The organism is Enterococcus sp. BWR-S5 (assembly GCF_016745255.1).
GTDB lineage: Bacteria > Bacillota > Bacilli > Lactobacillales > Enterococcaceae > Enterococcus_L.
Genome location: NZ_JADOEQ010000006.1, coordinates 1 through 204,261, shown reverse-complemented (window position 1 = coordinate 204,261; position 204,261 = coordinate 1). Strand labels below are relative to the sequence as shown.

General features: G+C 40.0%; 179 protein-coding genes, 1 pseudogene, 1 CRISPR repeat array and 1 other annotated feature. Of the genes and pseudogenes, 46 read left to right on the top strand and 134 right to left on the bottom strand.

Annotated features, from left to right (window positions below):
* Positions 1–175: 175 nt before the first annotated feature.
* A complete protein-coding gene (locus IW510_RS09515) occupies positions 176–826 on the bottom strand; it encodes an adaptor protein MecA (RefSeq protein WP_202058972.1) in 651 nt (216 codons plus the stop codon).
* A 363-nt stretch (positions 827–1,189) separates the two neighbouring features.
* Positions 1,190–1,588, bottom strand: coding sequence for a transcriptional regulator SpxA (spxA, locus tag IW510_RS09510; RefSeq protein WP_086349137.1), 399 nt, complete (start codon positions 1,586–1,588; stop codon positions 1,190–1,192).
* A gap of 379 nt (positions 1,589–1,967) precedes the next feature.
* Between spxA and trpS the strand changes: the two genes are divergently transcribed.
* Positions 1,968–2,984 (top strand): tryptophan--tRNA ligase, encoded by a 1,017-nt coding sequence (gene trpS / locus IW510_RS09505; RefSeq protein WP_202058970.1) that lies wholly within the window; start codon positions 1,968–1,970, stop codon positions 2,982–2,984.
* 55 nt (positions 2,985–3,039) lie between these two features.
* Here trpS and IW510_RS09500 read toward each other — a convergent pair whose 3' ends face one another.
* The gene (locus IW510_RS09500) at positions 3,040–4,755 is read right to left on the bottom strand and encodes an ABC transporter ATP-binding protein (RefSeq protein WP_202058968.1); all 1,716 of its coding nucleotides are present in this window, start codon (positions 4,753–4,755) and stop codon (positions 3,040–3,042) included.
* A gap of 374 nt (positions 4,756–5,129) precedes the next feature.
* Here IW510_RS09500 and IW510_RS09495 point away from each other — a divergent pair, with 374 nt between their 5' ends.
* Positions 5,130–5,837 carry an HAD family hydrolase gene (locus tag IW510_RS09495; protein WP_202058984.1) on the top strand — a complete coding sequence of 236 codons (708 nt, stop codon included), beginning with the start codon at positions 5,130–5,132 and terminating at the stop codon, positions 5,835–5,837.
* A gap of 160 nt (positions 5,838–5,997) precedes the next feature.
* On the opposite strand, the gene IW510_RS09490 is transcribed toward IW510_RS09495, so the two are convergent.
* The 5 genes from IW510_RS09490 to IW510_RS09470 form a co-directional block, all read right to left on the bottom strand.
* Entirely contained in the window at positions 5,998–9,207 is a 3,210-nt protein-coding gene (locus tag IW510_RS09490) for a DEAD/DEAH box helicase (protein WP_202058966.1), read from the bottom strand.
* A gap of 11 nt (positions 9,208–9,218) precedes the next feature.
* Positions 9,219–12,359, bottom strand: a complete 3,141-nt coding sequence (locus IW510_RS09485; protein ID WP_202058964.1) for an AAA family ATPase — start codon at positions 12,357–12,359, stop codon at positions 9,219–9,221.
* A gap of 1 nt (position 12,360) precedes the next feature.
* Entirely contained in the window at positions 12,361–13,497 is a 1,137-nt protein-coding gene (locus tag IW510_RS09480) for an exonuclease SbcCD subunit D (protein WP_202058962.1), read from the bottom strand.
* A gap of 266 nt (positions 13,498–13,763) precedes the next feature.
* Positions 13,764–13,973 carry a hypothetical protein gene (locus tag IW510_RS09475; protein ID WP_202058960.1) on the bottom strand — a complete coding sequence of 70 codons (210 nt, stop codon included), beginning with the start codon at positions 13,971–13,973 and terminating at the stop codon, positions 13,764–13,766.
* Between the two features lie 34 nt (positions 13,974–14,007).
* A complete protein-coding gene (locus IW510_RS09470; protein ID WP_202058958.1) occupies positions 14,008–14,625 on the bottom strand; it encodes a lysophospholipid acyltransferase family protein in 618 nt (205 codons plus the stop codon).
* Between the two features lie 323 nt (positions 14,626–14,948).
* On the opposite strand from IW510_RS09470, the gene IW510_RS09465 reads away from it, so the two are divergent.
* The 3 genes and pseudogenes from IW510_RS09465 to IW510_RS21290 all read left to right on the top strand — a co-directional run bounded on the left by IW510_RS09465 (position 14,949) and on the right by IW510_RS21290 (position 16,419).
* Complete coding sequence (locus IW510_RS09465; RefSeq protein WP_202058956.1) at positions 14,949–15,683, top strand: tRNA1(Val) (adenine(37)-N6)-methyltransferase; 735 nt, start codon at positions 14,949–14,951, stop codon at positions 15,681–15,683.
* Positions 15,673–15,924: pseudogene (locus tag IW510_RS21295) on the top strand (GIY-YIG nuclease family protein); the annotation flags it as partial. The gene IW510_RS09465 and the pseudogene IW510_RS21295, both read left to right, overlap by 11 nt.
* Positions 15,925–16,029: 105 nt before the next feature.
* Positions 16,030–16,419 carry a GNAT family N-acetyltransferase gene (locus IW510_RS21290; protein ID WP_269092466.1) on the top strand — a complete coding sequence of 130 codons (390 nt, stop codon included), beginning with the start codon at positions 16,030–16,032 and terminating at the stop codon, positions 16,417–16,419.
* An 86-nt stretch (positions 16,420–16,505) separates the two neighbouring features.
* Here IW510_RS21290 and IW510_RS09455 read toward each other — a convergent pair whose 3' ends face one another.
* Genes IW510_RS09455 through IW510_RS09440 form a run of 4 tightly spaced genes read right to left on the bottom strand, consistent with a single transcriptional unit; the run spans position 16,506 to position 18,655 of the window.
* Positions 16,506–17,054, bottom strand: coding sequence for a cysteine hydrolase family protein (locus tag IW510_RS09455; protein WP_202058952.1), 549 nt, complete (start codon positions 17,052–17,054; stop codon positions 16,506–16,508).
* A 33-nt stretch (positions 17,055–17,087) separates the two neighbouring features.
* Positions 17,088–17,780, bottom strand: a complete 693-nt coding sequence (locus tag IW510_RS09450; protein WP_202058950.1) for a 5'-methylthioadenosine/adenosylhomocysteine nucleosidase — start codon at positions 17,778–17,780, stop codon at positions 17,088–17,090.
* Positions 17,781–17,795: 15 nt separating this feature from the next.
* Positions 17,796–18,077: a cell wall synthase accessory phosphoprotein MacP gene (gene macP / locus IW510_RS09445; protein ID WP_202058948.1), complete on the bottom strand. Its 282-nt coding sequence runs from the start codon at positions 18,075–18,077 to the stop codon at positions 17,796–17,798.
* 14 nt (positions 18,078–18,091) lie between these two features.
* Positions 18,092–18,655, bottom strand: coding sequence for an NUDIX domain-containing protein (locus IW510_RS09440; RefSeq protein ID WP_202058946.1), 564 nt, complete (start codon positions 18,653–18,655; stop codon positions 18,092–18,094).
* A 307-nt stretch (positions 18,656–18,962) separates the two neighbouring features.
* Between IW510_RS09440 and IW510_RS09435 the strand changes: the two genes are divergently transcribed.
* Positions 18,963–19,616 carry a 5-bromo-4-chloroindolyl phosphate hydrolysis family protein gene (locus IW510_RS09435; protein WP_202058944.1) on the top strand — a complete coding sequence of 218 codons (654 nt, stop codon included), beginning with the start codon at positions 18,963–18,965 and terminating at the stop codon, positions 19,614–19,616.
* Between the two features lie 32 nt (positions 19,617–19,648).
* Positions 19,649–20,836 (top strand): toxic anion resistance protein, encoded by a 1,188-nt coding sequence (locus IW510_RS09430; RefSeq protein WP_202058941.1) that lies wholly within the window; start codon positions 19,649–19,651, stop codon positions 20,834–20,836.
* A gap of 81 nt (positions 20,837–20,917) precedes the next feature.
* Here the strand turns inward: IW510_RS09430 and IW510_RS09425 are convergent, their stop codons facing one another.
* From IW510_RS09425 to abc-f, 9 genes are all read right to left on the bottom strand, one after another.
* The gene (locus IW510_RS09425; RefSeq protein WP_202058938.1) at positions 20,918–21,808 is read right to left on the bottom strand and encodes an alpha/beta hydrolase; all 891 of its coding nucleotides are present in this window, start codon (positions 21,806–21,808) and stop codon (positions 20,918–20,920) included.
* Between the two features lie 79 nt (positions 21,809–21,887).
* Complete coding sequence (locus tag IW510_RS09420) at positions 21,888–23,036, bottom strand: mannitol-1-phosphate 5-dehydrogenase (RefSeq protein ID WP_202058936.1); 1,149 nt, start codon at positions 23,034–23,036, stop codon at positions 21,888–21,890.
* Positions 23,033–23,464 carry a PTS sugar transporter subunit IIA gene (locus IW510_RS09415; protein ID WP_202058933.1) on the bottom strand — a complete coding sequence of 144 codons (432 nt, stop codon included), beginning with the start codon at positions 23,462–23,464 and terminating at the stop codon, positions 23,033–23,035. Before IW510_RS09415 ends, IW510_RS09420 begins: the two co-directional genes overlap by 4 nt.
* Positions 23,465–23,494: 30 nt before the next feature.
* On the bottom strand, positions 23,495–25,588 hold the full coding sequence (locus IW510_RS09410; protein ID WP_202058931.1) for a BglG family transcription antiterminator: 2,094 nt from the start codon (positions 25,586–25,588) through the stop codon (positions 23,495–23,497).
* 43 nt (positions 25,589–25,631) lie between these two features.
* Complete coding sequence (locus tag IW510_RS09405; RefSeq protein WP_202058929.1) at positions 25,632–27,056, bottom strand: PTS mannitol transporter subunit IICB; 1,425 nt, start codon at positions 27,054–27,056, stop codon at positions 25,632–25,634.
* A gap of 290 nt (positions 27,057–27,346) precedes the next feature.
* The gene (locus IW510_RS09400; RefSeq protein ID WP_236674682.1) at positions 27,347–27,610 is read right to left on the bottom strand and encodes a TfoX/Sxy family DNA transformation protein; all 264 of its coding nucleotides are present in this window, start codon (positions 27,608–27,610) and stop codon (positions 27,347–27,349) included.
* Positions 27,611–27,615: 5 nt separating this feature from the next.
* Positions 27,616–27,861 (bottom strand): zinc ribbon domain-containing protein, encoded by a 246-nt coding sequence (locus IW510_RS09395; protein WP_202058927.1) that lies wholly within the window; start codon positions 27,859–27,861, stop codon positions 27,616–27,618.
* A complete protein-coding gene (locus IW510_RS09390) occupies positions 27,858–28,430 on the bottom strand; it encodes a TetR/AcrR family transcriptional regulator (protein WP_202058925.1) in 573 nt (190 codons plus the stop codon). Before IW510_RS09390 ends, IW510_RS09395 begins: the two co-directional genes overlap by 4 nt.
* A 440-nt stretch (positions 28,431–28,870) precedes the next feature.
* Positions 28,871–30,424, bottom strand: a complete 1,554-nt coding sequence (gene abc-f, locus IW510_RS09385; RefSeq protein WP_202058923.1) for a ribosomal protection-like ABC-F family protein — start codon at positions 30,422–30,424, stop codon at positions 28,871–28,873.
* 437 nt (positions 30,425–30,861) lie between these two features.
* Here abc-f and IW510_RS09380 point away from each other — a divergent pair, with 437 nt between their 5' ends.
* Positions 30,862–31,677 carry an NUDIX domain-containing protein gene (locus IW510_RS09380; RefSeq protein WP_202058922.1) on the top strand — a complete coding sequence of 272 codons (816 nt, stop codon included), beginning with the start codon at positions 30,862–30,864 and terminating at the stop codon, positions 31,675–31,677.
* A gap of 209 nt (positions 31,678–31,886) precedes the next feature.
* Here IW510_RS09380 and IW510_RS09375 read toward each other — a convergent pair whose 3' ends face one another.
* The 16 genes from IW510_RS09375 to IW510_RS09300 all read right to left on the bottom strand — a co-directional run bounded on the left by IW510_RS09375 (position 31,887) and on the right by IW510_RS09300 (position 48,194).
* Positions 31,887–32,903, bottom strand: a complete 1,017-nt coding sequence (locus tag IW510_RS09375; RefSeq protein ID WP_202058921.1) for a zinc-binding alcohol dehydrogenase family protein — start codon at positions 32,901–32,903, stop codon at positions 31,887–31,889.
* A gap of 188 nt (positions 32,904–33,091) precedes the next feature.
* Positions 33,092–34,993, bottom strand: a complete 1,902-nt coding sequence (locus tag IW510_RS09370; RefSeq protein ID WP_202058920.1) for an acyltransferase family protein — start codon at positions 34,991–34,993, stop codon at positions 33,092–33,094.
* A gap of 300 nt (positions 34,994–35,293) precedes the next feature.
* Positions 35,294–36,547, bottom strand: coding sequence for a threonine ammonia-lyase IlvA (gene ilvA, locus IW510_RS09365; RefSeq protein ID WP_202058919.1), 1,254 nt, complete (start codon positions 36,545–36,547; stop codon positions 35,294–35,296).
* 35 nt (positions 36,548–36,582) lie between these two features.
* Positions 36,583–37,578 carry a ketol-acid reductoisomerase gene (gene ilvC, locus IW510_RS09360; protein ID WP_202058918.1) on the bottom strand — a complete coding sequence of 332 codons (996 nt, stop codon included), beginning with the start codon at positions 37,576–37,578 and terminating at the stop codon, positions 36,583–36,585.
* Positions 37,579–37,686: 108 nt separating this feature from the next.
* On the bottom strand, positions 37,687–38,169 hold the full coding sequence (gene ilvN / locus IW510_RS09355) for an acetolactate synthase small subunit (protein WP_202058916.1): 483 nt from the start codon (positions 38,167–38,169) through the stop codon (positions 37,687–37,689).
* On the bottom strand, positions 38,170–39,858 hold the full coding sequence (gene ilvB / locus IW510_RS09350) for a biosynthetic-type acetolactate synthase large subunit (protein ID WP_202058908.1): 1,689 nt from the start codon (positions 39,856–39,858) through the stop codon (positions 38,170–38,172).
* 162 nt (positions 39,859–40,020) lie between these two features.
* Positions 40,021–41,712 carry a dihydroxy-acid dehydratase gene (gene ilvD, locus IW510_RS09345; protein WP_202058906.1) on the bottom strand — a complete coding sequence of 564 codons (1,692 nt, stop codon included), beginning with the start codon at positions 41,710–41,712 and terminating at the stop codon, positions 40,021–40,023.
* A gap of 485 nt (positions 41,713–42,197) precedes the next feature.
* Positions 42,198–42,713, bottom strand: a complete 516-nt coding sequence (locus IW510_RS09340; protein WP_202058904.1) for a hypothetical protein — start codon at positions 42,711–42,713, stop codon at positions 42,198–42,200.
* 204 nt (positions 42,714–42,917) lie between these two features.
* Positions 42,918–43,451, bottom strand: a complete 534-nt coding sequence (locus tag IW510_RS09335) for a hypothetical protein (RefSeq protein ID WP_202058902.1) — start codon at positions 43,449–43,451, stop codon at positions 42,918–42,920.
* A gap of 119 nt (positions 43,452–43,570) precedes the next feature.
* A complete protein-coding gene (locus IW510_RS09330) occupies positions 43,571–43,882 on the bottom strand; it encodes a DUF4176 domain-containing protein (protein ID WP_202058900.1) in 312 nt (103 codons plus the stop codon).
* Positions 43,883–44,096: 214 nt separating this feature from the next.
* Complete coding sequence (locus IW510_RS09325; RefSeq protein WP_202058898.1) at positions 44,097–44,726, bottom strand: DUF443 family protein; 630 nt, start codon at positions 44,724–44,726, stop codon at positions 44,097–44,099.
* A 100-nt stretch (positions 44,727–44,826) separates the two neighbouring features.
* The gene (locus tag IW510_RS09320; RefSeq protein ID WP_330932646.1) at positions 44,827–45,453 is read right to left on the bottom strand and encodes a DUF443 family protein; all 627 of its coding nucleotides are present in this window, start codon (positions 45,451–45,453) and stop codon (positions 44,827–44,829) included.
* A gap of 146 nt (positions 45,454–45,599) precedes the next feature.
* Positions 45,600–46,202 carry a DUF443 family protein gene (locus IW510_RS09315; RefSeq protein ID WP_202058894.1) on the bottom strand — a complete coding sequence of 201 codons (603 nt, stop codon included), beginning with the start codon at positions 46,200–46,202 and terminating at the stop codon, positions 45,600–45,602.
* 9 nt (positions 46,203–46,211) lie between these two features.
* The gene (locus tag IW510_RS09310) at positions 46,212–47,555 is read right to left on the bottom strand and encodes a T7SS effector LXG polymorphic toxin (RefSeq protein ID WP_202058891.1); all 1,344 of its coding nucleotides are present in this window, start codon (positions 47,553–47,555) and stop codon (positions 46,212–46,214) included.
* On the bottom strand, positions 47,545–47,919 hold the full coding sequence (locus IW510_RS09305; RefSeq protein WP_202058889.1) for a DUF3958 family protein: 375 nt from the start codon (positions 47,917–47,919) through the stop codon (positions 47,545–47,547). Before IW510_RS09305 ends, IW510_RS09310 begins: the two co-directional genes overlap by 11 nt.
* A complete protein-coding gene (locus tag IW510_RS09300) occupies positions 47,916–48,194 on the bottom strand; it encodes a TIGR04197 family type VII secretion effector (RefSeq protein ID WP_202058888.1) in 279 nt (92 codons plus the stop codon). The genes IW510_RS09305 and IW510_RS09300 overlap by 4 nt, the downstream gene beginning before the upstream one ends.
* Positions 48,195–48,506: 312 nt before the next feature.
* On the opposite strand from IW510_RS09300, the gene clpP reads away from it, so the two are divergent.
* Entirely contained in the window at positions 48,507–49,100 is a 594-nt protein-coding gene (clpP, locus tag IW510_RS09295) for an ATP-dependent Clp endopeptidase proteolytic subunit ClpP (RefSeq protein ID WP_086349103.1), read from the top strand.
* Between the two features lie 175 nt (positions 49,101–49,275).
* The gene (locus IW510_RS09290; RefSeq protein WP_202058886.1) at positions 49,276–49,797 is read left to right on the top strand and encodes a DsbA family protein; all 522 of its coding nucleotides are present in this window, start codon (positions 49,276–49,278) and stop codon (positions 49,795–49,797) included.
* Positions 49,798–49,877: 80 nt separating this feature from the next.
* Here IW510_RS09290 and IW510_RS09285 read toward each other — a convergent pair whose 3' ends face one another.
* On the bottom strand, positions 49,878–50,477 hold the full coding sequence (locus tag IW510_RS09285; RefSeq protein ID WP_202058884.1) for a TetR/AcrR family transcriptional regulator: 600 nt from the start codon (positions 50,475–50,477) through the stop codon (positions 49,878–49,880).
* A gap of 170 nt (positions 50,478–50,647) precedes the next feature.
* On the opposite strand from IW510_RS09285, the gene IW510_RS09280 reads away from it, so the two are divergent.
* On the top strand, positions 50,648–51,148 hold the full coding sequence (locus tag IW510_RS09280) for a flavodoxin domain-containing protein (RefSeq protein WP_202058882.1): 501 nt from the start codon (positions 50,648–50,650) through the stop codon (positions 51,146–51,148).
* Positions 51,149–51,193: 45 nt separating this feature from the next.
* On the top strand, positions 51,194–52,060 hold the full coding sequence (locus IW510_RS09275; protein WP_202058880.1) for a hypothetical protein: 867 nt from the start codon (positions 51,194–51,196) through the stop codon (positions 52,058–52,060).
* A gap of 75 nt (positions 52,061–52,135) precedes the next feature.
* Here the strand turns inward: IW510_RS09275 and whiA are convergent, their stop codons facing one another.
* The 6 genes from whiA to uvrB form a co-directional block, all read right to left on the bottom strand.
* Entirely contained in the window at positions 52,136–53,071 is a 936-nt protein-coding gene (gene whiA, locus IW510_RS09270) for a DNA-binding protein WhiA (protein WP_202058878.1), read from the bottom strand.
* A gap of 34 nt (positions 53,072–53,105) precedes the next feature.
* Positions 53,106–54,098: a gluconeogenesis factor YvcK family protein gene (locus IW510_RS09265; RefSeq protein WP_202058876.1), complete on the bottom strand. Its 993-nt coding sequence runs from the start codon at positions 54,096–54,098 to the stop codon at positions 53,106–53,108.
* Entirely contained in the window at positions 54,095–54,979 is an 885-nt protein-coding gene (gene rapZ, locus IW510_RS09260; protein WP_202058874.1) for an RNase adapter RapZ, read from the bottom strand. The genes IW510_RS09265 and rapZ overlap by 4 nt, the downstream gene beginning before the upstream one ends.
* Before the next feature lie 790 nt (positions 54,980–55,769).
* Positions 55,770–55,976 (bottom strand): hypothetical protein, encoded by a 207-nt coding sequence (locus tag IW510_RS09255; RefSeq protein ID WP_202058872.1) that lies wholly within the window; start codon positions 55,974–55,976, stop codon positions 55,770–55,772.
* 347 nt (positions 55,977–56,323) lie between these two features.
* On the bottom strand, positions 56,324–59,140 hold the full coding sequence (gene uvrA, locus IW510_RS09250; protein ID WP_202058870.1) for an excinuclease ABC subunit UvrA: 2,817 nt from the start codon (positions 59,138–59,140) through the stop codon (positions 56,324–56,326).
* A 10-nt stretch (positions 59,141–59,150) separates the two neighbouring features.
* The gene (uvrB, locus tag IW510_RS09245) at positions 59,151–61,145 is read right to left on the bottom strand and encodes an excinuclease ABC subunit UvrB (RefSeq protein WP_202058868.1); all 1,995 of its coding nucleotides are present in this window, start codon (positions 61,143–61,145) and stop codon (positions 59,151–59,153) included.
* Positions 61,146–61,483: 338 nt separating this feature from the next.
* Here uvrB and IW510_RS09240 point away from each other — a divergent pair, with 338 nt between their 5' ends.
* Complete coding sequence (locus tag IW510_RS09240; protein ID WP_202058866.1) at positions 61,484–63,634, top strand: amino acid ABC transporter substrate-binding protein/permease; 2,151 nt, start codon at positions 61,484–61,486, stop codon at positions 63,632–63,634.
* The gene (locus IW510_RS09235; protein ID WP_202058864.1) at positions 63,635–64,372 is read left to right on the top strand and encodes an amino acid ABC transporter ATP-binding protein; all 738 of its coding nucleotides are present in this window, start codon (positions 63,635–63,637) and stop codon (positions 64,370–64,372) included.
* Positions 64,373–64,671: 299 nt separating this feature from the next.
* Here the strand turns inward: IW510_RS09235 and IW510_RS09230 are convergent, their stop codons facing one another.
* From IW510_RS09230 to IW510_RS09200, 7 genes are all read right to left on the bottom strand, one after another.
* Positions 64,672–65,769, bottom strand: a complete 1,098-nt coding sequence (locus IW510_RS09230; RefSeq protein WP_202058862.1) for a glycerol dehydrogenase — start codon at positions 65,767–65,769, stop codon at positions 64,672–64,674.
* Positions 65,770–66,015: 246 nt separating this feature from the next.
* On the bottom strand, positions 66,016–66,957 hold the full coding sequence (locus IW510_RS09225) for a homoserine O-succinyltransferase (RefSeq protein WP_202058860.1): 942 nt from the start codon (positions 66,955–66,957) through the stop codon (positions 66,016–66,018).
* Between the two features lie 5 nt (positions 66,958–66,962).
* The gene (locus tag IW510_RS09220) at positions 66,963–68,234 is read right to left on the bottom strand and encodes an O-acetylhomoserine aminocarboxypropyltransferase/cysteine synthase family protein (protein ID WP_202058858.1); all 1,272 of its coding nucleotides are present in this window, start codon (positions 68,232–68,234) and stop codon (positions 66,963–66,965) included.
* A gap of 93 nt (positions 68,235–68,327) precedes the next feature.
* Positions 68,328–68,588: a binding site (T-box leader), on the bottom strand.
* A 168-nt stretch (positions 68,589–68,756) separates the two neighbouring features.
* Positions 68,757–69,698, bottom strand: a complete 942-nt coding sequence (trhO, locus tag IW510_RS09215) for an oxygen-dependent tRNA uridine(34) hydroxylase TrhO (RefSeq protein WP_202058856.1) — start codon at positions 69,696–69,698, stop codon at positions 68,757–68,759.
* A gap of 502 nt (positions 69,699–70,200) precedes the next feature.
* Positions 70,201–70,575, bottom strand: a complete 375-nt coding sequence (locus IW510_RS09210; RefSeq protein WP_202058854.1) for a VOC family protein — start codon at positions 70,573–70,575, stop codon at positions 70,201–70,203.
* A gap of 206 nt (positions 70,576–70,781) precedes the next feature.
* Positions 70,782–72,200 carry a hypothetical protein gene (locus IW510_RS09205; RefSeq protein WP_202058852.1) on the bottom strand — a complete coding sequence of 473 codons (1,419 nt, stop codon included), beginning with the start codon at positions 72,198–72,200 and terminating at the stop codon, positions 70,782–70,784.
* Between the two features lie 12 nt (positions 72,201–72,212).
* Positions 72,213–72,773 carry a DUF5067 domain-containing protein gene (locus IW510_RS09200; RefSeq protein WP_202058850.1) on the bottom strand — a complete coding sequence of 187 codons (561 nt, stop codon included), beginning with the start codon at positions 72,771–72,773 and terminating at the stop codon, positions 72,213–72,215.
* Between the two features lie 273 nt (positions 72,774–73,046).
* Here IW510_RS09200 and IW510_RS09195 point away from each other — a divergent pair, with 273 nt between their 5' ends.
* From IW510_RS09195 to IW510_RS09180, 4 genes are all read left to right on the top strand, one after another.
* Positions 73,047–73,856: an MBL fold metallo-hydrolase gene (locus IW510_RS09195; protein WP_202058848.1), complete on the top strand. Its 810-nt coding sequence runs from the start codon at positions 73,047–73,049 to the stop codon at positions 73,854–73,856.
* A 153-nt stretch (positions 73,857–74,009) separates the two neighbouring features.
* A complete protein-coding gene (locus IW510_RS09190; RefSeq protein ID WP_202058846.1) occupies positions 74,010–74,429 on the top strand; it encodes a VOC family protein in 420 nt (139 codons plus the stop codon).
* Entirely contained in the window at positions 74,422–75,021 is a 600-nt protein-coding gene (locus IW510_RS09185; protein WP_202058844.1) for a TetR/AcrR family transcriptional regulator, read from the top strand. Before IW510_RS09190 ends, IW510_RS09185 begins: the two co-directional genes overlap by 8 nt.
* Positions 75,005–75,763 carry a DNA alkylation repair protein gene (locus tag IW510_RS09180; RefSeq protein WP_202058841.1) on the top strand — a complete coding sequence of 253 codons (759 nt, stop codon included), beginning with the start codon at positions 75,005–75,007 and terminating at the stop codon, positions 75,761–75,763. Before IW510_RS09185 ends, IW510_RS09180 begins: the two co-directional genes overlap by 17 nt.
* 100 nt (positions 75,764–75,863) lie before the next feature.
* Here the strand turns inward: IW510_RS09180 and IW510_RS09175 are convergent, their stop codons facing one another.
* From IW510_RS09175 to IW510_RS09140, 8 genes are all read right to left on the bottom strand, one after another.
* Complete coding sequence (locus IW510_RS09175) at positions 75,864–76,643, bottom strand: SDR family NAD(P)-dependent oxidoreductase (RefSeq protein WP_202058839.1); 780 nt, start codon at positions 76,641–76,643, stop codon at positions 75,864–75,866.
* Between the two features lie 270 nt (positions 76,644–76,913).
* The gene (locus IW510_RS09170; protein ID WP_442896409.1) at positions 76,914–77,309 is read right to left on the bottom strand and encodes a MerR family transcriptional regulator; all 396 of its coding nucleotides are present in this window, start codon (positions 77,307–77,309) and stop codon (positions 76,914–76,916) included.
* Positions 77,299–78,348: a HAMP domain-containing sensor histidine kinase gene (locus IW510_RS09165; protein WP_202058837.1), complete on the bottom strand. Its 1,050-nt coding sequence runs from the start codon at positions 78,346–78,348 to the stop codon at positions 77,299–77,301. Before IW510_RS09165 ends, IW510_RS09170 begins: the two co-directional genes overlap by 11 nt.
* Positions 78,345–79,031, bottom strand: coding sequence for a response regulator transcription factor (locus tag IW510_RS09160; protein ID WP_202058835.1), 687 nt, complete (start codon positions 79,029–79,031; stop codon positions 78,345–78,347). The genes IW510_RS09165 and IW510_RS09160 overlap by 4 nt, the downstream gene beginning before the upstream one ends.
* A gap of 138 nt (positions 79,032–79,169) precedes the next feature.
* Positions 79,170–79,880: a hypothetical protein gene (locus tag IW510_RS09155; RefSeq protein ID WP_202058833.1), complete on the bottom strand. Its 711-nt coding sequence runs from the start codon at positions 79,878–79,880 to the stop codon at positions 79,170–79,172.
* Between the two features lie 15 nt (positions 79,881–79,895).
* Positions 79,896–80,678: an ABC transporter permease subunit gene (locus IW510_RS09150; protein ID WP_202058831.1), complete on the bottom strand. Its 783-nt coding sequence runs from the start codon at positions 80,676–80,678 to the stop codon at positions 79,896–79,898.
* Positions 80,675–81,418, bottom strand: coding sequence for an ABC transporter ATP-binding protein (locus tag IW510_RS09145; RefSeq protein ID WP_202058829.1), 744 nt, complete (start codon positions 81,416–81,418; stop codon positions 80,675–80,677). Before IW510_RS09145 ends, IW510_RS09150 begins: the two co-directional genes overlap by 4 nt.
* A gap of 366 nt (positions 81,419–81,784) precedes the next feature.
* Complete coding sequence (locus IW510_RS09140) at positions 81,785–82,414, bottom strand: NAD(P)-dependent oxidoreductase (protein WP_202058827.1); 630 nt, start codon at positions 82,412–82,414, stop codon at positions 81,785–81,787.
* Positions 82,415–82,600: 186 nt separating this feature from the next.
* Between IW510_RS09140 and IW510_RS09135 the strand changes: the two genes are divergently transcribed.
* Complete coding sequence (locus tag IW510_RS09135) at positions 82,601–82,894, top strand: winged helix-turn-helix transcriptional regulator (protein WP_202058978.1); 294 nt, start codon at positions 82,601–82,603, stop codon at positions 82,892–82,894.
* A gap of 89 nt (positions 82,895–82,983) precedes the next feature.
* Here IW510_RS09135 and IW510_RS09130 read toward each other — a convergent pair whose 3' ends face one another.
* From IW510_RS09130 to IW510_RS09090, 9 genes are all read right to left on the bottom strand, one after another.
* Positions 82,984–84,372, bottom strand: a complete 1,389-nt coding sequence (locus IW510_RS09130) for an L-cystine transporter (RefSeq protein WP_202058826.1) — start codon at positions 84,370–84,372, stop codon at positions 82,984–82,986.
* 213 nt (positions 84,373–84,585) lie between these two features.
* A complete protein-coding gene (locus tag IW510_RS09125) occupies positions 84,586–84,975 on the bottom strand; it encodes a DUF1149 family protein (protein ID WP_202058824.1) in 390 nt (129 codons plus the stop codon).
* A gap of 78 nt (positions 84,976–85,053) precedes the next feature.
* Positions 85,054–86,397: a PFL family protein gene (locus IW510_RS09120; RefSeq protein ID WP_202058822.1), complete on the bottom strand. Its 1,344-nt coding sequence runs from the start codon at positions 86,395–86,397 to the stop codon at positions 85,054–85,056.
* A gap of 46 nt (positions 86,398–86,443) precedes the next feature.
* Positions 86,444–86,713 carry an ACT domain-containing protein gene (locus IW510_RS09115; protein ID WP_202058819.1) on the bottom strand — a complete coding sequence of 90 codons (270 nt, stop codon included), beginning with the start codon at positions 86,711–86,713 and terminating at the stop codon, positions 86,444–86,446.
* A 106-nt stretch (positions 86,714–86,819) separates the two neighbouring features.
* Positions 86,820–87,401 (bottom strand): DJ-1/PfpI family protein, encoded by a 582-nt coding sequence (locus IW510_RS09110; RefSeq protein WP_202058817.1) that lies wholly within the window; start codon positions 87,399–87,401, stop codon positions 86,820–86,822.
* 99 nt (positions 87,402–87,500) lie between these two features.
* The gene (locus IW510_RS09105) at positions 87,501–87,890 is read right to left on the bottom strand and encodes a MerR family transcriptional regulator (protein ID WP_202058815.1); all 390 of its coding nucleotides are present in this window, start codon (positions 87,888–87,890) and stop codon (positions 87,501–87,503) included.
* 143 nt (positions 87,891–88,033) lie between these two features.
* The gene (locus IW510_RS09100; RefSeq protein WP_202058813.1) at positions 88,034–88,465 is read right to left on the bottom strand and encodes a hypothetical protein; all 432 of its coding nucleotides are present in this window, start codon (positions 88,463–88,465) and stop codon (positions 88,034–88,036) included.
* An 83-nt stretch (positions 88,466–88,548) separates the two neighbouring features.
* Positions 88,549–88,950 carry a GyrI-like domain-containing protein gene (locus tag IW510_RS09095; RefSeq protein ID WP_202058811.1) on the bottom strand — a complete coding sequence of 134 codons (402 nt, stop codon included), beginning with the start codon at positions 88,948–88,950 and terminating at the stop codon, positions 88,549–88,551.
* A gap of 166 nt (positions 88,951–89,116) precedes the next feature.
* Positions 89,117–90,025 carry a helix-turn-helix transcriptional regulator gene (locus IW510_RS09090; protein WP_202058809.1) on the bottom strand — a complete coding sequence of 303 codons (909 nt, stop codon included), beginning with the start codon at positions 90,023–90,025 and terminating at the stop codon, positions 89,117–89,119.
* A gap of 79 nt (positions 90,026–90,104) precedes the next feature.
* A CRISPR array of direct repeats spans positions 90,105–90,793; the repeat unit is 30 nt; unit sequence ATTTACATTACACTCTGTTTAGATTAAAAC.
* Between the two features lie 298 nt (positions 90,794–91,091).
* On the opposite strand from IW510_RS09090, the gene IW510_RS09085 reads away from it, so the two are divergent.
* The gene (locus tag IW510_RS09085) at positions 91,092–91,391 is read left to right on the top strand and encodes a DUF5960 family protein (protein WP_202058807.1); all 300 of its coding nucleotides are present in this window, start codon (positions 91,092–91,094) and stop codon (positions 91,389–91,391) included.
* 50 nt (positions 91,392–91,441) lie between these two features.
* Here the strand turns inward: IW510_RS09085 and IW510_RS09080 are convergent, their stop codons facing one another.
* From IW510_RS09080 to IW510_RS09035, 10 genes are all read right to left on the bottom strand, one after another.
* A complete protein-coding gene (locus tag IW510_RS09080) occupies positions 91,442–92,332 on the bottom strand; it encodes a diacylglycerol/lipid kinase family protein (protein WP_442896407.1) in 891 nt (296 codons plus the stop codon).
* Between the two features lie 278 nt (positions 92,333–92,610).
* Positions 92,611–92,865 (bottom strand): metal-sensitive transcriptional regulator, encoded by a 255-nt coding sequence (locus IW510_RS09075; protein ID WP_202058803.1) that lies wholly within the window; start codon positions 92,863–92,865, stop codon positions 92,611–92,613.
* Positions 92,865–93,161: a rhodanese-like domain-containing protein gene (locus IW510_RS09070; RefSeq protein ID WP_202058801.1), complete on the bottom strand. Its 297-nt coding sequence runs from the start codon at positions 93,159–93,161 to the stop codon at positions 92,865–92,867. Before IW510_RS09070 ends, IW510_RS09075 begins: the two co-directional genes overlap by 1 nt.
* Entirely contained in the window at positions 93,161–94,813 is a 1,653-nt protein-coding gene (locus IW510_RS09065) for an FAD-dependent oxidoreductase (RefSeq protein ID WP_202058799.1), read from the bottom strand. The genes IW510_RS09070 and IW510_RS09065 overlap by 1 nt, the downstream gene beginning before the upstream one ends.
* Positions 94,814–95,128, bottom strand: coding sequence for a rhodanese-like domain-containing protein (locus IW510_RS09060; RefSeq protein WP_202058797.1), 315 nt, complete (start codon positions 95,126–95,128; stop codon positions 94,814–94,816).
* Positions 95,129–95,293: 165 nt separating this feature from the next.
* On the bottom strand, positions 95,294–96,370 hold the full coding sequence (locus tag IW510_RS09055) for an endonuclease/exonuclease/phosphatase family protein (RefSeq protein ID WP_202058795.1): 1,077 nt from the start codon (positions 96,368–96,370) through the stop codon (positions 95,294–95,296).
* A 395-nt stretch (positions 96,371–96,765) separates the two neighbouring features.
* Positions 96,766–100,293 carry a pyruvate:ferredoxin (flavodoxin) oxidoreductase gene (gene nifJ, locus IW510_RS09050; protein ID WP_202058793.1) on the bottom strand — a complete coding sequence of 1,176 codons (3,528 nt, stop codon included), beginning with the start codon at positions 100,291–100,293 and terminating at the stop codon, positions 96,766–96,768.
* Between the two features lie 23 nt (positions 100,294–100,316).
* A complete protein-coding gene (gene gltA, locus IW510_RS09045) occupies positions 100,317–101,732 on the bottom strand; it encodes an NADPH-dependent glutamate synthase (RefSeq protein ID WP_202058791.1) in 1,416 nt (471 codons plus the stop codon).
* Positions 101,725–102,561 (bottom strand): sulfide/dihydroorotate dehydrogenase-like FAD/NAD-binding protein, encoded by an 837-nt coding sequence (locus tag IW510_RS09040; protein WP_202058789.1) that lies wholly within the window; start codon positions 102,559–102,561, stop codon positions 101,725–101,727. The genes gltA and IW510_RS09040 overlap by 8 nt, the downstream gene beginning before the upstream one ends.
* A gap of 18 nt (positions 102,562–102,579) precedes the next feature.
* The gene (locus tag IW510_RS09035) at positions 102,580–103,029 is read right to left on the bottom strand and encodes a flavodoxin (RefSeq protein WP_202058787.1); all 450 of its coding nucleotides are present in this window, start codon (positions 103,027–103,029) and stop codon (positions 102,580–102,582) included.
* A 332-nt stretch (positions 103,030–103,361) separates the two neighbouring features.
* Here IW510_RS09035 and IW510_RS09030 point away from each other — a divergent pair, with 332 nt between their 5' ends.
* Entirely contained in the window at positions 103,362–103,898 is a 537-nt protein-coding gene (locus tag IW510_RS09030) for an ECF transporter S component (RefSeq protein WP_202058785.1), read from the top strand.
* A 107-nt stretch (positions 103,899–104,005) separates the two neighbouring features.
* On the opposite strand, the gene IW510_RS09025 is transcribed toward IW510_RS09030, so the two are convergent.
* The 9 genes from IW510_RS09025 to rlmD (IW510_RS08985) all read right to left on the bottom strand — a co-directional run bounded on the left by IW510_RS09025 (position 104,006) and on the right by rlmD (IW510_RS08985) (position 115,730).
* Positions 104,006–105,757 (bottom strand): NADH-dependent [FeFe] hydrogenase, group A6, encoded by a 1,752-nt coding sequence (locus IW510_RS09025; RefSeq protein WP_202058783.1) that lies wholly within the window; start codon positions 105,755–105,757, stop codon positions 104,006–104,008.
* A gap of 12 nt (positions 105,758–105,769) precedes the next feature.
* On the bottom strand, positions 105,770–107,641 hold the full coding sequence (gene nuoF, locus IW510_RS09020) for an NADH-quinone oxidoreductase subunit NuoF (protein ID WP_202058781.1): 1,872 nt from the start codon (positions 107,639–107,641) through the stop codon (positions 105,770–105,772).
* Positions 107,642–107,674: 33 nt separating this feature from the next.
* The gene (locus IW510_RS09015; RefSeq protein WP_202058779.1) at positions 107,675–108,181 is read right to left on the bottom strand and encodes an NADH-quinone oxidoreductase subunit NuoE family protein; all 507 of its coding nucleotides are present in this window, start codon (positions 108,179–108,181) and stop codon (positions 107,675–107,677) included.
* 566 nt (positions 108,182–108,747) lie between these two features.
* The gene (locus IW510_RS09010) at positions 108,748–109,587 is read right to left on the bottom strand and encodes a hypothetical protein (protein ID WP_202058777.1); all 840 of its coding nucleotides are present in this window, start codon (positions 109,585–109,587) and stop codon (positions 108,748–108,750) included.
* Positions 109,584–110,564: a DUF3696 domain-containing protein gene (locus IW510_RS09005; protein WP_202058775.1), complete on the bottom strand. Its 981-nt coding sequence runs from the start codon at positions 110,562–110,564 to the stop codon at positions 109,584–109,586. The genes IW510_RS09010 and IW510_RS09005 overlap by 4 nt, the downstream gene beginning before the upstream one ends.
* 37 nt (positions 110,565–110,601) lie before the next feature.
* Positions 110,602–111,921, bottom strand: a complete 1,320-nt coding sequence (locus tag IW510_RS09000; protein WP_202058773.1) for a DUF262 domain-containing protein — start codon at positions 111,919–111,921, stop codon at positions 110,602–110,604.
* 236 nt (positions 111,922–112,157) lie between these two features.
* On the bottom strand, positions 112,158–112,373 hold the full coding sequence (locus IW510_RS08995) for a hypothetical protein (protein ID WP_202058986.1): 216 nt from the start codon (positions 112,371–112,373) through the stop codon (positions 112,158–112,160).
* Positions 112,374–112,531: 158 nt separating this feature from the next.
* Positions 112,532–114,256, bottom strand: coding sequence for a serine/threonine-protein kinase (locus tag IW510_RS08990; RefSeq protein WP_202058771.1), 1,725 nt, complete (start codon positions 114,254–114,256; stop codon positions 112,532–112,534).
* 103 nt (positions 114,257–114,359) lie between these two features.
* Positions 114,360–115,730, bottom strand: coding sequence for a 23S rRNA (uracil(1939)-C(5))-methyltransferase RlmD (gene rlmD / locus IW510_RS08985; RefSeq protein ID WP_202058769.1), 1,371 nt, complete (start codon positions 115,728–115,730; stop codon positions 114,360–114,362).
* Positions 115,731–116,037: 307 nt separating this feature from the next.
* Between rlmD (IW510_RS08985) and IW510_RS08980 the strand changes: the two genes are divergently transcribed.
* Positions 116,038–117,093, top strand: coding sequence for an AEC family transporter (locus tag IW510_RS08980; RefSeq protein ID WP_202058767.1), 1,056 nt, complete (start codon positions 116,038–116,040; stop codon positions 117,091–117,093).
* A gap of 31 nt (positions 117,094–117,124) precedes the next feature.
* Positions 117,125–118,147: a 2-hydroxyacid dehydrogenase gene (locus IW510_RS08975; protein WP_202058765.1), complete on the top strand. Its 1,023-nt coding sequence runs from the start codon at positions 117,125–117,127 to the stop codon at positions 118,145–118,147.
* Positions 118,148–118,237: 90 nt separating this feature from the next.
* Here the strand turns inward: IW510_RS08975 and IW510_RS08970 are convergent, their stop codons facing one another.
* From IW510_RS08970 to IW510_RS08925, 10 genes are all read right to left on the bottom strand, one after another.
* Positions 118,238–118,930: a hydrolase gene (locus tag IW510_RS08970; protein WP_202058763.1), complete on the bottom strand. Its 693-nt coding sequence runs from the start codon at positions 118,928–118,930 to the stop codon at positions 118,238–118,240.
* A 1,663-nt stretch (positions 118,931–120,593) separates the two neighbouring features.
* Entirely contained in the window at positions 120,594–121,313 is a 720-nt protein-coding gene (locus tag IW510_RS08965) for a response regulator (RefSeq protein WP_202058761.1), read from the bottom strand.
* Positions 121,310–122,941 (bottom strand): ATP-binding protein, encoded by a 1,632-nt coding sequence (locus tag IW510_RS08960; protein WP_236674680.1) that lies wholly within the window; start codon positions 122,939–122,941, stop codon positions 121,310–121,312. The genes IW510_RS08965 and IW510_RS08960 overlap by 4 nt, the downstream gene beginning before the upstream one ends.
* A 320-nt stretch (positions 122,942–123,261) precedes the next feature.
* Positions 123,262–124,332 carry a diacylglycerol kinase gene (locus IW510_RS08955; RefSeq protein ID WP_202058759.1) on the bottom strand — a complete coding sequence of 357 codons (1,071 nt, stop codon included), beginning with the start codon at positions 124,330–124,332 and terminating at the stop codon, positions 123,262–123,264.
* 18 nt (positions 124,333–124,350) lie between these two features.
* Positions 124,351–125,781 (bottom strand): Asp-tRNA(Asn)/Glu-tRNA(Gln) amidotransferase subunit GatB, encoded by a 1,431-nt coding sequence (gene gatB / locus IW510_RS08950; RefSeq protein ID WP_202058757.1) that lies wholly within the window; start codon positions 125,779–125,781, stop codon positions 124,351–124,353.
* Positions 125,781–127,250 carry an Asp-tRNA(Asn)/Glu-tRNA(Gln) amidotransferase subunit GatA gene (gatA, locus tag IW510_RS08945; RefSeq protein ID WP_202058755.1) on the bottom strand — a complete coding sequence of 490 codons (1,470 nt, stop codon included), beginning with the start codon at positions 127,248–127,250 and terminating at the stop codon, positions 125,781–125,783. Before gatA ends, gatB begins: the two co-directional genes overlap by 1 nt.
* Entirely contained in the window at positions 127,250–127,555 is a 306-nt protein-coding gene (gene gatC / locus IW510_RS08940; RefSeq protein WP_202058753.1) for an Asp-tRNA(Asn)/Glu-tRNA(Gln) amidotransferase subunit GatC, read from the bottom strand. Before gatC ends, gatA begins: the two co-directional genes overlap by 1 nt.
* Before the next feature lie 219 nt (positions 127,556–127,774).
* A complete protein-coding gene (gene ligA / locus IW510_RS08935) occupies positions 127,775–129,805 on the bottom strand; it encodes an NAD-dependent DNA ligase LigA (protein ID WP_202058751.1) in 2,031 nt (676 codons plus the stop codon).
* A gap of 21 nt (positions 129,806–129,826) precedes the next feature.
* Positions 129,827–132,070 carry a DNA helicase PcrA gene (gene pcrA / locus IW510_RS08930; protein WP_202058750.1) on the bottom strand — a complete coding sequence of 748 codons (2,244 nt, stop codon included), beginning with the start codon at positions 132,068–132,070 and terminating at the stop codon, positions 129,827–129,829.
* 238 nt (positions 132,071–132,308) lie between these two features.
* Positions 132,309–133,589 (bottom strand): EpaQ family protein, encoded by a 1,281-nt coding sequence (locus IW510_RS08925; RefSeq protein ID WP_202058748.1) that lies wholly within the window; start codon positions 133,587–133,589, stop codon positions 132,309–132,311.
* 363 nt (positions 133,590–133,952) lie between these two features.
* Here IW510_RS08925 and IW510_RS08920 point away from each other — a divergent pair, with 363 nt between their 5' ends.
* From IW510_RS08920 to IW510_RS08910, 3 genes are read left to right on the top strand one after another with little or no spacing between them, the layout of a single operon-like run.
* Entirely contained in the window at positions 133,953–134,705 is a 753-nt protein-coding gene (locus IW510_RS08920) for a DeoR/GlpR family DNA-binding transcription regulator (RefSeq protein WP_330932644.1), read from the top strand.
* Positions 134,702–135,613, top strand: a complete 912-nt coding sequence (gene pfkB, locus IW510_RS08915) for a 1-phosphofructokinase (RefSeq protein WP_202058744.1) — start codon at positions 134,702–134,704, stop codon at positions 135,611–135,613. The genes IW510_RS08920 and pfkB overlap by 4 nt, the downstream gene beginning before the upstream one ends.
* Positions 135,614–135,625: 12 nt before the next feature.
* Positions 135,626–137,545, top strand: coding sequence for a PTS fructose transporter subunit IIABC (locus tag IW510_RS08910; protein WP_202058742.1), 1,920 nt, complete (start codon positions 135,626–135,628; stop codon positions 137,543–137,545).
* 56 nt (positions 137,546–137,601) lie between these two features.
* On the opposite strand, the gene IW510_RS08905 is transcribed toward IW510_RS08910, so the two are convergent.
* The 3 genes from IW510_RS08905 to IW510_RS08895 all read right to left on the bottom strand — a co-directional run bounded on the left by IW510_RS08905 (position 137,602) and on the right by IW510_RS08895 (position 141,163).
* Positions 137,602–138,936 (bottom strand): hypothetical protein, encoded by a 1,335-nt coding sequence (locus tag IW510_RS08905; RefSeq protein WP_202058740.1) that lies wholly within the window; start codon positions 138,934–138,936, stop codon positions 137,602–137,604.
* 391 nt (positions 138,937–139,327) lie between these two features.
* The gene (gene tig / locus IW510_RS08900; RefSeq protein ID WP_202058738.1) at positions 139,328–140,611 is read right to left on the bottom strand and encodes a trigger factor; all 1,284 of its coding nucleotides are present in this window, start codon (positions 140,609–140,611) and stop codon (positions 139,328–139,330) included.
* Positions 140,612–140,770: 159 nt separating this feature from the next.
* Positions 140,771–141,163 carry a DUF1398 domain-containing protein gene (locus IW510_RS08895; RefSeq protein WP_202058736.1) on the bottom strand — a complete coding sequence of 131 codons (393 nt, stop codon included), beginning with the start codon at positions 141,161–141,163 and terminating at the stop codon, positions 140,771–140,773.
* 185 nt (positions 141,164–141,348) lie between these two features.
* Between IW510_RS08895 and IW510_RS08890 the strand changes: the two genes are divergently transcribed.
* Positions 141,349–142,047 carry a DUF2087 domain-containing protein gene (locus IW510_RS08890; RefSeq protein WP_202058734.1) on the top strand — a complete coding sequence of 233 codons (699 nt, stop codon included), beginning with the start codon at positions 141,349–141,351 and terminating at the stop codon, positions 142,045–142,047.
* A gap of 24 nt (positions 142,048–142,071) precedes the next feature.
* Entirely contained in the window at positions 142,072–142,494 is a 423-nt protein-coding gene (locus IW510_RS08885) for a VOC family protein (RefSeq protein WP_202058732.1), read from the top strand.
* 167 nt (positions 142,495–142,661) lie between these two features.
* Here the strand turns inward: IW510_RS08885 and ptsP are convergent, their stop codons facing one another.
* From ptsP to IW510_RS08870, 3 genes are all read right to left on the bottom strand, one after another.
* On the bottom strand, positions 142,662–144,389 hold the full coding sequence (gene ptsP, locus IW510_RS08880; protein WP_202058730.1) for a phosphoenolpyruvate--protein phosphotransferase: 1,728 nt from the start codon (positions 144,387–144,389) through the stop codon (positions 142,662–142,664).
* Complete coding sequence (locus tag IW510_RS08875) at positions 144,389–144,655, bottom strand: phosphocarrier protein HPr (protein WP_086349025.1); 267 nt, start codon at positions 144,653–144,655, stop codon at positions 144,389–144,391. Before IW510_RS08875 ends, ptsP begins: the two co-directional genes overlap by 1 nt.
* A 166-nt stretch (positions 144,656–144,821) precedes the next feature.
* Entirely contained in the window at positions 144,822–145,004 is a 183-nt protein-coding gene (locus IW510_RS08870) for a hypothetical protein (RefSeq protein ID WP_202058728.1), read from the bottom strand.
* 371 nt (positions 145,005–145,375) lie between these two features.
* Here IW510_RS08870 and IW510_RS08865 point away from each other — a divergent pair, with 371 nt between their 5' ends.
* A complete protein-coding gene (locus tag IW510_RS08865) occupies positions 145,376–147,619 on the top strand; it encodes an ATP-dependent Clp protease ATP-binding subunit (protein ID WP_202058726.1) in 2,244 nt (747 codons plus the stop codon).
* Positions 147,620–147,881: 262 nt separating this feature from the next.
* Positions 147,882–148,196: a DUF1827 family protein gene (locus IW510_RS08860; RefSeq protein WP_202058724.1), complete on the top strand. Its 315-nt coding sequence runs from the start codon at positions 147,882–147,884 to the stop codon at positions 148,194–148,196.
* A 95-nt stretch (positions 148,197–148,291) separates the two neighbouring features.
* Here IW510_RS08860 and IW510_RS08855 read toward each other — a convergent pair whose 3' ends face one another.
* From IW510_RS08855 to IW510_RS08840, 4 genes are all read right to left on the bottom strand, one after another.
* Positions 148,292–151,174, bottom strand: a complete 2,883-nt coding sequence (locus IW510_RS08855) for a restriction endonuclease (protein WP_202058722.1) — start codon at positions 151,172–151,174, stop codon at positions 148,292–148,294.
* An 18-nt stretch (positions 151,175–151,192) separates the two neighbouring features.
* The gene (locus IW510_RS08850) at positions 151,193–152,974 is read right to left on the bottom strand and encodes a site-specific DNA-methyltransferase (RefSeq protein ID WP_202058720.1); all 1,782 of its coding nucleotides are present in this window, start codon (positions 152,972–152,974) and stop codon (positions 151,193–151,195) included.
* 42 nt (positions 152,975–153,016) lie between these two features.
* The gene (locus IW510_RS08845) at positions 153,017–153,202 is read right to left on the bottom strand and encodes a hypothetical protein (RefSeq protein ID WP_202058718.1); all 186 of its coding nucleotides are present in this window, start codon (positions 153,200–153,202) and stop codon (positions 153,017–153,019) included.
* A gap of 189 nt (positions 153,203–153,391) precedes the next feature.
* A complete protein-coding gene (locus IW510_RS08840; RefSeq protein WP_202058716.1) occupies positions 153,392–154,969 on the bottom strand; it encodes a peptide chain release factor 3 in 1,578 nt (525 codons plus the stop codon).
* 327 nt (positions 154,970–155,296) lie between these two features.
* On the opposite strand from IW510_RS08840, the gene IW510_RS08835 reads away from it, so the two are divergent.
* Entirely contained in the window at positions 155,297–156,784 is a 1,488-nt protein-coding gene (locus IW510_RS08835; protein WP_202058714.1) for a helix-turn-helix domain-containing protein, read from the top strand.
* A 43-nt stretch (positions 156,785–156,827) separates the two neighbouring features.
* Here IW510_RS08835 and IW510_RS08830 read toward each other — a convergent pair whose 3' ends face one another.
* Both IW510_RS08830 and IW510_RS08825 read right to left on the bottom strand, forming a co-directional pair.
* Entirely contained in the window at positions 156,828–158,207 is a 1,380-nt protein-coding gene (locus IW510_RS08830) for a hemolysin family protein (RefSeq protein ID WP_202058712.1), read from the bottom strand.
* 677 nt (positions 158,208–158,884) lie between these two features.
* Positions 158,885–160,027 carry an AI-2E family transporter gene (locus IW510_RS08825; protein ID WP_202058711.1) on the bottom strand — a complete coding sequence of 381 codons (1,143 nt, stop codon included), beginning with the start codon at positions 160,025–160,027 and terminating at the stop codon, positions 158,885–158,887.
* 267 nt (positions 160,028–160,294) lie between these two features.
* Between IW510_RS08825 and IW510_RS08820 the strand changes: the two genes are divergently transcribed.
* Together IW510_RS08820 and IW510_RS08815 are read left to right on the top strand one after the other, a co-directional pair.
* Positions 160,295–160,726, top strand: a complete 432-nt coding sequence (locus tag IW510_RS08820; protein WP_202058708.1) for a GNAT family N-acetyltransferase — start codon at positions 160,295–160,297, stop codon at positions 160,724–160,726.
* 157 nt (positions 160,727–160,883) lie between these two features.
* Complete coding sequence (locus tag IW510_RS08815) at positions 160,884–161,984, top strand: mandelate racemase/muconate lactonizing enzyme family protein (RefSeq protein WP_202058706.1); 1,101 nt, start codon at positions 160,884–160,886, stop codon at positions 161,982–161,984.
* 133 nt (positions 161,985–162,117) lie between these two features.
* Here IW510_RS08815 and IW510_RS08810 read toward each other — a convergent pair whose 3' ends face one another.
* From IW510_RS08810 to IW510_RS08780, 7 genes are all read right to left on the bottom strand, one after another.
* Positions 162,118–163,068 (bottom strand): alpha/beta hydrolase, encoded by a 951-nt coding sequence (locus IW510_RS08810; RefSeq protein ID WP_202058704.1) that lies wholly within the window; start codon positions 163,066–163,068, stop codon positions 162,118–162,120.
* Positions 163,069–163,339: 271 nt separating this feature from the next.
* Positions 163,340–164,668, bottom strand: a complete 1,329-nt coding sequence (locus IW510_RS08805; protein ID WP_202058702.1) for an ABC transporter substrate-binding protein — start codon at positions 164,666–164,668, stop codon at positions 163,340–163,342.
* A 16-nt stretch (positions 164,669–164,684) separates the two neighbouring features.
* Positions 164,685–165,521, bottom strand: coding sequence for a carbohydrate ABC transporter permease (locus IW510_RS21280; RefSeq protein WP_202058700.1), 837 nt, complete (start codon positions 165,519–165,521; stop codon positions 164,685–164,687).
* 4 nt (positions 165,522–165,525) lie between these two features.
* Positions 165,526–166,440, bottom strand: a complete 915-nt coding sequence (locus IW510_RS08795; protein WP_202058699.1) for a carbohydrate ABC transporter permease — start codon at positions 166,438–166,440, stop codon at positions 165,526–165,528.
* Positions 166,441–166,881: 441 nt separating this feature from the next.
* Positions 166,882–168,360 (bottom strand): response regulator transcription factor, encoded by a 1,479-nt coding sequence (locus IW510_RS08790; RefSeq protein ID WP_202058697.1) that lies wholly within the window; start codon positions 168,358–168,360, stop codon positions 166,882–166,884.
* 68 nt (positions 168,361–168,428) lie between these two features.
* On the bottom strand, positions 168,429–170,162 hold the full coding sequence (locus IW510_RS08785; protein ID WP_202058695.1) for a sensor histidine kinase: 1,734 nt from the start codon (positions 170,160–170,162) through the stop codon (positions 168,429–168,431).
* Between the two features lie 50 nt (positions 170,163–170,212).
* Complete coding sequence (locus IW510_RS08780) at positions 170,213–171,538, bottom strand: glycoside hydrolase family 28 protein (protein WP_202058693.1); 1,326 nt, start codon at positions 171,536–171,538, stop codon at positions 170,213–170,215.
* A 304-nt stretch (positions 171,539–171,842) separates the two neighbouring features.
* Between IW510_RS08780 and IW510_RS08775 the strand changes: the two genes are divergently transcribed.
* From IW510_RS08775 to IW510_RS08755, 5 genes are all read left to right on the top strand, one after another.
* Positions 171,843–172,847, top strand: a complete 1,005-nt coding sequence (locus tag IW510_RS08775; RefSeq protein WP_202058691.1) for a LacI family DNA-binding transcriptional regulator — start codon at positions 171,843–171,845, stop codon at positions 172,845–172,847.
* 69 nt (positions 172,848–172,916) lie between these two features.
* Positions 172,917–174,344 carry a tagaturonate reductase gene (locus tag IW510_RS08770; protein ID WP_202058689.1) on the top strand — a complete coding sequence of 476 codons (1,428 nt, stop codon included), beginning with the start codon at positions 172,917–172,919 and terminating at the stop codon, positions 174,342–174,344.
* The gene (locus tag IW510_RS08765) at positions 174,337–175,842 is read left to right on the top strand and encodes a UxaA family hydrolase (RefSeq protein WP_202058688.1); all 1,506 of its coding nucleotides are present in this window, start codon (positions 174,337–174,339) and stop codon (positions 175,840–175,842) included. Before IW510_RS08770 ends, IW510_RS08765 begins: the two co-directional genes overlap by 8 nt.
* A 240-nt stretch (positions 175,843–176,082) precedes the next feature.
* Entirely contained in the window at positions 176,083–177,471 is a 1,389-nt protein-coding gene (gene uxaC, locus IW510_RS08760) for a glucuronate isomerase (RefSeq protein ID WP_202058687.1), read from the top strand.
* 63 nt (positions 177,472–177,534) lie between these two features.
* Positions 177,535–178,374 (top strand): sugar phosphate isomerase/epimerase family protein, encoded by an 840-nt coding sequence (locus IW510_RS08755; RefSeq protein WP_202058686.1) that lies wholly within the window; start codon positions 177,535–177,537, stop codon positions 178,372–178,374.
* Between the two features lie 81 nt (positions 178,375–178,455).
* Here the strand turns inward: IW510_RS08755 and ntdP are convergent, their stop codons facing one another.
* The 5 genes from ntdP to recX all read right to left on the bottom strand — a co-directional run bounded on the left by ntdP (position 178,456) and on the right by recX (position 182,995).
* Complete coding sequence (gene ntdP, locus IW510_RS08750; RefSeq protein ID WP_086349002.1) at positions 178,456–178,989, bottom strand: nucleoside tri-diphosphate phosphatase; 534 nt, start codon at positions 178,987–178,989, stop codon at positions 178,456–178,458.
* A 159-nt stretch (positions 178,990–179,148) separates the two neighbouring features.
* Positions 179,149–180,399 (bottom strand): DUF6179 domain-containing protein, encoded by a 1,251-nt coding sequence (locus IW510_RS08745; RefSeq protein ID WP_202058685.1) that lies wholly within the window; start codon positions 180,397–180,399, stop codon positions 179,149–179,151.
* Entirely contained in the window at positions 180,374–180,823 is a 450-nt protein-coding gene (locus IW510_RS08740) for a DUF6323 family protein (protein WP_202058683.1), read from the bottom strand. The genes IW510_RS08745 and IW510_RS08740 overlap by 26 nt, the downstream gene beginning before the upstream one ends.
* Positions 180,824–181,035: 212 nt before the next feature.
* Positions 181,036–182,205 (bottom strand): A/G-specific adenine glycosylase, encoded by a 1,170-nt coding sequence (mutY, locus tag IW510_RS08735; protein ID WP_202058681.1) that lies wholly within the window; start codon positions 182,203–182,205, stop codon positions 181,036–181,038.
* Positions 182,192–182,995 carry a recombination regulator RecX gene (gene recX / locus IW510_RS08730; protein WP_202058680.1) on the bottom strand — a complete coding sequence of 268 codons (804 nt, stop codon included), beginning with the start codon at positions 182,993–182,995 and terminating at the stop codon, positions 182,192–182,194. The genes mutY and recX overlap by 14 nt, the downstream gene beginning before the upstream one ends.
* A 235-nt stretch (positions 182,996–183,230) precedes the next feature.
* On the opposite strand from recX, the gene rlmD (IW510_RS08725) reads away from it, so the two are divergent.
* The 3 genes from rlmD (IW510_RS08725) to IW510_RS08715 all read left to right on the top strand — a co-directional run bounded on the left by rlmD (IW510_RS08725) (position 183,231) and on the right by IW510_RS08715 (position 185,596).
* Positions 183,231–184,601: a 23S rRNA (uracil(1939)-C(5))-methyltransferase RlmD gene (gene rlmD, locus IW510_RS08725; protein ID WP_202058679.1), complete on the top strand. Its 1,371-nt coding sequence runs from the start codon at positions 183,231–183,233 to the stop codon at positions 184,599–184,601.
* A gap of 28 nt (positions 184,602–184,629) precedes the next feature.
* Positions 184,630–184,887 (top strand): hypothetical protein, encoded by a 258-nt coding sequence (locus IW510_RS08720; RefSeq protein ID WP_202058678.1) that lies wholly within the window; start codon positions 184,630–184,632, stop codon positions 184,885–184,887.
* 322 nt (positions 184,888–185,209) lie between these two features.
* A complete protein-coding gene (locus IW510_RS08715; protein WP_202058677.1) occupies positions 185,210–185,596 on the top strand; it encodes a DUF3592 domain-containing protein in 387 nt (128 codons plus the stop codon).
* A gap of 143 nt (positions 185,597–185,739) precedes the next feature.
* Here IW510_RS08715 and IW510_RS08710 read toward each other — a convergent pair whose 3' ends face one another.
* Complete coding sequence (locus IW510_RS08710; RefSeq protein WP_202058675.1) at positions 185,740–187,467, bottom strand: ABC transporter substrate-binding protein; 1,728 nt, start codon at positions 187,465–187,467, stop codon at positions 185,740–185,742.
* Between the two features lie 160 nt (positions 187,468–187,627).
* Between IW510_RS08710 and IW510_RS08705 the strand changes: the two genes are divergently transcribed.
* A complete protein-coding gene (locus tag IW510_RS08705) occupies positions 187,628–188,887 on the top strand; it encodes an MDR family MFS transporter (RefSeq protein ID WP_202058673.1) in 1,260 nt (419 codons plus the stop codon).
* A 76-nt stretch (positions 188,888–188,963) separates the two neighbouring features.
* Here the strand turns inward: IW510_RS08705 and IW510_RS08700 are convergent, their stop codons facing one another.
* Positions 188,964–189,515 (bottom strand): RNA 2'-phosphotransferase, encoded by a 552-nt coding sequence (locus IW510_RS08700; RefSeq protein ID WP_202058672.1) that lies wholly within the window; start codon positions 189,513–189,515, stop codon positions 188,964–188,966.
* Between the two features lie 127 nt (positions 189,516–189,642).
* Between IW510_RS08700 and IW510_RS08695 the strand changes: the two genes are divergently transcribed.
* Complete coding sequence (locus IW510_RS08695; RefSeq protein WP_202058671.1) at positions 189,643–189,888, top strand: GlsB/YeaQ/YmgE family stress response membrane protein; 246 nt, start codon at positions 189,643–189,645, stop codon at positions 189,886–189,888.
* A gap of 143 nt (positions 189,889–190,031) precedes the next feature.
* On the opposite strand, the gene argR is transcribed toward IW510_RS08695, so the two are convergent.
* From argR to IW510_RS08660, 7 genes are all read right to left on the bottom strand, one after another.
* Positions 190,032–190,493, bottom strand: coding sequence for an arginine repressor (gene argR, locus IW510_RS08690; protein WP_202058670.1), 462 nt, complete (start codon positions 190,491–190,493; stop codon positions 190,032–190,034).
* 47 nt (positions 190,494–190,540) lie between these two features.
* Complete coding sequence (locus IW510_RS08685; protein WP_202058974.1) at positions 190,541–191,995, bottom strand: YfcC family protein; 1,455 nt, start codon at positions 191,993–191,995, stop codon at positions 190,541–190,543.
* 188 nt (positions 191,996–192,183) lie between these two features.
* Positions 192,184–192,879: a Crp/Fnr family transcriptional regulator gene (locus tag IW510_RS08680; RefSeq protein ID WP_202058668.1), complete on the bottom strand. Its 696-nt coding sequence runs from the start codon at positions 192,877–192,879 to the stop codon at positions 192,184–192,186.
* Positions 192,880–192,922: 43 nt separating this feature from the next.
* Entirely contained in the window at positions 192,923–193,861 is a 939-nt protein-coding gene (arcC, locus tag IW510_RS08675; RefSeq protein ID WP_202058666.1) for a carbamate kinase, read from the bottom strand.
* Between the two features lie 21 nt (positions 193,862–193,882).
* Complete coding sequence (gene argF / locus IW510_RS08670; protein ID WP_202058665.1) at positions 193,883–194,902, bottom strand: ornithine carbamoyltransferase; 1,020 nt, start codon at positions 194,900–194,902, stop codon at positions 193,883–193,885.
* A gap of 20 nt (positions 194,903–194,922) precedes the next feature.
* The gene (gene arcA, locus IW510_RS08665; RefSeq protein ID WP_202058663.1) at positions 194,923–196,149 is read right to left on the bottom strand and encodes an arginine deiminase; all 1,227 of its coding nucleotides are present in this window, start codon (positions 196,147–196,149) and stop codon (positions 194,923–194,925) included.
* 338 nt (positions 196,150–196,487) lie between these two features.
* Positions 196,488–196,796 (bottom strand): antibiotic biosynthesis monooxygenase family protein, encoded by a 309-nt coding sequence (locus tag IW510_RS08660; protein ID WP_202058661.1) that lies wholly within the window; start codon positions 196,794–196,796, stop codon positions 196,488–196,490.
* Between the two features lie 250 nt (positions 196,797–197,046).
* On the opposite strand from IW510_RS08660, the gene IW510_RS08655 reads away from it, so the two are divergent.
* The 3 genes from IW510_RS08655 to IW510_RS08645 are packed head-to-tail and all read left to right on the top strand — an operon-like array spanning position 197,047 to position 199,041.
* Positions 197,047–198,372: a Y-family DNA polymerase gene (locus IW510_RS08655; RefSeq protein ID WP_202058660.1), complete on the top strand. Its 1,326-nt coding sequence runs from the start codon at positions 197,047–197,049 to the stop codon at positions 198,370–198,372.
* Positions 198,356–198,748: a hypothetical protein gene (locus IW510_RS08650; protein WP_202058659.1), complete on the top strand. Its 393-nt coding sequence runs from the start codon at positions 198,356–198,358 to the stop codon at positions 198,746–198,748. Before IW510_RS08655 ends, IW510_RS08650 begins: the two co-directional genes overlap by 17 nt.
* Before the next feature lie 2 nt (positions 198,749–198,750).
* Complete coding sequence (locus IW510_RS08645) at positions 198,751–199,041, top strand: hypothetical protein (RefSeq protein ID WP_202058658.1); 291 nt, start codon at positions 198,751–198,753, stop codon at positions 199,039–199,041.
* 170 nt (positions 199,042–199,211) lie between these two features.
* Here the strand turns inward: IW510_RS08645 and IW510_RS08640 are convergent, their stop codons facing one another.
* From IW510_RS08640 to IW510_RS08625, 4 genes are all read right to left on the bottom strand, one after another.
* Positions 199,212–202,163, bottom strand: coding sequence for a YfhO family protein (locus tag IW510_RS08640; protein ID WP_202058656.1), 2,952 nt, complete (start codon positions 202,161–202,163; stop codon positions 199,212–199,214).
* A 34-nt stretch (positions 202,164–202,197) separates the two neighbouring features.
* Complete coding sequence (gene lepB, locus IW510_RS08635) at positions 202,198–202,866, bottom strand: signal peptidase I (RefSeq protein ID WP_202058654.1); 669 nt, start codon at positions 202,864–202,866, stop codon at positions 202,198–202,200.
* Positions 202,867–202,883: 17 nt separating this feature from the next.
* Complete coding sequence (lepB, locus tag IW510_RS08630; protein ID WP_202058652.1) at positions 202,884–203,648, bottom strand: signal peptidase I; 765 nt, start codon at positions 203,646–203,648, stop codon at positions 202,884–202,886.
* Between the two features lie 11 nt (positions 203,649–203,659).
* Positions 203,660–204,261, bottom strand: a 602-nt coding sequence (locus IW510_RS08625; RefSeq protein WP_236674678.1) for a hypothetical protein, incomplete at its 5' end; no start/stop codon positions are given.

The following is a 204,261-nucleotide window of genomic DNA, read 5'->3' as shown; positions in this document are numbered from 1 at the left end:
AACGGTTGGTAGCCTTTATCTAGTATATCGAAAGGAGTTTTATCGCTAAAGCTACTTCTTCCACGCGCAGTACGCGTGGTTTTTTTGTTTCAATCACTTTAGTGATTGAAACCGACTAAAGTCATTAACAAAAATAAGACGACTGAACATTCAGCCGCCTTATCTCTTCATTTTATTAATGAAAGTAGTATCTTGTTAATTCAATTGCATTTCGTTCCATAATACAACTTCCGTATTCATTAAGAACTTCCGGTGTAACACTTGATTGGTGTCCAAATTCAAGTAATCTGGACCACTCATTCTCAATTTCAGTTACGGAAACTTCATCTAAGAAAAACATTACTTGTAAAAAGTATTTGTCTTTGTATTTGTATAGGTTAGCCAGCATAGACTTAACATATATTTCATTGGCTAATTGAACCATTGACTCAAAACTATCCAATTCAAGAACATAACTTCTGATGCTGTCATCGATTAAGTCTTTCGTCTCATCAGTGTAGTTTGCTTCCAGCTGCTTTCTAATCATCGCGCTTGCTTCATCAGAGCTCAGATCATTGAAGCTGCCAATATTCGGCACATCTTCAACTGAAGCATTCTTACTGATGAACAGCTCTAAACCATCGCTTTTCGGCAAAACCTGAAACGTCACAGCCTCGCTACCCTGAAATTCATCTTCAATATCTACTTCTTCCAAAATACTATAGAAAAAGTTTTCTACTTCCTTATGATTCCCTAACAAATCCAAAAAGGTAATCCCTCTATCTGCCAAGTCCTCATTGCCAATCAATACTCGAATCGTATTTTCATTAATATGTTCCATTTCCATCTGGTTCCACCTCGCTTTTTGCTCAAGTCAGGAAACTACTTCTTAGGTTAATTGTATAGCAAACGCCTCAAAAGTAAAGAGAAAAGTTCATTTATTTAGAATTTACTAAATTATGTCCTGATTTGAAAACAAAGACACTTATCTGTTGCTTTATTACTAAAATGTTCACTAAATATTTCCAATCTATCTACATAAAAAAGAGACCTTACAACATTTTTTTCAAAATGTGATCGGACTCTCAAAAAACTTGACAGAGAAAAATAAAGATGTAATTATTTTCTCTGTCAACAGTTTCAAATTTAATTTGTTAGATTAACTAAAACCCTTCACAGACATATCATCATTGATTGTCTGCTGCGTATGCTATAATCCAGCCATTAATTGTGCCTGTCTCAGCTCAAGCTGACGGACATCTCTTGGTAAAAAACGACGGATTTCATCTTCATTGAAGCCAACCTGTAATCTCTTATCATCAATCATGATTGGTCTACGTAACAACCCTGGATTTTCCTTAACCAGTTCCAACAAATCCTGTAAAGGAAGTTCGTCAAGATCCATATTCAGTTTTTGGAAAACCTTAGAACGAGTTGAGATAATTTCTTCTGTACCATCTTCTGTCATTCGCAGAATTGCTTTCAGTTCTGAAATGTTCAATGGTTCAGAAAAAATGTTTCTTTCCTTGAATGGAATCTCATGTTCTTGTAACCACGCACGAGCTTTTCGACATGACGTACAACTTGGGGAAGTATACAGTGTCAACATTGCGCATCACTCCTCTTTTATGAGTTATTTATATATTTGGAACAGGAATATCATCTGTTTTCCTATCCATCTATAGTATACCTAACTTCTTATTGAAATGCTAGGGCATTTTTAAGAAAAATAATAATTTTTGTAATGTCAACATCATTTATTTTACCATTCAGGACGAATTAATATCCTTTAGTAATAACATTATAACATTTCTGGACTTTTTATCATAAACATTACACACTAATACAGTTATGAAAAACTGTATTAGTATGTAGGATACTCAATTTTAAGGAAAAGCTGCACTTTAAAACAAAGAAATTCTGTTCATTTCATTTCATTAATTGTATACTGGTTTATAAGTGTAATTAATAGAGTAAGGTGGTTAATCATGGAAACAATTTTCTCAGGTATTCAGCCGAGCGGTACGCCGACTATCGGTAATTATATTGGCGCAATGAAACAGTTTGTTAATCTTCAAAATAGTTATAATTGCTATTTTTGTATCGTAGATGAGCATGCTATCACAGTTCCTCAAGATCCTCAAAAGCTAAGACAGCAAACACGCAGCTTGGCTGCACTCTATTTAGCTGTTGGACTTGATCCGAAGAAGGCAACAATCTTCATCCAATCCGAGGTTACAGCCCATGCAGAAGCTGCATGGATTATTCAATGCAATACAACAATTGGTGAACTGGAAAGAATGACCCAGTTCAAGGATAAATCTCAAAAAAATGGCAGAACCGGAGTCAGCGCCGGCTTACTGACTTATCCACCATTAATGGTTGGAGATATTATTCTATACAACGCGGATTTAGTACCGGTTGGTGAGGATCAGAAGCAGCATTTAGAGCTGACAAGAGACTTTGTTGAACGCTTTAATAAACGTTATGGTCAGCCGAATCAGGAAATTTTGACAATGCCGGAAGTGAAAATTGCGGAACAGGGTAGCCGTGTCATGAGCTTACAGAATCCAACCAGCAAAATGAGTAAATCTGATACAAATGCGAAAGGATTCATTTCTATGCTGGATGAACCGAACATCATCCGCAAGAAAATCAAATCTGCTGTTACCGATTCTACCGGAGTCATCGAATATGATCCTGAAAATAAACCAGGTATTTCGAACTTGTTGAGTATCTTCTCTTCAGCTACAGATCGTCCAATCGAGGAGCTAGCAGAAGCCTATAATGGTAAAGGGTATGGCGAATTTAAAGCTGATTTAGCAGAGGCTGTCGTTGCACTGCTTGAACCAATCCAAGACAGATACAAAGAATTACTTGTGTCAGATGAATTGGATGATATTCTGGATCAAGGTGCTGAACAAGCACGTCTTGTTGCCAATAAGACATTACAGCGCATGAAAAATGCTGTTGGACTTGGTAGAAAACCAAAAAGAAATAAATAACAGTTTTTATATAAAAAAGAAACAGCTTTGAAAACTGTTTCTTTTTTCTTTTCTTCTATTTTCTAAACTGAGCATCATGCAAACGACGATAATGACCGCCCTTTGCCATCAACTCTTCGTGAGAGCCTTCTTCCAGAATACCATTCTCGCTAACGACAATAATACGCGTTGCATGCTTAATTGTGGCTAGGCGATGCGCGATAATTAAGGTTGTTCGGCCACTCGAAAGAGCATTCAACGATTCTTGAATAACCTGTTCCGTTTCAGTATCTAACGCAGAGGTTGCTTCATCTAAAATTAGAATAGGCGGATTTTTCAAGAACATTCGTGCAATTGCCACCCGTTGTTTTTGCCCACCGGACAGCTTCACACCTCGTTCACCAATCACGGTTTCCAAGCCCTCTGGAAGCAAATCAATGACTTTTTCCAAATGTGCAAGCTTTACTGCCTGCTGAACTTCTGCTTCACTTGCATCCAGCTTTCCGTAGATGATGTTTTCCCGAATTGTACCTGGGAATAAAAACACATCTTGCTGAACGATACCGATTTGCCCTCTTAGTGAAGCCAATGTCATGTCTCGAATATCCATCCCATCGATAGTAATCTTCCCATCGGATACCTCATAAAATCTCGGCAGCAGATTACATAGGGTTGTTTTCCCCGAACCGCTTTGGCCAACAAAGGCAACTGTTTCGCCCTTCTTGATTTGCAGATTAATGTGGTTCAAAACCTTTGTCGAGTCAGCATAAGAAAAAGAGACGTCTTCATAGTGAATGTCACCTTCCAAATGGTTTACTGTGACCGCATTTGGTCGATCCTCTATGGTCGGTTTTTTATCCATTTCTTCAGTAAATCGCTTAAATCCGGCAAACCCTTTAGGATAGCTTTCAATCATGTTATTTACCTTTTCAATAGGACGCACAAAAATATTGGCTAAGAGAATAAATGCAACAAATGCCCCTTCCTGCAACTCCCCTTTAATCGTATAATAACCGCCAAAAATCAACACGAACAGGTTAATCAAGCGAATCATTAAATAATTATAGGCTGAACTGACACCCATCACTTTGTAGAAAAGAATCTTTGATTGTCGATACGTTTGGTTCAATCCTTCAAAGCGGACACGTTCAAATGGCTCATTTGCAAAAGACTGTGTCACACGAATTCCGCTGACAGATGCTTCGATTCCTGCATTAAATTCAGCTAAATTATCATAAATTTTCGTATTTACTTTAGTCATCTTCTTGTTGAAAACAATCAAAGCAATCGCGATAAACGGCAGAAGAACAATCGTAGCCAATGCCAGCTTCACATGATACCCCAGCATCAAAATGAAGGCACCAAGTAATGTCATCACCGTAATGAAAACATCCTCCGGGCCGTGATGGGCAACTTCAGAAATTTCAAAAAGGTCTGTAGTCAACCGACTCATCAATTTTCCGGTTTTTTGATTGTCATAATATTCGAATGGCTGTGTCTGCAAGTGCGCATACAGCTCTCTGCGCATATCTGTCTCGATATTCACTCCCAGCTTATGGCCAAAGAACACCACAATATACTGCAAAATCGTATTCAGTATATAAAAAAGAAGCAGGCCTAAACATGCCATTGCAATCAATCGAAAGTTTCCCTGAGGCATTAAATCGTCAATAACCTTATTCACAACAACAGGGAATGCCAGCTCTAAAAGCCCAGCTAAAACAGCACAGCTGAAATCCAATACAAATAATCCCTTATAGGGTCTATAATAACTAAAAAAACGTTTTAACATGTTTTTCCTCCTTTCCAAACACTCCTCCTATTATACGAAAAGAAAAATTAAGTTGCAAAAAAAGTTTCAGAAACCCTGGAAAAACAGTAATATTTACTGAATCAAATTCACTAAATCATCTATTTTTTTCATGTGAAATCAGCTACAATGTTCTTGTTTGAATCTTTTCAGAAAGTTACCATCCGGATGAGCAACATGTAATTTTCTATACGTAATGCGTTTCACAATAATGAAGAAACTGAGCAATAATTTAAAGGAGCACCTCTTCCCTTTTACATGACCTTCTAGGGAGGCGGACAGCGGACCACTCAAATGAAGAAACTTGGCAATCACTTGCCCAGTTTCCACAACAATATAAAGGAGAGTTTCCCTTGATAAACACAGTTGTTTTTGATGTTGATGATACAATTTATGATCAGCAAGCACCTTTCAGAGCCGCAGTAAAACGAATTTACCCTGATTTTCCGGTTGAGAAAATGCATGAGCTTTACATTCGCTTTCGACATCATAGTGATGTTACCTTTGAAAAAACAATCACAGGTGAATGGACATTGGCCTTTATGCGTTTTTACAGACTTGATGAATCCTTGAAGGATTTAGGTTATCCTGCTACAACTGAAGAAGAAAGCTGCTCTTTCCAGGAAGCATATGAAGATGAGCTCGGGAAAATTACTATGCATCCAGAAGTAACTCGAGTATTGAATTATCTCAGCCAAAAAGGGATTCCTTTGGGGATTATTACAAATGGACCAACCGATCATCAGTACAAAAAGGTGAAACAATTGGCTTTGGAATCATGGGTTCCTTCTGACAATATCATCATTTCTCAAAGTACAGGTTATCAAAAGCCTGATAAAGAGATATTCGAATTGGCTGCTCGTCAGTTTGAGATGAATCCGGAAACAACTCTCTACGTGGGAGACAGCTACGAAAACGATGTGGTAGGTGCCCACAATGGTGGTTGGCAATCCTTATGGTTCAATCATCGCTTGCGAGCTGTACCCAAGCACACCAAACTAACTTATCAAAAAGAAATTACTTGCTTTGATAATCTATTTGAAGCAATAAAAGAATTAGTATAACGAAAATAAAACTAAAGCAGCAGACCGCTCGTTTCAGTGAGTAGTCTGCTGCTTTTTATCGTTCGGATATTCCGCTTTTAAATGCATGTAAGAGTTCTAAAACTCCTCTTCGTGTTGCGCGGTTCTCGCTTCTCTCCGATCCTCGTCGCAACAATAATATCTATAGTCCACCTTCGTCTCCCATGCTCAGAATCGAACGAATGTCTTCTTCGGTCATCTTGTTGAGTTGCTGCTCATTTCCTTGGATGACTTTTTGGAATAGCTCGCGTTTTTCCTGCTGCAGCTGATCCATTTTTTCTTCTATTGTTCCCTCCGCAATCATTCGATAGACCTCAACAACCTTCTTCTGTCCCATCCGATGCGCACGACCAGCGGCTTGCTCCTCAACTGCAGGATTCCACCATAAATCGTATAGAACAACTGTGTCTCCGCCAACAAGGTTTAGTCCGGTGCCTCCTGCTTTCAGAGAAATTAAGAAAACGTCTTTTTCTCCTTCGTTAAAGGCATTGACCATATTGATTCGATCGATAGGGCTGGTACTTCCCCGCAAATAAAAGGTTTCAAGTCCCTGTTCATTCAACTCCTTTTCCAAGATGCTTAGCATACTTGTAAATTGAGAAAATAATAGGACTCGTCTGCCGTTTTCTTTTGCTGTTTGCAGAAAGATTTTTGCCTGCTCTAATTTTCCCGAGCTGCCATGGTAATCATCCATGAATAGACGTGGATCGCAGCAAATCTGGCGTAGTCTTGTCAGCCCGGCCAAAATACTGATACGGTTCTTTTTGAACGCTTCGCCGTCCATCTGACTAATATCCTCTTGCATTTTTCTCAAGTAAGCCAGATACACCGTTTTCTGTTCTTCTGTTAACGTGCTGTATAGATTATTTTCAATTTTATCAGGGAGATCCTGCAATACATTTTTCTTATCACGCCTTAAAATAAACGGACGAATCATCTTCGCCACTTCTTCAGGTCCAAGCTCCCTAAACGCTAGTTTTTTCGTGAATAAACCTGGCAGTACCAGTTGAAAGACAGACCAGAGCTCATCTAATGAGTTCTCTATGGGGGTACCGCTTAAAGCAAATCTTTGCGGAACATTTAATTGTCGTAGTGCCTGTGCTGTCTTGGTTCCACTGTTTTTAACCATTTGCGCTTCATCAAGAATCAAATAATCAAGTGCCAGCTGTTCATAAATTTCTACATCCTGACGAAAACTGTTGTAGGAGGTAATCAATATATCCTGTTCATCTGCTTGTTCAAGCATCGACAGTCGATTTTCCTTTTGTCCTGTAATCACCAGCTCTTTTAAATCGGGAGCAAACTTCTTAAGCTCTGCCGACCAGTTGTAGATAAGACTGGCTGGAGCAATCACTAATGCCGGATGCTTCAAGCGTCCTTCTTCCTTTTCAGAAAGCAAGTACGTAATCACTTGAATGGTTTTCCCCAGCCCCATTTCATCAGCGAGAACACCGCCAAAACCATAATGACTGAGCATTTTCAGCCATTTGAAGCCGTCCACCTGATAATTTCTCAACACTGCCTGGAGCTTTTCCGGGAGTTGAACGGCAAAATTTTCCGGTGCCGTCAAATCCTTGACCAACTGATTGAAGGATTCAGAGAACATTGCCTGCGCATTCCCCTCCAACATCTGCTCAAGAACCAGGCCTTGATTTTTCGGCAATTGAATCGTACCATTATGATTTTTCATATTTTGACGAAGCTTCGCCAAGATTTCACTGGTCTGATAAAATTCCTCTGAGTCAAAAGAAAGTATCTCTCCGGATTCCAAGGTATAAAAGGAATCATTTCTCAAAAGACTCGCAAGAACAGCATCAATTTCTTGTTCGTCTACTCCAACAATATCAAAACGAACGTCCAGCCATGAATCAGAGTCGCTGACCTCAATCGTCGGTTGATGGCTTTTGGCATCCAGATATAGCTCTCGAAGCTTCTTACCCATTAAAACTTCTCCCAGCTTTTGAAAAGCCGGAATTTCAGCCCTAAAGAAATAGTAAAGACGTTCACCGCTAGGCAAAGGTTTTTGAAATCCTGTCTTTTTTTCTGTGTACGAATATTTTTCAAGGAGCTTCTGAACTGTCGCTTCTTTGCCTGTGTCTCGGATGACTTCTCTATCGCCTTCTGGTTTAGAAGAGTGCTTTTCATCCGTTGAAAAAACCGCAGGACCGTAATGGTAATCGACACGAACATCCAGCATATTTTTGACTTTTCTGAATATAAGCTTGATGCTCAACGGCGCAATGACTAATGCAGACTCTACCTCTTCTGCCACCGTGACTTTACCTATTTTTTCTAATAAAGGAATGACTGAGCTGAACAAATCTGACAGCTGCGCTTGCTCATAAATCACCTCCGGATGTTCCATTCGTTTCAGCAGTTGTGTTAAGATACTGTATATTTCCTCCTGCTCTTTTGTCAGCAAATAAATAGTATCTCCTGTAACACCCCAATGATAATGACTTAAAAATGGATGAAACAGATTCTTAATTGCCAATCGATAGCGTTCACCATCTTTATTAATGGAAAATTCCAGTGGTAATTCTGTTGCCGAAAAAACGGGTTTCCGAATTTTCCTCTCCTCTACATTCAACTGTAATGAACCAGTTCCCTGCATCTCTTCAAGCAGCTGACGTGCTTGCTCTACCGGTAGTAAAAGATATCGTTTATCAAGCTTCCCATTAACCTGAAGCCCCTTTGAGCCTAACAGCAGACTGGTTTGATAAATTGCCGCTAACTGACTAAGTATCTCTTCATCCTTTTCTGAAAAGGACTCCTGTGTCAAAGTTACCGTGTGTTGCTTGCTTAAGGAAATAGACTCTTCCTTCTGAAGCTTTTGAAGAAAATCACCAATGTTTTTGATGATATATGTTTTTTTCTTTGCCCCATGAATGCCAACCCGAATAGAAAGCCCTAATAAAGCAAGCTCAGGATAATAACTGTTGGTCTCAATCATATCCACAACATAGTCAACAATCAGCGGTGCACTCTTTTTTTGTTCAAGAGGCTGCTGCAGCTTTGCGAAGCCTTTAGTAAACATTTCTGCATTCGACGTTTTTTTCGCCGGCATCATTTCTGCCTGTTTATGCTTCATGATTCTTGGAATTCCTTTTCCTCGAAGATAAAGCTCTACTGCAACGGTATGTTTACAATATCCTTGCTCGTGCCAGTAAGGACATTCACAGCGATCTTGCTCTTTCGGACTCCCATCCAGCTCCACCAAATACAGCTCAGAGCCTAAAACTTCAGCGTACCAAATCTGTTTCTCCCAGTCCTGAACAACGGATAGGACTCTGCCTTCATTTAAATATTCTCGACCGCGTGTAATGATTCGATCCGGTATGCTCCATCTCATACACTTACCCCCTACATCACTTGATAAGAAACACTGCTTTGTCCGGCACCATTTGTTTTAATCTGCAGCTGTTGAGAAATTCTGCTTTTCAGCTCCGCAACATGGCTAATGATTCCTATCATTCTTCCTTCATTTTCAATTGTCTCAAGTGCCTCAATTGCCATTTCCAACGCTTCTTCATCCAAAGAGCCAAAGCCCTCATCAATAAATAACGCCTCAATCAGCACACCGCCGGCTTGTTCCTGAATGACCTCTGCTAAAGACAAGGCCAAGGCTAAAGCAGCAATAAAGCTTTCTCCGCCTGACAAGGTTCTGGCACTGCGGCTGGCTCCGGCATTGTCATCATAAATATTAATCTCTAATCCGGTTTGATTCTTATAGCTGTTTTTCTCACTGTTCAGCTCAAATTGATAACGGCTATTTGTTAACGAAGCCATTCGCACGTTGGCTGTTTTTAAAACCTGTCGTAGATAGGTTTGCAGTACATACCTTTCCAAACTAGTTTTTTTCAGGTTATCTCCGTTAATGGTATCAGCCAGCTGCTGCAATGCGGCTACCTCTTCCCATTTTTTATCCGCTGTACGAATTGCCTCTTGAATCTCCTGTAAAATTCGTGCATTGACTGCCTGTTTTTCATTCTCTTGATAATACAAAGATTCCTGCTCCGAAATTTTCTGTTGTTCACTGGCAAACTGCTCCTCAAGCTCAGACAATTCCGGCAGCTCGGCATCACTCATTTTTTCTTTCGTTGCCTCCAACTTAAAGGAAACCTCCCTGTTTTGCTCCTCAAATGTATGAATCTCTGTTTGAAGTACAGTCAATTCAGGAAGCTCCGCCAGTAAATCAGCAATTTCCTCCAGTTTATAGGAAATATTATTCTCCTTCAAAGAACGTGCAACCTTCTCTTTGCTTGTTTCAAGAAACTGCTCAATCCTGTGAAGCTCTTGTTCTAGATGCTTGATGTTCTGGGTCAGCGATTGCTTATCCTCGTTTAGCTTAAGCAATCGTTTATTACTCTCTTCTACCTCTTCCAGCCAACATGCTCTTGCTTCCTCTAATCGTTGCTGCTGCTCCAAAGCTTTCGAATAAGTGACATGTTCATCCAACTGCTTCATCAGCGTTTCCAATTTTACTTGGGTTGCTTGTTGCTTTGTACGCTGTTCTTCATAGTCCGCCTTCAAGTCCAAAATAAGCTGTTCTTGCTGTTCAATCTGTTGTTTTACAGCTGCTTCGCCTGTTTTTTTGTACTCCAGCTCTTGAAGCGACTCATCATTTTCAAACAGAACAGTTGCCAGCAATCGTCTCTCTTCTTCAATCCATTCCTTGTCTATTTCAGAATCAAGTATCGTCTGCTCAGGAGAGGAGGCTTCAATTAATTCCAGAATTTTCATTTTCTTAGCTTTTATTAGTTCCTGAAGCTGATCGATTTGAGACTCTAGCGCCTCAATATCTTTGATTCCCCCGGTTACGCTCTCTTCCTCGGCTTTAAGCTGTTGCTCCACCTGATTCAATTGCAGTTCTGCCTCTTGAATCTCCTCAAGAGAAAAAGCTTGATGCTCCAATTGTTTAGGATGCTCTACTGCACCACATACCGGACAAGGCTCGCCTTCTTCAAGCAAAAGACTCAGGCGGCTGATTTGCATCTTGGCCCATACCGCCTGTAACGATTTTCTTTGTTTCTCAACCTTGCTCTTTTCTTCTTTTGCTTCTGACAAGTTTGCTTTCAAAGTGACCAATGATTTCTGTGACTGAGACAACCGCTCCTGTTCAAGCGAAAACTCCTGCCACTCTTCACTGATTTTTTGCCAATCCTTTTGCCTTTGTGTCAATAGCAGTTGTTGTTTTTCCAGCTGCGGCAGCTCTGAAAATAGGTTTGTCAGCTTGTTTTGCTCCTCAAGTAAGTCAGCCATTTTTTGCTGTTCTGCTTTCAGCTTCTGAGCCAAAACAGTCAACGAATCCTGCTCCGCTTCCTTTTCCAGTGCTTCCTTTTCTTTATACAGAGGCAACTTCATCGTCAACTCGGTCAATTGAATATGCTGCTCTTCCATTTGGTCTTTGCGACTCGCAAGTTGGTCAGCCTGTTCCTGGGACTCCTTCAATTGTTCATCAACTGTAGTTTTTTCCAGTAAAGCAGCGTGTAATCGGCTCTTTTGTTCAAGCAGCTCTTCTTCATGTGCCTTGATTGATTCCAGGGTATCTTCTTGGGTCTTCACCCATAAAAGCTCCTGCTCCTTTTGCCTTGCAGTATGAATCTCATCTTGTTTTGAAAGCAGTCCCTCTTGTTCTGCTAATAAGGATGTATATTGCGCAGACAATGCCTGCTGCTCTTCAACCATCGCTTTTTTCTTTTCAAGCTCTTTCAGCTGTGCCTTCAAATGTTCAATGTGTATTTTTAGCTCTGCTTGCTTTTCTTCGGTTCTCGTCTGCTGCTCGGCTAACAGCTGCAGCTGCTTTTCTGTCGGCTCCTCAGTCGGCTCCTCAGTCGGCTCCTGCTCCCAATAGATTTGTTCCAGCTTCAATTCTATTTTCTGGCGGATTTGATCGATTTCTTTATTTTTCAGCTTTGATTGCTGCTTCAGCTCTTCTCCTAACGCCTGGTACATCTGTGTACCAAAGAGTCGTCTCAACACCTTTTCCTTCTCACCACTGTTGGCAATCAAAAATGTTCGAAATTCGCCCTGAGGTAGCAAAACAATCTGAGAAAACTGTTCGGCATCAAGATGGAGCAGCTCCTGAATAAAGATATCCACTTCTCTACGCTTCGTATACTCCTTCAATTCTTTTCCGGCAGGATTTTTGATAATTAACGATATTTTAGCTGGCTGTGTTCGTGTGCCGTCTCCACGTTTTTTGAATAATTCCTGCTCAGGCTTTCTGGTAATCTCATAAAGAAATTCTCCGTGGGAAAACAGCAAGCATACCTCTGTAGGCTCTGATGGATCAGCAAAGGTTGAACGGAGTTCTTTTCCTTGTCGAAGTTTCCCCGAGCTTTCTCCAAACAAAGCATAGCTCATGCCGTCAAATATCGTTGTTTTTCCAGCTCCGGTTTTTCCACTAATCAAAAACAAGGAGGATTCTTCAAAATTTGTAAAATCAACCGTTTCATTAATATATGGACCAAAATTTTTCAAGGTCAGTGTCAAAGGCTTCAACTTATTTCCCTCTTTCCTTTTGCTGAATGGTGTCAAGAGATTCTTTCAGCCATTGCTCTTGCTGCTCAGTCAGTGTCTCTTCAGTCATTTCTTCGAAAAACTGTTTACTCAGCTCTACTGGTGAAAGCTGCTTCATACTGAGCTCCTCTATTACCTTTTGCTCGTTCTCTCGTCCATATACTCGTTCAACACCCAAAATGTTGGGATAAATTTTTCTTAGCTGATACATCATGTTAGGGATAACTGCCCGATCCGTCAGTTGGATGAACATAAAATCTTGACGATTGATTGATTCATAAAAATCTTGCTTAGTCAGCTCTTTAAATGTTCCCTCAAGCTCCCTTATCTCGCGTTTTGGCTGTAACGAATGAAAGGCCAAATCCAAATTCTCCCCCTCAATGTCAACAATCCAGACACCCTTTTCCTGCTTTCTCTCAGAAAGGGAGAATTTTAGCGGAGAGCCGCTGTAGCGTATCTTATCCGAGAGCAATGCGTCCTTATTGTGCAGATGTCCTAATGCGACATAGTCAAAGGCATCCAGCAAATCTAGCGGAACTGTATCTAATCCGCCAACTGTCAGTTTTGTTTCTGAGTCAGATTTTGCACTGCCCGCCGCAAAGAAATGGCTAACCAGTATATGTGTCATTCCCGGCTTGAATTGCTTCTTTATCTCTTCTACAACAAAAACCATTGCCTGCTCTATCGTCCGAATCTCTTCATTATCGAAATATAGCCGAGCCGCAATTGGTTCGAAATAGGGAAGTAAAAATAATTGAGTGCTTCCAAACTCGATAGGCTGAAAGGCTTGTTCCAATTGTGTATGTAAATAAAAGTCTGATTGCTTAAACCACGGTCCTCCTGTTTCCAAGCGAATACTGCTGTCATGGTTTCCCGAAATCGCAAACACAGGAAATTTCTCTTCAAGATTTAATTCGATAATCATCTGATTGAACAGCTCAACCGCTTCAACCGATGGAACTGAACGATCATACAAATCACCTGCAATGATGATTCCGTCCACTTTTTCCTGCTTTGCCAGTTGAATGATTTGATTGAATACATGCAGCTGATCCTCTAATAAACTATAGCCGTGAAGCTTTTTCCCGATATGCCAGTCGGCTGTATGTAAAAAACGCATTGTCTCACTCCTCATTCCTCGTCTTTGCTCATCAGCAAGCTGCCAACGCCTGTTCCCTTGTTGTTAGTTGATAACAAGCCTTTGGATTGGCTAAGCTCTTGCTAAAAAAAGACCTTCTTTCTATTATAGCAAATTTCTGAAGGAATGGAGAAAGACAATGATGAAGAAATACTCTTTCCAACGTAAAAAAAACAGCCCCTATGATAACAGGTGCTGTTTTGCTTTATTTGTTGTCTATGCAGCAGCTATGAACACTTCTGCCAAAATTATCTTCGTTTGCCAACAATTTGCCAAAACTGATAGTTGCTTAAACTGATTCGACCATATTTAGGTGATTCTGAATCAAGTGAGCGGATTCCGCAAACTTTTGAATCACCACCAAACTGATCAAGGTCATAAACGACCCAATATTCTTCTTCACGATTGAGTTTGACAACTGTCTCAATCGTTAATCGCAAAAATTCAGATTCACTCATCCTTATGCCTCACTCTTAGCTGATTATTTATCAGCTATTTCGCCTCATACTTGAAGTTGGGATCGACTTCCTGATCCAACGCTTCGAAGGACTCATTCATTCTTCGCTCAACCTCTGCAATTCCGTCCTTATCCATCTTTTTGATATCACTGATGTCAATTGGTGCGCCAAAGGCTATTGTTACTTTTTTTCGTTTCAATAAATCTTTAAAGGTTAATGGTCCTTGATAAACGGATGGTACGATAGGCACCTTGGCCATCTTAGCAATTACAGCCACACCACCTTTTAAATCAGAAGAATGTCTTGATCCGCTTGGAAACATCACTAAACTTAGCTTTGTGTTCTTCAATGTCTTAACAGGTGTCTTTATTGCACTTGGCCCAGGGTTTTCTCTATCTACCGGAAAGGCATTTGCATGTCGCAAAATGTAACTCAATATTGGATTTTTAAATAACTCTTTTTTTGCCATAAAGCTGAACTTCTTCGGTGATGCAGCTACCGCCAAATGCAGCGGCTCCCACCAAGTTCTATGTGGTGCAACCAGCACATAGTTTTGATCTGTCGGTAGTCGGTCTTTTCCTACAAGACGCATCCTTCCGTTAAGAATAAACAGCACAACGCGGACAACACCACGCATAAATGTAAAAAACATCGCTTCTTTCTCCCTCTTCTCATGTATACGATCCTAGTAATTTTTAAATAGTGTGCATCTGACTCATGCAGCTTATACGTATATAAATACTTTTTTTATTTTTTCTTTCATCATCATACCACAGATATATTTTTGTGAAAATATTCTTTGTTTGTTTTCATAAAACAATTTCCATCTTGCGTTACCGAAAAACAACTTGTATTATGATGAAGATACTTTGTTTCACATTTTAAAATCAAACAACGAGTATGTCGGTCGTCGCTTCTCACTCTCGAAGTAAACGGCATCGACGGCAGCTTTGTCACTATACAGGAGGGATTATTGTGCTTCAACCAAATGAGCGCATCGACCAATTATATGCGGATGATATCCAAATTATCCAAAGCAGTGAAGTTTTTTCTTTTTCAATGGATGCTGTACTGCTGGCAAATTTTCCCAGTATTCCTAAAAATGGATTAATTGTAGACCTTTGTGCCGGAAACGGGGCTGTAGGCTTATTTGTCAGTAGAAAAACCAACGCACAGATAAAACAAATCGAATTACAGCCCAGGCTAGCCGATATGGGTAATAGAAGTATTCAATTGAATAAATTGGAGGAGCAAATGGAGATGATTCCTCTGGATTTAAAGGAGGCAGCTTCTGTTATCAAACCTGATTCAGTGGATCTTCTGCTATGCAATCCGCCTTACTTCAAAGAACATCCAACCAGTAAAAAGAATCCAAACCCTTATCTTGCAGCAGCAAGACACGAGATTCACACGTCTTTAGAAGAAGTCATTTCTGTTTCTGCTAAGTTGCTAAAAACCAATGGACGCCTAGCTATGGTTCATCGTCCGGATCGATTTTTGGATATTCTCACTGAAATGGAACGGGCACATATTGCACCCAAGCGTGTTCAGTTTGTCTATCCAAAACCTGATAGGGAAGCGAATATTGTGCTGGTAGAAGGAATATTGCGTGGGAAAAGAGAAGGCTTCCGTGTACTGCCTCCTTTCTTTATTCAAGATGAAAACGGGGAGTATCAAACTGAAATGGCGGCTATGCTCTATGGAAACTAAACACTATTTCTATGTTCTTCACTGCAATGACGGCAGCTTTTATGGCGGCTATACGACTGACCCAAAACGCAGACTCGAGGAGCATAACATCGGCAAGGGGGCCAAATATACACGTCCTGCCTTCCGGCGTCCCATTCGTATGATTCACCTTGAAGCATTTGCTACTCGGCAAGAAGCTACAAAAGCGGAGTATCAGTTCAAAAAGCTTCCAAGAAAAAATAAGGAGCGCTATTTAGAAACGGTGAAGACAGCTTGCACGATACGAGCTTTTGAAGAAAGTGATGGAAAACCTCTCGCTGACTTGCTGAAACGAAATTTTTTAGAGGTCAACAGCTTGGACTATTCCATGGAGGAAATGACTGCTCTTGCTACACAATACTCTTCAGAAAAACTGATTGAGCAAGCAAGTTGGGCACATACATATACAGCGGAAATTGGTGATACAGTTGTCGGCACAGCTTCAATTTGTCCTTATTACGGCTCTTCAACTGAAAGCATCATCCTATGTTTTTTTGTTCTTCCTGACTATCATGGGAAAGGGATTGGCTATCAGCTGATGAAACAGTTGGAAGCAGACCCTTTCTATAACCGAGCAGATAGAATCGAAATTCCTTCTTCCAGAACTGCAGAAGCTTTTTACAGGCGATTCGGTTTTACCCCGATTGATTCAATGAATCCTGAAGATGAACAGGGCTATATCCGTCTACAGAAGCAAATGACACCCCCTCCGGAATGAATAATAAGCGATTCATCAGCCAACTACAAAAAGAGCAACTGAATTTCTGCCAATCCAGAAATCCAGTTGCTCTTTTTCATTCACCTTTATTCAATAACTGTTGCGCCTAATGTATTGGCAAAATGGCGCAGTGCCCATTCATGCCCCACTTGATCGAAGCTGGCAACTGCCGATTGATGAACAACAATTTTATACCCTAAATTGTAAGCATCTATTGCTGTATGCAAGACACAAATATCTGTACATACCCCTGTTAAATGAACTTCGGTAATCCCACGTTCTCTCAGGCGAATATCTAAGTCAGTTCCACTGAAGGCTGAATAATGTCGCTTGTCAATCCAATAGACGTTTTCCAACCCCTTCGTTTCCTGATAGAGCTCAGCCAAAGAACCATATAATGCTCTTCCATCTGTTTCAGCAATATTATGCGGTGGAAACAACTTACTTTCAGGATGATACGGATCGTTTTCATCATGACGATCAATTGCATAAACAACAAAATCATTCTCCTCTGTAAATGATTTTGTCAGTTCAACCAACGCAGCTTCAATTTTTTGTCCAGGTTCGCCAGTCGTCAGAGCACCTTCTGTGGCAACAAAATCATTTGTATAGTCAATAGAGATTAATGCCTTCATAGCTGTTCCTCCTCTTGAAAAAGTTCTATGCTTTTACACCAAATGCTTCACAAATTGAATGACCATCTCAGCTGATTTTTTCCCTGCTTCTTCAATGAAGTCATCGAATGATTGCGTAGCCTCATGATCGGCTGTGTCGCTAATTGCTCGCACAACTAGAAAAGGAATATTAAACTGCGCAGCAGCCTGAGCGATTGATGCACCTTCCATTTCACAGGCTAAAGCATCAGGAAAATCAGCAAGAATACCTGCAGTCTTCTCTTTTCCATTAACAAATGAATCACCTGTCACAATCAGACCGTGCTGAACTGGCAAGCCAATTTTTTCAACCGCCTTTTTCATCTCAGCTTTTAGATAATCACTGCATTCATAATAAAGCGGCATCCCCGGCAATTGTCCCTTTTCATAGCCAAAGCCGGTAACATCTACATCAAAATAAGCCAGCTTATCTGCGATAACGATATCCCCTACTGCTAAGCCTGCTCCAATCCCACCGGCTGAACCAGTATTAATGACCATGTTCACACCATATTGATGAATCAACAGAACGGTTGTCACTGCGGATAATACTTTTCCGATACCTGAACGAACAACAATCACTTCATGATTGCCTAAAGAACCTGAGATGAATACCGCTCCGGCTCTTTCCCATGACCGTTTGTCTGTCATTGTGTTCTTCAACACTTCAATTTCCTGATCCATTGCACCAATGATACCTATTTTCATTTTTGTTCCTCTTTTCTATATGTTAAATACAATCAGCATCACAATTATTAAAAGGATAGCAACAATAATAATCGCCTTTGTCAGCTTACTGCTGCGCTCCCTGATTTTATTCTGTTCGCCTGATCGAGTTTTTAAAGATTCCTGTCCGCTTTCACGTTTCTTTCTATAGAAGTCAGAAATCTCTCTTTCTTTTTCTTCGTATTCCTGCGTGGCGATTTCCTGCTGCTCTTGTTCTTCCTCAGCCGCTTGCTTTCGCTTACGCAATTCTGTCCGAGTAACTAACGGACCTTTGCCCATCGTTGTGCCTCCTTCTACTTTTTACTGAGCTTCATGAGCTCCCAATACTGAACAGCAAACAAGGTCTTTGCATCACAGATGAGGCCGCTCTTTATTTCCTGTTTGGCTTCTTCCAGTGTTAATTCATATAATTCCAGTACTTCATCCTCGTCCTGAGCAAGCGGGTTTTCAACTTTCGTTAAGCCCTCTGCATAAAATATATGCAGCAACTCATTGGCAAAACCCGGGGATACATACATTTCAGCCACCGGCTCAAGCACGTGCGCTCGATAACCTGTTTCCTCTTCCAGCTCACGGCGAGCAGTCTCGATTGGAATAGTTTCACCAGGATCAATTTTTCCAGCCGGAATCTCTAGGATGACCTTTTCCAAGGGCTTCCGAAATTGTTTAACCATCATCAGCTTATCCTCTGCTGTAATTGGAATGATTGCTACCGCACCGGGATGAAAAACCAATTCACGTTTGGCAGTCGAACCATCTGGAAGCTGTACCTCGTCTACAGCCACATCAATAATCTTTCCTTTGAATATTTCCTGTCTCGAAAGTGTTTTCTCTTCGAAATCTTCATACTTTAACATATCCTCACCATGCTTTCCAGTAATATCATACCTTACTTTTTAAATTTTGGCATTTTTAGACTGATTTTCTTCTCAAAACAGGATTTGAATAAACAATTATGTATTTATCTTCCCATTAGATTCTCTTTTTTCACTTGTTTAAAAATACCATATTCTCGGTAAAAATAAACTTTTTTCTATGTTTCTTACGTTTTTTGTAAATATCAAAATCAACCCTAGGACGGATATTTTTTCTAATCGGGATTGTGTTAAAATAGTTTATGTAGCAAGGGAGAAATCTTTTGATTAGAAAATGGAGGGTACTCAGATGAAAACAAGAAAAATTATCCAGATAGTTGCCTATATAATTTTAGCAGCGATAATTGATAGTTACACATTTATCAATAGTAATTTGATTGTCGGCGTTCTTATCATAGCGATCCTGATTACTTTATTTACCGGGCGAAGAAAAACAGCATCTTCTGAAGAAAGCATGCCTAATTTGACAAAATCCAAAGAAGAGCATTACGAACAGCTTGGTATGAGTAGTACAGAGATTAACTTTTTCCGTGATACCATGAACACAACGAAAAAATTGATTGTTCAGCTTCAGGATAATGTCAACAAATCATCAAAATTAAAGGCAATCGACTTGCGTAATGATACCGTTCGCGTTTCCAAAGCAATGTTTAAAGAGTTGGTTAAAAACCCAACAAAGCTACATTCAGCAAATCATTTTCTTTATACACATTTGCCGAATCTAGTGGACTTGACACAAAAATATTTGGAAATTGACAGTCATGAAATCAAAAGCAAACAGGCTTATGAAAAGCTGGAAGAAAGTGCTCAAATCATCGATCAAGTATCAAAATTGATCAAGAAAGACTATGAACAATTTGTTGCAGATGATTTAGAGGATCTGGATGTTGAGATTTCAATTGCTAAAAACAGTTTGAAAAGAGATAATAGTCGTAGTGAGTAATGAAACTGCTGCTATTTTAGGAGGTTATATGGATGGATATTGAAAAAAAAGAGACTGTATCTGTAGACAGTGCGTTAGATGATTTACTAAGCAACCCGTTCTCTACACCTATTGATACATTAACAACAACGCAACAAAGTGAAATTTCTGCCCTTAAGGATCAACAGACAGCACCGCGTTTGATTGATAGATTGCCGGAAGACCGGCAACGTCAAGCTGCTGAGCTGGCTTCAAAAATCGATCTTCAAGATACTCAGGCAGTCATTTCCTATGGATCAAATGCGCAAACAAAACTAGGTGAGTTCTCTCAATCTATGTTGAACCACGTACAGGCGCAGGATATCGGACCAATCGGGGATTCTCTGACAGACCTGATGTATCGTCTAAATGAAGCAAATCCAGATGAACTACGTGCCGGAGAAGGAAATATCTTCCAAAAAATGTTTGGTAAGGTGAAGCAGTCTATTTTTGAAATCACTGCCAAGTATCAAAAAATCGGTGCTCAAATTGACAAAATTGCCGTGAAGCTGGATAGAGAAAAGGATGGTTTATTGAAGGATAACCTGATGCTTGAACAGCTGTACAACAAAAATAAAGACTATTTTGATGCCCTGAATATCTACATTGCAGCCGGTGAATTGAAGATAGAAGAGCTAAATACAAAAACGATTCCCGAAGCAATGAAAAAAGCCGAAGAAACCGGCGATCAAATGGATGTTCAAATTGCCAATGACTATACTCAGTTTTTAGACCGTTTAGATAAACGAACACACGACCTGCGTTTAGCTCGTCAAATTGCGATTCAACAAGCACCGCAAATTCGTTTAATTCAGAATACGAACCAGGCGTTAGCAGAAAAAATCCAAGCATCAATCAATACAGCGATTCCTCTTTGGAAAAACCAAGTGGTTATTGCCTTAACCTTGCTTAGACAAAAGGATGCTGTTACAGCTCAACGTCAAGTGTCTGAGACAACAAACGATTTGTTGAAGAAAAACTCTGAAATGTTGAAAATCTCAGCAATCGAAACAGCGAAGGAAAATGAACGCGGGATTGTTGATATCGAAACACTACAGAAAACACAAAATGATTTGGTTGAAACAATTCAGGAAACACTACGTATTCAACAAGAAGGAAAAGAAAAACGTCGTGCTGCTGAAATCGAACTAGGCCATATGGAAGAAGATTTGAAAAATAAACTTCTGGAATTAACTCAATAATACCAAAAACTGTTCATCCCCAGAGATGAACAGTTTTTTTGTGAAATCAACTGCTACCAATCATCTCAGCACAGTTGTCTATCATTCTTTTAGAAAATCAGCAACCTCTTCTATCGCTGTCTTTGCTTCCGGAACTGTTTCAGCTTTTGATTGGAACACATGCCAAAGCCCTTCCCAGGTTTTAAATGATACATCGACGTTTTGGGCTTCAGCATTTTTCGCTAATCGTTCTGCATCACTCCACAGCATCTCTTCACTGCCAACTTGGATGAGCATTGGCGGGAAATCTGAGAAATCACCAAATACCGGGGAAACATACGCCTCTTTTCGTACTGACGCTTCACAGTAGAGGTCAGCAGTCATTTCCAAATCTTCCATAAATACTTGGGGGTCCCTATTCTTTCGATCCTCAAGCGATTCGCCGGACAAGCTATAATCAATCATCGGTGAGAAGTGAAAGGAAGCACGAGGCAACGGTTGACCGGCATCTCTCAATTGAAGCATTACAGCCAATGATAAGGTGCTGCCGGATGAATCACTGCCAAAAATAATCTTATCAGCATCGAAGCCTCGCTCCAACAAAGTGAGATATAACTCACGAGAAGCATTCAAGGCTGTCGGATACGGATGCTCCGGAGCCAATGGATAGTTATGGAGCATCACCCTTTTTCCTGTAGCCTGTGCAACATATGCGCCCAATTTTCTATGAGTAATAATCGAGCCTTGGCTCAGGCCGCCACCATGAAAATAGACAATCACCTGATCAATCGCCGATTTCTCAGGAATCAGCCATTCTACTTCTATATCGTTTACTTTCTCTTCGATAATTTTTATCCCCTCAGGAATTTTTGCAGTCGCTGCGTATTCTTCCCATTCACGCCGCTGTTCTTCTAAAGGGGTGTTTAAAATTGCCTCTATATCTTGATTTTCTACCAACTGCTTAAACGCTTTTTCAGCCTCTTTACTAATCATTTTCTCAACTCCTTTTCTTTCCTTTGTTCATTTTAACATAAAAAGAACAATGGCAAGTTCTCCATCGTTCTTTACTCTATTAAATCAACTCATAATAAGATTCTGTCACCTTTTCAAACAGCTTGGTATACGGCTTCAATCCTGTATATAGTTCAATTGCCGCTTCAAGCCCACTTTCCTCAATCGCTTCCTGTAACGCACAGGCCTCAGCATCAGAGGGGTTCTCAAACTTCAATGCAGCTGCAATGGCTATTGCTAAAGCTTTTGGCGTTTCATTGAAGGCTTCGACAAACTGCCTCGCCGGTTGAATAAAGCGGTCATTTTCGCCGATTTTTCGTATTGGTGAACGGCCCACTCGAATGACATAATCTGAAACGTACGGATTTTTAAACCGATTGATGATTTTATCGATATACTCTTGATGCTCTCGATGTGAAAACTGAAATTTCTTCTCAAGTAAAGCACCAGTTTCCTCCAATGCACTTCGAACAATAAACAGGACCTTCTCGTTGTGAATCGCATCTTCGATTGAGTCAATATTCTTTATATACCCGAAATAGGCAGTTACCGCATGACCTGTATTAACGGTGAATAGCTTTCGCTCGATATAAGGAGTCAAATCGGGTACATAGGTCATTCCCGGAATCTTAGGTGCATGCTTCATATTCGGTATTTCTTCTACAACCCATTCATAGAAAGGCTCAACGGTCACTGTCAGCAGATCATCATGCTGCTGATCCGGTACGATTCGATCAACTGCTGAGTCAGGAAACGATACATATTGATTGGCATATTCTTTTTCTTTGTCATCCAACAACTGATAGACTTCTTTTTTCAGCAATGAAGAACCGCCAATCATGTTCTCACAGGCAATAACTGTTAGTGGTTGTTCAGAAATTGCCCGTAATTTGATTCCTTTAGCAATGACATCTGCCAAATAAAGCAGCACTGATGGACCTACAGCGGTTGTTACAATGTCAGCCTTGGCAAGTTCACGAATTAGTTGTGTCTGGTCATTTTGACTATTCAATGCACGTATATTTGTTACCAGAAAACTATCCTGCTGCTCGTTTGCTAAAACAACACGGTATTCTTGTACTTCATTTATCGCATCAATTATCTGTTGATTCACATCTGCAAAAATCACTTCATAACCTGCAGCAGACAACAACCAGCCGATAAAGCCTCGACCGATGTTCCCGGCACCAAAATGAACGGCTGTTTTCATGCTGCTGCACCTCCTTCAAAGAGTTGAATCACGGCATCTTTGTCTTGTGCAGCAACCAGTTTTTCGACATTTTCCATTTCAGAACAGACCATGGCGATTTCTGACAACAGCTCCAGATGCTGACCCTCAGCTCCTGCAATCCCTATAATCAGCTTGACTTCATTCCCGTCAAAGGAAACACCTTGCGGCACCTGTATAAGCACAATACCTGAACGTAAAATTTCTGCTTTACTATCTTCTGTTCCATGAGGAATGGCAACCATATTTCCAATAAAAGTCGAGGTCATTTGATCACGTTCAATCATTTTCGGAATATAATTTCCCGTAACATATCCTCTTTCCTGCAACAGTTTTCCAGCACTAATAATTGCTTCTCGTTTATTATCAAATGATTGATTCAGCATCACATCTCTATATTCTATTTCCATCTAACCATCCCTTTCTGAAGGTATAACTTTTTAAGATTCGATTTGTACGGATAAAAAGTCCAGTAGTGTTCGAACAAAGTAATTAGAAATTTCTTCATCGGAACCATACTGTAAGACTTCCAGCAATTCTGTGTTATCAACAAACAATGCACTGATGTAGCTCAGCACGCGAAGTCCCTGTTGAGAATATTTTTCCGGTGCCAGCAGCAAGACTAGCTGGTCAACCTTCATCTCTGACTGGTCCATTCCTTTAATCGCTATCTTCTCTGCCAAATGAAACACTTGAAAGAACGGTTGCTGAATCATCTCATCTCTTGCATGAAACATGGCAATTGACGTATTGGGGATACCGAAACCACTCCACGTTTCATCTCTCATTAGGATGCTTATCAGAAGCTCCACATCTATTGCAGGGTCCTTCTCAAGCAATCTGGTACAAATTGCACGTAGTATATCCTCAGTCGCTCCAAGCTGTTCATCCAAATGCATGTAGCTGAAATTTTCCAGTATAGAAAGAACAACATCATGATAGCGTTGTCTTTCCTTCAGTAGATTGACAGCTTCCAACACTGTCACCTCAACCTGTACTTCCTGTGGTCTGCTGTTTCGCTTTTTGCCAAAGCTGTTTTCTTTATTTTTTAAATAGACATCAATTTGCTGCAGCTCTTGCTCTGTTAAAATTGGAGAAACCAGAAAGTAATCGAAGTTTACATTTCCAAGGTCAATCGTTGAAATGATGATATCAACCTTCGTTTCCTTACGTTTTCTTGCCAACTCGAATAGAGAAACGGTTTGCAGCTGCTTCATTTGAGGAATTTTTTGTTGTAATCTTGTAACAAGCATTCGTGATGTCCCGATACCGCTGGCACAGACGACTAATCCGGAGAATTCATTTTGACTCTCCATTTGAAGCAGTACAGCACCGAAATGAAGGACGAGAAAGCCTATTTCCTCATCAGGAGCAGGCTCTCCGGAATAAACACTGTCAAACGCCGTTCGTAACACCTTGAACAGCTCAGGATAATCTTGTTTGATTGATTGAATCAGAGGATTGTAGATTCTCATACCCTGCTGCAGTCTGCGCAGGGTCGGCTTCAAATGAGAGATTAATCCCTTTAAAAGCTGCTCCTTTGGTAGTTCTTTTTCCAGCTTTGTCTCCACTGCTGCAATCAGCTTTTTCGCCAAAAGAATGACCTGAATATCTTCATTCTCGAAGAAAGCCTGATCGGCCTTATTGCTTTTTAGCCCTTGCAAATACAACGCTGCATAAACCGCTTCCCCTTTGGGAATAAGCTCTTGATTGACTCCAAGAATGTCTGCAAGCAGCTTGACGCCTGTCTCATACTCTAAAGAGCTGAGTATATCTTGCTCATAATGAGAGCCGGGTACAAAGCTGCCATCAATAATTCGTTCAGCAGCGATTGATAAATGAACGATTAGATTAATATATGCTTCATCGCTCACTTCAATCATTTCCAACTCTCGCCAGCTTCGAATCCGCTTTTCTACCTTTTGAAGCAGCTCTTCATCCACTAAATTCAACAGACGTTCTTCCACCCAAGTGGTGGTCGTTTCAGAGCGCTCCCGCTCTTGAAAATATTTCATTAGCTGATAGTTGGGGAACTGGCTGCCCACTATCTCACTCATCAGATGGCGTCTGCTGATTTCTGTTGCCTTTAGCGTTACACCTGCCCCACGTTTTCTTTCAATTGACACCTCAGAAGGAAGCTGCTCTTCGATTTTGTTTAAATCACCACTGACTGTTGAAACCGTTACATTCAACTCATTGGCCAACGCCACCAGCTTGACTCCTTCTTTCTCTTTCAACAATGTCTTCAATATTCTGGATTGTCGTTCTTCAGGACTGTACTCGTTATATGAAAGATCCAGCAAATACCAGCGAAAATTCTGAATATCCTTGTCTGTTCCTTGAATATGGTACATTCCGCTACTTTTTTTTAATTGTAAATTGTAGGAAGCCAGCGTATCCTCCACCTCTTTCAAATCTCTGCGAATCGTCCGCTCGCTGACATTCAACTCTTTAGAAAGTTTCTTCAAGCTGACTGGCAGTGAATAACTTAAAAACTGTTCCAATATCAGTCTAGCTCTAGCTGAAAGATACATGGCACTTCCTCCTTTATTTACAGTTCGTTCCTTTATGTTACATCTATCCTTGCGCAGTAAGCTCCTCTACCAATCGATCATATTGATCGCCATTTAAAAAGTTCTCTACCGAAACATGGTAAGCATTTGGCAGCTTTTCTTTTGCTCTGGAGGTTAAATCTTTATGGGTCACAACAATATCCGCATCATTGGGCAGCTGAGCAATCGCTGCGTTGACCACTTCAATCGCCAGCCCTGCTTTTTTGACCTTATTTCGTAAGACGGAGGCGCCCATTGCACTGGAGCCCATCCCTGCATCACAAGCAAAAATGATTTTCTGAACATTTGTCAGTAAACCGTCGCTTGGCTCAGTTACTTCTGCTTCTGTTAATACCTGCGCCGTGGATTGCTTCCCTTTTAACGCGCTGACTTTCTCTGCAGCTTCCTTCAAATCTGTATCTGTTTCTTTTGAAGTCTTCAATATGAGTGCCGAAATGCCGAAAGAGACAGCTGTTGCAGCTACAATTCCCAAAATGACACCAAGGTACCCATCACGAGGAGTCATTGCCAAAATTGCGAAAATACTCCCTGGTGATGCCGGTGCTACCAACCCTGTATTAAATATGGATAAAGTTAACACCCCTGCCATTCCACCGCCAATAGCTGATAGAATTAATGCCGGTTTCATCAATATATAAGGGAAATAAATTTCATGGATACCACCTAAGAAATGAATAATAATTGCTCCCGGTGCTGTCTGTTTTGCTGAACCTCTACCAAAAAGAGTGTAGGCCAATAAGATACCCAAGCCAGGTCCTGGATTCGCTTCCAACAGAAACAACAAAGATTTTCCGGTTTCTGCTGCTTGTTCGATAGCGATAGGACTAATTACACCATGATTGATGGCATTATTTAGAAATAGAACTTTTGCCGGTTCAATAAAAATACTGGCCAGAGGCAGTAATGAATGATCGATTAGAAATCCTACCCCAGAAGCTAAAGAGGTGTTTAACGCTTCTACAGCTGGTCCAACTACTAAAAATGCCAGAATTGCTAAAATAGAAGACAAAATACCAGCGGAAAAATTGTTAACCAGCATTTCAAAGCCGGGCTTGATTTTCCCGTCAACTAGCTCATCGAATTTCTTTATGCACCAAGCACCTGCCGGACCAACCATCATTGCGCCTAAGAACATCGGGATATTTGATCCGGTGATCACGCCCATGGTGACCATGGCTCCCACTACACCGCCACGAATATCGTAGACTAGACGCCCCCCGGTAAATCCGATTAATATCGGCAGTAAATAGTTAATTGTCGGGCCGGTAATTTCATTTAATTGCTCATTTGGTAACCAGCCAGTCGGAATAAATAACGCTGTCAAAATTCCCCACGCAATGAAGGCGCCAATATTCGGCATAATCATGCCACTTAAAAAGCTGCCGAACTGTTGGATTTTTACTTTCATGTTCCCTTGTGTCTGTTCCATGACTTTTTCCTCCTTAAGTTTTAACTCATCCTGTTTTCTAAAAATGTATTTTTTTCATTCGGACTGCGCAGTCGAATTTTTGACGAGCTCTTGCTGTCAACTTCATTGTAAACGCTGTCGTTTCTATTCACAAGAGAATGAAAATGCAGTTTTGTCCACTCCATTTTGACAAACCTTAAAGAGCCATATATAAAAATCTTTAAGAAAGATATGAAATACTTATTGACCATTAAAAAACAGACATAAGCGGTTGAAAACGCTCATGTCTGTTTTTATATAGCTCTATTCTTTTATTCTTGATCCAGAGAATGAACAAATCGCCTCAACTCTTCCTTGGTATCGAAAGAAAGCTCTTTGCTTCGCTTACGCTGCACAGCCCCCTCCAACCCATATAGAAAAGAGAGACAGGCGCCTTTATCAACCATTTCTCTGACCTTCAAAAAGGCAGTCATACTGCCAGTTTCCTCCAGCTGTTCCAGAGTTTCAATGCCAACCTTCTTCAGCTTCTCCACCGTAACAGGTCCGATTCCCGGAACATCTTCCAAGCTAATCATAAAATTCACTCCTCTGCATTTTTCCAATGAGGAAGCTGCTTCAACTGATGAATAGCCGCTTCTCTGGCTGCTTCCTCGGAAAGTCCTTGTGTCTGAATGATAAACTTAACGGTCCCATCAACCATTTCACTAAAACTAACCATGCTGCCATCCTCTTTTACACAATACACACAATAATCCTTCGTCATATCCTGATTGGCAAAGTCTTCCTTTTTTCTCATTGGCATTCCGCAAGCGATACATTGTTTCATTGCTTTATTCCTCCTTCGTTCAATAAACTGAGATAATTAGACAACCATTTTTCTTTATTTGCAGCAATAATATTTTTTCCGCCGAATAAGTCGCGATTCTCTAAATAGTAATGAACCATCCCAATCCAGCTGGTAAACACAACATCTAATGGTAAACGCAGTTCTTTTTCCAAGGATTGCTTAAAGTGGTGAGAAAATGCCGCCTGTAATCCCACATATGCAGCATTAACTGATTTTCCAAGCAGCAGGCGCTGTGTAATGAAATAGAAGTACAGGTCCTCGTGATGAGATAAAACAGTCAAATGAAGCTCTAAATATTCTTGTAATGAACGGATTTCATGATTTTTCTTTTCCATCTCTTGATCGAACGTCTCAAGCAGCTGATTCAGCACTCTTCCCATCAGCTCATCCTGATTGCCATAATGAAGAAACACCGTTCCTTTTCCCACACCGGCAGCTTTACTGATTTCTTCAATGGATACCTCAACAAAGCCTCGCTCACTGTAAAGTGCGATTGCTGCGGATAAAATCTTTTTTCTCGTCAAGGCCTTTTTCTCTTCTCGTTTCATTTCCTGCTCCCTTTCAGTTTGAAAAATAAGAAAAGCTGAATGAACTCGTCCAGCTCTCGAGCAATAAGCTCAAGTCAGACACAGGATGATTTTTATCATGAGATTGACTCGATTTATTGTCGAAGAGAGCTAGCTCGTGAAGCTAGACAGTATTCCAGTTATTCCATTGCTAACCCTTAATATCTCCAAATTTGCGCCTATAAAATTTTGGTAAACCCATTGCAGTTAAAAACTGACTATACGGTCATTTTATAATTAAAACACTAACCTGTCAATAAATAGACAGAAAAAATAGCAGTGATATAAAAATTTTTGCTCCCTTGAATGGCTTGTTATCGACAGTCTCAGTTGTTCAGAATAAAAAAAGGCAGGTCCATCGCAAATGACTATGTTGCTTCCCAGTCATTTGCGTGTTACTGCCTCGCTGTGTCTATCTATCGTTAACTAGCTTCTAATTCCTTTAGCGCCTGTACAACCTCTTGAAACTCTTTTTCCATCGCCAGCTTTTCATCTCCACCGGCGCTGATTAACTGACCTAACAGCGTTGTTTTACGTGTTTCCAGTAATAACCGCTGCTGTTCCTTTTGCTCTTCTTGCTCACTCAAACGATTTTTATCCTGCTCTGTTTGAATCTGCTTACCTGTAATAAGCCATTTATCGGTGGCTGTATTATCAATAAAGGTCTCATCATGTGAAACATATAAAATCGTTCCCTGATAGGCTTTCAGCGCCTCCTCCAATACTTGAATGGAAGAAATATCCAAGTGATTGGTTGGTTCATCCAACAAGAGGACATTATAGTCGCTTAATAACAGCTTGCTGATAGCAACTTTGCTGCGCTCACCACCACTTAATACGCCAATTTCTTTAAAGATTGCTTCTCCACGAAACTGCATATGTGCCAATAAATCTCGGACTGCCTGATCGCCATGGAGTGCACTTTCTTTTACTGTATCAAAAATTGTTTTCTCTTCCTCCAAGGTTTCAAAGCTCTGACTGAAGTAGCCAATTTTTACGCCCTTTGCAAAGGAAAGCCCCTCTTCTCTTTTGAGTATTTTCTTCAAAAGAGTCGTCTTTCCTGTTCCATTCACACCAAGCAGAGCAGTCTTTGAGCCTGTAAGCAATTGAAAGGATGTATCCTCCAAAAGCTGATTTTTACCAGCCTTCAAATCATAGTGATCGGCTGTCATCAAGTACACCGCATGCAGCCTCTGCGTTGCAGTGAACGGTATAATCAGTTGCTTTTTCTCCCTCGGCTTGTCCACTTTTTCCAGCTTTTCTAAACGAGTCTCCATGATTTTAGCTCGATCATCCAAATTCTTTTTGGCTCGCTGGTCGCCCATTTTATGCAGACGAGCCTCAGAATTTCCCATACGTCTCGGTGCTTTTCTGGTCTGACGACTCTTCTCCTTCACAACACCTGTTGCTTGAATCAAACGGTGCTTTTCCTGCTGATAATTATCATACGCACGCTGATGCTCGGTTTCCTCAACCCTTTTTTGAGCCAAATAGGCATCATAATTTCCTTCATACAGCTTCAACGTCCCGTTCTCCACGGCAACAATCTTGTTGACAACTTTGTTTAAGAACGAACGGTTATGGGAAATCACCAATAATGTACCGGCATATCGCTTCAATTTTTTCTCTAAAAAATCGATGCCTTTCTTATCCAGATGATTCGTCGGCTCATCAGCCAGTAAGATACCTGATGCCCCCTTTAAGGCTTCCTGAATTCTCTTTTTCGTCTGCTCACCACCACTATCCGTTGTGTCTGCATCAATCAACTGTTCGATAGAGGCAACCTGATCCCCGCAAATCACTTGTCCTTCATTCGGCTCCACTGTGCCTTTGATTAGTGAAAACAGGGTCGTTTTACCGGAACCGTTATCTCCGACCACACCCACTCGACTTCCTGTCGGAATCAGAAAATGATCGACAGCAAACAGCTCTTTATCACCAAAGTACATATTTATATTTTTAAATTCTATTGACATAACAAAAAAACCTCCTTCAATTCTGAAGAAGATGACAGTTTCCCTACTATGCATATATAACAAATCAAAGACTACACAAAATAAGCCTAATCATTGTTGCTATGAAAGATTACTTGTCATCACTATTTTTGGGTACACTCATCCACTACAGAATTAATAATTATATTAAATTATTAGTTAGTAGATGTAGTATCCATAGTCCAAGTACCTTTCCCTTTCTTAAGTTACCTACAGTCTAACAAAACTAAAATTATTTTACAAGAGGGAACTTTCAATAGTTGTTTTTATTCTGCTACATGATAAAATAAAGTGAAAATTACTTTTATCTCACGAAGGACATCCTGCAACTTACAAAAAGTATTACTTGATAGGTCGGACTATTTACCGTGAGAAGAATTAGTTCCCAGATTATATATACTTAGAAAGGATGAGCATTTTTGTCTCGCTTTGCTTCAAAAAAAGAAGAACGTCAATATTTTGAACAGGAAGCCAGTGAAGTAGAGTTTCTAAAGTGGTATCACCAACAAGATCATCCTGAATATGAAAAGCCTTCATTGACTGTTGATATTGTTTTGATGTGTTATAACAAAGAGGAAGACCAACTGAAGCTGCTTCTGATTAAACGGAAAGGACATCCGTACAGAAACTCATGGGCTTTACCCGGCGGTTTTGTCATGCCTAATGAATCAACAGGTGAAAGTGTCTTGCGTGAAACGAAGGAAGAAACAGGTGTCATCATTTCCAAACAGAACATTGAGCAGCTACATACCTTCAGTACACCAAATCGTGACCCCCGCGGTTGGGTCGTTACAGTCAGCTATCTCGCTTTTATTGGAGAAGAGCCGCTGATTGCCGGAGATGATGCAAAGGAAGTCAGCTGGTTTAATATGAAACGTGTTGGCCACAAACTGATTCTTACCGATGAGGATGTTGAGATTCAGCTTGATTTGAACGATCCGTCGGCTGATGATTATAACCTGCTTGCCTTTGACCACAGTCAAATTGTGTTGAAAGCTTTCAATCGAGTAGCCAATAAGATGGAGCATGAGCCGCAAGTACTGCAGGTTTTAGGAAAAGATTTCACAATTACAGAAGCCCGAAAGGTCTTTGCCAAATTTCTTGGTGTGGATTACAAATCAATTGACCATTCGAACTTCAAAAAGGCGATGTTGCAATACTTTGACGAGATTGGTGAACGTCCTGTAGGAATTGGTCGTCCGTCAAAAATTTACAAGCTGAAGCTGGAAGCTTAAGCAATACTATGGAATTTTAACTCAAAAAAGGATTAGGCCTATGTTTGCCTAATCCTTTTTGATTGAACGCATAAGACTCTTGAAACAAGAGACTTCAGGAAGTTCTTTCTGCTCTTGGACAATCTTTATTATAGCTGCAATAAGAAACGTTGAAACGGTTTTCCTCTACAGCTTATTACTTGATGACATATAGGAGAATTATCACTTATCTACCAACCTGTTAAAACCAGCTTACCAATCATTTTGCCACTGCCAACGATTTTGTGCGCATCCTCAATATTTTCCGCATTGATTGGGTGCATATGCTTCGTCATCGTTTTACTAAGTATTCCTTGATCGTAAAGCGTTGCAACTTCAGCCAGTATTTCTCCTTGGCGGTTCATATCCTCTGTCCTATACATAGCTCGCGTAAACATAAACTCCCAGCTGAAGGTCACGCTTTTACTTTTCAGCAGGCTTAAATCGACAGGTCTGTCTGCGTCAACGATTGAGCAAATCCTGCCTTGAGGTTGAATGATTTTTGCCATTTCCTCCCAGTAAACATTTGGATTATACAAACACAGGATATAAGGAAGCTCCTTTACCCCAATTTTTCTCAACTCTTCTGAAAGTGATTGACGATGATTAATGACTCTGTCTGCGCCCATCTTATTAACCCACTCAAGTGTTTCAACTCTCGAAGCTGTAGTGATTACTTCCAGACCGGCATGCTTAGCCAGCTGAATAGCAGCAGAACCAACACCTCCAGCCCCGTTAATAATCAGGATTTTCTTTCCACGATCCTTCTCCGTAATCTGCAAACGATCAAATAGCGACTCCCATGCTGTTAATGTCGTTAGAGGAACGGCTGCGCTTTCTGCCATAGACAACTGCTCAGGTTTTTTTGCGGCTAATCGCTGGTCTACCAGTTGATATTGACTGTAGCTTCCAGACCTTGTATAGTCGCCAGCATAAAAGACTTCATCTCCTACACTGAACGCTTTTACAGCCGAACCAATCTGTTTGACAACCCCTGAACCGTCCCAACCAAGAACACGATAGCTTTGCTCTTCTAAGCTTTTTTTACTGGTTTTTATATCCACAGGATTCACTGAAATCCCTTTTACTTCAATCAACAAATCGTTCTCTTCTATCAAGTCAGGAATGTCAATTTCTCCATCGTCAAAATAATTCGTTTTTCCCGGTTCTTCCGGTCGTTTCAACAGGACTGCCTTCATTGTATCCATGATATACTCTCCTCCAGTACACTCATTTTCCTTCACTTTACCGTTCATCTGCTAAAAACACAAAGAAAGAGTATCCACTCCAGACTTACTTCATAAAAATTTAAGCAAACCCTTCAGACAATTGACATGAGCCGTTTATTTAGCCAAAAAGATGGAAACAGAGCATCCTTCACTCCGTTTCCATCTTTTTAATTTTCTTCCTTCTTCTCTGCATTTACACCGTTAATCAACGATTTAGCAATAAATTGTGCGTACTGGACTTGTCCATCAACATTTGGGTGAACAAGATCCTCGTAAAACCATTCGTCATGATCCTTACTAAAGCCATACCAGTCAATGAGTGTCAGGTTTTTGTATTTTTCAGTCATTGTATTCAGCATTGCATTCACTTCATTTTGCCAACGTCGTGTCGGTACTCTGACATTAATCCAAAATACCTGCCGTTCATTTCCAATCAGCTGCATCAGACTGTCAAACTGAGCTTCTGTGAATGAGCCGTTTGTCCCCAGACTCATCAATACAGTGTTCTTCAGCTGATTATCTGTTTTCAGCTTTTCCAGTGCTTCTTCACTGTTGTATACTTGACGGCCAACTTCACCGTCAATAATCATTTTTGGAAAAACAGTTTGTAAATCTGCACCACCGTCCAACACAACAGAATCGCCAAAGGCAGTCACTTCCAAGGCTTGCGCCTGTGCCCATTCTTCATCGGTTAGGCCATAATGTGCTGGATCGCCTACTGGCTCCTCAGAGCTTGCAGAGGTTGACTCAGACGTTTCCGCCTGTTCCATCTCTGCCTTCCTTCGCTCTTCTGCCTGCTTTTTATTCTTTTCTATCGTCTCCTGAAGCTGAAGCTGATCCGCAGTAACATAATTTGTTGGAGCAACTACCCAGCCATAGGCAGCTACACCAAATAGCAGAACACCAACAGCAAAGGTCACTTTTGGAATGGTAATAAATGGTTTTTTGACAACATCCTTTAGTGCATATAGGATATAACGGTAATAGAAATTCTTCAACGGTTTTTCTACAAATCGATAAGACAGCTCGCTGATTCCCAGAATCAATGCTAGCTCTACAAGCGAATGAAGAAAAATATGATCCGTTAAATTCGTAATCTTTGCTTCATAAAATATCATGACCGGAAACTGATAAAGATAGATTCCGTAGCTTCTTTTTCCAACCCAAGTAAACACAGGATTAGTCAGCCATTTGTTCATATCTGCACCGGGATGAGCCGTAACAGCCACTAGTAAAGCTGTCACGATACTTAGAAGAAACATACCGCCGCGATAGACAAAGGTAAAGCGATCCGACAAAAAAATAAATGACAGAACAATCAGAACTAGGGATACACCACCGACGCCATTAAGCAGCAGCCTCGCCTTTTCAGGAATCTCCTCTTTCAAGCGGAAGGTCGGCCAAACAAAAGCTAAGGCACTACCGATTAAAATCGAAAAGATTCTTGTGTCTGTTCCATAATAAACTCTTGTGGGATCAGCGCCAGGTACATATAAAACAGCCATCAATAAGCCGGATGCCACTGCTGCAGCTAAAATTGCTCCTACTATTTTTCCTGGGCTCTTCAAATATTTTTTTAGAAGTATGAATATGAGCGGCCATATCAGATAATTCTGAGCCTCTACGGCTAATGACCAAATATGGGTGAACGGGGACTGAGCAGCAAAACGATCAAAATAGGAAAAACCATGAAAAATTTGCCACCAATTATTATAATATAACACGCTGCTGGCGACGACACCTCGCAGGTTATTCAGTAAATCTCTTTGAAAAAGAGCAATATATGCTGAAGAGGAAATCAGCATGAACACTAGACCGGGATACAGTCTTTTCATCCTTCTTATGTAAAAACCCTTCACATCTATTTCATCATTTTGAAGCCATTCCTGACGTAGTAAATCTGTAATTAAATACCCTGAAAGAGTAAAAAATATCGGAACCCCCAGATATCCGCCGCTCATGATTTGCGGGAACAAATGATAGAGGATGACTCCGACAACTGCAATCGTCCGAATTCCATCGAATCCAGTAATATAACGGCTTTTTTCAAGCCTTTTTTTATGCTCCATCTATATTAACCAACTTTACTGTAATCTATTTTGTAAAAGTTATTTTCAATTATTAAATGCTGTTTTCAGCGATAATCTAAATATACGTCCTTTCGTCAAAAATGGCAAGCACTCTTTCGTGCTTTCAACAAAATTTTACTAATTCTTTATAGTAATAGCAAAACATCATTTTCCTACTAAAAACCAAAGGGAAATGAAATAATTTTTCATTCTATAATATCATCTAATTAAAATTATAAAATAACAAAAAAAGATTCATGCGTATTCTACACATAAATCTCTTTTTGTTAAAATAATTAATTAAACAAGAAGTGTATAAAGCGAAGGATTTTCACTTAAATCTATATATGTTGGATCAAATACATAAAGTCTATCCATCAATTGAGCTAAGTCTTCCTTCCTCTTCAGTAAAACCCCTAAAATGACGGGTCCTGTTCCTCTGTTTACTTTTTTTGTATATTCGAAACGAGTGATATCGTCGTCTGGTCCCAATACATCATTTACAAACTCCTTCAACGCTCCCGGACGTTGTGGAAAGTTAATCACAAAATAGTGCTTAAGTCCTTCGAAAATCAATGATCGCTCTTCAATTTCCGCCATTCGATTGATATCATTGTTTCCTCCGCTAATAATGCAGACAACTGTCTTCCCTTTTATTTCTTCCTTCATTTGTTCTAATCCTGCCACACTTAACGCACCGGCAGGCTCCACTACGATTGCCTGCTTTGAATATAGCTCAAGAATGGTCGAACAGACCTGTCCCTCGTCGACAGAAATCAATCGATCAACGGTTTCTGCTGCATGTGAATAGGTCTTCCCACCAACCTTTTTCACTGCGGCTCCATCAACAAATTTTTCAACCTCTGTTAACTCTATGGGCGTTCCCTCTTCAAAGGCTGCCCGCATTGACTGAGCGCCCTTCGGCTCCACGCCGATTACTTCAGTTACCGGACTGACACTTTTCGTGTACACCGCCGACCCGCTGATTAATCCGCCTCCACCAATCGCAGCCAGAAGATAATCAACCTGAATGTCTTCTTCCTTTGCCTTATTAAAGATTTCTACCGCAACAGTTCCCTGTCCTGCCATGATATTTAAGTCATCAAACGGATCAATAAAGGTCTGTTTGTTTTTTAACGCAAACTCCTTTGCGGCTGCCGCCGAAGCATCAAAGGTGTCTCCTACCAATTGTATTGTCACTTCATCTCCACCAAAGAACTGAACCTGAGATATTTTTTGCTGCGGCGTTGTAGTCGGCATAAAAATTGTTGCAGGTATTTTCATCTCTCTACAAGTATAAGCAACTCCTTGTGCATGATTACCGGCACTGGCACAGACAACACCATTACCTAATACCTCAGGTGCAATCTGGGCAATGGCATAATAGGCACCACGAAGCTTAAAGGACCGAACCTTTTGCAAATCTTCCCTTTTCAGGTACACGTTGCACTGATATTTTTGAGAAAGGTACATATCGTATTGAAGAGGTGTCTTGGTCACGACGTTCTTCAGCACCTCATGCGCACTGTCGATTTTTTCTTTTGTCAGCTCCATTAACTTTTCCTCACCTCTTTATCTGAAACGTTGGATTAGTCATTTTGAGAAACAAATGGCATCATCTTTCTCAGCTCAGCACCAACTTTTTCAATTGGATGACCGGCATTTTCTTCTCTCATCTTATAGAATTCTTTGAAGCCATTCTTGTTATCATCAACAAAGCCTTTTGCAAAATTACCATTTTGAATATCTGTCAGTACATCTTTCATATTGGCTTTTGCCTGCTCTGTGATTACACGAGGTCCTGAAACATAGTCACCATACTCGGCAGTATTTGAGATAGAATTACGCATTTTCTCAAAGCCTCCTTCATAAATCAGGTCAACAATCAGTTTCATTTCATGGCAAACTTCAAAATAGGCAAGCTCCGGCTGGTAGCCAGCTTCTGTCAGAGTTTCAAATCCAGCTTCAATCAAGCTTGTCAAACCTCCGCAAAGCACCGCTTGTTCACCGAACAGATCCGTTTCTGTCTCTTCTTTGAATGTTGTTTCCAAAACACCTACACGTGTCGCGCCAATCCCTTTTGCATATGAGAGTGCTACGTCACGGGCAGTTCCTGTTGCGTCTTGATAAACAGCAAACAAAGCAGGTACAGCAAAACCTTCAGTAAAGGTACGACGAACCAAGTGTCCCGGTCCTTTCGGTGCTACTAAGAATACATCAACATCCTTCGGAGGTTTGATAACATCAAAATGAATATTGAACCCGTGGGCAAAGGCCAGTGCATCGCCAGCTTCCAAGTTAGGCGCAATCTCATCATCATAGAGTGTCCCTTGAATTTCATCTGGTGCCAAAATCATCACAAGCTGTGCCTTTTTAGCAGCATCTGCCGCAGATAGTACTTCAAACCCATCGTTTCTCGCTGCCTCAGCAGACTTTCCTTCTCGAATACCAATTACCACTTGGTTGCCGTTATCTCGTAAATTTTGTGCGTGGGCATGTCCCTGTGAACCGTATCCGATAATTGCTACTGTTTTTCCTTCCAGTTCATTTTTTTCCACTGAGTCATTGTAGTAAACTTTTGCCATAATTGTAAAACCTCCATTTAATAGTTAGTATATATAAATCCCGCTGAATGAACGCGATATACTTCTTCTTTAGCTTCTGTTCTTACTCTCTTTTATACTCTTGCTTTTTTAGTGATTCCCTCTGGTAAAGCCCGTAACGCCGGTTCGTGCCAACTGTTTAATGCCATACGGAGAAACCACGTCAACAAATGCACTGATTTTTTCACTGGTTCCTGTCACCTGTATCACAACTGTTTTTGTTCCAACATCGATGACATTCGCTCGGAAAGGATCGATGACTGAGAACAACTCGGACCGAATGGCTGCCGGAGCATTTAATTTAATCAAAGCCAGCTCACGCTCCAAATGGGGTTCATCGGTAATATCAGAAACTTTAATGACATCTACCTGTTTGTTTAGCTGCTTAGTGATTTGTTCACTTTCGCTTAAGCCTTCAATCTGAACGATAATCGTGATTCTTGAAATATTCTCCTGCTCTGTTGGTCCTACAGAAATACTATCAATATTTACCTGTCGGCGAGTCAGAACACCACTGAAACGATTGAGAACACCTGAGTTATTGTATACAGTTGCTGTTATAATTCGTCTCATTTACTCCACCCCCAACATTTGATAGTTTGGCTTACCTGCCGGAACCATTGGCAGAACATGTTCTGTTTGAGAAACACGTACCTCAATGAGAATTGGTCCTTCTTCCTTAAATGCCTGTTTAAGCTCTTCTTCTACCGTGTTAGGATCAGAAATTTGAACTGCCTTTACACCATAGGCTTCAGATAATTTGATGAAATCCGGTTGGCTGGTAAAGACTGACTCTGAACGTCTTTCATTAAAGAAGCTCTCCTGCCACTGTCGAACCATTCCCAATGATTGGTTATTCAGCAAAACAATTCTGATTGGCAGCTTGTACTCGTTCAAAATGGCCATCTCCTGATTCGTCATTTGAAAGCCGCCGTCACCGACAAAAAGGACGACCTCCTTATCTCTGCAACCAAGCTGAGCACCAATTGCGGCTGGAATGCCGTAGCCCATTGTGCCTAAACCACCACTCGTAATCAATTGCTTCTCATTTTTGAAAGGATAGAATTGAGCTGCCCACATTTGATGCTGCCCAACATCCGTTGTCACAATCGCCTCTCCGTTCGTCAATTCACCAATATACTCGATAACCTTCTGAGGCTTGATTTCCTCTTTCTGCTCTCTGTCATAGTTGAACGGATGGAGTTTTTTTCTGGATAGGTTGATTTTGCGCCAGTCGGTCCAATGCTCACTAATCCCGGCGTTGTCATAGGACAGCAGCTCAAGCAAGGTTTCCTTCGCATCTGCAACAATTGGAATTTTGGTTTCAATGATTTTGCCAATTTCTGCCGGATCGATATCAATGTGTGCAACGACCGCATTTGGAACAAACTCTTGAGGAGCACTGGCTAGACGATCATCAAATCTCGAACCAATATTAATTAATAGATCACAGTCTGTCAGAGCCATATTTGCGGCAAAGGAACCGTGCATGCCACCCATCCCCAAGAAAAGCTCATGCTCTGAAGGAATCGCACCTAAGCCCAGTAATGTGCTTAATACCGGCAGCTGATACTTTTCAACAAACTCTGTCAACTCTTCACTCGCATTTGCCTGAACAACTCCGGCACCGGCTAGTACCAACGGCTTCTTCGCCGTCTCCAGCTCTTCCATCAGCTTTTTAACCTGCAATTTGTTTGGATAAATTGTCGGCTGATAGCTTGGGAGAACCAGCTCAGGCGGATGAACAGCTTCCGCCTCCACAATTGTCATATCCTTTGGCAAATCAATCACAACCGGCCCTTTTCTGCCTGTTGTTGCAATATGAAAGGCTTCATCAATGATTCTTGGCAGGTCACAGGTATCTCTAACCTGATAATTATTTTTTGTGATTGGCATCGTAATACCGACCATATCGGCTTCTTGAAAAGCATCCTTACCGATGCCATTCGTTGTTACCTGTCCCGTAAAGACAATTAGAGGTACGGAATCACTCATTGCATCTGCAATCCCTGTCACCGCATTAGTGGCTCCCGGTCCACTTGTCACTACAACCACCCCTGGTTTCCCTGTTGCTTTGGCGTATCCCTCGGCCGCATGTACTGCTCCCTGCTCATGTCGTGTCAATATATGCGTCAGCTCTCCGTCATATAGTGCGTCATATAAAGGAAGTACCGCACCTCCCGGATAGCCGAAAATCATTTCCACTCCTTGTCGAAGCAGAGAATCTATCAATATTTTCGATCCGCTTTTCATATTTTCCATAGATGTTCCTCCTTGTTCTTGTAACGAACACTCTGCTTCTTCATACTAATCGTCCAGCTTATTCCCAAAATCAGCATCCGTCCCTACTCTCAATACACTTCATTTTTTTATTTAACAGTTCTTGCTTTCGTTGATAAAAGAAGCTACCCGTTTTCACTTTTCTTATTCCAGCAAGTCTTCCGGTATCCTCATGATTCCGCCGGTATGGGCTGAAGTCACTAACGCTGTGTAGCGAGCAAGATAACCTGTTTTTACTTTTGCTTTGAACTTCGGTATGGTCTCTTTTCTTTCTGCCAGTTCCTCTTTTGAAACCTGTACATTTAATGTCCGATTCACCAAGTCAATCTCGATTGCATCGCCATCTTTAATTAAAGCGATGGGACCGCCTGAAGCAGCCTCCGGTGAGATATGCCCTACTGCAATCCCCCGTGTCGCACCGGAAAAACGACCATCTGTAATTAATGCAACATCCTTACCTAATCCTCGACCAACAATACTAGAGGTTGGAGCGAGCATTTCCGGCATTCCCGGACCGCCCTTAGGCCCTTCATATCGAATTACCACGACATGACCCTTTTTCACCGTATGATTATCAATGGCCTCAACCGCTTCATCATGTGAATCAAAACAAATCGCGGTTCCTTTGAATACCTTGATGGATGGATCAACACCACCTACTTTAATTACGCTGCCCTTTGGTGCGATATTACCATATAGAATCGATAGTCCGCCGACAGGGCTGTAAGGTGTTTCTTTCGGATGAATAACCTCTTCATTTTTGATTGTTGCTTCTGCAACGTTTTCTCGAAGTGTTTTCCCTGAAACAGTCATCCGATCCGGATGAATCGCATCGCCTAAATCAACCAATTCTTTAAGGATAGCTGATACACCGCCTGCTTCATGAACATCATGCATTGAATACGCCGATGAAGGAGCAATTTTTGAAAGATAAGGTACTCTTTTGGCAATTTCATTGATTGATTCCAGCTCGTAATCGATTTCTGCTTCATTGGCGATTGCCAGAGTATGAAGAACAGTGTTAGTTGAACCACCCATTGCCATATCCAAGGCGAAGGCATCATCGATTGCTTCTTTTGTAATGATATCTCTTGGTTTGATTTGTTTCTTCACCAAGTCCATCAAATGGAAAGCTGACTCGCGGATTAGTTCTCTCCGCTCCTCTGAGACTGCTAAAATCGTCCCATTTCCTGGAAGCGCCATCCCCAGAACCTCCATCAGGCAGTTCATTGAATTAGCTGTAAACATTCCGGCACAAGAGCCGCAGGTTGGACAAGCATTTTGCTCCATAAAGTTGAATTCTTCTTCTGTCATTTGTCCATCTTTAAAGGCTCCGACAGCTTCAAACATTGAAGACAATGTTGCTGTATGACCGCGGGGATCAATCCCTGCCTTCATGGGACCTCCTGAACAGAAAATAGCCGGTACATTCGTTCGAACACTGGCTAAAAGCATTCCCGGAGTGATTTTGTCGCAGTTTGGAATGTAGAAAACGCCATCGAACCAATGCGCATTAATCACTGTTTCTGCTGCATCTGCAATAATCTCTCTACTAGGCAGAGAATAGCGCATACCAATATGTCCCATGGCTATTCCGTCGTCAACACCGATTGTATTGAACTCGAAAGGAATACCGCCAGCTTCACGAATCGCTTCTTTAGCAATGTCAGCCAATTCTCTTAAATGCACATGACCAGGGACGATATCAATGTATGAGTTACAAATCGCAATAAATGGCTTTTCCATATCTCTGGCACTTTTTACCTGTCCTGTCGCGTACAACAGGCTTCTGGCCGGTGCTGCTTCGATTCCTTTTTTTATCTTATCACTACGCATATTCCTCACTCCAATTCTAGTTTTCATAACATTTAACGTGTTTTATCCTACAAAAAAAGCACCCCACCAATGGGATGCTTTAGCAAGAATCCCATTCACTAAAGACGAATAGGACTCAAACATCTGCAAAAATCTCAGTGTTCTAAGTCCTGTTTAATAAAATAATGACTAATTCAAAATTCGCTGTCTTTCTCATAATGGGTATTCTCCTTCTTATATAAATCAATAATGATTAAAATAAAATGTGAATTCGAAAAGCTTTTGTTAACTATAAACCCTATAAATTAGAATGTCAATAGAAAATTCAGAAAATTCAAAAAAACTAGTTTATTTCTTTCCTGTAAGTTATATCTATCTCCACTTTCTTTATTCCCTATCTATTCTTTGATAAACGAAATAGACCAAGCCAACCACTTTTAGAAAGCAGCTAGGCTTGGTCCATGTCTCTCCTCAAACGGAGTTCCCAATTATCTGATTATCGTAGGTTACACATTTCTGAAATAGTGCAATGGCTTATTTGACAGACGCTTCATCTGACGTTTTTTATCTTCAATAATCGTCAAAAGTTCTTCAGAAAAGTTTTCTAAAATGACACGGCCGCCTTTATAGGTATTTCCTCCTATAGAAGCAATTTCATCCGGTGTCAAAATGACCTTTCGATGCGTAATTTTTTTGAAGAATACATCAATCAAATAAGTAGGCAGATAAAAATTATTTTGAGCAGAAAATGATTCCAGATAGATAAAATCATCTATACTAATATAGCAGTCGTCTACAGAAAGAAAATGGACAGACTTATCAATATAGATATCTCTTTTTTGCAGAATCTCGTTGATTTTCTTGTTCAACAGATTCAAGCATTCGATTTCTTTTACATAGTTTTCCAGCTCTCGCCGGCGCATGTCTCTTTTGTCCTCATAGGACATCCGCAGTGCAACACTTATTGCCACAACAGCTGCTCCCACGACTACTCCTAAAATTCCTACTAAGAATATAAGCATTTGATCTACCTCATAATCGATTAGTTTACCAAAAATAGTATATCATATTCTACTTTCTTGATAAATCAAAAAACTTAAACTATATAAAATTGATAACCGTTTTATACCAAATATATATAAATTACATGGTCAAATAACAAGGTATACTTATTTCTTTTCATGATCAAGAGCTGAGATGGGACACCGAAGCGTGGAAGAAAACAATTATTTTTTCCTGTCCATTGCTTGTTCTATCTGACTCATTGTCGCCGGGCTAATTTTTTTGACTGTCCCTCCATATGGTTGACCAGTTAATCCTTGCAGATAGCCGCATTGCTCACATTCCTCTACTATGAAAGCTTCTCCGCTCAAATCCTCTACTAACGCATAACGCATATTGTATTCATTAATTATCGGACAGTCTTTTCCGGAATACACCGCAACCATTTCCCATAGTATATTACTGATACTCATAGCCAAGCTTCCGACTGAGCTATAGGTTTGTCCGGAACACCTCACTTGTTCTTGCGTCAAAGAAAATATTGATGGAGCAATGGGATACTTTTCCAGTTCAAGCGTCATAAGAACATTTAAGTTATAGGCCTTTACTATCTCTTTAGAAAAATAGCGATCATTCCTCTTTATAAAATGAACTAATGCCTTGTAATACTCTTCATGACAACTCATGCTTCGCTCATTTGAAAATATATCGTAGTATTGTCTCATAAAGAGACTCTCTCTTTGCATGTACTTTTTCATATCCCTCTCTCCTTAGGAATTCGACTGGTGCTGCTCAACTCTCCACAATTATAAAGCCAAATAAAAAAAAATAGCAACTGCTCCCAATCAAAAATCAATTGCAAACAGTCACTCTATGTTTAAGCCTCGTTATTCAATCGTAAATTGGTTGTTCCTTTTCTGACTTTATCACCCAGTTTTGAAACAGACTCTTCGTATAGCTCACTAAAGCGCTGCTCATCCTCATCCTTGTATCCTTCGAATAGGATGCGATCGATATTCTCTTCGTTGAAATATAAGACCTGCTCCGGATTCATTCCGATAGGATAAATACACCCGGCATAATCAAATAAAAATTGAATGTCGGCTTTCTCTACAATTGGCCCTCTATTAATAATCATAATTTTTTGTCTGCCTTCTTTTAAGTAAACAATTGTTCCTAATGCTAACATATCTTCTTTCTCCTTTTAATTTTAATTTTTGATTTTTAGTTATGGAAATATAGCTAGGTAACTTGTATCTTCCATTTGCGTTTTTACCTTTTTTTATGTTTCTAAAATTATTGGTTGGTTTTCGTTGTATTCTTAGAACTGACTCTTACTCCATTTTACAGCCTCTAGCATATATCCTCCACTTGTCAATGTAATTCATATACTTGATAAACCTTCATTTTTTTTGTGAGATTTCAATTGCATAATCCTTCTCAGGAGGTAGAATAGTGGTGTTTATAATCAAAATGAAGTACTCCACGAGAAGAATTGGGAAAACCACAATTATGTTTGGATAAGAATCAAAAAAAGTATAAATCAAGAAAACAAGAATTACGTAGGAAAGAAATGTAAGGACCAGTAGCTTATATCCATAAATCACTTTTCCAATAATACCTTTTTCAAAACGAATTTTGATATAAAAAATTTTTTCACCTAGTGGAATCTGACTTTTCTTATAACGATAGATATAACGAACAAGAAAAACAGCACCCGTTAAACTGCTTAGTAAGAGCAAAAAAAATTGTTGATAATTCTCATATACTGATAAATCTCCAAACCCTCTATTTGTCATTCTAATCATGATTCCTGATAAAACAGAAGATAGTAATATAAGACCGCCACCTTTTTTCGGCTTTTCCGTTTTCTCAAGCGGCAGTGTGGCATCTTGGTATCCTTTGATTGGAAAAAACCAGACTAAAAACGGGAAGAACCATGTTAGCTTGTTACTATCCATATCCAGCAGATAGCTCTTGCCATTATACGTCAACTGCTTATAGCGCTTATTTTCTGTTTTTGTTATTTCCATTTATCGTCACCAATCTGTCAACATACTCCATACAGGTAGAAATACTTTCGATGCTTTCATCATTTGTAAATCCTACAAAATTCTTTTTTTTTGAGAAATTTCATTCTTCAATCAGCACCTCGTATACCTCTGGTGCTTTTATTGTCTGATTAGCAAACAGGAGAAAGATATACACTATCAAAAATAGGAAGAGGGAAAGTGGATTTCCACCGATTATAAACAACCAAATTGTTTCTACATAAAGTAGTACACTGATTAGTATTCCCAATGCGAATACTAGAATAAACTTAATATTGTCTTTTAAAAATTTAAAAAAATTCAGTTTGATTTTTACTGCCTTGTCAATCTTCCCCTTATGTTCATTTTTCTTGGATAATTGATTTCTCAAAAACAGAAGATATAGAAATAATACAATCATAAATATACTTAGCAATAGTTCATTTCCTGGAAAAGGTTTACCTGTAAAAATTTCAGCTGGTACCAATCGAACCATAACAGCTGTAAAAACTGATGCCATCAAAATCAGCTTTCCTTCACTGCTTTTTTTTGAACTCTTTTTTTCTGCTAGTAACATATCCGTATTTTTAATTTCATATGCGGCAAATGCGAATAACCAGATAAGCCATGGGAACAACCAAATAAGTCTATTTGTATCTGAATCGAGTAAGTAATTCTTGTTGTCCAAGGTTAACAAGCGATATCGTTTATTAACTGATTGTTGTAAAATTACTTTATCCTCCTTACCTGTTTCATCATCTTATTATTCTTTCTTAAGATTCTAAGATTAATAATGTCTGTACACTATATCCCTCACATCAATTTTTTTAGGTTTTATTATCTACTAGAACTAGACAACCCATCGAAATTATTCAGCTACTTTTTAAGTATAGAAAAATCAGCACTTACTGGAACGCCTTCATAATAATTTCTAAATACTATGTTCAGCAATAAGAAGCAATAAATACCTAGACCTAAAATATTGCCTTTTGTGATGAAGATACTCACAAAGAAATATAAAATTAGACTCATGAAAAACACGCCAAACAACACTTTTATAATCAGCTTTGCAGGTCTATGATTTAACTTTATTAACAAAGCATCGCTGCTTTTTGATTTCCAATCACCAGCACTCAGTTCTTCTTTTTTAAAGAAATAATATCTATAGCAAAAGATACCTATAGAAACACCTAAAATTATGAAGCTAGTTAATAATGGATAGGCAGCCAAGCTAGGAATCTCTCCAAAGCTCTTATCTGTATTTCTAATTAGAACACTGGCCAAAGCTGAGCTACCTAAAATAATACTTCCCTTTTTCGGTTTTTTTTCTTTTTCTTCAATAGGTTGCTTGCTTGATTCAACATATACTTGGTTTGGAAGTAACCAAATTAGCCATGGAATTATCCAAGTTATTTTATTTGTATCTAAATCAATCGTATATGCTTTGTTGCCTACGTCTACTTTCTTATATCTTGTCATAGGATATTATCAACTCCATAATGAATTCCACGTATTTCCTAGCGCATTGCCTACACTGCTCAAACCAGTATCAATCCAACCACCTACTTCTTCAGTAATATCTTTAATTCCTAAAAAGTTGTAATTGTAGATGACTGATACACCAACGGATATTATTGTAGCTGTTGCTACAGCGGCCAATCCCACCGGATTACTGACAAAAAGAGCAGTAATTCCCAAAGAAATCCCTGTTGTCACTGCTGAACTTGCAAGTGCCTGACCAAATGAATCTCCTGTCGCCAAGCCTAACAACGTTCCAATTCCAATACCTATTCCACTTGCGGAAGCTGTTGATCCTAAAGCATTGGTGGTAGAGTTGAAGGTAGTTTGTGCTGTGCTCGTGACACCGGCAGTAATTGACTGATTAACCCCACTGGTCCATGACCCATAAGGTGCATTATTATATACGGTTCCAAATAGTGTTCCTATAGACACTGCCCAATCATCGCCATGCTGTTTTAGCCCCTCTTCAAGTACGGATAGGCTGAAGTCAACAAACAATCCTTGGATATCTCCTGAGTATTCCTGTAACCAAGCAAGTATATCAGGCGTAATTTCCATATCAGGATTTTCACTTGCTAAATCATAAAAGTCCAATGCTTTTCCCGTTGAAAAAGGAGGAGATATGATTTCTTCCAGCTTTCTAGTTGAGCTTTCTTTATTTGCCTGATTTATTTTGCTCACCCAACTCATATCAAGTCCGTCTGTTGAGAACTGACCTGTTGCTGTATTCCAGCCTTTCCCTCCGCTAACCTGTGCCAATCCTTGATTTACAGCACTTTTTAAAGCATCCAGCTCCGAAAATATAGTTGTAGAAGAGGCATTAAAAGACAGGAGCTTTTCCAACTTTTCTTCCAGCTTTCGCTTAACTTCTGTATAGTCATTGATTAAGCTGTTAATCAGCTTGATATGCTGAACCCGTTCACTTGAAACAGGCAGCTCTGACTTAACAAATTGAAGCTGTTCGTTCAGCCTTTGAATTTGCTGATCCCACTCCTCAATCTCGTTCTCCAGCTCTGATGAGCGTAAATCGCAGCTGTCTACTTCAGAAATGTATTTCTCCGGCAATTTTTTAACAGACTCTCCAGTTGCTTCAGCTACTAATTTCAACCCTTGTAGCAACGGCTCATAAACAGATTGGAAATAGGTCTTTGCAGACCTGTAGGCATCTCCCTTTAATGATTGATCAGCACCAAAATTCTTAATGCTCCCCTGTAAACTCTCTATACCACTCTGATAGCTTCGGCATGCCCTGTCTGCACTTCCCGCTTGTGATTGAGAAGCCCCAAGATACATATCGACATCAGTTCCCATCGTACTCCTCCTCTACTAACATTTTTTTCTTTTCATAAAAAATTTCGTTGTCTCTATCTTCCAACTCTTTCAATTCTTTTTGCAATGTATCTTTTTCATCCTCTAAATAATGAAAAACATCTTTTTGCTTTTGTCGAATTTGCCACTGTATATCCTCAAATAAGTATCGGTCGCTTTCATTTTTTGAAAATTTATCCAAACGCTCGGCTAAATGCGTTGTATGGGCAAACAGTTCTTCGTACTCATCTTCGATTCTGGCAATTTTTCGTTTCATTTCTGTCGCTTCGTCCATTGCATTTTCAATTTTCCGTTCTTCTAAAGACAACTCGTCCCATTGATTAATTGTCTTATTTTCATTACTCATAGAGGACCACTCATCATTTGACGAACAGAAAGATCAGCGGCTTCAAACTCTGCTGCTACGCTCTTCAAATTGTTTGCATCTGTCCCTATTGCTGAACAAACTGCTTGGACCATAGAGCTTAGGTCATCAATGGCTTCATGAGCGCTAGTATTCCCATTTACAGTCGATTGACTGTCTTTTGTTACTGACAAATTACTATTTAATGTGTCCATTGACGAAAAAATATCTGTTGCCAAACGCCCAGCAATACTGGAATTTGTAGAAACCTCTCCCACAATTACTTCCTCCTTTTATTTCCAAATAACTCCGATTCTGTCTTCATTTAAAAACAATTTTAGAAAATGCGCTTCCAAATGTTACCATAAAAAATTTTACCATATTATTCATTCGAATATTTATCAATTTTTTTCTTTTAGAAAAAAGTGTTTGATAATCAGAAATTGAAATTCTATAAAAATTCTGAAAAATTTCTCGAATGCAATTTCATTGACCTTTATTGACCTTTAGAGTATACTTTTTTTAAGCATTACAAGATGCATTATGTTAAAATATCATTGCGAAGCTTTTTATATAGGAGGATATGAACTATGAATTTAATACCTACAGTTATTGAACAATCATCTCGTGGCGAAAGAGCCTACGATATTTACTCTCGTTTATTGAAGGATAGAATCATCATGCTGAGCGGTCCGATTGATGACAATGTAGCAAACTCAGTAATTGCGCAGTTGTTATTCCTTGATGCACAGGATTCTGAAAAGGATATCTATCTGTATATCAACTCACCAGGCGGAAGTGTTTCAGCTGGGTTAGCTATTTTCGATACAATGAACTTTGTTAAGGCAGATGTTCAAACAATCGTTCTAGGGATGGCTGCTTCTATGGGAAGCTTCTTGCTGACAGCAGGACAAAAGGGCAAACGTTTTGCTCTCCCTAATGCAGAAATTATGATTCACCAACCTCTTGGCGGGGCCCAAGGTCAAGCAACAGAGATTGAGATTGCTGCGAAGCATATTCTGGACACACGTGAACGCTTGAATAAAATTCTAGCTGAACGTACCGGACAACCAATCGAAGTGATTGAAAAGGATACAGACCGTGACAACTTCATGACTGCTCAACAAGCAAAAGATTATGGCTTAATCGATGAAGTGATGGAAAACAGCAGCTCTTTAAGCTAATTATGCTTAGACAAAGAACCTTCTTTAAAAGTCAGTGGTTACCCTCTGACTTTTGAAAGGAGGTTCTTTTTACTTTGGATTTGCGAGAAAAGACGTTACACTTAATAAGGAGCATGTGACGGCAAACTCTCACATAATACAAAATCAATGAATTCATAAAAGGAGCTATCAATCCATGGATATTTCAATTATTAACGCTTTACCTGCAAAAACAATGACCGGACTTGTTATCGGAGAGGACTCAGCACCAATTAAAATGTACGAGTTCATGAATGTACGTTGCCCATTTTGTAAACAGTGGTTTGAAGAATACTACGACCTATTAACGGACTATGTCAACGAAGGAAAAGTACAACGAATTATCAAGCTCTTTGATAAGGAAAAGGAAAGTCTATTGCCGGGAAATGTCATGCATGAGCATATCAACTACGAGCTGCCATTAAAAGGGCTAACGGATATTCGCCAAATCTATGCGACACAAAATGATTGGGGTAAATTGTCATTAGATGGAGTAAGACAATTTGCTGAGGATAATCTGGAGCTGTCTAAAATGGATAACACTGCAATTGCTCAACAGGTAATTGCCGAAGCTGAAGCCGCAAACATCAAGTTTGTTCCCACTGTAATTGTTAACGATCATATTTTTGACGAAAACATTTCAAGAGAAGAGCTTCTGGACATTCTAAACGAAAAGTAAGTACATTGATTTAGAGACATTCAGTCAACTAAAAATAAGCGGAACAGCAATGATAAGATAATTGCTGTTCCGCTTATTTGCTATTTCAACCCCGAAATCAGAAAATCCACATAGGCCTCAGCCATTACTTTGCCCTGCTCGTCCAAAGAAATATCGTTGTTGACAATATGGAATACAAACCCCATCAACGCAACCAGTAATAATTCCGCAGAAGTATCTGTTGCCGCCGGAAACAAGCCCTTTTCTTTTCCATCTGCAATCATTTTCTGTAAAATATCCGTTCCTTGTTTATCTTCGCCAGTCGGTGCCTCTTGACTATCCTCTTCCTTGGTTCGCAGCATGACAACTTTAAATTTTTCGGGATATTTTGTTAGTGTATAGATAAATATCAGACTACTCATTCTAAGCTGCTCGTTTTCCGGCAAGTTTTTACTGACTGCCAGTGTCGCTTTGACTTTTTCTACAGTTTCCAAATAGACAGTATAGTAAATATGATCCAATATTTCATCCTTATTCTTGTAATAATTATAAATTGTTCCCGGTGCATAACCAATTTTTGTTGCAATTTTTCGAATGGAAAGCTTACTAAATCCTTCTTCGGTAATAATTGCAACAGCAGCATCAACAATTTTATTCTCAAGCATTCTGCGTTCTTGTTCTTTTCTTACTTTACTGTCCATATCTCTTCTCCTTATAAACACTGTTCATTTCAATCTTATCTCCTACTATAGTAAAACTATTCATTATTTTCAATCATTATTTTCTTTACTTCTTTTTTTGTTGTGCTATTATTATATAAAAATGAACATCGTTCATTTAATAAACTTTGTTCAAAAAAGGAGAGAAAATAGTGAACACATTAATTGTTTATGATTCTAAAAGAGGTGGTACACTGGAAATAATGAATAGGCTTTGTACTCAATTACACCATTCAACTACGCTTTTACAAATGAAAGAATTTTCGACCATTCAATCATCTGATTATGACCAGATTTTATTCGCAGCTCCGACCTATGCAGGAAATTTACGAAAACCAGCCATTCGATTTCTACAGGAAAATACTGTCCGACTCAAAGAAAAGCGTCTATTTTTGGCCAATACAGGTATTCAATGGGAACCGACTAAAATAGAGACACAGCTCCGTACTGTCTTTCCTGACAAGCTGCGACAACACGCATCGGCAACGTTATTTATTGGTGGTATTTGTCTAACAAATAAGATGAACATAGTTGAAAAGATGATTTTGAAGAAAATATTCTCCGATAATCAGCTCTCCTTAAACTTAAAAACAAGTCATCAGCAGGTGCATGAAGAAAATTTGAATGAGCTTCTCTCTCTAATGAACCAGTAAAATCAAATAACTGAAAAAAGAGATCTGACATAAAGGAGGAAACAAATGAAAAAGAAAATTGAAGCTCTTACTACAATATCAATCCTAACAGGATTACTTTCAGCAATTGTCGGCATTTTATCCTTTGACGCAAGTCATTCTTATGAGGTTCTCAATCAATATGGAAAAACAATTACTTTATGGGGAGCTGGCATTTACGCCCATGACTCCTATTTCAAAGCGCCAATACTTATCGGAACAGATATCACTATGTTTTTTGTCCTGATTTTTTTAGCCTTCCATTTAGTCAAATATAGACATAGTAACAGTCAAAAATCATTACTTTTATTAACCGGGCTTCTCTCTGTTCAGCTTTATTATTCTTTTAGTCAAGGCTTTGGCGTCGTTTACAATCCCCTGCATTTGATTTACATCGCCAGCTTTGGTTCGTCTTTCTTCGGTTCTATTTGCTGCTTGATTCAACTGCATTCACAGCAGCTTGCTGAAAAACAAGCGTGGAATCCCAATACGCGGGGTGTTCGACTGCTTCTGTTTATTGCAGGACTCTCCTTATTTGCAGCTTGGCTGCCTGACATCCTTTCTTCTTTGCTGTCAGGACAAAGCCTAGAGCAAATAGATATCTATACTACAGAAATTACTTATGTTATAGATATGAGTGTCGTCAGTCCTTTTATTTTCATTGTTCTGTATTTGCTGAGAAAAGAAGAGCCACAAGCGTATATTTATTTACCACTAACACTCATTTTGTGTACAGCAGTTGGTTTGATGGTTATACTCCAAACGGGCATCATGCTGCTTGCCGGAATTGAGCTTCCAATGATTGCACTGCTTACAAAGGTTATTAGTTTCATTCTCCTATCAGCATTTTCTCTCAACTATTCCTTCCGCTACTTCAAGCATTTAAGCTGTTAGTTTCAAACAGCTTTCTGCAACAAAAAAGAACATTTCAGTCTGTTTATTTACAAACTGAAATGTTCTTTAAAAATGTTAAGCGCTTTGTTCTCGTAATTTATCTGCAAACTCATTAATTTTACGAATGCGATGATTAATACCTGATTTTGAAATCATACCGGAAGGAATCATTTCCCCCAACTCCTTCAGACTAACCTCAGGATGCTCCAAACGAAGCTCGGCGATTTCCTGTAATTTACCAGGCAGCGCCTGTAAGCCAACAGTATTATCAATATATTGAATATTTTCTATTTGCTTAGAAGCTGCATCAATTGTTTTGTTGAGGTTCGCTGTCTCACAATTCACGAGACGATTGACTGAGTTTCTCATATCACGAACAATTCGCACATCCTCAAATTTCAGCATTGAATTTGTTGCGCCAATCAACGTGAGAAAATCAGCAATTTTCTCTGCTCCCTTTAGATAAGAAATATAACCGCTCCTACGTTCCAACGTTCGAGCATTTAAATCATAATAGTTTAACATATCGCAAATATCATTGTTATGCTCCTCATAGATTGAGAATATCTCAAGGTGGTACCTGCTTGTCTCCGGATTATTGACAGACCCAGTAGCCATAAAGGCACCACGTAGATAGGAGCGCATTTTCTGTGCATTCCCAACAATCTCTTCTGACACATGATCCTGAAACATCAACCCGTCCATGATATCCAAATCCGCTAATACAGACTCCGTATCCTGCTTCAAACGAACAATATATACGTTGTTCTTTTTTAACTTCATCTTTCTTCTCACTAAAAGCTCTGAGCGAACATCGTAATGATCCTTCAGCAGCGAATAGATTCTTCTTGCAATGGCTGCATTCTCCGTCTGTACATTCAAAACAAAATGCTGATTGACCAAGCTCAGGGAACCATTCATTCGAATAAGTGCTGCCAGTTCTGCGCGGGCATGCTCTCTATGCACTTCCAGTGTCGTCAGTTCCTTTTTGACATCTGATGCAAATGACATAGCTTATGCCTCCTTTCCGATAGTATGTTATTGATTAATATTTCGCTCCGAAGACGATTCGGAAAAGCTCTTCCACTACTTTATCTCCATCATGGAAAACGCCACCGTTTCTCAGTTCCAAGAAATCAGTTGAAATTACGCGACACCCAGCATCTCTAAGTCCTTGAAAATCATGGACAACCTGAACAAGATACTCATCGTAGACATCAAAATCCATATAGCCGTCAGGAACCAGCTCAGTATTTACCAAAACGGTATCTACAAATTTCTCTCCTAAATGTTCATGGAGCACGCGGATATGGTCAGCATCAGTAAAATGTTCTGTTTCACCCTTCTGGGTCATGATATTACAAATATAAACCACTTCACCAGTTCGCTTAAGAATAGCCTCACCAATTTCCCCGATAACTAAATTAGGCAGAATACTTGTGAACAGACTACCGGGACCTAAAACAATCATATCTGCCTCTTCAATCGCCGTCACAACTTTTCTAGCTGCTTTTGGTTGTTCCTCATCATTTGTATTCGTAACAAACACGTGATCAATCGTCTTTCGATCTACCGCGATGTTCGATTCACCGACAGCCACTGTGCCATCCTTAAAGACAGCATGAAGAGTTAACGGTCTTTCTGATGATGGATAGATATGTCCGTCCACATGCATCATCTTCGACAGCAACTGAATGGCTTCATAAGTGCTGCCTCTCATCTCAGAAACTGCTGCGATAATCAGATTACCTATAGCGTGGTTTGCAAAATACTTATCCTTTTCATTGAAACGATATTGAAAAATATCTTCATATAGCTGAGGCATGTCAGAGAGAGCCACTAACACATTTCTTAAATCTCCGGGCGGTGTCAAGTTCATTGACTTTCGAATCTCGCCGCTACTCCCGCCATCATCAGCAACTGTCACTACAGCTGTAATGTCTGCTCCTTGATTTCGAAGACTCTTCAAAATCACCGGCAAACCTGTTCCCCCACCAACAACAACAATTTTAGGCTTGCGGATTCGATAAGTTTTCATGAGCGATTCACCGTCTCTTTCCTCTTATCTTTATCTCGATGTGTAACATTCACATGATAAATTTTCTCTAATTCCTTAAAAATGCGCTCTGTTAAGGCAACAGAACGGTGTTGACCGCCTGTACAACCAATAGCAATCGTCACATTCGACTTTCCTTCTTTTCTGTATCCTGGTAAAACATATTCTAATAAACCTGTAAATCTTGTATAAAATTCCTCGGTTTCCGGAAAATTCATCACATAGTCATAAACTGCTTTATCCATCCCTGTAAGTGGCCGCAGCTCAGGAATATAGTGTGGATTTGGCAGAAAACGAACATCCATTACGATATCAGCATCTATCGGCAATCCATATTTGAAACCAAATGAAACCATTTCGATTCTAAATTCATGGGTATCCTTTGAGCGGAATTCATTACTGATTCTTTCTCTTAACTGACGAGGGGATAATTCTGTCGTATCAATGACCAGTTGAGCATCTCCCTTAATTTCCTCCAGCAAGCCTCTTTCTTTTCGAATACCCTCAGTAATTAGACCATCCATCGCCAATGGGTGTGTTCTCCTAGTTTCTTTATAACGTGAAACAAGCTCTTCGTCTGTCGCATCTAAGAACATAACGGTTGTATCGATAACATTTGTATTCTCGATTTCTACCAGCATATTTTGAATTTCTCTAAAGAAAGAACGAGAACGTAAGTCAACGACTAACGCAATCTTAGAAACCTTTCCAGACTCTTTAATCAGCTCCCAAAATTTTGGGATCAGACTTGGAGGCATATTATCAATACAAAAATACCCCATATCTTCAAAACATTGAATAGCAACTGTTTTACCAGCCCCACTCATACCTGTAATAATAACTAATTGTAAATTATCTACCATGGAAATCGCTCTCCTCTTCTTTGTGGATGAATCAGGTCAGATAACTTCCCTGATTCTTCATTCTGGTGGTCCGATATCTGTTTCCCTAGTATTCTTGATAAAAGGGAAACTGTTCTCCTTTTATATATTGTAGAAACTGCTCAAGTAATTTCACAGTTTTCTCATTTTGATGGTCCGATGTCCAGTTCCCTAGCATTTTTGGCAAAAGGGAAATGGCTCTCCTCTTCTTTGTGGATGAATCAGGTCAGATGATAACTTCCCTGATTCTTCATTTTGGTGGTCCGATGTCCATTATTTCTAGATGGCCCTACAACAGAATAATGGCCCTCCTTCTTTTTGTGGACGAATCAGGTCAGATAACTTCCCTAATTCTTCATTCTGGTGGTCCGATATCTGTTTCCCTAGTATTCTTGGTAAAAGGGAAACTGTTTGCTGTAACACACAACGACTACTTTGCAGAGTTGATGTGGCTCAGTACAAGGCGACTACAGGGAGCGTTGCTTCCTTAGTCCTTCCTCGTTTCCTCATTTTAGTGGCTTGATATTTATTGGTGAGACTTCTCAAACACATTCTTTATATACCTTCTTATCCTCTTAACAAGCAACTTTTAATTGAGGTATATTATCTTCTTAAAACCATTATTGAGTCTATAAATGCTCAGTAGTACCAAGAACAGTATTTCAGAGCATTTCACTAATTATAACATTCCGGGCGTATCAAAGGAAGCTTTTGACTCTTAAAACAAAAAAAGAAGGCATTCGCCTTCGATAATCATTCCCCTATATTCCCTCTAAACAGCATCAAGGATACTTAAGTAATTTACATTCAACACAGGATTATCACTTTCTAGTGCCGTACGATCTGACGGATGACATTTAAGTAATTCAACTTGCACCATGTGTTTTTCCATAGAAACAGCTCTGCCGATAAAAGACCATGACAATTGATCTGCGCTGCATAGATAGGTACCACCAACTCTGATATTTCCTCTATCCATTTTATCGCCTCTTCTCTATATGGTTTATACCTATAGAATAGCATGAAAAATTTCCTGTGCTCATTCAATATTCTGATAGATTTTTTCTTTTTTTGACTTTTTTTAGAACAGGATGAGCAAAGAGAAAGAAGCCCCTTTGCTTTTTCTAAGCAAAGGGGCTTCTTTCTCTTTTTTGAACGGATTATTTATAGAGAGATAGATATAGACCAATTCATATCAATAATCTGTCTATCTGGCTTTGATTGTACGCTATGAACGAATCAAAAGCAAGATTATTTGCTATATTAATAAAATTTATATTTTTCTTAACAATTATCATAATCCACCCTTAAATGGAGTATACCAATTTAAAGAACGCGTTTCAAATATTGTCCTGTGTAACTTTCTTTAATCTCAGCAATCTCTTCAGGTGTTCCAATTCCGACGATTGTTCCTCCGCCATCTCCACCTTCCGGACCAAGATCAATCACATGATCCGCTGATTTTATCATATCTAAGTTATGCTCAATAACCAGAACAGTATTTCCCGCTTCGACCAGACGATTCAAGACATCCAACAATCGAGAGATATCATCTGTATGAAGTCCAGTTGTTGGTTCATCCAAGATATAGAAGTTTTTCCCATTAGAGATACGATGAAGTTCACTAGCTAGCTTCATTCGTTGAGCTTCCCCACCTGAAAGTGTCGTAGCAGGCTGACCTAACGTCACATAGCCTAAGCCCACATCCAGTATCGTCTGCAGCTTACGATGAATTTTAGGAATAGGTTCAAAGAATGCAACAGCGTCTTCAACAGTCATTTCAAGTATATCAGCAATATTCTTTCCTTTGTAATGCACATCTAAGGTTTCTGAATTATAACGTTTCCCATGACAAATTTCGCAAGGAACATATACATCCGGCAGAAAATGCATCTCTATCTTGATAATTCCATCGCCACGACAAGCCTCGCAACGTCCGCCTTTCACGTTGAAGCTGAAACGCCCTTTTTTATAGCCTCGTACTTTCGCTTCATTCGTCTTCGCAAACAAGTCCCGAATGTCATCAAAAACACTCGTATAGGTTGCCGGATTACTACGTGGTGTCCGTCCAATTGGGCTTTGATCAATATCAATAATTTTTTCAATACTCTTATAGCCGGTTACACTCTTATGCTTTCCAGGCTTATTAGAATTACGATTGATTTTTTGAGCTAATGCCTTTTTCAAAATCTGATTCACCAACGTGCTTTTTCCTGATCCGGAAACACCGGTTACGGCAACGAACTCACCTAACGGGAATTCTACATTCAAGTTTTTCAGATTATTTTCAGCTGCTCCCGTCACCTTGATTGCTTTGCCATTTCCCTTACGGCGCTTAGTCGGTACGGGAATTACTTTTTTACCGGACAAATATTGGCCAGTTAAAGAAGCAGGATTTTCTGTCACTTCCTCTGGTGTACCAGAAGCAACAATCTGTCCACCCTGTTCTCCTGCACCGGGACCGACATCAATCAGGTAATCAGCAGCCCGCATCGTGTCTTCATCGTGTTCAACCACAATCAATGTATTTCCAAGATCACGCATCTTCTTCAAAGACTCGATCAATCGATCATTATCTCGCTGATGAAGACCAATAGAAGGCTCATCCAGAATATACAATACACCGGAAAGATTTGATCCAATCTGAGTTGCCAAACGAATCCGTTGTGCTTCTCCACCGGACAGTGAGCCAGACGCTCGACTGAGAGTTAGATACTCCAAACCAACATTTTCAAGAAACGTCAAACGATCCTTCACTTCTTTCAGAATCGGTCTGGCAATCATCTGCTCCTGCTCGGATAAGTCTAATTGCTCAAAGAAAGGCAAACTATTCTTGATAGCCAGCTCACTAACTTCTGCAATGCTGGTTCCGTTCACCTTCACAGCCAGTGCCTGAGGATTCAGACGGTAGCCTTTGCAGGTACGGCAAGGTAATTCTGTCATATATGAACGCATTTGTTCTCTCGTAAAGTCACTATTTGTTTCATTATATCGACGCTTGATATTTTTCAAGATTCCTTCAAAGGGAACATCAACATCACGAACACCGCCAAAATCATTTTCATAGTGAAAATGGAACATTTCGCCATTTGAGCCATTTAGAATAATATCCTGATGCTCTTTTGGTAATTCATTAAATGGTGTGTCGACGTCAATACCAAAACTGGCAGCCGCTTGCTCCAGCATCTGTGGATAGTATTGCGAGCTGATAGGGTTCCAAGGTGCCACTGCACCCCCCTTCAACGTTTTTGTCGGGTCAGGAATGACAAGGTCACGATCGACTTCAAGTCTCATACCAAGACCATCACAGTCCGGACACGCTCCAAATGGTGCATTGAACGAAAACAGACGCGGTTCCAATTCACCTACTGTAAAGCCGCAATAAGGACAAGCATAATGCTCGCTGAACAGTAATTCATCTTTTCCATCGACATCCACCAGCGCATAACCTTCAGCCAGACGGAGTGCCGCTTCAAAAGAGTCGAACAGGCGTGAACGAATGCCTTCTTTTACAATGATTCTGTCAATGATGATTTCAATGTCATGCTTCTTATTCTTCTCAAGCTCAGGAACTTCACTCAAATCATATACTTCACCATCTACACGAACACGAACATATCCATCTTTTTGAATTGACTCAAATACTTTCTTGTGTTGTCCCTTTTTCTTCACAATAACAGGTGCCATAATCTGAATTTTCGTCCGTTCAGGAAGCTCCAGTACACGATCAACCATTTGTTCAACAGATTGGCTGGTAATTTCAATATTGTCGTTTGGACAAATAGGATGCCCAACACGAGCAAACAGCAAACGAAGATAATCATTAATCTCGGTCACTGTTCCAACTGTTGACCGAGGATTTTTACTCGTTGTTTTCTGATCGATGGAAATTGCAGGGCTCAAGCCGTCAATACTGTCAACATCCGGTTTATCCATCTGTCCTAAGAACTGACGTGCATATGCAGATAAGCTCTCCACATATCTTCTTTGACCCTCCGCATACAATGTATCAAAAGCCAAAGAGCTTTTCCCCGATCCAGACAAGCCGGTCACAACAACTAGCTTGTCTCTTGGAATAGTTACATCTACATTTTTTAAATTATGAGCTCTCGCTCCGTGAATCACGATTTTATCGTTTGCCATTTTTTACCTCCTAGTCTGAAGCTTTTAATTCCAGAATCGTATCTCTCAACGTTGCTGCCGCTTCAAAATCAAGCGCTTTGGCAGCATCCTTCATTTCCTTTTCCAGCTTCATCAGCAAATCGTCTTTTTCCTGTTTTGTCAATTTGTCATAAGACTTGCTTACTGTATATTCTTCATCGTCCTCTGCCACCTTAGAAACCATGATTAGGTCACGAATTTCTTTAATAATCGTTTTAGGAACAATGCCGTGGTCTTCATTATATTTTTGCTGGATTGTACGACGACGCGCCGTTTCATCCATTGCTTTTTGCATAGAATCAGTTATCTTGTCTGCGTACATGATAACCTTACCTTCTTCATTTCTGGCCGCTCGACCAATCGTCTGAACAAGAGAACGCTCACTTCGCAGGAAGCCTTCTTTATCTGCATCTAAGATGGCAATCAAAGAAACCTCCGGCACATCGAGTCCTTCTCTCAGAAGGTTAATCCCGATAAGAACATCAAATTCCCCTAAACGCAAATCTCGGATAATCTCTGTTCGCTCCAATGTCTTGATATCACTATGCAGGTATTTGACCTTAATCCCAAGTTCTTTAAAGTAATCGGTCAAATCCTCAGCCATTTTCTTCGTTAGTGTCGTAACAAATACGCGCTGATTTTTCTCGACACGCTCATTAATCTCACCAACTAGGTCATCAATTTGTCCCATAATTGGACGAACCTCGATAACCGGATCAAGCAAGCCTGTTGGACGAATAATTTGCTGAATAACAGTATCCGTCTGTTCATGCTCATAAGGTCCAGGTGTTGCAGAAACATAGACAATCTGATGAACATGTTTTTCAAATTCTTCTAATCGTAACGGTCGATTATCCAATGCGCTAGGCAAACGGAAGCCATAGTCCACCAGCATCTGTTTTCGTGCCCGGTCCCCATTATACATCCCTCTGACCTGAGGCATCGTCACATGTGACTCATCGATTACCAACAGAAAATCATCTGGAAAGAAGTCCAACAATGTGTATGGCGGTTCCCCTTCCTGACGTCCATCCATATGTCTCGAATAGTTTTCAATTCCTGAAGTATAGCCCATCTCGCGCATCATTTCGATATCATAATTCGTTCGTTGTTCCAATCTCTGTGCTTCTAAAAGTTTATTTTCAGAACGTAGAACTTTCAGACGCTCATCCAGCTCTGTCTGTATTTTTTCGATAGAGTGCTCCATATGATCATCATCCGTCACAAAGTGAGTGGCCGGAAAAATCGCAACGTGCTCTGTCTCTCCCAGAATCTCACCGGTCAAGGCATCAACTTCTCTAATCCGCTCAATTTCATCACCAAAAAATTCTACTCTCAAAGCATGATCATCTCTTGAGGCAGGAAAAATTTCTACAACATCTCCTCTGACACGAAAACGTCCCCGTTGAAAATCTATGTCGTTGCGCTCAAACTGAATGCCTACCAGTTTTTTCAACAGCTCTCCGCGTTCAATTTCCATACCAACCCGCAAAGAAACAACCTGATCGTTATACTTTTCAGGGTCCCCCAAACCAAAGATACAGGAAACTGAGGCAACAACTATTACATCATTTCGTTCCAGCAATGCACTTGTTGCAGAGTGGCGCAGCTTGTCAATTTCATCGTTGATACTGGCATCTTTTTCAATATACGTATCACTGGAAGGAACATATGCTTCCGGCTGATAGAAATCATAATAGCTGACAAAGTACTCTACTGCATTATTTGGAAAGAATTCTTTGAACTCTCCATACAGCTGTCCTGCCAGTGTTTTGTTATGCGCAATTACAAGTGTCGGTTTATTTACTTCCTTTATAACGTTTGAAATCGTGAATGTTTTACCGGTTCCGGTCGCTCCTAGAAGAATCTGGGCTTTCTCTCCACCCTCGACTCCTTCTATCAGCTTTTCAATCGCTTGCGGCTGGTCGCCATCCGGTTGATATTTAGAAACCAATTCAAATTTTCTCGAGTTATCTCTTTCAATCATCTGATATTCTCCCTTCGTGTAGTCATTCTCACTAAAAAAGGAAAAGAGTACAAAATCTACTCCCTGAATCATTTTAACATACCGAACATATTTTCGCCACTTCTATATTTCATGTTATTTTATAACTCTTTTAGAGTTTTATAAAATACATAAAGTGATAAAAAACAACCTAAAAGAGTATAAATTATTTTTGTACCAAAATTATATCCATGTCACAAAATCTAACACAGAAAGTAAGTTTTCCAGACTTTTTTTCGAAAAACTGCTGAAATATTTGTTTTTCACCTGCTTTTTGCTATATAATTACTAAATATGCAAATATTTAGGAGGATTTTTTTATGAAGAAGAAACATCTTTTATTTTCTTTACTCGCCATGATTATCAGCTTATTTGCTTTAACAGTGGGCAAGCCGGCTATGGCAGAGGAAAAAACGTATGATATCGGAACGGATCTAACTTTCGCACCATTTGAGTTTCAGGATTCAAATGACGAATACATCGGTATTGATATAGATTTACTGAATGCGATCGCTGACGATCAAGGCTTCAACGTAAATCTAAAGCCTCTTGGTTTTGATTCAGCCATTCAGGCAGTTCAATCCGGTCAAATCGATGGTATGATTGCTGGGATGAGTATCACGGATGAACGAAAAAAATCCTTTGATTTCTCAGAACCCTATTTTGACAGCGGTCTGCAGATGGCAGTCAAACAAGGAAATACTTCTATTGAAAGCTATGACGATTTAGACGGAAAAGCAGTAGCAGCGAAGGTTGGAACAGAAAGTGCCGCTTTTCTTGAAGAAAATCAGGATAAATATGGTTACACAATCAAAAACTTTGATGATGCGACAGGATTATATCAAGCACTTCAAAATGGTGAGGCCGATGCAATTTTTGATGATTACCCAGTCCTTGGCTATGCCATAACAAATGGACAAAAGCTGCAGCTGATAGGTGAAAAAGAAACCGGCAGTTCTTATGGTTTTGCAGTGAAAAAGGGACAAAATCCAGAATTGATTAAGCAATTCAACGCAGGTCTTAAAAAGCTAAAAGAAAACGGTACTTACGATAAAATCGTTGCTAAGTATATCTCTTCCGGAACAGAAGATGATGATGCAGAAATGACGAAAATCGAACCCAAGAAAGACGTTTACTCCATCGCGAGCGACTCAACATTTGCTCCTTTTGAGTTCCAAAATGCAGATGGCAAGTATGAGGGAATTGATGTCGACTTGATGACTCGTATTGCTGAATTACAAGGCTTTACTATCGAATTCAAATTTATCGGCTTCAGTTCGGCTGTTCAAGCTGTGGAATCTGGTCAGGCTGATGGCATGATTGCCGGTATGACGATTACAGATGAACGCGAAAAATCCTTTGATTTCTCAACGCCTTATTTTGACAGCGGAATTCAAATAGCTGTCAAGGAAGGTAATGACTCTATTACCTCTTACAAAGATTTGAAAGACAAAACAGTAGGCGCAAAAATCGGAACAGAAAGCGCAGATTTTCTTGAAGCAAACAAGGACAAATACGGCTATTCCATCAAATATCTTGATACAACCGATGCTCTATATAGTGCTTTGGAAATCAACGAAATTGAGGCCATGATGGATGATTATCCTGTTATCGGCTATGGTATAGCACAAGGACAGCCACTTTCCACTCCTATTCCTCGTGAAGAGGGCGGATCTTATGGCTTCGCAGTGAAAAAAGGCAAAAATGCCGAGCTTGTCGAAATGTTTAATGAAGGCTTAGCTGAATTGAAACGCACAGGAGAGTATGATGAGATTGTTGGCAAATATATCAAAGACGGCAGTGTTGAGAATACTGTAGATGAATCGACCTTTATCGGCATGATTCAAAACAATTGGAAACGCCTGTTAAGCGGACTTTGGATGACTATTCAGCTGACTCTGATTTCTTTCGTATTAGCATTAATCCTAGGTGTTATCTTTGGATTGTTCAGTGTATCTCCGGTTAAAGCATTACGTGTCCTTGCTACAATTTATGTTGATATCATTCGAGGAATTCCGTTGATGGTTGTTGCATTCTTCATTTACTTTGGACTTCCAGGATTATTAGGCTTCAACATTCCGGTATTTATCGCCGGAATCATTACCTTAACATTAAATGCCAGTGCCTATATTTCAGAAATCGTCCGCGGCGGTATCAAAGCTGTTCCTGTCGGACAGATGGAAGCTTCTCGAAGCTTGGGACTTTCCTATAATCGCACTATGCAAAAAATAATTTTACCGCAAGCAATCAAAATTATGCTGCCTTCATTTGTTAACCAATTTGTTATCTCATTGAAGGATACAACAATCTTATCAGCAATTGGTTTGATTGAGCTGCTGCAAACAGGAAAAATCATTGTTGCCCGCAACCTGCAAAGTACAATGGTTTATCTGATTATTGCCGTGATGTACCTCATTCTGATTACATCATTAACTAAGCTGGCAAAAGTACTGGAAAAGAGGGTGAAATAAATGACTGAAAAAATTCTAGTTGAACATCTCGTAAAAAAATACGGTGACAATACCGTGTTGAATGACATTAACGTATCAATCAATGAAGGCGATGTTGTTTGTGTCATCGGACCTTCCGGTTCAGGAAAAAGTACCTTTCTGCGTTGCTTGAACCAATTGGAAGAAGCAACTAGTGGTGATATTATCATCGATGGAGCCAATCTGACTGATAAGAATACTGATATTAATAAAGTAAGACAGCATATTGGAATGGTATTCCAGCATTTCAACCTGTTTCCTCACTTGTCTGTACTGGAAAATATCACTCTGGCTCCTGTTGACCTTGGACGAATGACTCCTTCTGAGGCAAGAGACAAAGCAATTCAACTGTTAGATACAGTTGGATTGGCGGATAAAAAAGACAGCTATCCTAAATCTCTGTCAGGTGGACAAAAGCAGCGTGTCGCCATTGCCCGTGCCTTAGCAATGAATCCGGACATCATGCTCTTCGATGAGCCGACTTCCGCTCTTGACCCTGAAATGGTTGGAGACGTACTAAACGTTATGAAGAAGCTGGCAAAACAAGGGATGACGATGGTTATCGTTACCCATGAAATGGGCTTTGCAAAAGAAGTAGCAAATCGAGTAATGTTTATTGACGGTGGAAACTTCCTTGAGGATGGAACACCGGAACAAATCTTTGAATCTCCTCAACACGAACGAACACAAGACTTCCTAAATAAAGTGTTGAATATCTGATAAACAAGAAATACTAGCAGCAAATAAAAAACAGAAGCATTTTGGGTGTTCCCAAATGCTTCTGTTTTTTTATAAACTAAATGACTAACAACTACAGCCCATGCTTAGAAGAATCCAGTTGATTTTCTCTCACCCACTCAAGCATCATTTGCCAGACTGCTTGTTCGATACGCGTTAGGCAAAAATCCGGTAATGGAAGAAACGTAGCGGGTAAAACCAATCTCTAATGAATACCCGCATTCCATCGTAATATCAATAATACGCAGCTTTTTTCCAGAAATATATGGAAGAATTAGTTTTTAGTCCAAATTGCCTTGAACAAAATCATCCAGTGTTCTTATCCCAGCTACAATATCCTGTTCAGTTATCTCCATCGGCATTTGCTTCATGCTGTCTCCTTTAACCATTGATTGCCGAGTAATCGCCAACAACTGGGTATCATCCTGCAGCTCAATCCCCATTTCTGCACAAGTTGTCGGTAAACCAAGTGTACGAAAGAAATCGACATAACGCTTTAAAGTCTGCTTGGATTGCTTCTCCAAAACAAGCTGAACGAGTGTTGTGAATGCCACCTTTTCTCCATGCAGAAGCTGATCCGCTTTTCCATGAATCGCTGAAAAGCCATTATGCAGTGCATGAGCCGCTGCCAGTCCGCCGCTCTCAAATCCTAATCCGCTCATCAGAGTATTGGCTTCGACGACTGCATCAAAAGCTGGTGTTACTACTCTATTCTTATTATCTTCTATCGCCTGTAAGCCATAAGTAAACAACACTTCTTCACATTTCTCTGCGATAGCCAAAGCAGTCAGCGTTGGTGCTTTTCCCAAAATATTTTCCCCTTGTTTTTTCCAAACAGCTCGTGCTTCAATTGCTGTTGAAAGCCCGTCAGCAATTCCCGCAGCTAAAAGTCGTGCAGGAGCGTTGACAATCACCGCTGTATCTACAAGCACCAGCTCAGGATTTCTGGAATAGAAGTCATATTTCTTAAAGCGGCCGTCTGTTTCGTAAAGAACAGAAACAGATGAGGTCGGTGCATCCGTTGAAGCGGTTGTAGGAAGAACTGCTAGCTTCACCAGCTGCTTCGCGGCAATTGCTTTTCCTAAATCGATGATTTTCCCACCGCCTAAAGCCACAAGAACATCGATATGTTGAGCCTCCAGCTTCTGTGACAGCTCTTGTATCGCCTCTGAAGATACCTCGCCGGAAAACACCTCCGAGACAACATCCAATCCGGCTTCTTTTAGATACTTCACATAATCATTTCCCAGCATGTCCCACACAAAGGAATCTGTGAGTAATTGTACCTTCGTACCTAATTCTTTCAAGTACTCCGCGCTTTGCTGAAGTACATGCTCTCCTTGAACATATTTCGATGGACTAATAAATAGTTTTTCCATACTCTTCACCTCTTTACTATTAGTTTGGCATATCCGTTTCTCTCTAGCAATCATAAATCTATGATTATATAAAAAAAGAAGATGCCATAGAACTATTTTTCTTAAAAATGAGGACCTCCAATTCTAGCGGTAAACCGTTAAGAATTGAAGGTCCTCGTTGTGATTCTCGAAGTACACGGATATTGGCGCACCGTTAATTTTGTTTCAAGAGTGCGGGATTTACGACTGTCCCACTCTCTCCAACGTTTACGTTCTCTCTTCTAAACGTTTTTTCTGAATCGTCACTATATCATTTAAATCATACGGTGTTAGCTGATAAACATCATTCAACCAATTGCGATACAGCAGGTGAGCATGACTGCGCCAAGTATTGCATATACCCTTTTCTACCGAGTCCTCAATGAAATAATTCTCCGGTAAATCAGTAGCCAGTCCCTTTTCTTGGTCGCGAAGGTATTCCTGCTTTAAAGAATCTGTATCGTATTCAAAATGTCCTAACAAAAAAATGTCGTGGTCATCATTAGATATCAATATCGTCCCGCCAATTTCAGGATTCGCAGCAATCACACGTATCAGCTTAGAATCAAGCTGCTTCTCATTGATTCCTGTATACCGAGACTGCGGGGTATCAAACCGATCATCAAACCCGCGAAACAGTCGATGATTGCCCGTTGGATATTGACTGTAAATCCCAAACAGCTTTTTGTCATAGCTGCTCTTGTCCACCTGATAGTGATGGTACAAGCCCGCTTGAGCTCCCCAACAAATATGAATAACAGAGGTTACATTCGTTTGGCTCCAATCCATGATTTCCATCAATTCCTGCCAATAATTTACTTCCTCAAAAGGCAGCTGTTCCACAGGTGCACCGGTAATAATCATGCCATCATAGGTTCTATCTTTTATCTCATCAAATGACAGATAAAACTGAGCCAAATGTGTCACACTGGTATTCTTATGCTCATGCGATGAAATTTTCAAAAAATCAACATCAATTTGCAAAGGACTTTGACTGATTAAACGAAGCAATTGTGTCTCTGTATCAATCTTATTTGGCATCAAATTCAAGATTAACAGCTTCAACGGACGGATGTCCTGTGTTGCTGCCCGCTCATTATCGATTGCAAAGATATTCTCTTGTTCCAACACCTGCTTTGCAGGAAAGTTTTCAATCAACTTGATTGGCATAATGCTTAAGCCTCCAATTGTTCAAATGCTTGTTTCAAATCGGCAAGAATGTCATTGATATTTTCTATTCCACAAGAAATGCGGATTAATCCCGGAGAGATTCCGGCTTGTTTTAATTCCTCATCGGATAACTGGCGATGAGTCGATGTTGCAGGGTGTAACGCACACGTACGTATATCTGCCACATGGACTTCCAAAGAAACAAGTGATAAGGCATCCAGCCATTTCGCCGCAGCTTCTTTGCCGGCGCCTACCTCAAATGAAATCACGCCGCACAAGCCATTTGGCACATACTTCTGCGCCAACTCATAATTCTGATCGCTTTCTAAACCAGGGTAAGTAACCGAAGAAACAGCTGCCTGCTCCTTTAAAAATGCAGCAACAGTCAACGCATTTTGATAATGACGATCCATTCTGACAGCCAAAGTCTCCATGCCCAGATTCAGCAGGAAGGAGTTTTGCGGCGAAGGTGTCGCACCTAAATCTCTCATCAGCTGTACCCGTGCTTTTGTAATGTATGCGGCCACACCAAAAGTCTCTGTATAGACCAAATTATGGTAGGTCACATCCGGTTCACTCAGCTGAGGAAACTTGCCGTTGGCCCAGTTGAACTTCCCGCTGTCAACAATAACTCCGCCAGTTTGGACCGCATGACCATCCAAGTATTTTGTTGTACTGTGAATAACGATATCTGCTCCGTACTCGATTGGTCGACAGAAATACGGTGTCGCAAAGGTGTTATCAATGATGAACGGCAGCTCTGCTTCATGTGCCAACTGAGCAAACTTTTCAATATCGAGAACATGCATGGCTGGATTGGCAATCGTTTCAGCAAAAACAGCTTTAGTATTTGGACGAATCGCTTTTTTTAGCTCCTCCAATGAAGCCGTCTGATCGACAAACGTTACTTCAATACCCATCTTTCTAAAGGTATGGGCGAAAAGATTGAAGGTGCCACCATAAACATAAGAAGATGAAACGAGATGGTCACCTGATTCTAAAATATTTAAGATGGCAAAGAAGGTTGCCGCTTGTCCCGAAGCTGTACACAGCGCACCAACGCCGCCTTCCAACGCTGCAATTTTTTCCTCTGCAGCATTTGTTGTCGGATTCCCAATCCGAGTATAAAAGTACCCTGCCGTTTCCAAGTCAAATAGCTTGCCAATTTCCTCTGTCGAATCATAAGTATACGTGGTACTCTGAACGATTGGAGCCACTCGCGGCTCACCATTTCCCGGCTGATAGCCGGCATGTAAACATTTTGTTTCGAATTCCATAATTAATCCCTCCATGATTTTTCTGCTTCATTTTTTGGTTACTTTTGAAAATTACGATAAGCAAAAAGCTCCCGTCTTTTCCGTAAAATTACAGAAAAGGACGGGAGCCTGAACTCCGTGTTACCACCTTTTTTTACTACAGCTTTACAGCTGCAGCCTCCATCAGTACAAATGAAATAAAGCTCTCATCAATACTGTCATGCTGTAACGGGCATTCCCGTTGACCGTTTATCGTAACGACTCACGACCACTTGCTCAAAGACCATCTTCCAAATTGCTTCCTCTGCTTCTTCTCACCTATCGAAGCTCTCTTTAAAATTCGTCAATCTGTACTCTTCTTTTCAACGCGCATAACCTATGTTATTGCATACACTATACTTGATTTTATACATCCAGTCAATAAGAAAAAAGCCTATCGCCAAGCTAAGGAGCTTATAGCAATACAAAAAAAGCAGCGAAAAAATCATTCCCCAGATTCCTTCGCCACCCAATTTATTTTACCATAAAGAGTAAGTCACTCTCTTATTTTATCAGCTCAGCCAATCGTTTTTCCGCTTCTTCCTCACTCAAGTGATGTGTCTGCACATAGCGATTTGCAGGATGCTGACTACATTCCGGTGAACAGCCGCCTAAATGTTTTGCTTCATTTTCTTCGGAAGCAAGGATTTGCCTGTTGCAATAAGGATTAGAGCAGTTGACATACCGTTCACATGGAGTCCCATCGAACCAATCCTTCCCGATGATTTGCTTATCCACTTTATTGATTTCAACACTGATTCGCTCATCAAACACGTACATTTTTCCATCCCAGAACTCGCCCTGTGTTTTTGCATCTCGACCATAATTTGCAATACCGCCGTGAAGCTGAGCTACATCCTCAAAGCCCTCACGCAACAGCCAGCCGGAAAACTTCTCACAGCGAATTCCTCCTGTGCAGTAAGTAACGACTTTTTTATCCATAAACAGTTCTTTATTTTCACGAATCCATTGTGGCAATTCTCTGAAGTTACGAATATCAGGACGAACTGCCCCGCGAAAATGACCCAAGTCATACTCATAATCATTTCTAGCATCTAAAACAATCGTGTTTTCATCAATCAGCGCTTCCCGAAACGCTTCAGGATCTAAGTATTGCCCGGTCAGTTCCAAAGGATCAACATCATCCTCTAAATTCAGAGCAACCAGCTCTTTTCTTGGACGAACAAACAATTTTTTGAAGGCATGCTCTTCCGCAAAATCCACCTTAAAAAAAGTATCCTTGAATCGTTCATCCGCAAGCATCGTCTCCATATATTGATTTGTTTCTTCTACTGTTCCTGATAGTGTCCCATTAATTCCTTCATTTGCCACCAAAATTCTGCCCTTTAAGTGCAACGATTGACAAAATGCCAGATGTTCCTTCGCAAACAGTTCAGGATCTTCGATCGTTGTGTATTGGTAATATAAAAGCACTTGGTAATTCATTGTAATTCCCCTTTATCTAATAATAAGATAGCTCTCTGACTTCATGTCCTTATGAATCAGCAAGCAATTCGTATGAGATACTCAATCTTTGGAAATATAGAAAAGAAAAAGTATCCGGTTCTCAATTATTCATACATAAAAAAATGCTTCGACTTTTCTACTCATACCTCATCAGTATATAAAATAGAAAAGTCGAAACACCAGATTTATGCTTGTAGGAAATTACACAAGAGTAATGTAGGCTTTCTACCTATTTAGCCATCTCTATTTTCCATTACCTGAACGAATAAGTTTCAATATTACTTCGTACATTCTGAAATAGCTATTGAGGGGGTTCCTTTTTGACCTTTTGTTTTACGGTACCTGACATCGATTGCTGTTTTAACAGATAAACGGCGGACTTCTCTTCAAAAATACTCGGAAACAGGCTGAACAGCTCAGCTTGTTTCCGAGTATTTATCGTTTCACTTTTCGATAGTCATTCTGCTGTTTCTGGCCACGTTTACTGACCGGATACAGCAAAATAATTGCCGTCATTATCCGCAAAATTAAATACTAACTCTCCACCAGGAAGCTGAACCAAATCTCCGAGTGTTACATTTTTTTCCTTCATTCCTTTATACAGTCCAGTAATGTCTTCACTGAAGAACATCAAGGATGGTGTATTTCCGGCAACTTCCGGGGAATGTTGCTGAATAAATGCCAGCTCATACAGGACGATTCTCGTAGAGGAAGTCTCACTTGGTGCAATTTCGACGACAATCGTTCCATCAACTGCATCTCTTTCCTTTTCGATAAACCCAATACCTTGCCAGAAATTACTTGATTCATTAACATCATTTACATACAACATGATTTTTACTTGCTCTGTGAACATTTACGCTTCCCTCCAAGTTTTATTCCTTATTATCATATACTTACTCTATTCAGTGCAACAAAATAGCTTTCACTTTTGAATAGAAGCGAAAAGTTTTTTGCTCGGACGATTCTCTTCTGCACATCCGTTACTGTTTAGAAAAAAATCACTAGAAGGCTCTTTCTGCCTTTACGCCAAAAGCAGTCGTCGGAATCATTCTTATTCATTTAGAATACAGTAATCAGTTCACTTTTATTCTCCATGATATAAGCCCGTTCATCCTCAGACAAGGCTTCAAAGCTGCCGCCATACACATTCGTCAATTGAGAGTCATCATTCAATTTCATGATGTAGACAGAGTTATCATCAGAGTCATTGATAATCATTGCAAAAGAGCCATCACTAAATTCTGAATAGTACCAAGTACCGGCAGAAAAATCAGCGAACTCTTCATCGACATGTGCCAGCAGCAGCTCTTGACAGCTTTCTGTAGCGTACTCTTTATTATCGGCAATCGTAGCTCTACGTTCGTCTGTATCCTGTTCAATCAGGTAATAGATAACAAAATATTTCAAGGTCATGACAGGTCTGACTCTGACAAATATATCCAATTCTTTGATTTTTTCTTTATCTGTTTCCGTCCAACCGGCACCAAAAACATCTAGGATTTTTTCATCCTTGTCCTTTAAAAGAACATACTCAACATTCTCCTGAACAGAAACAATTTGATAGAAATAATCTGTATCATCCTCTGTAAACATACGCTGGTCTGAATAAATATCATCCAATATAGCCCCTTGATAAACGGCTTTATCCTTCAGATGCTTTTTAAACATTTCCTGTGCTTCCTCTGCGACATTCTCTTCGATGAACTGTTCTCTTTTGTCCTGATCCTCAAGAATTAAGAAGTAGTACGCAAACTTATCCGGTTCATAAATCCATTCTTCCTCAACCGTAGTCGATTCAATCGTCTTGATAATATCAATTTCTTCTGAGAAGGATTCGTAGGTCTCACTGGATGTTGTTTCAATCGTTTCTTTACTGCTGTCAGCAGTCTTTTTAGATTGTCGAATGTATACTTCTTTACCATTGCTTAAACGCTCACCATTTTTGCTCAAGGTAAATGTAAGTACGTTTCCTGTTTCCGGTAATTCATCTTCCAACAGCTTCTTTATGACCTTTGGATCATCAATTTTTGCCGTGAATCGGTTCTCATCAATCGTAATATAGCGATCAATTTCCTTATCAGACAAGGCGCCAAAATCTGTCTTTACCGTTTCACGGGCAATCTCTTGAAAACTACTTTCTAGAGCAGAGCCTTTTGCATATTCAAAGTACCTTTTAAAGCCAGAAATCTCATTGTCATAGATACGCAGCTTGTTGCCTTTGATTTTGACATTGCTATACGTGTAGCTCATTTCATCCTTTGTTAAATCTTTGATTTCTGAATAAATCGACATCGTTACTTCATTTTTTTCATTAATGATCAGCTTCTGTTCAATCAAATCCGATCCGCGCAGCTTCCACTCACCTACGAATTTCTGCTGTTGACTGCTGAACTTGTAAAAGCCAAGCCCACCAAGAATTACTACGATTAATAATACACCTATACCAAGTAACAAACGTTGTTTCTGTCCTTTTTTCATCTTTCTTCTCCTTTATAAATCATCTAAATCTTTTGTTTCTTCCAATGCGATATCCGGAATAAATGTTTTACGCCCAATTTCCCTACCACTCTTCGTATTGTAAGCGGACAATACGACACTTTTTTTACTATCAATTAGTTTATATACCGCCACAGCAGTAATCGTCTTTTCAGGCTTCACCTTTGATAAGCCTTTATCATACAGCGTGTTAAATGCCGAGTTATACGGTGGAAGTGAAGCATCTAACGTTTCAACCGTATCATCCAATTCCTGACTTGCTCCAAACGATTGATTAAACTGATCAGAAGCAGCCAAAAGCTTATTGCTGAGGTTGGTAAATTCATAGGTAAAAACAATAAGATTTAGTTCTTCATCATGACCATAAGTCATCGTTGAATCGATTATTTTAATGCGATAATCAGTTGTTTCTACAGTCCCCTTCTTAAAACGCTCTGTTACTTCCTCTTGCTCCGTTGATCCGGATGTTTCTTTTATCTTTTCTGTTGTCGTTTGACACCCTGTAAACAACAATAGGCCACTCAACAAAAAAGAGAGAACCCATTTCTTTTTCATTCTACACTCCCCCCAATTGATTATCCGCGTTTAACCCATTTACCCTGTCTCATATTCCATAAATCAACCGCCAACAACCCCTGCTTTTATAAAATACAAAAATTTTGTTCAACATTAAAATACCTGTATCAAAGTAAATGTTTCAAACACATTACTTTAATAGTAGCAGACAGTTAAGCAAGCCGTCTATATCAATTCCAAAGTTTTCTTCACTTTTGCTCGCAGTTTATGTTATGCTAAAAAACAATTAGTTAGCAATAGGAGGAGAAATAAATGAAATTGACTGTTTTAGTAGATAATAATGTCTACATCGATCATTATTATTATGGCGAGCCGGCGTTATCTTTTTTTATTGAAGATGGGGATGAAGCTATTCTTTTTGATACCGGCTATAGCCATGTCTTTTTTGAGAATGCCAAAAAGCTGGGGATTGATTTAACCCGTAGCCAAAAGCTGGTTCTTTCACACGGCCATAACGATCATACCGGCGGCCTGGTTCACATCGATACATTATTTACTCAACAGAAGCCTGAAATAATCGCTCATCCATTAACCTTTTTTCCAAAACGAGCAGAAGAAGGAGCAATCGGCTCTCCCGAAAGTGCCGAAAAACTACAGAAAAATTACACACTGACTCTATCCAAGGAACCTTTGATGGTCTCTAAAAACATTACATTTCTAGGAGAAATCCCTCAGCTAGTTGACTTTGAACCACGCCAGCAAGTAGGTGAAACCAAGCTGACGGATACCTATAGTCCTGATTACGTACTCGATGATTCTGCTCTGGTTTTCACTGGGAAAGATGGCATCTACATTATTACCGGCTGCTCCCACAGCGGTATCTGCAACATTTGTGAATATGCCAAACAAGTAACAGGTATTGATAAAATTGCCGGTGTGATTGGCGGCTTTCATTTATTTGATGAAGACGAACAGCTGGAAAAAACTATCGACTATTTAAAAAGCAATAACATTCCTGAGCTTTTCCCTTGCCACTGTGTTTCCTTTGCTGCAAAATCAGCGATTCATCAGGAAATTCCTATCGGTGAGGTGGGTGTTGGAATGAGCGTTGAATGGAACTAACCAACACATCATTTCTGATAGCTGTTTCAAAAGACTATGGTTGATTTTTGCCATAGTCTTTTTCCTTATTCTCCACGATTATTTTACTATTTTCCATTTACATACATACTGTATGTATGTTAAATTATAGTTAACTAAAAAGGAGGAATTAAAATGACTACAAGCTTTTATCCTGTTCTGATGAGTGCAACTATTGAAGAAACGAGCAAATTTTTTATTGATCTTTTCCATTTCGAGGTAACCTATACAAGTGAGTGGTATGTTAGTCTAAAAAATAAGCAAGGGTTTGAACTGGCTGTAATTGACAGCACGCATGAGACGATTCCTAAAAAATACCAAGCGAACTGCAAAGGAATTATCTTAAACTTCGAGGTAGAAGATGTTGATAGTGTCTATGAGGAGCTGCAAAAGACTGAAGCAAAGATTCTAATGCCAATCAAGGATGAGGCTTTTGGACAGCGACACTTCATGATTGAAAGCCCAGATGAGCTGATTATTGATGTGATTCAAAATATCCCCCCAAGTGAAGAATATTTGGAAAGCTATGCAGCTGAGGAGAACGAACATGCCTAAAAATAAGAAAGAATTGGCTTCTATTAAAACAACACAAAACCTAATCGCTATAGCCAGAAAACATTTTTCGAAGTATGGCTATGCAAAAACTTCCCTTGAAGCAATCGTAGAGGAGCTGGCAATAACAAGAGGTGCACTTTATCACCATTTTAAAGGAAAAAAAGAATTATTCTTAGCTGTACTAAACCAAGTACAAACGGAAGTCGGCGCCAATGTTGAAAAGGAAGCAATGACTTCAGAAGACATTTGGGAGCAGCTAACACTGGGTTGTGTTGGCTTTGTAGAGGCTGCTACCCTTGAGGCCAATCGTAGAATTCTGCTGATTGACGCACCCAACGTGATTGATTGGACGGAATGGCGAAAAATCGATAATGAGAACTCTGTGGCTTTGCTTGAAGAACAACTGTTAGTCATTCAAGAAAAAGGAGAATTGGTTGCGTTGGATACTCGACTGATGGCCCATCTGATTTCAGGTGCGTTGAATGATTTGTCACTTTATCAAGCAGAGTCAGATAGTTTAACGAAAGATGCGATACAGGACGCGATTACGTATTTATTGAAAGGATTTAGGGTAAATGGGCATGAAGGTTAAGGATTATTACGACTATAACTATGCACATGATTTAGCAGAGAAAATAGGGCTTGTTTATCCGGCGTTTCCGACAGACAGTTTTCTCTCTTTCCTTAAGCCTACGCTTGAGCAGCTTGAGTTTAATGATCGACAGACCTTGCTGGCGCAAGCGCTGAAAGAAAGTATTCCTCTTAATTACCGTGAGACAATCCAGATTTTCGAAAAGATTTTAGGTCCGGAGTTAGAAGGAAGTCTTGGCATGTTCACAGAAGGGTACTGGCTGTGGCCGATTGGAAAATATGTAGAATTATATGGAGACCAGGACTTTGAAACCAGCACTGCATTCAGCAAAGAACTGACCAAACGCTTCACCAGTGAATTCTGCATGCGCCCTGTCATTCTCGCCTTTCCGGAACAAGCAATGGCGCTTCTTCTGAACTGGAGCTTAGATGATAACAAGCGTGTCCGACGCTTGGCTAGTGAGTGCTTACGTATTCGCCTCCCTTGGGCAAAAAAGATGTATGTTGCACTTGATTATTTTGATAGCTATTCCCAATTATTGACGAATCTAAAGGACGATTCAGATAAAACGACTCAAAAAAGTGTCGCTAACAATTTAAATGACCTGTACAAAGAAGACCCTCAGAAATTTGCGCAGATCATCTCCTCTTGGGAGACAAAAGAGATGACAAAGGAATGTGTCTGGATTATCAAGCATGCCTCACGAACGAAAAGAAAACGAGAATCAGAGCTACAGGAATAGTAATCTAAAACCAACAGGTATCACTAGCGATACCTGTTGGTTTTTTGGTCTTTCACTCTTTCTCTTCTTCTATCAGCCATGGCTGGGCGGATTGCTTTATTCAATCCAGCTTTTGATTTATTGAGGAATCACCTGCATAAGCAAATTGATGATCCATTAATTTGAATGAAGAACTTTCACGATCAACCAACCCAACTATTTGGTTACTTTGATAAAGTTCCAACAGTAACTCTGCTGCCTCCTCACTGGAATGATAGGTCCCAAATGCCTCATCATAATCATAGTTCTTTCGGTTATTAGCGATTTGTCCAAACTCGGTTTTGGTCGCTGCCGGCGCAAAAACTTTTACTTGAAGAGGAGAATGGGCCTCTTGCAGCTCCAATGCCAAGGCTTCTGTAAATGCGCTGACATAGAATTTACTGGCACAATAAGTAACTGCTGTTGGAACCATCGTGTAGCCGCCTGCTGAAGATACATTGATTAGCTGTGTTCCTTCTTCCAAGTGATATTTTCTCGTATACAATATAGATAACAATGTAATCGCCTCGATATTCAGTGAAAGAAGCTGTTTAGTTTTTGCCAGCTGTTGTTCATGAACCGCTCCATAATGCCCCAATCCGGCATTATTTATCCACGCTTCGATGAAGTATCTATCCATATCATCAAACAGCGCCTCTACTTCTACACTGTCCATAAGATTTACAGACTTTATAACAATATCAAGTTCTGGATATCGAATAAGCAGTTCTTTCTTCAACTCCTTCAATCTTTCTTCTCTTCGTGCAATCAATATCAACGATTTTCCCAGCTCTGCAAATTTTTTGGCAGCTGCCCAACCTATTCCTGAACTGGCTCCTGTAATTACTACATATTTTTTCATAGATAGTCCTCCTTAATGTTGTAGGTCTCACTTTACATGCTGGAGTATACTCTATGTCAATTAGAAAAATAGAAAAGCTGAATGAGCTCAGGCAGCTTCCGAACAATAAGACAAAACGACTCCTAATTGGCTAGCTCCTTTTTAATGGAGTGACACTCTTATAATACCTTTACCTACAAAAATAGAGTGAGTTTTTCAAAAAAGAAACGTAGCTCCCAATCAATTTCCCTATAGCACGAAACAAAAAAACTGATTCCCAAAATATAAGAATCAGCGGTTCCTTTTCTCATCATCAATCATCTGTTGGTAAATCGTCATCTTATCCATGAGAAAATCCAGGTTCTGATTGATTTCCTCTCTTCGTTGTATTAGCAGCTCGTGTTGGGTATTAAGCAAATCAAATCTAGCTGTTACAGTATGCTCACCTTGATACCTTAATACAGCGTATTCTTTCATCTTTTTAATTGGCATCCCCGTCTGCTTCAACCTCTTGATAAATTCTATCCAGTGAACATCTTTGTCATCATACACTCTACGGTTAATCTCATTACGCTTTGGAATAATCAGCGTTTCCTTTTCATAATAACGTAAGGTGTCAATTGACAAGCCTACTTTCTTTGAAAATATACCGATTTCATATACTTCTTCCTTTTTGTTATTCAGTATACACACCTGCTTTCTTTTCCTGCTGATTAGCCAAAGGAAAACTAAGCTTAAATGTAATGATACCTGAGGCTAATTCAGCACAAATGCTGCCGTTCATTGACTGGATAATCGTTTTACTGATAGAAAGCCCTAACCCCAGATGGCCTTGATCATTTGCTCCGCTTTCAGTATAAAAACGCTCAAAAATTCGTTCAATTTCCTTTTCGCCTATAGTAACTCCGTCGTTACTTATAGACAGTTGAAATTCATTTTCTTTTATTTCAGCAGATAGTAAAAGTAAAGATTTAGTGTATCTGTACGCATTGTTCAAAATATTTTGAATCGCTCGATCCAACTGATAGTTGTCAATCTCAATTATCGAATCGTCTTCTAAAATTGGCAATTCTACCAAATCCAGCTGAATTCCTCTAATTTGACATTCAGATGCAGTTGTTGAAAAAAGTGCAGCTATCCAATTATGACAATTCACAGGAGTGGTTGCTATACTCAAATTACCTGTTTCTACATAGCTTAATTCAAGCTGTTTAGATAATTCAGTTAGCACATTCAGCTTATTTTCCACTACTTTCAAGTATTGCTGCTCCTCTTCCTCGGAAACAGCTAAACCATCTTGCAAAGCTTCAATATAGGCGGCAATTGAAGCAATCGGTGTCCTTAAGTCATGGGAAATACTGTTAACAAAGTTTTTCCGCTCAATCTCAAACTGTTGCTGCTCCAGCTGCTGCTCATACAAACGAGTCCTCATCTGATCAAAGGCTGATACAAACTGACCAATTTCATCGTTTTTAGGATAAAAGATTGGCTGTGAAAAGTTCCCTGCTGACAATCGATTCGCTTCATTTGTTAAGTGATGTAAAGGTTCAATCAGTCTTTTCTTAATATAGATAATCGCATAAACTGTTATAAAAAGCGATGGGATTACAATAATCAAGAGGTAAACAAGCGAATAGAACGATGCAGCAAACAATAATAGCATCGCTGGTAAAAAGCATAAAATACAACTAATTAAGAGTAAATGCCTTGTAATACTATTCGTCATTCTATCCCTCCATCAAAACGATATCCCGCACCACGAACAGTCGTTATACCGTTATCCTTGCCAAGCTTTTCCCTGATTTTTTGAATGTGGATTGTCACTGTATGATTTTCCCCATACTCATGTACACCCCAAACGTGATGATAAAGCTGTTCTTTGCTCAATACCTGTCTTGGGTGTTTCAATAAACAAATCAATAAATCAAACTCCTTTGCTGTCAAATACAGCTCCTTATCCTCACGCATAACTACTCGCGAGACCTCATCAACTGAAATATTGGCAAAACGAAACCTCTTCTTGTTGTTTATAGGTTGGTTGGCTTCTGTCCGACGAAAAAGAGCTTCTACTCGCGCCACCATTTCCTTCATAGAAAAGGGCTTTGTCATGTAATCATCAGCTCCGATTTTCAGTCCTAAGATGCGGTCTAACTCTGTTTCTTTTGCACTGATAATAATAATCGGTACCATAGAGACCGTTCTTACCTGTCGGAGAATTTCCAAGCCGTCCGTTCCGGGAAGCATCAGATCCAGTAAAATCATATCCGGCTGAAGCATACCAATCATAGTCAATGCTTCACTGCCATTGGACAATAGCGAGACACTATACTGCTCATTCGCAAGATATTTGCGAATCATTTCCGCAAGCTCAATCGCATCTTCAATCACCAGTATTCTCTTTCTATCCATAACATTCCTCCGACTTCTATCCAGTTTACACATATTATCTATTCACATCTGCCTATATAATATATGCAGTATATCATAAAATATGCCACCAATTATTTCTATTTTTACATCACTTGCTCACGATTTGGAGCGCTCAATTCAAAGGAAAATATCCTTCTTTTTAAAATGACGCATCGTTGAAAATATCAACACAAAGGAAAACAATATAGCTCCTGCCAAAATCCAGCCTATCAAACTATTATTTGTTCGAAGTAAACCAGGAAATACCACTGGCCAAAGAGTTGGCAGATAATTACTCAAAGGCTCAATCGACTCCAAAATAAACTGCAAAATGACTACGCCAAGAGAAAGACCTACAGCAACAGCTTCATTATCAAAAAAGATGATTGAAAAAATAATGAAGCTAAGCAAGCAACAGACCCCCGCCAGAACACCGAGAGCAATAATGAAAAATGAACCAATCCATTGAGCTTCCCACTTTAGTGATAAGGCAAATGCAACAACTGTTGTAGCTGATAAGTGGAGGATAAAAAAAGCAATTCCGGCAATACCTGAAATAAGTAATTTAGCAAATAAATAATTGTTTCTGCTTACATGAGGCAGTACGTTTTTCATTGTTTTATAATGATAATCATGACCTAGTATATCGCACATGGTATAGCCGCAAAGAAGCCACCCGATTGGCCGAAAGAACGCCAAGCTCCTATCCACAATATCTATTCCAGCAAGCCCTTTTTGAGACAGCAGCAACGCACATAGCCCACTAACAATAAATACTGTGGCCAGAATTAAGTAATTTCGTTGCTGAAAGAAAAACTTTTTCATTTCATATAGCAATTGTTTTTTCATAACTCCTCTCCTCATCTAGACATATAGGTCTTTTTTTCGGAATAACAGATAGCCAACTACACCAAAGAACAAACCATAAATCAGCAGACTAAGAAGACTTTCCATAATTTTCGTTGATGGCTGTTCAAAAATATCTACACAAAAGAAATACATTTGATGAAAAATTGTATACTGTTTTATTGCGGGAAACAGTTCAGTATATTCACCAATAATTAAAAGAATCCCTGTTGCAATCACACTCTCCAACAATCGATTACAGCATGTACTGATAACTAAAACAATCAACGAAAAAATAAAATAACTTAAAGCAAATGCCGCGCCACTTATCAGGGTTAAAATAACCCCGGCACTCCCACTTAATCGCTGAGAATGAAAAACCAACTGATCGCCCCAGCCGAAAAACAGCAAACCAACCACATAACTTAATGTAATCATCATTAACGTGATTACTATAGAAAAAAGGAGCAATAATAACAGTCGAGTAATATAATAAACACTTCTGCTAACGGGTCTCAGCAAAACAAATTTAACGGTGCCTTCACTCCGCTCCTGAACAGTGATTTGGGCGGTGTAAATTGCAATGAATATTCCCGTAAACAAATAACTTGCCTGAAGATGCTGAATAGGAAAGGATTGGGCATTTCCAACAGATAAAACTGTACCTTCACTACCATAAAGCTTGAAGAAAACTGCAGATAATAAGTAATTGATAAAATAGATGCCCATATAGACCGCCATGCTTCTTGAAAACAACATCCTTTTTGTCTCAAACCACAATAATATACCCATCTTTTTCATTTCTCTGCCTCCTCTACGGCACAAAAGAAAACATCTTCTAAATTATCTGCTTTGTATTTTTTTAAAAGAGCAGAAACTTTACCGTTCTCAATTAATCGCCCATTTTGAATAATAGCTGCCCTGTCGCATAGATCCTCGATTTCCCGAAGCATGTGACTGGAAATCAAAAATGTAATCTGCTCCTCTTTTGCTAAATGTTTAATCAATCTCTTCATTTCCCGCAAACCAACCGGATCAACCCCATTCGTTGGCTCATCCAATAAAATCAATGCCGGTTGACAAAGTAATGCATTAGCTAATCCCAAACGCTGCTTCATGCCAAGTGAAAAGGTTTTAACTTTTTGCTTTTTCACCTCTTTCAGCTTAACAATATCCAACACCTCATTGATTCTTTCAGAACAAATTTTTGAATCAGATAATGCACCACTCAGCTTTAAGTTTTGCTCCGCAGTGAGGTTCAAATAGAACGCTGGATTCTCAATAATACTGCCTATATAGGAAATTGCCTGCTGTTGTTCCTTATCAACAGAATATCCGTGCACCTTGATTTCTCCGCTTGTAGGAAAGACCAACCCACTAATCATGCGTAAAGTCGTTGTTTTTCCGGAACCATTTGGACCGAGGAATCCATATATCTCTCCTTTTCTTAAAGAGAAACTCAAATCATCTACAAGTATTTGATTCCCCAGCTTTTTTGTCAGATTGCTTAATTCCAATATATGATTTTCTTTTACTACCATCCCTTATCTCCTAACCTATAAAAATTTGACACTACCAACGCTTGTCTAACTCTTACTCTAGCATTGAACAATAAAGCCGCTGTACAGGAAAAATAAAGTTTTGATAAAAATCGTCTATTGCCTCCGAAAATAGCATTTAGATTGCCTGTAAAAAAGCTACTTGTTTAATAAGTGTGTCGTTCGTACAACTACTTTAGAAAAGCTGAATGAGCTCGTGAAACTTGGCAGTGCCTCTTTTTTTCCTTCCTACTCCTGATATCTCTGGAGTGACACAGCTTGAAAAAATTTATAATACCTTTATCCATAAAAAAAGAGCATCGACTTAACCCGTCGATGCTCCTACTCATTTTATCCATTTATAACTGATTATTTAGAAACAACTGAAATCCGTTCTTTACTATGCTTACCGTTTTCGATTTCATCGATCATGGCAATCGCATAATCAGCATAGCTGATAACACTTTCCCCTTCGCTGTTCACCGTCAGCTCTTCACCTGCCACTTGATAGCTGCCTGTTTTCTCACCGTCCGCTTGAAAATCAGCTGCCGGACTAATATATATCCAGTTCACATCATCACGTGTTTTCAACACATCAAGCGCTTTTCCCATATTTGATGCCAGCCCTTTAAAAGCGTCAGGAAAATCCGGTGTATCCATCAACTTGATTGTATGCTCTGGATTCACATACAAACTGCCTGCTCCACCAACTACCAATAAGCGTGTAGCTGTTCCGCTCAAGCTATCTGCTAAATGCTTCAAAGAAGTTTGATGCTCGTCCAGCTTATCAGGATCGAACACTCCAAAGGCATCTACAGCAGCATCAAAATCCTGCAAATCCTCCCTCGTCAAATCATATAAATCTTTTACCAGCTGATTCTGAGCCTTTGTTTTATTTTCATGACGGACAATAGCTGTCACCTCATGACCACGTGCCACTGCTTCCTCTACTATTAAACTTCCTGCCTTACCATTTGCTGCAACGACTGCGATTTTCATTCTTTATTCCTCCATTAATTCATATTCCCACTTGTTTTTGTAGGTCGTTAACCTTATAATAGCTCCATAAGTCACTAATGTAAAGTAAGCACTTTTTTGTTACCTAGGTACCCAAAAGTAACCTTTAAAAAAGGAGGAACAGAATTGAATAAACCATTACCTAAATGCCCGGTTGAAACAACCTTAATGCTCATCAGCGATCGTTGGAAGGTTCTTATTCTCCGCGACTTGATGGATGGAACAAAAAGATTTGGCGAGCTGCAACGCTCGATTGGTACGATTTCTAAAAAAGTTCTGACAAGCAACCTACGAGCGATGGAAGCAGATGGCTTGTTAACCCGAGAGATTTTTGCAGAAGTACCACCAAGAGTTGAATATACCTTAACCGATGTTGGCTACAGCTTAAAATCGATACTGGATGCCATGCTGGACTGGGGCACCTCTTACCAAGAGCTGGTTGAAAACCAAGAAGTTGGTTGACCAATCAGCAACTCTAAAAAATGAACGACAAAAAGACACTACCGGGAATCCTGTTTTTTTCCCGGTAGTGTCTTTCTATTATTCAGTCATTATTTTGCTTCTACTACTAACTCTTCATCCGTAAGAACTGACCGATCCAGCTGATCGATGCGCGAGCTGGCTACCATACCGGCTACCATACTATCGCTAACATTCACAGCTGTTCTAGCCATATCAATCAATGGTTCTACAGAAATAACCAAACCAACGATTGCTACCGGAAGATTCATTGCGCCAAGAACAATCAATGAAGCAAACGTTGCTCCACCGCCGACGCCGGCTACACCAAACGAACTGATTGTTACGATTGCTACCAGCATCAGAATAAATTCCAAACTGAAGACATCAATCCCTACAGTTGGTGCAACGATCGTTGCCAACATTGCAGGATAGACGCCGGCACAACCATTCTGACCGATTGACAAGCCAAAGCTGGCTGCAAAATTTGCTGTTGTTTCATCAACACCCAGCGCTTTTGTTTGTGTTTCAATATTTAAAGGCAGTGCCCCTGCGCTTGATCTTGAAGTGAAGGCAAAGCTCAATACTGGAAAAGCCTTCTTCAAATAGTTCAACGGGTTAACCTTGATTGCTGTCAAAATAACTAAATGAAGCAGCAGAACAACGATCAATGCAGCATAGGATGCCACGACAAATTTACCTAAATTTAGAATTGCTTCGAAATCACTTGTTGCGACAACATTTGTCATCAACGCCAAGACCCCATAAGGTGTTAAACGTAAAACAAGTGTAACGATTCTCATAACGATTTTATACAAGCTATCAATCAAGTTAGCAAAAAATTCTGCTTCTTTCGGCGCTTTCTTCTTCACACCCAGATAGGCAATCCCTACAAAGGCCGCAAAGATAACAACTCCGATTGTACTTGTTGCTCGAGTTCCTGCAAGATCCGCAAAAACATTTTTAGGAATAAAAGACAGAATTTGTTGAGGGATAGACAGATTTTCAATAGTTTCCTGTCTAGTTGCCAATTCTGCGATACGAGCAGTTTCTGCTGTACCTTCAGTAAACTGTGCTCCCTGTAATCCAAATAAAACGGTACTGCCGTAACCAATTAAGGCAGCAGCTGCTGTCGTTCCTAATAAAGTCGCCAAAACGCTAAAGCTGATTTTTCCCAGCTTGTTCGACTCCTTCATTTTTGTAAATGCTCCTACGATAGAAACAAATACCAATGGCATTATCAGCATTTGCAGTAACGCCACATAACCATTACCAATGATTCCGATCCATTCCATTGCCTGAGTAGTAATATCGCTTTGCGTACCAAAAGCGATTTGAATAATTGCACCCAATACGATACCTACGCCTAACGCTGAAAATACACGTGTTGAGAATTTCAAGTGTTTTGCCTGCATCCGATAAAAGGCGTATACTACACCAAGAAATGCAAGAACCACTAAAACTGTGATGAGTGTTGTCATTTTTTTCCTCCCATGTTCATTTATTTTAATGACAAGTCCATCAAAGGAAGTAAAGGTTCCCGGCAGCCGCTCTTCAGCAGCTGCCCTGAAAATAATTCAGTGATACAGTCATTTTAACTTATTAAAAGGAAGAAAAGCGATTTTTTTGCTTATTGCATGATACAAAAACAAAAGTAGTGATAGCCTTTGGCTATCACTACTTTTTATCTGTTATTATTCTTCCGGCTGTGATGACTGGAAGTTTAATTGGATTCCCGGCTTATCTAAAGCAATTTCTGTCACTTCATAGGCCAGACGTTTCACGATATCAAACAACGGAGCAACCAATTCGTCTACATCTTCTTGAGACAAATCTTGTTGGTCGACGATTTTACGATTGATAATGTGAGAAACTTGGCTAACCGCTCCTGACAATACATACTCGTCAAAAGCCAGACGAAACTCCAAGCGTGACGCAATAATTGTATTTTCAGCAGGATAGTTCTCATCCTTAGATTCGATTGGAGAAAATCCTACACGTAGTTGTGTATCAACTTCTGCATCTGGTTTGCGCATATCATAGTGGAAGCCCTCCACTAATTCTTGTTGACGTTTAATTTCCAACTGATATCACCCTCCTTACAAAAATCATTATAACATATCCATATCTATTTTATTGCTCAAAAATGAAATATTTATATACTAATTTTTAAACGAATGGATTGGCGCAGGAATCCGTCCGCCACGTAAAATGAAGTCCGTAGAAGCATAAGGATTCACTTTCATCACAGGTGCTCTTCCCAGTAAACCGCCAAATTCGACCATGTCGCCGACCTCTGTATTCTTTGCCGGAATAATCCGAACAGCCGTTGTCTTATGATTAATCACGCCGATTGCTGCTTCGTCTGCAATCATCGCTGCAATAGTTTCCGCAGATGTTGCTCCAGGTATCGCAATCATATCCAACCCAACAGAACAAATGGCTGTCATAGCTTCCAGTTTTTCAAGGTTCAATGCGCCATTATTGACTGCATCAATCATACCCGCATCCTCTGAGACAGGAATGAACGCGCCCGAAAGACCACCAACGTGATTACATGCCATTACGCCGCCTTTTTTCACCGCATCATTTAGTAATGCCAAAGCTGCTGTCGTTCCATGTGTTCCTACACTTTCCAGACCCATTTCTTCCAGAATATGCGCAACACTATCACCAACAGCCGGAGTAGGCGCCAGAGATAAATCGACAATTCCAAAAGGCACATCCAAGCGTTGAGACGCAATTCGTCCTACTAATTGTCCCATTCTTGTAATCTTAAACGCGGTTTGCTTCACTACTTCAGCAATCACATCAAACGGTTCGCCTTTTACCTTTTCCAATGCACGCTTCACAACACCAGGACCACTTACCCCAACGTTGATTACACAGTCTGCTTCACCAACTCCATGGAAAGCGCCCGCCATGAATGGATTGTCCTCTACTGCATTTGCAAAGACAACCAACTTGGCACAGCCCATATCGGATTTTGCTGCTGTTTCTTTGATAATGTAGCCCATATGACGAACCGCATCCATGTTGATACCGGCTCTCGTTGACCCAATATTGACAGAGGAACAGACAAACTCCGTTTCTGCCAATGCCTGAGGAATGGAGTTGATTAGGCGGTCATCGCCAAACTGATAGCCTTTTTCTACTAACGCACTGAAGCCGCCGATAAAGTTAACACCAACTGCCTGTGCTGCCTTGTCCAAGGTTTTTGCATACTTGACATAATCCTCATCAGGACTGGCTGCTGCAATGATGCTGATAGGTGTCACGGAAATCCGCTTATTGATAATCGGAATCCCATACTCCGCTTCAATATCTTCACCCACTCGTACCAGATTCTTCGCGACACGTGTGATTTTATCATATATTTTCTGACAGGCCTTATCGCTGTCACTGTCAATACAATCCAACAATGAAATCCCCATTGTGATTGTACGAATATCCAGATTCTCTTCTTCGATCATTCGGATTGTTTCCAGTATTTGCTTGGTTTCCAAAATTTTCACCCCTGCTTTTATTCAATGAACAACACGTCAAAATTTCTTACAGCTTATGCATGACATTAAAAATCTCTTCATTTTGAATACTGATTTTCACGCCAAGCTCTTTTCCCAGCAAATTCAGTTCTTCACGAATCGCCTCAAAATTGATTTCTTTTCCCGAAAAAGAAAGGATCATCATCATGGTGAAGTATTCCTCCATGATTGTCTGAGAGACATCCAAAATATTAATTTCCAGCTCTGCCAGCTTTGTACTGACACCCGCAATAATACCTACTTTATCCTTACCGATTACTGTTAAAACTGCCCGCATAAATAAACCTCCTCATTTGTTTGTCCTATTATAGCATAATTACTAAAAAGAAACGTCAAAAACATGAACGAAAGCAACTAAAAAAAAAGATATTGTTCGTAATTCACTAATACCCCATTGCGTGCATTACCTGTTGACGCATTTCTTTATCTGAAAGCATCTCCAACAGCTCAAAGGCAACATGAACCGCTGTCTCAGGACAATAGGAAGTGATTACCTGTCGATCAATGACAATCGGCTCCTTAGCCAACACTTCTACGCCTAGCTCTGCCAGCTGCTTCTGGCGATACCCATCCTTCAAATGGTAAGTCGTTGCTTTGCGGTCAGCCAAAATACCGCTTTTAGCCAATGGCAAAGCCGCTACACAAATGGAAGCTACTGGTTTTCCTTGACGCTCAAAGCTGCGAATCAGTTCCAAGAACGGTTCACTGTATGCTTCCTCATAAAAACCGTATTCTTCAAAACCACCCGGTATTGCCAACGCCGCATAGTCATCCACGTTGACTTCATCAAGCAGTACATCCACATTAACCTGTACATTAAAGGTACTATTGACCGTTTTCTCCATGCCGCAAGTAACTGTCTGAATAGCCGCACCAAAATCATTATCTGCCCACCCAAGCACATCGATAAACACACTGAATTCCATTGTTTCAAAGCCTTTTGCCAGTAAAACTAAAACCTTCATTCGGCAATTCCTCCATTCACTTTTTATCTAGCTGATACCACTCCACAGAATTAAGAACGCCTCTACGGTTTCAGTATCTTAGAGCATTTTCTACAAAACTTATCTGCTTTTAACAGGCTCACTTTTTGCCTTATCTCGTTTTTTAATGTTTGACTTTGTAAGCCCCATTTTATAATGGATATAATCTAAAGTTGCCTGTACACGCTCCAGCTTCTCTTTCGTTTCCTGCTCTTGCTTTTGTAAAAGAGCCAAGCGTTTTTCTAAGGTATGATCGCCCTCTTTATAGAGGTCAAAATATTCCTTAATCATCTCAAGGCTTAAGCCGGACTCCTTCATACAGAGAATAAATTCAATTCGATCGAAATCACTCTCCCCATATTGTCGGATACCGCTGATTCTTTCTACCGGATCAAGCAATCCGATTTTTTCATAATAACGCAAGGTTGATAAGGATAGCTGATATTTCTTACTTACTTCATTGATCTTCATCTCGTTCTCCCCTTTCGGCTTCTCCTTATTTTAGCAGAAAATCACAAAGAGAATAGATTCTTGGTAAAGATTTATAAAAAAAGAAGCCGTAGCGGATGCATGCTACAGCTTCTAAATTGCGTACAGGATTCTTAAATACCTACCTACACCTTCTTAGTAAATTGTGATTTACAACTAGAGCAGGTAACTTTAATCGTTCCTTTGTTCTTTGGTGCTCTCAAATGCTGTTTGCATTCGGGACAAGAAAAATAAGTGTATGTTTTGCGATTTTGAATTCGCTCCTTCACATAATTGACTTGCTTTGTCCCTTTTCCAATCCAGCTCAAATATTTCTGATTTTCATTCGCCCGCACATAAATTTTCTTAGAGAAATAACGATAATAAACAACTGCCAGAAGCAGGAATACACCCCAACGCAACACAGTCGAGCCTAAAAACAGGTTTAACAAGACTAGTGCCAGACTGACCACCAGCAATGCTCGGCTCAGCTTATCAAAAATCCCATACCGTCCCCGCATAAACGTCTGTAATTTTGCCTGCCATTTCATTAATCGCTTCATCCAGATATTACCCATTTTATCGCCTCTTTCTTAGTTCTATCTTACAGGAAACAAAAATTTCTGCAATATCGATTCAATGAATGACAGGCATTTTTAAGCTATTCTATAGAAATGTAAATTGCTACGCTCCCATCCTGCTCGTACTTTTCATAATCCTTCTCATAACGACGGTGTAGATTTCCAGCCTGCTCAAGAGCCCAGATGCGCTGCCATGTTTCGGCTACATTATTTTTGGACGGATCTTCAGGCGTTAATTCCACTGGAAAAATTTGATAGTTACCTTCATCCAAAATTATTTTTCGTCCAGTTTCAGATGATTCAACAGCTAATGATAATGTATAGTCTCCCAAATAATTCGTTTCATAGTCATGATAGACTCCATAAATAGGTGCAGTCGGTCCAATCTCAGCCATGACCTGTTGCCAAAGTCCACCAATTTTTTCTCCCACATCCGCTGCCAAATTATTTGTTCTCACTGATCCGATTTCGTAAATGTTCATACCTGATTCCTCCTCGTTTTTTATTATCATATACAAAAAAACATGACAACTAGCTGTCATGTTTTAATAACTTATAAAAAATACTTATGGAAATTACTAGCTTTTGGCTTGCAGTTCTGCATTCGGACGGTCCATCGTCTGCTAGAAAAAAACGGGCATATGACTTCTATTCTTTTTCACTACTATAGAGCTTCTGATATTTTTGTATCTCTTTTGCGATACGTTCCCTTAGTTCAACGGGGGAGATGACCTCCAATGAAGCCCCATAGGATAATAAATAAGAAAACAGCCACTCTCCGGTTGCTAACCACGTAGTAATTTTCAACCTATCACCACTTGGTTCAACCTCCAAGCTTGGTAATTCTTCCTGCATTCTTGGCAATTGATTGGGGTCAATAAAGAATTCTACCTGCTGATAGGAGTAACTGGGCATATAATCTTCAGTTAACAGCTCTGGATTAAGCACTCGTTCAGACAACCTTAGGCTCCTAATCCGCTTTAGCTTGAAAATTCGATGCTCTTCTTTTAGATAACAATAGCCGGACAAATACCAATTATGCTGCTTAAAGAAAAGCTTATTCGGTACAACCTCACGTTCACTCACAATCCCCTGACTATTTTCATAGGTTAGAAACACACAGCTTTTTTGCTTTCTCGCAGTCGTTAACAGGTCAATGTATTCTTTCTCCTCCGACTTGCGCCAGCCCGAATAGTCGATAGCCAACCAAGAATCAGTTGGGCGCTTAAACAAAGAAGACAGCTTTACCGATAGCTCATCTGCACCGACAAATTCAGTGACTGCCAGATTTTCCAAACCAGATAAAATAGCCTCTTGTTCCTCTTCAGTGACAAAAGTAGCCGGTATTTGATGATTTTCCAGTAACCGAATGCCGCCGTTTCGACCATTCTGAGCATAGACAGGAAATCCTAAGCCTGAAAGATTATCTAAATCTCGATAAATCGTCCGTACCGACACCTCCAGCTTTTCAGCTAAAAAAGGGCAGTCGTCTCTTGATGAACACTCAGGTAATTCATGATATAAAACATTCGTGACTGTTGAGACATGTGTGTTCATCCTTTCATGGCTTGATTTATATTGGTTAGATTTATTATGTTTAATATACTTTAATTAGATTAAAACGATTATGGAAACGATGTCAATTACAGTTTGTTTAGATTAAAACGGGTAAAAAATACTAAATATACATACACTATCAAAATTTACATTACACTATGTTTAGATTAAAACAGTATCCAAGCCAAGAGTAATCATCATTTGACCTAAATTTACATTACACTCTGTTTAGATTAAAACTGTTAATGCTGCATGGAGCAATGAAACAACGACGACATTTACATTACAGTCTGTTTAGATTAAAACCAATTCAAAATCATCAAATTGTTCATTCATTACAGTATTTACATTACACCGTGTTTAGATTAAAACCTGCAATGTTTGAGCTGTGACCATTTTCGCAACATGATTTACATTACACTCTGTTTAGATTAAAACGAAACCTTTCAAAGAATATGGGCTGCGGCTCTACAGATTTACATTACACTCTGTTTAGATTAAAACGCTACGCCAGCATATGAAACTACTGAATCTTATCTATTTACATTACACTCTGTTTAGATTAAAACGCTTTCGTTTATTTCTGCGTTGATGGTGTCCATGATATTTACATTACACTCTGTTTAGATTAAAACGCTTTCGTTTATTTCTGCGTTGATGGTGTCCATGATATTTACATTACACTCTGTTTAGATTAAAACTTGAAACTGCAAGAAGAATGAGTCCACAACTTTTTGAATTTACATTACACTCTGTTTAGATTAAAACCCACTCATTTTCAGCCCTTATGTACCAAGGGTTCCAGTGGTCATTTCTGTCGACCACCTATTTTCACTTCGCTACATCTTTCATTTTACCTAACTCGCGGCATGAAAGTCAATAACAGCAGGCTTTTTGTCGTCTGTCGGTCTCCTCTATTTTTTACGTTATTGGCGGTCAACAGATTCTTTCCTTGATACATTCCTAAACCAATTTTTAGACACTCTTTTACATTTGCGTTACGATATTCATGACATGATTTTAATAACTGCCATAAAGAACACCAATCAAGAGGAGGAATACAACCATGCTGGAAAATGTAATTAGACAACAGGATGCTTTTATCAAGGATTATCGCAATGTCAGTAACCGACCTAATGAATCAGATGAAGAAATCATTGAGCGCGTGCTGCAGCATTTAAACCAAACGGGAAAGAGTACCTTCGTTTTATCAGCGGACGAAACCACTTCCGGTCACTCAGCTGAATTTCCTTTCGAGCGCCAATTGCTTACAAGAGAATACGACGGTGCTGTAGAAACTGAATACACTTATGCCGGAAAACCATTTGAAACTGATGAACACTTAGATGAACAGCCGGAATGGTAATTGCCTAATAAAAACGAGCGTCTATACTAGTTGATAGACACTCGTTTTTTCTATTTTGCTGGACAGTATACATCTAAATGTCCTGAAAGAATGCGTATCTTTATTGGCAATTCATCGCCTGGATCACCATCTACGTTTACCTGTAGTTTTTCTTCAGAGACCAATTCAATCGTTCCTTCTTTAAAGGTTTGATAACTTAAATGATTGCCCTCTCCATCAACACCCTGAAGCAACTCCGGAACGGCCTGAAGTGTTTCAAGCTTCGAGCCGTCTTTAAGGTAAACCAAGTGACACAGCCCATCATTAATTTCAGCATTCGGCAACAATTGCTCAAAGCCTCCGATTGAATTTGTCAGCCCGACAATCAATGTACTACTATGAATAAACTGCTCTTTACCATCTAAAACCAAACGAAAGTCATAAGCTTGGTTATTCATGAAACTCTTCAACCCATTCCAGACATAGGCAAGCTTCCCAAATTTTGTTTTATCTTCAACACTCGTCTCATTAAGGGTCTCCGGAATAGCCCCGATTGCTACGACATTCATAAAATAGGATTGGTTGATTTTTCCAATATCAAGTTTTTTTGTCTGATAGTCTACAACCTGCTGAATGGCTTCCTTCGGGTCCATTGATATCCCCAATGCTCTTGCTAAATCGTTCACTGTTCCTAACGGAAAAAAGCCAAATGCAGGGCGTTCGTCTACTTCAGCTAAACCGCTAATCCCCTCATTAACGGTACCGTCCCCTCCCATAACAAAATAGGCATCATAGCCTTCCTCAGCAGCTTGCTTGGCAAATCTTGTTGCATCACCTTCGCCTTCAGTCAGAACAGTCGTAACCTGATCAAAACGTTTTTTTAAGCTTTTTTCTGCCAGCTCTTGGTACTCCTTTGCCTGCTCTCCACCCGAACTGGGATTTATGGCTAATAAGACTTTCATCAGAACCTCTCCTCTCATTTTTCAGTACGGCTTCCAACATACTCTGTCATTGAATATTCTAGCACAGAGATTTCTAACTATTGAATGATATGCAGTTCATTCTGAATTTCATTGAAAAAAATACGGGACAGAAACATTTATTTAGATTTCTTGACTCCAGTCAAGGCATTACTCTTAGTCCGCTTTTCTATTTGCACCTCATATTTGGTTCTATGGCAATCAAAAAGCCTGGGATTTTTTTATTTTCCCAGACTTTCTGTTATCAGTATTTTCCTTTGTTACCTTGTCTTCACAATCATTTCCAAGGCCTTCTCCACATCTTCACTGGATAAATCAATCTCTTTTTCCTTCATGCATTGTACTAGATTTTCTGTGACGACCAATCCAATTACCTTATCGATACTTGAACGGACAGCCATCAGCTGAGTGACAACTTCTCTACAGTCCTTGCCCTCTTCCATCATATGAAGGATACCGCGTACCTGTCCTTCTGAACGCTTCAATCGATTCGCTATTTTTTTGTCGCATTGCATTAGACAACCGCTCCTCTCCAAGCTGACATACCACCCATAATATTGGTCGTCGTAAATCCTTTTGATCCGAGAAACTCACAAGCCATTTGTGAGCGGCTGCCGGAATGACAGATGACATGGTATTCTTTCTCTTGATCTAAGCTATCCGCTGCTTCGGGAAAACCGCTTAAAGGAAGATTTATTGCTCCTTCAATATGACCAGATTGAAATTCATCTAGCTCTCTGACATCAAGCACCGTTACGTTCTCTTGCTTCATTAATTGTTCAAATTCAGGAATCATCATTGTTTGATACATTATTTATTGACCTCCTCAGGATAAACAGTGCTGTAAATTTGGAAAGCACCATCAAGGTTTTTTACATTAAACCCATTATTTTTCAATATTCTCTCGGCTAAATAACTACGCTGTCCACTTTGACAGCTGACAATCAGCTCTTTGTCCTTCGGCAGCTCAGCAAGTCTCTCTCTCAGCTCATCCAAAGGAATGTTGATATCTTCGCCAATACTGCCATTATTTTTCAGCTCTTCTGCATTTCGGACATCTAAAAGTAGTACTCCTGCTTCACGAGCATTCTTCAACTCATAAAACTGAATGTTGTCTGATAATCCTTCAACAATATTCAACGCTGCATAGCCAATCATATTCACCGGATCTTTTGCTGAACCAAATGGCGGAGCATATGTAAACTCCAATTCAGGTAAATCCGCAACTGTCAATCCGGCTTTAATTGCTGTTGCCAATGTGTCGATACGTTTGTCCACGCCATCCTTACCTACAGCCTGTGCACCAAAAATTTTCCCGTTTACAGGATCAAAAATCAGCTTAAGCGTGATTGCCTCGCTTCCCGGGAAATACCCCGCATGGCTTTTGGCTGTGATATGCACTGCTTTGTAGCTCATCTTCATCTCTTGAAGCTGACGCTCATTTAGTCCTGTACTGGCTGCTGCCAGGTCGAAGACTCTAACAATTGCTGTACCAATACTTCCTTTATTTTTACGCGTCACACCGGAAATCACATCTGCCACCTGTCTTCCTTGGCGGTTTGCCGGAGAAGCCAAGGAAATCATCGCATCAGTCTCCGTAATCTGCTGCTTGACTACAATTGCATCCCCGACGGCAAAGATATTCGCGTCGTTGGTTTGGTAATCCTCATTGACAACAATACCACCCTTTAGACCAGTGGCTAAACCAGCAGCCACAGCCAACTCATTAACCGGCTTCACGCCAATAGATAATACCGTGAAGTCGCTGTTGATTCGCTCTCCGGTGCTTAACTCAATAATGCGGCCATTTTCCTTGAATGCTTGAGCCGCCGCACCTGTATATACGGTAATTCCTGCTGCTTTCAAGCGATTCTCTATCAAAGCTGCCATTTCTTTATCCAATGGCGGCAAAATCTGCGGTGCTGCTTCAACAATTGTGACAGCTAATCCAGACTGTTTCAAATTTTCTGCCATTTCCAATCCGATAAACCCGGCACCAATTACGACTGCTTCTTTTGGTTTTGTTTCTGCCAGTATTGATGTGATTTTATCTACATCTGGAACATTTCTCAAGGTATAAACATTCGTTGCTTCAGCTAAACCAGTGATTGGTGGTACAAGTGGGGCTGCTCCCGGAGAAAGAATCAGCTTATCATAAGCAAGCTTTTCCTCCTGCCCTTGCTTATTAATCGTCACCTGCTTACTTGCTCTATCGATGTTTACAGCCTCTGTTTCTACAAGTACATCAATATTAAAGCGTCGTTTCAATTGCTCAGGGGTTTGCAAAATCAATTCTTCTCGTTCACTGATTTCCCCGGAAACATAATACGGTAAACCACAATTGGCGAAAGAAACATATGGCCCTTTTTCCAGCACAATAATCTCCGTTTCCTCTGAAAGACGTCTTAACCTTGTCGCAGCGGACATTCCTCCTGCCACACCACCAATAATTACAACTCTCATTTAATAATTGCCTCCCTTAACTGCACCTTGCCAACGAATCATTCCGCCTTTGACATGCACTGCATCAATTTCTTTTTTTGTCAGTATCTTTACCGCTTGCTTACTTCTGACACCAGACTGACAAATAACATAAATTGTCTGGTCCTTCTTAGACTTGTAATTCCTAATTTTACCTAATGGAACATTCACAGCTCCGGGGATATGACCGCCTACAAATTCTGATTTTTCTCGAACATCCAGAATAATTGGCCGTTTTGACAGCACGTTCTCTAACTGCTTTCCCGAAACAGCTTTTACTTTACTAAATAAAAACATATATGCCTCCTTTTATACCCCTATGGGTATTTCACATAAATTATCATAACTTCTGTTCACTCGTTTGTAAAGGTTTTTGACTGACAAATTTTATAAATCCATTTCAAAAACGAAAAAACACTCATAAAGCATTGTTCTATCAAGCTTTACGAGTGTAATTATTAATTATTTTTTTAGTTGGAAACTCATTTCTACTGGATTATGATCGGAATAACGAAATTCTTCATCCATGACTTTTGTCTCAGATACTTCAACATTATCGGATACAATAAAGCCGTCAATCAAAGCCACAAAGGATTTTCCTTTTTCATAGGGGGTATCCAAATTTCTACTAGAGGGTATCGCTTCACCATCATCAGAAAATTCCGTTACCTTCAGACCATCCGGTAAATCTTTCGATGGAAACTCCTGCAGCCAAGAGTAATCCTTGCTGGTATCATTGCCGAAAGTCTCTGAAGAAGACGGTAGTAAATCATGATTGAAGTCGCCACCACAAACAACATAATTGCCTTTTTCATATTCATTTTTCATGTGGTTGAACAAGGTCATGATTTGTTTTTTCTGAATCTCTTCATCCTTCATATAGGCAGATAAATGAACGTTATACAGCATTAGCTTTTTCCCATTTGAAACAGACAGCTCAGAAACTGTAAATGCTCGATCTAAATCAAAAAACTTGTTGAAGTTCGTTTCGATTGGCAGGCTGTAGCGAATACTATTATCAATTGACGTATTGCTTAAGGTCAGAATACTGGATTTTGATTTACCAATAGGATCAAGAACCGGATACATCAGATATGCAGAATTATAATTTGTCGCTGCTACAGCAGAATAATCAGCAAAGCTATCACTAATTTTCTTCACTTCGTTGACACCAAAACTCCGTGTCGCTTTCTCATCCACCTCTTGTAATACCGCAAAATCAGCATCCAGCTCATCCAGCGTCTGAATTACACCATCAATATTTTCATTTACCGCAGCCTCACTGCGCGCCTTTGATTCTTTTCCTCCATCCATAAAGAAGGTATAGTCCGGCGGATACGCTCCATAGCCGATATTAAAGGTTACCGCCTTATATTCTTTCTCTGGCTCAACCTGCTCAATTTTTGCCTTTTGCTCAACGGTCAGGGTCAAATTATCCTCGATACGGGAATAGCTGAGAAAAACATACCCCACATACCCAATCACAATTAATAAAATCAGTCCGATAACTACCCCACTAATTTTTAGCGCTTTTTTCATTTTCGTGCTCCTTTTCTTTCTTGTTGCAAACACTCAGGTAACTTCCTGTTTGCTTACTTCCGGTGGTCCGATGTCGACTGCTTCTAGAGGGTCCTACCCAGAACAGTCGCTCTCCTTCTTTCTATCCATTGAAACCGGTCAAATCACTTCCCAGTTTCTTTTAGTGCTTTGTTTACATTCTTTTAAATCATAACAAAAAAAAGCAGGAAGAACTAGTTTAGCGCTTAATTAAGAAAATGACTGACTGCTTATTAAGATAGAGGACTTCCCGATAATTCCTCACTAATCCTTGGTATCGGTGGGATAACAACTTCAAAAGTTTATAACACCATTACTAACAAAAACAAGCCAGCTTTGAGGATATTCTCAAAGCTGGTTTGTTTTTGTGTTACTAGTTATTTCTTAATCAATTGTGTATAGCTTTCTGAACGGTCTTCCATATCCTTGACGGTTTGATGAAGCATTTCTTCTACTTCTACCTCGTCATCCTTCACATTGTGAAGTGCAGAGAAACGAACCTGATTCCGTAGGAAGGCTTCCATTTTTGTAAAGTCGGCCTTCTTGAAATCTACGCGCATTGGATCTTTGCCTTTGTCTCTCAGACGTGGATCATGGCGATACAGCGGCCAATAGCCGGATTCTACCGCTTCTTTTGATTCCTTAATTGATTGACTCATACCACCACGCAAGCCATGATTGATACATGGTGTGTACCCAATAATCAATGATGGTCCCGGATAGTTTTCAGCCTCAGTAATTGCCTTCAGCGCTTGTGCCGGATTGGCTTCAATCGAAATAGAGGCCACATACACATCACGATAAGCCATGGCCATCAAGCCAAGGTCTTTCTTCTTTGTTTTCTTTCCGCCTGCCGCAAATTTTGCGATAGCTGAGGTTGGCGTTGCCTTCGACATTTGTCCGCCTGTATTGGCGTATACTTCATTATCCATGACGAAAATGTTGACATCCGCCCCTGTCGCGAGCACATGATCGATACCGCTGTACCCAATATCATAGGCCCAGCCGTCACCACCAAGAATCCACTGGCTCGGCTTCGCAAACATTTCTTCATGCTTCAAAATGTCCTTCACTCGATCATCGGCATCCTCACGAAGCGCTTGCGCCAGTTTTGCCGCACGCTGCTGCGTTCCTTCGCCTTCAGCTGCATGGTCTAACCAATCCTGCATCTGAGCCAACGTTGTTTCAGAGCCACAGCCTTCATCAACCGCTTTTTGTATCAGGGTAGCAGCACGTTTCCGTTTCGTTTCGTTAGCGATATACATCCCTAATCCATATTCTGCATTATCCTCAAACAATGAGTTACTCCACGCAGGTCCTTTTCCTTCCGCATTTACCGTGTAAGGTGTTGCCGGTGAGGAGGCTCCCCAAATCGATGAACAGCCAGTAGTGTTGGCAATCATCATTCGGTCACCATAAAGCTGAGTCAGCAGCTTCACATAAGGCGTTTCGCCACAGCCGGCACAAGCACCTGAAAACTCGATTAACGGCTGTTCAAATTGCGAGCCCTTGACAGAGAATTTCTTGATTGGGTTTGCTTTTTGACGCAAGGTCATAGCAAAAGCCCAATTAATCGCTTCTTCTTTCCGCTCTTCATACGGCTTCAAAACCAGCGCTTTTTCTTTGGCCGGACACATCTCTACACATAAACCACAGCCGGTACAATCTTCTAACGATACTTGAATACGATAGTCTAAATTATCGGCTCCTTTCATCGTTCGAGTGATAAAGCCTTCCGGCGCCTCCGCCAGCTCAGCTTCATCAGCTAAGAAAGGACGAATCGCAGCATGCGGACAAATGAAGGCACATTCGTTACACATCGTACAATTCTCAGAAATCCATTCCGGAACTTCTAAGGCAATCCCGCGTTTTTCATATGCAGCTGTCCCCATCGCCATTTCTCCACCGAGCATACCATTTTCAATCAAGTCATTCACCGAAAGCTCATTGCCCTCTTGGCGATTGATTGGTTCTAAAATATTACGCACATATGCCGGCTTATCTGAATCAACTGCAGCAGCTGATGGAATCTCTAGTGTTTTCCATTCTTCCGGAATATCGACTTTAGTCAGCGCATCAAAGGTTTCATCAATCGCCGCCCAGTTTTTCTCTACAATTGCCATTGATTTTCTTCCGTAAGTCGCCTTTACTTCATCCTTCAATAAAGGTAGGAACGTTTCACGGTCCATGATATCTGTAACCTCGAAGAATGCCGCTGACATGACTGTATTGATCCGTCGCCCCAGCCCCAATCGTTGTGCAATCTCCATGGCATTGATGATATAGAATTCAATATTATGCTCTGCTAAGTAGCGTTTCAATGGCTTCGGCAAATGAGTTTTGACACGGTCGACATCCCAGACAGTATTTAACAGGAAGGTTCCGCCATCCTTCAATCCTTTTACTAAATCATATTTATGCAGATAAGCTGCATTATGACACCCGATAAAATCAGGACACTCCACGTTATACGTAGAACGGATTGGATCGTCACCAAATCGTAAGTGGGAGACTGTTAACCCTCCTGATTTTTTAGAGTCATAGGCAAAGTAAGCCTGTGCATATTTATCTGTATGATTTCCGATAATCTTAATTGCCTGTTTGTTTGCACCAACTGTACCATCTGAACCAAAGCCCCAGAACTTCGCTTGGAAGGTTGTATCTTTTGTCAAATCCAGTACTTCCGTCATCGGTAATGACAAATGAGTCACATCATCGTTAATACCAATTGTAAAGCGTTGCTTAAGCTCCGCCACCGGTAATAATAAGTGATCGTATACAGCAACGATTTGATTCGGTGTCACATCCTTTGAAGCTATTCCATAACGACCACCAATAACAATTGGACGATTTTCATGACGGTACAACACACTTTGAACATCCAATAGCAACGGTTCTCCATCAGAGCCAGGTTCCTTGGTACGGTCAAGTACTGCTACCCGTTCTACTGTTTTCGGTAGTTTTTCCAATAGATTATCTGCTGGAAACGGGCGATACAAATGAACATCGATATGACCAACCTTGCGTCCTTGACTGTTTAAATAATCAACCGTTTGCTGGATGGTTGGTGAAGCAGAACCCATGGAAATGATAACTTCTGTCGCTTCCGGGTCACCATAGTAATTCATCAAATCATATTCTGTTCCACGGAGTGCATTGATTTTTTCCATATATTTCTGTACAATTGCGGGCATTTCATCGTAATACTTGTTGACGGTTTCTCTTTGTTGGAAATGAATATCCGGATTTTGAGCAGTTCCGGAAACAGTTGGATGATTGGGATTCATCCCGCGCTTACGGAAATTTTCAAGCGCTTCCCAGTTCACCATATTCTTTAAGTCTTCATAATCTAATGCTTCAATTTTTTGCAGCTCATGGCTGGTACGGAAGCCGTCAAAGAAATTCATAAACGGCAAGCTGCCTTCAATGCTCGCTAAATGTGCAACTGCGGACAAATCCATGACTTCCTGAACACTTGATTCTGTCAGCATACAGAAGCCCGTCTGCCTAGCTGCCATCACGTCACTATGGTCACCAAAAATACTTAACGCATTCGTAGAAACTGCTCGTGCCGCCACATGAAAGACCGTCGGCAATAATTCACCGGCAATCTTAAACATATTTGGAATCATCAAAAGCAAGCCCTGTGATGCTGTGTAGGTTGTTGTCAAAACACCTGTCTTCAAAGAACCATGAACTGTTCCCGCAGCACCGGCCTCTGATTGCATCTCTATTAAATTGACTGTTTCACCAAAAATGTTTTTTAAGCCATTTTCTGCCCACTCATCCACTACTTCTGCCATGGTCGAGCTTGGTGTGATCGGATAGATTCCAGCTACTTCTGTAAAAGCGTAGGAAATGTAAGCGGCAGCTGTGTTGCCATCCATTGTCTTCATTGTTTTCATTCCTTTACCACCTCACTGATTACTTAAACCGGCATTTCTTGTCGTGTCTTCTGAATATATTCATCGATTTCTTTTGCTGCTATTTTTCCGGCGCCCATCGCTAAAATAACCGTCGCTGCGCCAGTTACAATATCTCCTCCGGCAAAGACACCTGGAATAGATGTCGCCGCAGTCTCGGGGTTTGCATCAACGTAGCCCCATTTATTGGTCGCAAGCTCAGGAAAAGTATCAAGTAATACTTTATTCGCACCTTGCCCGATTGCTTCAATCGCTGTGTCTGCATCAATAATGAACTCACTACCTGGAATTACAACAGGTCTTCGACGTCCAGATTCATCCGGCTCGCCCAATTCCATTTGTACGCATTTCACAGCCTTTAACGTTCCTTTATCATCACTGATATATTCAATAGGATTTGTCAGCCAGTGATAATTGATGCCTTCCTCCACAGAGTGATGATATTCCTCCACACGTGCCGGCAGCTCTTCCAATGAACGTCGATAGATAACTGAAACATTTTCAGCCCCTAGGCGTTTTGCCGAGCGTGCCGCATCCATCGCTACATTCCCGCCGCCGATTACGACAACATTCTTAGATTTTTGAACCGGCGTATCATACTGAGGAAACTCATAGCCATGCATCAAATTGATACGAGTCAGATATTCGCTGGATGAATAAACACCATTTAACGAAGTACCGGGAATCCCCATAAAGTTAGGTGCACCCGCACCGACAGATAAGTAACAAGCATCAAATTCTTCCATAATTTCCGCCATCGTAATCGTTTTTCCAATTACGACATTGGTTTCAATTGTGACTCCTTGAGCCACGATTCGTTCAATTTCTTTATTCACAATCCGTTTCGGCAGACGGAACTCAGGAATTCCATAAGTAAGCACGCCTCCCGGAAGATGTAATGCTTCATAGACAATCACTTCATAGCCTAGCTTTGCCAGATCACCGGCAGTTGTCAAACCAGAAGGACCGGAACCGATGACAGCAACGCGCCCTTTTTCTCCGGACACTTCTTTATATTCAATCGGCTGCTCTAACGCCCAATCTGCTACCAGACGCTCCAGCTTGCCAATAGCTACCGGCTCAAATTTTTTCGAACGTCCCAGACGACAAACCATTTCACATTGCTTTTCCTGTGGACAAACACGACCACAGATTGCCGGAAGATTCGTATACTTGCTCAATACAGCATGAGCTGTCGGCATGTCGCCATCTTCAATCGCTTTGATAAAGCCCGGGATATCAATCATAACCGGACAGTTTTCGATACAGGGCGCATTTTTACATTGTAGGCATCGACTAGCCTCCAACTGACCTTCCTCCAAGGAATAACCAAAAGCAACCTCATCAAAATTATGACAGCGAACAGCGGCTTCCTGTTCTCTCATTGGTGTTTGTGTATGACTTCTTTTCACTTTAGCCATGCTGCTTCACCTGCTTTTCATATCGTTCATTTGACTGTTCTTCCTCCGGACGGTATTGCTGCATGCGATTAATAAACTCATCCCAATCCACTTCTTCTCCCAAAAACTCTGGTCCGTCCACACAGGCAAACTTGATTGTATCAGCGATTGTTACTCGACAACCTCCACACATCCCTGTACCGTCAATCATAATTGGATTCAAAGAAACATAAATAGGCACATGGTATTTTTGCGCAGTCATCGTTGCAAATTTCATCATAATACTTGGCCCGATTGCCCAAGCATAGGAGATTTCTTCTCGTTGAAAAACCTCTTCCATTGCCTGAGTGACTAAGCCTTTTGTGCCAACTGAACCATCATCTGTCATCAAAATCAATTCATCGGAATATGCCGCACATTCATCTTGTAGTATGAGTAATTCTGAGGTTTTTGCACCTAAAACCGTAATTACACGATTTCCGGCTTCCTTTAGTCCTTTGACAATCGGGAACAATGCCGCAATCCCCACACCGCCGCCAACTAAGAGCACTGTACCGAAATTTTTGATTTCAGTCGGCTTTCCTAATGGGCCAACCAAATCCGTCAGCTCCATACCAGCCATCACTGTCGCTAATTGTGCAGTTGACTTTCCAATAACCTGAAAAATCAATCGTACCCAGCCTTTTTCAGCATCCACATCAACAATCGTCAAAGGAATTCGCTCTCCTTTTTCATCGATGCGTAAAATAACGAATTGACCAGGTTGAGCTTTTTGCGCAATGCGCGGTGCCTCTACAAGAATATCAAATTCTGTAGGAGCTAATTCTTTGCGTTCTATTATTTTAAACAAAATTACTCACACTTCCTTTTACGCTTCTGCTTCTACCAAAGCTTTAACAAAAGCTTTCAGTCTCTCTTCGTCTTCGTCATCTGCCGCATTTTCAATTTTCACCAGCTCCGCACCTTTTGTCGCGCCGGTTTCCCCAAATGCTTTATCAAAATCTATCGCCGCAAAACAGAAATAATCCGGATATAGCTCACTATCTCCACTACCTACAACACCAAAGACTTTTCCCGATAAATCTTGTTCCGGCAGTTCTTCATAAAAATCTTCTAAGTCAAATGGTCGTTCCCCATCGCCATCTGTATAAGTTGCCAATACACAAATATCAGCATCTTCATACGTATCTTCGTCCGCATCATCGGCTTCAATACGTTCTACATCAATATCCAGCTCTTCAAAAGCTGCCTCCAATATTTCTGAAATTCCCTCTGTGTTTCCAGTTGCACTTGCATATACGATTTTTGCTAATGTCATACAATGTTCATCCTCTCATTTTTTAATCATTTATTTCATAAGAACATAGAAAATAGTGAATCTATGTTCATTAGAACCTTTTTTATGCTGCCCACCATTCTGTGAAAACTTCCTTAGGCTGCAATTGCTTCTCGTCTGCAACTTTTACTTAAATCATTGAATCAAATCTGTTACAATAACTTTGTAAAGATTTGTTGAGAAGGAAAAGCTTCTTCATCGGAAATCTACAGTTGAATAGGCGCACTGCTCAACACTCCGTTTCAAATTTGATGAAGGGAAGTGAATAGGCATAATTGTGAATATCATCACAATAGAATAATATGCCGCTGATTATGAACAGAAAAGCTTTATGGATTACTCAAACCGCTGTATTACTTGCACTATTGATTGCTGTACAGGCCGTCACTTCCGGCTTTGGCAGCACCTTGTTGACCGGCTCACTTGTCAATTTCATTTTAATTGTAAGCGTTGTCACCGTCGGGTTACCCAGCGGTTTAACAATCGCACTGCTGTCACCGTTCTTTGCATTTATGTTTGGTATCGGACCTAAGTTCTGGCAAATCATTCTTTGCGTGGCTATTGGAAATGCCGTGTTAGTCATTCTTTGGCATTTACTAAGAAATAGCTCGAAGAACCAATTCACTGCCTTTACTGTTTCGGCAATCGTCGCTGCTGCCGCAAAATTTTTAGTGCTGTATGGTCTTGTTGTAAAATTGGTTGTGCCGATTGTTTTAGGAATTCCTGAACCAAATGCCAGCGTTGTTTCCGCGGCTTTCTCGTTTCCACAGTTATTTACCGCACTCATTGGCGGTGCTTTAGCAGTAGTAATCCTTCCGTTGCTAACAAAAGCTTTGCCGCAAGAAAACTAGCCATTATCTAAAGACGTGAGATGAGTAATTTCTTTACTATTCATCTCACGTCTTTTTGCTAGCTCCCGTCAATGCTCCTCAGGCATTTTCCTAGCTGTTGCGGCTTCTTACGAATGTTGAACAACGGAACGATCCTTATACGAGGTGTGAAGTAAGTGATGTGCCTTTTCACTACCTGGCTGCTCTAAAAATTCTTTATACAAATGCTGAACAATCGGACTGTCATTTGATTTCCTCAGCTTTCTGGCTGAATCTTCCACATAAAGAGCCGCAGCACGTTTCGCTTTCAAATCAATAAAGTTTCGTACCGATGCCGGTTGAACAGGTTGACCACCGCCATTGATACAGCCGCCGGGACAACCCATAATTTCCACAAAATGGTAAAAAGCTTCATTGTTTTGAATCTTTTTGATAAGTCGCTTCGCATTGCCAATTCCAGAAGCTACGGCAACTCGCACTTCCGTGCCGTTTACTTCATAGGTTGCTTCCTTGATGCCAGCCATGCCTCGAACCTCAGCGAAATCTAACGCCTTCAGCTCTTCACCGGATAAGGTTTCCACTGCTGTTCGCAAAGCTGCCTCCATGACACCACCTGTTGCCCCAAAGATATAGCCGGCGCCTGTTGCTTCTCCTAAAGGATTGTCAAAGGCTTCGTCCTCCAGCTCAGGGAAACGAATCCCTGCTTTATCAATCATTCGAGCCAGCTCCCTGGTAGTCAGCGCTACATCTACATCAGAATAGCCAGCTGCATCTTCATCTTCCCTTGTTACTTCAAATTTTTTAGCCGTACATGGCATAATCCCTACAACAAAAATATCCTTTGGATCAATGCCCATTTTCTCCGCATACCAAGTTTTTACTAATGCCCCAAACATCTGCTGTGGTGATTTACAGCTGGAAAGATTCGGTATCAGCTCCGGATGATACGATTCACAATACTTCACCCAGCCCGGAGAGCAGGAGGTAAATAAAGGAAACGGTCCATCATTTGCTACTCGGTCTAAAAACTCAGCGGCTTCTTCCATGATCGTGAAATCAGCTGCCACATTCGTGTCAAACACCTTGTCAAAGCCAATTCGCCGCAGGGCCGCTACCATCTTTCCTTCAACATTTGTACCAATTGGCATATTGAAGGCTTCTCCTAATGTTACACGGATAGACGGGGCAGTCTGTACAACGACATATTTCGAAGGATCTTCCAGTGCTTCCCAGACTTCTTTCGTCTGATCTTTTTCTGCAATTGCCCCTGTCGGACAAGCAACGATACACTGTCCACAAGAGATACAGGATACTTCACCTAGATTCTGCTCAAAGGCACAGCCGATGTGTGTCTTAAAGCCGCGTTCATTGGAACCAATAACCCCAATCGCTTGTATCTTCGAACAAGCAGCTACACAGCGTTTGCACAAGATACATTTATTGTTGTTTCGGTACATGTGCACGGTGCTGTCATCGAAGGCGTACTCGTAGTTTTCTCCATTGTAATAATCTTCATCATCTACATTGAAATCTTTGCAGAGCTTCTGCAGCTCACAATTACCATTGCGAATACAAGATAAGCATTTCCGTTCATGTGTAGACAAAATCAGCTCCAAGTTAATCTTCCGTGATTGAAAAACCTTTTCGGAATTTGTGACAATTTTCATTCCTTCACGAATAGGATATACACAGGATGTAGCTAAACTCCTAGCACCTTCTACCTCAACCACACACATCCGACAAGCGCCGATTTCATTAATCTCTTTTAAGAAACATAGTGTTGGAATATCAATATTATTATGGCGTGCCGCTTCTAAGATCGTGGACCCTTCAGGAGCACTGCATGTTTTACCATTAATTGTAATCGTAATTTCTTTCACAGGTTCCACCTCCTAACCCACATTAATCGCTTTGAAGCGACAAGTATCAATACATAAGCCACATTTGATGCACACTGCCTGATCAATTTCATGTACTTTTTTAACCTCGCCATGAATTGCCGAAACCGGACACGTTTTAGCACAGGCCGTACAACCAGTACAATTTTCCGGATCAATCGTATATTGAATCAAATTCTTACAGACACCTGCTGGACAACGATGTTCCAAAACATGTGCCAGATACTCCTCTTTAAAGTAATGATAGGTGGACAATACAGGATTCGGTGCCGTTTGACCTAAACCACACAGCGAATTTTCACTGATATGATGGCAAAGCTCCTCCATCTTGTCTAAATCCTCTAGCGTCGCTTTGCCCATTGTGATTTTTTCCAAAATCTCCAGCAAACGCTTCGTTCCAATTCGACAAGGCACACACTTGCCGCAGCTTTCTTCTACAGTAAACTCCAAGAAGAATTTCGCAATATCCACCATACAGTTCTGTTCATCCATTACAATCAATCCGCCTGATCCCATCATTGAACCAATTGCAGTTAAATTGTCATAGTCGATTGCTACATCGTAATGCTCAGGAGGAATACAGCCACCGGAAGGACCACCCGTTTGAGCGGCTTTAAATTTCTTCCCATCTGGAATACCGCCGCCAATATCCTCAACGATTTCCCGCAATGTCGTCCCCATCGGAATCTCAACCAACCCTGTATTTTGAATTTTCCCACCTAAGGCAAAGACTTTTGTTCCTTTAGATTTCTCTGTCCCCATCGAAGCAAACCATTCAGAACCCTTTACGATGATTTGCGGGATATTCGCCAAGGTTTCCACATTATTAACAATTGTAGGTTTGCCAAAAAGCCCTTTGACTGCTGGAAATGGCGGACGAGGACGCGGCTCTCCACGTTTTCCTTCAATACTTTCTAAAAGCGCTGTTTCTTCACCACAAACGAATGCTCCTGAACCCAAACGTAAATCTAAATCAAAGCTAAAGTCCGTACCGAGAATATTCTCTCCTAGAAATCCTGTTTCCCGTGCTTGGTCAATGGCAATTTGCAGCCGCTTAACAGCAGTCGGGTACTCCGCACGTACATAGACATAGCCTTGGCTTGCGCCTATTGTATATCCGGCAATCGTCATAGCTTCAATGATTGCATGAGGATCTCCTTCTAAGACAGAGCGATCCATAAAAGCTCCGGGATCTCCCTCATCTGCATTACAGATAACATATTTTTGGTCTGAAGGGCTTTCCTTCGCAAAGCTCCACTTCATAAAGGTTGGGAAGCCTGCACCGCCGCGACCACGTAAGCCGGATGTCTTTAACGTCGCTAACACATCGTCCCGTGAGTAAACATTCAATACCTTCGCTAATGCCTGATAGCCGTCAAAGGCAATATACTCTTCAATTTTTTCCGGATCGATTCGTCCGCAATTACGCAATGCGACCCGTTCCTGTTTTTGATAAAAGGGAGTGTCCAGCAGCTTGTTGATAATCTCTTTTGACTCGTGGTCGTGATACAACAGCTTTTCAACGACTTCGCCTTTCATAATATGCTTGGCAACAATTTTTTTGGCATCCTTCGGCTGGACCTGTCGATAAAAGGTACCTTCCGGATAGATAATCACAATAGGACCTTGCGCACACAGCCCAAAGCAGCCGGTAGAGACGATGTTGATTGTCTCACGAATCCCATTTTTTTCCAGCTCTCCCTCTAATGCTGTGATAAACTCCTGACTCTTTGAAGACAAGCACCCGGTACCTGCGCAGACCATAATCTCTTTCTCATACTGAGATTCGCCGCCTTCATCAAGACGAATATTAATCCTGTCACGATAGGCTTCTCTAAGCTCGTTTAATTGACTCCAATTTTCCATAGATTTTCTCCTGTTAAATACCTAAGCGACTGACTAAGCTTTCTTCAGGTAAGAGACGAGAACCTTATCTCCTTTTTTCTGAGTGAGACGGCCGTAAACTTCTTCATTAACGGTCAGAACAGGTGCTAATCCGCAAGCACCAATACAGCGACAGGACTCTAACGTAAATTTTCGATCAGGGGTAGTTTCTCCAGCTTTAATTTTCAGTTCCGTTTCATACGAATCTAAAATATTGCCTGCACCCTTTACATAACAGGCGGTACCAAGACAAACACTGATTGTATACTCGCCTTTGGGTACAAATGAAAATTGTGAATAAAACGTGGCAGTACTATACAGCTGCTCCAGCGGGATATCTAATCGCTCCGAAATCCGTTCCAATATCTCAATTGGCAAATAGCTGTAAATCCGCTGGGCTTCTTGTAAAGCCGGCATTTGGGCCCCTTCCTGCCCATCCAAATTGTTCAGACTGACTTCGAACTCTTCATGCTGACTTTCTGTTTCGATAAATTCAAAAACTTCTTTTACACTTACACTCATTGATTGTTCCTCTCCTTTCTTCGATTATTTTTAATCGATTGATACTATTTTTTATTTTATAAATCCCTTTACGGACTCTATGCATAGAAAACTGTCAGCTCTACCTTTTATTGCCACAAGCAGTAAATAAAAGTAACAGCTCAGAAGCAGTGGCGAGCTTTGAATGACTAGCCCTTGTTCATAGTCTAAACACAGGAATCATTACTAGTCCTCTACTTCCTTAATAGCTTCCATACATAGATAACGCTTTCATTTCAGACAGCTTAATTATATCAAAAACCAAAGTCCAATTGTGAAAAAATATACAATTAATTCACTAAAAGCACTGAGAACTTTTCTCAATAAGCTTTTATAGCGAAGAACTTTGTGAAAACGGGCAAAAGAAAGAAAAATTTGCACGACTTTTGATTTTTTCAATAGTAAATAGCGACTGCTGGTTTTCAGGTTTGAATAGAATATTTTTCAGAAAAAGAGCTGTTGAACAGACCGGAATCAGCAAACAAAAAAAAACACTATTGAAATAAATAGAATAGTGGGCTATCTCTTAAATTTGGTTGCTTATTCAATTATCTTTTCTTATACTTTTTAGTCGATAGATGCTTTGTTAATTTACCTACATAGACGTCCTTCCCCTCTTTCTCCATATAGAAGGAGTAGCCGCCCGATTTATGATGTCTATATATTTTTTTGGGTACTTTTGAAAAATAGACCTTTCTCTCATTAGACTTGTCTTTGTCATCCTTAATATTGTCGTCAGAATGATATGTCCTATCTGATAATTCATCTAAATCTGTTCCACCAATAACAAAAAAAAGTTTTTGCAATGCAAATTTTTGAACCTCAGAGGATACTTTATTAAACTCGGAAAAGAATTGATCGTGGAAATGAATATTTTTTACAGGGCAAGAAGTAGAGGTAACAGCTAATTTGGTCGTAAACAGCTCCTTATCGTAGAGCCTATCTTTCAATAACATTTGTCTGTATTCCAAAGAGTGTGTCTTAGATGATTCTTCATCGTAAATGTTCTTCACATCCTCAAGAACAGCAACTTGCCATTTCAAATCGTGTCCCAGACTGAGCAATCCATAATACCCTCTGGTACCGCATAAATCCAGACAATCCATCAGTTTCTTTTTCTCATTGTCAATCGAGGCTGCATTGCTCAATATGAGATAAAGAATATTTACTTCATCATAATCTAGAACATCTGATAAACAACCACTTTCATTTATCTCCATTTGCCAGAATTGCTCAGAATCGTAAGCCAATTGATACCCTAAATCATACTTAAATTCTTCTGTTTCAGTCAGTTGACTCAGTTCCTTTATCGCTTCAGTAGACAATGGTTTCTCGTCGCAATAAAAAGACTCACTGTTTAATAACAAATAGTATTTTTCAGCACTCATATCAGCTTCACCAATTGTTTTTGCAATTCATCAAAGAAATCAGGATAATTATTAGCCAGTTTTCCCTGCTCACTTATTGCTATGCTTTTTACATCAGCATCACTATCTACAAAGAAAATTTTACTTTCATCCGCCTGTTCAGCATGCTCTTTCACATACACACGAAAAGCATTCAAAACATGGTCACTATGCGTCTCAATGAATAATTGATTATTGTTTTTCTCACAAATGTTGAAAAGGCTCAGCAACAGATTTACCTGTGCTTTTGGGTGAAGATGAATTTCCGGATTTTCAATACAAATGACTGTATCTTTATTGGTTAAACAAGTTAGCAGAATTGGTAAGACGTACCTTATCCCCATACCAACATGAGCAATTTCAATCCCATCAATACGAATGGAATAATAATTTAGTCCGGTTTTTACTTCGATTTTGTTTTTTATTAAACCAATATCTTTCAAATAGCCGGTTAAATTTTCCATCACATCGTTGTTAACAATAGCATCATCGATATGCAAAAAATGTCCGATATGTTGGTTCTTCTTTGACGGCAAATAACAATCAACTATTTGACTTTCTGTTTGAGTGGCACTTATCTCTCGATCAGCACTTACATATAGAACACGCAGCTCTTCTTCGATTGGATTAACAACTGCCATATTAGAAAATGACTGTTGACTTCTTTCATTGATTTTCTCTTTAAACTCTCGTTTGACATCATTGATTTCGATAACAATTTTTTCTGCATCATCATTATTTTTATTTATAATATTTTCAAAGCTGACAAAGTCTAAGCCATAGGGGTTATTTCGAAGGTCATAATCCCCACTCTTCTCTTGGTTGGCGAACAACAATAAAGACTGAATAATGGTTGATTTACCAGAGGAATTTATCCCCGTAATCAAATTTATTTTTTTACACTCCAGCTGTAAGTTTCGATAACATTTAAAATCCTGAATAGTAATAGTTTTTATCATTTTATCGTCTCCCATCCCCTATGGTAGTTTGCTAAACCTAGATGCCTTCAAAAAAATCTCTAAGACTTTGTTTAGCTAAATTAATATTTTTAAGATTGTTTGTACTGCTGGAAATTGCTAAAATCAGTTCTTGGTCTTGACGTAAATAATCAAAAAAGTCTTCTACAAGGTAGCCTTCTTGCAAGCTGAAGTCCACCTCAAAGTTTTCTATACTAATCAAGACTTGGCTATAAAGCAAGGTATTGATTGAGCTTCTTCTCTTGAGAGGCGGCTTTCTGAAGCTTTGATTGCCAAAAAGCTGGCGTGCCTTTCTCAAAATGTATAGATATTTATCAACCAGCTGTTCCAATCGCTCATCATCAACCCTATTCGTTAAATAGTGTAAAACCTGATCCAGAAAATCATTCATTCGTCCCTCATACTCTAGCTCTGACGTTACTTGCCAAAAATAACTGCCAAAATACCGAAGAATCATTTCATGATGGATAAACCTATTTGTATTTACATTATCAGAAATCAAATACTTGAAATCTTCATTCTCTTCGATTAATTTGTAAAACTGCCTAATCCGCTTTGTCGTAACTGAGTTGCGAATCTCCTGTGCATTCAGCTGTGTTCCTGTCGTATTCAGGCGTTTAAAGATATCTAGCTTAACAGCATCAGGTGTTCGACTATTTATGACAAAAGCTGTCATTGAATAGTCCCGAAAATGGCGGTATTGCTTACGGGGAAGAGCTTTGACATGCTGCTTCTCTTTATCCTCTTTAAAATGACATCCTTCAAGCTCGGTTAAATATTCCAATCCCTTTAGCGCCAGTCTCCCCGACATGAATTCTCTTATTGTGTTTAACCGTTGTAACCCATCGGCCGGTATATAAACCTTATCATCTGTCATATTGAGATAAATAGCCGGAATTGGAATATTCAGTAGAATAGACTCAATCAATAAACTTTTTTGCACATCATTCCAAACAAAGTTTCTTTGAAAATCAGGGCTCATATCAATTGTAGGCTCTTCTTCTCCATCATAGCCAGTCATATAATTATATAATGTGATTAATTGAAAAGAACTTTCTGTGTAATCCACATCTTCCGGAGAATAATTATGCTTACTTCCAGCTGAAGGAGTGCTATCGTCTGTATTCTCAACACCATCACTAATTCCTTTTTGAGCTTCAGTATAGAATACGGAAAATCTTTCAGAAAGCATTTTTCGTTCATCCGCTGACAACAGATATTTTTGCAGCTCAGAGTAAAAGTCACTTTCATCATTTAGCTTAATTGCTATTTCTTCCTTCTCCAACGAAGTATATCGCAATATATTATCTGTAAAACTAACGTGTTCCAATTCTTCCATAGTATTATCTCCTCATCATCAAGTATGAATGAAATCAATTACTACATCCATTATAGCTTACCAACTATCAAGCACAAGCTTTTTATTCGCTATATTTCCCTAGCTTATTTACTATTTCATAGGGATTCTCACGAGGTTCTTCTGCAAGCAGATTGATTACTTAAAATATACTCAACCAACTATTACTGACAAAAAAGCCCAGTGAGATAATCTACTCTCACTGAGCTTCTACATGATTACTTATTAAAAATCTTCGGTCCTTTACGCATGTTGGTACGATCATTCTTTGGTGTTTCCATTTTTTCAGAACGGCCGCCGCCCTGTTTCTTTTTAATTAGCTCCAGCATTTTTTCTTTGTCTTTTTTATTCATTTCTGCCACCACCTTTACTACTACTTTTTCATATAAACAGCTCTTCCATTCAACACCTGAAATATTTCTGTTCAAAGGCAAAGGCATTCCCTCCTTCTGCTTGTTGATAGCAGGAAGACAGGAACGCCTAATTCCTTAAACAGTGGTTATCAGTGTTCTCGTAAAGCCTATCTTATTTCTTCACTAACAACGCAACAGCTTCCACGTGGAAACATAATGTAGGTCTACATATTAACTACTTAATAATCATTTCTTAATCCTAAGATTTTAGCTAAAACATTAGTAATATCAAAAGAATCTAACGGCTTTAGCTCGATAATTTCATCATAGAATCTTTGAATTTTAACTAAACTAAGTACATCGCCTTCAAAAATGTTATATGGTTTTGAAAGTTGTAAAGAGAATTTTTTAAACTCACTATAAGAGTTTTTATCTTGAAATCTAACGATATATTTTTCGTCGCTCTTTTTGTAAACAATATTCCAAATTTCTTTAAACTTATCTAGGATGTCTATTTCTCTTTGATTATTAAAATCCAATTTTAAAGATGTTTTGACAGTCCCATAGCTGCTATCTAAGTCTCTAACTGTCAATTTCCAATTTACTAAAATGTTACTCTCAAATTCGATTTCTTTTATAGATCTTTGATTTCTTTCAAAAACCTCTTTTAGCTTCATTACAATATATAGAATGGGTGCATCATCTAAATCACTAACTATCTTGTTTATATAGGATATGTTATTTATTATTTCTTCACAATGATAATTACAGCACGAAGAGAACATTTTTAATGTCCCTCCATTAATATATCCATGCATCTCCATCAAATGCTTAAACTCTTCATATATCTTTCTGTCATCATCAGAAGTTAAATCCAAAGGTGTATAATAGCTTCCATTTTTGTACACATTGCTCTCATAATAGAATTTATCCTTACATTTTTCGAATAGTAACATATCAAAATAGAGTTTTTTCAACTCTTCATCAATTCTATAGTGAATGTCGCAATTATAGTTATGATTATAATATTTGTTTATATCTTCATAATGTACGTTTTCAAATATATACTTTGCAGCTAAAATATCTTCGGAAGCTCTATAAAAAAATCTTTCAGAAGCAACTGAATTCAGTTCTATTTTTTCCAATTCAAAATCATGCTTAATAAAATCTCGAATATTTGTAGCATCTTGTTGAATGCCTCTCTCTATACACTTTATTTCTAGAATAACTTCTTCTATAGTTGGCCGCTCTGAAGGATTTTGTCTCATACATTGCTCAACTAATCTATCTAAGTCGCCAAGCCATGGATACATATCAGCAATCTCAATAAAATTTGTACCTAAAGGATTTTCTTTTGTAAATAGCTCATTAATAATACATCCCAATGCATAAATATCTACAGCCTTACTGATTTCTTTTGCGTAACCGTCCTTTCTTTGCTCAGGAGCAGCATAAGACTTGTTCGCTAGACGATCATTTGGTTGAGTAATATTTGCACCTTCAAAATGTGCAATCCCTAAGTCTGTTAATACTAATTTTTCTTCTTTTACTAAGATATTTTCAGGTTTAATATCTCTATGAATCACACCTCTATCATGAATATATCTTAGACCTTCTCCTATTTGAAGTATAAAATTAAAATATTTCAAATAATTGGTTTCGATTTCTATAACCTCTCTAAACGTTTCATTGTATAAAGGCATGATGTAATAAAGTTCATCATTGAACTTGCCAAAACCATATACGTTTATAAGGTTTTCATGAGAATTTTCTTTACAAAATCTTGTTTCATTCAAAAATCTCTTCTTATTTTCTTTGCTAAATCGTTTAAGAATCTTAATAGCATATTGCTCATTACAACATTCAGCTTCCCATACAATTCCATTTCCACCATTTTTCAGAAGTTGAATAAATGTATAAGTTCGACCACCATTTTCTATAGATTTACCTTTATATTTTGACATAATATCTCCTACCTTAAACCATTTTTCATCCATAACAAATATTGAACTTATTTAGATTGAAAATTTTCTACAATAGTGTATATAAAATGAAGAAATGGTTAAACTAGCTATAGCGCTTTTGTAACAACGCAACAGCTTCCACGTGGGCTGTTTGAGGGAATAAATCCACTGGCTGAATCTTCTTCACTTCATACTGTTCACCATACAGCTTCAAATCTCTTGCCAATGTTGCAGGATTGCAGGAGATATAAACAATTCGTTCCGGTGCCATTTCCATAGACGTTTCGATAAACGATGGCGTTAACCCTTTTCTTGGCGGATCAACCACTAATACAGTCGGATTGATACCGGAGTCTTTCCATTGTGTCATAACACTTTCTGCTGCCCCTGCCTTGAAGGTTACATTGTCGATTTCATTATGGAAAGCATTGATTCTTGCATCTTCAATGGCATCCTTCACAATTTCAACTCCGTAAACATGCTTCACACGGTCTGCCAACGATAAACCAATCGTACCAATCCCACAGTATGCATCAATTACGATGTCGTCCTTAGTCAGTCCGGCAAAATCCATTGCAGTTTGATATAAATATTCCGTTTGCTCTGTGTTCACCTGATAGAAGGATGGCGCGGAAATTCGATAGGTCTTACCCAGCAGCTGATCTTCAATATAGTTCTGACCATACAACACTCGGGACTCTTTTCCTAAAATCACATTGGTTTTATCCGGGTTGATGTTATGAATAATTGAAACAACCTCCGGCAATTCCTTCAAAATCACTTCAACAATTTGCTCATGCTTAAAAAGTTTTTCTGTTCTTGTCACAAGCACAACCATCATTTGATGAGAGTAGTGACCTCTGCGAATAATGATTTGTCGCAGATTTCCAGTATGCGCTTCTTCATCATACGGTTTCACACTGAAACGTCTCATAATATCACGAATCGTCATAACTGCCTGATCGATTGCAGGGTCTTGAATATAAAAATCGGTAATTGGTACTAAATCATGACTGTTCTTGCGGTAGAACCCAGTCTCTAATTCACGATTTACTTTACGAACAGGAATCTGGGCTTTGTTTCGGTACCCAACGGGATTTGCCATGCCAACACTTGGTAACACCGGCACATCAGGCATTTTGCTAATCTTATTCAAAACATTTTCTACTTGCTTCTGCTTGAACAGCAGCTGTGCCTCGTAAGTCATGTGCTGTAAGGGAGCAATCCCTGTTCTCAACAAGCTTTCATCCGTCAGCTCCACACGATCGGGGCTGTCAGTCAATCGTTCTAATACTTTTCCGTAACCAAATTTGTTCCCTACCTTAAGAACAAGCACCTTCACTTTTTCTCCCGGCAAACTGTTTTCTATAAATAGAGGATAGCCGTCTACTTTGCCTACCCCTAAACCTTCATGCGTCAAATCAATAATGTCTAATTCAATCGTTTCATTTTTCTTAACAGGATATGTTTTCATAAGTCGTCCCTTCTTTTCTCACTTGTTCCATTCTAATGAAAAAACCCTGTAAAAGCAACCAACTCTCATGTTTTTTCCATACTTTCGAAAACTCAGCTTTTTCTACAAAATATTTATCATTTCCAAACTTAAGTCAAACCTACCTGACATTATCCCCGCTTACTTTAATTACATAAGTTAGTTTAGTTTCCAATTGTTCATTTATTCACATTAAGACTTTACTATTTATCTTATAGAAATGTACTTCAATTATTTCTATACGCATCATATTGTGAAATATCATACAAGATTGGGGACTTATTGAATTATGAACATTTTAGACATTTTCAAAACAACACTCACGGATATGAGCATTGTCAGCTCTATCACATCCACCGTATTTATCATCATGCTGGGCTTCCTATGCCGCAAAAAAGGAATCTTCAATGACCAAGTCGGAAAAATTCTTTCAAAGGTTGTTCTGACCGTTGCCTTGCCGGCTCTAGCCTTCAAAGCATTTATGCAAGACATTAATCCGGATTTGCTAAAGCAAGGAATTAACGTACTGATTTGGGGATTGGTTATCTACGTCTTACTTATCTTTATCTCTAAACCATTTTTCCTTAGCTACAAAGGAGACAAACAGGATACACTGCGTGTCCTGACAATTTTCGGCTCTACGACGTTCTTTGGAACACCAATCGTCAGCGCCATCTACGGCTCTGTCGGCGTTATGTATTCTTCTATTTTTAACATCGGCTACCGTATCTTCCTATATTCTTACGGCTACATCAAAATGAGTGGTCTAAAAATGGAACTGAAAAATATCAAAACAATGTTCATGAATCCGATTATTATCGCAACCTTTGCTGGTTTGCTGATTTGGATTTTCCAAGGCTACTTACCACAAATGACCGTGCCGCTTGCTGAGGGCGGAACAACACAGGTTGCTTTCTTAAGAATCGATCAAACAGCAGTATGGCTGTTCAAACCAATGGAATATTTAGCTGGTCTTTCATCACCTCTTGCTTGGCTATCTATCGGAGCTACATTAGGTGAAGTCAGCTTCAAGAAAGCTGCTGCAGATAAGACTTCATGGTATTACAGCTTAGTAAAAATCATTTTTGTTCCAGCTGTCAACATCGTTTGTCTTGCTTTACTTACAGCGACAAACATCCTGCCGGTTAACTTCGAATCATTGGCAACAATCGTCATCATGATGGCCGCACCAACTGCAACTGTTGCAGCAGCTTATGCTATCAGCTTTGACAAGGATGCTGTTTTAGCTTCTAACGCTTCCTTACTCTCCACTGTTGTGGCAGTCGCCATGACACCAATTTGGATTATCGTTCTGGAAGTTATTAAAAATATCGGCATGTTTTAAGAAATAAACATTCACTTAAGGAGGATCTACCATGTTTAAAATAGCCTGTTACGGCGTCAGACCAAATGAAGTATCATTTTTCAATCAGTTAAATGTTTACAACTATGAGCTTACTTTAATCGAGGGATTGCTTACACATGACAATATTGAGACTGCTAAAGGACACGATGCTGTTCTCCTAAGAGGGAATTGCGTAGCCGACAGTCAAAACATCGACAAGTTCAATGAATATGGCATCAAATATGTATTTACTCGTACTGTAGGATTTAATCATATTGATTTGGATGCTGCGGCAAAATACGAGATGAAGGTTGCACGCGTTCCTTCTTATTCTCCGAATGCCATCGCTGAGCTGTCACTGACTTTAGCAATGATGCTGCTGCGCCACACAGCCTATACAACCATGCGAACATCCTACAAAAACTTTATCGTTGATGAAGAAATGTTCAGTAAAGAAGTACGCAACTGTACCGTTGGTGTTATCGGTACAGGAAAAATTGGTTTAACAGAAGCCAACCTATTCAAAGGCTTAGGTGCAAAGGTCATCGGCTATGATATCTATCAATCTGATGCCGCAAAAGAAGTCTTGGCATTTAAAGAGCTGGACGAGCTGCTTGCTGAAAGTGATATTGTCAGCCTTCACGTGCCGTTTATTCCAGGTGAAAACGATCAAATGATTAACGCGGAATTCCTTGCGAAAATGAAACCCGGTGCTATCCTTATCAATACTGCACGTGGTGAACTGCAGGACAATGAAGCCATCTTGAATGCGCTGGAAAGTAATCATCTTGCCGGCTTTGGAACAGACGTATTTGCCAATGAAAAAGACCTGTTTTTCAAGGCCTTCCAACCATGGCAAGCATTACCAGATGGAACGGTTCAACGATTGATTGATCTTTATCCTAGAGTCTTGGTAACACCGCATATTGGCTCAAACACAGACGAAGCACTAAGCAATATGATTACGACAAGCTTTGAAAACTTCAATGATACCCTAACATCGGGAACATCTGTTAATGAGTTGGAGTTGCCAAAGGTAAGTCAGGCTGTTTAAATAGAATCCAAAAAGAACGAGTCAGTGTAAAAACTGATTCGCTCTTTTTTGTTTTATAACTTTTTTAGTCGAGCGTTAATCGCTAAACAATCAGCTCTCCTCTTCAATCATCTGTTCTCGGTATTGCTCCATTTTCTCTTGGAAGTAGGTCTCCGTCTTGCCATAGGTTGTATAGGTAATGGCATTCGCTCCCGCATCAATGGTTTCTTTAATCTGTTCTTCCGTCTTACCACCTGATGCGATAATCGGGAATTCCGGGAATTGCTCTCGAATCCAACGTACCAGCTTGACCGTATCCTTTCCACCGGCAACATTGAAAATATCAACACCTGATTCAATCAGCTTTGCTATGTCTCGTTTGTCATTAACAACCGTATAAATGATAGGGATATCTACCGATTCATTCACAACTTCGATAGTATGTATATCCGCCGGTCCGTTCAACACGACCCCATAAGCCCCTTGCTCCTCCGCAAATGTACCTAAACGAGCAGAACGATTCCCCGAGGTCAATCCTCCACCAATCCCTGCAAATATTGGTGCTTGAGAAACCTGAGAAACAGCTGATAAAATTCGCGTATTCGGTGTCCAAGGATAAACAGCCAAAATCGCATCAGCATCATTGTTGGCAATTACTGCCACATCCATCGTGTAAATGATACTCTTGATTCGTTTGCCATAAATACTAATTCCACTCGCTTCACGAATAGCTTTCGGCATCTTGATAATACTCTGTCTTAGCTCTGAAGACAGCTCAGGAATATACTTTTGGGCTTTGTCCATCGTGTTCCCTCCTTTTCCACTCAATCATACTAAAAAAGTATAGATTTGTCCTTTTCAATCGTTTAGAAGGGAAAGAGAAAGAGACAAAAAAAGAAACGTCCAGCGAATTAGATTTTTTGGACGTTTTTGGAATGTGGTGGGTGGGTTACATCGTGGTTAGGTTAAAACCAGAAAAATCAAAGAAGCATTATCAAAATCATTCGGATTTACATTACACTTTGTTTAGATTAAAACGCTTTTTCTGTTGCTACTTCAAATACTTCAAATTCATTCACATTACAGTCTGTTTAGATTAAAACTACTGTGGAACTTACGTTTAAAACTAAACGTTATCGATTTACATTACAGTCTGTTTAGATTAAAACCGGGTTTATTCTCTGAACTTGAGAGCGACATCAATAATTTACATTACAGTCTGATTAGATTAAAACATGAGATTTGGATTGATGTGAATAAGTTTCAGTCATTTACATTACGTTGTGTTTAGATTAAAACAATTCGGTTAGTGGATGATGTCGTGATGATAAACAAATTTACATTACATTCTGTTTAGATAAAACTCAATGGCAAAGCGACATCATACGTGGGGCGAAGGGATTTACATTACAGTCTGTTTAGATTAAACCGATTATCGATCACGAGAACGGTTATTGGTCATATTAATTCACATTACACTGTGTTTAGATTAAAACAGGATATGATTTTATTGAAAGCATGGCTGAACTGGTATTCACATTACACCGTGTTTAGATTAAAACTATACCCGTATACAGGTATACTTAAGCGTAATATACATTCACATTACACCGTGTTTAGATTAAAACTCTATGACCGAAAGACCAAGTGCAACACATATTTATTCACATTACACTGTGTTTAGATTAAAACTAGATGAAATGTATGTAACGCAATCCGGAAAAGTGAATTCACATTACACTGTGTTTAGATTAAAACTTGCGTGACTCTCAATTTTCCTTCATGGAAAGAAGAATTCACATTACACTGTGTTTAGATTAAAACGATACTGAACAAAAAACATTTGAAGACATAGAAATATTCACATTACACTGTGTTTAGATTAAAACTTGGATTAGCGCAAAAGGGTAGCGGTAACTACTACATTCACATTACACTGTGTTTAGATTAAAACCTGACCTAGGCTTATTGCTGCTGGTTTATAAATGGAATTCACATTACACTGTGTTTAGATTAAAACGAGTGCTACACAGATTTTTGCCAATGTATTGATTGAATTCACATTACACTGTGTTTAGATTAAAACCACGGATTTCTCCTGTTGATTCGTCCACCATTTTCCAATTCACATTACACTGTGTTTAGATTAAAACGTTTTTTCTTTCGTGATTGTACCAAAATTGATCAAATTCACATTACACTGTGTTTAGATTAAAACGTTTTTTCTTTCGTGATTGTACCAAAATTGATCAAATTCACATTACACTGTGTTTAGATTAAAACCCCGCCTAATTTCAGCCCTTATATACCAAGGGTTTCAGGAGCTCTTTCTGTCGGTCTCCTGTTTCTTCTTGCTTATATTCTCCATTTTACGAGATAGGAATACAATAAGTCAATAACGATAGGATTCTTCGTGTCTGTCAATCCTCCTCAATTTCCGCACTATCGGAGGTCGACAGATTTTCAATTATAGGTATTCCTCAATTCTTTCGGTAAAATCTGCTTGTGTTTCATACTTCGTCAATGGTCGTCCGACTTCCAAGTATATCATTGTTTCCTTTAGCGCTTGACTGTCTACTAAAAACTGCAAATATTTTTTTGTAGAAATTCTTGATAAGCTGATTTTCGTTGCCAAATCTTTTGTCGAGAACGGCTCCTCTAAGGCTTGAAGTCCTTCACTGACCTTTTTCAAGGTCAGCTTTGATAAGCCCTTAGGCAATTCCTTATCCTCTGCTTGGCTCAACTTCTCCTGTGCCTCTCCATGGTTCATGTAGCGATCAATTGCCCGTTGGTTGGTTCGGTCGCCCTCTTCAGTAGCAAAAGTCAGCTTACGATATTTTTCAATTGCCAGCTTGAATCGTTCAAACGTAAATGGCTTAATTAAATAGTCAATTGCACCGTATCGAATCGCTTCTTTTACTGTTTTTACATCATCGGCAGCAGTAATTAGTATCACTGCAGCCGTACTTTTCTCCATTCTCAGCTCAGTCAGAAACTCAATTCCTGTTTCTCCCGGCAAAAAGACATCCAACAAAATCAAATCAATCGTTTCTTCTGCCAAAACCTTCTTGGCTTCATCCGCAGAACGGACATTCTTTACGACAATCATGTCAGGCAATTGTTCAACAAAACTTTGATTCAGGACCGCTACCATCGGATCGTCTTCAATAATCAGTATCTTGGTCACTTCTTTTTCCTCACTTTATTAGGCAGTTCCAGATAAACAACCGTTCCTCCAGTCTTCCTAGAGGAAAATTCAATCACACCATCGTATTCTTCAATGATCCGTTTCACGATATTCAATCCAAAACCACGATTTTCTCCCTTTGTCGAAAAGCCCACATTAAATAATTGCTGGTGTGCTTCTTTCGACAATCCGATACCATCATCACAAACCTCCAAAATGAAGAGCTGTCCCTCTTCTTCAAAAGTCAGATGGATTCGAACTTGACCTTCTCCCTTTTTTAATACAGCTTCCTTCGCGTTATCCAGCAGATTTCCCAATATCTGCAGAAGGGCGTGTACCGACTCGTCTACTAGCATTTCAGGAACATAGGAGTCATCGGCTAAAATCATCTCTACTTGCTGTTCTTTCGCCTCATTGATCTTTCCAAGCAGGAAACCTGCAATCGCCGGCACCTTGATAAGCTTAGTGATATAACCAACCTCAACAGTATAGTGATGGTTCAGCTGTTGGACAAATTCAGATACTTCGTCGAACTTCTCCAAATCAATCAGCCCTGAAATGACATGCAGCTTATTCAAAAACTCATGTGTCTGTGCCCTTAACGAATTAATGTATTGCTCAGTTCCACCCAGTTCCTCCAACAGCTTCATCATCTCTGACTGGTCTCTCAAGGTTGCAACCGCGCCAAAGAACTGCTCTTCACTGAAAATCGGTGAAACACTGGCAATCACTTCGATTCCATTCAAGTACATGTACTGATTACGAATCTCTGTTTTTTCTTCCAGTGTCGCTTTGAACAATACCTCATAAAGATTTTCGTCAATCACTTCCCCTAGCTGAGAATCCATTTCCAGACTGGAGGTCGCAAACAACTCCTTTGCTCCTCTGTTTAGTAAGATAATTTGCTTTGTCGGAGAAATGGCAATCAGCCCTTCCTCTACTTCATTTTCGATGATTTCCTTCTCACTTAACTGTGCGGCAATTTCCTCCGGTTCTAACCCAAGTAGAATCGTTTTCATTTTCTGAGCTAGAAATACAGCACCGATAATGCCTACGGTTAAGCCGAGTAATAACGATAACAGAATTTTTTTCTGCGCATCAGAAACATAGATGCCCATACTTTGAGAGGTGAGACCGACACAAACGCCACCAATAATTTCACCGTCATTCACAACCGGCACAAAATAGCGATAGCCATTGCCAAGTACCCCGATTTTTCGTGAGAAAAAGGCCTCACCGGAAAGAACCTTCTTTGCATCCTCTTCATCTGAAAATTTTTGACCAATGTAGGATGGTGCTGCATGTGACAGTCGAATCATGTCCGTATCCATCACGACTACAAAATCAAGATTTGCCGCCTTCATAACATCTGCAGCAAAGGATTGAACAGTCAGCTCCGAATCGCCATTCAGCAGCCCTTCCTTGACGATTTCATTTGTGGAGACAATCTTGGCAACACTTGATATCTTTTCGTTGGTCGTTTCATCATTTCTATTCAAGATGAAGTTTCTTATCAAAATTGCTGAAACAATTAGTGAGACCAATGTTGAGCAGCATACCACAAAAATGATCGTCGTCTGTAAATTGAAGGATCTCCGTTTAAAGAAGCCTTTTATTTTTGAAAACATATTTTTCCTTTCCTCATTAGCACCTCTACATGTTCTTCCGTAGAAATAGCCATTGCATCAAACTTTTGACCGTTCTGTAGCATAAACAGAAACGATCAATTTTTTCACTTAGTATGTAAATAAAGGCAGGACAATATTCAAATAGAAAATCGTCCTACCTTTAGCGCTAAACAATCAATCGTGTAGAACAGGTGGTTATGCATCTGAAAATAGTAACAGCCTTTGGCAACCCTTTTGAAGAAGCAGATGCATACTCCTTCAAAAGAATCACCAATAACTGATTCAGAACATTTTGAGACCCTATTCTTTTACATATAACCTTAATTTTTTTCTTTCGGCTCTTCTCCGGCAATTTTTCCATCACCATCAATATCCTGATCCGTCAGCTTTTCGACCTCTTTGACAAAGCCTTTTGTAATTTCCTTGAAGGTTTCTTCATCCTCTTCAAGCTCCGGCTGTTCTCCAATCACCGCTTCTGAAGGAATATCATCCATATTTGCGAACATTTCGATGTGCTGATGTAAATTTTTGAAAACCATTGGCGCTTCGCCGCCATACTCACCATCTAAATTGATAAGCATACGGTGCTTTTCATCCAAGGTTTCTACATGCAGATAATTCGTTTTTGTATAAATCACACGATTATCCTCTACATGCTTTCCACCGTTCATCATTAATGCCACTAAATGGACAATCTCCAAGACATTCGCTGTCTTTACAATAATCAGTGAGAACTTGCCATCATCCAGCTTTGCATCGGGAGCTATCTGCTCGAAACCGCCTACTGAATTGGTGAGACCAAGGAAGAACATTGACGCATTGCCTTCATAGACTCCATCGTCATAGGTCATTCTTACTTTGATTGGCTTAATGCGAGGAAGCATCTCTGCCCCCTTAACCAAGTAGGCAAGGTAACCGAAAATACTCTTTAATTCCGATGGAACCTCATACGTAAGCTCCGTCAAATGTCCGCCGGCAGCTATATTGATGAAATAATTCTCAGCAGCTTTCCCGATATCCATTCTTACTGTCTGATTCTTCTGGATGACCTTGGCAGCTTCCAAAATATTGTTTCTTGGAATCTTTAGTGCCCGTGCATAGTCATTCGTTGTTCCCGCAGGAATCACTGCCATTAGCGGCCGATCCTCCAAAGGTGCGATACCATTGACGACCTCATTAATTGTCCCGTCCCCCCCGGCAGCAACAATTAAATCAAAACCCGCCAGCGCAGCTCTTCGTGCTTCATCCTTTGCGGAATCTTGCTCCGGTGTTGTGGCAAACGTACTTGCCTCATAGCCGGATTCCTCTAAAACGTTAAGAATATCCGCCAGATTTTTTTTGACTAATTCTTTTCCGGAGGTTGGATTATAAATAACTCTTGCTTTTTTCATATCCTGTCAGCCGCTTTCTTATCGTTTTGCTAACTCTTCCTGCAACAACTTATTCACAATACCAGGATTGGCTTTTCCTTTAGTTGCTTTCATGATTTGACCAACTAAGAAGCCAACTGCTCTGTCCTTACCATTTTTGAAGTCATCAATTGATTGCTGATTGTTGTCCAGCACTTCATTGATAATTGGTAACAGTTGAGCCGGATCAGATAACTGAACCAAGCCTTTCGCTTCAACCACTTTTTTAGCGTCTCCGCCATTTTCGATTAACTCTTTGAAGACAGTTTTCGCGATTTTCGAGCTGATTGTACCATCTGCAATTAATTGAATCATTCCAGCAAGATTTTCAGGTGTCAGTTTTGTATCTAATAATTCCAGTTTTTCACTGTTCAGATAAGCAGAGACTTCACCCATCAGCCAGTTTGATGCTTGCTTGCTGTCTGCGCCCGCTGCTAATGTTGCTTCAAAGAAATCAGACATTTCTTTTGTTAGTGTCAGAACCATTGCATCATAGTCAGGCAAGCCCAGTTCCTTCGTATAGCGTTCACGACGTGAAGCTGGTAATTCAGGCAAGCTTTCACGTACCTTTTCAATCCAAGCATCATCAATCTCAAAGCGAGGAATGTCCGGCTCTGGGAAGTAACGATAGTCACTTGAGCCTTCCTTCACACGCATCAATAATGTTTTATTCGTTGTTTCATCAAAACGACGTGTTTCCTGTTGAATTTCTCCACCAGATAACAATACTTTTGCCTGACGTTTTTCTTCAAAAGCCAGACCTTTTTTAACAAAGCTCATGGAGTTCAGGTTTTTCAGCTCAGCCTTTGTACCAAACTCTTCTTGACCATAAGGACGTAAAGAAATATTGGCATCACAGCGCATAGAGCCCTCTTCCATTTTCACATCAGAAACCTCTGTAAATAGAATGATTGAACGTAAAGCCTCAAGATAAGCATAAGCTTCTTCCGGAGAACGCATGTCCGCTTCAGAAACAATCTCAATCAAAGGTGTTCCCTGACGGTTTAAATCGACATAAGAATAACCATCTGTACCGTGAATATTTTTTCCGGCATCTTCTTCTAAATGGACGCGTTCAATACGAATCGTTTTCTTTTCGCCTTCTACTTCAATTTCAATCCAACCGTCGTGCCCGATTGGTTGATCGAACTGAGAAATTTGGTAGGCTTTCGGATTATCCGGATAAAAATAGTTTTTACGGTCAAAATGTGTTTCTTTAGAAATTTGACAATTCAATGCTAAAGCGGCTTTCATACCAAACTCCAGCGCAGTTTTATTCATAACAGGAAGTACACCTGGGTAACCCCAATCAATCACCTGTGTGTTGCTGTTAGGCTCTGCACCGAAATGGGCAGGCGCAGGTGAAAAGATTTTAGAGTTGGTTTTTAATTCTACATGGACTTCCAGGCCGATGACTGTTTCAAAATTCATTAATCATTTCCCCCTAAAATCACTGGTTTTTTTGTATGGAAATCAGTTGCCTGTTCGAAGGCATACGCTGCTTTATACATGGTTTGTTCAGCAAATGGTTTTCCAATAATTTGCAGACCTACTGGTAAGCCTTCTGAAAATCCAGCTGGAATTGACATACCCGGTAGACCAGCTAAGTTTACTGGAATTGTCAAAATATCATTCATGTACATTGTGATTGGATCATTAATGTTTTCACCAATGCCGTAAGCAACAGTTGGTGCTGATGGTCCAATAATCAAATCATAGTCGGCGAAAACTTTTTCAAAGTCGCGCATGATTAGTGTACGAACCTGTCCCGCTTTTTTGAAGTGGGCATCATAATAACCGGCACTTAATGAGAATGTCCCGAGCATGATGCGGCGTTTTACTTCCATACCAAAACCTTCTGTACGGGAATTTACGTAAACATCTTCCAGATTTTGAACATCTTCTGAACGGTAGCCGTAGCGAATACCATCAAAGCGCTGCAGGTTCGAGCTTGCTTCTGAGGACGCAATGATATAGTACACAGCAACGCCGTATTTAGAATGCGGCAAGCTGACTTCTTCAATTGTTGCACCTAAGTTTTTGAAGGTTTCAACCGCTTTTAAGATTGCCTCACGAACATCCGGAGCAACCCCTTCACCAAGATATTCTTTAGGTAATGCAATCTTCATCCCTTTGATGTCGCCTGTCAGACCTTCAGTAAAGTCAGGAACTGAAACGCCTGCAGATGTACCATCTTTAGGATCAAAACCGCTGATTGCGTTCAATGCCAATGCATTGTCTTTTACATTTCTTGTCAATGGTCCGATTTGATCCAGACTTGAAGAAAAGGCAATCAAGCCATAACGGGATACACGGCCATAGGTTGGTTTCATCCCAACAATCCCATTGAAGGATGCCGGCTGACGAATACTTCCCCCAGTGTCACTTCCTAAAGAAACTGGGATTTGACCCGCAGCAACTGCAGCAGCAGAACCACCGGAAGAGCCGCCGGGTACTTTAGTATGATCCCAAGCATTTTTCGTTTTCTTAAAAGAAGAGTTTTCTGTACTACCACCCATCGCAAACTCATCCATGTTCAGTTTTCCAACAGGAATTAAATCAGATTGATACACCTTATCCATAACGGTTGCATCATAGATTGGGTTAAAGTTATTCAAAATTTTTGAAGCAGCTGTTGTCAGGATATCTTTTGTGACAATATTGTCTTTGATTCCGATTGGGATACCTGCTAAAGGATTTGATTCAGTGATTCCTTTTGTATCAATTGCTTTTGCCAATTCCAATGCTTTTTCTTCATTAATCGTAATAAATGCATCCACATCTTTTTCTGTTTCTTTGATGCGGTTAAGTGTTGTCGTTGTTAAATCAACTGCTGTAATTTCCTTAGATACCAGTAAATCATGCAGTTCTGTCAATGATTTATCGTATAGCTTTTCCATTATGCACCAGCCTCCCCATTGTCAATGATTGCCGGTACTTTGATATAGCCATCCTGTGCTTCCGGTACATTTTTCATTAACTCGTCTCTATTCATTCCCGGTTCTGCGTTATCTTCTCGCATCACATTGATCGTTTCAACTACATTGGATGTAAATGGAACGCCTTCTGTATCTACCTCTTCAAGAAGCTCAACCATATCGATGATTTTACCAAGCTGATCGGTAAACCCTGTTAGCTCCTCTGAAGAAAATGACAGTTTTGCTAGCTTTGCTACATGTTTTACTTGCTCTTCACTGATTGCCATAAATACCCTTCTTTCCTCTAAAAATACGAAAGTCTTCTGAAAGACTGTTTTTTCTATTCTATCATAAAAATATTGACTGTTTGAAAAAGATCACAGAAAAAGTGTTGAAAATTTCCTATTTTCCCTATGTTTTGATAATAAAAGCTGAATGAGCCTGCTCGTGAAGCCAAGCAATAAGAAAAGTGGAACCGACTGTTAACTTCTGATTTACTTTACAACCTAAAAATGACTCTCTTCAATAGCAGCAATCATCTCATCTTCTGTCCAAACGGCTACGCCTAAGCTTTCAGCCTTGGTCAGCTTGCTGCCGGCTTCTGCTCCTGCAACTACAATATCCGTCTTTTTCGATACACTGCCAGTCACTTTGCCGCCAAGATTTTCAATTCTTTCCTTAGCTTCTTCACGGGTATATTTTTCCAGCTTCCCGGTCAATACAACCGTCTTATCCTTAAATGGCGACTCTACTGCTTCCAACTGTGAGGAACGAATCCCTTTATAGGAAAGATTTACACCGGCTTTTTCGAACTCAGCCATCAGCTCATGAACTTCTTCATTTTCAAAATAAGTGACTAAGCTGTCTGCAATAATCTCACCAATCGAATCCAGCGCAACCACGTCTTCCTTCGTTGCTTTAGCAATCGTTCCCAAATCGCCAAAGTGCTCTGCCAAAACCTTGGCAGCCTTTGAACCTACATGGCGAATCCCTAAACCGAAAATCAGACGTTCCACCGAATTGTCCTTACTGGCTGCAATGGCTGTATAAATATTATGAGCCGACTTCTCCTTGATTTTATCCAAGGTCATCAGCTGTTCTTCCGTCAAGAAGTAAAGGTCTGCAACGTCCGCAACCAATTCCTTATCGAACATCTGCTCAAGTACACGCGGTCCCAAGCCATCGATATTCATCGCATTTCTGGAAACAAAATGACTTAATCCTTCTTTGATTTGAGCCGGACATTTCGGATTGATACAACGCAATGCCACTTCTTCATCTAAATGAACCAGCTCACTGTCACATACCGGACAATGGGTCGGTGCTTGAAATTCCTCGCTGTCGGCTGGTCGTTTATCAATCAATACCTGAGAAACCTCCGGTATGATATCGCCCGCCTTATAAATGATGACATGGTCTTTCAAACGAATTCCTTTCATCTCGATGAAATCTACATTATGCAGACTTGCTCTTGAAACGGTCGTTCCCGCCACTCGTACAGGAGTCATCACAGCGGTCGGTGTCACCACACCTGTTCGGCCAATCGTCCATTCTATGTCCTCAATCACTGTCTCTGCTTCCTCCGGTGGAAACTTATAAGCAATTGCCCAACGTGGGGCTTTGACTGTAAATCCTAATTCATCCTGAACTGCAAAATCGTTGACCTTAATGACAATACCATCAATTTCATAAGGCAGCTGCTCACGTTTTTCATGGTAGTCTTCAATATAGGCCCATACCTCATCAATATCCTTACATAACGTTCTTTCCGAATTGGTTTTCAAACCAATTTCAGTCAACTCTTCCAACGCATCAAACTGTGTCTGAGCCTGCATTGGACCAAAATCTGCTACTGTATAGAGGAAGGTACTCAAATTACGTTTTGCTGTAATGCTGGAGTCTAGCTGACGCAGACTGCCAGCTGCCGCATTTCGCGGATTGGCAAAGATATCCTGCCCTGCTTCTTCTCGTTCTTTATTCAGGTTGACAAATGATTTCTTAGGCATGTAGCACTCGCCGCGAACTTCAATTGACATTGGCTTTTCCAGCTTCAAAGGAATTGATTTCACTGTTTTAAGATTCTCTGTAATATTCTCTCCAACAGTGCCGTCTCCTCGGGTTGCCCCTTGAACAAACAGACCGTTCTCATACTTCAAAGAAATTGCCAATCCATCAATTTTCAACTCACAACAGTAGCTGACTGGTCGCCCAGCCAGCTTTTGAACCCGCTCATCAAAATCGTAAATATCTTCTTTGCTGAAGCCATCGTTCAAACTGTACATCTGTACATCATGTGTTACTTTTTCAAAGCCTTCGAGAATCTTTCCGCCGACTCTTTGTGTAGGGGAGTCAGAAGTAATCAAGTCAGGAAATTCCGCTTCAATATCCACTAACTCCTGATACAGTCGATCATAGACATAATCCTCTACCGTTGGCGTATCCTCAACGTAATACTCATGAGAGTATTTGGTCAAATCAACTCTCAGCTGCTTTACTCTTTCTGTCGCCTCTCCTAATGTCAGTGGTCGATCTTCCATTCTAACAAACCTCCTATATCCTTATACCTTTTCAATTGGGGCAAATGCCGCTAACAGACGCTTGATTCCCTTCTCGGGAAAAGCAATATCCAATTCCAAATCTGTTCCGCTGCCGCCTACTTTTACAATCACACCGATTCCCCAGGCTTTATGCTTCACCTTATCGCCTGCTTTCCAACCTAATGCTTCGCCTCCGCTGGCGGTTTTATCAGACACTGCCTTCTGTGCAGGTTGATTATAAGCTGGCTTGAATACTCTCGGCTCTTGTGTACGAATTGGCCGCTGTTGACTCGGCGCCTCCAACCCATGAGGCTCCAATAGCTCTTCTTCTATTTCACTTAAAAAGCGACTAGGACGATTGTATTGCGTTTTCCCATATAGTGTCCTGGAATACGCATTCGTCATATAAAGAACCTCTTCTGCCCGCGTGATTCCCACATAAGCTAAACGCCGTTCTTCTTCAAGCTCCTGTTCCTCAAGCATGGCACGAGATAATGGGAATATTCCTTCCTCCAGTCCAATCAAGAAGACAACCGGAAATTCCAATCCCTTCGCAGCATGAAGGGTCATCAGTGTTACCTGAGAAGTGCTTTCCTCTAAGTCATCGATATCCGAAACAAGCGCCAAATCATTTAGAAAGACAGCCAGTTTTTCTTCCGGCGCATCAGCATCTTCTTCTTCCTGCTTGGCATATCGCTTATCAAACTCCTGTGTAACTGTCAGGAACTCGTCTAAGTTTTCCAATCGTGTTTGAGATTCCAGATTGTTTTGACGAATCAAATCTTCTTTATAGCCGCTGCGATCCAGTACTTCTTTGACTAACTCAGTAATTGTTAAATAAGGAACCATCTGTGTCAGCTCCTGAATCATTAGCCCGAAGCTTCCCAGCTCTTTCCCGGCTTTCCCGGAAATATTAGCTAAATCAACATTCTGTGCCGCTTCAAGAAGAGGCCACCCATGCATTTCTGCAAACTGTCTCAGCTTTTCAACGGATGTTTTACCAATCCCGCGTTTTGGTGAATTCACAACACGATCAAAGCTAAGTGAATCCATTGGATTAGAAATGATATTCAAATAGCCCAGAACATCCTTAATCTCCTTACGATCGTAGAACTTATGTCCACCAACCATCGTATAGGGGATATTGGATTTTAGCAGCATTTCCTCCATTACACGGGATTGTGCATTGGTTCGATACAGGACAGCAAAATCACTATAGATTCGCTCATTTTCCTGCATTTCCTTTTGAATCTGCTGAACAATGAACTGTGTCTCATCACGCTCCGTGTTCCCTCGATAATAGACAATTTTCTCTCCGTCTGTGTTTTCAGTCCAAAGACTCTTTGCCTTTCGATTACGATTATTTTGAATGACATCATTGGCAGCTGACAGGATTTTCTTCGTTGAGCGATAATTCTGTTCCAGCAAAATGACTGAAGCCTTTGGATAATCAGACTCAAAATCAAGGATATTCTGCATATCCGCCCCACGCCAGCCATAGATACTTTGATCCGCATCACCAACGACACATAGATTTTTGAAGCGTTCAGCCAGCATGTTCACAAGCATGTACTGCGCATGGTTTGTATCCTGATACTCATCTACATGAATGTAATGAAATTTATTTTGGTAAAAAGCCAATGTATCCGGCTGTTCTTCAAACAAGCGAATGGTATTCATGATTAAATCGTCAAAATCCATACATTGATTATTTCTTAACTCTCTTTGGTAACGATCATAGCATTTCGCTGCAATCTCTTCATAGATACTGCCCTGAAGCTCAGCCATTTTTTCCGGTGTCTGCAATGCATTTTTCGCATTACTGATTGTTCCTAAAATTGTTCGCGGATCATATTTTTTTGGATCAATATTCAGCTCGTTCATTACTCGTTTCATTAATGTTCGCTGCTCAGAGGCATCAATAATCGTAAAATTTTGATTATAGCCAATCTGGTCAACATTTCGGCGTAAGATACGCACGCACATGGAGTGAAAGGTAGATATCCAGACATCCTCTCCACCATGCTCAAGTAGTCTTGCAACCCGTTCCTTCATTTCCTTTGCCGCTTTATTTGTAAATGTAATTGCCAGAATATTCCATGGATTGACGTCCTTTTCTTCAATCAAATAAGCAATTCTGTGGGTCAAGACTCGGGTCTTCCCACTGCCGGCACCGGCCATTACTAATAACGGCCCTTCGGTGTGCAGAACGGCTTCTGCCTGTTTAGGGTTCATTCCCTGAATCAACGTATGTTTCGGAGCCATGTACAACGTCCTCCCTTAAAATTTCAATCTTTATCATTATACCAAATAACCAGCTGAAATTCTTTAAAAACAGCTACTATAATGAACCATATGAACCATTTTTTTGTGGGAATTGATAGAACGCTTATTTGGCTGATTGAACTTCATGATTTCCCCTCAGAAATTTCTGCCAAGAGAAAAAAAGCACAGCAGATATCGATTATCTACTGTGCTGCTTCACTATTCCACTTAATGACTCTTACACTTCGGAAGGCTGTTCTTCTTCTGTGGCAGTTTCCGCTAACTCAGCTGCTTCGTTTGACGCGGTTGATTCTTCTGCCTCATTCTCATCTTCCTCGTCCTCGTCTTCATCTACTTCATCGTCCAGTTCAAGCTCCTCCAACTCAGACGCTTCCTCAGACTGACTGATAAACAGTGCCAGATAGATGAAAATCATTGGAACCCATTGTGTTGTATTCAGATAGTTTTCCATCATTGCATGAAGGCAAGTGAAAAGAAAAGCTGTAAGACACAACACTTGATTCATAGAATAATTTTTTTGACGATGTCGGAAAGTTAGGAAATATATTCCCCCGAAAAAGAGACTATATCCGATGATTCCATAACAACCTAAAATATCCAGATACGCGTTATGTGTACCAAAGTTTTTGATGGTAGAAACAAAGCTGCCTCTCAGCCCTGTCAATAGGTAAGTCGTATCACTTCCCCAAAAATCAAAGAACTGTTCCCAAATTTCTCGACGACTTAAAGGAATACCAAACCCTTCAAATACCACGAATAGATAGAGAAAGATTGGAATGATAATAAACATCGCCGCAAAGAGAATCATCCAAAATATCTTCTTTTTGACCAGTGAACGAAGAATTGGAATAAACTTAAAGAATAGACATACAGCCAAAAACGCAATATACGAAATCAATGGTGTCCATGATAAACATAGATAAAACACAGTCACTGCAGCTAAACTCACCAGACCTTGTAATATCAATGAATAGTCCACATCCATTTTCTCAATGAGGATAACTACCAGCATCGAAGCGAAAAACGTAGGACCTGCAATCAGATTTTGATTCGTCCAAAGAACAATGTTTCCAATTTCAAATGTGACCATCAACATTTTGACTAGCATAACAGCAACATAGCCGCCTGAAAAATACAAAAGAATCGTTCGAAAAGTCTCGTTATATGAAATCTTTCCAGCTAAAAATATAAAGGTTAAAGCCAGCGGTATTTGCCAATAAAAATTTCTGTATGCTTGGTTATCAGAAAAGAAATAGACTGGGATTGCCACAAGCACAAGTCCTATAGCCGAAAGAATCTTGTCTACAGTAGTCATTTTAGGTAAAGCCAAAACGAACATTCCCAATATCGTAGCCGGCAAAATTTTCGGGAAATAGATAAACATCTCATTAGAGACTCCATCTATACCAACCCAAGTTAAATAGGAACATACAAAACCAATAAACAAACAGATAAATTTCAACCACTCCATATACTTCTCAATACTAGTATCCTTCATTTCTTACATCCTTATCCATATTTTTATTCAAACTACTTGTGACTGCACAGCTATCTTCTTATGTAGAAATCTCATTGCATAGACATCTCTATTTCTAAAATAGAGTGTCCTAAACCAAACATCGCCAAGCATTTGTTTTATGTTGCCTTTCTTAGCTTAACAAATACTTTCACAACATTCTATAGAAAATTCGGTTTTTAACACAATAAATTAAATTATTCTCAAAAACGGTATTGGAATAAAAAAAAGAGAATAAAAATATCTTTTTACAAATGAATATGAACGTTTTTGGATGTTTTTGAATATTTTTGGTTGATTTGTGTTTTCATCCATGGTACTATACCAGTGAAGAGAGGGATGGAAATGCTTACAGAGGAACGTCATAAAAAAATAATGGACTTATTAAATCAGGAATCAATTGTAAAGTCACAAGAGCTTTCGGACCTATTAAACGCGTCAGAATCAACCATTCGAAGAGACCTTCAGGAATTGGAGAAAGCCGGAATGTTGGAACGTGTACACGGTGGCGCCAAAATAAAATCCGATCTCGGTTCTGAACAGTCAATGAACGAGAAATCAATCAAAAACATTCAAGAAAAGCAATTATTAGGAAAAGCTGCTGCCGAAGTAGTGAATGATGGTGATGTCATTTATCTTGATGCCGGAACGACAACCTTGGAAATGATCCCCTACTTGACCGGAAAAGATGTTACTGCTGTCACAAACTCTGTTCATCACGCGGCACAGCTGATTGATTTGAATATCAACACAATCATTCTCGGTGGAACACTGAAGCTGTCCACTAAAGCCATCATCGGATCAACAAGTATGGAACAATTAAAACAATTTCGATTTAACAAAGTTTTTATGGGCATGAACGGTATTCATCCTGATTTTGGTTTGACTACACCGGACCCCGAAGAAGCGGCCTTAAAAAGATTGGCTATCCAACACGCAGAGCAAGCCTTCGTATTAGCAGACCATAGTAAGCTGAATAAAGTTTCCTTCACCAAAGTAGTCGATGTGGAACACGTCATTCTACTCGTTGATTATTGTCCTAAAGAATTATTGAAGGAGCTGCAGCAAAAAACGATTATCAAGGAGGTTGCAAAATGATTTACACAGTAACACTGAATCCATCGATTGATTATATCGTTCATGTCGATTCACTTAAAATAGGTGATATCAATAGAATGAGCTCTGATTTGAAATTGCCCGGAGGCAAAGGCATCAATGTTTCCAGAATTTTAAAAAGAATCGGACTTGAATCTACAGCTTTAGGGTTTATGGGCGGATTTACCGGAAGCTTCATTACCGACTGGCTGCACTCAGAATCAATCACAACAGATTTCACCCCAATCAAAGCGGATACCAGAATTAATATCAAGCTGAAAGCCGGAGATGAAACAGAAATCAATGGTGCCGGACCTCACATAGAGGAAGCAGAAATGGCAAAGCTGAAAGAACAATTTAGTCACTTATCGGCAGAGGATATTGTCATTCTCTCCGGAAGTACCCCTGCATCTTTACCAACAGGCTTTTATGCAGAACTGATTCAACTGATTACAGCTTGTGGCGCAGAATTTGTTATCGATACAACCGGTCAGGATTTAAAGCAGTCATTAAATTCTCAACCTTTACTAATCAAGCCAAATAATCATGAACTGGCAGAATTGTATCAGACAGAGTTTCACACGGTAGAAGACATTCTTCCTTACGGAAAGGCTTTGTTGCAGGAAGGAGCAAAATACGCCATCGTATCAATGGCTGGAGATGGTGCCTTACTCTTCACCCAAGAAGGAGTGTTCCGCTCCAATGTGTTGAAGCGTCCACTAAAGAACTCAGTAGGTGCAGGAGATTCGATGATTGCCGGGTTTGTCGGAAAGTATGTTGAAACAAGTGATCCAATCGAGGCCTTTAGATGGAGCGTTGCCTGCGGCAGTGCCACAGCATTTTCAGATGATTTGGCAACTGCTGAATTTATTCACGAGTTGTTAGACGAAGTAAGTATCACACAACTATAAGGAGGAGTTAGTATGAATATCAAAGATTTGCTTATTAAAGATGTAATGATTATGGATTTGCATGCTACAACAAAGCAAGCAGTCATCGATGAAATGGTTGATAAAATGTATGCAGGCGGACGAATCACTGACAAAGAGGTTTACAGACAGGGGATCTTAGACCGAGAAGCACAGACCTCCACCGGCTTGGGCGATGGCATTGCCATGCCTCATGCAAAAAATAGTGCAGTAAAGGAAGCAACTGTTCTTTTCGCCAAAAGCAGCCACGGTGTTGATTACGATGCGTTGGATGGACAACCAACATTCCTATTCTTTATGATTGCTGCTCCTGAGGGCGCAAACGACACACACTTACAAGCCTTAGCAGCCCTTTCCCGTCTGTTGGTCAACCCTGATTTTGTTGCACAGCTGAAACAAGCAAGCTCCCCAGAAGAGGTTCAGGAATTATTTGACAAAGCAGAGCAGCTTAAAAAGCAGGAAGAACAACAAGAGCAGGCTGCTCAAAATGATACGTCTAACGAAAGATTTATCGTAGCAGTTACTGCCTGTCCGACAGGGATTGCCCATACCTATATGGCCGAAGATGCCTTGAAAAAGACGGCGAAAGAAATGGGTGTCGCCATCAAAGTAGAGACAAATGGCTCTGAAGGAATCAAAAATCGGTTAACGCCTGAAGATATTGCAAAAGCAGCCGGTGTCATTGTGGCTGCTGATAAAAAAGTAGAAATGAACCGTTTCGATGGAAAAGAATTAGTCAATCGCCCAGTCAGCGATGGCATTCGTAAACCAGCTGAGCTGATTGAAATGGCCCTAAGCGGAAAAGCACCTGTTTTTCACGGCAGCGGTAGCGAAGCATCCTCATCCGAGGACAGTTCTGCCGGAGGATCTATTGGTTCACGAATCTACAAAGATTTAATGAACGGTGTTTCTCATATGCTTCCATTTGTTATTGGCGGAGGAATTGCGATTGCCTTGTCCTTTATGATTGACCAATTCATGGGTGTCCCTGACAGCCAATTAGCCAATCTAGGTAACTACAATGAAATGGCTAGCTGGTTCAACCAAATCGGTGGTGCTGCATTTGGCTTCATGCTTCCTGTCTTAGCCGGATTTATCGCTTCCAGTATCGCAGACCGTCCTGGTTTAATTGTTGGTTTCGCAGCAGGGGCATTAGCGAATACCGGTGGAGCCGGATTCCTTGGCGCATTGATTGGCGGGTTCCTTGCCGGCTTTGTCATTATTGTTCTGAAATGGCTGTTCAGCGGTCTACCTAAGTCACTGGATGGGATTAAAACGATTCTATTCTATCCTGTATTTGGCCTGTTGATTACAGGTGGTGCGATGCTGCTCATCAACGTTCCTATGAAATTTATTAATGATGGTCTGAACAATTTCCTTCTTGGTTTAGATGGTACAAATGCTGCTTTACTTGGTGCCCTTCTTGGCGGGATGATGGCTATTGACTTAGGTGGTCCAATCAATAAAGCCGCCTATGTATTCGGTACAGCTTCTATCGCTACATCACTTGCTGAAGGCGGAAGTGTGATTATGGCCTCTGTAATGGCTGGTGGAATGGTGCCGCCATTAGCAATCTTCATTGCAACACTAATTTTCAAGAATAAATTTACGCAGGATCAAAAGGACGCAGGACTGACGAACTTAGTTATGGGACTTTCCTTCGTTACCGAAGGGGCAATTCCATTCGCTGCTGCCGATCCACTACGTGTTATTCCAGGCTTTGTTGTAGGCTCTGCCTTAGCCGGTGGATTAGTCGGCGGTATGGGTATCCGTTTATTGGCTCCTCATGGCGGGGTGTTCGTTGCCTTACTTCTAAGCAACCCATTAATGTACTTGCTATTCATTTTCGCCGGAGCAGTCGTCTCTGCATTTATCGTCGGCATGCTTAAAAAACCTGTTACCGAAACAGCATAATAAAAAACGGCTATCAGTCATCTCTTTTATCAGATGATTGATAGTCGTTTTCTATTTTATTCCATTTCATCGATTTTCTCTAAATCTTTTATTTCCAGATGATCTGCATTCACAAACGCAACCCTCAAATGGCTGCTGTCTTTTCTTAAATCAAAATAGGTAGCTGAATCCTGTATGACCAAATTACTGATATTGACATCCCACAGCTTTTCCTGCAGCTCATCCAATGGTACTTGAGCTAACGATGCCTTCGGTAAATAGAATCGTAAAACAGCCAAATAGGTGTCGTATTTCTCGTCAGCAACATGAATCTCCAGATACTGACGAATATAAAATTCATAGGCAGCCAACCCCGCATCGATAGCCAGTTGTGGGTTAATCACTCGATAGTTCATCATCTTTTTCCCTTGATGGTCAATCCACGGAAAATAGGCTTGAACATTTAGAACACCCTTCGTTCTATTTTCAGAATACTCCTGGCGAATGTAGTCACTGCTCCTAGTAACAAAATAGGTGGCTTTCTTCTTCTCTACCGGCTGAAATCGATCATTTTGATACTGAACAGTTTGAACCATTTCTTCGATAAAAGCAAACTCAATAAGAGGCGGCCGCAAAATTCCGACGCCATTATTCCAAGCCAGCTGGTCAAAGCCCATTTGTGCTCTGAAAAACTGTTGAAAATGTTGATTTGCTTCTGCCTGCCAATTCAGCGGATCAAGAAAGAGGGAAACCTTGACCATGTCATTTTTTAACTCTTCAATTGTTTGTACCTGCTGAACTTCAAGGAATATCTGTCGTGGGATTATTTGAAAATAGAGGCTGGAATAATACATTTTCCAGCAAGCGGTCAGACACAAGCCTCGGAAAAAAATATCATAGCCCGAAAACTGATTACAATCTACAATAATTTCCTGATTATTGTTATACCGCTTTGGCAGCTTCGTCAGTTCTTCAGCAGTATCAAAATCCCGCTTATCCATCTTTTCAACGTTATTGTACAAATACTCATCCAATGAACGAATATATCCGTAGATTCCGCTTGCTTCCATTCGTAAATCATTGTAATTCTCAATCATTTTTTGGTACTTAAAGAAAACACTGCTATCAATGATATTCCGCTCAACAATCGATCGACTGGAAATATGTACTTGGAATTCTCCCTCGGAAGCGTAGATTTTCATCCAAAGCGTATCTTTATCCGTTAAATCCTCAATAGCGGACTTTGCTGCTAAACTATCAAAGGGTAATGTCTCCCCATCATCTATCTTATAGTATTTTGGTTCAGTAATAATCCTTACGAAACTCAACCAGTCCTTTAGCAGTTCAATGGATTCTTCCATCAAAGAACTGTTCAATTGCGACATCATATAAATTTTCCCAGTTTTTTTCATACTCGGCTTGTTCACCTCAATTTCCTAAACATTCCTTTATTACTCCAAATAAAGGATAATTACAGTCATTCCTTTTGTCATCTACATAAATCCTTTAGTCCCAGTATCTGCTAATAAAAGGCTTCATTTTCAAACTATAGCATATGAATGGTATTTACGCCATTTTTGCAGATTGAACCGAAAAATAAACAAAGCAGAACCGATTGATAAGATACACATCTTCTGTTTGAAGTTACTTACCGACTCTAAGCCGGCCCTCTCGTCTCAGAAAATAACGAAACAGAAGCCCCATTTGAGATGAGAACAAGCAATAGGAATCGCTCAAAACGATTCCCGAAGCTTGTCTTCATCACTAGCTGGATACTTCTGTTCCATAAATTGTTTTCAGTTCTTATTTTTCAACTGCAGTTTCTGTAACAACTTCTACAGCTTTCTTCATACGAATATCATGCTTCAACATATCTTCAGTCAGAACACGACGTACTTGATCCTCAGGCATGTTGTATTGTTCTGCTAAATCTTTGATTTCTGCATCAATATCTTCAGCAGTTACTTCGATGTTTTCTTGTTCAGCGATTGCTTCAATCACAAGATTTGTTTTCGTACGAGTTTCTGCTTCACCTTCAAATTGTTTGTGAAGGTCTGCTTCAGTAGTACCTGTTAATTGGTAGTACATTTCAGGAGCGATTCCCTGACGTTGCATATTGTTCAGGAACTCATCCATAGAACGGTGTACTTCATCATGAACCATTACATGCGGAAGTTCAACGATTTCAGCGTTATCCACAGCAAGACGGATTGCTGCTTCATCTTTTGCTTCTTCAGCAGCAGCTTCTTTAGATTCAGTCAGTTCTTTACGATATTTCTCTTTTAATTCATCTAAAGATTCAACAGAATCGTCGATGTCTTTTGCAAATTCGTCATCCAATTCAGGAAGCTCTTTTGCTTTTACTTCATGGATTTTCACTTGGAAAACAGCTTCTTTACCAGCTAAATCTTCTGCTTGGTAATCTTCCGGGAAAGTAACTGTTACTTCTGCATCTTCACCCGCTTTTTTGCCAATCAATTGATCTTCAAATCCTGGGATGAAAGAGTTAGAACCTAATTCAAGAGAATAGTTTTCTCCTTTACCGCCATCAAAAGCTTCGCCATCTTTGAAGCCTTCAAAGTCGATAACAACTGTGTCGCCGCTTGCAGCAGCTTCGTCTTCTTTGATAACCAATTCAGCTTGAGATGCTTGTTCACTAGCCAAACGCTCTTCAACGTCAGCATCAGTTACTTCGCGGTCCTGTTTTTCAACAGTCAGATTTTTATATTCGCCAAGCTTCACTTCAGGTTTAACTGTTACTTCAGCAGTAATTACCCAGTCTTCCCCTTTGTTCATGCTTTCTACATCGATTTTTGGTTGAGAAACCGGATCGATTCCTGCTTCTTTTACAGCAGCTTCATATGATTCAGGTAAAACAGCATTCAATGCATCTTCGTACAATGCTTCTTCTCCATACATACGGTTAAACACTTGACGAGATACTTTCCCTTTACGGAACCCTGGAACATTCAGGCTCTTTTTCACTTTGTTAAACGCTTGTTTCATTCCTTTTTCGATTGTTTCACTATCGATTGAAAAAGTCAGCACACCATCGTTTGTGCCTTTTTTCTCCCATTTCGCAGACATTAAATTCCCTCCGAATAACTTTTATTTATACATTATAGTTTTGCTATGCATACCTTTAAATAGTACACCATCACTGGGAAAATGTAAATATTTTAGGCGATATCCGCTAGTAGAAAAAGAATTTTTTTTTAAATCAATAATTTTTCAATCTTCACTTCTTCAAATAGAAGGAATCGGCTCGACTAAAATTGCAGAATCCTGTTGATTATAATAAGAAACGGTCATGCCCTGCAAATCTGTGACCCAATAGCTGATTCCTGCTTCTCCGGCCAGCTTACAAAATTCCTCAAAGTCTATCTTTCCTGCCTGAGCCTGCCTTACAGCTGCCTTTATCCCATCAGCCTTTGCTGTCTTTTCTACTTGCTGGGGTTTGCCGTTCATCTGACTATCCACGAATGAGCCCTCATCATAATAACGATAGCTTCCCTGCGCAACAAAGTAGTCATATCGCTTAATTCCCAATAGCTTAAATTTTTTTATAAGCTCTGCAAAGCCTCCCGCATCCTTTTCTTCCGCAATTGCCTTCTCGATTTTATTGTAATCTAAGACCATGCTGCCTCACTCCATCCATTTCATTATTTACCACTATTTAAACAAACTTCAGCTAATTTCACAATTATTCCAATCGTACTATTTTTTTATCAGTACAAGCCACTCAAAAAATAAAAAAAATGATATTTTGCAACTAAATTTGATTGCAATTATAAAATATGTTAGAATTTATTCGAGGTGATTTTATGAAAGCAATTACAATTATTGATATGGAAAATGGGTATAGCAACCAAAATGGCCGTTTCCAGTGCCTGTATTGCAGCCAAGGATACGACGATTCCTTTGTTTATTCTTACGATGGCAATTTTGCCAAAGCCGAGTACATGATCCAAAAGCATCTGTCTTCTCAGCATGACGGAGCAATCGGTGCATTACTTCAGCTGGATAAAAGCGAGTCAGGCCTGTCTGATGTTCAAAAAACGTTTCTCTCTTTCATTAGCCAAGGATTATCAGATGATGAGGTTGCACAGGAAATGTCCATCTCAAAATCTGCTGTACGAAACCATCGATTTAAGTTGAAGGAAAAGAAACGTCAGGCGAGTACTCTAATCGCCCTGTTGAACTTACTCGATAATTCAGCAAAAGAAACGGAAGTCAATGAAGGCCCCCGCCTTTCTTTAAAAAATAAAAAGGACGAGCAAGTATTGGAAACCTTTCTTGACGACCAAGGACACGCAACAAAAATCCCAAGCAAGGAAAAGAAACGTCTTATCCTCTTCCGCAAGCTTATGGAACGTTTTTTACCAGAGAAACAATATAGCGAGACGGAAGTAAATCAAATCATTTCTACTATGTTTGATGATTACGTGACTGTACGTCGTTATCTGATTGGCTATGGCATGCTTGGACGAACTGTTGACGGAAAAAATTATTGGGTGATTTAGTTTTCTGAGTAGGAGGGATTCAACATGAAATATCTTATTGATCATGTACAGGTTACTGTCAGGAATATTAAGAAAGCCGAACCATTTTATGACGTTCTTTGCGAAGCACTGGGCTTTGATTTATCCAAAAAGATTCATGCTTACTTACCTGAGCTAGATATGGAAGTCATTGAGTATCTGGATGATGCCTACGATTTCGGTATCTGTTCACCATTATCTGAATATCAAGATGATACGATTCATCGCCGCAAACCGGGAGCCGTTCATCACGTTGCCTTTCGTGCAGCCACAAGAGAAGCTGTCGATGCAATTTATGAGATACTGTTACCAATGAACACAGAGATTATTGATCCGCCGCAAATCCACCATTCCCATGGGCCAAATTATTACGCGTTATTCTTTAAAGATCCGGATGGTATCAAATACGAGATTGTTTGTAACCATTAAAAAAATGATAAAAAATCAACTGGCGTTGAACATGATTTTTCGAACTACCGAAAATAATGGTTCAACGTTTTCTTTGTTCTCGGTCGACGCTTGCTCAACCTTACTTGATAGAGCGCACAAAAAACCGCAGGTAGCTTTCGCTGTCTGCGGTTTGAATAATCGTTTGATTATTTTGTATATTCTTCTACTAATTCGACAACTTCTTCCATTGTATCGCACTCATTAAGCGCACGATCCGCAAGTTCAGCCATCTTACCAGTGTCCAAACGTTTCATTAAGCTGCGTGTTTTCAGGATAGATGTCGCACTCATTGAGAACTCATCTAAGCCCATACCCACTAATAGAGGTACTGCAGTTTGATCGCCTGCCATTTCTCCACACATACCAGCCCATTTACCTTCAGCGTGTGCTGCATCAATCACGTTTTTAATCAAACGCAGAATTGATGGGTTATATGGTTGATATAGGTAAGAAACGCGTTCGTTCATACGGTCAGCAGCCATTGTGTATTGGATCAAATCGTTTGTTCCAACACTGAAGAAGTCAACTTCCTTAGCAAATTTATCAGCGATTACAGCTGCAGCAGGAATTTCAATCATGATACCAACTTGAATAGTATCAGAAACAGTAGTTCCTTCACTTACTAATTTTTGTTTTTCTTCATCAAAGATTTTTTTCGCTGCTCTGAATTCCTTCAGAGTCGCAACCATTGGGAACATGATACGCAAGTTACCATGAACAGAAGCACGCAGTAATGCACGCATTTGCGTACGGAACATATCGTCTCCTTGCTCAGATAAGCTGATACGTAGAGCACGGTAACCCAAGAACGGGTTCATTTCATGAGGTAATTTCAAGTATGGCAGTTCTTTGTCTCCGCCGATATCCATCGTACGAACAACAACTGGTTTGCCATCCATTCCCTCAAGAACAGCTTTATATGCTTCATACTGATCATCCTCAGTAGGAAAATCAGGTGAATCCATGTAAAGGAACTCGGTACGGTACAGGCCAATAGCTTCTCCACCATTTTTGTGTACGCCGTCTAAATCCTTTGGTGTACCAATGTTGGCAGCTAATTCGAAATGCTTGCCGTCAGCTGTTTCAGTTTTCGCATTTTTCAGCTTTTCCCATTCAGCTTTCAGGTCAGCATACGCTTGTCCTTTTGCTTCGAAATCTGCTTTTTCAGCATCAGATGGGTGGATAATTACATCGCCATCGATACCGTTAACAGCTAACATATCGCCAGCTTTAACTTTAGCAGTGATTTCCATTGTTCCTACAATTGCAGGAATTTCCAATGAACGAGCCATGATTGCTGAGTGAGACGTACGTCCGCCAATGTCAGTAACAAAAGCTTTTACGTAAGTTCTATCCAGCTGAGCTGTATCACTTGGTGTCAAGTCATGAGCAACTACAATAACTTCTTCGTTAATCATTGAAGGGTTAGGTAATGTTACTCCCAGTAAATGAGCCAGTACACGTTTCGCTACGTCACGGATATCTGCTGCACGTTCTTGCATGTACGCATTGTCGTCCATTGCTTCGAACATACCGATATACATATCAGTAACTTCTTTCAATCCTGATTCAGCATTTACTTTGTTGTCTTGAATACTTTGTTTAATTTGTCCGATCATTTCCGGATCAGCTAAAACCATCAAGTGTGCATCAAAAACCTGCGCTTCTTCTTCACCAAGACTTTTAGCTGCTTTTTCTCTGATAGCCTGAAGTTCTGTTGTAGATTTAGCCAAAGCATCCTCTAAACGTTTTTCTTCAGCAGCAGTATCATCTACAGTAACTTTATTGAATGATAAGTCCGGCTGAACAAGAAGATAGGCTTTAGCAATTGCAACACCATCACTTGCGGCAATTCCCTTAAGCATCTCAGACATTATTCAGACAGTCCTTCTTTTTTCATTGTTTCAACGATTGCAGCAATTGCGTCTGCTTCGTCAACACCATCAACAGTGATAGTAACATCAGAACCTTGACCTACGCCAAGAGACATAACGCCCATGATTGATTTAAGGTTAACTGATTTACCTTTGTACTCTAAGTTAATATCAGAGTTGAATTTGCTTGCAGTTTGTACTAGTAATGTAGCTGGGCGTGCGTGAATCCCTGTTTCTGCTACAACGTGAAAGTCTTTCTTTTCCATATGAATCGGTCTCCTTCGTAAGTAAAATATTTTTTTATGTTAGGGTTTTCTATTCATACATGAAATGTATAAAAAACGACCCTTTCAATTTTTAAGATTACCATTTTTTTGAAGTTGTTACAACTGTTTTCAACGAAATTTTAAGGAATTGAGTAAACCTTTTCAACTATTCAGCGAATCGGTAAATGATTTTGCCGTTCAATCCAGCTTCACCAACTATTTTTGTACGATCCTCTTGCTTCTTCCAAGCTTCTCTAAATACGCTGAATTCGCTTTGTTCAATAACAATTTCCGAAATTTGCTTTTCTCTCAGTTGTTGAATTTTTTCGTCAAAAAGATTTTCAGACATCTAAGACCTCCCTCTTTCTGTTTTCAGCCTTCTAAAAGAGACTCTCCTCGATAGATAGACCGTCAGCTTCTTATACTTTTATAGAATATGAAAAGAAATTTTATATTGACTGACGTTTTTCCAAAATGGAGCCATTTAAAAAGGCACTGTTAAACTGTTCCTATTTTAAAGGAAAGAATTCTATTTGTCTAAATTCTGAATTTAATCACAGGAAAATGTCCATCAAAGCAATTGATTTATAGAGCCAATTACTTGATTCTATGACAAAACGTGCTATAATATTTTCAAAGGTCAAAAAAGGTCAGTTAAGTTTTTGATCTTTCATTTGACTTGAAAATCAGTCTTACAAGTGAAAGGACGTGCATTAGTAGATGATTTGCCAAAACTGCAAACAAAATGAAGCTACAATTCACTTATACGCAAATGTCAATGGTCAGAGAAAACAATTAGACTATTGCCAAAGCTGCTATCAAAAATTAAAATCACAAGCAAATAACATGCAACCAACTATGTCCCAAGATCCATTTGGTTTTGGAAGTTTAGATGATTTATATCGTTCACTTTCCCGCCAGATGCAGCAAGGAGATCAAATGAGTCAACAAACACCTCCTACTCAATTTGGCGATGGAAATGGCTTTAACGGACAACCACCAAGAAGAGGCGGACAAGGTGAGGGCCTTTTGGGCGAATATGGTATCAATATTACAGAAGCAGCCAGAAACGGCGATATCGATCCCGTTGTTGGTCGCGATGAGGAAATCAAGCGAGTCATTGAAATCTTAAATAGAAGAACCAAAAATAATCCTGTGCTAATCGGCGAACCCGGTGTAGGTAAAACGGCCGTCGTTGAAGGCTTGGCACAAAAAATCATTGATGGCGATGTTCCACAAAAACTTTTAGAAAAAGAAGTCATTCGCTTAGATGTCGCTTCTCTCGTTCAAGGAACAGGTATTCGCGGTCAATTCGAAGAAAGAATGCAAAAGCTGATTGAAGAAATCAAGCAAGCTGAAAATATCATTCTTTTCATTGACGAAGTCCATGAGCTTGTCGGCGCGGGAGCTGCCGGTGATGGCAACATGGATGCCGGTAATATTTTGAAGCCTGCATTGGCTCGTGGAGAGCTGCAAATGGTAGGTGCAACAACTCTGACAGAATATCGAATCATCGAAAAAGATGCCGCTTTAGAACGTCGGATGCAGCCTGTTCGAGTGGAAGAGCCGACAGTCGCTGAAACGATTGAAATTCTGAAGGGCCTGCAGAAACGCTATGAAGATTATCATCACGTAAAATATACAGATGAAGCAATCAAAGGCGCCGCTTCTCTTTCCAACCGTTACATTCAGGATCGATTTTTACCTGACAAAGCCATTGATTTATTGGATGAGTCCGGTTCAAAAATGAACTTAACGATTCAAATTGCCGATCCTAAAACGATTGAAAAGAAACTCGCAGAAGCAGAACAGCAAAAGCAACAGGCTTCTGCAGAGGAAGATTTTGAGAAAGCAGCCTATTATCGTGACCAAATCAATAAGCTGCAAACCATGAAGGACAAACAAATCAGTGACGAAGAAACACCAGTCATCACCGAAAAAGTGATTGAAGCAATCGTTGAGCAACGGACCGGTATTCCTGTTGGTGAGCTGAAAGAGAAAGAACAGACTCAATTGAAAAACCTGGCTACCGACTTGAAGTCCAATGTCATTGGACAGGATGATGCTGTAGATAGGGTTGCGAAAGCAATTCGCAGAAACAGAGTTGGTTTAGGCAAAAAGAATCGCCCAATTGGTTCGTTCCTATTCGTAGGTCCTACCGGTGTCGGTAAAACGGAGTTGGCTAAACAATTGGCATTTGAGCTATTCGGCTCTGAGGAAACTATGATTCGTTTTGATATGAGTGAATACATGGAAAAACACAGTGTCTCTAAATTGATTGGTTCTCCTCCAGGCTACGTAGGCTATGAAGAAGCTGGACAACTGACAGAAAAAGTTCGTCGAAATCCTTACAGTCTCATTCTACTTGATGAAATTGAAAAGGCACATCCAGATGTTCTGCATATGTTCTTGCAGATTTTAGATGATGGACGTCTGACAGATGCTCAGGGTAGAACTGTCAGCTTCAAGGATACCATCATTATTATGACGAGTAATGCAGGTAGCGGTAAAATCGAAGCCAATGTTGGTTTCGGCGCTGCTCGTGAAGGCGTAACTCGTTCTATCCTTGGTCAGCTGAACAACTTCTTTACACCTGAATTTCTTAACCGTTTCGACGGCATTATTGAATTCAGCGCACTAAGTAAAGAAGACCTGTTGAAGATTGTCACTTTAATGTTGGACGATGTGAACCAATTGCTTTCTCAACAAAAAATTCACATCACTGTGCCAACAGAGGTCAAAGAAAAACTGGTTGATCTTGGTTACGATCCAGCTATGGGTGCACGACCATTACGTCGAACAATCCAAGAGCAAATCGAAGATGGTATTGCAGAATACTACCTCGACCATCCTGAAGAGCATGAGCTGACAGCCGCATTAACGGAGGAAGATAAAATTATCGTTACAGGTCCAACTCTTCCGTCTGAAGCTCCAAGCGAAAGTGACGAAAACGAAGTAGAGTAATTAATAACAGCTCTCTTCTAAGAGTAAATAATTGATAGTCTGAATCTACGCACCAATTCTGTGGATTCAGACTATTTTTATACAAATCATGCTGTTTGCATAAAAAAACAAATAAAATCGTCTTTCTGCACATATTTTTGAAGCATTTTATGGTAAAATTTAAGCATAATTCTTTTTATTTTCATAAAAGCATTTTATAATGAGATTGTGCTATATAGTTTACATAGTTCAGATAAATGGAACGAAAAAGAGAGGTGAAAGTATGAAACTAATTAACGTAACAAACAGCCATAGACAAATGGTCAATAAACAGTTGGAAAGTACAGATGCTCATCTTGTCAAAGTATATTCTGCCGGTAACACAACTGCGATATATTCTGAAGCGGAAAAGCATATTGAAATTCTGATTTTAAATCAAAAACGTGCAATCAGAAAAGCAGAAGCAAATGAAATTCTAAAATTTTTCCTAAAACGGGTTCCCAAAGAACTGATTCAAAAAGATAAGATTGAGATGATCGAACTGAAAGGGATTACAGAGATTTCGATTCCTTTAACAGCTGCACTCGTTAGAACCTAAAAAAATACAGTTTCCGATAAATTTATCGGAAACTGTATTTTTTTAGATATTTCTTCAATCAATAATAAATTCTCGGGTACAATAATAACTACACCCTATTCATTATTGATTGAATTAAATTGCTCTTCAGTTATGTTAGCCATGATTTCTCCTAACGCTGCTTTAGCATCAAGATATTCAACTTTTGAGTTAATTTTTTTTAGCCCCTTAATCGCCTTAATTGAATCTGAATCGTCTTTTTCTTCATTCAAAATTTCTTCAAAATTTTTCTCAATATCTGTGAAGTTGAATACTCCTTGACCAGCCTTAATATCAGCTATAGTCTGAACAACTTGGTAATCAACTTTTATCGAATCAAAGGCCTTTTTTCCATATTCAATCTTCTGAACTTCTGTATCTCTTAAATTGTCTTTAGAAAAATATTTTCCGGCAGTTTTTTTTGATTCCCTAACCAAATATACTTCTAAATCATTTTGCTCATCTTGAAAAACTATGGCCCAGTCAGGATTATAATTTCCCGTGGGAGTTGGTACGTAAAATTTGGCAGGTAATTTAACAAAAAATTTGAATCTTTTTTTGTCCGCATTCATTTCATTTATTAACTTAACTTCTGTTTCTGAGTCTAATTGAATAACCTCATAGAATGTTCTGCTTAAGTCTAAATTATGAGCTATTAAAGGATTTATTGAGTCTTCATATACCATTATGAAATTGTTAAATAGGTTCAACTCATACATTTCTTCAGTACAGTAATACGTAATCCCTTTTTTAAATATTTTAGGCATTTCTTCTTTAATAATTTCTGATAACTTTTCAACAAAAATATCTGGTTGGACAAAAATATATTTTTGTATCTCAGACTTTGAAATAATCTTTATTACAACTTTTTTTGTTAAACCTGTAAAATCAGCAATCCTCTTAACAACGTTAGGAATTTTGCTAACTTTAATTTCATCCCCACTTCTAGTTTCTTTAATCTCCTTATTGATTGTAGCATCATAGATATTTATCATTTGAGTTTTTTGAACTTGGTAAGCTAAAGGATCAACTTTAAAACCAGAAACTTTAATTTTATTAATTATCTCTTCTACAATTACTTCTTCATCAACTTGAATAGTATAACTCATCTTCTTATTGATGGTTTGCCATAACCTTTTAAAATACTCATTATTGAAGTTATCCATTTTAATATACGATTTTTTTCTTTTAAAGGCATTAGAAATCCGTATTTCCCCTGTACTTACCCCAGTTTCAGAAGTAATTTCTTCCTGCAATCGTTTCGCAAAAAGTTCATAAGAAACAGATGAAGCTACTGTTAGGATATTTATATCATCATCCATAATTCTATCTCCATCTTGATTTACCGGTAGTCTCAATCCTCTACCAACTTCTTGTCTTCTTCTAACTTCATTAGTTGTTTCATTTAGGTTGCAAAGCTGAAAAACATTGGGATTATCCCAGCCTTCTCTTAATGCACTATGAGAGAATATAAATCTTTCCTTAGTCGTAAATGAAACTAACTCTTCTTTCTTATTCATAATCAAATCATAGACCTTAACATCTGCATTTGTCTGGCTTTTTTCTCTTGTATCTTTATAGTTACCATTTTTATCCACTGAAAAATAAGCGGCTTGAATTTCATTAACATTATCAGTTGCAAACTCTTTAAACTCTTCTTCACAAGTCAATTCATTATAGAACTCTTCAAACCATTTTCTAATCTTCCCTTTCCCATCAACATCATTCGAATTTCTATAATTAACTACTTTATCAATAAAAAATAATGTTAGAACTTTGATTCCTTTAGGGTTAAGATCCTTTTCCTTTTCTAAGTGCGTTCGAATGGTTTCTTTAATTTGTATCTTCATTAAATCATCTTTATTTTGAGTTACTTCATTCAGTTTTACAACTAATCCATTTCTAAATTTAACTTCATTTCTACTGGCACTAATTCCTGTTATAACATAGTTCTTGTACTCCGGCATTTCATTTGATAATTCATACAGATCCGCCTTATCTTTCAGCTTTTTTGTTCTCTCTTTAATTCCATTGGCTGTGTTCTCAAAATAAGATATCTTAGCAGTTAATTGATTGCCAGCATTGATTTCTTTAACTTTAAGAAAAGCTTTGGCAGGATTGTTCTCAGTATCATAAACAGATAAAACCTCTATCTTTTTAACGTATCTATCTCTATAGGCATCTAATGGAGTATACCTATAAACAAACTTGAAATTACTATCGTTAGTTACTTTATGAGTTGCCGAATACCTTAGAACAAATAGAGGATTAAAGTTTTTTAATTTGTTAGTTGTTGCTTCCCCTAACATTTTTTGAGGCTCATCAAGAATAACAATTGGTCTAGTGTTCGCTAGTAAATCCACAGGTTTCCCACCTAGTTTAGAGTCTGGATTTCCTCTATTCAAAATATTGTCATCCTTATTGAAACTCCCCATTGTCATTAAAAGGATTTCCAAACAATTCGGCTCTCTATAATATTCTTGAAGCTCATTAATCTTACTGCTATCATAAACATTGAAGTTAATAGTCTTATCCGCAATATTTTCAAGTGAGTTCTTTAGTCTCCTAAACTCCGATTCAACACCTTCTTTAATCGGAACAGATGGAACAATAATAATAAATTTTCTCCAGTTGTATTCTCTAGATAATTTTGCAATAGTTGAAAAATAAACAAATGTCTTACCAGTCCCTGTTTCCATCTCAACTGCAAAATCTAACTCAGAAAGTTCCTTGGAAATATCAATTGGGGCCTTACTTCTATTATTTTTCTTTTGCACCTCTCTAAGATTCATTAGAATTGTTTCATTACTAACGGCAAGAGAATTAATGTTGTTATCTTTGAAATCTTGAGACACTGATATTTCTAATTTTTTATCTGCAATTGGTTGACCTTTAAATAAGTTTATTACTGAGTTAACTGCATCCTCTTGATAAGGTCTATGCCCAAATTTGAATTCCATCTGATTATCCTCCTTTCTTTATAAAGTTTCAAACTTATCCCCAATAGTAATCCTTAAGTTCAATTTTTGAGTCTGACTTAAGGCATTATCATATACCAAAATTCTTTCATATCCAGAATAATTCTCAATAATATATTCATAGCCTTTATCTGACAGTTGATTATCAAGATATACTAAGGTTTTTTCTTCATCTCCGATGCTATATACGTTCTCTGAGACTCTTTCAACATGAGCGTCCAAAAGATATTTTCTTAAAAGTAAAAGCACTTCATAAACTGCATCTTCTGGATTAGAAATTGATTCTTCTAATAAGTTAATCTGCTCAGCATACTGTTCTTCTTCTAAAGAATCATCCCATTGAGGAAAGTTAGATTTATCCAAAACAAAAGTCTTAAAGCTCAAATCAACATTATTAGCAGTATCAGGATATTTTTCTCTAACTTTAGCTGCTGCTCTCTTAATTCTATCTCTTGTCAAATCAGTAATATGTTTATATCCATATTTGTAAGCATCTTGCTCCTCTTTAATAGCTTCTTGCAACTGAACCAAGACATATTTTCTGTTTCCTTCAGTAATAGGGTCTGCATTTAATTCCATGACCGCTTGTGCTGTTGTCCCTGAACCTGCAAAAAAATCCATTACAATACTATCTTCTTTTGTTCCCATATTTACTAATAATTTGACCAGCTCCACAGCTTTAGGATTCTGAAATAGCCTATCTTTATTTTTCTTAGCTTCTGGGAACAATTCTGCTAAGTCTCCTCTACCGGCATCAGAGCTATAAGAACTATCAGTCAAAAGGGTTTTTACCATAGTCTGTGCTACTCCGTCTTCTTTAATAGCATAATCCTTTCTAACTATGTTCCATTTATTTTTATGCTGTTTTGCAACTAATAAATCATAGTTCCAAAACCCTTTTTCCTGTCTAGTTGTTTTATCAATACTCCAAGTCCAGCACCCTTCAAACTCATCATCCCATAACGGAAGAACTTCTATAAGTTCTCCAAAATCAACTCTATCATCCGATAAAAATTTCTTCTCACCATTTTCCATATAAAAAGGATTCTTCTCATCTTCTGGATTACATACATAAATCTTATTTTTGTTATTAGTATCAACATAGAATGGATACCATAAGTTTTCCCGATTAAACCTTCCAAATTCTCTATGGGAATTTCTTAGCCCCAATTCCCTATATCTCTTTTCATTTTCATCAAGCAATCTATAATCAGACAATAATTTATCATCGTTTTTAGTTATTGAAATTCCACCCTTAACTAACTGCTTTTTTGAATACACAACAACATATTCTGCTGACTTCCCTAAATATTGGTCCTGGCTTCTTCCTCTTGGATTTGTGAGATAAGTAATCTGCCCTAAGAAATAGCCAAAAATTTCATCCATAATACCTCTTAAATTGAGAAATTCAGTATCATCAATAGTTACAAATATTACCCCATCGTCATCCAATAAATCATAGGCTAATAATAACCTTGCATACATAAAATTAAGCCAGTTGGTATGTTTTCTGCCTAGCTTATCCTCCTCTGATTCAAGTTTATTGCCATCTTCATCAAGTACCCCAATCATCTCTTGGTAAGCTTTGTATGGTTGAACAAAGTTATCTGGATAAATAAATTCTTTTTCTGTATTGTAAGGAGGATCAATAAAAATACAATTAACTCTATTAGTGTAAGAATCTCTAATTACTTTCAAAACATTAAGATTGTCTCCTTCAATAAAAACATTCGTAGTCTCATCAAAATTAACTGACTTATCTCTATCAGGTTTTAATGTCATTGTTGTTCCTTTATACGCTCCTTGTTTCGTATACTGCTTATTCTACCAATTGAATTGATAGAACTTCTGGTCAGACGGGGCTATAAACCCATCGAGTAAATTTTTCAACTCTTCTAAATCTAACTTGTCATCTTGAAAAAGAGGCTGATAAACTGCCTTAAGTTTATAAAGGATGTCCTCTAAAGTATGATTTTTCGTAGCAGAAAAGTGATTTTCTTTTTCAGTCATTCTAATTGCTCCTTTTAAATGATTTTCCTATACATTTTACCATTCTATCCTTATTTTAGAAAATTCTTTTACGGTACTCTCTAAATAGAAGTTTATGATAATTTCATTCCAGTTCATAAAAAGAAGCCTTTTCTTATCAAGTTTCGATAAAAAAATGGCTTCTTACAAACATAGATATAACAATATTTCTTATAGTAAACTCTTCAACTCTACATCTGGGTACTTATCGGCAAACCAACGTTCCGCAAATTGATTTTCAAATAGAAACAGCGGTTGGTCAAAGCGGTCTTTAGCCAAAATGTTGCGACTTGAACTCATGCGCTCATCCAAGTCCTCCGGTTTAATCCAACGGGCAATTTTTGAACCCATCGGCGTCATAATCACTTCTGAATTATACTCATTTTGCATTCTATGCTGGAAAACTTCAAACTGCAGTTGTCCAACAGCACCAATGATATAATCTTCGGTTAGATAGGTCTTATACAGCTGAATAGCCCCTTCTTGTACCAACTGATACATGCCTTTATGGAAGGATTTTTGCTTCATTACATTTTTCGCAGTGACCTTCATGAACAGCTCCGGTGTAAAGGATGGCAGTTCTTCATATCTAACCTTCATTTTCCCTTCATACAAGCTGTCACCGATTTGGTAATTTCCTGTATCATAGACACCGATAATGTCACCTGCTACAGCCTCTTCTACATTTTCTCTGGCATCTGCCATAAATTGCGTAACATTACTCAGCTTAATTTTCTTATTGGTTCTTTCCAGTGTGACATCCATTCCTCTTTCAAAGGTACCGGAACAAATTCTGACAAAAGCAATTCTATCTCTATGAGCCGGATTCATGTTTGCCTGAATTTTGAAAACAAAACCGGAAAATTCTTCTTCGTAAGGACTGACTTCTTCTCCGTCCTCTGTTTTATGGGCGTAAGGTGCCGGTGCAAACTTCAGGAAAGTTTCTAAGAACGTCTGTACACCAAAGTTTGTCAATGCTGAACCAAAGAATACCGGTGTTTGATTCCCTTGAGCAATCTTCTCTTCATCAAAGGCATCACCAGCCTCCAATAATAACTCTACATCTTCTAACGCCTGATGATAAAGATTATTTTGATTCAACTCATGCTCTTCCGGAATCGTCCCATTTTCTAAAGGAATGAAGCGCTGACTGTCATCATCGCCTGAGCGGTATAGCTCAACACGATGGTTATGAATATCATACAGTCCTTCAAGACCTTTCCCCATACCAATTGGCCAGTTCATCGGATAGGATTCGATATCAAGAAGCTCCTCAAGCTCCTCCAACAAATCCAAGGGCTCTCTTCCATCACGATCCAGTTTGTTAATAAAAGTAAAAATTGGAATTCCTCTTTTTTTGACTACCTGAAACAGTTTTTTCGTCTGTGCCTCAATCCCTTTGGCACTATCAATTACCATGACCGCGCTGTCGACGGCCATCAAGGTACGATACGTATCCTCTGAGAAGTCCTCATGCCCGGGTGTATCCAGTATGTTGACTCTTTTTCCATCATAATCAAATTGCATGACAGAGCTGGTTACAGAAATCCCACGTTGCTTCTCAATTTCCATCCAGTCAGATTTTGCAAAATTCCCTGTCTTTTTTCCCTTTACTGTTCCCGCTTGACGGATGGCTCCTCCAAACAGCAGCAGCTGCTCTGTAATCGTTGTTTTCCCGGCATCCGGGTGAGAGATGATGGCAAAGGTGCGACGGCTGTCGACCTGTTCTTTTAAATGTGGATTATTCATGCTATTATTTGCTCCATTTCTTTTAAGTTTGATCGTATATAAATCACTGCTTTTCTTCTTATCTACATCGGACTTCTCCTATATAATAATTTCAACTAGTGTAGTATATCATGGATTGGGGAGTAATTTCAAAATTATAAATAGGTGAGTTTCCTTAAAATTGTCTATTTTTGTAAGCTTTTTTCTGAGAAATAATATATAATCTTTATAACACTTAGTTGCTTTTGACACGTCGCTTGTCTAGGGGAGAGCAGTTAGTAAACAATGTAGTCTAATGTAATTGTCAGAATTAGCTTGAAATATCTGAAGGATAAGGAGGAGCACTTCATGTTTGAAAAACTCATTCTGGAGGAAGTTACTAAAAGAAAGCTGACCTTATTTAATCTACTGGTTAAACTACCGGATGATTACTATAGTATCAATTTCTTAGAAAACAATTTGGATTACTCTTACAGCCGGGTGTCTTATCTGCTGGAATTGATTCAACAGGATCTTGATGATATTCGACAAGAACCTGTAGCATTCATCACAGACCAAGGCATCCACTATGACCGTTCAGTTTCTTATGATCAATACTATCAGTACCTTATCACTCAAAGTATCCCTTATTTGCTTATTCTTTCCATTGTTTATTATCCAAAAGACAATCTGGATGATTTTTGCAGAAAGAACTTCCTGAGTAAAGCATCAGTCATCAGGAAATCAAAGCCCCTTAATGACTATCTTAAGCACTTCAATATCAAATTGAACATTTCTCAGTTAAAGCTGTCAGGTGAAGAGCGTATCATCCGAATCGTTTTGTATACCTTGATTTGGTTCACCTCTCAAAGTGTCAATTTACCAAAAGCTGAGATTGATGTAGATTACAAAACAGTGATAGACAATATCAGCCCGTGTTTTCCGGAGAGCCATAGTTACTCTGCGACCAAACAAATTTGTCTGATGTTGGACATCATCTATTTGCGCGTCACTAATGGCTATGTATTAAGAGAGAAGATAAAAATTTCTTCATATGTTCCAACAAGTATTCAACGCGGTAAAGATTTTTTTGACCCCATTGTGAAGGACCCGGCAGTACTAGAAGCGGAATGTCAGTTTTCAGCCTTGCTTCTGACTATCACACCGAACTTCTATACTGAGTCAGACCCACGTTTCCCTTTATTGCAGCTCTATCTCGAAACGGAAGACAATCAAGCAACCATTCTTTTCCGTGAATTCTGGAGCTTTTTGGAACAGGAGTACGGATTTAATGCCTTGGAGCATAAAGTTCTTTATGGAAACAGTGCCAATATTCTTTTTCCGGTCATTATTTTCAAAAAGACCTTACCCGGTATTTTAACAGTAAATGCAAAATCCAGCTTCCTTCAAAATAAATATTTTTTGGAGCTATTTAGTTCGTTCAAAACCTTTTTCAAGAAGGTTTCCAAAAGGAAGAACTATGGATGGATTACCGAGTATATTAATCAAATCGCAACAGCCTTTGCCCTGCTGCTTTATCCAACCTGGGAAAATCTTCAGACTAACAGAACTATTAAGGTTGGTCTTATTGCTGAGTCGAATTATCTTCTGACCCAACAGCTGATTAATTATCTCGATGAATTCGTTTTTGTCGAACTAGGTGCCATGACAAATAATTGCGCAGATTTTGATTTGATTGTTGCTACCTCTTCTTACCTGTTGCCGGATCAATGTTCAGTGCCTAAGTTTGTATTTAGATATTCGCTGGACAATCATCGCCAATTTATTGATCTCTATCAGACCTTGAAAGAAGTGCAAATGAATAAAAACACCCATGAAAAGAGTAAAAAAAGCTAGTATGATTAGATTCATACTAGCTTTTCATTATCCTATTTTATGATTATCGCCTTGGCTCGTCATCCTCTACATCTCTGCGGAATAAACGACGACCTTCCTCCGGTTCTTCATCAACAATTTCCTCATCATGGAAAATCACTCGCAAAACAAGGATTCTTGCCCCCTCCATCTCCTCAGAGATAAGAGTAATATTACCAACATCAAAGGACAATTTTTCTCCTTCATCAGGAATTGTACCCAATGCTGTAATCAGATAACCGGCCATCGTGTCAACATCACTCATGTGCAGGTCAGTTTTGAACACTTCATTGAACTCATCAATAAGCATTCTCCCTTGAATAAGGTATTCATGGTCGTTTACCTTTGAATATAAGTTTTCTATTTCATCAGACTCGTCATCTATTTCACCAACGATTTCTTCTAACAAGTCCTCCAAGGTTGCCAGACCGACCACACCACCATATTCATCCAATAGGATAGCCATCTGATTTTGTGTTCGCTTCAGCTCATAAAGTAAATCGTCAATAAAAATCGTTTCAGGAACAAACAACGGTTCTTGAATAATTTCCTGAAGATTGATATTGTCAAAGCCTTTCGTGTGTGCTGCTTTCAGCAGATTTTTTGTATGCAGTATTCCTACTACTTTATCTTTATCATCATTATAAACAGGAATTCTTGAATAATTCTCAGATAACACAAGATTGATATTTTCATCGATATCATCCTCGATATTAATCATAAATGCATCCGTTCTTGGAACCATCACTTCACGGGCAACTTTAGTATCTAATGAGAAAACACCTTGAAGCATTTCAAGCTCCTCGTTTTCCAATACACCCTCGGTTTCCAGCATATAGCGCATTTCGTCTCTTGTCATCTTTGAATCTTCATCATCAAATTTCATCGGCGTCAATCGAGAAATCAAGTCTGTTGAAGCAGAAAGCAACCAAACAAATGGTCGAGCAATCATCCCCAGAAATTGAACCGGTCCGGAAGTGAATTTTGCTACTTCTTCAGATTTATTCATCGCAATTCGTTTCGGATAAAGCTCACCAAACACGATTGATACATAAGTCAGCAAAGCCAAAATAATGATACTTGCCAGATTTTTAGCAAACGCTCCTCCGCCAAGTACAGGCGCTAAACGTGAAGACAGATTATCCGCCAAAGAAGCCCCTGACAAGATATTTACTAACGTGATTCCGACTTGAATCGTTGATAGAAAATTATTTGGGTCTTCTAAAATTTTTAGCAGCTTTCCAGCTTTTGTATCGCCGTCCTCCGCTTTTTGTTCCAAACGATTTTTGTTGACAGAAACAGCAGCAATCTCAGCAGCAGCCAAGAAAGCATTAATCAATGTCAAAACGACTAGTAATAAAATTTGCGCGATAAGCGACTGACTCTCGGGGTCAGCATTGTTCATAATTGTGTTCTCTCCTCTTTCTTCTGGTTAGAACTACTCAAGTAATTTCGTAGTTCCTTCATTTTTGAGGTCCGATGTCCATTATTTCTAGATGGTCATGCACCAGAATAATGGCTCTCCTCTTTCTGTTTGATAAAACAGGTCAGGTAACTGTCCTGTTTTTTCATTTTGGTGGTCCGATGTCTATTTCCCTAGATTTCTTGGTAAAAGGGAAATAGCTCTCCTCTTTCTTCTGGTTAGAACTGTTCAACTGTATTCACAGTTCCTTCATTCTTGAGGTCCGATATCCCCTCTTCTAAGCTTCTAAAGAAGCAAGAATAGTGGTTCTCCTCTTTCTGTTTGTTGAAACTGTTCAGATAACTTTGCCATAACACACAGCGATTGCTTTGCAGAGCTGATGTGACATGGTACAAGGCGACTTACAGGAGCGTTGCTCCCCCTGTTCCTTCATTTTTGAGGTCTAATTTCTCATCTTGCTTTGGAACCAAATCCTCGTATCTCCTCACTTCTTTTCCAGGTTCATCGCTTTTTCGATTTCAGGTAGACAATGGCTGGTATTCTCTATACTATAGATACGTAAAAGATGATGGTTTTCACGAAAAAAAGTGAGAAAAAACGTGACTACATCCACTTAGTAGTCACGATAAAAGAGTATCACAAGTGGATAATTATTTCAATCATTGTCCACTATTTTTCGGCTCTGTCGAATTTTCTAAAACCAGTGCGGTTCGCTCTTCCTGTTTGCCTCGCTGAACCAGCTCAATAACGAACAAAACGATTGTCCGACAAATCGCATAAAACGGTACACCCAAGAAAATACCCAACAAACCAGCAATATTTCCAGCGACTAATAAAATCAAGATAATTGTCAATGGATGGATTTTCAAGGTTTTTCCGATGACATTCGGATAAATAACATTTCCGTCAAGCTGCTGAACGATAATGACAACGACACAGCATAATAAGGCTTTGAAGGGCTCATCGAAGACGGTCACGAATACAGCAGGTGCCAGACCTAAATACGGTCCTAAATAAGGGATTAAATTCGTTAATCCGGCAATGACGCCAAATAGAAACGCGTATCTGACACCGATTAATGAATAACCGATAATCGTAAAGGTTCCAACAAATAAACATTCGATTGCCTGTCCACTAATGTAGCTGGATAACGTTTTATTAAGCTGCTCCAACAGTTTGACGATGTCCGCCTTCCTCTTTTCAGGCATAAATTTTTGAATGCCCGGAACCAGACGATCGCCATCCTTCAGCATATAAAATAGAATGAATGGTGCCGTAAAAATCACAATCGTTGTAGAAGCGACAGTTGAAACGATTGATCCAAGACTACTAGACAGTCCACTCAAAAATTGCTGAATGATGTTCCCATAAGAAATATCCAATTGTTCAATATAGCTAGTCAAATCAAGGTCCTTAAACACCGGCAAAGCGGCTATTTGATAGACCCAGTCTTCTATGTTCTTGAATACATCTGGGATATTAGAAGCCAGACTTGAAAGCTGATTCGCTAAGCTTGGAATGATACTGACTAAGATTAAGATAATCGCTGCCAACAGTAAAACAAATACAATGATAATTGCATAAATCCGTTTGAGCTTTAGCTTCATTAACAGTTTTACCAACGGATTCAAAATATAATAGAGAAATCCTGCTACCAACACAGGTGCAAAAAGTGTAGAAAAGAATGTTCCTATAGGTTCAAACAAAAAGTTGATTTTTGTGGAAACCCACACCAATGTTGCTAATACTAATAACTCGACCGACCAAAACATGAGCTTTGATTGTTTTAATTTTTCAAACAAGATACCCCTCCTAACAAAGTTTTCATTTAATTGATTCTAGCATATTTTTCAGATAAAAGAACAGCGAGACTCCTTTCTTCATTTTAACATTAGCAGTTACTTAGAAAAATCCTATTTCAGCAGAAGAGATAGAAACTTAATAAAAAATAAGCAAACTGCAGTAAAACCGCTTCTACCGGAAAAAAGCTCTCAGGTCATCTTGCTTCAGTAACACAAACAACACATTTGTAGTATAATCATTCTATCTTATTTTTTAGGAGGTCAATGATGAAAATCGTTCATACAAAAGATACAATGAGTGATATCTATCTTGATGCCTTACGTATTCGCAATCAAGTTTTTATGGTTGAACAAGGTGTCCCAAAGGATATTGAAATTGATAAAAATGAAGCGTCCTGTATCCACTTCGTCCTTTATATCGAAAATCAGGCTGCTGCAACTTGCCGACTGCTTCCATTAGAAAATGGTGTAATGAAGCTGCAAAGAATGGCTGTCCTAAAAGAGTACAGAGGAAGAAGTCTCGGTCGTGAAATTGTTCAAGAAACCGAGCATTTTTCTAGAAACCAAGGCTATAACACCATTACCTTAGGTGCTCAGCTAACTGCGGTAGATTTTTATGAGAAGCTGGGTTACTCAAAGCATGGCGAACTGTTTATGGATGCGAATATTCCTCATTATCAAATGGATAAATCTGTTTAGCTACTACTTTTTATTCAGGTCAGCAATTGCAGCAAGCAAAAGAGCGACTGGTTTTGTTGACCTGTATTTGAAATTTTGCTACACTATATGTAAGCGAATTCTTTTTTTATTCATAAAAATGCACACGTGAACAAAAATTAGCTCAGGAGGATTAAGCATGTCTAAAATTATTGACGTTACCACTGAATATTACCGAATTCCTTTACCGGAATTGATGGAGGATGCCAAGCATGGGCTTCATACCCATTTCGAAGTCCCTATTGTAAAAATAACAACAGAAGATGGTCGAGAAGGTGTTGGTTACACTTATACAGGAGGCTTTGGTGGGCGGGCAATTTGCTCTCTTATTGCTATTGAACTGAGGAATATCCTTCTTGGAAAAGATGCAAGCTGTGTTGAAGCCTTGTGGGATCAAATGAACTGGGGCATTCACTATGTTGCTCGAGGCGGCTTGGCAAGCTTCGCTATTGCTGCCTGTGATATTGCTTTATGGGATTTGCGTACAAAAAAAGCGAACGAGCCGCTATATAAATTATTGGGTGGAACCAGTAACAAGGTTAAATGCTATGGTGGGGCAATTGATTTGAATTTCCCGTTGGAAAAGCTGCTGGCTAACAACCAAAAATATCTTGATATGGGATTAAATGCGGTCAAAATTAAATTGGGACAGCAGACATTAGAAGAGGATATCCAGCGAATCGCCGCTGTCAGAGAGCTAATTGGTCCAGATGTAACTTTTATGGTGGATGCAAATATGAGCTGGTCTGTTGAAAAAGCAATCAGAGCCGCTAAAGCAATGGCTCCTTACAACATTCTTTTCCTTGAAGAGCCTACCATTCCAGAGGACTACGAAGGATATGCCCGTATCGCAGAAGAAGGTCATATAGCAGTAGCAGGTGGTGAAAACCTTCGAACATTAACAGAATTTCATCATTTACTGAAGTATGGTCATGTTGATTTTCCTCAGCCTGATGCGTCCAATGTTGGTGGAATCACCGGCTGGTTAAAGGTTGCCTATCTGGCTCAAGCAAATAATTTAGCCGTCTCTACCCATGGCATGCAAGAGCTGCATGTAAGTCTGCTGGCAGCTATGCCTAATGCCGGCTATCTCGAAATGCACAGCTTTCCAATTGACCAATACACGACACGTCCACTTGTGATTGACAAGAACGACGGAATGGCTGTAGCGCCAGAAGAAATCGGAATTGGTGTCACCTTTGATTGGGATAAGCTCGCACCCCATAAGCTGCCATTTTGATAGTTGAACAAAAGACGTTGGGACAGAAGCAGCTTCTGTCCCAACGTTTATTCGGATATGGATATATTATGAGTTTGGGAAACTATTTATATCCCAGGCCATTTTTTCTAATAGTTTTCCTTATTTTTTACGACTATTTTGCATTTCCTTTGTTCAACCAATCTGTAGCAATATTCATAGCAGCTCTCGCAGCATTGCTTTGATCCATCGAATTGACCATCACAAAGTCATGAATCATCCCTTGGAAACGAATTTGTGTTACATCCACCCCTGCCTCACGCAGGTGACGTGCATACTCTTCCCCTTCGTCTCGCAGAACATCTGCTTCACCATTCAAAATCAGTGCTGCAGGAAGTCCTGCCAAGTCTTCTTTCGTTGCTTGTAACGGCGAAATCGTCTTAATCGTAGAATCCTGTCCTTCAGGCAGATAATTATCCCAAAACCATTTCATTCCTTCTTTTGCCAAGAAATAATCCGTCGCAAACTGATTGTAAGACTCAGTATCAAAAGCATGATTGGTTACTGGATAAAATAGAAGCTGTTGATTGATTTTTGGTCCTTTTCGATCCTTCGCAAGCATCGTCACAACGGTTGCCATATTGCCTCCGACACTGTCTCCGGCAATGGACAGTCGATTAATATCATAGGTCCCATCCGCATCTGCAACAATCTTCAAAAGAGTCGCATAGCTTTGCTCAATAGCTACCGGATACTTAGCTTCAGGTGAACGATCGTATTCAGGCACAAAGACAATTGAGTTTGTTCTCACGGCCAGCTCTCGCACCAGCTTGTCATGAGTATGTGCACTACCAAGCACCCAACCGGCTCCATGAATATATAAAATGACAGGCAGCTGTCCTTCGGCATTTTTTGGTTTTACTGTACGCACATTGATTTTTCCATGCTCCCCTAAGTCCCATTCCTGGTCATCAATTGCTGCATCCAGCTTTTCTACATCAGAATCTTGAACCTTTTCCAACAGAGCACGTGCTTCTTCAACAGGTAATTGATAAATAAACGGCGGATTTGCATTCGCTTCGCTAAATTCAAGTGCTGATTTTTCTAAAGAAATTCTTTTTGTCATGAAAAGTCCTTCTTTCTTCTTAGTATGAAACAATGATAATCCCTCTGTTTACTTTCTACAATTATTCGGCTTATAAATTTCATGTGGGTATGCCGTCTCCTGATTAAATCCCTTTCCATTCATAAAATGATGCCCAATAAAAAAAGAGACTGCACGACCCATCTGTGCAATCTCTTTTCTATTTATTACTCTAACTATCTCCCAATAGTATTGAAGCAATTATCTTATCACTTTTCTATTATTTCAAGCAAAGAGGCTTATTTTTTCCTGTTTAGTTCATTGCCTCATCATATTTAACTTTTGAGTCCTCAATGGCTTTTGCCCATTCATCAAGGAACGCTTCTACTGTCTTGTCTCCACTCATCACTGCTTGGATACCGGGATCTACTTTGTTATCTAAAATAGAACGGTAGTCAGGCAGGTAGAATGGTGGTTGATACAACTCAGTTTCAGGATTATCATAAACTTCAAAAGCAACTTTGATATGCTGCGCATCCTTAATCCAATCTTCATTCAATACATCTGAGTTCGTTGGAATTTGTCCAATTTTTTCATTCCAGTAGCTTTGACTTGAAGCAGAATTCAAGAATTCCACCAGCTTCCAAGCTTCTTCCGGATGATCTGTGTTGGCAAACGCCGAGATTCCAATTGTGTTTCCGCCTTCTGCTACATAGTTGCCTTCTGTTGATTTCGGCAATGGTACTGCTTCAAACTGGTCAGCCTCCAATGATTTGCTGTGCTCTCCGAAGGAACCGATGTTATGATGCAGGATTGCTGCTTTTCCTGTATCGAAAACTGCAACCATTTCTTTGTAGCCGTTTGTGATATCACTTTTCGGTGTGTTTTTTTGGTACAGTGCAAAATATTTTTCAAGAAATTCCACATGTTTTGGATCGTTCACTGTCGCTTTGCCATTCTTGTCAACATACTCTGTGATTCCTGAGTACGCATACATCAAACGTTGCAATTGAAGAGAACCGCCGGCACCGCCGCGAATAGTGTAGCCGTACATATCATCTGTTGTCAGCTTATCTACATCTGTGAAAAAGTCATCCCATGTTTCAGGTGCGTTCAGATTATTTTCCGCGAATACATCTTCACGAATCCATAGAATATCCAAGTTCTGTGTGTAAGGAATTCCATAGAGTTTACCATCTTGAACGATTTCTTTGTTGAATTCAACCGCTCCTTCATTAATCAGCTCCTTGAGCTCTGAATCCTTCAAGTAATCATCCAGTGGTAGTAAAGCTCCACGAATCGAAAATTCAGGCAGCCAGCTGGATTGTAAAGAGGCTACATCCGGTGTATCGTTAGCAGCGATTGCTGCATCCAATTTTGATTTTGCTTCGTCTTTTGGTAAGCCTACATATTCAACCGTGATGTTTGGATTTTCTTTTTCAAAATCATCAATCAGCTTTTCCCAAATCGGCGTTCTATCCGGACCGGAATTTTCATCCCAGAAGGTTAGCTTTACATCTTCCCCATCCCCGGAACCGCTTTTTGCAGATTTCGATGAACCGCTGCTGCCCGAGCCGCAGCCCGCAACCAATAACCCTGTTAACGCCAATACACTTGCTAACTTTAACGCTTTCTTTGACATTTTTATTCCTCCTAATTTATCCTTTAACAGCTCCGCCCATTCCATTAACTAAATGCTTCTGTGCAAACATAAAGAGAATGATTGATGGAATCAAAGCAATAATACTTCCTGCTGCCAGTGCGCCATAATTTACGTTAAACTCACCCATCATAAAGCTCAAACCAACCGGTAATGTAAACTTGCTTTGAACATTCGTCAGCATCAATGCCAATAGGAATTCGTTCCATGCATAGACGAAAATGTTGATACCTGTTGCTACCACACCTGGTAATAGTAAAGGTACGATAACTTGGCGAATCGCCTGCATTCTTGTTGCACCGTCAATTGCTGCTGCTTCCTCCAGCTCTGCCGGAATCCCGGAAATAAATCCACTCATCAGGATTGCAGAAAATGGAATCTGAACCGCTGAATAGACCAGCATCAATGAAATCGGATTACTAATCATACCAATATTACTGAACATTACGAATAGCGGAATAATCAGCATAGAGCGCGGAATGAACTGTGTCATCAGCAGAATCATCATGAACACTCTTTTTCCCTTGAAATCATAACGTGCTAAAGCATAGCCGGCTAATACAGATAGTACCAAGGTCAAAAGAACTGTTCCTACGCCAACTATGACACTGTTAGTAAAATATTTTTCAAAGCCGACATCATTCCAGGCATTAATGAAATTCTGGAACGTCGGACTTGATGGTAAATATTGAAGCGGTGTTTGAATAATATCTCCCTCAGGCTTCAACGCTGTGTTCAGTGTCCAGTAAATCGGGAACAATGTCCAAACCAGCATCATGGCTAGAGGAAAGTAAAAGGTCAATGTTTTATCTAGTTTTCCCTGTCTATTATACACAAGACTATGCCTCCTCGAATTTAGAAATCTTCAGATATACTAATGCAATGATGGTCAGAATCAGAAATGCCACAACTGTCAACGCTGAACCATAACCAAAGTCACTACCGTGAACAGCTGTTTTCGCAATATACATTGCATAAGTCATGGTTGAGTTGGCTGGTCCGCCATTGGTTAAGTTGTACATCAAATCAACATTATTGAATTCCCATACAGTTCTTAATAAAGTAGTTAACACGATTGTCCGTTTTAATTGCGGCAGTGTAATATTGATAAACGAGGTCCAACGATTTGAACCATCCATCGCCGCTGCTTCATACAGCTCTTCCGGAATGCTTTGCAGAGAAGCCAACAGCGTTACCGCAAAGAAAGGAATCCCGCGCCATAGTTCTGCAACTACTACAGCGATAAACGCACTGTTGGTACTTGCCAGAAAAGCTTGTGGTTCGCTGATAAGTCCGATTTTCATTAGAATATCATTGAACACCCCCATGTGCTCGTTATACATCAGACTCCACATTACTGAGGTAAGTACCCCTGAAATCGCCCAAGGAACAAAGACGAAGCCCCTCGTCAGTCCTCTGAACTTGAATTTTTTGTTTAAAATCAATGCAATTCCCATACCCAATCCCAGCTGCAGTGCCACTTGAGAGACAACCCATTTCAGACTGTTAATCAAGCTTGGAATAAAGTAAGCATCTTCTGTAAAAATCTTCACAAAATTATCGAATCCAGCAAATGAATCATAAAACGGTGCTGAGATATCGTAATTTTGAAAGCTGTAGTAGAAGATCCTTGCCATCGGAAAGAATAAAAGAGCCGTAATCATTACTAGTGTCGGTAATAATAGCAAATAGGGTGCTTTTTGAATCTTTTTCTTTTTCTTCTGCACTTTGGGCAGTGTAACTTCTGTTTCCATTTTTCTCCTCCTAACATTTTCTATACAAATCCTGAAAAAGTTCTATGTACATAAAATGAGCGTTGTACATGGCTGAAACAAGAAACACTTATTAGACAATACCTCAAACGAAACGTATCTTTCGTTTTCACTTTAGGCAATATAAATAATTATTTCCCTCATCCATTCAATAGGATTTATCTATACTACTAAAATACTAGAAAACGGTTACAACCAACATTCATTATTTTAAGACAAACATATAAAATTTTAAGATATGAAAAAAATGAGAGGAAACAACCTAGGTATTTTGATTCTTTTTCAATCAATGAACATGTAAAAGCGAGAAAAGCGGAACAGCTATGGTTAAAAAAAAAGATGAAACAGAGGTCTCTTCTTCACTCTGTTTCATCTCATCATTCTATTCAACGAAAAATACTAGTTTCAGCTGCAGGAAAAATATCATTCAGCAGTTGCGGCTTTTTGTTCCTCTTTATACTTGCTTCTATATTGCTTGGGTGATACACCGCTGTCTTTTTTAAAGCAGCTTGAAAAATAATTAGGGTTAGTAAAACCGGTTTCCAAAGAGATTTCTGTAATTGTTTTATTCGTGTCACGAAGAAGCAGATACGCAGCAGCCATTCTTCGTTCGAATAGGTATTCTGTATAATTTTTCCCTGTCTCACTTTTGAATAGATTGCTTAAATAGGGTGCTGAGACATGAATATTTTCTGCGACCCGCTGCAAGGATATTTCATCGTCCGCATAATGACTGTCAATAAAACGCTTGGCTTGTTGAATAATCGTATCCGCTTTACTGCCAACCTCTTGATTTTTCTGCCAACACTCAATCATTTCCTTAACAGGAAACAGCATTTCTCCAACGACTGTACTGGAGGTTATTTTCTGATAAACCGTGAACTCATCGCAGGAAATAACACTTGGAACCGCCTGAAACAGCATAAACACCTGCTTCATCAAAAAAGGACGAACCTGAGAAAGCGGCAAGGTCATCAATGTTCCATTCGTTTCTAAAGACCGCAAAATCTCGTAGAATTTTTTTGGTGCTCGGTTCTCAATTTGCTGCGCAAGCCTTTGTTCCAGCTCGATTAAGATTGGCGAGAAATCCAGTCGTGACGTTTGCAGATCATAGGTATAGATTCCCGGCTGATCGAACTTATTCTTTTCAAAGCTGATTCGTGCTTCAATAATTTTGTCGCTGATTTCTTTAGGATCACTGCTAATTGAACTAAGTCCTATCCACCCCTCTTGCCGCAACAAAAGCTCTTTCAGCTCCGGACTGGACAACCACTTCTGAAATTCCGCCTGTTGTTCTAATTGAATCAGCGCAAAATAAGTGTTGTCCTCCAAACGCAGGACCTCCTTGTGAACCGTACTCGGCAGCTCCAGTGTTTGCTTGTTCAGAAAATAGCACATACACAGGTATGCTCCTTCAATAGGGAAGAAGTCCTCAATTTTTTCTTTCTCTTCGTTCTTTTTTGAAAGGATAATTTTCTTTATCAGTTCTCGCCGTTGATATTCCCAGGAAGTCTGCTCTGTCAACAGCTCTTCTTCTACCAACTTGAAAGCTTCATCCACCTGCGGCAGCAAAACAGAAGCATCCACTGGCTTCAAAATATAATCAAATGCCTTAAGACTGATTGCTGCTTGTGCATAACTGAACTCACTGTAGCCTGTCAGGAAAATTATTTGGCAGCTTTTACTTTGCGCCGCGATTTCTTTTCCCATTGCAAGTCCATCGACAAACGGCATATTAATATCGGAAAGGATAACCTGAGGCTGATGCTCTTTATAGCAGGACAGTCCTTCCTGTCCATTGTCCGCCTCAAGTATCTCCGTTACGCCAATGGTTTCCCAAGGTAGTGACATTAACGCCTTACGAATGATCCACTCATCTTCTACAATTAATAGCTTTCTCATTGTTTTTCTCCTTAGTTATCTGCTTCTCCAACACGTGTCCCCAACAAAAGCACCGATTATGACATTCGTTATGTCTCTTTTGGAATAACTATTTTAATCAAGGTCCCATGTTCACAATTTTCTATCCACAAGCCATATGAAGCACCAAAACAATTTTTAATTCTTAAGTTAACACTGCGCAGACCAATTCCTGTTACCTTACGGCTATTCAAAGCTGATAGGTTAATCTCTTCATTGATAATCTTCAACCGCTCATCAGGTATTCCTCGGCCATTATCTCTTATAATCAGCAAAACATTGTCATTACTCTCCTTGATTTGTATTTCCAGCAGTCCTTTAACAGCCAGTTCCTTCAACCCGTGATAAATGGAATTTTCAACGATTGGCTGAAGTGAAATTTTAGGAATCATCGCCTGTAAAAGCTCCGGTCGCTCTACTTCTATCTTATAGTCAAAACGATCTCTATAGCGATAGCTCATAATCATTAAATAGTTCTTCACATGATCCAGCTCTTCCTCTAATGAAACCAACAGATTTCCTTTACTAATCCCTGTGCGATAAAATTCTGCCAACGAACGGGTCATCAAGGAGGCATCCTTATTCATCCCCATATCACTCAAGCTTTGGATAGAATAGAGTGTATTGTAAAGAAAATGCGGGTTAATCTGAGATTGAAGCAGCTCGATTTCCAACCGGCTTCGCTCATCATGGTTCTTTTCATTCTCATTTAACAAACGTTCATTCTTTTCAATCATTGAATTGAAGCTGCGATACAGCACTGCCAGTTCATTGAAATGCTTCTGATTGATTGCTAAAGGTCCTTTATGATCCGTGATACTCGTTGCTTCAATCTCCTTGGCAAGATTTTGAATAGGCTTGGAAATATAACGTCCGACAACAATCACCATAATCGTTCCGGCAAGAAATAAAAATAGAAATAGTGCGGCTGCCAAAGTGAGATACGCTGATTGGCTTTTCTGCAAATCCTTATCCGGGAATACAGCGACTAAACGCCACTGATTTAAATCAAAGGTCTGGCTTTCAAGATGATAGCTTTTACCGTCTACAGCTTTTACCTGCCAGCTGTCATTCAAGTCTTCAAACAGCTCCTTAGGAAATAGGCGGTCTGACGTAGAAATATTCGTTTTAGGACTTACTAAAAACAGACGGCCGTTATCTGTTATAAAGCTTTCATTTAACAAGTTTTCAATGTAGTCATATCTCAGATTGAAGACAATCACACCACTTGCCTCAGATGAATTATCACCAATTATTTTGCAAATAGAAATGGTCTTTCTCTCATCCTGCGAAAAGGGGCTTTCATCAAAATCCAACCAGAAATACTTTGCTTCGCCGTTTCCAAGCTCGAAAAAAGTATGGTAATTGATTTCGTTCAAGCCTGGTGCTATTTCTCCACCATTAAAAAAGAATTCCCCATCGTTGATATTGATATAGATGGAGTCAAGAACGTCCTGAAAACGATAGTATAAATCCTTGATGCTTGTGTTCATATTTACCGCTTGTCTCAAGGCATCACGTTCATTATTAATCACTTCAAGGAGATTGGGGTTGTTGTTCAAATTTACAACCTGTTCAAACATTTGGTCAAAGGTTCTTTCAAGTACACTGTAACGGTCCTTCAAAGTGTTTTCGACATTTGTATAGGCGGTATCTGTTACTTCTCTTGTTGTTGTAATACTGGAAAAAATCAGAGAAAAAATGATAATAACTGCCACAAACAGAATGTAAAAGGTATTCAGAACTGTATTCAGGGAGCGAGATTTCTCTTGTTTTTCTTTCATAGCTGATTGATCCTCTCTGTCAGAAACTGTCTACACTGCTGTATTCTACCTTAGAGCTTCTCAAAATGTCGTTCCCCTAATTTTTTTGACCGACTATTCAAGATTTCTACATCCCTTGACTCCTCAACCTGAAATGCTTGTCCAAGATGATTCTCAATCGATACTCTTTCGAATACGAGATTTTCAGCAAAATGAATAATAAAGCCTTGATTTTTCATTTTTTCAATCCCCATCATCATCGCCGGCTCCCCCGCCTCAGCTTCCTCAGCCATAGAAATACGAATATTATCAAATGTAATATCTGATGCGTATTGCTCAGCCAAGCCATAGATAAACCCTGCTGCTGCCTGTACATTTTTAGCAGTGATGTTCATAAAATGAAGCCTGCGAAAGCAAGGCGTGGCTTCTGTAATCGGCTGCGGATTCTTATCCCAAACATACTGCTGCTCTCCGCTTGGTCCCCAAAAGTAATACAAATTAATGATAAATGGACAAACCACATTATCCATGACAAGATTACTAATGCGAATATCTTCTATAATACCGCCTCTGCCACGACGTGATTTCAAGCGTATCCCTCGATCGGTTCCTTGAAATACGCAGTTAGTAATCGTCACGTTTCGGATATCTCCGCTCATCTCGCTGCCGAGAACGATACCGCCATGTCCATGAACCATTGTACAGTTAGTAATCGTTACATTTTCACAGGAGACACGCTTCTCTGTTCCTTCAGTCCCGGCCTTCACTGCAATACAATCGTCCCCTACATCAATATGACAATTGCTGATACGAACATTTTTACAGGATTCAGGATCAATCCCATCAGTATTTGGTGAATCTGCGGGATTGAGAATGGATACATTATCAACAGTGACATTTTCACAAAGAATCGGATTAACGGTCCAGCTAGGTGAATCAATCAACCGTACATCTCTGATTGTGATTCTGCTGCAGTTATCAAAGCTGATTAATTTAGGTCGTGGAAACTTAAGCTCAGACTGTCTATTTCTAAAAATCTCCCACCATTTTTTTCCATTTCCATTAAGTACACCGAAGCCCGTTACTGAGATATTCTCAGCATTTTCAGCGTATAGACACGATGCGTAAACCTCTTGCTGAACGCCTTCCCATCGTGAGGTAACAACTGGATAATCTTCCTGATTATCAGAAAATTTCAAGACTGCACCGGAGCTTAAATAAAGTGTGATGTTACTTTTCAGGAACAGTGCTCCCGTCATAAATGTTCCAGCGGGAATCACCACTCTTCCTCCTCCTGCCTCACTTGCTGCATCAATTGCTCGTTGAATCGCTTCTGTGTTCATTTGTGCCTTCGATGATGCACCAAAATCTGTAATCGTATAATCGATTGCTCCCATGCTCAAACCCCTTCCACAAAAAAATTTATCTGCTGCTTCCAACCTCGTCACTTTCACTCCGAGTTGAATGAAAACAAGCCTCTGTATTCTTATCAAGCTTCTACAGAAACTGAATGCCTTTTCATTTTGAAACAGCAACCTTCAGTCAAAATGAATCCTTCAACAATAGACTATCACATTCAACGAAAAATTCCAACCTAATTTTCACGTGTGCATCGCTGTTAAATAAGCATTTTAATATTGACATTCTAAAGATTTCATACTATGATGTTAACGTTCACAATTATAAAAAACGAGGTGGATTATGGTTACTATAAAAGATATCGCAAAAGTGGCAGGTGTTTCCCATACTACCGTTTCCCGTGCGTTGAATGATAATCCATTAATCAAGCTTGACACGCGAAAAAAAATTCAAAAAATTGCTGAGGAATTGAACTATGTTCCGAATTTCAATGCAAAAAGTCTAGTGAATCAAAAAAATTATATGATTGGTCTTTTCTTTTCCAGTATCGATCAGGGAACCAGCTCCAGCTTTTTAGTAGATGTCATTACCGGTATCCACTCTATTTTAGACGAAAGCTACAGTCTCTCTGTAGAGGGAATTGATGAAATCCAAGCCTTGGAACGTGTTAACTTCCAACGCTATGACGGGATTGTGATTATGAGCCAAAGTGATAATGATGGTTCTTTCATTGATTATGTCAAGCAGCAAAAAATACCCTTTGTCGTCCTCAATCGTCCTTTAGATGACGCTGAAATTATTAATGTTCTTGCAAATGATGCGGAGGGAGTAACAGAAGCGATTGATTATGCCATCCAGCTTGGGCACGAAAAAATTGCCTACATTGGAGGGAAGGATGATTTCCGTTCTTCTAACGAACGGAAGCAAGGTCTGATTAACAGCATGGAAAAAAATCAGCTGCCTATCAACCATGACTATTTCTTTAGAGGAGACTACAGCATTGAGAGCGGCTTTACAGAAATGAAGCAAATTCTAGCCTTATCTCCCCTTCCAACATTGGTATTCTGTGCAAATGACGACATGGCGATTGGTGCAATGAGAGCGGCAGCAGAAAAAGGGTTCCAAATTCCCGCAGATATTTCTCTGATTGGATTTGATGATAGTAAGCTTGTTGCTTATTTGAATCCTCCTTTGACAACGGTCCATAAACCAATCAAGGAAATTAGTCAGACTGGGACAGAGCTTCTACTAGAAATGATTAATGGTGCAAAAATCAAACCGCAGCAATATCGCATTAAAACCAGTCTTCAGATTCGAGAGTCAGTAGCAGCAATTTCAAAGACGTAATGTCTTTGTTTTAAATAAAAATGTTCACGTGTGCAATTATACTCAAAAGAAAAGGAGTTTGTTAAAGCTATGGAAAAACTATCAAAAAGAATCATTGAAACCAACAAGGAACAGCCCGTAAAAGTTATTCAATTTGGTGAGGGGAACTTCATGCGCGGGTTTGTCGACTGGCAAATTCAGGAGATGAATAAGCAGCAGCTGTTCAAGGGCAGTGTGGCTGTTGTTCAACCAATCGATCAGGGCTTAGGGGAAATGCTGAAGAAGCAGGATTATTTGTATACAGTGATTCTTGAGGGGCTGCTGAACAAGGAAATCATCAACACCTCCGAAATCATTTCTGTGATTGATACAGTGATTAACCCTTACAAGGAGTGGGACGATTATCTGGCTTTGGCTGAAAACGATTCAATTGAGTTTATCGTTTCCAACACAACCGAAGCTGGTATTCAGTACACCCCTTCGGATCAGCTTTCCGACCACCCTCAGCAAAGCTATCCAGGCAAGCTGACCGCTTTGCTGTACAGACGCTTTGAGCTTGGAAAAAAAGGCTTTACGATTATTCCTTGCGAATTGATTGACCGAAATGGCGAAAAGCTGAAAGAAATTGTACAGACCTATGCAAAAGACTGGCAATTAGGGGCTGATTTCCTCCACTGGTTGGAAGCTGAAAATACTTTCTGCTGTAGTTTGGTCGACCGCATTGTTCCCGGCTATCCGAGAGATTCCGCTGCCGAGCTAAATGAAAAGCATGGGTATGAAGACAGCTTGATGGTCAAAGCCGAGCCATTTATGCTTTGGGTTATCGAAGGACCGCAGTCATTGAAAGAGAGCTTGCCTTTAGAAAAAGCTGGATTAAACGTTATTGTTACAGACGATATGACTCCTTACCGCGAAAGAAAGGTTCATTTGCTGAATGGACCTCATACAGCAATGGTTCCGTTGGCATTACTGGCAGATATAGAAACTGTAGAGGGTGTTATGAAGGATCAAGACTTCCGTCACTTTATTGACCATTTGTTTTCAGACGAGTTGATACCAATGCTGAGTCTTCCTGAAAATGAGCTGACAATCTATGCAGAACAAATCAAGGAACGCTTTTTGAATCCCTTTGTTCATCACATGCTGACATCGATTGCCTTGAACAGCGTATCAAAATACAAAGCCAGACTTCTTCCTATACTTTTAGACTATCAGAAAAATAAATATGAACTGCCGCCTTACATGACTGCTGCTTTGGCTGCGCTAATCCTAACTTACCGTGGGGATAAATTCCAGCCGCAGGATGATGCTGCGGTGATTACACTTTTTGAACAAGCTTGGCAAACACCTGATACCGTGGTTGAAACGATTCTTTCCGCAAAGGAATTATGGGGGCAAGATTTGACTGCTGTTTCAGGACTTTCAGAACAAGTCCAATACTATATTTCACAGCTTGAAACGATTGGTTCAAGAAAAATGATTCAAGAGTTGAATAAAGGAGAGAAAATCTATGCCTGAATTATTGACTAAATCACCATTAATGAAGCTGAATCCTTATGATACCGTTGCCGTTGCTCTTCGCCCTATCAAACAGGGAGAACACGTGATACTAAATGACTTCGAAATCACTGCCAATCAGGATATTCCTCAAGGACATAAGATTGCTTTAGTAGACATGCCTGAAGGACATGATGTGCTGAAATACGGCTATCCCATTGGTCATACTCTTTGCGATGTTTTTATCGGTGACTGGCTTCACACACATAACGTGAAAACCAATTTGGCCGGTGAACTGGATTATTCCTATCAACCAAATCTGCAGCAGGTTCATTATCCTAAAACGAACCTAACCTTCCAAGGCTACAAACGGGCTAATGGGAAAGTCGGCATTCGAAATGACCTGTTCATCATACCTACGGTTGGCTGCGTTAACGGTATGGCAGAGCTGATGCTGAAGGAATTCAAAGCGAAGCATCCTGACTTAGGGCCCTTTGATAATATCACTATTCTCAAACATCCCTATGGCTGTTCTCAGCTGGGAACCGATCATCAAAACACGCGTGATGTCTTGATTGATGCGGTTAAACACCCGAACGCAGGAGGTGTGCTTGTCTTTGGCTTAGGCTGTGAAAACAATACAATTCCTGCATTCAAAGAAAAGCTGGGCGCGTATGATGAAAACCGAGTGAAGTTCTTAGTTGCTCAGGAGGTCTATGATGAAGTAGAAAAAGGCGTTGAGCTTCTGGAAGAGCTCTATCAAGAAGCCAAGAACGACCAACGAGAAGAAGTTCCCCTTTCAGAACTGAATGTTGGATTAAAATGCGGAGGCTCAGATGGCTTCTCAGGAATCACAGCAAATCCTTTGCTTGGTGCTTTTTCAGATTTCTTGATTGCCCAAGGCGGCAGTACCATTCTCACTGAGGTACCAGAAATGTTCGGTGCGGAACAGATGCTGATGGCTAGAGCAGAAAACGAAGAAGTGTTTAACGATATTGTCCATTTGATTAACGATTTCAAACAATATTTTCTGTCTTATGGCGAGCCTGTTTACGAAAATCCTTCACCGGGAAACAAAGCCGGAGGAATCACAACGCTGGAAGATAAATCATTGGGCTGTACCCAAAAAGCCGGTACAGCACCTGTTGTTGATGTACTGAAATACGGAGAAAAGCTCTCTAAAAAAGGTTTGAGCTTATTGCAAGCACCAGGAAACGATCTAGTTGCGGCTTCTGCATTGGCTTCCTCCGATTGTCACATGGTTCTATTCACAACTGGTCGGGGAACGCCATTTGGTGCCTATGTACCGACAGTCAAGGTCGCAACCAATAATACGATTTTTGAAAGAAAAGGTCACTGGATGGATTTCAATGCGGGCTCATTGTTGGAGCGCTCAATGGAGGATGTGTTACAAGAATTTATTACAAAACTGATTGCTGTTGCAAGCGGTGAACAGACACGAAATGAAGAAAACGATGTCCGCGAAGTGGCAATCTTCAAAAACGGTGTAACCTTGTAATTTTTCTTTTTGGGAGCTGTCCATCACCAGCTCCCAAAAGTCTATGAAGCGCTGAAGAGTCCACATTGTCCAACAGATTTACTTACTAATCTGTGCGATTACCAAGACTATTTCGACCGGTCTCTTGTGATACTCATCACTTATTACAGTTGAACCGTAACCCTTCAACTGTAACATACACTACTTCTATTTCACCACACTATGAATAGTGAAAATACTTAGAAAGAAGGAATAACCTCTATGTTTTTAAACGACGATTTCTTACTGTCTACCGATTGGGCAAAAACGCTCTATCACAATCATGCTAAAGCGATGCCAATTATTGACTATCACTGTCACTTAGAACCAAAGGAAATTTATGAAAACAAAAACTTTGCAAATATTACCGCTGCCTGGCTTTACGGTGACCACTACAAATGGCGCTTAATGCGGGCCTGCGGTGTTCCTGAATCTCATATCACAGGGGACGCTTCAGACTATGATAAATTTGCAGTCTGGTGTGAGACTGTTCCAAAGCTTATTGGAAACCCTTTGTATACATGGACGCATCTTGAATTGAAGCGGTTCTTTGACATAGACCTTTTGGTAAACAAAGAAAACACAGAACAAATTTGGCAGCTGGCAAACGGAAAGCTGGCAGCCGACAGCTTTAAGCGAAGAGAGATTATCAGCCAGTCAAATGTAAAGGTCGTCTGTACCACAGATGATCCCGCAGACGATCTCAGCTATCACAAGCTATTAGCACAGGAGGAATCACGCTTCAAGGTGCTGCCTTCTTTCCGTCCTGACAAAGCACTAAATATCAATCAATCGGGTTTTCCACAGTGGATTAAGCGATTAGCTGAGGCCAGCGACCAGCCTGTAACCAACTATGAAGAATTGATTGCCGTTTTAGGTAGTCGGGTGGACTATTTCCACGAGCTGGGAGGTCGTCTTTCCGATCATGCATTGGATATCCTTCGTTACGAGGAGGCCGATGCAGAAACGTTGGAGGTAATTTTTCAAAAAGGATTAGCAGGTAAAACACTGACTGACAAAGAAATTGATGCTTACCGAACAGAGACCTTGATTCATCTCATCCATTTCTATCATAAATACAATTGGACGATGCAGCTGCATATCCACGCTTACCGTAATTGTAATGACCGCATGCTGAAACAGTTAGGTCCGGATACCGGATACGATGGCATCAACGACCTTTCATTGACTATTCCGCTGCAAAAATTACTGAATCGCGCAGAACAGACCGATCAGCTGCCAAAAACAATTTTGTACTCGTTGAATCCAAATGATTATCCTGCACTAGTCGCTTTGCTTGGCTGTTTCCAAAAAGAGGTTGCCGGTAAACTGCAGCTGGGATCAGGCTGGTGGTTCAACGATACACGTGCCGGCATGCGACAACAGCTGACTCAACTGGCAGATGGAAGTGTCTTACACAATTTTGTCGGTATGCTGACGGACTCCCGCAGCTTCCTGTCTTACACTCGGCATGAATATTTCCGCCGTGTTCTTTGCGAGTTTATCGGTGAAATTGTGGAACGTGGCGAAGCACCGACGGACGAACAGCTTCTGGCTGATCTCGTAAAAGCTGTCAGCTATAAAAATGCAGAAAGCTATTTCGCCTTCTAAATTGATGAACTATTTTGTCATCTGACATGTACTAAAAGAAATTCTAAGAAAAGAGGCCGCGCAATGATTCCTTTAAATCTGGGTATTCGTGCTCATGATCTTACTGCTGACACACGTGAAGAGCTGGGAGAAAAAATCCGGCATTACAGTTTTACACATATTCAATTTGCGATAAAAAAATCTTTCCCTGAAATGGCTCCTACGTTGACAAGTATTTCCAGCGGGACAGCCAGTTATATTGGGGACTACTTGCAAAATCTGGGGATAAAAATTTCTATCCTTGGCTGTTATGTCAATCTTGCCAGTCCGGACCCTCAAATTAGAAAACAGGAAATTGACAGTTTCAAGCATCACATCACCTTGGCAAACGATTATCATGCCGCAGTGGTTGGTACAGAAACAGGGAGCGTTGGAAATGGCTACACCACAAAGAATTACACGGAAGAAGCGTATCAGCTCGCCCGTGATTCCGTCATTGAGATGGTGGCATTCGCAGAACAATTCGGTGTGACTGTTGGCATTGAGGCGGGTATCAATCATCCGCTTTATACCTCGGCGCTTGCTCGGCGCCTGATTAATGAGGTACAATCACCGAATTTGAAGATTATCATGGACTGTGCAAACTTGATTTCAGTAGACAACCATCAGAAACAGGAAGAAGTTGTCTTTCATGCCCTGAATGATCTTCGTGATGACATCAGTTGTTTCCATCTAAAGGATTTTGTGATTGAAAACAATCAGGTGAAAATTGTACCTGTCGGAACGGGCTGGATGAAATACGATCAGATACTTAGCTTCCTGAAACATGATAAACCCCTGATGTTTGCCAGTCTCGAAGCCACAACTGAACCTGATGTTCCTTTTGCACTTGAAAAACTATCTGAGGGTTATAACAACTGCTAAAATAAGCCTTTAGAAAACAATAAAACACCCTGAGCGTGATTACTCAGGGTGTTTTATATTCAATCTGATTCTTTACATCGACTACTTTTTAGCAAGCTGCTGATAACGCTGATACCAGATATCAATATAAGCCTCAGAAAATGGTCCGCGTTCGTTATTAATCCAATCCACAAGAATTTTTACATTCTCCTTCAAAATAAAATCGATATCATTCGGATAATTCATGATCTTGCTGTGAAATTCGTATTCATCTACATCAAGCAAACGTTTTTCTCCATCAGGAAAAACCTTGATATCCAAATCATAATCAATATACTTTAAAGCTTCGTCATCTAAAAGAAACGGTGAAGCCAGATTGCAATAATAAGAAACCCCCTTTTCTCTGATCATTGCTATTACGTTGAACCAGTATTTTTTATGAAAATAAACAATAGCCGGCTCACGAGTAACCCAACGGCGACCATCAGACTCTGTTACCAAAGTATGATCGTTCACGCCAATTAAGGAATACTCACTTGTCTTTAATACCATGGTATCTCGCCAGGTTCGATGTAAATGACCGTCATGTTTATAACTCTGAATGGTTACAAACTCTCCTTCTTTAGGAATCTTCATAGTACCCCTGCTTTCCCGTGAGGTAGCGACAAAAGCTGGTTTGGAACACCGTTTTGGAGTTGCCAAATCACTAATGTCTCAGCCCCAGGTGCTCATTACATCGATATCCTCTTAATTATAGCACAATTTTTTCTTTTGCATACAAGAGAGTTCCTATTCTCATTGAAAATCTAAAGGCGGCAATTCAATCCCCCTCAAATAGTTATTCAACTCCCGCACAGCATCATTAGGCAATGATTTTAAGTAGCTTTGCAGTTGCTGTTTCCAATTCGCTTCAAAGAACTGATGGACGAACGCTTCGACCTCTGCCGCTTCTTCTCGCTCCTCTCTTTCGATAAACTTAATAAATACCGCAAGCATTTCTATACCCAACTGGGCAAACAACAACTCGTACTCTTTATCGTTCAACAGCTCCAGTTCGAAAAAATCCAAATAATCATAAATGGATAGGAAATTTTTTAACAGCAGCTCAATTTTTTCTTTGCTTTGCACTCGTTCTATACTGGTTACGACCGCAGAGAAGTCAGCTGCCAGCATTCCCTCATTCACTAAGAACAGTGAGACAGTTGGTTGTTGAAAGATGAAAAAAGTCTGTCGCATGTCCTTTGTTGCTTCTTTTGTCATCCGGTCATAAAACAGTTGAAAGGTTTTATGATAATAGATATGGTTCGGAAGCCTCAGCGCTGATAAAAGCTGAGTGAACGCCTGTCTAATCTGACTCTCTGTTTGCTGTTCAACTATTTTCTGCAGCTGTTGAAAATCCGTTTCCGTTAAGAGCAAGCTCGATGATTTCCTTGCCCCTGTCAGTAATCGTCCTATGGCCTGAAAAAACACACGGTCATAAATATTGTTAATGTCTCTGCGATAATCCATCTGAAGCTGTTTGCCATAGGCTTCAAACAGCTCCAGTAGTTGCTGCTTAGAAAAGCAGGTACAAAAGAGATTTTCATAAAACAAGCTTTCCAAATAGGCAGAGACAAAATCAACACCTTTCGTTCGCTGGTCATCGATTGGAAATGCCAATTGATAGTCAATCCACAGGCTGCCCGTTTGATGAGCCGCATAATCGATATCATAGCTGGTAAAAAAATCAGCGAAATCTCTCAAAAGATTTTGATAAGAGTCAATCGGCAGTTGATTGTTCGTCTTCAAAACCTGCTTGTACAGCTCAGTAGTCTGCTTCAGCTGTTTTTTTATTGCCTGCTTCCCTTGCTTAAATCTTTCTGAAACGGATATCTTTCCCATCACCTCATCTGTTTCAGCATAAGTCAATGTATATAAAATCGACTGCAGCAGATTCTCTCCCTCATCAATTGGCATACTTGTTGTACCACTCATTTTTTCAGCCATCAATCGCTTCAATAAAAACAGAATTTCGTTTCGGTCAAATTGAGTCGTCAGCTCTTCCATCCACTGCACCTTCCTCTAAGTTTACTTTAATTGCCCACTCTTCAAGTACCCCTTGCATAGGCGAGATAGCTCCTTCATACTCTTCAAAAACAGATAACAGCTTTTCCAAAAGGTCCTCATCAGAATAGGAGAACAGCAGACTGGCCCTCAAAAAATAGAAGCTTTCCTGTAAATCGACTAGATACTGAAGATAATTTTCCTTGGTTATCAAGGTTGACTGAGCCAGCTTTACAGCGATATAGCTTTGGCTTTCTGCTGATAAATCAATCAAATGATTTGCCTCTAGCGCCTCCGCCTTCTTAAGAGTCAACTCCTGAAACTGCTGTTGCGATAAATGAAGCTCCTGTCGTTGAATCAGCTGATTCAACGCCTTAACTTCCATTGGCTGAACATCATTAAATAACGAAACAAGAGTATAATCCATAGTTACCCCTCCTTTGTTGATAATACTTAATAACACATAAAACAAAAAAAGAACAGTCTGTTTTTCCACCCTATTTTGTGGTAATATAGAAATAGAAAGAAGAAAAAAAATCCACTTTTCATGGATATTTTTCTCTTCTTTTTGCTTTTTTATTTAAATAAGTACGAATCAACCACAGATTAAAATAACATACCACATAACAGTCTATACTCTTAACGCATCTCCTGCTCAAGCAACGCAGCCATTTTCTGCTGCGGCTTTGGAAAAACATAATCTGAGAAACGGTCAGCAGATACCCACTCTTGATTCTCTTCAAGCGTCATTTCACCGGTATTTCTGCCATAAAAAACTAGAATATGCCATTTCAAATGACTGAAAATATGCGTGACCTCGCCAAGATTTCTTTTTTGCCAGACAACATGGTCATAGCCCTCTAATGGTACGACGTTTTCTTCCGCTACCATTAGCTCTTGTTCTTGATCCAACGCCAAAGAAAGCTGTTGTTCTTCTTCGCTCCACTCGCTTTGCATCTGTTCAAAAACTTTTTTACTGACCTCTTGAATCGGAAACAGCCACATATTTGCCAACAAACCATTTTCTCCACGCTGCTCCAACAGATATTCCTGCTGCTTGTTTTCAATGATTGTGCCAATATAATAGACATCCTTTGGCTTCTGTTTCTTCGTTTTTACAGGATAATTAGTCATCGTTCCCTGTGCATAGCTCTCACAATACGCACTGATTGGACACTCCTCGCATTTTGGAGAAGTTGGGGTGCAGATTGCCGAGCCCAAGTCCATCATTGCCTGATTGAAATCTCCCGGACGCTGTTCATCAATAATTGTTCGCATTGCCTCATCAAAGATTTTTCGACTGGAAGCTTTGGCGATATCCGCATCGATTTCAAACAAGCGACTCACAACCCGCATGACATTGCCGTCAATTGCAGGCTCAGGAAGCTCAAAGGCGATACTTCCGATTGCTCCTGCCGTATAAGGTCCAATTCCCTTAAGCTCTCTGATTTCATCAATGGTTTGCGGCATTTGTCCATCAAAATCGCTGACAATTTGCTGGGCAGCAGCCTTCAAGTTTCTGGCTCTGGAATAATAGCCCAGTCCTTCCCAAGCTTTCAACAGGCGATCGTCTGGGGCTTCTGCCAAATCACTGATTGTTGGAAACCACTCCATAAAGCGATAGTAATAATCAATTACCGTATCTACTCGAGTCTGCTGCAGCATAATCTCCGATATCCATATCCGATACGGGTCTTGGTTTACACGCCAAGGCAGATTCCGTTTTTCCTTTTCATACCATGAAATAAAGGTTAGTTGAAAATCTTTAGTTGCTTCAGGAGTCCATGACTCCCATTTATTCTTCGTCATCTTCTAATTCCTTTTCACTGATAAACTGAGAAATAAGGTCATAATCAAAGCCCTTTTGGTACAACGATTGCCTGATTTTCAAGCTGCGTTTACCAGGCTCCAGCTTATGATGTCTCGCCCACAGTCTATCTCCTTGTTTTTTCAACTGCTCCAGCTCTTGCTCCTCATCCTTTTCAAATTCCAGCTCTGTCATCGCCTGATCCGCAATATCCTTTGAAAAGCCTCGCTGAATCAAATACATCTTGGTCTTCTGTAAGGCATCCTTAAAGCTCTTATCCCGATAACGCCGCATGCCTTTTTCAGCAGCCTTTGAAGCTGTAAGCAGCTGTTCATTTTCTGTATAAAGCGCTAATCCCTGCTGTACGGCTTCTTCTTCGATACCTTTTTGCTTCAGCTGCTGCGCAATTTGAGACGGCCCTTTATCCGAAGTTTTCATTACTGTACGAACGTAGCTTTCACTATATAAATAGTCATCAAGCAGCTGCATTTCTTGAAGCTGAGCAACAATCTTTTCTCTATCTTGCTGAGCGACTTCCTTCTCTCTGAGATAGTCGCGAATTTCTTTTTTTGTACGAAGCTGATAGCTTAGATAATGCAAAGCCAGCTGCAAACCAACGTCATAGGAGCCGGCCTTTTTAATTTCTGCAATCAGCTCTTCTGATACTTCCTGATCCTTCAGCAATCGATACTTAACGAGTATATCCTCAGATACACGCAGTTTTTCACCTGAAGATAGCCAGATAAGATAGAATTGCATTTTTTCTCTTGTTATTTTCACGATGGTTTCCATCTTTTTCCGCCCTTCCTAATCAGAACATACATTCTACTATATCACATCTATTATGAGGGAGCCAAACCAAAAAATCTATGCTAAAATGAAAGAAGTCAGGACATTTTTGCTTAGCATGTCTTAATTGCACAGCCCCTGATACACTTTATTACAACAAACGAAAGAATACCCTATTTTAAACATACGAAAAATCAGATACTTTCAATAAAAAATTTCTTTATAAAAGGACGATTTCATGAATAATCAACAAGTAAAACCCGGACAGGTCATTCCTTTGAAAATAAAACGACTGGGAATTAACGGTGAAGGCTTAGGCTACTACAAACGAACCATTGTTTTTGTTCCTAATGCGCTGCCAAATGAACAGGTCTCTGTAAAAATCACTAAAGTAAGTCCGAAATTTATGGAAGGACAGCTGCTGAAAATTACCAAGCCATCGCCAGATAGAATTACACCACCTTGTCCTGTCTATGAAACCTGCGGTGGCTGCCAGCTGCAGCATCTGAGCTACTCAGCCCAGCTTGCCTATAAAAAGGATTTGCTGAAGCAAGCTTTGACAAAGTTCAAGCCGGAAAATCATCAAAATTACGAGCTTAGAAAAACGATAGGAATGGACGAGCCTTGGCATTATCGAAATAAGGCACAGTTCCAGCTGCGACAAAATGACGACAGAATTGAAGCCGGACTCTATCAGCCGGAATCACACAACTTAGTTCCCATTGACGACTGTTTGGTACAAAATAAAACAGTTACTAAGGTCATGAACACATTAGTTGAGCTTTTAAATAAGTATCAGCTGCCTATCTATGATGAACGAAAAAACAGTGGGATTTTCCGAACACTGATGGTTCGTATTGGTGTCCAAACGGGGGAAGTGCAGGTTGTATTTATCACTCAGTCACAAAAGCTGCCTAAAAAACAAGCCCTATTAGCGGATATTGATGCACTGTTACCGGAGGTCGTTTCCGTCATGCAGAATGTTCAAAACAAGAAAACCTCTCTAGTGATGGGGGATCAAACCATTCACCTTTCCGGTAAAGAAAGCATTGAAGAGAAAATCAGTGAAATCAGCTTTGATCTTTCGCCAAGAGCATTCTTTCAGCTAAATCCTGAGCAAACAGAACGATTATATGGCGAAGCTCGAAAAGCGCTGAATTTGAAAGAAAATGAATCTGTTGTTGATGCTTATTGCGGCGTTGGAACAATTGGCCTCAGCCTTGCAAAGCAGGCGAAAGAGGTGCGCGGGATGGATACAATTCCTGCTGCCATTGACGATGCCCGCCATAATGCACAGACATTGGGTGTCACCAACACCCGCTATGAAGTAGGAACAGCTGAGGAGCTGCTGCCAAAATGGCTAGACGAAGGCTTCAGACCGGACGGAATTATTGTTGATCCGCCACGAACAGGCTTGGATATTAAGCTACTGCAGGCGATTTTAAAGCATCCGCCTAAGAAAATGGTTTACATCTCCTGCAATGTTTCTACATTAGCAAGGGATCTTGTGCAATTAGCAAAAATATTCAACGTAAATTATTTGCAGTCCGTGGATATGTTTCCGCAAACTGCTCGCTGTGAAGTAGTTGTAAAATTAACAAGAAAATAAAAAATGACAAAAAAGGAGTTGGTGGGTAGTGGTTATTGCAGGATTTGTTGTCATCTTGTTTATGATTGCCTTTCTGGTTATTCTTGGAGGCGTGTTGGTTGTTGGTCTAACAGGTATTATCACGTTCATTTTAAGTATGTTCTCAATTGGAGCTCTTGCAACAGTAAAAAGGAAGAAGAAATTTGGCAATGGCTGGTACGCTCTTCCATTGATTCCTTTAATTATCAGTATTATCATGGTCATTCCTTTAATGGGGTTCATAATTTTTTACTTTTTAATTTTCTAAACACCTACTTTGGGAAAATAATTACCGTATCGGTTTTTACAAAAAAACTGACAGGGAGGACTGCAAGACAATTCGCTTTTCACGACTTATCCCTAAGAACGCTTTTCTAATGAGAATTGTTCATCTAAAGAGTTATTGGTTCTTATTTACCAAGCACACCAAGAATGAACAAACGAGCAGATTGCTTCAGACAGCAGAGCCTTTGCGCTCCATTATGTAGTGGCTACGGTCTTTCTCTAATGGGCCCTTTTCGGATAAGTTGGGTGTGAAAATGCAATCCCTGTCCTGTTGAAACCATTGAACGAACAAGGAGAAGAATAAATTGAGTAAAGTACCATTGTTATTTGCAACCGGCTTAGCGCCAATTGTATTTATTTCATTCGGCGGTTTTCTGTTGCTATGGGTTTTAAACCTGAGAAGGTATGGTAGAAAAATAACTGCCGTTGTTACTCGAACAGAAGGCCGAAGACGAGCCTGGCTTGTTTACACGATAGGAAGCTCAAGCCATGAGCGTCGTTACCCATTTTCAAGCTCCTTTTCCACTTATCAGGTGGGGCAGGAACTCTCTATCTATTATGACTCGGAACGTCCTGCTCATTTTTGGATTGAAGGGGATAAAACGCCTTATTTTATCGGCATCCTTTTCAGCATTTTGGGTATTGCTTCCTTGCTGATTCCAATCATCCTCTTTTCTGTGTTGGATTTTTGAGCAATCGCAACAAAAATTTATAGTGAGTTTATAAAAGAAGGTCTTGGGATTTGCGTTATGCTCCCAGACCTTCTTTCATTTTATCACTATTACTGAACATACCTTCCAGCAGCCGCTTTCTTCACTCAAAGCGGTTATTTTGGCTATTCCTTTTCTGCCCACGCTGTTCTTAAATCTAAATAGCTTGAAAAAGTATTGTTCTGTTGCTCAATCGTTGAGTGAACCAATTCCTTTTTTACCGGATGGGAAATATAAACTAAGTAATAATTGTCTGTCAGCCAATGGTCGATTTGTTCATACTCGATTTGACGTTGTTCGTAGTCGGGATGAAACTTCATCCGTTCCACTTTTCCACTTAATTCAGCCAAGATTTCCTCTGAAAAGAAGCGTTGACACAGCAAATTAGGATTGCAGCAGAAATCCAAAAAAGCTAATTCTTTATATGTTGCCGGTATATCTCCCATCATCATCATGTCTGTCTGCTTTTCAAAGTCCTTTGTATAAAAAGACTCCTCAATGGGCAGCTCCACAATTTCAAGCTGGATACCATATAGCTCTGCCCTTTTCTTTAGCCAATTTGCTTTTTTCCTTGCTTCAAGATAATTGAAGGTTCCTAATACCAACGTTTCTCCTTGATAACCGGATTGCGCAAGCAGCGAGTCAATTTTTTCAGGCAGCCGCTTCTTCAGTTCAGACCTCTCAGGATAAAATCTTGATGCGGCAGCGCCAATATCCAACTCTTCTGTCATCTGTAAAAAATCAAGAAGATGGTACATTGCCTCGCGAAACGCTGGTCGCTGAATGACTGTTTGACGCTGAAAATTGAATATCAGAAACTCTACCCCAACATTTTTCTTTTGCTTCTCCACATAGCTACCCTCCTCAGAAAACTCCTTCTGAGCGGACACTGTAACCGGCAGCTCCTGACTCTCTATAACCCAAAATTCAATTCGATCCATCAATGGTCGTTGACCATAATAGTCTTCAAAAACCTCCAGCACGATCTTCTGATTAGAAAACTCCATCATTTTGAAAGGACCGGTTGATATCCATCTCTGTTCTTCAAAAGCGATATCATAAGGTAAAATTGCTAAGTTTCCAGTCGATACATAATAACCAAAAAACGGTTCCCCTTTGCTCAATTCTACAGTTACTGTGTATGTATCTATACAGCGAATCTCACATATGTGCTGCAGCTGCCAAGAAACCACCGACTCTGCTGCTTTTGCTTGCAGCAGAGTATGATGAACATCCTCACTGGTCAAAATTCGCCCATGATGAAACCTGACTCCCTTTCTCAAATAAAAGGTCCAGCTTCGATAGTCTTCTGAAACACGCCAGTGATGGGCAAGCCCTGCCTGTAATTGATGCGTCTCTTCATCGTACGTCAACAGGCTGTCACCTAGCTGTCGAATCAAAAATGCCTCTCTGGAAACCGCAGTTTTCAAGGGATTGAGAGAGGTAATCGGTCTTCTTAAAATATACCGCAGCATATCTTGATTCTCTTGATTCTGTTGGACACCGAACATCCCTTGAATTTCTTTAAACACTACTTCAAACCATTCTTTTGGAATGTCCAGCTGAAGTAAATCAATAATTGCCGGCAAGGCATCTTCTTGGAGAGCCTTTTCCACAATCAATTCTATTTCCTGTTGAAATTCACAGCAAAAAATCAGCTCGGAATAATTGCCTCGTCCTTTTCCCGGTTTGTACGTAAGACACCCCAGCTCTTGATACTGTTTTAATCGCCGCTTACATTGCTTGATGGAACAATGCCACAGCTTTTCCAGCTCGGCAAGCTTAAATGTCGCCTGACGATTGACCTCTCTCTTTAACAAGTAGGCCCGTAATTGATAATAGGTAAACTCCATTTCTCCACCTCGCAATTAAAAGGGGACATAACATCATTTTTTAATCCCTTTTTAATTTTCAAAACCTCTTTTATAATCATATCAAACCTACTATGAAGTGCAATAGCAAATATAGACAGGTATTAAATACTGGTAATCCGGTGAAGAGAGGACGTGAAACATGTTTAAAACACTACACCCCAATATTCGTGCACGAATCATCATTCAGTTTCTCAGCAAAGTGGTCGGTTCGATGATTTTTCCCTTTATGGCTGTTTACTTTACGAAAGAATTAAGCAGCGGCGTTGCCGGCATTCTTGTAACCGGCAATGTCATCGTCCAATTTATCGCCGGTATCTATGGCGGACATTTGACTGACTTATTCGGTCGTCGACAATTGATGATTATCGGTGAAGCACTGAAATCAGCCGCTTATTTGGGTATGTTGCTGGCAAATTCCCCGGCATTCCACTCTGTCTGGCTAACATTTTTGATGATGCTTGTTGTTAGTATCGCCCAAGGGATGATTAATCCGGCTGCTGATGCCATGCTGATTGATGTCAGCACCATTGAAAACCGCGCCTTCATGTATTCAATCAGTTATTGGGCCAACAACTTGTCCGTGTTAATCGGTGTTATGGTTGGCGGCTGGTTCTTCCAAACACATCTTTTCTTACTGCTTGTTGCTCTTTTTCTATTATCGTTGTTGACTACAGCACTATCGATTCGACTGCTTTCTGAAACCTTGGTGAAAAAAGGAGACACAGTTAAAAATGTTGGTGTTGGAGCTGTTTTCAGAAGCTATCGAAAGGTAATGATTGACCGTCGCTTCCTGTTATTCACATTAGCGGGTATCGCCATCATGACTGTTGAGTTCCAGCGAAATAATTTTGTTTCTGTTCGCTTGGCAGAAGAGCTGAAGCATCTGACTATAAGCTTTGGTAGCCTAGGCGAACTGGGGCTTGATGGTGTTCGAATTCTTAGCCTGCTGACTGCCGTTAACACAATTATGATTGTGCTATTTACAGGTCCGGTTGCTAAATGGGTGACAGGTCGTGGACAAAATCGGATTATGTACATAGGCTTCTTATTGTTCAGCTTGGGTTATGCTGTAACAGCCTTTTCAAATCAGCTCGTCATCCTTTTTGCAGCGACTGTTGTCTTTTCATTTGGTGAACTACTTTATGTCCCTACGCGACAAAGTATCCTTGCAGAAATCATTGATGAATCCAGTCGTGGTTCCTATGTCGCCTTTAACGGCATTATTTTTCAGCTGGGTAAGATATTAGCTTCTCTGTCATTGATGATTTCTCCTGTTATCGGAAAATACGGTATGGCAGCACTACTCGTAGCTTTAGGACTTCTTGCCATCGGATTGACCAGTCGAGCACTTTTGATTAAGGAAGAGCCTTCCGGCGACGAACAACCTACCGAAGCCTAAATGAAAAGTCATTGAAAAAGCACATATTAGCTTTCTCAATGACTTTTCTCTTATAAGATGATTATGCGAACCTTTGTCAGTCTTCAATAACTTCTAAATAGTCTGCTGCAATCGCATCGCTCAGCCAAATCCCCTCCAGCTCTTGATAGAACTGAATACCTGCTGTTGCAGCACGCTGAGCTGAGACTCTCAAAATCACAGGAGACGCATCCCTTCTTTTTCCAACAATCATTGCTGTTTTCGTGTCCTGTGACAGATGAACATATTGCCTATCCTTTGGAATCAAGCCCTGACTTAGTATACTGGTTAAAAATCGATGGGCTGTTCCATGGTAGAGATATTCCGGAGGCAGGACACTCTCCTTCTGTATTTTCTGTTTGGTGCTATGTCCATAGACCGCTCGGATTTTTTGGTCGGTGATTTCCCAACGGGTTTTATCACTGCGTGTCAGAAGTGAATGTATTTGTTCTATTGTTAGATTCAACGCCGCTGTATGATTCATTTTCTCAATAAACTCATCTAGCGCTACAAAACCATCCGTATCTAATACCAACCCAAACTCTTCCGGCTTATGTCGTAATGCATAAGAAATCGTTTTGCTGATTCGTTGTTCTTCTTTTGTAAGCATCTTTGTGCCTCCTTTTCCCTATATTATAGCGATAAAGTCCTAGTTTAGATAGGTCCTCCGCCCGATTTTCGTCTAACTGGTTTATGCTATCATAAAGGAGTAAACTAACGTTAAGGGGGAATCAACCATGAGTTGGCTATGGACACTAATTGTCGGTGCAATCATCGGCTCAATTGCCGGATCTGTTACTAATAGAAATAAACCAAGCGGCTGTATTTTTGATATTATTGCGGGATTAATCGGTTCTTCTATCGGACAAGCATTATTTGGAAGCTGGGGACCTAAACTTGCAGGGATGGCCATTGTTCCATCCATTTTAGGGGCGGCTATTGTTGTTATTGTTGTTGCTGCTTTCTTTGGTAAAGATAATTGATACAAGCATCAGAAAATATGAAAAAGTACATTCAGTGAAGCGTTTCTCAACAGCTTTCTGAATGTACTTTTTTTATTTCAACTCTTACGAAGGAGTTTTTTTATACTTGGACTATTTCAGTTTCATTTTCCAAAACACTATACTCATTCATCCAGATAGGTCATCAGCTTCGCGATGAACTGCTCCGCATTTTTTTCTGAGCGTGTCACGATGATTAGCGTATCATAACCTGCAACAGTAGCAACTACTTCCGAAAATCTTCGTTCATCCATGTAATTGGCAATCACATCAGCCCCGTTAGGCAGCGTGTGAATAATTACGATGAAGTTCACTCTCTCGATTGATTGCGTATACTCGTTCATGCTTTTTCTGATTTTTTGTTCTAATCCGGAATCATTTTTATCTACTGCCAACAAGGTAAACTTTTTTCTGCCTTCTTTTGTATAGGACTTCACAATATTCAACTCACGCATATCTCGTGAAATCGTTGCTTGGGTAAATCTGAAGCCCTCTTTTTTTAGACAGTCTAATAGCTCATCCTGTGTTTCAATCTCGTTTTCAATGATGATTTTCTTGATAATGTCCTGACGATCGCTTTTCTTCATATCACCTTTCACCTGCTTTTATTTGATACTTATACCCATTCTATCTTTTACAGAAACAGCATCGCTGCAATCAAGATTATCAGGTTACTGATACCAATGATAACAAGCGGTTTTGCCATAAATTTTGTCCAGGTGGAATAATTGATTTTCGACATTTCCAAACCGCCCATGATTACGCCTGAGGTCGGTGTAATTAGATTGACCAGCCCACATCCGGCTGTAAATATCATCACCATGACATTCGGATTCAAGCCAATATTATTTGCCAGTGCCCCCATAACAGGAATGGATACATAGGCTAAGCCTGAGGTTGATGGAATCAGGAATGATAAGAAAAGGTACAGTGCATAAGCTCCGATAACAAACAGAACCGGAGATAAGCCTTGCAGCAGCCCCGCAGATTTATCCAAAATGAATAAATCTAAATGTGTTACCTGCATGATAACAGAAGCCCCGCGCGCCACAACGATGATTAAGACAACCGAAAGAATATCTTTCACACCGTCAATAAAAGTATCGATAATTTCCTTTTCAGAAAAGCCTTGAATCAATGAAACCACTAAGCTGACTAAAAAGAACCACATTGCCAAGTCGCCAAAATACCAATCACCAAAGCTTTCTCCTGTCAGGAAGGAAGTCCAGCCGTCAAAAATCGTAATCCCAAATGAGCCCCACGGGATAAGAGAAATGACCATGATGGCAAACGAAAAGGCGAAAACAACCAAAATTGATTTATGCTTGCCTGTAAATTCCAGGTTTTGATCCCCTGTCTTTTCAAAGGATTCTTCCATATCCTTTTGTTCTTGCAAGGAGAGGATGGTCGAGCCTTTATCCGCTTTGACCTTTCGTGCGTAGCCCATCACACAGAAAATGCAATACGCAGTTGTTACTATCCACAGTACAAAACCAATCGCTAAAATTGTTCCTGTATTCGGTGTAACACCAACACTTCGGAGCGCATCCATTGCAACTCCTGTCGCAAAAGGATTAACCGTCGAACCGATAACACCCGCTCCTGCCCCCAGCATCACTGTTCCAACTGAAACAATCGTATCAAAGCCGGAAGCAACCATCGTCACAGCCAACAGAGAGTAAAACGGAATCGTTTCCTCTGCCATACCATACGTTGAGCCTCCAATTGAAAACAGAATCATCAGTATCGGGATTAAAATCAGCTCGTTGCCCTTCAGCTTACGTACAATATGTTGTATCCCTGCTTCTAAAGCCCCCGTCTTGTTGACGATGTTTAGGAAGCCTCCTAAAATCAAGATAAAGACACAAATATCAATGGCATCTCTAAAGCCATTAAATGGAGACATGACTAAATCTGAGATTTTAGCTCCAACTACTTGGCTGACTTCCTCTGTTCCACCTGCAGGAATAGTTGGTGAAAATGACTGCCCGGCGAATAGCCAGGAAACCACGGTTAATAGAATGATAATAATAAATAGAATACTAAATGATGAGATGGATTTTTTTTCTTTTTTATTTTTTTGGGTCACCATAGTCTGCTACGATATAAATGAGCCCTCTAGAAAAACACATTCGCTCTTCACTAATCCGATAGAGCTCATTCATAGTTCTCCTTTCTTTATTGATGGTCGTTACTTATTCCATGAGAAACTGTCATTTCTTACAGAACAGATAATCGCAAGCTTTTTTTCTGCTTATTTCATCATCTGCTGATAACTTATTTGCTCAAATGAAAGTAATCAATATCAATAAACACCAATTCTTTATACTTGTAGGTTATCTTTTTACGCTTAACCAGCTCTCTAATCGTATGACCAACCGTTTCTCTGGTTGTTCCACTATATTTTGAGATATCGTTGATGAGGATTGGATGGGGGATGACGATTTTATCATCCACCCGTTCGCCCAAATCCTCCATTAAAATGGATAATGTATTTTTGACTCGTTCCTTTGCCTTGGAAGTCACACAATACTGAATCCGCCGCATCTGCTTTTTCACGAGTCGATTCAAATCTGAGTTGAATAGTCTCAGCTGTTCTAAATCCAGCTGAACAACCTTTTCAAAAATAGCGGAAGAAACATAGCATACTTCTATATCTGTAACGGCAACAGCGGAGAAATAATATTTTTCAGACTCAAACATATCAAGCAGTGGAAATGGCTGCTTCTCACTAATGAACTCTAAGAAGTTGTATGACGCCGTGTCATCCAGTCGTTCAATACGAATCAGCCCTTTGTTTAAGAAAAATATTCGGTCGCGCTTATCTCCCGTGTCAAAGAGCACCTGTCCTTTTTTATAAGAACGGCAATACATATTTTCATCAAGAAGCGTGCGATTTTCTTCATCTAAATTCAAAAAGTAAGGATGTTCGTTTATTATTGATAACTTAGAAGTTGTAGCAATTTTTTCCATACGAATCACTCCAAATACTATTTTTCCCCTAGCTTCTCCAGTTTTAATAAACTATTTTCGTCCCAACGCCTTCCTTGTGAATATCTCCCAACATTTCTAACGATGTGATAATCGCTTGACAATCCGGTCTCGCTTTTACATACTGCACTGCTGCTTCAACCTTAGGCAGCATACTACCAGGTGCAAAGTGACCTTCCTGCATATATTGCTCGGCTTGTGCTACGGTCATTTGATCCAACCATTGCTCGTCCTCTTTGCCAAAATTCAAAGCAATCTGAGAAACACCCGTTAAAATAATGAATAAATCAGCATCAATCATCTCTGCCAGTTTTTCCGAAGCAAAATCTTTATCGATTACCGCTTCCACCCCTTGGGAGGTCTGCTTTTCAATCGGAATTCCGCCGCCTCCGGCACAAATTGTAATAATGTCATTGTTTATCAGCGTATTTATGCTATACTGCTCTTGGATAGCTATAGGCATAGGGCTGGGAACGACTTTTCTCCATCCTCTGCCGGCATCCTCTTTGTAAACAGCTCCCGTTTCTTTTTCCAGAGCCTGAGCTTGTTCACGAGTCAGGAATGGACCGATTGGCTTGCTGGGATTTTTGAATGCCTCGTCTTCTTTGTCGACAACCACCTGTGTGACAATCGTTGCGACTTCTTTCTTTAAGTTGACATGCTTCAATTCTCTTTCCAGAGCATTCTGCAACCAAAAACCGATGCTCCCTTGAGTCATAGCCACACAAGTATCCAATGGCATTGCGGGATTCTTTTCAGAGTCAGACGCCTGTTGCTGCAACAACAGATTGCCGACTTGCGGTCCGTTCCCATGTGAAATAATTAATTGAACATCTGAATCAATCAGCTGAACCAAGTGTTTGGCTGTCATTGCCAGCGCGTTCTGCTGCGCCTTTGCACTTGCATCATCTGACAGGATTGCATTACCGCCTAAAGCGACGACTATTTTTTTCTTTTGAGTCACTCTAACTGCTCCTTTCCGCCTCTAAGCCTTTGGAATAAACAGATTTCCCAAAGTTGCCGCCATAATTGCTTTGATTGAATGCATCCGATTTTCAGCTTCTTCAAACTGTCTGCCGTATTTGCTGCGGAACACTTCATCTGTAATTTCCATTTCACCAATACCAAATTTTTCTTTAATCATCTGTCCATATGCTGTCTTGGTATCATGGAAAGCAGGTAGACAGTGAAGCACGATTAAGTCGCCCTCTGCATTTCCTGTAGCCTTCACCATGTCCATATTGATTTGATAATCCTTCAATAGATTTACACGTTCTTCAAACTTATCTTCCTCACCCATGGATACCCATACGTCGGTATACAAAACATTCGCATCCTTCACACCCTCGGCAACATTATCCGTAATCATCAGCTTACTGCCGGATTCTGAAGCAAATTTATTTGCATAATCAACGACTGCTTGCTCCGGATGCAGCTCTTTTGGTGCGCAGATTCGAACATTCACACCTAGAATCGCTCCGGTAACCAACAAGCTGTTCGCCATGTTATTCCGACCATCGCCCACATAAACAAGTGTGATGTCAGACAAAGTATTGAAGTTTTCTTTAATCGTCATAAAGTCCGCAATCATCTGTGTCGGATGCCATTCATCTGTCAAACCGTTCCAAACAGGCACACCTGAATATTTGGCTAAATCTTCAACGACCTCTTGACTAAAGCCGCGGAACTCAATCCCATCGAACATACTTCCTAAAACCTTCGCTGTATCCTCAACAGATTCTTTTTTCCCTAATTGAATATCATTTGCGCCTAAAAATTCCGGATGTGCGCCTAAATCGATAGATGCAGTTGTAAAGGCTGCACGTGTTCGCGTGGATGTTTTTTCAAATAACAGAGCAATATTTTTTCCTTCAAGATAACGATGAGGGATATTTTTCTTTTTTAAGTCCTTTAAATGAATAGAGAAATCGATTAGATATTCCAGCTCTTCTCTTGTAAAATCCTTTTCAGCTAATAAACTACGTCCTTGAAAAATTGATGTCATTATTTTTTCCTCCCTGATTTTTAGATATTTTCTCTGACAAACGGCATACTCATACAACGAGGTCCACCACGTCCACGAACCAACTCACTACCTGGAATATAATTCAGCTTCACGCCTGCCTCTTCCATCTTTTTGTTTGTAATCACATTTCGGTCATAAACAATTACTTCACCCGGTGCAATCGTCAGTGTATTCGATCCATCATTCCACTGTTCTCTTGCAGCCGCCGTAATATCATCACCGCCGCAACGAATCAACTGAACAGCATCCACACCTAGATAGCGGCATAAAATATGTTCCAAGGAATCAACCTCTTCCAAAATCTTAATCTCACCGTTTTCTTTTGAGATAGAATACACGGTCAAGTCTGTCTCGATTTCCGGATGAATCGTAAACTTATCATAGTCGACCATCGTAAAGACGGTGTCCAAGTGCATGAATTTCCTTTCTTCGCCAATATCAAAGGCCAATACATGCTCAAAGCTTAATTCACTTTCAAAAATATTCCGTGCCAGCTTTTCAATGGACGCCACATCGGTTCTTTGAGAGATACCGACTGCTAGCACCTTATCTGATAATACCAGCTCATCGCCGCCTTCAATTCGCGTACTGTCGTCACGGTTATACAGCAAGTTGATTGGGTTATCTCTAAACATCGGATGATACTTGAAGATATATTTTCCATAGAGTGTCTCTCTGCGTCTTGTTTCTGAGTACATCTTATTCAGCGACACACTGTTCCCAATCGTCGCAAATGGATCTCTGGTAAAGTAAAGGTTTGGCATTGGATCAATGAAGAATGGATAGTTATCATCCACTAAGTCGGTCAATGACTTCGCGTTGCCGTTCAATACCAGCTCCTTCTTCTTAAGACCTGCCATCGACTGATCGATTAATTCGCGATTCGACCCTAGAGATAAAAAGTAATCTCTAATTTCCTGCTTAATTCCCGTTCCGCTGATATTGGCTTCATCCAGATATTCTGTAAGAAATTGCTCTTTGATTTCCTGTGAAGTCAATGCCTCTGCAGCCAAATCTTCTAAATACAAAACCTCTACTCCCTTTGAGCGAAGCGTATCGGCAAAAATATCATGCTCTTTTCTTGCCTGTTCTAAAAATGGAATATCATCAAACAGCAAGCGCTCAAGATGATCCGGCATTAGATTCTCCAATTCTTTGCCAGGTCTGTGAAGCATTACCTGCTTCAGTTTTCCAATCTCTGAAAAAACATTGATTGCTTTTCCCATAAGTTATTTCCTCCTCTGTTCTTTTGTACAACTCAATGCTAACAGAATAAAAGCGCTTTCACATCGTGTTTTTGCCTTTGGAAATGTCGAGTTTTTCTCATTATGCAGAAATAGTGCATATATGCATTCTTTTGAAAAAATTTTCAGTCTGACCTTTTGAAATTTAATATAAATCCATTAAAAAAAAACATTAGAATTTTCTAATGTTTTAACAGTTGACGATTTATCGTCATTTAAAATTTTATCTATCCGACATATAGAAACACACATGTGACATTTCACTTTTAAGAAAAGAAAAAGCTGACATGCACCACCCGCTTTTGTCAGCTTTTTCTCTTTTACGGCAAAACTGTATAGCTACTCTGACTTTTCTCTAAAACAAAGCTAGGCTTTGCGCTTTTATCTTTATGTGCTTCGCGATGCTGCTGCAGATGCTCCGGACGCTTCAGCCATTCCTGAAAGTCCTTTTTCGTTTGCCACTTTGAAACCAGCATAAATTCGCAGGTATCCTTTGTCTCAGCATACCAACATTCACTGGATAAACAAGCCTCTCTTTCCAACATCGAAGCGACGTCTTTCCTGGTTTTATTCTCAAAATGTTCCTTGCCTTCTTTTTTTACAACAAATGTAACTGACTGAACAATCATGCGATTCCATCCTTTCTGACATTCCATTGATAATGATTATCAATATCAATTATACGCTATTTCATTCTAAAACGTAAACCACTTTCCTCTTCACTTAAAAGCTCTTAGAGTTAAACCTCTATTCTTTCATCACTTTTAGTGTCCTTACTTATATAAAAATTTTGGCTATCAGTAAACTATCTTACGCTAGACAAAACGAACAAACGTTCGTATAATTGAATGGAAATAGATGATGGAAAGGAGCTTACTCATGAAATTTGATTACGAAAAAGAACCTCGAAGAGATATTTTATGTATCGATGTTAAGTCCTTCTATGCCTCTGTTGAATGTGTCCAACGTGGATTGTCACCCATGGATACAATGTTGGTTGTCATGAGTAATGCAGAGAATGCCGGCGGTCTTATCCTCTCTGCTTCTCCTGCAGCCAAGGAAAGGCTTGGACTTTCCAATGTTATGCGGAAATGGGACGTACCAAACCATCCGGACTTGTTAATCGTGCCTCCGCGAATGCAGTTGTATATCGACGAAAATATGAAAATCAACGCCATTTATAAACAGTATACTGCGAGCAATGATATCCTTGTTTATTCAATCGATGAGACCTTTATCGATTTGACACACAGCAAAATGCTATTTGGAAAAGATGCGCTGGGACTGGCGATAGAAATCAAAGAACGGATAGAAAAAGAAACCGGCCTGCATGTAACTATTGGCATCGGCGATAACCCTCTGCTTGCTAAAGTTGCGATGGATATTCAGGCAAAGCATTCAAAGAATTCGATTGCTGAATGGCGGTACGAGGATATCCCAGATACATTATGGCAGGTACATCCGATTACTGAAATGTGGGGCATCAATGCCCGAACAGCCAAACGACTTGATAAGCTGAATATCCGCTCTGTCTTTGATTTGGCTCATGCGGATTTGGGACGGTTAAAAGAGGAAATGGGTGTGATTGGCGTTCAGCTTCATGCACATGCCTGTGGAATTGATCGAACCAAACTATCTGATACCTATAAACCAATGGAAAAATCCTTTAACAATAACCAGATACTGCCACGAGACTATCGCTTCCAACAGGAAATTGAGATTGTCCTCCAAGAATTATCTGACCAGGTCGCAGCCAGACTACGACAGCACGATGCCCAAACGCAGTGTGTGTCTTTATACATAGGTTACTCCAGCTGGTATAGAAAACAAGGAAATAAAGGCTTTAGCCAACAAATGAAAATTCCGCCAACCAATCGTTCGAAGCTGTTGAAGGAATACATACTAGAAATTTTCAGACGAAACTGGACTGGTTTAGAAGTACGAAGAGTTGGTATCTCTTTTTCAAAATTAACTTACACAGAAGCAATTCAGCTGGATTTGTTCAATGAAGCTGAAACTCCGATTAACGATCACAAGCTGGATTTACTGATTGATGCGATTCGGAAAAAATATGGTTTTACCTCTATTGTTCATGCAAATTCTTTGTTGGAAGGTGGAACAGCCATTAGTCGTGCATCTTTGATTGGTGGACACGCAGGTGGAATGGACGGATTAAGGAGTGAGTATGATGCCAAACGAAATTGATTGGAGTGATTCCTATTTTCACGATTATGTTGATCGAGGAATCATGAAATGGCAGGGAATGTACCTTTCAGAGCATACTGCCGAAATGGAAAAAGAGCAGCAGCTGGAAGAAAAAATGATTCCGGCAAAAAGTAAAATGTCTGAGTCTGACATTCAACAGGTACTGGCCTCTGCTTATGAAGCACAAAGTCTGATTACTCTTCAATTAGAAATGAAAGACATGGATAATAATTACTTTGAGGATATTACCGGAAAAATTTTAGGCTTTGATGAGCTGGGTATTCTAGTTGATGAAAAACTGGTTCTTTATGAAGAAATACGCCACGTTGCGCTGAAAAGCTTCCATAAGTGGAGCGATGTATCAAAGGAGGAATAGCGATGAAAAAATATAGCTATGTCGGAACTGCTGATAAAATTAGATTAGTTTCAGCTTTTCCCAATATGCTGGTGCGTCTGACACTTCACACCACTAGAGGTGACCTTAACTGTCTAGTCGCAAAGCGTGAGCTGGCAAACTTAGTCATGTTTCTGGAAAATAATACCTTTGAGCTATCTGTCTTCGGTCATTTTAATGCACGAAAACAGTTTGTGATTGAAAAATTCATTGTTAGAAATCCTAATTCTTTCGTAAGAGAATTCGTGATGAAGCCGTTGAAGAGCATTGCGTGATTGGATGATACTATAAAAACATACTAAGATTAATGGGAAAGATACTCGACGGAATATCTTTCCCACTATTTTATATTTATAAAGCAACGCGAGAACCATAGACTTGTCTTTCGTATAAATCAAACTGTAAATTACCTTACCCATAAACTTGAATAAGCAACTGAACCCATCTATCTTTCATCATTAGAAAGAGTAGTTTCCTTATTTTTCAGCTTTGTTTCCGTTTGGAGATGAAAGCTAACGTCGTCATCCTCACTAAAGGAAAAGTCACTTATTAAAGAATCCTTTTCAGGTGAGTTACCAACTGACTCTTCCTCAATAAACGCTGTGTTCTCCTCCAAGGTCGTTGTGGCAGAATCAACCAACATCGGTTTCTTTGTCGTATCGACTGTTTCTTCTTTTACTGACTTACTGACTTGTCTGCTATCTGACGAAGCTGTTTCTTTTTCTGCAGTTGTTTCTACTAATGGCAGCGGTATTGGATTATTTCCTCCACTGCTTGTTGGTTGGTAGAAGGAATCATCTCTGCGCTTCTTCAAAAAGAAAAGATAACCGCCTAGTACAAGCAGACTTACACCGGAAATACCACTACCTAAAAGTAGACCTTGAGGTAAGAACACAAATTCCACTTCATGAGCACCCTCTTCCAACTGAACCGAAAGAAATGCATCTCTAAATGGTGTAATCTCCGCTTCCTTCCCATCCACATAGACCTTCCAGCCCTTGTCATAAGGAATCGTCGTAAACAAAATCGGATCGTCTTTGGTGACCGTCACAGTGGCCTTTGCCTTCCGCCCGCTTACCTCGAAGTCCACTCCTTTGTCCAGAATCGCTTCTGCCGCTTCCGTGTATTCTTCAATGTCTAATAAGGCGATATCCGGGGTTAGGAACTGGGCCCGAACGGTATCCGACAGCTCAATCGTGTACTCGACCTCGGTCTCTTCCTCATAATAGCCTAGGTTGTAGTATTGGCCGGTCATGTTAATGCGGGTCTGCTGTTTTACTCCGTTGACCGTTAAAATCACCTCGGCCCCCTTCAGGTCATCATAGTTCAACGGATACAGGCTGAAATACGCCTGCTTGTTCCTTGGAATCGTGGCTTTCCACGTCAGCCGCATCGGCTCCTTTTCCTTCTTATCCGTTTTGACATAGGTGACCATCTGATCGGCGTCTTCGATGGTCACGTGCTCCGTGTTCACCAGCTCCGGATCAATAAAGGTATAGTAGTTCTTCTTCTGATTGGCTAGTAGATTGAATAGGGAGGTCTGATTCTTGCCTGCCCCATCCACATACAAATCACGGTCCGTCATCACCCCAAGAGGCATCGCATACTGGTTTTCATACAGGGCATAGTCCCCGGACTCGTTGATTTTCTCAAAGCCGTATTTATTGATTTCTTCCTGAGAAAGATTGTACTTAATCCCTGAAATCATATCCATCAAGATGGTGTTGTTGCGGTAATCATTCTGAAGATTCGTTCCCCAGGAACGATACCCCAGCTCATGCAGGTAAGACAGGGAATTTCGGTTTCGAATGGAGGAGAACATCCCCACTCCGCTGTACCCATAATTCAAGCTGTCGTTCTTCGTTAACATATGCATCGTTTCCATGCGGTAGAAGGAATCATTGTCTTCTTTGGTCTGGGCCACCAGCCCACTGATATCGTCATAGTGGTACAGGTAACGATTCCGTGCCGGATACACCCATTCCTTTTTGATACCTTGGAAAATCACATAGGTGTTTACACCGGCCTCGGCACTAATCAGGCAGAGAAACAGTACCACCCACAGCTTGCCCAGTGTTTTCTTTTTCAAAAAGACCCGTAGGAACAACAGGTACAGAAATAGAAAGAGCAAGGTCATGATAAAGGAAAAGACGGTAATGTAGCGGTAGGTATCGCCAAAGGAGACATAGACTCGTACACCGACAAAGAGAAACACCAAACCCAATACCAGATTGCTCATCCGATCAAAGGAAGCCTTTGACAGGTGCTCCCAGCCATAGCCCGCCAACAGAATCACTAGAAACGACAACACATAGCTGTAGCGGAACAGGAACATATTCGGCGCATGAAGCCCCTGCCAAAACAGGTTCAGCGGCTCAAAGTAAAAGCTGAAAATCACAAAGGCGCCCAAGGCGCTGTACGCCAGCTTCTCCTTCAAGGGAATCTCTTTGACCGTGTAATAATACACACAGAGAATCAGAGACCACAACCCGATAAAGACAAACGGCGTGGAGCCGAACTGAGTTGTATCATAGACCCCCACAAAGTTTTTCACAAACAAATCCAACACCCCGGTGTCTTCTGTTTTCAAAGACGTAATCGCGCTCAGGGCTTCCCCGTTGTTTCTCAAATCCAGAATGGTGGGCAGAATCACCGGCATCGAAGCGCCCCCTGCCAACAGGGAGGTCCCCAGATAATCCCCCACCTTGCGTTTCCAGTCGCCGCTATCAATTACCAGACGCGTCAGGAAATACAGGAAGGAGAAGAATCCGACAATAAAGGCCATGTAAAAGTTGGTGACAAATAACAGAAAATAGCTGACAAACAGCACCAGCGGTTTCCGTTGTTCCAGCACCCGATGGATCCCCAAGATAACCAGCGGCAAGTAGACAAAGGCATCCAGCCACATAATCATTTCAGAAAACGCCAAGGCAAAGCTCATCAGCGCATAGGAAATACTCAGCGCCGGATAGCCCCAACGGGGCAGCTTGAAGGTGCCCAGACTGAACACCGAAAAGGCCAGTCCCGAACAACCAAATTTCAATAAGGTCAAAAAATACAGGGCATCGGGAATCTGACTGTTGTCAAACAGGTACACCAATGGCGTAAAAATGCCCCCCAAATAATAGGAAATAAAGGCCCAATAATTCAAGCCAAACGACACATACCAGCTGTAGAAGATACTCTCCGAGCCCTTCATCATGGTATTGTAGCTGGCTAAAAAGTTTGACAGCTGGTGAAATGAATCACTGGCCATGATGGTTCGGTTACTGCCGGGATAAATCCCAATCATCAAATATACCCCTGCCAAAATCAGTATCGGCAGAAAAAAACTAAGGCCCAGTATCCAGCGATTTTTCGCCAGATAAAGGACACCTTTCCATTGTGTTGGTTTCATTGCTTTCCTCATTTCTTCCGTTTTTTCAGTGGCCTCAGCTGACGCGTCCGATGCTCGTCAGGGGAAAATAGCGGAACACCACGACCCCTTCAATCTGGTCGGACGTGATAAGCCCCATCTCCCGACTGTCACGGGAATTGCTTCGATTATCGCCTAAGACAAAATACTGATTGGCCGGTATTTCTGTTTGTGTGCCAATCGACTGAACCGCCTCCGGACTGAGAAGCACCGTTAAGGCCCCATCCGGCAGCTGCTCTGCAGAAAATGTTCCTGCCTGGCTGTTTGTCTGCTGCTTCGTAGTGGCTTCATACAGATACAGACGATTACCGTCTAAATGCAGACGATCCCCCGGTAGTCCAATGATTCGTTTCACATAGGACTCTCCGGCTTTGTCTGCCGGTTCAAAGGTAATCAGCTCATAACGGGCAAAGGCTTCGGTCCGTCGGACCAACAGACGGTCGTTGTCTGCCAAGGTTGGCACCATCGAAACCCCATCCACCTGACGGGTTCGAAAGTTCAAAAAGAATAGCAGCACAAGGACGGCTAACAGCCCTAGCACCACATAGCCCCGACGTAATTCCCGTCGCTGCTGCTCCTGTTGCTTTCGTTGTCTGATTTCTTGTTTTAACCGACGGTTTCGCTTCTTGGGGCGAACACCGCTGGTAGGTACTTTTTTTGGTTTTCTCTCTGTGGTTTGGTTCATTCGTTGTGTCTTCCTTCTTATAGATACGTCATTTCATGCAGCGGCAGGACCTTCATCCGAACCACCCCAATGATCTCCTTTTTATGAATCACGCCATAGCTGCGGCTGTCTGCGGCAAAGGTTCGATTGTCTCCCAACACAAAATAGCTGTCCTTGGGCACCGCATCCTGACCAATCACCTGACTTAAGCGAAAGTCTTCAGTGAACTGTTGGTCATTTTGCCGGGCTTCCTTCAACGCCGTGTTCAAAAAGCGCTCCACCTGTTCCTGCTCGTTCAGATACAGCACATCTGCTTGATAATAGAGCCGATCACCGGGTACCCCAATCACTCGCCGAACCGACAGCTCGCCATCGGTTGGACTGCGAAACAGGACCAAATCAAAACGCCGAATCGCTTTCAGCTTATTGACAAAGACTGTATCTCCGGCATTTACCGCTGGTGCCATCATATAACTGTCCACCGAATAAAAGGTAAAGGTAAACAGGGAAACAATATAAATCAGCCCCATAGCTAAAAACAGGCTCAAAAGAAGCTCGCCGACCAGTCGTCTGCCTCTTTTGACCCCCGTTGGTCGCTTTCGGCCAGTTTTCCCGCCGCTTGATTGTGCCGTCTTCCTTTTTGTGTATTGTTTCGAGGAACCTAATCGTTCTGTTTTTTTGTGTGATTTATGAGGCAGAGCAGACCGCCGGTCCGTTGCTGTCTTTTTTCCTGTCCGCTTTTTCACGGCTTTTGGGACAGGCCTTGTTCGAGTCTTACGCTTCTTTTGCTTCTCGTCCTTCATCAGTAACTTCCTCAGTTTGTCTTCTTCAGAGATTCTTCCTTAATACCAAAATATGTAAGGACTTTGGTTTGGTGGGTACGAATCTTCTCTAAGTCTGCCTCTACAGTAACTCGCGCCTCTTCATTAACCATCAGGTCATCTGCCTGTGTATAGAGATTCATCCCCAACTCAGACATATACGAGTATTGTCGACTTAACAAGCGTTGGCCTTCTTCCGATAACCGTTGGCTGGGCACACGAGTCCCATAACTGGACAAACGTCCGGTTAAATCCCGCAGACGTGTAGCTGCTTTTTCAGGATTCGCCAAGGACTCTTCACTGCCCAGCTCCTCCTCAATCGTCGCCACCAAATGATACCCCTGAACAATCGCATTGGAGTCTTGTTCCCCCAATCGATGGGCTTGATAGTAGCGGGAATAGAAGGCGCCTCCCCCCAGTGCGCCTCCAAGTACCAGTAATAAAAGAGCGGAACGAAACTGACGCCATTGCAGCTTTTTCATCTTTTGTACCCTACGCTGCAGTTTTTTCCGCTTCTTCTTGTTCTTGATGCGCTTTTTTTGCAGTCCTGCACGTTTTCTTCCCGTCAGGAAGCTTTGAATGAACAGGATCAGAA

Excerpts from the sequence above, each read along its gene's own strand:
- macP (WP_202058948.1), bottom strand. The coding sequence starts at position 18,077 with ATGGGCAAAGGTCCGTTAGTTACTCGGACAGAATTGCGTAAGCGAAAG.
- IW510_RS08755 (WP_202058686.1), top strand. The coding sequence starts at position 177,535 with ATGATTCCTTTAAATCTGGGTATTCGTGCTCATGATCTTACTGCTGAC.
- IW510_RS09190 (WP_202058846.1), top strand. The coding sequence starts at position 74,010 with ATGACTACAAGCTTTTATCCTGTTCTGATGAGTGCAACTATTGAAGAA.
- IW510_RS09210 (WP_202058854.1), bottom strand. The coding sequence starts at position 70,575 with ATGTTCACAGAGCAAGTAAAAATCATGTTGTATGTAAATGATGTTAAT.
- IW510_RS08960 (WP_236674680.1), bottom strand. The coding sequence starts at position 122,941 with ATGTTTTCAAAAATAAAAGGCTTCTTTAAACGGAGATCCTTCAATTTA.
- mutY (WP_202058681.1), bottom strand. The coding sequence starts at position 182,205 with ATGACGAAGAATAAATGGGAGTCATGGACTCCTGAAGCAACTAAAGAT.
- IW510_RS09375 (WP_202058921.1), bottom strand. The coding sequence starts at position 32,903 with ATGGATACAATGAAGGCAGTCCTGTTGAAACGACCGGAAGAACCGGGA.
- IW510_RS08925 (WP_202058748.1), bottom strand. The coding sequence starts at position 133,589 with ATGAAGGATACTAGTATTGAGAAGTATATGGAGTGGTTGAAATTTATC.
- IW510_RS09155 (WP_202058833.1), bottom strand. The coding sequence starts at position 79,880 with ATGAAAAAACAATTGCTATATGAAATGAAAAAGTTTTTCTTTCAGCAA.
- IW510_RS09275 (WP_202058880.1), top strand. The coding sequence starts at position 51,194 with ATGAAAAAGAAAATTGAAGCTCTTACTACAATATCAATCCTAACAGGA.
- IW510_RS09225 (WP_202058860.1), bottom strand. The coding sequence starts at position 66,957 with ATGCCAATCAAGTTGATTGAAAACTTTCCTGCAAAGCAGGTGTTGGAA.
- IW510_RS08705 (WP_202058673.1), top strand. The coding sequence starts at position 187,628 with ATGTTTAAAACACTACACCCCAATATTCGTGCACGAATCATCATTCAG.
- IW510_RS08655 (WP_202058660.1), top strand. The coding sequence starts at position 197,047 with ATGAAATTTGATTACGAAAAAGAACCTCGAAGAGATATTTTATGTATC.
- clpP (WP_086349103.1), top strand. The coding sequence starts at position 48,507 with ATGAATTTAATACCTACAGTTATTGAACAATCATCTCGTGGCGAAAGA.
- IW510_RS09200 (WP_202058850.1), bottom strand. The coding sequence starts at position 72,773 with ATGAAAAAGAAATGGGTTCTCTCTTTTTTGTTGAGTGGCCTATTGTTG.
- IW510_RS08835 (WP_202058714.1), top strand. The coding sequence starts at position 155,297 with ATGTTTGAAAAACTCATTCTGGAGGAAGTTACTAAAAGAAAGCTGACC.
- IW510_RS09265 (WP_202058876.1), bottom strand. The coding sequence starts at position 54,098 with ATGAAAACTTATCGAATCCGCAAGCCTAAAATTGTTGTTGTTGGTGGG.
- IW510_RS09330 (WP_202058900.1), bottom strand. The coding sequence starts at position 43,882 with ATGTTAGCATTAGGAACAATTGTTTACTTAAAAGAAGGCAGACAAAAA.
- ilvD (WP_202058906.1), bottom strand. The coding sequence starts at position 41,712 with ATGCGTAGTGATAAGATAAAAAAAGGAATCGAAGCAGCACCGGCCAGA.
- IW510_RS09455 (WP_202058952.1), bottom strand. The coding sequence starts at position 17,054 with ATGAAGGCATTAATCTCTATTGACTATACAAATGATTTTGTTGCCACA.
- IW510_RS09055 (WP_202058795.1), bottom strand. The coding sequence starts at position 96,370 with ATGAAAAAAGCGCTAAAAATTAGTGGGGTAGTTATCGGACTGATTTTA.
- IW510_RS09255 (WP_202058872.1), bottom strand. The coding sequence starts at position 55,976 with ATGGATAGAGGAAATATCAGAGTTGGTGGTACCTATCTATGCAGCGCA.
- IW510_RS09095 (WP_202058811.1), bottom strand. The coding sequence starts at position 88,950 with ATGAACATTTACGAAATCGGATCAGTGAGAACAAATAATTTGGCAGCG.
- IW510_RS09310 (WP_202058891.1), bottom strand. The coding sequence starts at position 47,555 with ATGGGAACTGATGTCGATATGTATCTTGGGGCTTCTCAATCACAAGCG.
- ilvN (WP_202058916.1), bottom strand. The coding sequence starts at position 38,169 with ATGAGACGAATTATAACAGCAACTGTATACAATAACTCAGGTGTTCTC.
- tig (WP_202058738.1), bottom strand. The coding sequence starts at position 140,611 with ATGTCTGCGAAATGGGAGAAAAAAGGCACAAACGATGGTGTGCTGACT.
- IW510_RS09515 (WP_202058972.1), bottom strand. The coding sequence starts at position 826 with ATGGAAATGGAACATATTAATGAAAATACGATTCGAGTATTGATTGGC.
- pfkB (WP_202058744.1), top strand. The coding sequence starts at position 134,702 with ATGATTTACACAGTAACACTGAATCCATCGATTGATTATATCGTTCAT.
- IW510_RS08870 (WP_202058728.1), bottom strand. The coding sequence starts at position 145,004 with ATGTCTGAAAATCTTTTTGACGAAAAAATTCAACAACTGAGAGAAAAG.
- IW510_RS08855 (WP_202058722.1), bottom strand. The coding sequence starts at position 151,174 with ATGGAATTCAAATTTGGGCATAGACCTTATCAAGAGGATGCAGTTAAC.
- IW510_RS09060 (WP_202058797.1), bottom strand. The coding sequence starts at position 95,128 with ATGTTTTTATTTAGTAAAGTAAAAGCTGTTTCGGGAAAGCAGTTAGAG.
- IW510_RS09335 (WP_202058902.1), bottom strand. The coding sequence starts at position 43,451 with ATGAAAAAGTACATGCAAAGAGAGAGTCTCTTTATGAGACAATACTAC.
- IW510_RS09205 (WP_202058852.1), bottom strand. The coding sequence starts at position 72,200 with ATGAAAAAAGGACAGAAACAACGTTTGTTACTTGGTATAGGTGTATTA.
- IW510_RS09175 (WP_202058839.1), bottom strand. The coding sequence starts at position 76,643 with ATGAAAAAATATGTAGTAATTACAGGAGCCAGTTCAGGAATAGGTTGG.
- ntdP (WP_086349002.1), bottom strand. The coding sequence starts at position 178,989 with ATGAAGATTCCTAAAGAAGGAGAGTTTGTAACCATTCAGAGTTATAAA.
- IW510_RS08785 (WP_202058695.1), bottom strand. The coding sequence starts at position 170,162 with ATGAAAGAAAAACAAGAGAAATCTCGCTCCCTGAATACAGTTCTGAAT.
- IW510_RS09470 (WP_202058958.1), bottom strand. The coding sequence starts at position 14,625 with ATGTTTTTTACATTTATGCGTGGTGTTGTCCGCGTTGTGCTGTTTATT.
- IW510_RS09005 (WP_202058775.1), bottom strand. The coding sequence starts at position 110,564 with ATGATAAAAACTATTACTATTCAGGATTTTAAATGTTATCGAAACTTA.
- IW510_RS08920 (WP_330932644.1), top strand. The coding sequence starts at position 133,953 with ATGCTTACAGAGGAACGTCATAAAAAAATAATGGACTTATTAAATCAG.
- IW510_RS09390 (WP_202058925.1), bottom strand. The coding sequence starts at position 28,430 with ATGAAACGAGAAGAGAAAAAGGCCTTGACGAGAAAAAAGATTTTATCC.
- IW510_RS08680 (WP_202058668.1), bottom strand. The coding sequence starts at position 192,879 with ATGGAAAAAATTGCTACAACTTCTAAGTTATCAATAATAAACGAACAT.
- IW510_RS09070 (WP_202058801.1), bottom strand. The coding sequence starts at position 93,161 with ATGTATCAAACAATGATGATTCCTGAATTTGAACAATTAATGAAGCAA.
- IW510_RS08700 (WP_202058672.1), bottom strand. The coding sequence starts at position 189,515 with ATGCTTACAAAAGAAGAACAACGAATCAGCAAAACGATTTCTTATGCA.
- lepB (WP_202058652.1), bottom strand. The coding sequence starts at position 203,648 with ATGAAGGACGAGAAGCAAAAGAAGCGTAAGACTCGAACAAGGCCTGTC.
- IW510_RS09415 (WP_202058933.1), bottom strand. The coding sequence starts at position 23,464 with ATGGAAATAGAATATAGAGATGTGATGCTGAATCAATCATTTGATAAT.
- IW510_RS09425 (WP_202058938.1), bottom strand. The coding sequence starts at position 21,808 with ATGATTAGTAAAGAGGCTGAAAAAGCGTTTAAGCAGTTGGTAGAAAAT.
- nifJ (WP_202058793.1), bottom strand. The coding sequence starts at position 100,293 with ATGAAAACAATGAAGACAATGGATGGCAACACAGCTGCCGCTTACATT.
- IW510_RS09475 (WP_202058960.1), bottom strand. The coding sequence starts at position 13,973 with ATGAGTGAATCTGAATTTTTGCGATTAACGATTGAGACAGTTGTCAAA.
- pcrA (WP_202058750.1), bottom strand. The coding sequence starts at position 132,070 with ATGGCTCCGAAACATACGTTGATTCAGGGAATGAACCCTAAACAGGCA.
- IW510_RS08840 (WP_202058716.1), bottom strand. The coding sequence starts at position 154,969 with ATGAATAATCCACATTTAAAAGAACAGGTCGACAGCCGTCGCACCTTT.
- IW510_RS09340 (WP_202058904.1), bottom strand. The coding sequence starts at position 42,713 with ATGCTTATATTCTTAGTAGGAATTTTAGGAGTAGTCGTGGGAGCAGCT.
- IW510_RS08910 (WP_202058742.1), top strand. The coding sequence starts at position 135,626 with ATGAATATCAAAGATTTGCTTATTAAAGATGTAATGATTATGGATTTG.
- IW510_RS09185 (WP_202058844.1), top strand. The coding sequence starts at position 74,422 with ATGCCTAAAAATAAGAAAGAATTGGCTTCTATTAAAACAACACAAAAC.
- IW510_RS08640 (WP_202058656.1), bottom strand. The coding sequence starts at position 202,163 with ATGAAACCAACACAATGGAAAGGTGTCCTTTATCTGGCGAAAAATCGC.
- IW510_RS08875 (WP_086349025.1), bottom strand. The coding sequence starts at position 144,655 with ATGGAAAAGAAAGACTTTCACGTTGTAGCAGAAACAGGGATTCACGCA.
- IW510_RS09140 (WP_202058827.1), bottom strand. The coding sequence starts at position 82,414 with ATGAAAATCGCAGTCGTTGCAGCAAATGGTAAGGCAGGAAGTTTAATA.
- IW510_RS08790 (WP_202058697.1), bottom strand. The coding sequence starts at position 168,360 with ATGAGAAAGCTATTAATTGTAGAAGATGAGTGGATCATTCGTAAGGCG.
- IW510_RS09420 (WP_202058936.1), bottom strand. The coding sequence starts at position 23,036 with ATGAAAACAGCCGTTCATTTTGGTGCCGGGAACATCGGTCGAGGCTTT.
- arcA (WP_202058663.1), bottom strand. The coding sequence starts at position 196,149 with ATGGGAAAAGCAATCAATGTTTTTTCAGAGATTGGAAAACTGAAGCAG.
- IW510_RS09085 (WP_202058807.1), top strand. The coding sequence starts at position 91,092 with ATGCTGGAAAATGTAATTAGACAACAGGATGCTTTTATCAAGGATTAT.
- IW510_RS08780 (WP_202058693.1), bottom strand. The coding sequence starts at position 171,538 with ATGGGAGCAATCGATTATACGATTACAGATTTTGGTGCATCATCGAAG.
- recX (WP_202058680.1), bottom strand. The coding sequence starts at position 182,995 with ATGGAAACCATCGTGAAAATAACAAGAGAAAAAATGCAATTCTATCTT.
- IW510_RS09315 (WP_202058894.1), bottom strand. The coding sequence starts at position 46,202 with ATGACAAGATATAAGAAAGTAGACGTAGGCAACAAAGCATATACGATT.
- IW510_RS09290 (WP_202058886.1), top strand. The coding sequence starts at position 49,276 with ATGGATATTTCAATTATTAACGCTTTACCTGCAAAAACAATGACCGGA.
- IW510_RS09370 (WP_202058920.1), bottom strand. The coding sequence starts at position 34,993 with ATGGAGCATAAAAAAAGGCTTGAAAAAAGCCGTTATATTACTGGATTC.
- IW510_RS21290 (WP_269092466.1), top strand. The coding sequence starts at position 16,030 with ATGGAGGAAATGACTGCTCTTGCTACACAATACTCTTCAGAAAAACTG.
- IW510_RS08895 (WP_202058736.1), bottom strand. The coding sequence starts at position 141,163 with ATGGTCTTAGATTACAATAAAATCGAGAAGGCAATTGCGGAAGAAAAG.
- IW510_RS08795 (WP_202058699.1), bottom strand. The coding sequence starts at position 166,440 with ATGGAAACAGAAGTTACACTGCCCAAAGTGCAGAAGAAAAAGAAAAAG.
- IW510_RS08820 (WP_202058708.1), top strand. The coding sequence starts at position 160,295 with ATGAAAATCGTTCATACAAAAGATACAATGAGTGATATCTATCTTGAT.
- IW510_RS08845 (WP_202058718.1), bottom strand. The coding sequence starts at position 153,202 with ATGACTGAAAAAGAAAATCACTTTTCTGCTACGAAAAATCATACTTTA.
- IW510_RS09400 (WP_236674682.1), bottom strand. The coding sequence starts at position 27,610 with ATGATTAGCTTGGAAGATGTTCCGGGAATCGGACCTGTTACGGTGGAG.
- IW510_RS09435 (WP_202058944.1), top strand. The coding sequence starts at position 18,963 with ATGAAAACAAGAAAAATTATCCAGATAGTTGCCTATATAATTTTAGCA.
- IW510_RS09080 (WP_442896407.1), bottom strand. The coding sequence starts at position 92,332 with ATGAAAGTCTTATTAGCCATAAATCCCAGTTCGGGTGGAGAGCAGGCA.
- ptsP (WP_202058730.1), bottom strand. The coding sequence starts at position 144,389 with ATGTCTGAGATGCTTAAGGGAATTGCCGCAAGTGATGGTGTTGCAATT.
- IW510_RS09410 (WP_202058931.1), bottom strand. The coding sequence starts at position 25,588 with ATGTATCTTTCAGCTAGAGCTAGACTGATATTGGAACAGTTTTTAAGT.
- IW510_RS09145 (WP_202058829.1), bottom strand. The coding sequence starts at position 81,418 with ATGGTAGTAAAAGAAAATCATATATTGGAATTAAGCAATCTGACAAAA.
- ilvC (WP_202058918.1), bottom strand. The coding sequence starts at position 37,578 with ATGGCAAAAGTTTACTACAATGACTCAGTGGAAAAAAATGAACTGGAA.
- gatB (WP_202058757.1), bottom strand. The coding sequence starts at position 125,781 with ATGAATTTTGAAACAGTCATCGGCCTGGAAGTCCATGTAGAATTAAAA.
- argR (WP_202058670.1), bottom strand. The coding sequence starts at position 190,493 with ATGAAGAAAAGCGATCGTCAGGACATTATCAAGAAAATCATCATTGAA.
- IW510_RS08830 (WP_202058712.1), bottom strand. The coding sequence starts at position 158,207 with ATGAACAATGCTGACCCCGAGAGTCAGTCGCTTATCGCGCAAATTTTA.
- ilvA (WP_202058919.1), bottom strand. The coding sequence starts at position 36,547 with ATGGAGCTGACAAAAGAAAAAATCGACAGTGCGCATGAGGTGCTGAAG.
- IW510_RS09430 (WP_202058941.1), top strand. The coding sequence starts at position 19,649 with ATGGATATTGAAAAAAAAGAGACTGTATCTGTAGACAGTGCGTTAGAT.
- IW510_RS09100 (WP_202058813.1), bottom strand. The coding sequence starts at position 88,465 with ATGGGTAATATCTGGATGAAGCGATTAATGAAATGGCAGGCAAAATTA.
- IW510_RS09240 (WP_202058866.1), top strand. The coding sequence starts at position 61,484 with ATGAAGAAGAAACATCTTTTATTTTCTTTACTCGCCATGATTATCAGC.
- IW510_RS08970 (WP_202058763.1), bottom strand. The coding sequence starts at position 118,930 with ATGGACAAAGCCCAAAAGTATATTCCTGAGCTGTCTTCAGAGCTAAGA.
- IW510_RS08770 (WP_202058689.1), top strand. The coding sequence starts at position 172,917 with ATGGAAAAACTATCAAAAAGAATCATTGAAACCAACAAGGAACAGCCC.
- uvrA (WP_202058870.1), bottom strand. The coding sequence starts at position 59,140 with ATGGCAAACGATAAAATCGTGATTCACGGAGCGAGAGCTCATAATTTA.
- IW510_RS08975 (WP_202058765.1), top strand. The coding sequence starts at position 117,125 with ATGTTTAAAATAGCCTGTTACGGCGTCAGACCAAATGAAGTATCATTT.
- uxaC (WP_202058687.1), top strand. The coding sequence starts at position 176,083 with ATGTTTTTAAACGACGATTTCTTACTGTCTACCGATTGGGCAAAAACG.
- IW510_RS09010 (WP_202058777.1), bottom strand. The coding sequence starts at position 109,587 with ATGAGTGCTGAAAAATACTATTTGTTATTAAACAGTGAGTCTTTTTAT.
- IW510_RS09235 (WP_202058864.1), top strand. The coding sequence starts at position 63,635 with ATGACTGAAAAAATTCTAGTTGAACATCTCGTAAAAAAATACGGTGAC.
- IW510_RS08955 (WP_202058759.1), bottom strand. The coding sequence starts at position 124,332 with ATGAAAAAAGCAAGAGTTATTTATAATCCAACCTCCGGAAAAGAATTA.
- IW510_RS09450 (WP_202058950.1), bottom strand. The coding sequence starts at position 17,780 with ATGAAAATAGGTATCATTGGTGCAATGGATCAGGAAATTGAAGTGTTG.
- IW510_RS08660 (WP_202058661.1), bottom strand. The coding sequence starts at position 196,796 with ATGATTGTTCAGTCAGTTACATTTGTTGTAAAAAAAGAAGGCAAGGAA.
- IW510_RS09285 (WP_202058884.1), bottom strand. The coding sequence starts at position 50,477 with ATGGACAGTAAAGTAAGAAAAGAACAAGAACGCAGAATGCTTGAGAAT.
- IW510_RS08775 (WP_202058691.1), top strand. The coding sequence starts at position 171,843 with ATGGTTACTATAAAAGATATCGCAAAAGTGGCAGGTGTTTCCCATACT.
- IW510_RS09440 (WP_202058946.1), bottom strand. The coding sequence starts at position 18,655 with ATGTTAAAGTATGAAGATTTCGAAGAGAAAACACTTTCGAGACAGGAA.
- IW510_RS08980 (WP_202058767.1), top strand. The coding sequence starts at position 116,038 with ATGAACATTTTAGACATTTTCAAAACAACACTCACGGATATGAGCATT.
- IW510_RS08850 (WP_202058720.1), bottom strand. The coding sequence starts at position 152,974 with ATGACATTAAAACCTGATAGAGATAAGTCAGTTAATTTTGATGAGACT.
- IW510_RS09150 (WP_202058831.1), bottom strand. The coding sequence starts at position 80,678 with ATGAAAAAGATGGGTATATTATTGTGGTTTGAGACAAAAAGGATGTTG.
- IW510_RS08710 (WP_202058675.1), bottom strand. The coding sequence starts at position 187,467 with ATGGAGTTTACCTATTATCAATTACGGGCCTACTTGTTAAAGAGAGAG.
- IW510_RS09090 (WP_202058809.1), bottom strand. The coding sequence starts at position 90,025 with ATGAACACACATGTCTCAACAGTCACGAATGTTTTATATCATGAATTA.
- IW510_RS09305 (WP_202058889.1), bottom strand. The coding sequence starts at position 47,919 with ATGAGTAATGAAAATAAGACAATTAATCAATGGGACGAGTTGTCTTTA.
- IW510_RS09030 (WP_202058785.1), top strand. The coding sequence starts at position 103,362 with ATGAACAGAAAAGCTTTATGGATTACTCAAACCGCTGTATTACTTGCA.
- IW510_RS09325 (WP_202058898.1), bottom strand. The coding sequence starts at position 44,726 with ATGGAAATAACAAAAACAGAAAATAAGCGCTATAAGCAGTTGACGTAT.
- IW510_RS09165 (WP_202058837.1), bottom strand. The coding sequence starts at position 78,348 with ATGACGAATAGTATTACAAGGCATTTACTCTTAATTAGTTGTATTTTA.
- IW510_RS08885 (WP_202058732.1), top strand. The coding sequence starts at position 142,072 with ATGAAATATCTTATTGATCATGTACAGGTTACTGTCAGGAATATTAAG.
- IW510_RS09135 (WP_202058978.1), top strand. The coding sequence starts at position 82,601 with ATGCTCATCAGCGATCGTTGGAAGGTTCTTATTCTCCGCGACTTGATG.
- IW510_RS09195 (WP_202058848.1), top strand. The coding sequence starts at position 73,047 with ATGAAATTGACTGTTTTAGTAGATAATAATGTCTACATCGATCATTAT.
- IW510_RS08695 (WP_202058671.1), top strand. The coding sequence starts at position 189,643 with ATGAGTTGGCTATGGACACTAATTGTCGGTGCAATCATCGGCTCAATT.
- IW510_RS09490 (WP_202058966.1), bottom strand. The coding sequence starts at position 9,207 with ATGAGATGGAGCATACCGGATCGAATCATTACACGCGGTCGAGAATAT.
- IW510_RS09065 (WP_202058799.1), bottom strand. The coding sequence starts at position 94,813 with ATGAGAGTTGTAATTATTGGTGGTGTGGCAGGAGGAATGTCCGCTGCG.
- gatC (WP_202058753.1), bottom strand. The coding sequence starts at position 127,555 with ATGGCAATCAGTGAAGAGCAAGTAAAACATGTAGCAAAGCTAGCAAAA.
- IW510_RS08740 (WP_202058683.1), bottom strand. The coding sequence starts at position 180,823 with ATGGATTATACTCTTGTTTCGTTATTTAATGATGTTCAGCCAATGGAA.
- gatA (WP_202058755.1), bottom strand. The coding sequence starts at position 127,250 with ATGGAAAAGCTATACGATAAATCATTGACAGAACTGCATGATTTACTG.
- IW510_RS08810 (WP_202058704.1), bottom strand. The coding sequence starts at position 163,068 with ATGACAAAAAGAATTTCTTTAGAAAAATCAGCACTTGAATTTAGCGAA.
- IW510_RS09105 (WP_202058815.1), bottom strand. The coding sequence starts at position 87,890 with ATGAAGATCAATGAAGTAAGTAAGAAATATCAGCTATCCTTATCAACC.
- IW510_RS08745 (WP_202058685.1), bottom strand. The coding sequence starts at position 180,399 with ATGGAAGAGCTGACGACTCAATTTGACCGAAACGAAATTCTGTTTTTA.
- IW510_RS08905 (WP_202058740.1), bottom strand. The coding sequence starts at position 138,936 with ATGAAAAAAACTGGGAAAATTTATATGATGTCGCAATTGAACAGTTCT.
- IW510_RS09035 (WP_202058787.1), bottom strand. The coding sequence starts at position 103,029 with ATGACATTAGCAAAAATCGTATATGCAAGTGCAACTGGAAACACAGAG.
- gltA (WP_202058791.1), bottom strand. The coding sequence starts at position 101,732 with ATGGCTAAAGTGAAAAGAAGTCATACACAAACACCAATGAGAGAACAG.
- IW510_RS08860 (WP_202058724.1), top strand. The coding sequence starts at position 147,882 with ATGAAACTAATTAACGTAACAAACAGCCATAGACAAATGGTCAATAAA.
- ligA (WP_202058751.1), bottom strand. The coding sequence starts at position 129,805 with ATGGAAGATCGACCACTGACATTAGGAGAGGCGACAGAAAGAGTAAAG.
- IW510_RS09160 (WP_202058835.1), bottom strand. The coding sequence starts at position 79,031 with ATGGATAGAAAGAGAATACTGGTGATTGAAGATGCGATTGAGCTTGCG.
- abc-f (WP_202058923.1), bottom strand. The coding sequence starts at position 30,424 with ATGTCAATAGAATTTAAAAATATAAATATGTACTTTGGTGATAAAGAG.
- IW510_RS09110 (WP_202058817.1), bottom strand. The coding sequence starts at position 87,401 with ATGAAGGTTTTAGTTTTACTGGCAAAAGGCTTTGAAACAATGGAATTC.
- IW510_RS08765 (WP_202058688.1), top strand. The coding sequence starts at position 174,337 with ATGCCTGAATTATTGACTAAATCACCATTAATGAAGCTGAATCCTTAT.
- IW510_RS09015 (WP_202058779.1), bottom strand. The coding sequence starts at position 108,181 with ATGAGTGTAAGTGTAAAAGAAGTTTTTGAATTTATCGAAACAGAAAGT.
- IW510_RS08865 (WP_202058726.1), top strand. The coding sequence starts at position 145,376 with ATGATTTGCCAAAACTGCAAACAAAATGAAGCTACAATTCACTTATAC.
- argF (WP_202058665.1), bottom strand. The coding sequence starts at position 194,902 with ATGACATCAATTTTTCAAGGACGTAGTTTATTAGCTGAAAAGGATTTT.
- IW510_RS08890 (WP_202058734.1), top strand. The coding sequence starts at position 141,349 with ATGAAAGCAATTACAATTATTGATATGGAAAATGGGTATAGCAACCAA.
- IW510_RS09075 (WP_202058803.1), bottom strand. The coding sequence starts at position 92,865 with ATGCAATGCGACAAAAAAATAGCGAATCGATTGAAGCGTTCAGAAGGA.
- spxA (WP_086349137.1), bottom strand. The coding sequence starts at position 1,588 with ATGTTGACACTGTATACTTCCCCAAGTTGTACGTCATGTCGAAAAGCT.
- IW510_RS09220 (WP_202058858.1), bottom strand. The coding sequence starts at position 68,234 with ATGGAATTCGAAACAAAATGTTTACATGCCGGCTATCAGCCGGGAAAT.
- rapZ (WP_202058874.1), bottom strand. The coding sequence starts at position 54,979 with ATGGTAGATAATTTACAATTAGTTATTATTACAGGTATGAGTGGGGCT.
- ilvB (WP_202058908.1), bottom strand. The coding sequence starts at position 39,858 with ATGGAAAATATGAAAAGCGGATCGAAAATATTGATAGATTCTCTGCTT.
- IW510_RS08990 (WP_202058771.1), bottom strand. The coding sequence starts at position 114,256 with ATGTCAAAATATAAAGGTAAATCTATAGAAAATGGTGGTCGAACTTAT.
- IW510_RS08645 (WP_202058658.1), top strand. The coding sequence starts at position 198,751 with ATGAAAAAATATAGCTATGTCGGAACTGCTGATAAAATTAGATTAGTT.
- IW510_RS09405 (WP_202058929.1), bottom strand. The coding sequence starts at position 27,056 with ATGGAACAGACACAAGGGAACATGAAAGTAAAAATCCAACAGTTCGGC.
- IW510_RS09000 (WP_202058773.1), bottom strand. The coding sequence starts at position 111,921 with ATGGAAGAATTGGAACACGTTAGTTTTACAGATAATATATTGCGATAT.
- IW510_RS09480 (WP_202058962.1), bottom strand. The coding sequence starts at position 13,497 with ATGCGTTTTTTACATACAGCCGACTGGCATATCGGGAAAAAGCTTCAC.
- nuoF (WP_202058781.1), bottom strand. The coding sequence starts at position 107,641 with ATGGAAAATTGGAGTCAATTAAACGAGCTTAGAGAAGCCTATCGTGAC.
- trpS (WP_202058970.1), top strand. The coding sequence starts at position 1,968 with ATGGAAACAATTTTCTCAGGTATTCAGCCGAGCGGTACGCCGACTATC.
- IW510_RS09500 (WP_202058968.1), bottom strand. The coding sequence starts at position 4,755 with ATGTTAAAACGTTTTTTTAGTTATTATAGACCCTATAAGGGATTATTT.
- IW510_RS09130 (WP_202058826.1), bottom strand. The coding sequence starts at position 84,372 with ATGACAACACTCATCACAGTTTTAGTGGTTCTTGCATTTCTTGGTGTA.
- uvrB (WP_202058868.1), bottom strand. The coding sequence starts at position 61,145 with ATGATTGAAAGAGATAACTCGAGAAAATTTGAATTGGTTTCTAAATAT.
- rlmD (WP_202058679.1), top strand. The coding sequence starts at position 183,231 with ATGAATAATCAACAAGTAAAACCCGGACAGGTCATTCCTTTGAAAATA.
- IW510_RS09115 (WP_202058819.1), bottom strand. The coding sequence starts at position 86,713 with ATGCGGGCAGTTTTAACAGTAATCGGTAAGGATAAAGTAGGTATTATT.
- IW510_RS09180 (WP_202058841.1), top strand. The coding sequence starts at position 75,005 with ATGGGCATGAAGGTTAAGGATTATTACGACTATAACTATGCACATGAT.
- IW510_RS08650 (WP_202058659.1), top strand. The coding sequence starts at position 198,356 with ATGCCAAACGAAATTGATTGGAGTGATTCCTATTTTCACGATTATGTT.
- whiA (WP_202058878.1), bottom strand. The coding sequence starts at position 53,071 with ATGTCATTTGCATCAGATGTCAAAAAGGAACTGACGACACTGGAAGTG.
- rlmD (WP_202058769.1), bottom strand. The coding sequence starts at position 115,730 with ATGAAAACATATCCTGTTAAGAAAAATGAAACGATTGAATTAGACATT.
- IW510_RS09230 (WP_202058862.1), bottom strand. The coding sequence starts at position 65,769 with ATGGAAAAACTATTTATTAGTCCATCGAAATATGTTCAAGGAGAGCAT.
- lepB (WP_202058654.1), bottom strand. The coding sequence starts at position 202,866 with ATGAACCAAACCACAGAGAGAAAACCAAAAAAAGTACCTACCAGCGGT.
- IW510_RS08805 (WP_202058702.1), bottom strand. The coding sequence starts at position 164,668 with ATGTCAAAGAAAGCGTTAAAGTTAGCAAGTGTATTGGCGTTAACAGGG.
- IW510_RS08815 (WP_202058706.1), top strand. The coding sequence starts at position 160,884 with ATGTCTAAAATTATTGACGTTACCACTGAATATTACCGAATTCCTTTA.
- trhO (WP_202058856.1), bottom strand. The coding sequence starts at position 69,698 with ATGAATTACCAAGTGCTTTTATATTACCAATACACAACGATCGAAGAT.
- IW510_RS09395 (WP_202058927.1), bottom strand. The coding sequence starts at position 27,861 with ATGAAACAATGTATCGCTTGCGGAATGCCAATGAGAAAAAAGGAAGAC.